The organism is Rhodococcus sp. 06-235-1A (assembly GCF_002258785.1).
Taxonomy (GTDB): domain Bacteria; phylum Actinomycetota; class Actinomycetes; order Mycobacteriales; family Mycobacteriaceae; genus Rhodococcoides.
On sequence record NZ_NOYI01000013.1, the window covers coordinates 1 to 230,686 of the forward strand.

The 230,686-nt window shown below is 64.4% G+C and carries 202 protein-coding genes, 6 tRNA genes, 1 rRNA gene and 3 pseudogenes (1 of these 212 cut by a window edge); 119 read left to right on the top strand and 93 right to left on the bottom strand.

The features are described 5' to 3' along the window. Positions 1-97 (top strand): 5S ribosomal RNA (rrf, locus tag CH275_RS13055); the annotation flags it as partial. Positions 98-703: 606 nt separating this feature from the next. On the opposite strand, the gene CH275_RS13060 is transcribed toward rrf, so the two are convergent. Next, positions 704-2,293 carry an adenylate/guanylate cyclase domain-containing protein gene (locus CH275_RS13060; protein WP_094679229.1) on the bottom strand — a complete coding sequence of 530 codons (1,590 nt, stop codon included), beginning with the start codon at positions 2,291-2,293 and terminating at the stop codon, positions 704-706. Between the two features lie 42 nt (positions 2,294-2,335). On the opposite strand from CH275_RS13060, the gene nucS reads away from it, so the two are divergent. Both nucS and CH275_RS29995 read left to right on the top strand, forming a co-directional pair. Beyond that, positions 2,336-3,007 carry an endonuclease NucS gene (nucS, locus tag CH275_RS13065; RefSeq protein ID WP_032394670.1) on the top strand — a complete coding sequence of 224 codons (672 nt, stop codon included), beginning with the start codon at positions 2,336-2,338 and terminating at the stop codon, positions 3,005-3,007. A gap of 41 nt (positions 3,008-3,048) precedes the next feature. Beyond that, positions 3,049-3,366: a hypothetical protein gene (locus tag CH275_RS29995; protein WP_032375952.1), complete on the top strand. Its 318-nt coding sequence runs from the start codon at positions 3,049-3,051 to the stop codon at positions 3,364-3,366. A 27-nt stretch (positions 3,367-3,393) separates the two neighbouring features. On the opposite strand, the gene CH275_RS13075 is transcribed toward CH275_RS29995, so the two are convergent. Beyond that, complete coding sequence (locus tag CH275_RS13075) at positions 3,394-4,344, bottom strand: hypothetical protein (protein ID WP_094678794.1); 951 nt, start codon at positions 4,342-4,344, stop codon at positions 3,394-3,396. A gap of 59 nt (positions 4,345-4,403) precedes the next feature. Beyond that, positions 4,404-4,886 carry a methylmalonyl-CoA epimerase gene (mce, locus tag CH275_RS13080; protein WP_373453707.1) on the bottom strand — a complete coding sequence of 161 codons (483 nt, stop codon included), beginning with the start codon at positions 4,884-4,886 and terminating at the stop codon, positions 4,404-4,406. Between the two features lie 105 nt (positions 4,887-4,991). Here mce and CH275_RS13085 point away from each other — a divergent pair, with 105 nt between their 5' ends. From CH275_RS13085 to CH275_RS13095, 3 genes are all read left to right on the top strand, one after another. After that, on the top strand, positions 4,992-6,182 hold the full coding sequence (locus tag CH275_RS13085; protein ID WP_094679231.1) for an acetyl-CoA C-acetyltransferase: 1,191 nt from the start codon (positions 4,992-4,994) through the stop codon (positions 6,180-6,182). Positions 6,183-6,249: 67 nt separating this feature from the next. After that, on the top strand, positions 6,250-6,621 hold the full coding sequence (locus CH275_RS13090) for a DUF3817 domain-containing protein (protein WP_179276140.1): 372 nt from the start codon (positions 6,250-6,252) through the stop codon (positions 6,619-6,621). A 104-nt stretch (positions 6,622-6,725) separates the two neighbouring features. Beyond that, on the top strand, positions 6,726-7,613 hold the full coding sequence (locus CH275_RS13095) for a tetratricopeptide repeat protein (protein ID WP_094679232.1): 888 nt from the start codon (positions 6,726-6,728) through the stop codon (positions 7,611-7,613). Between the two features lie 5 nt (positions 7,614-7,618). On the opposite strand, the gene CH275_RS13100 is transcribed toward CH275_RS13095, so the two are convergent. Genes CH275_RS13100 through CH275_RS13110 form a run of 3 tightly spaced genes read right to left on the bottom strand, consistent with a single transcriptional unit; the run spans position 7,619 to position 13,287 of the window. Beyond that, entirely contained in the window at positions 7,619-9,067 is a 1,449-nt protein-coding gene (locus CH275_RS13100) for a metallopeptidase (RefSeq protein ID WP_094678798.1), read from the bottom strand. Further along, positions 9,068-11,269, bottom strand: coding sequence for a 1,4-alpha-glucan branching protein GlgB (gene glgB / locus CH275_RS13105; protein ID WP_094679233.1), 2,202 nt, complete (start codon positions 11,267-11,269; stop codon positions 9,068-9,070). 11 nt (positions 11,270-11,280) lie between these two features. Beyond that, complete coding sequence (locus tag CH275_RS13110) at positions 11,281-13,287, bottom strand: alpha-1,4-glucan--maltose-1-phosphate maltosyltransferase (RefSeq protein WP_094679234.1); 2,007 nt, start codon at positions 13,285-13,287, stop codon at positions 11,281-11,283. Between the two features lie 205 nt (positions 13,288-13,492). On the opposite strand from CH275_RS13110, the gene glgP reads away from it, so the two are divergent. Continuing rightward, complete coding sequence (glgP, locus tag CH275_RS13115) at positions 13,493-16,015, top strand: alpha-glucan family phosphorylase (RefSeq protein ID WP_094678800.1); 2,523 nt, start codon at positions 13,493-13,495, stop codon at positions 16,013-16,015. Positions 16,016-16,020: 5 nt separating this feature from the next. On the opposite strand, the gene CH275_RS13120 is transcribed toward glgP, so the two are convergent. Continuing rightward, on the bottom strand, positions 16,021-18,069 hold the full coding sequence (locus CH275_RS13120; RefSeq protein ID WP_094678802.1) for an ATP-dependent DNA helicase: 2,049 nt from the start codon (positions 18,067-18,069) through the stop codon (positions 16,021-16,023). 50 nt (positions 18,070-18,119) lie between these two features. Further along, complete coding sequence (locus CH275_RS13125; protein WP_094678804.1) at positions 18,120-19,469, bottom strand: nicotinate phosphoribosyltransferase; 1,350 nt, start codon at positions 19,467-19,469, stop codon at positions 18,120-18,122. 58 nt (positions 19,470-19,527) lie between these two features. Here CH275_RS13125 and clpS point away from each other — a divergent pair, with 58 nt between their 5' ends. From clpS to CH275_RS13165, 8 genes are all read left to right on the top strand, one after another. Continuing rightward, positions 19,528-19,887, top strand: a complete 360-nt coding sequence (clpS, locus tag CH275_RS13130; protein ID WP_179276142.1) for an ATP-dependent Clp protease adapter ClpS — start codon at positions 19,528-19,530, stop codon at positions 19,885-19,887. Positions 19,888-19,923: 36 nt separating this feature from the next. Next, positions 19,924-20,493, top strand: coding sequence for an oxidative stress transcriptional regulator AosR (aosR, locus tag CH275_RS13135; RefSeq protein WP_094678806.1), 570 nt, complete (start codon positions 19,924-19,926; stop codon positions 20,491-20,493). Between the two features lie 9 nt (positions 20,494-20,502). Next, on the top strand, positions 20,503-21,588 hold the full coding sequence (locus tag CH275_RS13140; protein WP_094678808.1) for a P1 family peptidase: 1,086 nt from the start codon (positions 20,503-20,505) through the stop codon (positions 21,586-21,588). A 59-nt stretch (positions 21,589-21,647) separates the two neighbouring features. Continuing rightward, entirely contained in the window at positions 21,648-22,277 is a 630-nt protein-coding gene (locus CH275_RS13145; protein WP_094679236.1) for a rhomboid family intramembrane serine protease, read from the top strand. Between the two features lie 112 nt (positions 22,278-22,389). Further along, positions 22,390-23,148 (top strand): cyclic nucleotide-degrading phosphodiesterase, encoded by a 759-nt coding sequence (locus CH275_RS13150; RefSeq protein WP_179276143.1) that lies wholly within the window; start codon positions 22,390-22,392, stop codon positions 23,146-23,148. A gap of 21 nt (positions 23,149-23,169) precedes the next feature. Next, positions 23,170-23,955, top strand: a complete 786-nt coding sequence (rph, locus tag CH275_RS13155) for a ribonuclease PH (RefSeq protein WP_094678811.1) — start codon at positions 23,170-23,172, stop codon at positions 23,953-23,955. Then, complete coding sequence (gene rdgB / locus CH275_RS13160; protein ID WP_094678813.1) at positions 23,948-24,562, top strand: RdgB/HAM1 family non-canonical purine NTP pyrophosphatase; 615 nt, start codon at positions 23,948-23,950, stop codon at positions 24,560-24,562. The genes rph and rdgB overlap by 8 nt, the downstream gene beginning before the upstream one ends. A 2-nt stretch (positions 24,563-24,564) precedes the next feature. Next, on the top strand, positions 24,565-25,374 hold the full coding sequence (locus tag CH275_RS13165; RefSeq protein ID WP_094678815.1) for an esterase/lipase family protein: 810 nt from the start codon (positions 24,565-24,567) through the stop codon (positions 25,372-25,374). Positions 25,375-25,376: 2 nt separating this feature from the next. Here the strand turns inward: CH275_RS13165 and CH275_RS13170 are convergent, their stop codons facing one another. The 6 genes from CH275_RS13170 to CH275_RS13195 form a co-directional block, all read right to left on the bottom strand. Next, a complete protein-coding gene (locus CH275_RS13170; RefSeq protein WP_094678817.1) occupies positions 25,377-25,730 on the bottom strand; it encodes a DUF3817 domain-containing protein in 354 nt (117 codons plus the stop codon). Next, positions 25,727-26,128 carry a transcriptional regulator gene (locus tag CH275_RS13175; protein WP_179276144.1) on the bottom strand — a complete coding sequence of 134 codons (402 nt, stop codon included), beginning with the start codon at positions 26,126-26,128 and terminating at the stop codon, positions 25,727-25,729. Before CH275_RS13175 ends, CH275_RS13170 begins: the two co-directional genes overlap by 4 nt. Positions 26,129-26,214: 86 nt before the next feature. Continuing rightward, the gene (locus CH275_RS13180; protein WP_094679239.1) at positions 26,215-26,871 is read right to left on the bottom strand and encodes a maleylpyruvate isomerase family mycothiol-dependent enzyme; all 657 of its coding nucleotides are present in this window, start codon (positions 26,869-26,871) and stop codon (positions 26,215-26,217) included. A gap of 85 nt (positions 26,872-26,956) precedes the next feature. Next, positions 26,957-27,038: transfer RNA gene (locus CH275_RS13185), tRNA-Leu, on the bottom strand. Positions 27,039-27,095: 57 nt separating this feature from the next. Then, entirely contained in the window at positions 27,096-27,908 is an 813-nt protein-coding gene (locus tag CH275_RS13190) for an ABC transporter permease (protein ID WP_094678819.1), read from the bottom strand. After that, positions 27,905-28,843 (bottom strand): ABC transporter ATP-binding protein, encoded by a 939-nt coding sequence (locus tag CH275_RS13195; protein ID WP_094678821.1) that lies wholly within the window; start codon positions 28,841-28,843, stop codon positions 27,905-27,907. Before CH275_RS13195 ends, CH275_RS13190 begins: the two co-directional genes overlap by 4 nt. An 86-nt stretch (positions 28,844-28,929) precedes the next feature. Between CH275_RS13195 and CH275_RS13200 the strand changes: the two genes are divergently transcribed. Beyond that, complete coding sequence (locus CH275_RS13200; protein ID WP_094678823.1) at positions 28,930-29,721, top strand: TetR/AcrR family transcriptional regulator; 792 nt, start codon at positions 28,930-28,932, stop codon at positions 29,719-29,721. Here CH275_RS13200 and CH275_RS13205 read toward each other — a convergent pair. Next, a complete protein-coding gene (locus CH275_RS13205) occupies positions 29,688-30,419 on the bottom strand; it encodes a hypothetical protein (protein WP_143546771.1) in 732 nt (243 codons plus the stop codon). The genes CH275_RS13200 and CH275_RS13205 overlap by 34 nt on opposite strands. Positions 30,420-30,854: 435 nt before the next feature. On the opposite strand from CH275_RS13205, the gene CH275_RS13210 reads away from it, so the two are divergent. Together CH275_RS13210 and acpS are read left to right on the top strand one after the other, a co-directional pair. Beyond that, the gene (locus tag CH275_RS13210) at positions 30,855-40,160 is read left to right on the top strand and encodes a type I polyketide synthase (RefSeq protein WP_094678827.1); all 9,306 of its coding nucleotides are present in this window, start codon (positions 30,855-30,857) and stop codon (positions 40,158-40,160) included. After that, on the top strand, positions 40,160-40,552 hold the full coding sequence (gene acpS, locus CH275_RS13215; RefSeq protein ID WP_032375969.1) for a holo-ACP synthase AcpS: 393 nt from the start codon (positions 40,160-40,162) through the stop codon (positions 40,550-40,552). The genes CH275_RS13210 and acpS overlap by 1 nt, the downstream gene beginning before the upstream one ends. 75 nt (positions 40,553-40,627) lie before the next feature. Here acpS and CH275_RS13220 read toward each other — a convergent pair whose 3' ends face one another. After that, positions 40,628-41,266, bottom strand: coding sequence for a TetR/AcrR family transcriptional regulator (locus CH275_RS13220; RefSeq protein WP_094679240.1), 639 nt, complete (start codon positions 41,264-41,266; stop codon positions 40,628-40,630). Between the two features lie 348 nt (positions 41,267-41,614). Between CH275_RS13220 and CH275_RS13225 the strand changes: the two genes are divergently transcribed. Beyond that, positions 41,615-42,997 (top strand): FGGY-family carbohydrate kinase, encoded by a 1,383-nt coding sequence (locus CH275_RS13225; RefSeq protein WP_256991006.1) that lies wholly within the window; start codon positions 41,615-41,617, stop codon positions 42,995-42,997. Between the two features lie 75 nt (positions 42,998-43,072). Next, the gene (locus CH275_RS13230) at positions 43,073-44,437 is read left to right on the top strand and encodes a dipeptidase (RefSeq protein ID WP_094678831.1); all 1,365 of its coding nucleotides are present in this window, start codon (positions 43,073-43,075) and stop codon (positions 44,435-44,437) included. On the opposite strand, the gene bcp is transcribed toward CH275_RS13230, so the two are convergent. Then, the gene (bcp, locus tag CH275_RS13235) at positions 44,426-44,899 is read right to left on the bottom strand and encodes a thioredoxin-dependent thiol peroxidase (protein WP_032375973.1); all 474 of its coding nucleotides are present in this window, start codon (positions 44,897-44,899) and stop codon (positions 44,426-44,428) included. The two genes, CH275_RS13230 and bcp, sit on opposite strands and share 12 nt — an antisense overlap. A 78-nt stretch (positions 44,900-44,977) precedes the next feature. Here bcp and CH275_RS13240 point away from each other — a divergent pair, with 78 nt between their 5' ends. Together CH275_RS13240 and CH275_RS13245 are read left to right on the top strand one after the other, a co-directional pair. After that, positions 44,978-45,199, top strand: a complete 222-nt coding sequence (locus CH275_RS13240; RefSeq protein WP_027497653.1) for a DUF3618 domain-containing protein — start codon at positions 44,978-44,980, stop codon at positions 45,197-45,199. A 92-nt stretch (positions 45,200-45,291) separates the two neighbouring features. Further along, positions 45,292-45,365: transfer RNA gene (locus tag CH275_RS13245), tRNA-Lys, on the top strand. Between the two features lie 442 nt (positions 45,366-45,807). Here CH275_RS13245 and CH275_RS13250 read toward each other — a convergent pair. Beyond that, positions 45,808-46,488, bottom strand: a complete 681-nt coding sequence (locus CH275_RS13250; protein WP_052074074.1) for a DedA family protein — start codon at positions 46,486-46,488, stop codon at positions 45,808-45,810. Further along, positions 46,485-47,285 carry a phosphatase PAP2 family protein gene (locus CH275_RS13255; protein ID WP_143546772.1) on the bottom strand — a complete coding sequence of 267 codons (801 nt, stop codon included), beginning with the start codon at positions 47,283-47,285 and terminating at the stop codon, positions 46,485-46,487. The genes CH275_RS13250 and CH275_RS13255 overlap by 4 nt, the downstream gene beginning before the upstream one ends. A 122-nt stretch (positions 47,286-47,407) precedes the next feature. Here CH275_RS13255 and CH275_RS13260 point away from each other — a divergent pair, with 122 nt between their 5' ends. Together CH275_RS13260 and CH275_RS13265 are read left to right on the top strand one after the other, a co-directional pair. Continuing rightward, positions 47,408-48,079, top strand: coding sequence for a response regulator transcription factor (locus tag CH275_RS13260; RefSeq protein WP_032379305.1), 672 nt, complete (start codon positions 47,408-47,410; stop codon positions 48,077-48,079). Positions 48,080-48,084: 5 nt separating this feature from the next. Next, a complete protein-coding gene (locus CH275_RS13265) occupies positions 48,085-49,494 on the top strand; it encodes a sensor histidine kinase (protein WP_094678833.1) in 1,410 nt (469 codons plus the stop codon). Positions 49,495-49,510: 16 nt separating this feature from the next. Here the strand turns inward: CH275_RS13265 and CH275_RS13270 are convergent, their stop codons facing one another. From CH275_RS13270 to CH275_RS13285, 4 genes are read right to left on the bottom strand one after another with little or no spacing between them, the layout of a single operon-like run. Further along, on the bottom strand, positions 49,511-49,750 hold the full coding sequence (locus tag CH275_RS13270; RefSeq protein ID WP_094678835.1) for a ferredoxin: 240 nt from the start codon (positions 49,748-49,750) through the stop codon (positions 49,511-49,513). Beyond that, complete coding sequence (locus CH275_RS13275; protein ID WP_032379304.1) at positions 49,747-50,958, bottom strand: NADH-ubiquinone oxidoreductase-F iron-sulfur binding region domain-containing protein; 1,212 nt, start codon at positions 50,956-50,958, stop codon at positions 49,747-49,749. The genes CH275_RS13270 and CH275_RS13275 overlap by 4 nt, the downstream gene beginning before the upstream one ends. Continuing rightward, positions 50,955-51,512 (bottom strand): ferric reductase-like transmembrane domain-containing protein, encoded by a 558-nt coding sequence (locus CH275_RS13280; protein WP_094678837.1) that lies wholly within the window; start codon positions 51,510-51,512, stop codon positions 50,955-50,957. Before CH275_RS13280 ends, CH275_RS13275 begins: the two co-directional genes overlap by 4 nt. Next, positions 51,512-52,474 (bottom strand): FAD:protein FMN transferase, encoded by a 963-nt coding sequence (locus CH275_RS13285; protein ID WP_094678839.1) that lies wholly within the window; start codon positions 52,472-52,474, stop codon positions 51,512-51,514. Before CH275_RS13285 ends, CH275_RS13280 begins: the two co-directional genes overlap by 1 nt. Before the next feature lie 528 nt (positions 52,475-53,002). On the opposite strand from CH275_RS13285, the gene CH275_RS13295 reads away from it, so the two are divergent. Further along, entirely contained in the window at positions 53,003-53,749 is a 747-nt protein-coding gene (locus CH275_RS13295; RefSeq protein WP_094678841.1) for an ABC transporter permease, read from the top strand. Positions 53,750-53,830: 81 nt separating this feature from the next. After that, entirely contained in the window at positions 53,831-55,081 is a 1,251-nt protein-coding gene (locus tag CH275_RS13300) for a COG4705 family protein (RefSeq protein ID WP_032368483.1), read from the top strand. A gap of 95 nt (positions 55,082-55,176) precedes the next feature. Here the strand turns inward: CH275_RS13300 and CH275_RS13305 are convergent, their stop codons facing one another. Further along, positions 55,177-55,857: a HemK2/MTQ2 family protein methyltransferase gene (locus CH275_RS13305; protein WP_094678843.1), complete on the bottom strand. Its 681-nt coding sequence runs from the start codon at positions 55,855-55,857 to the stop codon at positions 55,177-55,179. A gap of 1,356 nt (positions 55,858-57,213) precedes the next feature. Between CH275_RS13305 and CH275_RS13315 the strand changes: the two genes are divergently transcribed. From CH275_RS13315 to CH275_RS13335, 5 genes are all read left to right on the top strand, one after another. Then, on the top strand, positions 57,214-57,561 hold the full coding sequence (locus tag CH275_RS13315) for a carboxymuconolactone decarboxylase family protein (protein ID WP_094679241.1): 348 nt from the start codon (positions 57,214-57,216) through the stop codon (positions 57,559-57,561). Between the two features lie 46 nt (positions 57,562-57,607). Continuing rightward, complete coding sequence (locus CH275_RS13320) at positions 57,608-58,009, top strand: (R)-mandelonitrile lyase (protein WP_094678847.1); 402 nt, start codon at positions 57,608-57,610, stop codon at positions 58,007-58,009. Positions 58,010-58,139: 130 nt separating this feature from the next. Further along, positions 58,140-58,598: a lipocalin-like domain-containing protein gene (locus CH275_RS13325; RefSeq protein WP_032406806.1), complete on the top strand. Its 459-nt coding sequence runs from the start codon at positions 58,140-58,142 to the stop codon at positions 58,596-58,598. Further along, positions 58,595-59,167 carry a cyclophilin-like fold protein gene (locus tag CH275_RS13330; RefSeq protein WP_094678849.1) on the top strand — a complete coding sequence of 191 codons (573 nt, stop codon included), beginning with the start codon at positions 58,595-58,597 and terminating at the stop codon, positions 59,165-59,167. Before CH275_RS13325 ends, CH275_RS13330 begins: the two co-directional genes overlap by 4 nt. A 158-nt stretch (positions 59,168-59,325) precedes the next feature. Beyond that, the gene (locus CH275_RS13335; protein WP_238325070.1) at positions 59,326-60,195 is read left to right on the top strand and encodes an SDR family NAD(P)-dependent oxidoreductase; all 870 of its coding nucleotides are present in this window, start codon (positions 59,326-59,328) and stop codon (positions 60,193-60,195) included. Positions 60,196-60,460: 265 nt separating this feature from the next. Here the strand turns inward: CH275_RS13335 and CH275_RS13345 are convergent, their stop codons facing one another. The 3 genes from CH275_RS13345 to CH275_RS13360 all read right to left on the bottom strand — a co-directional run bounded on the left by CH275_RS13345 (position 60,461) and on the right by CH275_RS13360 (position 64,672). Beyond that, positions 60,461-61,324: a helix-turn-helix transcriptional regulator gene (locus tag CH275_RS13345; RefSeq protein WP_032406804.1), complete on the bottom strand. Its 864-nt coding sequence runs from the start codon at positions 61,322-61,324 to the stop codon at positions 60,461-60,463. Positions 61,325-61,658: 334 nt separating this feature from the next. After that, positions 61,659-62,705, bottom strand: coding sequence for an NAD(P)-dependent alcohol dehydrogenase (locus CH275_RS13350; RefSeq protein WP_032406803.1), 1,047 nt, complete (start codon positions 62,703-62,705; stop codon positions 61,659-61,661). Between the two features lie 863 nt (positions 62,706-63,568). After that, positions 63,569-64,672: an MFS transporter gene (locus CH275_RS13360; RefSeq protein ID WP_256991007.1), complete on the bottom strand. Its 1,104-nt coding sequence runs from the start codon at positions 64,670-64,672 to the stop codon at positions 63,569-63,571. A 541-nt stretch (positions 64,673-65,213) separates the two neighbouring features. Between CH275_RS13360 and CH275_RS13365 the strand changes: the two genes are divergently transcribed. Further along, positions 65,214-65,423 carry a hypothetical protein gene (locus tag CH275_RS13365; RefSeq protein WP_032406800.1) on the top strand — a complete coding sequence of 70 codons (210 nt, stop codon included), beginning with the start codon at positions 65,214-65,216 and terminating at the stop codon, positions 65,421-65,423. A gap of 9 nt (positions 65,424-65,432) precedes the next feature. On the opposite strand, the gene CH275_RS13370 is transcribed toward CH275_RS13365, so the two are convergent. Further along, the gene (locus CH275_RS13370) at positions 65,433-66,683 is read right to left on the bottom strand and encodes an MFS transporter (protein WP_179276146.1); all 1,251 of its coding nucleotides are present in this window, start codon (positions 66,681-66,683) and stop codon (positions 65,433-65,435) included. Between the two features lie 217 nt (positions 66,684-66,900). Next, a complete protein-coding gene (locus tag CH275_RS13375; RefSeq protein ID WP_052060582.1) occupies positions 66,901-68,106 on the bottom strand; it encodes an MFS transporter in 1,206 nt (401 codons plus the stop codon). A gap of 243 nt (positions 68,107-68,349) precedes the next feature. Here CH275_RS13375 and CH275_RS13380 point away from each other — a divergent pair, with 243 nt between their 5' ends. Beyond that, positions 68,350-68,931, top strand: a complete 582-nt coding sequence (locus CH275_RS13380) for a TetR/AcrR family transcriptional regulator (protein WP_256991008.1) — start codon at positions 68,350-68,352, stop codon at positions 68,929-68,931. Here CH275_RS13380 and CH275_RS13385 read toward each other — a convergent pair. Further along, complete coding sequence (locus CH275_RS13385; RefSeq protein ID WP_094678853.1) at positions 68,923-69,594, bottom strand: SDR family oxidoreductase; 672 nt, start codon at positions 69,592-69,594, stop codon at positions 68,923-68,925. The genes CH275_RS13380 and CH275_RS13385 overlap by 9 nt on opposite strands. Positions 69,595-69,855: 261 nt before the next feature. On the opposite strand from CH275_RS13385, the gene CH275_RS13390 reads away from it, so the two are divergent. Genes CH275_RS13390 through CH275_RS13410 form a run of 5 tightly spaced genes read left to right on the top strand, consistent with a single transcriptional unit; the run spans position 69,856 to position 75,575 of the window. Further along, positions 69,856-70,296 (top strand): thioesterase family protein, encoded by a 441-nt coding sequence (locus tag CH275_RS13390; protein WP_162248373.1) that lies wholly within the window; start codon positions 69,856-69,858, stop codon positions 70,294-70,296. Beyond that, entirely contained in the window at positions 70,290-71,780 is a 1,491-nt protein-coding gene (locus CH275_RS13395) for a flavin-containing monooxygenase (protein WP_094678857.1), read from the top strand. The genes CH275_RS13390 and CH275_RS13395 overlap by 7 nt, the downstream gene beginning before the upstream one ends. Further along, positions 71,777-73,543, top strand: a complete 1,767-nt coding sequence (locus CH275_RS13400) for an alpha/beta fold hydrolase (RefSeq protein ID WP_094678859.1) — start codon at positions 71,777-71,779, stop codon at positions 73,541-73,543. The genes CH275_RS13395 and CH275_RS13400 overlap by 4 nt, the downstream gene beginning before the upstream one ends. Then, positions 73,540-74,376, top strand: coding sequence for an SDR family NAD(P)-dependent oxidoreductase (locus CH275_RS13405; RefSeq protein ID WP_179276147.1), 837 nt, complete (start codon positions 73,540-73,542; stop codon positions 74,374-74,376). The genes CH275_RS13400 and CH275_RS13405 overlap by 4 nt, the downstream gene beginning before the upstream one ends. 17 nt (positions 74,377-74,393) lie before the next feature. After that, positions 74,394-75,575 (top strand): PucR family transcriptional regulator, encoded by a 1,182-nt coding sequence (locus CH275_RS13410; RefSeq protein WP_052060578.1) that lies wholly within the window; start codon positions 74,394-74,396, stop codon positions 75,573-75,575. On the opposite strand, the gene CH275_RS13415 is transcribed toward CH275_RS13410, so the two are convergent. Further along, positions 75,522-76,388 carry an SDR family NAD(P)-dependent oxidoreductase gene (locus CH275_RS13415; RefSeq protein WP_052060577.1) on the bottom strand — a complete coding sequence of 289 codons (867 nt, stop codon included), beginning with the start codon at positions 76,386-76,388 and terminating at the stop codon, positions 75,522-75,524. The genes CH275_RS13410 and CH275_RS13415 overlap by 54 nt on opposite strands. Before the next feature lie 245 nt (positions 76,389-76,633). On the opposite strand from CH275_RS13415, the gene fdxA reads away from it, so the two are divergent. Beyond that, a complete protein-coding gene (fdxA, locus tag CH275_RS13420) occupies positions 76,634-76,951 on the top strand; it encodes a ferredoxin (RefSeq protein ID WP_032406796.1) in 318 nt (105 codons plus the stop codon). Continuing rightward, on the top strand, positions 76,948-78,174 hold the full coding sequence (locus CH275_RS13425; protein ID WP_094678863.1) for a molybdopterin molybdotransferase MoeA: 1,227 nt from the start codon (positions 76,948-76,950) through the stop codon (positions 78,172-78,174). Before fdxA ends, CH275_RS13425 begins: the two co-directional genes overlap by 4 nt. Before the next feature lie 89 nt (positions 78,175-78,263). Here the strand turns inward: CH275_RS13425 and CH275_RS13430 are convergent, their stop codons facing one another. Next, a complete protein-coding gene (locus CH275_RS13430; protein WP_032406795.1) occupies positions 78,264-80,780 on the bottom strand; it encodes a molybdopterin-dependent oxidoreductase in 2,517 nt (838 codons plus the stop codon). A gap of 48 nt (positions 80,781-80,828) precedes the next feature. Then, complete coding sequence (locus CH275_RS13435; RefSeq protein WP_094678865.1) at positions 80,829-82,040, bottom strand: molybdopterin molybdotransferase MoeA; 1,212 nt, start codon at positions 82,038-82,040, stop codon at positions 80,829-80,831. Positions 82,041-82,390: 350 nt separating this feature from the next. Between CH275_RS13435 and CH275_RS13440 the strand changes: the two genes are divergently transcribed. Continuing rightward, positions 82,391-84,637: a molybdopterin-dependent oxidoreductase gene (locus CH275_RS13440; RefSeq protein ID WP_256991009.1), complete on the top strand. Its 2,247-nt coding sequence runs from the start codon at positions 82,391-82,393 to the stop codon at positions 84,635-84,637. Between the two features lie 121 nt (positions 84,638-84,758). After that, positions 84,759-84,971 carry a TOBE domain-containing protein gene (locus tag CH275_RS13445; protein WP_032406863.1) on the top strand — a complete coding sequence of 71 codons (213 nt, stop codon included), beginning with the start codon at positions 84,759-84,761 and terminating at the stop codon, positions 84,969-84,971. A gap of 13 nt (positions 84,972-84,984) precedes the next feature. Here the strand turns inward: CH275_RS13445 and CH275_RS13450 are convergent, their stop codons facing one another. Continuing rightward, positions 84,985-85,389 carry a nuclear transport factor 2 family protein gene (locus CH275_RS13450; protein ID WP_082521233.1) on the bottom strand — a complete coding sequence of 135 codons (405 nt, stop codon included), beginning with the start codon at positions 85,387-85,389 and terminating at the stop codon, positions 84,985-84,987. Between the two features lie 89 nt (positions 85,390-85,478). Further along, complete coding sequence (locus CH275_RS13455) at positions 85,479-86,039, bottom strand: PadR family transcriptional regulator (protein WP_094678869.1); 561 nt, start codon at positions 86,037-86,039, stop codon at positions 85,479-85,481. Positions 86,040-86,127: 88 nt separating this feature from the next. Between CH275_RS13455 and CH275_RS13460 the strand changes: the two genes are divergently transcribed. Beyond that, positions 86,128-86,907, top strand: a complete 780-nt coding sequence (locus CH275_RS13460) for an SGNH/GDSL hydrolase family protein (protein WP_094678871.1) — start codon at positions 86,128-86,130, stop codon at positions 86,905-86,907. A 115-nt stretch (positions 86,908-87,022) separates the two neighbouring features. Here CH275_RS13460 and CH275_RS13465 read toward each other — a convergent pair whose 3' ends face one another. The 6 genes from CH275_RS13465 to CH275_RS13490 are packed head-to-tail and all read right to left on the bottom strand — an operon-like array spanning position 87,023 to position 93,359. Continuing rightward, positions 87,023-88,042 carry an NADP-dependent oxidoreductase gene (locus CH275_RS13465; protein WP_094678873.1) on the bottom strand — a complete coding sequence of 340 codons (1,020 nt, stop codon included), beginning with the start codon at positions 88,040-88,042 and terminating at the stop codon, positions 87,023-87,025. A 31-nt stretch (positions 88,043-88,073) separates the two neighbouring features. Further along, on the bottom strand, positions 88,074-89,096 hold the full coding sequence (locus CH275_RS13470; RefSeq protein ID WP_373453711.1) for an ABC transporter substrate-binding protein: 1,023 nt from the start codon (positions 89,094-89,096) through the stop codon (positions 88,074-88,076). 37 nt (positions 89,097-89,133) lie between these two features. Beyond that, complete coding sequence (locus CH275_RS13475) at positions 89,134-91,326, bottom strand: 3-hydroxyacyl-CoA dehydrogenase NAD-binding domain-containing protein (RefSeq protein WP_094678877.1); 2,193 nt, start codon at positions 91,324-91,326, stop codon at positions 89,134-89,136. Positions 91,327-91,362: 36 nt separating this feature from the next. Then, entirely contained in the window at positions 91,363-92,574 is a 1,212-nt protein-coding gene (locus CH275_RS13480; RefSeq protein WP_094678879.1) for an acetyl-CoA C-acetyltransferase, read from the bottom strand. Positions 92,575-92,613: 39 nt separating this feature from the next. Continuing rightward, positions 92,614-92,991: a hypothetical protein gene (locus tag CH275_RS13485; protein ID WP_032379296.1), complete on the bottom strand. Its 378-nt coding sequence runs from the start codon at positions 92,989-92,991 to the stop codon at positions 92,614-92,616. After that, positions 92,988-93,359 carry a nuclear transport factor 2 family protein gene (locus CH275_RS13490; RefSeq protein ID WP_048317456.1) on the bottom strand — a complete coding sequence of 124 codons (372 nt, stop codon included), beginning with the start codon at positions 93,357-93,359 and terminating at the stop codon, positions 92,988-92,990. Before CH275_RS13490 ends, CH275_RS13485 begins: the two co-directional genes overlap by 4 nt. 91 nt (positions 93,360-93,450) lie before the next feature. On the opposite strand from CH275_RS13490, the gene CH275_RS13495 reads away from it, so the two are divergent. The 14 genes from CH275_RS13495 (at position 93,451) to CH275_RS13560 (ending at position 106,717) form a co-directional block, all read left to right on the top strand. Further along, positions 93,451-94,584, top strand: coding sequence for an acyl-CoA dehydrogenase family protein (locus CH275_RS13495; protein WP_094678881.1), 1,134 nt, complete (start codon positions 93,451-93,453; stop codon positions 94,582-94,584). Positions 94,585-94,686: 102 nt separating this feature from the next. Then, complete coding sequence (locus CH275_RS13500) at positions 94,687-95,475, top strand: enoyl-CoA hydratase/isomerase family protein (protein WP_032366859.1); 789 nt, start codon at positions 94,687-94,689, stop codon at positions 95,473-95,475. Between the two features lie 48 nt (positions 95,476-95,523). After that, a complete protein-coding gene (locus tag CH275_RS13505) occupies positions 95,524-95,913 on the top strand; it encodes a Zn-ribbon domain-containing OB-fold protein (RefSeq protein ID WP_094678883.1) in 390 nt (129 codons plus the stop codon). Beyond that, the gene (locus tag CH275_RS13510; RefSeq protein WP_094678885.1) at positions 95,910-97,061 is read left to right on the top strand and encodes a thiolase family protein; all 1,152 of its coding nucleotides are present in this window, start codon (positions 95,910-95,912) and stop codon (positions 97,059-97,061) included. Before CH275_RS13505 ends, CH275_RS13510 begins: the two co-directional genes overlap by 4 nt. A gap of 25 nt (positions 97,062-97,086) precedes the next feature. Then, positions 97,087-98,295: an acyl-CoA dehydrogenase family protein gene (locus CH275_RS13515; protein WP_256991010.1), complete on the top strand. Its 1,209-nt coding sequence runs from the start codon at positions 97,087-97,089 to the stop codon at positions 98,293-98,295. After that, positions 98,292-99,251, top strand: coding sequence for a phosphotransferase family protein (locus tag CH275_RS13520; RefSeq protein WP_094678887.1), 960 nt, complete (start codon positions 98,292-98,294; stop codon positions 99,249-99,251). The genes CH275_RS13515 and CH275_RS13520 overlap by 4 nt, the downstream gene beginning before the upstream one ends. 30 nt (positions 99,252-99,281) lie before the next feature. After that, a complete protein-coding gene (locus tag CH275_RS13525; protein WP_094678889.1) occupies positions 99,282-100,484 on the top strand; it encodes an acyl-CoA dehydrogenase family protein in 1,203 nt (400 codons plus the stop codon). After that, complete coding sequence (locus CH275_RS13530; protein ID WP_094678891.1) at positions 100,481-101,239, top strand: SDR family NAD(P)-dependent oxidoreductase; 759 nt, start codon at positions 100,481-100,483, stop codon at positions 101,237-101,239. The genes CH275_RS13525 and CH275_RS13530 overlap by 4 nt, the downstream gene beginning before the upstream one ends. Positions 101,240-101,282: 43 nt before the next feature. After that, positions 101,283-102,041: an SDR family NAD(P)-dependent oxidoreductase gene (locus CH275_RS13535; RefSeq protein WP_094678893.1), complete on the top strand. Its 759-nt coding sequence runs from the start codon at positions 101,283-101,285 to the stop codon at positions 102,039-102,041. Next, positions 102,041-103,117, top strand: coding sequence for an alcohol dehydrogenase catalytic domain-containing protein (locus tag CH275_RS13540; protein ID WP_094679244.1), 1,077 nt, complete (start codon positions 102,041-102,043; stop codon positions 103,115-103,117). The genes CH275_RS13535 and CH275_RS13540 overlap by 1 nt, the downstream gene beginning before the upstream one ends. Continuing rightward, on the top strand, positions 103,114-104,631 hold the full coding sequence (locus CH275_RS13545; RefSeq protein ID WP_094678895.1) for a class I adenylate-forming enzyme family protein: 1,518 nt from the start codon (positions 103,114-103,116) through the stop codon (positions 104,629-104,631). Before CH275_RS13540 ends, CH275_RS13545 begins: the two co-directional genes overlap by 4 nt. Before the next feature lie 42 nt (positions 104,632-104,673). Then, the gene (locus CH275_RS13550; RefSeq protein ID WP_094678896.1) at positions 104,674-105,297 is read left to right on the top strand and encodes a TetR/AcrR family transcriptional regulator; all 624 of its coding nucleotides are present in this window, start codon (positions 104,674-104,676) and stop codon (positions 105,295-105,297) included. A 71-nt stretch (positions 105,298-105,368) separates the two neighbouring features. Beyond that, the gene (locus tag CH275_RS13555; protein ID WP_032386456.1) at positions 105,369-105,704 is read left to right on the top strand and encodes an EthD family reductase; all 336 of its coding nucleotides are present in this window, start codon (positions 105,369-105,371) and stop codon (positions 105,702-105,704) included. After that, complete coding sequence (locus CH275_RS13560) at positions 105,701-106,717, top strand: MBL fold metallo-hydrolase (RefSeq protein ID WP_094678897.1); 1,017 nt, start codon at positions 105,701-105,703, stop codon at positions 106,715-106,717. Before CH275_RS13555 ends, CH275_RS13560 begins: the two co-directional genes overlap by 4 nt. A 30-nt stretch (positions 106,718-106,747) precedes the next feature. On the opposite strand, the gene CH275_RS13565 is transcribed toward CH275_RS13560, so the two are convergent. The 4 genes from CH275_RS13565 to CH275_RS13580 all read right to left on the bottom strand — a co-directional run bounded on the left by CH275_RS13565 (position 106,748) and on the right by CH275_RS13580 (position 111,571). Continuing rightward, entirely contained in the window at positions 106,748-107,512 is a 765-nt protein-coding gene (locus CH275_RS13565; protein ID WP_218828788.1) for an SDR family NAD(P)-dependent oxidoreductase, read from the bottom strand. Beyond that, the gene (locus CH275_RS13570) at positions 107,509-109,233 is read right to left on the bottom strand and encodes an ABC transporter permease (RefSeq protein ID WP_094678898.1); all 1,725 of its coding nucleotides are present in this window, start codon (positions 109,231-109,233) and stop codon (positions 107,509-107,511) included. The genes CH275_RS13565 and CH275_RS13570 overlap by 4 nt, the downstream gene beginning before the upstream one ends. Beyond that, a complete protein-coding gene (locus CH275_RS13575; RefSeq protein ID WP_094678899.1) occupies positions 109,233-110,393 on the bottom strand; it encodes an ABC transporter ATP-binding protein in 1,161 nt (386 codons plus the stop codon). Before CH275_RS13575 ends, CH275_RS13570 begins: the two co-directional genes overlap by 1 nt. Positions 110,394-110,530: 137 nt before the next feature. Further along, positions 110,531-111,571, bottom strand: coding sequence for an ABC transporter substrate-binding protein (locus tag CH275_RS13580; RefSeq protein ID WP_094678900.1), 1,041 nt, complete (start codon positions 111,569-111,571; stop codon positions 110,531-110,533). A gap of 678 nt (positions 111,572-112,249) precedes the next feature. Here CH275_RS13580 and CH275_RS13585 point away from each other — a divergent pair. Next, a complete protein-coding gene (locus CH275_RS13585) occupies positions 112,250-112,720 on the top strand; it encodes a hypothetical protein (protein WP_094678901.1) in 471 nt (156 codons plus the stop codon). A 175-nt stretch (positions 112,721-112,895) separates the two neighbouring features. Then, positions 112,896-113,156 (top strand): hypothetical protein, encoded by a 261-nt coding sequence (locus tag CH275_RS13590; RefSeq protein WP_094678902.1) that lies wholly within the window; start codon positions 112,896-112,898, stop codon positions 113,154-113,156. A 95-nt stretch (positions 113,157-113,251) separates the two neighbouring features. Here the strand turns inward: CH275_RS13590 and CH275_RS13595 are convergent, their stop codons facing one another. Together CH275_RS13595 and CH275_RS13600 are read right to left on the bottom strand one after the other, a co-directional pair. Next, positions 113,252-113,614 (bottom strand): cold shock domain-containing protein, encoded by a 363-nt coding sequence (locus CH275_RS13595; RefSeq protein ID WP_256991011.1) that lies wholly within the window; start codon positions 113,612-113,614, stop codon positions 113,252-113,254. Positions 113,615-113,673: 59 nt separating this feature from the next. Then, a complete protein-coding gene (locus tag CH275_RS13600) occupies positions 113,674-114,732 on the bottom strand; it encodes a hypothetical protein (RefSeq protein ID WP_143546774.1) in 1,059 nt (352 codons plus the stop codon). 232 nt (positions 114,733-114,964) lie between these two features. Between CH275_RS13600 and CH275_RS13605 the strand changes: the two genes are divergently transcribed. The 4 genes from CH275_RS13605 (at position 114,965) to CH275_RS13620 (ending at position 118,290) form a co-directional block, all read left to right on the top strand. Continuing rightward, positions 114,965-115,288, top strand: a complete 324-nt coding sequence (locus tag CH275_RS13605; protein WP_094678904.1) for a putative quinol monooxygenase — start codon at positions 114,965-114,967, stop codon at positions 115,286-115,288. Between the two features lie 31 nt (positions 115,289-115,319). Then, positions 115,320-116,579: an alpha/beta fold hydrolase gene (locus tag CH275_RS13610; RefSeq protein WP_143546775.1), complete on the top strand. Its 1,260-nt coding sequence runs from the start codon at positions 115,320-115,322 to the stop codon at positions 116,577-116,579. A 391-nt stretch (positions 116,580-116,970) separates the two neighbouring features. After that, entirely contained in the window at positions 116,971-117,180 is a 210-nt protein-coding gene (locus tag CH275_RS13615) for a hypothetical protein (RefSeq protein WP_094678906.1), read from the top strand. An 81-nt stretch (positions 117,181-117,261) separates the two neighbouring features. Further along, on the top strand, positions 117,262-118,290 hold the full coding sequence (locus tag CH275_RS13620) for an LLM class flavin-dependent oxidoreductase (protein WP_094678907.1): 1,029 nt from the start codon (positions 117,262-117,264) through the stop codon (positions 118,288-118,290). A 7-nt stretch (positions 118,291-118,297) separates the two neighbouring features. On the opposite strand, the gene CH275_RS13625 is transcribed toward CH275_RS13620, so the two are convergent. Beyond that, positions 118,298-119,005 (bottom strand): enoyl-CoA hydratase-related protein, encoded by a 708-nt coding sequence (locus CH275_RS13625; protein WP_094678908.1) that lies wholly within the window; start codon positions 119,003-119,005, stop codon positions 118,298-118,300. A gap of 116 nt (positions 119,006-119,121) precedes the next feature. Between CH275_RS13625 and CH275_RS13630 the strand changes: the two genes are divergently transcribed. Then, positions 119,122-119,391, top strand: coding sequence for a DUF7218 family protein (locus CH275_RS13630; RefSeq protein ID WP_094678909.1), 270 nt, complete (start codon positions 119,122-119,124; stop codon positions 119,389-119,391). Between the two features lies 1 nt (position 119,392). Here CH275_RS13630 and CH275_RS13635 read toward each other — a convergent pair whose 3' ends face one another. The 5 genes from CH275_RS13635 to CH275_RS13655 form a co-directional block, all read right to left on the bottom strand. Beyond that, on the bottom strand, positions 119,393-119,881 hold the full coding sequence (locus tag CH275_RS13635; protein WP_094678910.1) for an SRPBCC domain-containing protein: 489 nt from the start codon (positions 119,879-119,881) through the stop codon (positions 119,393-119,395). Between the two features lie 7 nt (positions 119,882-119,888). Beyond that, positions 119,889-120,938 carry a helix-turn-helix domain-containing protein gene (locus tag CH275_RS13640; RefSeq protein ID WP_256991012.1) on the bottom strand — a complete coding sequence of 350 codons (1,050 nt, stop codon included), beginning with the start codon at positions 120,936-120,938 and terminating at the stop codon, positions 119,889-119,891. Between the two features lie 9 nt (positions 120,939-120,947). Beyond that, on the bottom strand, positions 120,948-121,919 hold the full coding sequence (locus CH275_RS13645; protein ID WP_094678911.1) for an alpha/beta hydrolase: 972 nt from the start codon (positions 121,917-121,919) through the stop codon (positions 120,948-120,950). Positions 121,920-122,011: 92 nt separating this feature from the next. Beyond that, positions 122,012-122,965, bottom strand: a complete 954-nt coding sequence (locus CH275_RS13650) for an ABC transporter substrate-binding protein (RefSeq protein WP_256991013.1) — start codon at positions 122,963-122,965, stop codon at positions 122,012-122,014. A gap of 41 nt (positions 122,966-123,006) precedes the next feature. Beyond that, positions 123,007-124,695: a nitroreductase family deazaflavin-dependent oxidoreductase gene (locus CH275_RS13655; RefSeq protein ID WP_094678912.1), complete on the bottom strand. Its 1,689-nt coding sequence runs from the start codon at positions 124,693-124,695 to the stop codon at positions 123,007-123,009. A 113-nt stretch (positions 124,696-124,808) separates the two neighbouring features. Between CH275_RS13655 and CH275_RS13660 the strand changes: the two genes are divergently transcribed. Beyond that, positions 124,809-125,402, top strand: coding sequence for a TetR/AcrR family transcriptional regulator (locus CH275_RS13660; RefSeq protein ID WP_256991014.1), 594 nt, complete (start codon positions 124,809-124,811; stop codon positions 125,400-125,402). Between the two features lie 92 nt (positions 125,403-125,494). Further along, the gene (locus CH275_RS13665; RefSeq protein WP_094679250.1) at positions 125,495-127,114 is read left to right on the top strand and encodes an MFS transporter; all 1,620 of its coding nucleotides are present in this window, start codon (positions 125,495-125,497) and stop codon (positions 127,112-127,114) included. Here CH275_RS13665 and CH275_RS13670 read toward each other — a convergent pair. From CH275_RS13670 to CH275_RS13680, 3 genes are all read right to left on the bottom strand, one after another. Next, positions 127,107-128,003 carry a glucose 1-dehydrogenase gene (locus CH275_RS13670; RefSeq protein WP_094678913.1) on the bottom strand — a complete coding sequence of 299 codons (897 nt, stop codon included), beginning with the start codon at positions 128,001-128,003 and terminating at the stop codon, positions 127,107-127,109. The two genes, CH275_RS13665 and CH275_RS13670, sit on opposite strands and share 8 nt — an antisense overlap. Before the next feature lie 153 nt (positions 128,004-128,156). Next, a complete protein-coding gene (locus CH275_RS13675) occupies positions 128,157-128,519 on the bottom strand; it encodes an STAS domain-containing protein (protein ID WP_094678914.1) in 363 nt (120 codons plus the stop codon). Positions 128,520-128,712: 193 nt separating this feature from the next. Then, on the bottom strand, positions 128,713-129,642 hold the full coding sequence (locus tag CH275_RS13680; protein WP_094678915.1) for an aldo/keto reductase: 930 nt from the start codon (positions 129,640-129,642) through the stop codon (positions 128,713-128,715). Between the two features lie 156 nt (positions 129,643-129,798). On the opposite strand from CH275_RS13680, the gene CH275_RS13685 reads away from it, so the two are divergent. From CH275_RS13685 to CH275_RS13715, 7 genes are read left to right on the top strand one after another with little or no spacing between them, the layout of a single operon-like run. Then, the gene (locus CH275_RS13685) at positions 129,799-130,815 is read left to right on the top strand and encodes a LacI family DNA-binding transcriptional regulator (protein ID WP_094678916.1); all 1,017 of its coding nucleotides are present in this window, start codon (positions 129,799-129,801) and stop codon (positions 130,813-130,815) included. Next, positions 130,812-131,819, top strand: coding sequence for a 2-hydroxyacid dehydrogenase (locus tag CH275_RS13690; RefSeq protein ID WP_094678917.1), 1,008 nt, complete (start codon positions 130,812-130,814; stop codon positions 131,817-131,819). The genes CH275_RS13685 and CH275_RS13690 overlap by 4 nt, the downstream gene beginning before the upstream one ends. Further along, positions 131,816-133,033 (top strand): D-mannonate dehydratase ManD, encoded by a 1,218-nt coding sequence (gene manD / locus CH275_RS13695; protein WP_094678918.1) that lies wholly within the window; start codon positions 131,816-131,818, stop codon positions 133,031-133,033. Before CH275_RS13690 ends, manD begins: the two co-directional genes overlap by 4 nt. Before the next feature lie 4 nt (positions 133,034-133,037). Further along, on the top strand, positions 133,038-134,555 hold the full coding sequence (locus tag CH275_RS13700; RefSeq protein ID WP_094678919.1) for a mannitol dehydrogenase family protein: 1,518 nt from the start codon (positions 133,038-133,040) through the stop codon (positions 134,553-134,555). A 54-nt stretch (positions 134,556-134,609) separates the two neighbouring features. Beyond that, the gene (locus CH275_RS13705) at positions 134,610-135,974 is read left to right on the top strand and encodes an MFS transporter (protein WP_094678920.1); all 1,365 of its coding nucleotides are present in this window, start codon (positions 134,610-134,612) and stop codon (positions 135,972-135,974) included. Between the two features lie 6 nt (positions 135,975-135,980). Then, on the top strand, positions 135,981-136,919 hold the full coding sequence (locus tag CH275_RS13710) for a sugar kinase (protein ID WP_094678921.1): 939 nt from the start codon (positions 135,981-135,983) through the stop codon (positions 136,917-136,919). A 26-nt stretch (positions 136,920-136,945) separates the two neighbouring features. After that, on the top strand, positions 136,946-137,995 hold the full coding sequence (locus CH275_RS13715) for an L-idonate 5-dehydrogenase (RefSeq protein WP_256991015.1): 1,050 nt from the start codon (positions 136,946-136,948) through the stop codon (positions 137,993-137,995). 12 nt (positions 137,996-138,007) lie between these two features. Here CH275_RS13715 and CH275_RS13720 read toward each other — a convergent pair whose 3' ends face one another. Beyond that, a complete protein-coding gene (locus CH275_RS13720) occupies positions 138,008-138,538 on the bottom strand; it encodes a giguanylate cyclase (protein WP_256991016.1) in 531 nt (176 codons plus the stop codon). 184 nt (positions 138,539-138,722) lie between these two features. On the opposite strand from CH275_RS13720, the gene CH275_RS13725 reads away from it, so the two are divergent. Then, positions 138,723-139,643 (top strand): alpha/beta hydrolase, encoded by a 921-nt coding sequence (locus CH275_RS13725; RefSeq protein ID WP_094678924.1) that lies wholly within the window; start codon positions 138,723-138,725, stop codon positions 139,641-139,643. On the opposite strand, the gene CH275_RS13730 is transcribed toward CH275_RS13725, so the two are convergent. After that, entirely contained in the window at positions 139,637-143,767 is a 4,131-nt protein-coding gene (locus tag CH275_RS13730; RefSeq protein ID WP_094679251.1) for a bifunctional nitrate reductase/sulfite reductase flavoprotein subunit alpha, read from the bottom strand. The genes CH275_RS13725 and CH275_RS13730 overlap by 7 nt on opposite strands. Positions 143,768-144,027: 260 nt before the next feature. Between CH275_RS13730 and CH275_RS13735 the strand changes: the two genes are divergently transcribed. Beyond that, positions 144,028-145,221 (top strand): L,D-transpeptidase, encoded by a 1,194-nt coding sequence (locus tag CH275_RS13735; protein ID WP_094679252.1) that lies wholly within the window; start codon positions 144,028-144,030, stop codon positions 145,219-145,221. Between the two features lie 19 nt (positions 145,222-145,240). Here CH275_RS13735 and CH275_RS13740 read toward each other — a convergent pair whose 3' ends face one another. From CH275_RS13740 to orn, 3 genes are all read right to left on the bottom strand, one after another. Beyond that, entirely contained in the window at positions 145,241-145,993 is a 753-nt protein-coding gene (locus CH275_RS13740; RefSeq protein WP_094678925.1) for a M23 family metallopeptidase, read from the bottom strand. Between the two features lie 316 nt (positions 145,994-146,309). Continuing rightward, positions 146,310-146,385 (bottom strand) — tRNA-His (locus CH275_RS13745). Positions 146,386-146,462: 77 nt separating this feature from the next. Further along, positions 146,463-147,074: an oligoribonuclease gene (gene orn, locus CH275_RS13750; protein ID WP_094679253.1), complete on the bottom strand. Its 612-nt coding sequence runs from the start codon at positions 147,072-147,074 to the stop codon at positions 146,463-146,465. 94 nt (positions 147,075-147,168) lie between these two features. Between orn and CH275_RS13755 the strand changes: the two genes are divergently transcribed. After that, positions 147,169-148,893, top strand: coding sequence for a helicase HerA-like domain-containing protein (locus CH275_RS13755; protein WP_094679254.1), 1,725 nt, complete (start codon positions 147,169-147,171; stop codon positions 148,891-148,893). Here CH275_RS13755 and cmrA read toward each other — a convergent pair. The 3 genes and pseudogenes from cmrA to CH275_RS13770 all read right to left on the bottom strand — a co-directional run bounded on the left by cmrA (position 148,890) and on the right by CH275_RS13770 (position 152,285). Continuing rightward, complete coding sequence (gene cmrA, locus CH275_RS13760) at positions 148,890-149,693, bottom strand: mycolate reductase (protein ID WP_094678926.1); 804 nt, start codon at positions 149,691-149,693, stop codon at positions 148,890-148,892. The genes CH275_RS13755 and cmrA overlap by 4 nt on opposite strands. A 23-nt stretch (positions 149,694-149,716) precedes the next feature. Continuing rightward, positions 149,717-151,761, bottom strand: a pseudogene (locus CH275_RS13765) (FAD-dependent oxidoreductase). Further along, the gene (locus CH275_RS13770; protein ID WP_094678927.1) at positions 151,758-152,285 is read right to left on the bottom strand and encodes a PadR family transcriptional regulator; all 528 of its coding nucleotides are present in this window, start codon (positions 152,283-152,285) and stop codon (positions 151,758-151,760) included. Before CH275_RS13770 ends, CH275_RS13765 begins: the two are co-directional and overlap by 4 nt. A gap of 83 nt (positions 152,286-152,368) precedes the next feature. On the opposite strand from CH275_RS13770, the gene CH275_RS13775 reads away from it, so the two are divergent. Next, a complete protein-coding gene (locus CH275_RS13775) occupies positions 152,369-153,691 on the top strand; it encodes an MFS transporter (RefSeq protein WP_094678928.1) in 1,323 nt (440 codons plus the stop codon). On the opposite strand, the gene CH275_RS13780 is transcribed toward CH275_RS13775, so the two are convergent. Together CH275_RS13780 and CH275_RS13785 are read right to left on the bottom strand one after the other, a co-directional pair. After that, the gene (locus CH275_RS13780; RefSeq protein ID WP_094678929.1) at positions 153,688-154,512 is read right to left on the bottom strand and encodes an alpha/beta fold hydrolase; all 825 of its coding nucleotides are present in this window, start codon (positions 154,510-154,512) and stop codon (positions 153,688-153,690) included. The two genes, CH275_RS13775 and CH275_RS13780, sit on opposite strands and share 4 nt — an antisense overlap. Before the next feature lie 29 nt (positions 154,513-154,541). Further along, positions 154,542-155,192 (bottom strand): TetR family transcriptional regulator, encoded by a 651-nt coding sequence (locus CH275_RS13785; RefSeq protein ID WP_256991017.1) that lies wholly within the window; start codon positions 155,190-155,192, stop codon positions 154,542-154,544. 171 nt (positions 155,193-155,363) lie between these two features. Here CH275_RS13785 and CH275_RS13790 point away from each other — a divergent pair, with 171 nt between their 5' ends. From CH275_RS13790 to CH275_RS13800, 3 genes are all read left to right on the top strand, one after another. Then, positions 155,364-156,476 (top strand): ferredoxin reductase, encoded by a 1,113-nt coding sequence (locus CH275_RS13790; protein ID WP_094678930.1) that lies wholly within the window; start codon positions 155,364-155,366, stop codon positions 156,474-156,476. 61 nt (positions 156,477-156,537) lie between these two features. Next, positions 156,538-157,722, top strand: a complete 1,185-nt coding sequence (locus CH275_RS13795; RefSeq protein WP_094678931.1) for a fatty acid desaturase family protein — start codon at positions 156,538-156,540, stop codon at positions 157,720-157,722. A 23-nt stretch (positions 157,723-157,745) separates the two neighbouring features. Further along, positions 157,746-157,982 (top strand): hypothetical protein, encoded by a 237-nt coding sequence (locus tag CH275_RS13800; RefSeq protein WP_094679256.1) that lies wholly within the window; start codon positions 157,746-157,748, stop codon positions 157,980-157,982. 55 nt (positions 157,983-158,037) lie between these two features. On the opposite strand, the gene CH275_RS13805 is transcribed toward CH275_RS13800, so the two are convergent. The 3 genes from CH275_RS13805 to CH275_RS13815 form a co-directional block, all read right to left on the bottom strand. Next, positions 158,038-159,147: a methyltransferase gene (locus CH275_RS13805; RefSeq protein WP_094678932.1), complete on the bottom strand. Its 1,110-nt coding sequence runs from the start codon at positions 159,145-159,147 to the stop codon at positions 158,038-158,040. A gap of 13 nt (positions 159,148-159,160) precedes the next feature. Further along, the gene (locus tag CH275_RS13810; RefSeq protein WP_094679257.1) at positions 159,161-160,303 is read right to left on the bottom strand and encodes a N(5)-(carboxyethyl)ornithine synthase; all 1,143 of its coding nucleotides are present in this window, start codon (positions 160,301-160,303) and stop codon (positions 159,161-159,163) included. A 70-nt stretch (positions 160,304-160,373) separates the two neighbouring features. Continuing rightward, positions 160,374-160,446 (bottom strand) — tRNA-Arg (locus tag CH275_RS13815). A 145-nt stretch (positions 160,447-160,591) separates the two neighbouring features. Here CH275_RS13815 and CH275_RS13820 point away from each other — a divergent pair. Then, complete coding sequence (locus CH275_RS13820; RefSeq protein WP_094678933.1) at positions 160,592-161,749, top strand: XdhC family protein; 1,158 nt, start codon at positions 160,592-160,594, stop codon at positions 161,747-161,749. A gap of 44 nt (positions 161,750-161,793) precedes the next feature. Next, on the top strand, positions 161,794-163,857 hold the full coding sequence (locus CH275_RS13825) for a cytochrome c oxidase assembly protein (protein WP_094678934.1): 2,064 nt from the start codon (positions 161,794-161,796) through the stop codon (positions 163,855-163,857). Between the two features lie 10 nt (positions 163,858-163,867). On the opposite strand, the gene CH275_RS13830 is transcribed toward CH275_RS13825, so the two are convergent. Next, positions 163,868-164,293, bottom strand: coding sequence for a MarR family winged helix-turn-helix transcriptional regulator (locus CH275_RS13830; protein ID WP_256991018.1), 426 nt, complete (start codon positions 164,291-164,293; stop codon positions 163,868-163,870). Positions 164,294-164,391: 98 nt separating this feature from the next. Between CH275_RS13830 and CH275_RS13835 the strand changes: the two genes are divergently transcribed. The 8 genes from CH275_RS13835 to CH275_RS13870 all read left to right on the top strand — a co-directional run bounded on the left by CH275_RS13835 (position 164,392) and on the right by CH275_RS13870 (position 175,897). Continuing rightward, on the top strand, positions 164,392-166,188 hold the full coding sequence (locus CH275_RS13835) for an ABC transporter ATP-binding protein (RefSeq protein WP_094678936.1): 1,797 nt from the start codon (positions 164,392-164,394) through the stop codon (positions 166,186-166,188). Between the two features lie 10 nt (positions 166,189-166,198). Next, on the top strand, positions 166,199-166,831 hold the full coding sequence (locus CH275_RS13840) for an IMPACT family protein (RefSeq protein ID WP_256991019.1): 633 nt from the start codon (positions 166,199-166,201) through the stop codon (positions 166,829-166,831). Positions 166,832-166,997: 166 nt separating this feature from the next. After that, on the top strand, positions 166,998-167,483 hold the full coding sequence (locus tag CH275_RS13845) for a single-stranded DNA-binding protein (RefSeq protein ID WP_094679258.1): 486 nt from the start codon (positions 166,998-167,000) through the stop codon (positions 167,481-167,483). Between the two features lie 126 nt (positions 167,484-167,609). Continuing rightward, positions 167,610-169,289 carry an energy-dependent translational throttle protein EttA gene (ettA, locus tag CH275_RS13850; protein ID WP_032402531.1) on the top strand — a complete coding sequence of 560 codons (1,680 nt, stop codon included), beginning with the start codon at positions 167,610-167,612 and terminating at the stop codon, positions 169,287-169,289. 1 nt (position 169,290) lies between these two features. Continuing rightward, entirely contained in the window at positions 169,291-169,716 is a 426-nt protein-coding gene (locus CH275_RS13855) for an acyl-CoA thioesterase (RefSeq protein WP_094678938.1), read from the top strand. 125 nt (positions 169,717-169,841) lie between these two features. Then, positions 169,842-174,680, top strand: a complete 4,839-nt coding sequence (locus CH275_RS13860; RefSeq protein WP_094678939.1) for an NAD-glutamate dehydrogenase — start codon at positions 169,842-169,844, stop codon at positions 174,678-174,680. 64 nt (positions 174,681-174,744) lie between these two features. Beyond that, positions 174,745-175,215 carry an acyl-CoA thioesterase gene (locus CH275_RS13865; RefSeq protein WP_094678940.1) on the top strand — a complete coding sequence of 157 codons (471 nt, stop codon included), beginning with the start codon at positions 174,745-174,747 and terminating at the stop codon, positions 175,213-175,215. Beyond that, a complete protein-coding gene (locus CH275_RS13870; protein WP_094678941.1) occupies positions 175,208-175,897 on the top strand; it encodes a hypothetical protein in 690 nt (229 codons plus the stop codon). Before CH275_RS13865 ends, CH275_RS13870 begins: the two co-directional genes overlap by 8 nt. Here the strand turns inward: CH275_RS13870 and CH275_RS13875 are convergent. Further along, positions 175,894-177,477 carry a glycoside hydrolase family 13 protein gene (locus tag CH275_RS13875; RefSeq protein WP_094678942.1) on the bottom strand — a complete coding sequence of 528 codons (1,584 nt, stop codon included), beginning with the start codon at positions 177,475-177,477 and terminating at the stop codon, positions 175,894-175,896. The genes CH275_RS13870 and CH275_RS13875 overlap by 4 nt on opposite strands. Positions 177,478-177,688: 211 nt before the next feature. On the opposite strand from CH275_RS13875, the gene CH275_RS13880 reads away from it, so the two are divergent. After that, complete coding sequence (locus tag CH275_RS13880) at positions 177,689-178,156, top strand: cupin domain-containing protein (RefSeq protein WP_094679259.1); 468 nt, start codon at positions 177,689-177,691, stop codon at positions 178,154-178,156. A gap of 11 nt (positions 178,157-178,167) precedes the next feature. On the opposite strand, the gene CH275_RS13885 is transcribed toward CH275_RS13880, so the two are convergent. Both CH275_RS13885 and CH275_RS13890 read right to left on the bottom strand, forming a co-directional pair. After that, positions 178,168-178,563, bottom strand: a complete 396-nt coding sequence (locus tag CH275_RS13885; RefSeq protein WP_094679260.1) for a globin — start codon at positions 178,561-178,563, stop codon at positions 178,168-178,170. Between the two features lie 65 nt (positions 178,564-178,628). Then, positions 178,629-179,561 (bottom strand): mechanosensitive ion channel family protein, encoded by a 933-nt coding sequence (locus CH275_RS13890; RefSeq protein ID WP_094679261.1) that lies wholly within the window; start codon positions 179,559-179,561, stop codon positions 178,629-178,631. A gap of 255 nt (positions 179,562-179,816) precedes the next feature. On the opposite strand from CH275_RS13890, the gene CH275_RS13895 reads away from it, so the two are divergent. From CH275_RS13895 to CH275_RS13905, 3 genes are all read left to right on the top strand, one after another. Continuing rightward, positions 179,817-180,479 (top strand): HNH endonuclease, encoded by a 663-nt coding sequence (locus tag CH275_RS13895; RefSeq protein WP_179276148.1) that lies wholly within the window; start codon positions 179,817-179,819, stop codon positions 180,477-180,479. A gap of 81 nt (positions 180,480-180,560) precedes the next feature. After that, complete coding sequence (gene ctaJ, locus CH275_RS13900) at positions 180,561-180,812, top strand: aa3-type cytochrome oxidase subunit CtaJ (protein ID WP_094678943.1); 252 nt, start codon at positions 180,561-180,563, stop codon at positions 180,810-180,812. Beyond that, positions 180,799-181,275, top strand: coding sequence for a DUF5130 family protein (locus tag CH275_RS13905; protein ID WP_094678944.1), 477 nt, complete (start codon positions 180,799-180,801; stop codon positions 181,273-181,275). Before ctaJ ends, CH275_RS13905 begins: the two co-directional genes overlap by 14 nt. An 86-nt stretch (positions 181,276-181,361) precedes the next feature. On the opposite strand, the gene pepN is transcribed toward CH275_RS13905, so the two are convergent. Next, positions 181,362-183,935 carry an aminopeptidase N gene (pepN, locus tag CH275_RS13910; RefSeq protein WP_094678945.1) on the bottom strand — a complete coding sequence of 858 codons (2,574 nt, stop codon included), beginning with the start codon at positions 183,933-183,935 and terminating at the stop codon, positions 181,362-181,364. A 158-nt stretch (positions 183,936-184,093) separates the two neighbouring features. Between pepN and CH275_RS13915 the strand changes: the two genes are divergently transcribed. After that, positions 184,094-184,711, top strand: coding sequence for a mycothiol-dependent nitroreductase Rv2466c family protein (locus tag CH275_RS13915; RefSeq protein ID WP_094678946.1), 618 nt, complete (start codon positions 184,094-184,096; stop codon positions 184,709-184,711). 59 nt (positions 184,712-184,770) lie between these two features. Here CH275_RS13915 and CH275_RS13920 read toward each other — a convergent pair whose 3' ends face one another. Beyond that, entirely contained in the window at positions 184,771-185,433 is a 663-nt protein-coding gene (locus CH275_RS13920) for a DUF429 domain-containing protein (RefSeq protein WP_094678947.1), read from the bottom strand. A 16-nt stretch (positions 185,434-185,449) separates the two neighbouring features. Here CH275_RS13920 and CH275_RS13925 point away from each other — a divergent pair, with 16 nt between their 5' ends. Together CH275_RS13925 and CH275_RS13930 are read left to right on the top strand one after the other, a co-directional pair. Beyond that, positions 185,450-185,929, top strand: a complete 480-nt coding sequence (locus tag CH275_RS13925) for a ribose-5-phosphate isomerase (RefSeq protein ID WP_094678948.1) — start codon at positions 185,450-185,452, stop codon at positions 185,927-185,929. Continuing rightward, positions 185,930-186,724 carry an Fpg/Nei family DNA glycosylase gene (locus CH275_RS13930; protein WP_094678949.1) on the top strand — a complete coding sequence of 265 codons (795 nt, stop codon included), beginning with the start codon at positions 185,930-185,932 and terminating at the stop codon, positions 186,722-186,724. It abuts the gene before it with no gap. On the opposite strand, the gene CH275_RS13935 is transcribed toward CH275_RS13930, so the two are convergent. Further along, on the bottom strand, positions 186,721-187,494 hold the full coding sequence (locus CH275_RS13935) for a hypothetical protein (protein WP_094678950.1): 774 nt from the start codon (positions 187,492-187,494) through the stop codon (positions 186,721-186,723). The two genes, CH275_RS13930 and CH275_RS13935, sit on opposite strands and share 4 nt — an antisense overlap. 111 nt (positions 187,495-187,605) lie before the next feature. After that, positions 187,606-187,679: transfer RNA gene (locus CH275_RS13940), tRNA-Gly, on the bottom strand. A gap of 170 nt (positions 187,680-187,849) precedes the next feature. Here CH275_RS13940 and CH275_RS13945 point away from each other — a divergent pair. The 5 genes from CH275_RS13945 to clpX all read left to right on the top strand — a co-directional run bounded on the left by CH275_RS13945 (position 187,850) and on the right by clpX (position 192,413). Then, positions 187,850-187,923 (top strand) — tRNA-Pro (locus CH275_RS13945). Between the two features lie 112 nt (positions 187,924-188,035). Further along, complete coding sequence (gene tig, locus CH275_RS13950) at positions 188,036-189,415, top strand: trigger factor (RefSeq protein WP_094678951.1); 1,380 nt, start codon at positions 188,036-188,038, stop codon at positions 189,413-189,415. A gap of 100 nt (positions 189,416-189,515) precedes the next feature. Further along, the gene (locus CH275_RS13955; RefSeq protein ID WP_032379221.1) at positions 189,516-190,148 is read left to right on the top strand and encodes an ATP-dependent Clp protease proteolytic subunit; all 633 of its coding nucleotides are present in this window, start codon (positions 189,516-189,518) and stop codon (positions 190,146-190,148) included. A 46-nt stretch (positions 190,149-190,194) separates the two neighbouring features. Next, positions 190,195-190,836, top strand: coding sequence for an ATP-dependent Clp protease proteolytic subunit (locus tag CH275_RS13960; protein ID WP_008715342.1), 642 nt, complete (start codon positions 190,195-190,197; stop codon positions 190,834-190,836). A 296-nt stretch (positions 190,837-191,132) separates the two neighbouring features. Beyond that, positions 191,133-192,413, top strand: a complete 1,281-nt coding sequence (gene clpX, locus CH275_RS13965) for an ATP-dependent Clp protease ATP-binding subunit ClpX (protein ID WP_032379220.1) — start codon at positions 191,133-191,135, stop codon at positions 192,411-192,413. A 73-nt stretch (positions 192,414-192,486) separates the two neighbouring features. Here clpX and CH275_RS13970 read toward each other — a convergent pair whose 3' ends face one another. From CH275_RS13970 to CH275_RS13980, 3 genes are all read right to left on the bottom strand, one after another. After that, complete coding sequence (locus tag CH275_RS13970; protein ID WP_256991020.1) at positions 192,487-193,233, bottom strand: N-acyl homoserine lactonase family protein; 747 nt, start codon at positions 193,231-193,233, stop codon at positions 192,487-192,489. Positions 193,234-193,289: 56 nt separating this feature from the next. Next, positions 193,290-194,651: an MFS transporter gene (locus CH275_RS13975; protein WP_094678953.1), complete on the bottom strand. Its 1,362-nt coding sequence runs from the start codon at positions 194,649-194,651 to the stop codon at positions 193,290-193,292. A gap of 173 nt (positions 194,652-194,824) precedes the next feature. After that, a complete protein-coding gene (locus CH275_RS13980) occupies positions 194,825-195,502 on the bottom strand; it encodes a TetR/AcrR family transcriptional regulator (RefSeq protein WP_094678954.1) in 678 nt (225 codons plus the stop codon). 110 nt (positions 195,503-195,612) lie between these two features. Between CH275_RS13980 and CH275_RS13985 the strand changes: the two genes are divergently transcribed. Both CH275_RS13985 and CH275_RS13990 read left to right on the top strand, forming a co-directional pair. Beyond that, positions 195,613-196,500: a shikimate dehydrogenase gene (locus CH275_RS13985; protein WP_094678955.1), complete on the top strand. Its 888-nt coding sequence runs from the start codon at positions 195,613-195,615 to the stop codon at positions 196,498-196,500. Continuing rightward, positions 196,497-198,386 carry a sugar phosphate isomerase/epimerase and 4-hydroxyphenylpyruvate domain-containing protein gene (locus CH275_RS13990; RefSeq protein WP_094678956.1) on the top strand — a complete coding sequence of 630 codons (1,890 nt, stop codon included), beginning with the start codon at positions 196,497-196,499 and terminating at the stop codon, positions 198,384-198,386. Before CH275_RS13985 ends, CH275_RS13990 begins: the two co-directional genes overlap by 4 nt. Before the next feature lie 7 nt (positions 198,387-198,393). Here CH275_RS13990 and CH275_RS13995 read toward each other — a convergent pair whose 3' ends face one another. The 6 genes from CH275_RS13995 to pcaH are packed head-to-tail and all read right to left on the bottom strand — an operon-like array spanning position 198,394 to position 204,311. Beyond that, entirely contained in the window at positions 198,394-199,605 is a 1,212-nt protein-coding gene (locus CH275_RS13995) for an acetyl-CoA C-acetyltransferase (protein WP_094678957.1), read from the bottom strand. After that, a complete protein-coding gene (locus CH275_RS14000) occupies positions 199,598-200,416 on the bottom strand; it encodes an IclR family transcriptional regulator (protein WP_256991021.1) in 819 nt (272 codons plus the stop codon). Before CH275_RS14000 ends, CH275_RS13995 begins: the two co-directional genes overlap by 8 nt. Beyond that, on the bottom strand, positions 200,413-201,594 hold the full coding sequence (gene pcaDC, locus CH275_RS14005; protein ID WP_094678959.1) for a bifunctional 3-oxoadipate enol-lactonase/4-carboxymuconolactone decarboxylase PcaDC: 1,182 nt from the start codon (positions 201,592-201,594) through the stop codon (positions 200,413-200,415). The genes CH275_RS14000 and pcaDC overlap by 4 nt, the downstream gene beginning before the upstream one ends. Further along, positions 201,591-202,940: a 3-carboxy-cis,cis-muconate cycloisomerase gene (gene pcaB, locus CH275_RS14010; protein WP_094678960.1), complete on the bottom strand. Its 1,350-nt coding sequence runs from the start codon at positions 202,938-202,940 to the stop codon at positions 201,591-201,593. The genes pcaDC and pcaB overlap by 4 nt, the downstream gene beginning before the upstream one ends. A gap of 23 nt (positions 202,941-202,963) precedes the next feature. Next, complete coding sequence (gene pcaG / locus CH275_RS14015) at positions 202,964-203,602, bottom strand: protocatechuate 3,4-dioxygenase subunit alpha (protein ID WP_094678961.1); 639 nt, start codon at positions 203,600-203,602, stop codon at positions 202,964-202,966. Then, entirely contained in the window at positions 203,595-204,311 is a 717-nt protein-coding gene (gene pcaH / locus CH275_RS14020) for a protocatechuate 3,4-dioxygenase subunit beta (RefSeq protein ID WP_094678962.1), read from the bottom strand. The genes pcaG and pcaH overlap by 8 nt, the downstream gene beginning before the upstream one ends. Positions 204,312-204,419: 108 nt before the next feature. On the opposite strand from pcaH, the gene CH275_RS14025 reads away from it, so the two are divergent. Together CH275_RS14025 and CH275_RS14030 are read left to right on the top strand one after the other, a co-directional pair. Then, positions 204,420-205,169, top strand: coding sequence for a CoA transferase subunit A (locus CH275_RS14025; RefSeq protein WP_179276149.1), 750 nt, complete (start codon positions 204,420-204,422; stop codon positions 205,167-205,169). Next, positions 205,166-205,813, top strand: coding sequence for a CoA transferase subunit B (locus CH275_RS14030; RefSeq protein ID WP_094678963.1), 648 nt, complete (start codon positions 205,166-205,168; stop codon positions 205,811-205,813). Before CH275_RS14025 ends, CH275_RS14030 begins: the two co-directional genes overlap by 4 nt. On the opposite strand, the gene fdhD is transcribed toward CH275_RS14030, so the two are convergent. Together fdhD and malQ are read right to left on the bottom strand one after the other, a co-directional pair. After that, positions 205,790-206,635: a formate dehydrogenase accessory sulfurtransferase FdhD gene (gene fdhD / locus CH275_RS14035; RefSeq protein ID WP_094678964.1), complete on the bottom strand. Its 846-nt coding sequence runs from the start codon at positions 206,633-206,635 to the stop codon at positions 205,790-205,792. The genes CH275_RS14030 and fdhD overlap by 24 nt on opposite strands. Before the next feature lie 60 nt (positions 206,636-206,695). Next, positions 206,696-208,840, bottom strand: coding sequence for a 4-alpha-glucanotransferase (gene malQ / locus CH275_RS14040; RefSeq protein WP_094679263.1), 2,145 nt, complete (start codon positions 208,838-208,840; stop codon positions 206,696-206,698). 84 nt (positions 208,841-208,924) lie between these two features. Between malQ and CH275_RS14045 the strand changes: the two genes are divergently transcribed. The 13 genes and pseudogenes from CH275_RS14045 (at position 208,925) to proB (ending at position 225,857) form a co-directional block, all read left to right on the top strand. Beyond that, a complete protein-coding gene (locus CH275_RS14045; RefSeq protein ID WP_094678965.1) occupies positions 208,925-210,004 on the top strand; it encodes an FUSC family protein in 1,080 nt (359 codons plus the stop codon). A gap of 99 nt (positions 210,005-210,103) precedes the next feature. Continuing rightward, the gene (locus tag CH275_RS14050) at positions 210,104-210,535 is read left to right on the top strand and encodes an ATP-binding protein (protein WP_094678966.1); all 432 of its coding nucleotides are present in this window, start codon (positions 210,104-210,106) and stop codon (positions 210,533-210,535) included. Further along, positions 210,535-211,317 carry a SigB/SigF/SigG family RNA polymerase sigma factor gene (locus CH275_RS14055; protein WP_094678967.1) on the top strand — a complete coding sequence of 261 codons (783 nt, stop codon included), beginning with the start codon at positions 210,535-210,537 and terminating at the stop codon, positions 211,315-211,317. Before CH275_RS14050 ends, CH275_RS14055 begins: the two co-directional genes overlap by 1 nt. 28 nt (positions 211,318-211,345) lie before the next feature. Further along, positions 211,346-213,234: pseudogene (locus tag CH275_RS14060) on the top strand (prolyl oligopeptidase family serine peptidase). 9 nt (positions 213,235-213,243) lie between these two features. After that, on the top strand, positions 213,244-215,919 hold the full coding sequence (locus CH275_RS14065) for a valine--tRNA ligase (protein WP_094678968.1): 2,676 nt from the start codon (positions 213,244-213,246) through the stop codon (positions 215,917-215,919). Next, positions 215,920-217,350: a bifunctional tetrahydrofolate synthase/dihydrofolate synthase gene (gene folC / locus CH275_RS14070; RefSeq protein WP_094678969.1), complete on the top strand. Its 1,431-nt coding sequence runs from the start codon at positions 215,920-215,922 to the stop codon at positions 217,348-217,350. Further along, positions 217,347-217,736 (top strand): DUF4233 domain-containing protein, encoded by a 390-nt coding sequence (locus tag CH275_RS14075; protein WP_094678970.1) that lies wholly within the window; start codon positions 217,347-217,349, stop codon positions 217,734-217,736. Before folC ends, CH275_RS14075 begins: the two co-directional genes overlap by 4 nt. Before the next feature lie 72 nt (positions 217,737-217,808). Then, positions 217,809-218,222, top strand: coding sequence for a nucleoside-diphosphate kinase (gene ndk, locus CH275_RS14080; protein ID WP_032394582.1), 414 nt, complete (start codon positions 217,809-217,811; stop codon positions 218,220-218,222). A 502-nt stretch (positions 218,223-218,724) separates the two neighbouring features. Continuing rightward, positions 218,725-222,222, top strand: coding sequence for a translation initiation factor IF-2 N-terminal domain-containing protein (locus CH275_RS14085; RefSeq protein ID WP_094678971.1), 3,498 nt, complete (start codon positions 218,725-218,727; stop codon positions 222,220-222,222). A gap of 235 nt (positions 222,223-222,457) precedes the next feature. Continuing rightward, on the top strand, positions 222,458-222,769 hold the full coding sequence (gene rplU / locus CH275_RS14090) for a 50S ribosomal protein L21 (RefSeq protein ID WP_032394581.1): 312 nt from the start codon (positions 222,458-222,460) through the stop codon (positions 222,767-222,769). A gap of 59 nt (positions 222,770-222,828) precedes the next feature. Then, positions 222,829-223,092, top strand: a complete 264-nt coding sequence (rpmA, locus tag CH275_RS14095) for a 50S ribosomal protein L27 (protein WP_027497554.1) — start codon at positions 222,829-222,831, stop codon at positions 223,090-223,092. A gap of 171 nt (positions 223,093-223,263) precedes the next feature. Continuing rightward, complete coding sequence (gene obgE / locus CH275_RS14100; protein ID WP_094678972.1) at positions 223,264-224,715, top strand: GTPase ObgE; 1,452 nt, start codon at positions 223,264-223,266, stop codon at positions 224,713-224,715. A 2-nt stretch (positions 224,716-224,717) separates the two neighbouring features. Further along, positions 224,718-225,857: a glutamate 5-kinase gene (gene proB / locus CH275_RS14105; protein ID WP_373453708.1), complete on the top strand. Its 1,140-nt coding sequence runs from the start codon at positions 224,718-224,720 to the stop codon at positions 225,855-225,857. Here proB and CH275_RS14110 read toward each other — a convergent pair. From CH275_RS14110 to CH275_RS14125, 5 genes and pseudogenes are all read right to left on the bottom strand, one after another. Further along, positions 225,830-226,648 (bottom strand): Sir2 family NAD-dependent protein deacetylase, encoded by an 819-nt coding sequence (locus CH275_RS14110; protein WP_373453712.1) that lies wholly within the window; start codon positions 226,646-226,648, stop codon positions 225,830-225,832. The genes proB and CH275_RS14110 overlap by 28 nt on opposite strands. 145 nt (positions 226,649-226,793) lie before the next feature. Further along, positions 226,794-227,192 carry an ectoine synthase gene (locus CH275_RS14115; protein WP_032379201.1) on the bottom strand — a complete coding sequence of 133 codons (399 nt, stop codon included), beginning with the start codon at positions 227,190-227,192 and terminating at the stop codon, positions 226,794-226,796. Between the two features lie 40 nt (positions 227,193-227,232). Continuing rightward, complete coding sequence (gene ectB / locus CH275_RS14120; protein ID WP_373453713.1) at positions 227,233-228,492, bottom strand: diaminobutyrate--2-oxoglutarate transaminase; 1,260 nt, start codon at positions 228,490-228,492, stop codon at positions 227,233-227,235. A gap of 66 nt (positions 228,493-228,558) precedes the next feature. Then, a pseudogene (ectA, locus tag CH275_RS30000) lies at positions 228,559-229,131 on the bottom strand (diaminobutyrate acetyltransferase); the annotation flags it as partial. Between the two features lie 103 nt (positions 229,132-229,234). Further along, positions 229,235-230,686, bottom strand: partial view of a RecQ family ATP-dependent DNA helicase gene (locus tag CH275_RS14125; RefSeq protein WP_094679266.1) — the 3' portion only. It continues 666 nt past the right edge of the window; the window shows 1,452 of its 2,118 coding nt (coding positions 667-2,118); the start codon falls outside the window, past its right edge; it ends in the stop codon at positions 229,235-229,237.

The following is a 230,686-nucleotide window of genomic DNA, read 5'->3' on the forward strand; positions in this document are numbered from 1 at the left end:
GGAAACGCCCGGTCCCATTCCGAACCCGGAAGCTAAGCCCTCCAGCGCCGATGGTACTGCACTCGACAGGGTGTGGGAGAGTAGGACACCGCCGAACACAACTTCAACCAGACAACCCCCGACCACCACGGTCGGGGGTTGTCTGCATTTCGAAACCACTTGCTGCCACATCAGTATTCGTGCCCTTGTCTGTCGTCGGTATCCCTGAATTCCAGGGCACCGACATCTGCACCGCGAGGCCCATCATTGCGATGCAGCCGACTGTCTCGTCTCCCCACCCGGGTGGCGCACGCGCGCGCACTTGCCAGACGCGAGCAGAACAGCGTCACCAGACTGCGCGCACTTGGCAAACGCGCGCGCATTCGCATAATCCAGAGGTGCCAGCACCGCCGGTTGCATCCAATAGTGCCGGCCGTCGACTCGTTACTGTCACTCCCCGTCGCACAGGCGAGCGCATTTCCCGCAGACAAAGGGAATCAGTGATGCCCAGCCGGGTCGGCCGTCTGCCTTGTCATGGCCAACTCCGGTCACAAACGCGCGCGCTTTCGCCAGACGCGAGCAGAACAGCGTCACCAGACTGCACGAACCTGACAAACGCGAGCGCGTTTGTGAGGGGGACCGAGCAAAGGACGGCCGAGTCGTCAGTGACGGAAACGGCGGGGATGCAGCGCTTTACACCTACTGAGCCCGATGATCGGGTGGATCAGGCGTGAACGGCTTCGGGCTCATCCGCCGCGACCTTGACGTCCTTCGGATTCGCCAGAACCGTCTCGGCGGATCGTCCACGCAAGGTCACGGAGTCTCCGAATTCCCAACGCTGCGCCTCGTCGTCCGAGGCACCGTCGACTGCAGTCTTGGACGCAAGGATCGCTCCGGGCGAATTCTTTGCCAGTTCGGATAGACGAGCGGCCTCGTTCACCGGGTCTCCGATGACGGTGTATTCGAATCTGGATTTCGCTCCGACATTGCCGGCGACTGCGCGTCCTGCAGCGACGCCGACAGCGGCGCTGCATTCGGGGACTTCCACTACCAGGCGTCGGGCAATTGCTCGCGCGGCTGCGAGGGCGGAGCCGCAGTGGTCGGGAATTTCGTTCGGGGCTCCGAAGATGGCCAGCGCGGCGTCGCCCTCGAACTTGTTGATGAAGCCGCCGTGTTCGTCTACCTCGTCGACCACCACAGCGAAGAATCGGTTGAGTAGGTCCACGACTTCGGTAGGTGGCCGGGATGCTGCCAGCTCCGTCGATCCCACGAGGTCGATGAAGAACACTGCGATATCGCGTTCTTGTCCGCCGAGTTCGCTATCGGACTGCAACGCCTTCTCGGCGACTTCGTGTCCGACGTGTCTGCCGAACAGGTCACGGATCTTCTCTCGATCGCGCACGCCGTCGGCCATTCGGTTGAATCCACTCTGGAGCTCACCGAGCTCGGTGCCGTCGTACACCGCGAGGCGGACATCCATGTTGCCCTTCTCCACCTCGGCCATGCCCGCGCGGACATTGTTGATGGGGGAGGTGGTCGCGAAGCCGCCGAGCACAGTCAACGCGAAACCGAAGACGATCGTGATGCCGCCGAGCGCGAGGATGGAGACCGCCAGCTGTGCGGATGTCGTCTCGGGCCGGAGAAAGCGAAAGACCGCGATGATCATCAGTCCGGAGACCGGAACGCCGGTTCCCAACAACCACGACAGGATGGACCGTCCCATGACTCCGGCGATACGAATCCGCCGTGGATCGCCTGCCTCGAGCGCCCGAGCGGCAATGGGGCGCAGCGCGAACTCACTGAGCAGGTAGCTGAACGCGCAGACGACGGTGCCGCCCGCGGCGATCGTGAACGCAACTTTGGGTATCGCCTGAGGATCGATGATGCCGTCGATCGTGGTCAACAGGATCAGCGCGCCGATCCACAGTGCTATCTGGATGCGCGTCAGGCGCCACGGCATGGCGAGAGTGGCGACCTGCTCGGATCGTGTGGGTTTCCGATCCTCGATGCCCCACCGCAGGCTGCTGAGCGCGCTCGTGGTGCCCCAGACGACGCCGACCAGGAATGCGAGAAAGACGTACACCGGGACGACGATGAAGTTGACCCACCAATAGCGATCCATTCTCAGGACGTCAGGGCCCGGAACGACGACGCTGATCAGAACGCCCACGATGACCGCACCGATCAAGTTGGACAGGATCAGGAAAACGGTCAGCAACAGCTGGATTCGGATTCGGCGGCGGCGCGGCGATTCGCTGGTGTCCCCGAGGAGCCGGGAACCCAGCGGAGTGGCAGATCGTCTCAATTGCGGCATGGTCGTCACAGACTAACGGGGCGCCTGCCTTATGGTGGTCGAGTGCGTTTAGTTATTGCTCGTTGCCAAGTCGACTATGTCGGCCGTCTCACCGCACACCTCCCGTCGGCTCGGCGTCTGTTGCTCGTGAAGTCCGACGGATCGGTCAGCGTGCATGCGGACGATAGGGCCTACAAGCCGCTCAACTGGATGTCGCCGCCCTGCTGGACGGTCGAGACCACCGAGGGCGAGACGATCAAGTGGGTCGTCACCAACAAGGCCGGCGAGGAACTTCGTATCACCATCGACGACGTGGAACTCGACTCGAGTCACGAGCTCGGCATCGATCCCGGTTTGGTGAAAGACGGTGTGGAGGCCCATCTTCAGGAGTTGTTGGCCGAGCACGTCAGCACCTTGGGTGACGGATACACGCTCGTTCGACGCGAATACATGACGGCTATCGGTCCGGTGGATCTACTGTGCCGCAATGCCGACGGCGGAACCGTGGCCGTCGAGATCAAGCGACGTGGTGAGATCGACGGCGTCGAGCAGTTGACTCGGTACCTCGAGCTTCTGAACCGTGACCCGCTGCTGGCTCCGGTGAGCGGGGTTTTTGCTGCGCAGGTCATCAAGCCGCAGGCGAAGACGCTGGCCACCGACCGCGGCATTCGTTGTCTCACACTCGACTACGACGTCCTGCGAGGAACCGACAGCACCGAGTTCCGGCTTTTCTGACGACTGTCGGCGAGCATAGGCCTGTTCTCTACACTGGACGGGTGCCCCGTCGTAACCAACCCCGCCGACCGAACCGGAGCGGCCCGAGCGATCTCGGTCCGGCAACCGACTCGGTACTGGGTGGCAACCGGGTCGAGGTCGGTCCGGACGGAGACACGTACACGACTCGGATGATCCCGGGTGCCAAGGCGGTCAAGACGTATCGCTGCCCCGGCTGCGATCACGAGGTGCGGCCGGGCGTCGCACATATCGTCGCATGGCCGTCGGACGATTTCGGGGGTGCCGACAATCGGAGGCACTGGCACACCGGATGTTGGTCCGGCCGAAACACGCGTGGCCTCACCCGTAGATGGTCCTAGCGGGGAGGCCCGGCGTGTACCGCGAAATCAGGACGCCGAGTCGGCCGATTCCTTCTCGTCCTCGGCCTTGGCGGCTGCCTTCTCTTCTTCCTTCTTGAGAATCGCCGTCGGGTCGGGATTGTCGAGCAGTTCGCTCTCGCGATTGACCGAGGCGAGCATCGCCGGTACCGAATCGAGCTGGCCGCGGATTCCGAGCAGCTGGGCCAGTACGCGACTGCGCAGCACACGCAGCTCTTCGGCCAGTTCCTTGGAGTGCGCAATACGCCGCTCGGCCTGTTCGCTGGCGGACTGAAGCCGTCGAGCAGCCTCGGTGGTCGCCTCTTCGATGCGGCGTGCAGCATCGGACTTGCTCGACGCTTCGAGTTCTTCGAGGGCGGAGAGAACCTTGGTGCGGCGCTCGGCCATCGTGATCTCGAAGTCCTCCTGGACCTTGGCGCGCTTGGCCTCGGACTCGGCGGCCAGCTTGTCGCGCTCGGCCTGCGCGGCCTCGACCACCCGGGCCGCCTCGGTACGCGCCTGAGCCATGGTCTGCTGGTGCTCGGTCTCGAGCGCAGTGCGTCGCTCTTCGAGTTCGGCCACCAGCGACTCGTGCCGTCCCCGCAGTCGCGCACTTTCCTGCTGCGCAACCGAAATCATTTCCTCGGACTCGGAGTGCGCCTTCGCGCGAACCTCGGATGCCTCGTCCGAGGCGAGCCGCAGCATGCGCGAGATGCGATCACTCATGCCCTCCGCTGTGGTGGGCGGAACGGACAGGCGATCGATGTCCTTGCGCAGTTCGTCGATCTCGTCGCGAGCGTCGTCGAGTTGCTTGGCCAGATCACGAGCCTGTGCTGCGGCCGCATCGCGGTCGGCAGTCGTCAGACGGAGCTCGGCGTCGAATCGCTCGAAGTAGTTGGTGACTTCGTCGCGATCGAACCCCTTCCGGACGATGGAAAAGGGAAGTTGCACCGTGGAAGTGCGCTCATGATCGATGGCCATGGCCGTCAATTTACCGGTGAGTCAAGTAGAGGGCCATACGGTTCGTTCACCGAGTTCGGTCAGTGCGAGTTGTGATTCGGCTCGACCAGCTCGATGAGCACTCCACCGGCGTCCTTGGGATGGACGAAGTTGATCCGAGAATCGGCGGTACCGCGGCGCGGGGCGTCGTACAGCAACCGCACGCCGCGGGCGCGCAACTCGGTCGAGATCTCTTCGATATCGGTGACGCGGTAGGCCAACTGCTGCAGTCCAGGGCCGTTGCGGCCGATGAACTTGGCGATGGTGGACGACTCGTCGATCGGTGCGAGCAATTGCAGCGCAGCGGACGTTTCTCCGGCACCGGGGAACGAGAGCATCGCCTCGCGGACACCCTGCTCCTCGTTGATCTCCTCGTGCACGGCAATCATGCCGAGGTGGTCGGTGTACCAGGTGATTGCGGCGTCGAGATCGGGCACCGCAACACCCACGTGGTCGATAGCCGTCACCAGGTCGGAGCGCAGCGGGGCTCCCGTGTAAGACTGCGTGCTGGAGGTCATGGCCATGACGTTAGCGCCAGCTGCGTTTCGGTGCTCCGCCCGGCCGGTATCGGCAGGGGGCGTCGGAGCGTTGATCTCGACAAGGCCGTCTTCACACTTTCGGAGGAAATCGTGACCACAACAGTCATCGTCGCCGGTGCTCGTACGCCGGTCGGGCGCTTCTCGGGCGCACTCAAGGACTTCTCGGGATCGGACCTCGGCGGGATCGCCATCAAGGGTGCACTCGACAAGGCCGGTGTTGCTCCGGATCAGGTCGATTACGTCATCATGGGACAGGTTCTCACCGCCGGAGCCGGCCAGATCCCGGCCCGCCAGGCAGCTGTTGCTGCCGGCATTCCGATGACCGTGCCCGCCTTGACGATCAACAAGGTCTGCCTGTCCGGCGTCGATGCCATCGCGCTGGCCGATCAGCTCATCCGCGCCGGAGAATTCGAGATCGTCGTCGCCGGTGGCCAGGAATCGATGACCCAGGCACCGCACATGCTGGAGAAGTCGCGAGCCGGGTTCAAGTACGGCGATGTCACCATGCGTGACCACCTCGCCTACGACGGTCTGTACGACATCTTCACCGATCAGGCGATGGGTGCGCTGACCGAGCAGCGCAACCAGAGTTCCGAGGCCATCAGTCGCGAGGAGCAGGACACCTTCGCGGCTGCGTCGCATCACAAGGCCGCAGCGGCGTGGAAGAACGGCGTATTCGACAACGAGGTTGTCGCCGTGTCGATCCCGCAGCGCAAGGGCGACCCGATCCAGTTCACCGCCGATGAAGGAATCCGCGCCGACACCACTGTCGATTCCCTCGGCAAGCTTCGACCCGCATTCGACAAGGCCGGAACCGTCACCGCGGGATCGGCGTCGCAGATTTCCGACGGTGCTGCCGCCGTCGTGGTGATGAGCAAGGAGAAGGCCGAGTCACTCGGCCTCACCTGGCTTGCCGAGATCGGTGCCCACGGCGTGGTGGCCGGTCCCGACTCCACGCTGCAGTCGCAGCCTGCCCGCGCAATCGCCAAGGCATGCGAGAAGGAGGGCATCGACCCGAAGGACCTCGATGTCGTCGAGATCAACGAAGCGTTCGCAGCGGTCGGGATCGCGTCGACGCGCGAGCTCGGTATCGATCCGGAGATCGTGAACGTCAACGGCGGAGCCATTTCCATCGGACACCCGCTCGGCATGTCGGGAGCTCGTATCGCCTTGCACCTCGCCCTCGAGCTGCAGCGACGCGGCGGCGGAGTCGGTGCGGCCGCACTGTGCGGCGGCGGTGGACAGGGCGACGCCCTCATCGTTCGAGTCCCGAAGAAATAAGACCGCGGTGGCTCTGGTCGGGAGTGAGACCAGAGCCACTACGTTCTGTCGTAGCAAACCGGGCACAATGGCTGGCATGACCAATTTCTTCGACCTGAGCAGCACGGCAAAACGCTTCCGTTTCATCGCTGTGCTCGAAGCGTTCACCTGGCTGGGACTGCTGATCGGAATGGCCTTCAAGTACATCCCCGCGGACGGCAACGAAATCGGCGTGAAGATATTCGGGCCGATCCATGGCGGCGTGTTCGTCGTGTACCTGGGCATCGCGGTGTTGACGGCAGTGAAGTTGAAGTGGGACGTCAAGGCGACGCTGCTGGCGCTCGTCGCAGCGTTCCCGCCGTTCGGCACGGTGATCTTCGAGATCTGGGCCGCGCGCACCGGCCGTCTCGCCGAGCTGAGCACCGGCCGGCCCGCAGCCGAGGCGAAGGTTCTGTCCTGACTGCCCGCCAGTGGATGGCGCATCGGGTTAGTGACAAACTGTAGGACGTGACTCGACCCGGTTCCCGTCCTCCCGTCCGCCCGTCAGCTGCCGTCCCCGCTTCGATTGCCGGCGCTGTCGACCTGTCCGTTCTCAAGGACCGTCCGGCACCTGCTCCTGCAGCCGAATCCGCGGGCGACGCGGGAGGTCTGGCACCGATCGTGGACGTGACCGCGGCGACGTTCGAGGCCGAGGTTCTCCAGAGGTCCACGCAGGTCCCGGTCATCGTCGACCTGGGTTCGGCTCGTTCGCCGCAATCCCAGGCGTTGACGCGTCAGCTCGGGCAACTGGCCGTCGAGGCCGCGGGGACGTGGGTTCTCGCCCGAGTCGACGTCGATTCCAATCCGCAGATCGCGCAGGCATTCGGTGTGAAAGCCATTCCGACGGTGGTTGCCGTGGCAGCCGGTCAGCCGCTGGCCGACTTCGAGGGCACGCAGTCGGACGAGCAGCTGCGTCAGTGGCTACAAGCCGTCGAGCAGGCGACTGCGGGAAAGCTCACCGGGCCTCCCGGGGCGGCCGCTGCAGAACCGGAACCCGAGATCGAGGACCCCAGAATCGTCGCCGCCGAAGAGGCTATCGACGAGGGCGATTTCGACAGGGCAGCGGCTGCCTACCAGGCGATCATCGACGCCGAACCGAAGAACACCGACGCCGTCGCGGCGCTGCGTCAGGTCAAGTTCCTGGCTCGGGTACAGAACATTGCACCCGATGCCATCGAGATCGCCGACGCTGATCCCGCGAACGTGCAGGCCCGGATCGAGGCCGCCGACGCCGAGATGGCCGGTCAGCAACCGGAGCAGGCTTTTGCTCGTCTGATCGACGGAATCAAGGTCAGTGCCGGCGACGACCGGACCGCGCTGCGCACAAGACTTCTCGAGCTGTTCGAGTTGTTCGACGCAGCCGATCCGCTGGTGGTCTCCGCACGACGCAAGCTCGCGTCCGCTCTGTACTGAGTTCCTCAGCTGTAGCGTGAGTCGCACAGTTGTTTGCCGCCGAGTACTCCCGAGCGGAAGGCGTCGACGCGGGAGAAGCCGGACGGTAGCGTCGTGCCGTTGACGTCGCTGGCTGCCAACCCGTCGCTCAGCAGACCGGACACGGCCTCGTCGAGATCGCCTGGCGAGAGCCATATTTCGAGACCCGTCGCACCGTTCTCGGCGCTCATCGCCGAGGTGATGACCCCGGACAGGCACGCCGATCGCAGAGCGGTCTGCGGATCGTCGAGCGTCTGACCTGCTTCCTTCTGCACCGCGAGCGTGTACCGCGAGGCGAACAGCACGTAGGCGCTGTAATCACCGGAGACGTTGAGCGGCAATATGTCTCCGCGCTGCGGGGTCTCGGGCTGGCCGACTTCGGCGAGGTCCTCGACGTCGACACCGATGGTGTTCGACGACGGGCAGTACGACACCGGCGCGGTGGCCTCGGCGTCGGGGCACCCGAGATCCGAACCGGAGTAGTCGACGGTCGGCGGAACGGAGACGGGCAGCACCGTCTCGAAGGATCGACTGAATGCGCCGAGGGAATCCTCGGTCACCGGTAGCTCGCCGGAGTCGTCGGGGTCGCTGAACTTCTGCGGCAACGATGCTCGACGCGAATCGATTTCGGCCTCGTCGATGCCGGTGCAGGCTGCCGCGCCGTCGGTGAAGCCGATCTGCACGGCAGTAACGCGCTCGAAGGCGGAACCGTGCACCGATTCGGGGTCGTTGGGATCGACGTCGCGGACGGCGACGGTTGCGGCGAGAACGCCGTTGAGGCCGTCGGAGGTGTTGATCGTGAAGTGCGGCGCATCGTCCTCGGCGACGTGGCGGATGAACGCGCCGGCGAAACAGTCGGCCTGTTGCTCGGCCACGATGGTCGGGGTGTCGTCACCGACCAGTCCCGATTGATGCTGAATGGCGTGGCCGTATTCGTGGGCGATCACCATCACCACCGACATCGGTCCGAAGGCATCGACCAGAGCCGGGAGCAGAATGGTGCGATCCCAGCCGATCGAGTCGTCGCGAGTGCAATACGCGGCGTTGGGGATACCGCCGGTACGGTCTCCACAGAATCTGATGCCCGATCCTTCGTCCTCGGACGCATCCCACGAGACGATCTTGGACACCGGCGTGAACGAGCCCTTGAACAGGTTCGGATACTGCTGTACCCAGAACTGTTGGATGTCGTCGATCGCGTTCGTGGCAAGGATGTCGGAGTCGGTGCCTTCGGCGTTCTCCACCGTGAGGGTGGAATCGGGGACGCCAGGACGAGGCCCGCTCGGTCCGCTCGTGACCGGAAGTCCGGCGACGGTGAACGGGTTCTCGTAGATCGACACGGCGTTACCGCTCACGGTCTGCGCGCACGAGGTCAACAGGAGCAGTCCGGCAGTGGCGGCCGCGGCCAGAAGTCGGGGTGTGCGGCCGCCACTCATCTATTGCTCCAGTTTTATCCAGATCGCCCCGTTGGCGGGAAGGGCGACCTGGCCTGACGCCGGTCGACCGTGCCACGAGTGCGATGTTGCCGTCACTTCACCCAGGTTGCCCACGCCGGAGCCGCCGTATTCCGTTGCATCGGTGTTGAGGATCTCGATCCAACGGCCGGGTTCCGGTAGTCCCACACGATAGCTGCCGTGCTCGGAACCGGAGAAGTTGAAAATACACGCGATGACCGAACCGTCGGACCCGTACCGCAGAAAGCTCAGCACGTTGTTCTCGGTGTCGTTGGCATCGATCCACGAGTATCCGCTCGGCGAGGTGTCGAGTGTCCACAGTGCCGGATGCGACTTGTAGGTCGAGTTGAGATCGGACACAAGGGATTTGACGCCGCGGTGCAGTGGTTCCTCGTCGATCTGGTACCAATCGAGGCCGCGCTCCTCGGACCACTCGCGGGTCTGGCCGAACTCCTGGCCCATGAACAGCAGTTGCTTGCCCGGGTGCGCCCACATGTAGGCGAGCATTCCGCGCAGACCGGCGGCCTTGGTGTAGTCGTCGCCAGGCATCCGTGTCCACAGCGTTCCCTTGCCGTGCACCACCTCGTCGTGGCTGATGGGGAGAAGATAGTTCTCGCTCCATGCGTAGACGAGCGAGAAGGTGATCTCGTGGTGGTGGTAGCTCCGGTGGATGGGATCACGCCCGAGGAAGCCCAGGGTGTCGTGCATCCAACCCATGTTCCACTTCATGTTGAACCCGAGCCCACCGACGTTCGTCGGGCGGGTGACGCCGGGCCATGCCGTCGACTCCTCGGCCACGGTGACGACGCCGCGGTGCTTCTTGTGCACCGTCGCGTTCATCTCCTGCAGGAAGGTGACGGCCTCCAGGTTCTCGCGGCCACCGTAGATGTTCGGCGACCAGCCGCCCTCGGGCCGGGAGTAGTCCAGGTACAGCATCGACGCAACGGCGTCGACGCGGAGTCCGTCGATGTGGAACTCGTCGATCCAGTACAGCGCGTTCGCGACCAGGAAGTTGCGAACCTCTCGGCGACCGAAGTCGAAAACCAGTGTGCCCCAGTCGAGTTGCTCGCCGCGCTGCGGGTCTCCGTGCTCGTAGAGCGGACCGCCGTCGAACCGAGCCAGGGCCCATTCGTCCTTGGGGAAGTGCGCGGGCACCCAGTCGACGATGACGCCGATTCCGGCGCTGTGCAGGTGGTCGACGAAGTAGCGAAAATCGTCGGGGCTGCCGAAACGCGACGTGGGCGCGTAGTAGGACGTCACCTGGTAGCCCCAGGATCCGCCGAACGGATGCTCGGCGACCGGGAGCAGCTCGACGTGCGTGAATCCGGTCTCGGTGATGTACTCGGCCAACTGTTCGGCCAGCTCGCGGTAACCGAGGCCCGGTCGCCAGGACGCCAGGTGGATCTCGTAGACGCTCATCGGTGCCTGCGTGGGTTCGATTCCGGCCCTTGTATCGAGCCAGGATTCGTCGTTCCACTTATACGACGACGCGGTGACAACCGATGCGGTCGACGGCGGAACCTCGGTGGCGAAGGCCATGGGGTCGGCCTTGTCCTTGACCGAACCGTCGGCACCGTGGACGCGGAACTTGTACAGCGCGCCCGGTGCGATGTCGGGAACGAACAGTTCCCACACACCGGTCGAGCCCAGTACACGCATGGGCCAGCTGCGGCCGGTCCAGCCGTCGAAGTCGCCGACGAGCGTGACGCCCTGCGCAGCCGGAGCCCACACCGCGAACGACGTGCCGGCGACGGGGCCGTCCGGCGTCGCGTACGACTGCTGATGCGCGCCGAGGATGTCCCACAGTCGCTCGTGCCTGCCCTCGCCGAACAGATGTAGATCGAGTTCACCGAGGGTCGGCAGGAAGCGGTAACCGTCGGCGGATTCGGAGACGTGTCCACCGGGCCACGTCACCACCAGCCGGTAGTCGATCAGGTCCTCGAACGGCAGCAGTGCCGAGAAGACCCCGTGCGCGACATGGGTCAACTCGTGGTCGACGCCGCCGACCCGAGCGACGACCTTCTCGGCGTCGGGCTTGAGGGCACGGATCGCCGTTCCACCCGGCACCGGGTGGGCACCGAGTACGGAATGCGGGTTGTAGTGCCGACCCGCAGCGATGAGCTCGAGATCGTTGTCGGACGGGGCTGCGACGGTGTCTTCGGGCGTCGTCGGATTCTCGGACACGTTGAATCCCTTCACTTTCGGTTGCCGCGGTAGGCCAGTTCGATTCGTGCCGGGTAGGGGATGTGGGGGAGCGTGAAGATGTGCGCCACCGATGTCCACGGCTCGAGCCGGACGAAATTGGTGTGGCCCCAGTCGTAGTGGATGCCGCTCACTTCGTCCTTGATCGTGAGGGTGTCCTGCCAGTCGTGGCCCAGAGCCGGCATGTCCAGGTGGATGGTGCCTTCCTCGGCCCCGAACGGATTGAGATTGATCACCACCAGAACGGAGTCGCCGGTCTGCGGGTCGAACTTCGAGTACCCGATCAGTGCCTCGTTGTCGATGGTGTGGAAGTGGATGTTGCGCAGCTGTTGCAGTGCCGGATGCGCACGCCTGATTGCGTTCAGCGTGGTGATCCAGGGCTCGAGCGACTCGCCGCGGGCGAGCGCGCCCTCGAAGTCGCGTGGGCGTAACTGGTACTTCTCCGAGTCCAGGTATTCCTCGCTGCCCTCACGCACGGCTTGGTGCTCGAACAGCTCGTACCCGGAGTAGACGCCCCAGGTCGGTGCCATCGTCGCCGCGAGAGCGGCTCGCAGCGCGAACATTCCGGGCCCGCCGTGCTGCAGGCTCTCGTGCAGGATGTCCGGGGTGTTGACGAACAAATTCGGCCGCGCGTCGTCGGCGCGTCGAGCATGTTCCTCGGCGAACTCGGTCAGCTCCCACTTGGCGGTACGCCAGGTGAAGTATGTGTAGGACTGCGTGAACCCGCGCTGCGCCAACCCGTACATGCGCACCGGTCTGGTGAACGCTTCGGCGAGGAACAGCACGTCCGGGTCGGTCTTCTTGACCTCGGCGATGAGCCACTCCCAGAAGTCCGGTGGCTTGGTGTGCGGGTTGTCGACTCGGAAGACCTTGACGCCCAGCGAGATCCAGTACCGGACAACACGCAGAACCTCTTCGTAGATGCCGCGTCGGTCGTTGTCGAAGTTGACCGGGTAGATGTCCTGGTACTTCTTCGGCGGGTTCTCGGCGTACGCGATCGTGCCGTCCGGCAGCACAGTGAACCACTCGGAATGTGTTGCAGCCCAAGGATGATCGGGTGCGGCCTGGAGGGCGAGATCGAGTGCCACTTCCAGGTTGTGCTCCTGTGCGGCGGCGACGAATGCGCGGAAATCGTCCTCGTTGCCGAGTTCGGGATGGATGGCGTCGTGCCCGCCGTCCTTCGAGCCGATGGCCCACGGCGACCCGACGTCCTCGGGGCCGGGCGTCAGCGTGTTGTTCGGGCCCTTGCGGTTGATGGTGCCGATCGGGTGGATGGGCGGAAGGTAGACGATGTCGAATCCCATCCGCTGGATGCGGGGCAACTGCTCGATCGATGTCGCGAAAGTGCCGTGCCGCGGCGAACCGTCCTCGTTCCATCCACCGGTCGATCGAGGGAAGAACTCGTACCAGGCACCGTTGAGAGCAAGATTGCGATCGACCCAGATGTTGACTGCACGCGAGCGGGTCACCAACTCGCGCAGGGGGTGCGCGAACAGCAGTTCGGCGACCGACGACGCGAACGCCGAGGACACTCGGGCCGGTAGCGGGCGGTCGGTGTCGCGCAGCGCGGCGGCGACATCGGCGAGCAATTGCCTGCTCTCGGCAGGAACCCCGGTGGCAGCGCGCAGGAACAGCCGCGCCCCGATCTCCAGATCGTTCGCGAGTTCGTGCGCACTCTGGCCTACTCCGAGCTTGGCTTCGACGGCATGCCGCCAGGTGCTGATCGGATCGCTCCATGCTTCGATGCGGCAGATCCAGTAACCCGGCCGAGACGGGACGAACACCGCGTCGAACGTGTCGGGTTCGCGGCCCGGTGTCATCGGGATGCGTTCGAGCTTGCCTCCCGGTCCGCGCACCGACAGTGTCGCGGCCACCGCGTCGTGACCCTCGCGCCAGACATCGGCGGAGACCGGAAAGGTCTCGCCCACCACGGCTTTCGCGGGATACTTCCCGGTCGTCGTATCTGGAAGGACATTGTCGATACCAAGTCGACCTGTCACTTCACACTCCATTCTTCGCTAGAGGTATGGCTGCGCGGGCGCAACCTCTTGTCGAACCGATATTGGTGTGCTCCTACTCGTCAACCGTAGTGCAGCAGCGCAGATGGCGCGTGCGCCGACGCATACTGCTCGCCGCCGGCGCGGCATCTCGGATTTCGTGTAAGCCGCCCATCGACACAGGTCTGCGTGGGTAGGGTTCGACCTTGTGAAAGCTTTGCGCCGATTCACCGTCCGAGCCCACCTTCCCGCCCGCCTGAATGCCCTCGCCGAGCTCTCGACAAACCTCAGGTGGTCGTGGCACTCGTCGACGCAGGATCTGTTCGAGCACATCGATCCACTGCTGTGGACCGAACTCGAGCGCGATCCGGTGGCTGTGCTGGGAGCCGTCGCACCCGAGCGTCTGGCGGAGCTCGCTGCCGACGACCGGTTCCTGGCCGAGCTGGACGCCGCCGAGGCGGACTTGCACGATTACCTCGCCCGCCCGCTGTGGTATCAGAACGAGCTGGCCGAGGGACGCGCTCTGCCGTCGGGAATCGGTTATTTCTCGATGGAGTTCGGTGTCACCGAAGTGTTGCCGAACTACTCCGGCGGCCTCGGGATTCTGGCCGGCGACCACCTCAAGGCCGCCTCGGACCTGGGCCTGCCGTTGATCGGTGTCGGCCTGCTCTACCGCTCGGGGTACTTTCGCCAGTCATTGACGGCCGACGGCTGGCAGGCCGAGCGCTATCCGTCTCTCGACCCGCACGGTCTGCCGCTGCGGTTGCTGACCGACGACGGGGATTCCCCGGTTCTGATTCACGTGTCGATGCCGGGATCTCGGGTGCTGCGAGCCCGGGTGTGGATCGCCCAGGTGGGACGCGTCCCGCTGCTCCTGCTCGATTCGGACATCGCCGACAACGACCCCGAGCTGCGCGGGGTGACCGACCGGTTGTACGGCGGCGATCAGGATCACCGCATCAAGCAGGAGATACTCGCCGGTATCGGCGGAGTGCGCGCGATCCGGGCGTACACCCGCGCGCACGGATTGCCGGACCCCGAGGTGTTCCACATGAACGAGGGGCACGCCGGCTTCCTCGGTGTCGAACGCATTCGCGAACTCGTCACCTCGGGCGCGCTTGACTTCGACGCGGCGCTGGCGGCGGTTCGAGCCGGAACCGTCTTCACCACCCACACCCCGGTCCCCGCCGGAATCGACCGTTTTCCGGCCGATCTGGTGCGGCACTACTTCGGCAGTACGGACGGCGGCCCGGACTCGGCGCTGCTGCCGGGACTGCCCATGGACCGAATTCTCGCCCTCGGCGGCGAAGCCGACGCCTCGGTGTTCAACATGGCGCACATGGGATTGCGTCTGGGGCAACGAGCGAACGGAGTCTCGAAGCTGCACGGCATCGTCAGCCGCGAGATGTTCAACGACCTGTGGCCGGGCTTCGATGCGTCCGAGGTGCCGATCGGATCGGTCACCAACGGCGTCCATGCCCCGACGTGGTCTGCACGCGAATGGGCACAGGAGGGGGAGCTGTCCTCGGAGCGCGTGTGGTCGACACGCAACGCTCTGCGTGCGCAGTTGGTGGACGAGGTGCGGCGTCGGGTTCGGCGTTCGGCACTCGAACGTGGATCGACTCAGGCCGAGATCAGCTGGACCGCGAATGTTTTCGATCCGAACGTGCTGACCGTCGGGTTCGCTCGACGCGTGCCGACCTACAAGCGGCTGACGCTGATGCTCCGCGAACCCGAGCGCCTGCGGGCGATGTTGCTGGACCCGGTGCGGCCGGTCCAGTTGGTGGTCGCAGGCAAGTCCCACCCCGCCGACGACGGCGGGAAAGCACTCATTCAGCAGATCGTCAGATTCGCCGATCAGGCCGATGTACGGCACCGCATCGTCTTCCTGCCCGACTACGACATGTCCATGGCGCGCTTTTTGTACTGGGGATGCGATGTGTGGCTGAACAATCCGCTGCGACCGCTCGAAGCGTGCGGCACCTCCGGCATGAAATCGGCACTCAACGGCGGCCTCAATCTCTCGATCCGCGACGGCTGGTGGGACGAGATGTACGACGGCGAGAACGGTTGGGCCATCCCGACGGCCGACGGCGTCACCGACGACAATCGCCGCGACGATCTCGAAGCCGCTGCACTGTACGAGCTGCTCGAGCAGGCGGTGCTCCCCAAGTTCTACGACCGCGGCGAGGACGGCGTGCCCAGTCGGTGGATCGAAATGGTGCGGCACACGCTCGAGAAGCTGGGGCCGAAGGTGCTGGCGTCGAGAATGGTTCAGGACTACACGCTCGGCTACTACGCGCCGGCCGCCGAGTCGGCCCGCGCGGCCTCGGCCGAGAATCACCACGGTGCCATCGACGTGGCGTCGTACCGCCGCCGCGTCGAACAGGCTTGGGGCGCAGTGAAAGTCACTCGGGTCGACAGTGAGGGGCTGCCGGACACTCCGGTGATCGGGGCGGAACTGTCGCTGCGCGCACATGTCGACCTGGGCGGACTGGAGGCGTCGGACGTCGTGGTGCAGGCAGTGGTGGGTCGGGCCGACGACGAGGAGAACCTCACCGACATCAGGACGACGGCCATGGCTCACGTGGGTACCGAGGGCGGTGAGCACATCTATGCCGGGCAGACGTCGCTGCCGCACAGCGGTGCGGTGGGATACACGGTGCGGGTGCTACCGCATCACGGCGGTCTGTCCTCGGATGCCGAGCTCGGTCTGGTGGCGACGCCCTAGGGCGGTTACGTGCCGGCCAGACGGGTGAGCGCCTTGCGGACGACCTCCGGGTCCGAGGTCTCCCAGAACGGTGGCAGCGAGGCGCGGAGGTAGCCGCCGTACCGGGCAGTGGCAAGCCGTGAATCGAGAACGGCGACAACACCTTTGTCGTCGACGCTACGGAGTAGTCGGCCGACGCCCTGCGCCAGTAGCAAAGCCGCATGATTGGCCGCGACCGCGAGAAAGCCGTTGCCGCCCCGGGATTCGACGGCCTGCTGCCGGGCGACCAGTAGTGGATCGTCGGGCCGCGGGAACGGAATCCGGTCCAAGATCACCAGGCTCAGCGATGGACCAGGGACGTCGACGCCCTGCCACAGAGACAGCGTCCCGAACAGGGAGGTGGCCTCGTCGTCGGCGAACTTCTGCACCAGTGCGCCGGTGGAGTCGTCGCCCTGACACAGGATGGGGGTGTCGAGGCGTTCCCGCATCTCCTCGGCGGCAGCTTTGGCGGCGCGCATCGACGAGAACAGCCCCAGCGTACGGCCGCCCGCTGCGCTGACCAGCGACTCGATCTCGTCGAGGTAGGACTTCGAGAGGCCGTCGCGTCCAGGCGGAGACAGATGCTTGGCGATGTACATGATGCCGGCCCGGGCGTGATCGAACGGCGAGCCGACGTCGAGCGAATTCCACCTGATCGACCCGGCGTCGGACGGTGGTTCCACACCCGACGCCATCGCGGTGTCACTGCGAGAGGGCTTCTCGGCGGGCAGCCCCCAGTTGACGGCCAACCCGTCGAACGATCCGCCGACGGTCAAGGTCGCGGAGGTGAGCACCACTGTGGATTCGGCGAACAGGCGCGCTCGCAGCAGCCCGCCCACCGACAGTGGTGCGATGCGGACGGTGCGTTTGACGTTGCCGCGGAAATCGTCGACGGCGTGCCAGACGACGTCCTTGCGTTTGGCCGGATCGGGCTCGTCGAATGCCGTGAGGACGCGCACCGCGCTGTCGTGGACCTCGTCGACGGCAACGAGTGCGGCGCTACGGGCCGCGGCGGCCTCGGGGTCACTGTTCGCCATGCCCTGCTTGTTGGGGCCGATCGCGGTGCGTACGGCCCAGGCGGCGTCGCGAATCGAGGCGAGCGCAGGGCCGACGCCGTCGGGTAGTGACTGCCACCGGCTCGGGGGCAACTCGTCCAGAATCGCGGCCCAGTTCTCGGCGGCCCCCTCGAGCTGATCGACCGTCTCTTCTTCGATGAGCTTGGCGCTACGGCGTGCCGCTGCGGTGACGGTCGCGGCCGACAGCTCTTCCGTGGCCACGCCGGTCACCCGATCGACCAGTTCGTGGGCCTCGTCGACGACCACGACGTCGTGCTCGGGCAGGATCTGGATGCCGGTGATCGCGTCGATCGCGAGCAGCGCGTGGTTGGTCACCACGACGTCGACCTGCGCGGCCTCGGTACGGGCGCGTTCGGCGAAGCAGTCCTCACCGACGGGGCAGCGGGATTTGCCCAGGCATTCGCGAGCAGTGACGCTGACCTGACGCCAGGCCTGGTCGCTGACACCGGGCACCACGTCGTCGCGGTCGCCGGTCTCGGTCTCGGACGACCACTTCGTCAGCCGGACCACCTCGCGGCCCATGCGTGAGACGGCGAACGGGTCGAACAGTTCCGCGTCCGGTGCCTCCTGCGCAGCACCGGTATGGATCTTGTTCATGCACAGATAGTTGTTGCGACCCTTCAGGATTGCGAATTTCGGGCGGCGTCCGACTGCCTCGGTCAAGGCATCGGACAGCCGCGGTAGGTCGCGGTCCACCAGCTGCCGCTGCAGCGCGATGGTGGCCGTCGAGACGACGACGGTCTTGCCCGATTCCACCGCATGCCGAATGCTCGGAACGAGGTACGCGAGAGACTTGCCGGTTCCGGTGCCCGCCTGGACCGCCAGATGCTCACCGGTATCGATCGAGTGCGCTACGGCCGAGGCCATCGTCAGCTGATTGCTGCGTTCCTTGCCGCCGAGCGAGTGCACCGCGACCTGCAGGAGAGCGGGAACGGTGGGCAACTCGGTCTTCGACGGCACCGAAGCAGACTACTGCCGATCGCCCACCCGGTTCGGTATCGACACCGCTGTTACCCCTCGACGAAGCGGGTGGGTATCGCCGGTTCGCCCTGAGACAGTTTCAGACCCTCCCACGGGAGGCTGACGAGGCGTCGGGCCAGCAGGTCACGGCCGTCGGCGAGCGTCGGGAGGTCGGCCAGTCGTTCACCGCCGCGGACCAGAGGCGTGGTCAACGTCTCCACCGTCAGATCGTCGTCGACGGTCGGGGGAGCGTCGAACGGGTGCACGATCTCCTCGACTGCGGTGCCGGTGCGACGCGCGGTGCGCAGTGCCGCCTTGGTGCCACCGCGCGATTCCTTGTGACTGCTGCGCTTGGCGACGGGAATTCCGTCGACGGTGACCAGCTTGTAGACCATGCCCGCCGTCGGGGCACCGGAACCGGTGACGAGCGACGTGCCGACGCCGTAGGAGTCGACCGGCTCGGCCCGCAGTGCGGCGATCGCGTACTCGTCGAGGTCGCCCGAGACGACGATCCTGGTCTTCGGCGCTCCCAGGGCGTCCAGTTGGTCGCGCACCTGCCGGGCGAGCACACCGAGGTCGCCGGAGTCGATGCGCACACCGCCGAGTTCGGGCCCGGCCACCTCGATGGCATTGGCAACGCCCTGGGTGATGTCGTAGGTGTCGACGAGCAGGGTGGTGCTCACGCCCAGTGCTCGTACCTGCGCCGCGAACGCGGATCGTTCGTCCGGGCCGTCGACGGTGGTGTGCAGCAACGTGAAGGCGTGCGCCGACGTGCCCGCGCCGGGGACGCCGTGGCGTCGAACGGCTTCGAGGTTGGACGTCGCGGTGAACCCGGCGAGATATGCCGCTCGCGAGGCGGCGACAGCGGCCTCCTCGTGGGTGCGACGCGATCCCATCTCGATGATCGGCCTGGACTTGGCGGACGCCACCATCCGCGCAGCCGCGGAGGCGATCGCACTGTCGTGATTGAGGATCGAGAGCACGAGCGTTTCGAGGACGACACACTCGGCGAAGGTGCCGCGGACGGTCAGAACGGGGGAGCCGGGGAAGTACAGTTCGCCCTCGCGGTAGCCGTCGATGTCGCCGGTGAAGCGGTAGTTGCGCAGCCATTCGACAGTGTCGGCGTCGAGGAATTCGGCGACGATTCGCAGCTCGTCCGGGCCGAATCGAAAGCGCGCTATCGCGTCGAGGATGCGTCCGGTGCCCGCGAGAACTCCGTATCGGCGGCCACCCGGCAGCCGTCGCGCAAACACCTCGAAGCTACAGATGCGATCGGCGTAGCCGCTGGCCAGAGCGGCAGACAGCATCGTGTACTCGTACTGATCGGTCAGCAGAGCGGTGCTGATTCCGTCGCCGAGGTTCGCGTGATCTGTGGTCGCGTCGTTGCTCACCTCGCCCACACTACGAGCGCAGGGGCGAGCGTGGGACGCTGGCCCGATACGCCGTACCCTGTTGGGTATGCCTTGGTTGACGGTGGATGGATCGCTTCTGCCCGTGGACGGCTTCTCGGCAGGTGATGTTGTCGCAGCGTCACCGCAAGCCGTTCCGGCCCAGACCGAGGCCGTTGCCGCCGACGAATCGCACGACACCCCTTGGGTCACCATCGTCTGGGACGACCCGGTCAATCTGATGCACTACGTGACCTACGTGTTCCAGAAGCTCTTCGGCTACAGCAAGGCCAAGGCCACCGAGCTGATGATGCAGGTGCACTCCGAGGGCAAGGCCGTCGTGTCCAGTGGTGAGCGCGACGCGATGGAGAACGACGTTCGACGGCTGCACGCGGCGGGTCTGTGGGCCACCATGCAGCAGGACAAGTAGTAGTTCACCCCCTCCCGAGACAGGACATCAGCAACAGTGCGCACGTGGACGAGACGGAATTCGCTGTCCGGGGTCAAGATCAAATCCGAGATCGACGCTCGTGAGGCTGCCGTGCTTCGGTCTCTCGTCGGCTCGGTTCTCGGATTGCTGCGCGACCGTTCCGCCGCCGCCCCCACCGACGAGCTCGCTGCGCTGACCGGATTGCGGACCGGCCACAACAGTCCGCCCGAGGATGCCGCGCTGGCACGGTTGCTGCCGGACTTCCATCGCGCCGACCCCGGCCACGACGAAGAGGACCCGGCCGATCTCAACGGCGCCCTGCGAGGACTTCACGAGCCCGAGATCATCGACGAGAAGGTGGCTGCCGGATCGACGATCCTGGCCACTCTTCCGGAGTCGGGTGGCAAGATCGTGCTGACCCAGGAGCAGGCGGACGCATGGTTGACCGGCCTCAACGACGTGAGGCTGGCGCTCGGCACCACGCTGGGGATCAGTGCGGACACACCAGACGTCCTCGACGAGGGTGATCCTCGCGCTCCGCATCTCGATGTGTACCACTGGCTGACCTGGATGCAGGATTCACTCGTACAGGTCCTCATTCCCTAGGACGCGCGCGTGACCGCAGCCTTCTCGACTCCCGGACCACGGGACTGTCTGACCGACGTGGCAGGTCTGCTGGTCGGTCATCATCACGAACTCGACGACGACGCCACGATGGGATCCGGTTCGGCCACCGGGTGCACCGTGGTGCGTGCCCTGGGAGGTGCGACGGCCGCAGTCGACGTTCGCGGCGGCGGGCCGGGAACGCGCGAGACCGATCTGCTCGATCCGAGCCATTCCGTTCAGCACGTCAACGCGATCCTGTTGACTGCCGGCAGTGCGTACGGGCTCGCCGCGGCCGACGGCGTCATGCGGTGGCTCGAAGAACACGGCCAGGGCATTCCGATGGGCAGTCCCGATCACGTGGTCCCGATCGTGCCTGCTGCGGTGATCTTCGACCTTCCGGTCGGCGACTGGGCAGCGCGTCCGACGGCGGAGTTCGGCTATCTCGCTGCGGCAGCAGCGGCGACCGAGTTCGAGACGGGATCGGTGGGAGCAGGTGTAGGGGCTCGCGCTGGAGTGCTCAAGGGCGGCGTCGGTACCGCCAGCACGGTGATCGAGGGCGGCCCTGCAGACGGGGTCACCGTCGCGGCGCTGATGGTCGCCAATCCCGTGGGCGCTGTGTTCGATCCGCGTACCGGCCTGCTGTGGGGCACCGGCACGCTGGGGCCCGCAGCATTCGGCATGCGCAAACCCGACGTCAACGAGGTGTGGACCGCGCTGGCACTCGAACCCAAGGGCACCGCGCTGAACACCACGATCGGGGTGGTCGCCACCGATGCTGCGTTGTCGTCGGCGTCCTGCAAGCGGATTGCCGTCGCCGCCCACGACGGTCTGGCACGGGCCATTCGACCGGCGCACTCGCCACTGGACGGCGACACCATCTTTGCCGTGTCCACGGGCACCAGGGCGGTCACGGCCGAATCCTCGGTCCCCGCCGCATTCTCGGCGGAATTGCCGGTGCTGGCCGCAGTCACCGAGGCCGCGGCGATCGTCGTCGAGCGAGCCATCGTGCGTGCCCTGCTCGACGCCACCTCGGTGGCCGGGATCCCCACCTATCGTCGGATCTTCCCGTCGGCGTTCACCACGTCACGCACCTGAGGGCAGGTCTGTAGGCGTATCCGACCGGTACCGTGGAGGAACCGAGGTTGGAGGCGATCATGAGCGGGACCGGTAATCTTCCGAGCGAACATGGGCGGCCGATCTGGATGCAGGCCGCCATCGTCGTCGGAGCGTTCACTGCGTTGCTGTGGATCATCGAACTGCTCGATGTCGCGAGCGGATCGAGACTCGAACGCAACGGCATCGAGGCGCGCTCGGTCGAAGGACTGTGGGGCATTCTGTTCGCACCGGTGCTGCACGACGATTGGCAGCATCTGATCGCGAACACCGTCCCGATCGTCGTGCTCGGTTTTCTGGTGCTGCTCTCGGGATTGGCGCGTGGCCTGGCCGCCACCGGGATCATCTGGGTGGTCGGCGGTTTCGGCACTTGGCTCACGGCCGCTTCGTACACCAACACGATCGGTGCGTCGATCCTGATCTTCGGTTTCATCGCATACCTGTTGGTGCGCGGCTTCTTCACCCGGAATCTGGGTCAGCTCGCGATCGGCGTCGTGGTGTTCGTGCTGTACGGCAGCGCCCTGTGGGGCGTGCTCCCGAGCGAGCCGAACGTCTCGTGGCAGGGCCATCTGTTCGGCGCGGTGGGCGGAGTGGTTGCCGCTCGACTGTTGTCCGCCGACGCGCGAGCCGAGCGGGTGCGCACGAAATCGCTCGATCGGCCCACTCCATAGGTGCGAGGTAACTGCAGACACACCTGTGGTCGGCGGTGAATTTCGCCGACTCGCGCTGTGAATACTGCCCGAACGTTTCGAGTGATGCGCTCGGCGTGGCAGCATGGCTTTCATGCGAATTACCGTCCTGGGATGTTCGGGCAGTGTGTCCGGACCCGATTCGCCCGCGTCGGGCTACTTGCTGGAAGAAGAGGAGACCTCACCGGTCGTACTCGACTTCGGTCCCGGCGTTCTCGGGGCGTTGCAGCGCTACGCCGACCCGGGCGATGTGAGCGTTCTGCTCTCGCATCTGCATGCCGATCACTGCCTCGATGTTCCGGGTCTGCTGGTGTGGCGTCGCTACCATCCGAGCCCGCCGGAAGGTCGCGCGATCGTCTACGGGCCGAAGGACACGGCGTTTCGGCTCGGAGTTGCCTCGGCCGAATGCGGTGGGCAGATCGACGACATGTCCGACACCATCGATCTGCGTCGCTGGGTGGACGGCCGCACCGTGGAGTTCGGCAAGCTGTCGATTCTGACGCGTCAGGTGTTCCATCCGCCGGAGTCGTACGGCATGCGGGTCACCACGGGGGCGGGCCGCACGTTCGCGTACAGCGGCGACACCGGAATGTGTCAGGCGGTGCGAGATCTGGCGCACGGAGCCGACGTGTTCCTGTGCGAGGCATCGTGGACCGACAGTCCCGAGCGGCCCGAAGGTGTGCACCTGTCCGGAACCGAGGCCGGCCGAATCGCTCGCGAGGCCGGGGTCGGGGAGTTGCTGCTCACCCACATTCCGCCCTGGACGTCTCGCGAGGACGTCATCGCCGAGGCCAAAGCGGAGTTCAGCGGACCGGTTCATGCCGTTCTTCCAGGGGACGTATTCACCGTCTGAGGACGCGATAGGCTGCGAGTCGTGTCCAGACGAGAAGACGGCAGAGCGGACGACGAGCTCCGCACCATCAAGATCACCCGCGGATTCACCAGCCACCCGGCAGGGTCGGTGTTGGTCGAGTTCGGAAATACCAGGGTAATGTGCACGGCCAGCGTCGAGGAGGGCGTGCCGCGTTGGCGTAAGGGATCCGGCCTCGGTTGGCTCACCGCCGAGTACGCGATGCTCCCGGCGGCCACGCACACCCGCAACGGCCGCGAGTCCGTCAAGGGCAAGGTCGGGGGTCGAACCCAGGAGATCTCCCGGTTGGTGGGGCGCTCTCTGCGTGCCTGCATCGACCTGGCGGCCATCGGTGAGAACACCATTGCGCTCGACTGCGATGTGCTCCAGGCCGACGGTGGTACCCGAACTGCAGCTGTCACCGGTGCGTTCGTGGCGCTCAACGACGCCGTCACCTACCTGCGGGCAGCGGGACGCCTCGCCGACCCGCAGCCGATCTCGTGCATGATCGCCGCGGTCAGCGTCGGCGTCGTCGACGGCCGGGTGCGCCTCGACCTTCCCTACGAGGAAGACTCGCGCGCCGAGGTCGACATGAACGTCGTCGCCACCGACACCGGCACCCTGGTGGAGATCCAGGGCACCGGAGAAGGCGCGACGTTCCCACGCACCACACTCGACAAGTTGCTCGACTCCGCGTTCGTCGGTATCGAGAAGTTGTTCGAGGTGCAGAAAGAAGCTCTGGCGCTGCCGTACCCGGGGGACCTGCCCGAGCCTGCGGCCGCGGAGTCGAAGAAGAAGTTCGGTGCCTGACCGCAAACTCCTGGTGGCCAGCCGGAATGCGAAGAAGCTGCGTGAGCTTCGGCGGGTGCTCGACGCTGCCGGAGTGGTCGGAATCGAGCTGGTCGGCCTGGACGAGGTGCCGCCGTTCCCGGAGGCCCCCGAGGTGGGAGCGACTTTCGAGGACAACGCGCTGGCCAAGGCTCGCGACGGAGCTGCGGCCACCGGATTGCCTTGTGTAGCAGACGATTCCGGGATCGAGATCGATGCGCTCAATGCGATGCCCGGAGTGCTCTCGGCGCGCTGGTCGGGTACGCACGGGCGCGACGACGCCAACACCGAACTCGTACTCGCGCAGCTGAGCGACACCCCCGACGAGCGTCGCGGTGCGGCTTTCGTCTCGGCGTGCGCCCTGGTGATTCCCGGCGGCACCGAAACCGTGGTCCGCGGTGAGTGGCGCGGTGTGGTGGGCCGAGAGCCGTCGGGTGAGAACGGCTTCGGCTACGACCCGATCTTCGTTCCCGAGGGAGACGGCCGTAGCGCCGCGCAGCTGAGCCCGGACGAGAAAGACGCGGCCTCGCATCGCGGGCGTGCGCTCCGCAAGCTCGTTCCGGCGCTCGAAGAACTGGCAGGGCGGTAGTCGTGAAGGCGCGGGCAGCTCTGACTCGAACGTCGGTTGCGCTGGCCGCCGCCGCAGTGTGCTTGGCGGGTACGCCGGCCTCGGCTGCACCCGTGGCAGGCTCGTTCGCCGAGGCCTTCGCCTACTCGATCGCCCACCCGGGAGCGGCGCCTCCGGGATCGAACGACTTCTCGTGTACGCCCAGCGCGCAGCATCCGGAGCCGGTGGTGCTGGTGCACGGCTTCTTGGAGAACTCGTACGACAACTGGGCATCTCTGTCGCCGAAGCTGGCAGACGCCGGGTACTGCGTGTTCGCGATCGACTACGGCAACACCGGGCCGGTGCCCGCGCTCGGAGCGCTCGAACCCATCCCCGAGAGTGCTGCGGAACTGTCGACGTTCGTCGATTCGGTACTCGCGGCCACGGGTGCCGAGAAAGTGTCCATCGTGGGCCATTCCAAAGGTGGCACCGTGCCCCGCTACTACGCTCGCTTCCTCGGTGGGGATCGCACGGTGGCACGGATTGTGGCGCTGTCTCCACCGAACTATCCGACTGCAGGTCCGCCGGTGCAGGACGACGTGCTGGAAAGGCTGAACGAGGGGAGCGACACCGTCTCGGGAATCGACTACACGACGATCGTCACTCGATACGACCAGATCGTCGTTCCATACACCGCGTCGTTGCTGACCGGTGCGGGGAATACGAACGTGGTGTTGCAGGACGTGTGCCCGGCCAACGTCGTCGAGCACACAGGAATCTCGTACGACCCGTTGGCACAGCGGCTGGTCGAGAACGTGCTGGATCCAGACAACGCGCAGCCGATCGGCTGCTGACGTCAGACGGCGAAGTCGGCTTTGACCTGCTTGGTGCGCTTGTGCTCGATGTAGAACGACAGGAACGGGACGGTTCCGGCGAGCAGTGTGCCGATGGTGCGGGCGGCCGGCCACCGTACCTTGATGGCCAGGTCCACTGTGAGCACGAGATATACGATGTAGACCCAACCGTGCACGACAGGGATCCACGTCGGAAGGTTCTCGACCTTCAGGATGTATTTCGCAACCATTTCTGCCACGAGAACCAATAGCCACACGCCGGTCACGTAAGCCAGAACGCGGTAGCGCAGAAGCGCGGACGCGATTTTCTGGGTCTTGTTCGCAGACGCCTGCGTCTTCTCCGGTGCCGAACTCACGTGGTGCTCCTGTCGGTCCCGCGGGATTCGTTCAGCTCCGCGAGGTAGCTGTTGTATTCGAGTAGCTGCCGGGCCTCGGGATCATCGAGGTCCGTAGCGTCGGCCGCCGGGGCGTGACGCTGGGGGAGCAGATCGAGGGGCACCTCGGTAGGCCCGTCGGGCAACGCTGCTGCAACCTCGTCCGAGTCCTCGTCCTCGAGGCGAACGAATTTGCGGTACGCGTAGACCACGAATACGGCGAACAGGGGCCACTGGAAGGCGTAGCCGAGATTCTGACCGTTGCCGCCGACCGCTTCGAAGCGCTCCCACTGCCACCAGCCGAGGCCCAGGCAGACTGCCGCGGACACGATGACCAGCGCGATCAGCGCTGGTCGACGGTTCGGGCGGGATGAGGTCACTCCTCGACGGTACCGGAGGTACTACTACTCGAGGTAGTCACGTGCGAAGCCCCAGCGGTGATTCTCACCATGACCGGTCCGATTCTCTACGTTCGACGGCGGTGTGCCCGCGCGGCGGCGAGTTTCTCGGCACCGGGCCCGGTGACGTCCGCGAGAGCGCTGCTGCGTCCGGTCAGAACCAGTGCCAGGGTGCCGGCCGATCCTTCGATGACCGGGCCCTCACCGCGGCTCCAATCCAGATCGGTTGCGCGCCACTGGAGTCGAAGCTCCGGTCCCTTGAACGGTGCCGCGCCGGTCGCGGGCACCAGGAAGTCGAGCATCGTGATCATGCGGTGGTCGGGAACGTGGTGCTCGATTCCGAGTGGCCTGCACACGTCCAGCCCGTGCACGATGACGTCGGACAAGGGGGCAAGCGGACCGTGGCCCGGCGGGGTGAATTTCTTGTCCGCGTGAGCGGTGAGCAAGGCGGGCAATTCGTCTCCGTGCCCGCGACGCACACGCGTGGTCATCAGCTGATTGGCTCGGTCGAAGTTTCCTCGGGTACGCACCATGACCAGTCCGAACTGCCAGAGCGGGACGATCAGTGGCACCACCAGATGGGCGGCGACGTCGCGGACCGTCCAGGCCGCGCACAGCGAGGGGGTGTCCCATTGTTCGGCTGTGAGAGTCTCGAGAGTTCTTGCGAGAGAACGTCTCTCGTCTGTGATCTCGGCGAAGATCGCGTCGTTCGATTCCTCGGGCATTCGAACCGCCTTCACGTGTCGGTGCTTGTCGACCCTGGACCTGAACGAGCCACGAGCATGTGAAAACCGGCCCGAACGACCGTCGTGCGCGAGGGGGGACTTGAACCCCCACGTCCTGAGACACTGGAACCTAAATCCAGCGCGTCTGCCAATTCCGCCACTCGCGCGTGCCGGTGCAGTCTACAACCTGAATGGAATGCACCGGCACCATGCCTGCAATGGTGTCAGTCGCCCAGCCTGCGATACGCGCGGACCGAGAGAGGGAGGAACACCGCCAGGAGCGCCACCGGCCAGGCGATCGCCACGATCAGCGCATTGTCGGTGACCCATCCTGCGGACTCCCACCCCGGACTGCCGAACAGATCACGCGTGGCGGTCGCGGTGGCGGACAATGGGTTCCATTGGGCAACTGCTGCGAGCCAGGACGGCATCGACGTCGGATCGATGAACACGTTGGACAGGAACATGAAGGGCCACATCAAGATTTGAATGGCAGCCACCGTCTCGGTGCCGCGGACGGTGAGTCCGAGGTAGATCCCGACCCAGAGCAACGACAGGCGCAGCAGCAGCAGAACAGCGCAGGCCCCCAGAATTGCGCCCGCACCGGCGTCGGTGCGCCAGCCCAGAATCAGCCCGGAGGTAGCAGTGATCGCAAGGCCGACAATCGAACCGATCATGTCGGCCGATGCGCGACCACCGACCACTGCGACACCGGAGATCGGAAGGGAGCGGAATCGGTCGGTCACGCCGCGTCCAGCGTCGGTGGCGACCGCCGTCATGGTGGTCTCGAGCCCGAAGAACATCGTCACGGCCAGAATTCCGGGAAGCAGGTAGGCGTAGTAGTTCTCCGCGCCCGGCGTCGAGACGGCACCACCGAAGAGCGTGCCGAACATGACGGCGACCAGAACGGGAAAGAACCAGCCGATGAGGACCGGTGCCGGTTGCTGCCGCCAGTGCTGCAGGTCGCGCAGTGTGATCGTTCGGATCGCACCGAGGTGCCCGGTGCCGGAGGTGCTGATGCGGCGGAGATCGGTCATGCCGCACCCCCATGGGTCTGTTCGGTGAGGCGGAAGAACACTTCGTCGAGCGTGGGTTGGCGGATGGCGATGTCGACGGGGTCCAATGCGTGGTCTCGGAGAATGTCGGCCATGTGAAGTACTTCGGTTCCTCTGTTCTGCAATGGTATTCGGACTTTCTTGTCTTCTGTCTCCAGTACACCGTCGACTACTGCCACGGCACGTCGGGCGTGGTCGACGGTGTCGAAGGTGACATCCATCCAGTTCGCTCCCGCTTCGGTTTTGAGTTCGGTCGGTGTTCCCTGTGCGACGACGCGGCCCGCCTGCAGCATGACGATGGAGTCGGCTAGCTCGTCGGCTTCCTCCAGATATTGGGTGGTCAGCAGAACGGTGCAGCCTGCGTCGGCTCGCGCGCGAATTGCCGACCACACGTCGCGACGTGCGGAGGGGTCGAGCCCGGTGGTGGGCTCGTCGACGAACAGCACCGGGGGATCGGACATCAGACTCACCGCCAGGTCGAGTCTGCGTCGCATTCCACCGGAGTAGGTGCCGACCGGGCGCTCGGCCGCCGCGGTGAGGCCGAAACGCTCGAGTGCCTCGTCCGCGTGCAGTCGAGCCGTGCGCGCGCTCCGATGTGTCAGGCGGCCGAACATGACGAGGTTCTGGCGGCCGGTGAGTATTTCGTCGACGGCTGCGTTCTGGCCCACCATACCTATCGAGGCCCGGACGTCCGACGCCTGAGTGCGAACGTCGAAGCCTGCGACAGTGGCCGATCCGGAGTCGACTCGGGTGAGCGTCGAGAGGATCTTGACGGTGGTGGACTTCCCTGCGCCGTTGGGGCCGAGTAGTCCGCAGATCGTGCCGGTGGGTACGGCGAAATCGATGCCGTGCAGGCCCGCTTCGTCGTTGTCTCGGTAGTGCTTGGTGAGGTGGTCCACGATGATCGAATCGTTCATGGGTCGGCATCCTTAGGTTGTAACGTACGCTGTACGGCGCGAGGTACACTGTACGGTACGGCGTACGATCGCGCTACACTCGCTTGGTGGCATCGAAAAAAGACGTCCCCTTCGACCCCGCGCGAACACTCGGGCTGCTGTGGCGAGTGGGTGCGAAGCCGAGTCGAACAGGGCTGAGCGTGGACGGGATCGTCGACGCCGCCATCGAGCTGGCCGACGCGCAAGGCCTCGGCTCCGTGTCGATGCGCAACGTGGCCGAGCATCTCGGTGTAGGCGCAATGTCGCTCTACACGCACGTGCCCGGTCGAGAAGAGTTGGCCGATCTGATGATCGATCGATCCCTCGCGGGCCTCTACGCGCATGTCGACGAGCCGTCTTCCGTTCCCGGCGGTTGGCGTCCCGCTCTGCGATTCGTGGCCGAGCGCAATTGGGCTCTCTACCAACGGCATTCGTGGCTACTCGATGCGGACGGGGCGCGGCCGGTGCTGGGTCCGCACACCAACGACAAATACGAGGCCGAACTACGCCCGTTGGTCGACACCGGTCTGAGCGACATCGAGATCGACTCCGTCCTCACACTGGTACTCACGCATGTCTCCGGTACCGCCCGCGCCCTCGCCGGCGTCACGCGGGTGAAGGAGCAGTCGGGCATGACAGACGCTCAGTGGTGGGCGGCCACTGCACCGATCATCGAACGGGTGATGGACCGTGAGCGCTTTCCGGTCTCGTCGCGGGTCGGGACCGCAGCGGCGGCGTCGTACGACGCCGCCAGCGACCCCGTGCACGCCTACCGGTTCGGGTTGGAGTGCATTCTGGACGGAGTGGAAGCGCTGATGTCTCGCACTCATCCCGCCGACCGGAGCGCTGCCTCGGAGTGACGCTGCTCGGGCCTGCGCACCTTGTGCTGGTAACGCCAGATCGCATGCTCGAGCGAGGCGAGATCGGTGCCCAGTGCATCGGCCGCGGCCTCGAGGACGGCAGGAAAGTGGTCGGCGGCGATGTCGGCGGCCAGATCCTGGTGCAGTGGTTCGAGCGCGTCGACGACGAACGAACGAAGGTGCTCGGTCGCCTTGTCGGTGCGTACGCCGAGGTGCATCAGCAGGCACTCCCAGGTGGTCTCGCCGAGGCCAGGGATCGCACGGAACGCATCGAATTGCTCCTTCGTGTGCTGCTCGAAGTCGCTCGAACAGCTCAACCCCACCGAGATCAGCGTCTGTGCCGCCACGACTGCGGCTGCTGCCTTGGTTCGACTGTTGCCCGGTACGAACTGACGGTTGGACAGAATCTCGACGAGCACATCCGGATCCGAGGTCAGTTCTGCGAGTGTTGTCAAGTCGTCGAGTCGGTTATCGCCGCGATGGGTTCGCCATCGTCCGATCACCGCGCGGACCCCGCTCGACGGTCCGCCGTACGGCGCGCGTGCGGAGAAGATTGCGTCGAGCAACGCGACTTCGCTCTCGCCGCGCCAGCCGGGAGTCCAGTGTGGTGAACGTGATTGTGACGCAACCGATTCGATGTGCAGCAGCACTGCGGCGAGTTCGTCCGACGCGCAAATGTCTGTTACCGATGAGTACATGAATTCCCCCCGAATTCCGGTGACCACTCTCCCGAGGAGTGGTTCGACTGACGAAGCTAGGGGACGCCACCGACAGGGTTGCCCGAAGCGCTTCTGTGCTCGAGATCACATCACGAAAAGATAACGAAAAATGCGAGGGTTTCCTCATGTTCTGCGCACCGAGGCGATCCTCTCGCCAGCATGAATGTGGGTTACCGACGAGTTGGGTAAACAAAAGGTAATACCGCTCGATGGAGCGTACTCGCTGGTAGCACTCGGACGTCCGAGCAAACCTGAGGATTTCCTCATGATTTTGTGTCAATCTTGAGCAGCGCGGAGAGACCTGTCGACGAGGACGGACTCACTGCTTCTGCCGCGAAAGCCCACGACGCACTCGGGCAGCCATCACAGCGAGCGCCCCGACCCCCGAGGCGCCCACGAGAGGAATCTTCAGCCTTGACGATCAACGAGAGCACACCATCACACGGACGCGGCACGCGGAGCAACGGCAACGCAGGCAAATCCCCTAGAAGCAATGGCGGCTCTCGGACTCTGGCAGATCGTTTCGCCGCCGGCGAGCCCTATGCCTTGGCATTCGGTGGTCAGGGTGCACCGTGGCTCAGCTCTCTCGAAGAATTGGCCCGCGATTCCGCGCTCGAGCCCGAACTCACCGATCTCGTCAACGAGGCTGCCGCAGTACTCGCGCCCGTCTCCGACGAGCTACTGGTCGTCCGCTCCGTCGGGTTCGACCCCATCGGCTGGATGCTCGAGCAGGATCTCGCCGACGACGACACCGCCGGCTCGTACGGACCGTCCGAGGCCGCACTGACCTCCGCTGCCGTATCGCTCCCCGGAGTGTTCCTCACCCAGGTAGCAGCACTGCGTGCACTGAAGCTGCAGGGACTAGATCCCTCCCAGACCCCGCCCGTCAAGGTGGTCGGTCACTCGCAGGGGCTCATCGCAGCCGAGTCCGTTGCTGCCGACGGTGCGCAGGACGCGAACTTCCTTGCGATCGCCCAACTGGTCGGTGCAGCAGCAGGTCTCGTCGGCCGCCGCCGCGGCATCATCGGTGCCGGAGACCGTGCACCGATGGTGTCGGTGGCCAACGTCGAACCCGAACGCCTGCAGGCGATCATCGCCGACCTCGTGATCGACGGCGCACCGGAGCGATCCGCCGCCCTCGCCATCCGCAACGGTCGCCGTCGCGTCGTGCTCTCGGGACCGCCGGCCCAGCTGGCCCGTGTGCAGGAGAAGTGCGAGCAGATCGCTGCCGAGGAAGAGCGTGAGCGCGACGCCAAGAAGCGTGGCGGAGCCGTGTTTGCTCCGGTCTTCGAGCAGCTTCCGGTCGAAATCGGTTTCCATCACCCCGCCCTGGCAGACGCTGTCGAACTCGTCAGTGCCTGGGCTCAGCGCTGTGGACTCGACGTCGAACTTGCTCGCGACCTCGCCCAGAAGATTCTCGTGGACTCCGTGGATTGGGTCGACGCCATCGACGGCGTTGTCGACGCCGGTGCCGACTGGATCCTCGATCTCGGTCCGGGTGACCTCCTCACCCGCATGACCACTCCGGCACTGCGTGGACAGGGCGTGGGCATCATCGCCGCGTCCTCGCGTGGCGGCCACCGCAATCTCCTCACGCCGGGAGCTGCTCCCGAGGTGCAGCCCGCATGGTCCGCGTTCGCGCCGAAGCCGGTCACGTTGCCCGACGGCCGCGTCGTGGTCGAGACCTCCTTCACCAAGATGACCGGACGTTCTCCGATCCTTCTCGCCGGCATGACGCCGACGACGGTCGACGCGAAGATCGTTGCCGCAGCGGCCAATGCAGGCCACTGGGCCGAGCTCGCCGGCGGCGGCCAGGTCACCGAGGACATCTTCACCGATCGCGTCGCCGAGCTCTCCACGCTCTTGGAGCCCGGCCGCGCCATCCAGTTCAACTCGCTCTTCCTCGATCCGTACCTGTGGAAGTTGCAGCTCGGCGGCCGCCGCATCGTGCAGCGCGCTCGCGCCGCGGGTGCCGCCATCGACGGCGTCGTCGTCACCGCAGGCATCCCCGAGCTCGACGAGGCAGTCGCTCTCATCGAAGAGTTGTCCGAGGCCGGCATCAGCTACGTCTCGTTCAAGCCCGGCACGGTCGCGCAGATTCGCGCTGTCATCCGCATCGCCAACGAGGTGCCGTCCTACCAGGTCAACGTCCACATCGAAGGTGGTCGCGCAGGCGGACACCACTCGTGGGAGGACCTCGACGACCTGCTGCTGACCACGTACGCAGAGTTGCGGTCGCGGCCCAACCTCGTCATCTGTGTCGGCGGCGGTATCGGAACCCCCGAGCGCGCAGCGGAATACCTCACCGGCACCTGGTCGGCCGTCTACGGCTACCCCAAGATGCCGCTCGACGGAATCCTCGTCGGAACCGCAGCCATGGCCACCCTCGAAGCCACCACGGCACCCGAGGTCAAGCAGCTTCTGGTCGATACACCGGGAACTCCCGACTGGGTCGGTGCCGGAACCGCCAACGGCGGAATGGCTTCGGGCCGTAGCCAGCTCGGTGCCGACATCCACGAGATCGACAACGCGGCATCGCGTTGCGGTCGACTGCTCGACGAGGTCGCAGGCAACGCCGACGCCGTGGCCGAGCGTCGCGACGAGATCATCGCCGCACTCGACGGCACCGCAAAGCCGTTCTTCGGTGACGTCGCCGAGATGACCTACCAGCAGTGGCTCGTTCGCTACCTGGACCTGGCCATCGGCACCGACTCGCGCAGCGAGTTCGATTGCGGCGGAGAGTTCACGGACGCCGTGTCCGAGGCCCGCGAATCGGTCTGGCTCGACATCACGTGGCGCACCCGCTTCCTGGAGATGTTGCAGCGCGCCGAGGCTCGTCTGCACCCGGTCGATCGTGGACCCATCCCCACCCTGTTCGCCGACGCCGAGGTTCTCGAACGTCCGCGTGCAGCACTGAAGTCGCTGCTGGCACAGTTCCCCGACGCCGCCGACGTGGTGCTGCACCCGGCCGACATCACCTTCTTCACCTCGCTGTGCCGCATGCCCGGCAAGCCGGTCAACTTCGTCCCCGTCGTCGACGGCGACGTGCGCCGCTGGTGGCGCAGTGACTCGCTGTGGCAGGCACACGACGCTCGCTACTCCGCCGATCAGGTCTGCATCATCCCCGGAACCGTTGCCGTTGCCGGCATCACCCGCGTGGACGAGCCGGTCGGCGAACTGCTGAACCGGTTCGAGAAGGCCACTGCGGACCAGCTTCTCGCCGAGGGCGTCGAGCCGTCGGCCATCGCCAGCCGTCGACACGCCGAGATTGCACCCGGACTGCTGGGCATCGTGCTGGCAGCTCCCGACGTCACCTGGGCTTCGCGTATGACGCAGAACCCCGTTGCGCGCCTGGGTGATCCGGCCGAGTGGACCGTCGATTCCGATTCGGTCGCCTCGCATCCGCAGACCGGCTCCTCGCTGACCGTGCTCGATGCCGAGCACGTGGAGCTGCTGGTTCCACTCGCTCCGGGCAAGGAAGTACGCATCCGTCTGACGGTGCCCGCTTCCACGATCGACGGCGGCGCTCCCGTCGTGACCGCGCAGGACGCCCAGCAGGCCATGTCGGCTCTGCTCGGAGTTGCTGCAGGTCAGGAACTTCCGGCCGTCAAGAGCGGTGTCGCACGGCTGAACATCGCGTGGATCCCCGATCTGATCGCCGACCACGCAGGCGTTACCGGATCCGGACTCCCGGACACGCTCACCGTCAGCGGCAAGGCCGTTCCCGACGTCCTCGTCGGTGCCTGCTGGCCGGCCGTCTTCGCCGTCCTGGGTGCCACCCGAAACGCCGATGGCATCGACGTCATCGAGGGCATGCTCGACCTGGTGCACCTCGATCACAGCGTCAACCTGGTCGGTGAATTGCCCACCGACACCTCCATTCTCGTGGTCAAGGCCGCAGCCGGAGAGGTGCTCGACACCGACCTCGGCCGCGTCGTCGAGGTCACCGTCGAGATCGGTGCCATGCTCGGCGAGGGTCTCGATGCCCCTTCCGTCGCAACTCTGGTGGAGCGCTTCGCGATTCGTGGACGCACCGGTAAGGGCGAGCTGTCAGATCCGGCTCGCGCCGGCGGATCCCTCAGCGCCGACGCCAAGGACACCCCGCGTCGTCGCCGTCGTCAGGCCACCATCGTGGCCCCGCGCAACATGGCTGCGTTCGCTCAGGTCTCGGGCGACCACAACCCGATTCACACCTCGGACGCCGCGGCATTGCTCGCCGGTCTCGGCAGCCCCATCGTGCACGGCATGTGGCTCTCGGCAGCTGCCCAGCAGACCGTCACCTCAGTCGACCACGCGGACACCAAGACTCCGCCGCGTCGCCTCACTGCATGGACCGCACGCTTCCTCGGCATGGTCCGCCCGGGAGCCGAGATCGACGTTCGCGTCGACCGCACCGGATTCGATCAGGGTGCCGAGCTCGTCGAGGTGTCCTGCCGTGTCGCAGGCGAGCTCGTCATGGTCGCCACTGCTCGCACCGCAGCGCCGAAGACCGTCTACGCCTTCCCCGGCCAGGGCATCCAGCGCCCGGGTATGGGACTGGACGCACGGGCTCGGTCGAAGGCCGCTCGTGAGGTGTGGGAGCGTGCCGACAAGCACACCCGCAGCGCGCTCGGATTCTCGATTCTCGCTGTGGTGCGCGACAACCCGACAACCCTCAAGGCGCGCGGCGTCACGCACAAGCACCCCGACGGTGTGCTGCACCTGACCCAGTTCACCCAGGTCGCGATGGCCGTTCTCGGTGTCGCACAGGTTGCCGAACTGCGTGAATCCGGCGCGTTCGTGGAGAACTCCATCCTCGCCGGCCACTCGGTGGGCGAGTACAACGCACTTGCCGCTGTCGCCGGTGTCCTCCCGCTCGAAGCCGTCCTCGAGGTCGTCTTCCAGCGTGGCTCGGCCATGCACGCACTCGTTCCCCGTGACGAGAACGGTCGCAGCGACTACCGCATGGCAGCCATTCGCCCATCTCAGATCGGCCTGGCCGACGAGGACGTGCAGGGCTTCGTCGCCGGTGTCGCAGCAGAATCCGGTGAATTCCTCGAGATCGTCAACCTCAACCTGCGCGGTTCGCAGTACGCCATCGCAGGCACGGTCGCCGGCCTCGGCGAGCTCGAGAAGAAGATCGCGATTCGCCGGGCAGAGTTCGGTGGCAAGGCCGCATACATCATGGTCCCGGGCATCGACGTGCCGTTCCACTCCACGGTGCTGCGCCGGGGAGTCGACGACTTCCGCAACCGCCTGCAGACCCTGCTGCCCGAGCAGCTGGATCCGGCGATCCTGGTGGGGCGCTACATCCCGAACCTGGTGCCCAAGCCGTTCTCGCTCGACCGCGAGTTCGTCCAGGAGATCGCCGATCTGGTGCCGTCCGAGCCGCTGAACACCGTTCTCGCGGACTTCGATTCGTGGGCCGCACGGCCGAGCGATCTGTGCCGCTTGATCCTGACCGAGCTGCTGGCATGGCAGTTCGCCAGCCCGGTCCGCTGGATCGAGACCCAGGACTTGCTGTTCGCCGACGAGTCCGACGGCGGCATGGGTGTCGAGCGCTTCGTCGAGATCGGTCTCGGTGCAACGCCGACCGTCGCCAACCTCGCGTCGCAGACCCTCAAGCTGCCCGGCCGCTTCGGTCACCCGGTAGAGGTGCTCAACCTCGAACGTGAAGCCGCAATCGTCTACGGCACCGACACCGACCCGGCTCCGGCCGACGAGGACGAGGCAACTCCCGCTCCCGAGGCCGCCGCGGCTCCGGCAGCAACAGCGGCACCCGCCGCAGCACCCGCTCCGGTCGCGGCACCGTCGGGCGGACCTCGCCCGGACGACATCGCATTCGTTGCTGCCGACGCGACGAAGATCCTCATCGGGCTGTGGACCAAACTGCAGCTCGATCAGATCGGGCCCGCCGATACCATCGAGGCGCTGTGCGACGGCGTGTCCTCACGCCGCAATCAGCTGCTCGTCGACCTCGGCTCCGAGCTCTCGCTCGGTGCCATCGACGGCGCGGCCGATGCCGACATGGGCGCGCTCTCGGGCACGGTCAACAAGCTGGCTCGTACCTACAAGCCCTTCGGCCCGGTGCTGAGTGATTCGATCAACGATCACCTCCGCAAGGTCTTCGGCCCCTCGGGTCGGCGCCCGGCCTCGATCGCCGATCGCGTCAAGAAGACCTGGGAACTGGGCGACGGCTGGGCGCACCACGTCACCGCCGAGGTAGCCCTCGGTACCCGTGACGGTGCCTCGGTCCGCGGCGGTGCACTCGGCGGCCTGGCCGACGGCGCTCTCGCCGACGGCAATGCAGTCGACAACGTCATCGATGCGGCAGTAGCTGCGGTGGCCGCACGTCGCGGCGTCGCAGTCTCGATGCCGCAAGCAGGCGGTGGAGCCGGCGGGACCGTCGACGCTGCTGCTCTGGGTGAGTTCACCGAGCACATCACCGGCCGCGACGGCGTTCTCGCCTCCGCAGCCCGGTTGGTGCTCGAACAGCTCGGACTGGCTGATGCACCCAACGCCCTGCTGGCCGAGGATCCCGACGCCGCTCTGGTCGAGCTGGTCTCGGCCGAACTCGGATCGGACTGGCCTCGCCTGGTCGCTCCCGCATTCGACGCCAAGCGCGCCGTCCTGATCGACGACCGCTGGGCCACCGCTCGTGAGGACCTGGCCCGGCTGTGGCTCGGTACCGCAGGTGATGTCGCCGTCGAGTCCTTCGCCGGTGCAGGCAATGCCGTTGCAGCTCAAGCACAGTGGTGGAAGGCCAAGGCCGACTACGAGAACAAGACCGTGCTCGCCGAGACCTTCGGACGCATCTCCGGCATCGCGGTCGCATCCGAGGACAAGGGCCAGTGGGCCGACGAGGTCGCCGTCGTCACCGGTGGCAGCAAGGGATCCATCGCAGCAGCGGTGACCGCGAAGCTGCTGGCCGGGGGAGCGACGGTCTTCGTCACCACCTCCAGGCTCGACGACGAGCGCTTGGGCTTCTACCGCTCGCTCTACCGCGACAACGCACGTAGCGGAGCGTCGCTGTGGGTGGTTCCGGCCAACATCGCGTCGTACACCGACGTCGATGCACTCATCGAGTGGATCGGCAGCGACTTCATCGACACTGCCGGTGGCGCAAAGACTCTGGTCAAGGCCGCAACCACGCCGACGATGCTGTTCCCGTTCGCTGCACCCCGCGTCATGGGCGAGATGTCCGACGCCGGAGCTCGCGCCGAGATGGAAATGCGCGTGCTGCTCTGGTCGGTCGAGCGTCTGATCACCGGACTGGCGAAGGTCGGCTACGACACCGACATCGACACCCACCTGCACGTGGTGCTTCCGGGATCGCCGAACCGCGGAATGTTCGGTGGCGACGGTGCCTACGGCGAATCGAAGGCTGCACTCGACGCTGTTGTCGCCAAGTGGGGCTCGGAGAAGAACTGGGCCGAGCGGGTGTCCATCGCCCACGCTCACATCGGCTGGGTGCGCGGCACCGGGCTGATGGGTGGCAACGATCCCATCGTCGAGGCCGTCGAGGCCGAAGGCGTTCGCACCTGGTCGACCGAGGAGATGGCGACCGAGCTTCTCGAACTGTGCATACCTGCCGCTCGTCGTCAGGCTGCGCAGGAGCCGATCGTCGCCGATCTCACGGGCGGCTTGGCCAACACCAAGCTCAACCTCGTCGAGCTCGCTCGGGACGCCGCTGCGGCCGCGGCCGAGAAGACCGAAGAGACAGTGGACAACTCGGTCATCGCGGCACTGCCCGCACCGCCGCGGCTGTCGACGTCGACCACCGCTCCGGCGTGGCCGACACTGGACGTCGACCCGAAGGACCTGGTCGTCATCGTCGGCGCCGGTGAGCTCGGACCGTACGGTTCGGCGCGTACCCGCTTCGAGATGGAGGTCGACGAGCAGCTTTCTGCCGCAGGCGTTCTCGAACTCGCATGGAACACCGGCCTGATCGCCTGGGAGAACGACCCCAAGCCGGGTTGGTACGACATCGAGTCCGGTGACCTGGTGCCCGAGGAGGACATCGCCGACAAGTACCACGACATCGTGGTCGAGAAGTGCGGTATCCGCACCTACGGCGACGACGGCGCGATGGTCGGCAACACCGCTCCGCTGATGACCTCGATCTTCCTCGACAACGACCTCACCTTCGTGGTCGGAACCGAGATCGATGCTCGGTCGTTCGCGGCGGCGGATCCCGAGCACACGCTGATCACGCCGGTCCCGGATTCGAGCGACTGGCAGGTCACCCGCAAGGCGGGCACCGAGATTCGCGTTCCGCGCAAGATGAAGCTCACCCGCACCGTGGGTGGACAGATTCCGACCGGATTCGATCCCACCAAGTGGGGCATCTCGCCCGACATGGCCAGCTCGGTCGACAGAGTTGCCCTGTGGAACATCGTCACCACGGTCGACGCGTTCATCTCCTCGGGCTTCAACCCGTCGGAACTGATGCGCTGGGTGCACCCCACGCTGGTCGCCAACACGCAGGGCACCGGTATGGGCGGCATGGAGTCCATGCGCTCGCTGTACATCGACACCCTGCTCGGTGATGCTCGTGCGAACGACATCCTGCAGGAGGCTCTACCGAACGTCGTTGCTGCGCACGTGGTCCAGTCGTACATCGGTAGCTACGGCGCGATGGTTCACCCCGTTGCCGCCTGCGCCACCGCTGCGGTCTCGGTCGAGGAAGGCGTCGACAAGATCAAGCTGGGCAAGGCTCAGCTCGTGGTCGCCGGCGGATTCGACGACCTGAGCACCGAAGGCATCATCGGCTTCGGTGACATGTCGGCCACCGCGGACTCGGCAGCGATGTCCGCCAAGGGAATCAGCGATCGACGCTTCTCCCGCGCCAACGACCGCAGGCGTGGTGGATTCGTCGAATCGCACGGCGGCGGAACGATTCTGCTCGCACGCGGTGATCTGGCACTCGAGATGGGCCTGCCGGTTCTTGGAGTCGTTGCGTACGCACAGTCGTACGGCGACGGAGTGCACACCTCCATCCCGGCTCCGGGACTCGGCGCGCTCAGTGCCGGTCGTGGCGGCAAGGATTCGGCACTTGCGCTCTCGCTCAACGCACTCGGCGTCAGTGCAGACGACGTGGCCGTGATTTCCAAGCACGACACGTCCACTGCAGCCAACGATCCGAACGAGGCGGAACTGCACACCCGCCTCGCCAAGGCCATCGGCCGCTCGGACGGCGCTCCGCTGTTCGTCGTCTCGCAGAAGAGCCTCACCGGACACTCGAAGGGTGGAGCGGCTGCCTGGCAGCTGATCGGCCTGTGCCAGGTGCTGGCCAACGGCGTCATCCCGCCGAACCGCAGCCTCGACTGCGTCGACGACAAGATGACCGGCTTCGAGCACCTGGTGTGGGCTCGCGAGCCGCTGCGCTTCGGCGACTCGGTTCCGCTCAAGGCGGGTCTGCTCACCTCGCTCGGGTTCGGGCACGTGTCCGGACTCATCGCCCTGGTGCACCCGCAGGCGTTTATCGAGGCCGTTCCGGCGGATCGACGCGCCGAGTACGTCGCCAAGGCTAACGAGCGTCGCATCGCCGGTCAGCGCAGGCTGATCTCCGCGATGGTGGGAGGCGACTCCCTGTACGAGCGGCCCGACGATCGACGGCTGGGACATGACGGGACGCCGGCCAAGGCGTCACGCGAACTGGAGGCACACGTGTTGCTCAACGAGTCCGCTCGCCTCGGCGAGGACGATGTCTACTCCTCCGGTCTGCCGGGTGCCATCTGATGGCGATTCTCGGAGTGGGTTTCGACCTGGTGACGGTGTCCGACTTCGCCGAGCAGATGGAGAAGGTCGGCACGACGATGATCCGCGACAGCTTCACCGCGGGCGAGCGTCGGCATGCCGCGACGAAGAGTTCCGATCCGACGCGCCACTACGCAGCACGGTGGGCCGCCAAGGAAGCAGTGCTGAAGGCATGGGCCACATCGCGATTCGCGCGTCCACCGCAGATCGGCGACAACCCGTACCCGTTGATCGAGGTCGTCAACGACGCATGGGGCCGTCCGTCCATCAAGCTGCACGGCATCGCGCAGGAATTTCTGCCGACGGTCAAGATTCACCTGTCGCTGACGCACGACGGCGATATCGCTGCCGCGGTGGCGATCCTGGAGGAGTGAGTCTCCTCTGAAACGAGTAAGGCCCGTCCGATCCACGAGATCGGGCGGGCCTTCTTTCGCGTGGTCTCGGCAGACTCAGGACTCGCTGTCGACGGTCGATCCGCCCGAGCGCCTGCTCTCCTTCTCGGCAACGAGCAGATACGCCATCATGATGCGCTTGAGTTCGGCGACGGCATCCTCGTGGCTCTGGCCGTCCTGCACCGAGAAATTCAGCATCGAGTAGACGATGTGCACCAGCACCTGGGCCATGAGGTTCCGGCGGTGCCGCGGTGTGCGCGGAGTCAGTGGCCCGAGCATGCGCGAGACCTGATCGGCGAATTCGCGCTCGTGGATGACTCCGGTTGCACGCGTCGAGGGCGTCGACTGCATGGCGAGCCACACCTCACGGCGCGACGGATCGGTCATCCACATTCCCGCCATGTGGTCGACGAAGTTGTTGAGGAACCGCACCCAGTCCAACGACGGGACCTCGCCGTCGAATTCGGCGAGCTCCTGCTGGACGCCGACGAGGTCCTGTCGGTTCAGCTCACAGACGATGACGTACTTGTTGGCGAAGAACTGGTAGAGGGTCCCGATCGGCAGTTCGGCTCGCGACGCGACTTCTTCGCAGGTGAAGGACTCGAACCCCACGTCGCTGAGCAATTCGCGCGAGGCCTGGAGCAGAGCGTCGAATTTGCGTTGGCTGCGTTCCTGAGTGGGCCGCCGCCGCGGCATCAGCTCCTGTGTCTGTGCCGTCGACTCGAGCGCGGCGTCGAGACGGCGCGAGGACTGGGCACGAGCAGAGGATTCCACCCGGTCAGGCTATCCGGCGAAGGTATCGGGTAGCCACACCCGGTCTGTTCGTAGCGGTCGACAGCCGTGCGTCCCGGCCGAAGCTGGAGTCGGCAACAGTTGCCTGTTCCAATCCCTGTGACAAACTCCAAGACCGATCTGGACCAATTTAACCGTCAACAGGTATGGTTCAGGTAACAGAATCAAATTCCGTGCAGGGTGATCGTTATTCGGAACAACTGGATGGCGTTCATGGTCGGGAGCCTCCACCCTGAGCACAGGGAGACTGCCATGGCAACTATTGGTATAGCGATCGAATCTGGCTCGATGCAGACAATTCTCTTCGAGCCGACCTCCGGTGAGGTACTCGCCGATCGGACGACGCCACTCGACCCCGACGCGGCCACCGTAATGACCCAGGCAGTCGAGTCGATGCGCGCCGAAGCCGCGACGTTCGATACCGACGTGAACGCAGTAGGCGTGGTGTATCGGTCCGAGGCCGAGCGGGCCGAATTCGTCGCCGCGCTGGGCGACGAGGCTGTGACGTTGTGTTCGGCGTCCGAGTCGTTCCTGCGCTGGCTTGCGCAATCCGAAGAACTCGCCGACGCGAAGACTGTGCTCCTGTACTACATGGGCGACTCGGGTGTCTCCATATCACTCGCCGACGCAGTCGACGCCTCGCTTACCCCCGCGAAGACCGCCGAGCTGGATTCGATGTCGCCGGAACGCATCGGTAGCACCATCCCCCTGGCGTGGGAGGTGGTCGATCAGTCCGGCAAGAAGCCCGACGTCGTGGCTCTGTTCGGCGACTCGTCGAGCAATCGGGACCTCGTCGACATCCTGGCTCTCGGGTTGGGCGTGCCCGTGGTGCGGGTGGGGGACGCCGATCAGATCGCGGCACGTGGGGCTGCGCTGCTGGCGCTCGAGGACGTGCCCGACCAGGCGGGGGAGGCGACCGTGGCACCGGCCCTCGTGCCTGCAGAGCCGTCCTTCGACGAATCGGAGCTCGACGAATCCGCTACGTCCGAGGTGGCCGAACCGGTGTCCGACGAGTCGGCAGAGCCGAAAGAGGCTTCGGATCTCGACGCTGTCGTGGTGTCTCTCCCTGTGACCGTTGTTTCTGCGCCCGCCACGCCTCCCGCGGTGGACGCGAAGCCGTCACGGTCGGGGAGTTCCGGTCGCAGGCTCGTGTTCGCGGCTGTCCTGCTGGCCGGTGTGCTGTCGGCAGGTGTGGCAGTTGCCGCGACATTGCCGGGTGACTCCGAGTCGACCGCCGAGCAGAGCGTCGAACAACGCGATTCCGACGCCGATCTGGTCGGAGCAACACGGCACGTGGATCCGATGACGACGACCGACCCGGTTCCGTGGATAGCCGGACCGGCACCCGCCGTGGCACCGACCGAGGCGATTCCTCCGACCGTGGATCCGGCGACGGATGTCGATTCCGCACCGACAACGGAGGCGTGGGTGACGCAGGATGCGCCGCGTCAGGCCGTGGCCGCCCCGCAGCCGGTGCCTGCGCCGGCATCGACGACGGTCGACCCGCCGCAGTTCACCGTTCCGGTGGTCGTGCCCGAGCCCGGAAAGTCGCAGGAGCAGCTCGAGCAGGAGGCATGGGATCGCCACTGGCAGCACACCGGCGCGTGGATCCAACAGGAGCTCACCGGCGGTTAGACGGCGGCGAATTCGCTGTCACGAGTGATGACAGACTGGCAAGAGCCCGTCTGTCATTTCTCGTCTGGAGGATTCATGCCTGCCGATGCACAACCCGTCGACGTTCGATCCAGCATCGAAGCAGCGATGCCCCGCGCGAAAGCAGAGTTGGCCGAACTGGTTCGGTTCACATCGGTACACGATCCCCGACAGTTTCCGGTCGAGGAATGCATCGGGGCGGCGCGTTGGGTGCAGCAGGCTTTTCTGGATGCGGGAGTTCCGGACGTCCAGTTGATCGAGACGGTCGACGGCTCGCTGGCCGTTGTCGGTTCGCGTCCGGCGCCCGCAGGAGCGCCGACCGTTCTGCTCTACTCGCACTACGACGTCCAGCCTCCGGGAGATGGAAATCTCTGGGACAGTGCGTCTTTCGAGCTGACCGAACGGGACGGCCGTTGGTACGGGCGAGGATCGGCCGACTGCAAGGGCAACATCTTGATGCATCTGCTGGCGCTGCGCGCGGTGGGGGAGTCGCTCGACGTCGGCGTGCGGATCGTCTGCGAGGGTTCGGAGGAGATGGGCACGGGCGGGCTCGAAGCACTCGTCGACGAGCGGCCCGAGTTGTTCGCTGCCGATGTCGTGGTGATCGGGGACACCGGCAACACGGCGGTGGGTCTACCGACGGTCACCACCACTCTTCGTGGGATAGCCAACGTCGTCGTACATGTGGAAACGCTTGCCGGAGAAGTGCATTCCGGAATGTACGGGGGACCGGCACCCGATGCGCTCGGCGCGCTGATCCAGGTGCTGGCCACACTGCGTAACGAGCACGGTGACACCACGGTGGACGGTCTCGATGGCACGCGGACCTGGGATGGGGTGCCGTACGACGCTGAGCAGTTCAGATCCGATGCCGGGGTGCTCGACGGAGTCGCACTGGCGGGTTCGGGCACCGTGGCCGACGCCGTATGGGCGCGCCCAGCTCTGACCGTTCTCGGAATCGACTGCCCACCCGTCGTGGGCTCGGCCGCTGCAATCTCCCCTCGAGCCTCGGCACGGCTCAATTTGCGAGTTCCGCCGGGGATGGATCCCCTGCAGGCGCAGGACGCGTTGGTGGCGCATCTGGAGGCACGTACGCCGTGGAATGCGCGCGTCACCGTCGAGCGAGAAGCGATCGGTTCGCCGTTCCGGGCCAGAACGGACGGCCCGGGGTACGCGGCGTTGTCAGGTGCCTTGGAAGAGGCATTCGGACGTCCCATGGGGACGGCGGGGCAGGGCGGGTCCATTCCATTGTGCAACGCGTTGGCGGAGGCGTTGCCGGATGCCGAGATCGTGCTCATGGGCGTCGAAGAGCCCCGATGCCGGATCCACGCCCCGAACGAGAGCGTGGACCCGACGGAAATCGAGAAGATGGCCGTCGCCGAGGCGCTGTTCCTGCAGCGGCTGGCCGGTTCAGACAGCTAGGTCGCGGCGGAGCTTGGCGACGTGGCCGGTGGCGCGCACGTTGTACTGCGCCACCTCGATCTTGCCGGCCTCGTCTACGAGGAACGTGGAGCGGATGACGCCCTCGTAGACCTTGCCGTAGTTCTTCTTCTCACCGAACGCACCCCAGGCCTGCAACGTCGTCTTCTCCTCGTCGGAGAGCAGGGGGAATGTCAGCTCCTCCTTGTCGCGGAACTTGGCGAGCTTGGCCGGCTTGTCGGGGGAGATGCCGATGACCTCGAGGCCTTCGCCGTTGAGCTCGGCGAGACTGTCGCGGAAGTCGCAGGCCTGCTTGGTGCAGCCCGGGGTGCTCGCGGCGGGGTAGAAGTACACGATCACCTTCTTGCCGGCGTAGTCGGCGAGGGAGACGTCGTTGCCGTCGGCATCGGGCAGGGTGAACGCCGGAGCGGTGTCGCCCGGCTCGAGCTTGCTGTATTCGGTCACCGCACGAGAGTATCGAAATACCGCCGTGCTCTAGGCTCGAGTACGACCAAGACTATTTGCAGACAAGTTGGAGGACACGTGGCCAAGGACACCGACCGAATCGAGCGCGAGATCGAGGCCGCTCGCAATCAGCTGGCCAGCACGCTGGACGAGCTGAGCGTCCGTGCCAGCCCCAAGAACATCGTCGCCAACACCAAGCAGACGGTGGTGGCCAAGCTCAACGAGCCGGCCGTGAAGTTCACTCTGCTCGGAGTCGGCGCAGTGGTAGCAGTTCTCGTGGTTCGCAGGATCTTCAACTGACGCAACAGGTGCCTTGACCAGCCGATTTCACATCTGGCCGCATCTGCTGTTAATGTTTCTCCCGCACCGCAGAGAACACGCGGTGCGGATCGGCGCCATTAGCTCAGTTGGTTAGAGCAGCTGACTCTTAATCAGCGGGTCCGGGGTTCGAATCCCTGATGGCGCACACGAATGACCCCTTGACCAGCGGAAATGCCGGTCAAGGGGTCATCTTTTTGCCTCGACGGATCAGGTCAACTCATCACTTTGCGGGCAAAGTGATGAGTGAATCTTGGTGTGATTTCCCAGGTCGCGTGCGATGTCGCGGCGGTGGTGATGACTCGAATCGCAAGACTGTGTGTCGTGGAGTCAAGTGAGTCGGTGCCGATGCTTCCATGCCTGTTACGTGCGCATCATGCTGATTTCCGGGTTTCGGATCGTCGTCGGGGCGCGGCCACAGCGTAAGGTCATCACTTACTCATCACTTTGGGCCACCGATGCCCGGCCATGGGCCGCACTTGCGGGCTTCGGTTTGCCGGTGTGGTCAGCGGATGGAGAGGACCGACCCAGCGACCGCGGGGGAGTTTTCGGCCTGCGTCGCCTCGAAGCGTGTTCGCTGCCAGCTTCGTTCAGTGCCGGGCGGCGGAACTGGTATCGGGGTCGGGGCGGTGCCCGTGCCGAGGTGTTGTTCTGCGTGCTCTGGAACGGGAGCGCAGGTAGTTGACGGCGATCGGGAGTATCGACAGGACGACAACCCCCATGAGGATGACCTCGATGTGGTTGCGCACGAACGGGATTCCGCCGAGTAGGTAGCCGAGCATCGGTACGCCGGCACCCCAGACGATCCCTCCGATGACGTTGTAAACGAGGAACGTTCGGTATCTCATGCCCGACGCCCCCGCCATGACGGGTGCGAGTGTCCGGACGACGGGAACGAACCTGGCGAGTACGACAGTGCGGGCACCGTAGGTGTCGAAGAACGACTGCGCGCGGGCAAGCTGCGCAGGGCCGAGCCGTTTGGCACCGGGTCGGTCGAAGACAGCAGGGCCGGCGGCGCGGCCGATCAAGTAGCCGCATTGATCGCCGAGTGTGGCGGCGATCGGTGCGGACACCAGGATCACCCACAATGGAACGAACGGATCGGCCTGCGCAACGAGCACTCCGGCGGTGAAGAGCAGAGAGTCGCCAGGGAGAAAGAACCCGATCAGAAGACCCGTCTCGACGAACAAGGCGACGAGCAGCCCGATCAACCCGAATGTCGCGACGAGCGTGCTCGGGTCGAGGACGCCGCCGGTCAATCCCGATGTCACAGCGAGATCCTGTTCATCAGCAGGCGAGGTGGCGCCGCATCGGTGGTGCCGCCGGAGTCGACACGATGCAGTGCGTAACCGCCGAGGGTGACTGCGCAGGCTGCGAGGAGCGCGCCGGCGACAACGTCGGTGAGCCAGTGGACGCCGAGATACATCCGTGTGCACGCAACGGCAACGACGATCGCGACGGCGATTCCGAGGAACAGTGTCCGTACCGCCCTCGATCGCCGCGTGCCTGCGAGGAGGGCGAGCATCAGTGACAGGGCGGCGGTCCCGGTGACGTGCCCTGACGGGAAGGAGAAATCGGTTTCGAGCATCAATTGGGTCGACTGCGGCGGCCGCTCGCGTCCGACGATCAGTTTCACGATCGTGCACAACATCGACGCCGAGGCGACGGTCGCCAGCATCACCAGTGCCGGGCCGTAGTGTGTGGTTCTCCACACGATAAGCACCGCGACCACGAGGCCCAACGCGGCGGTCTCGGCGGGTCCACCCGCTGTGGTGACGGCAAGGGCCAGATCATCGAGCGCGTGCGTTCGGTGATCGACGAACCAGGCCGCGACAGGCGCGTCGGACTTGGTCAGCCATCCGTTGGTGTGGACTGCGACGGCGAGCACCACCACTGCGAAAGCGAAGCCGAGCGTGCCGAGGATCGTCGCTCCGGTCCGGTCGGATCGGATGCGGAGCATGATCCCGGCACCGAGGAGGCCAACTGCGATCACCAACCCGGCGATTTCGACGTCGGCGGTGGCGGCTTCGGTGAGCACTTCGGTGGCTGTTGCGTGAACGGCGGACATCGATGAGGAGAGGAGCACGCCGATCAGTGTGTAGAGCAGCTCCTGAAGAACCGCTGAGAGCGGCTCGTCGGTGCCTGAGTGGGTCTGTTGTACTTGCGTCACATATACGGACGGAGTTGTCGATGCGGGTTCTGGTGGTCGAGGACGAAGTGCGTCTGGCGGAGATGGTCCGCCGCGGTTTGGTAGCCGATGGGTTCACCGTGGAGGTCGAGCACGACGGTGACAACGGGTTCCACAGTGCCGCGAGCGGGGAGTTCGACGTTCTTGTTCTCGATATCATGCTGCCGGGCAGACATGGGTACGACATCGTGCGCGATCTCCGCGCGCAGGGCGTGTGGACGCCGATTCTGATGCTCTCGGCCAAGGACGGTGAATACGATCTGGCCGACGCGTTCGATCTCGGCGCGGACGACTATCTGGTCAAACCGTTTTCCTTCGTGGTCTTGGTTGCTCGCCTACGCGCCCTGGTCCGACGGGGCGCTCCCGAACGCCCTTCCGTGCTCGCAGCCGGCGATCTCGAGTTGGATCCCGCACGTCACCGTGTCACCAGGGGCGGAACGGAACTGGCGCTGACCCCGCGTGAGTACAGCGTGCTCGAATTCCTGATGCGGCGCAGCGGCGTCGTGGTCACCAAGTCCGAGATCGTCCGGTCGGTGTGGGACGTCAACTACGACGGGGACGAGAACATCGTCGAGGTCTACATCGGGTATCTCCGGAAGAAGGTCGATCAGCCTTTCGGGCGCAAGAGCATCGAGACGATCCGCGGGGTCGGATACCGGCTGGCAGGAGACTGAGCGCCATGAGAGCTATCGGTACCTCCGTGGACACTTTGCGGCCACGATCGTGGACGGTGCGGGTGCGATCCGCGGTCGCCTCGACCGTGGTCCTGGCCGTGTGCCTGATCGCGGCGGGTGGCGCATTGATCGGTATCCTCTACAGCTCACTCGAATCCTCCGCTCGCACGGCCGCTGACACCCGGGCCGTACAGGTCAGCGAGCAACTCGAGACCGATCGTCCCGCGCAAATCGACGAGTCGTCATTGGCAACAGACGGCCAGATCGGCATAGTGCAGGTCGTCGACGGGAGCGGGGCGGTAACGGCCTCCTCGCGGGCGGATGGCGGACGTCCATTGTCCACGGTCGAGGTCGCACCCTCGACCACTAGGGATCTCGGACGCATCGAACAGGCCGAAGACGGTGACTTCTGGGTCACAGCTCGCGGCGCGGAGACGGCGGCCGGGCCGGTGACGGTACTGGTCGGGGCCGACCGTGAGCCAGTGGAAAAAGTGGTGTCCACAGTCGCGATTCTGCTCGCCATCGTCGGTCCGGTAGTGGTCGCTTTGGTCGCGCTGGCGACATACCGTCTCGTCGGTGCGGCGTTGAGCCCCGTCGAACGCATACGCACCCGCGTCGCCTCGATCTCGAACAAAGATCTGGGAGAACGTATCCCGGTGCCACAATCCCGCGACGAGATCGCGCGACTCGCAGTGACGATGAATCGGATGCTCGAGCGGCTCCAGGCCGGACAACGCGCGCAACAACGATTCGTCAGCGATGCCTCCCACGAGCTTCGTAGCCCGCTGTCAACCATTACTGCCGCTCTCGAGCTCGCCGCAGCAAGGCCGGAGCTGATCGATGCCTCGCTGATCGACGAATCGTTGTTGCCCGAAGCGCGTCGGATGCGCCGGCTGATCGAAGACCTTCTCCTGCTTGCTCGTTCGGACGAGAAGCAATCACCGCTCGGCGCGGTCGACGTCGACCTCGACGATGTGCTGTACGGGGAAGGCAAACGGATCGACGCAATGACGGATCTGACTGTGGGAACGTCGATCGTTCCGGTCCGGGTAACCGGAGATCAACCCGCGTTGGCGAGAATGGTGCGCAACGTTGTCGACAATGCTGTTCGGCACGCCGTCACTCGAATCGAATTGTCCTGCACACCGTCCGGAGGGTCCGCCGTCATCGTGATCGATGACGACGGCCCGGGGATCCCCGAACAACAGCGTGAACGAGTCTTCGATCGGTTCGTACGGTTGGATGCATCCCGCACACGCGACGAAGGCGGTGCCGGTCTCGGATTGGCCATCGTCGCCGGCACCGCCGCCGCCCACACAGGCTCGGTGACGGTTTCCCGTTCCCCGCTCGGAGGAGCACGCTTCGAGATCAGAATTCCGACGCATCAGCCCAGCGGATCGAAGGAACTCACCTGATATCGCCGAGATGGCTCTACGATCTCGTTCGGTCCGGTGAGTGCAACGCCAATGCCATCCGCGGACACAGGTCGACGGCCTTGAGCGCATTACCCAGAGATCTCGAGGGGACGGTCGGATCAGGAGTTGCAGACAGCGGATATCCCCACTCGTCGCGGGACAGGATCTCGGGGAGCAGTTCGGTGCACAGGCCCCGGCCGTCGCAGCGCGTCCAGTCGATGTGAAGCCTGGACTCTGAAGTTCTGTCGAGTTTCACCAGGTTCTCCGCAGTCGCGCTGTTGCCTCGCAGTGGCCGGTGCTGTGCATGCGCACGTCGTCGGCGAATGCGGTCAAGGCCGACAGGACGAGCCGTACGGTTCCGTCGGGATGGTGGCATGCACCGCGCCCGTCGACGAGTCCGGCATAGCGGCGGATCTCGTGGATCGTCTGTTCACCGGGACGGTGGTAGGCGAGGTCGGCGAATTCCGACGCCAGCCGGGGAAGCCCGTTCAGGCAGGGCCCGCATTGCCCAGCGCTTTCCCGTGCAAGGTAGTCGACTATGTCGGCCGTGGCACGAAGACCGCAGGTGTCGACTGCCAGCGCGTGTACCACCCCCGCTCCCGGACTAGCGCCTATCGCGGCGAGAGATTCTCTCGAGAGGCGTCGCCCTGCGAGGTCCGCTCGGTTGATCCAGGTTCCGTGATAACCGCCGACCAGCACGGCGCGAGTGTTGTCCATGTCCGCTCGTCCGATATCGCCGACAACCCACTCGAGTGGGCTTCCGATCGGTACCTCGACAACGCCGGGGTTGTTCACTGCGCCGGACAACGTCACGAGCATCGTTCCAGGTTCGCTCGTAGTTCCTGACGATCGGAACCAGTCGACGCCGAATCGCGCAACGGTGGCGACGTGCGCGAGAGTTTCGACATTGTGCACGAGAGTCGGACGTCCCTTCATTCCCGATTTCGACGACGATGCCAGTGAGGACCGCGGAATCGGTGGCTTGCCCTCGACCGCCGCGATCAGAGCCGTCTTCTCCCCGGAGACGAAGCGTCCGGCGGACACGACGACGTGGACGTCGGTGCGATCCCAACCACTGTGTCGCCGTTCGGTGATGGCGCTGCGCAACCGGTCGGTATTCGGGGCCGGTACGACAAGGAATGCGTCGGTCGCACCCACTGCTTCCGCGGCGATCGCCAGGCCGTCGAGAACGAGGTGTGGTGAATCGGATAGTAGGACAGCGTCTTTGCTGCTCATCGGTTCCCCCTCGGATCCGTTCGCAATCACTACGGGTCGGCGACCGGTGATGGCGGCCATCTTCGCCCCGGTAGAAAAACCTGCGCCACCGCGCCCGGCCAGGCCGGAACGTGAGATAGCCGTGATGACCGAATCGTCGCCGGCAGGCACCGGCCCGAACGTGTGCGCATGTCGGTCGAGGTCGAACCCGGCACCGGACAAAATGTGAGTGAGGCTGGAGGTCGTCATTGCTGTGCTCCTGCTCTGGAGTGGTGGAATTCGAGAAAATCGTGGCGGAGCCGGAACGTCGTCGCTGCCGTCACCAGTACCGCGCACCCTGCAGCAATGGAAAGGAACCATGCGTGTCCGACGTCCGTTCCGTTCCCCAGGGCGTGAGCGAGGGCAATCGGCCACAAGGCATACGCCGACCAGTGAACGACCCGAAATGTTCTGTGCCCCAATCGGTGCCTCAGCAGAGCAGTGGCGACGACAACGATGATCAGATCTACGGTGAGGGTGCCGAGCCCGAGCCAGAACGGCCGGTAGCGCCCGAGAAACGGGACCACTGAGTCGACGACGTTCAGCTGTGCGTAGGGATCGAAAAGCAGTGCACCCACATGAATCACGATGAGCAGCGACCCCAGTAGAGATGTGTTCTTGTGGAGTTCCACGACGCCGAATCGTGGCAACGTAAGAATCGGTCGCCCCGATCGCGTCACCGTTCCCGATGCCATGGAGAGGGTGAGTATCAACAACGCCGCGATGCCGGTTCCCCGTCCGAGTGCCCACAGTGCTTGATCCATCAGTCCTCCTCGGTGTTCGGATGTCCACTGTGGGAACTCTTCTCGAGCCATCCGGGTGTCACTGTCGTGTCACCGTCGGCATCGATCATTCGCGCGGGAAGGCCGATGTCTCTCAACCATCGCACGGCGGCCGAACCTTTCACGACGGCGGCGGTACTGGCCGTGTTGGCCAGAAAACAGCTCTGTGCGGCGACAGTGACTGTGCGCCAGTGTGGTTCGACGGGGACCAAGAGCTGCGGATCGAGGATGTGATGTGCAGTCTTTCCGCCTTTCGACCATCGCCTCCGCTGGGTGCTCGACGTGGCAACTCCGACGCCGGACCCGATGGTGACGTTCGTCGAAGGTTGGTTGTCACCGTCGGCCACTCGAATCTGCCATCCCGTGCTCGGCGGCGGACCGCTCGTCGAGATGTCACCTCCGATAGACACGAGAACTCCGCAGCCCAGTTCGGACGCGACGAGTGCGGCACAGCGGTCGGCTGCCAGCGCTTTCGCGGTCGCTCCCAGATCGAGAACAACACCCTCCGGAACCGTGAGCATGCCGTCGTGCAGGGTCACCATTGTCCAGTCGGCGCGGCGTACGACGGAGACGGTTGCGGAGTAACCCCCGGTGGGTGGTTCGAGCAGTGAGAAGTCCCTGTCGTAACCCAGGTCGATCATCGCTGAGCCGAGCGTCGGGTCCACTGCACCGTCGGTGATGTCGGCTGCGTGCAGCGACGCGAGCACGAGGTCGGCGAGTACGGCACTGACGGGGGCGGGTCGGACATGTGATCCCGTCAGGTTCATGATTTCGGAATCGGGCCGGAACCTGCTGCATGCGTGGTCGACCGCGTCGAGTTCGCTGCGCACCAGCGACTCCGCGGCCTCGAGCGACCTCGGGTCGGTCACGACAAGATGAACGTCGGTGCTCCACATCTGCCAGCGGGACTCGGCTATCGAGTTCTTCTCGGCGACGACAGTCATGAGCCGTGGGTCGTGCTGTGTGGTGTTCCGGATCCCGATGAGACGCGCGGCGAGGTACCGAACGGGTTCGGGGACGAGGTGGTCCCATTGTCCGACTGCGTTGTCGAAGTCGTTTCCGAGACGCTCGCTGCGTTGGCTGTATCGGTGTTCTGAGTATCGAGGAATGCCAGTGCCGAGGTTCCGATCACGACGGCGACCCCGACTCCTGCCACTGCCGCAGTAGCGATACGTGCTCTGCGGAAGCCGGATTCCGGTGTAATCATGTGAGGCCTTTCCGAGGTCTGCCCGCGTGGTCGAGGGGCTCGAGATCCAGAGTGTGGGAGCTTCCTGGGACGACGCTGTTCGTTCGCTGCAACTCGGGTGCGAACGTCCAGAGAACACCCTGCGTGACCACGTGTTGTTCGGCGTACGTCGACCGCTGGATGGACATGGCTTCATGGTGCCCACCGGCCGCTGAAGAAGCGCTGAGAGTGGTTCTGTCCTCGACCTGGTCTGAGACTGATGCAGGCCACGCCACATACTCGACCGGTGAGTTCTTCCTTGGCCCAGCCTGGTCTGCCGCTCGTGGTTCTCTGTTGCGTGATGGTGACGCTCGCTGCGGTCATCTATCGGGTCTCGTCGATCGGTCGAATGATCACCGCTCCGGCTGCTGCTCTGCGCGGCTTCGTTCAATTGGCGGCGATTTCGTTGATTCTCGCTGCGGCGCTCGAGCATCTGTGGTCGTCGTTGCTGGTGCTGCTGGTGATGTTCGGGGCTGCGGCGTTCACGTCGATTCGGCGTTCGGAGTCGGGGAGGTCCGGTATCTGGCTCGTGGTTCCCCTGGCGGTGGGTGTCGGGATCGTGGTCCCGTTGTGCTTGCTCACCGGTGTCGTTCCGGCGCAGGGCATCTCGATTGTGCCGGTCGGCGGAATCATCCTGGGCGGGACGATGACCGCAACATCACTGTCCGCGCGCCGCGCACTGGCCGCGTTGACCGACAGGCACGGAGAAGTGGAGGCGGCACTGAGCCTCGGAATGACCGAACGTGATGCGCGCGTGGAGGTGGTGCGGCCCACCGCGAACGACGCGCTGCTGCCGGGCCTGGATCAGACACGGACGGTGGGGTTGGTGACGTTGCCGGGTGCGTTCGTGGGCGTGTTGCTGGCCAGTGGTTCGGCCTTGCAGGCGGGGGCTGTACAGATTTTGGTGCTCGCCGGGTTGTTGCTTGCGCAGACCATCGCCGTCGCGCTGACCGTGGAACTGGTCGCGCGGGGATCGGTTCGCCGGGGGCCGTAGACGCGTGGTTCGGCGAGGTCGGCATCCACGGTGGGTGATCCTCAGCGGACCTTCAGCAACACGTGGGTACGGTCCCGGTTCATGAGCGATGTCACCGATTCCGAGCATCTGACGGTTCACCACCGGGCGCTGAGCAAGGTCCCCGAAATCACGGTCTGGTTCTGGGTCGTGAAGATCCTGTGCACCACAGTGGGGGAGAGTGTCGCGGACTGGGTGAACATGACCCTCGGTGTCGGACTGACCGCGACGGCGGGATTGTTCACCGCGATTCTCGTTGCGGTGCTTGCGGTTCAGATCTTGCTGTCGAAGTACGTGCCTGCCGTGTACTGGCTGACGGTGGTGGTGCTCAGTGTCACGGGAACGCTGTACACCGACATCCTCACCGACAGTCGCGGTGTTCCGTTGGCGGTGAGTATGTCGGTGTTCGCCGCGTTGTTGGCGGTGGTGTTCGGGGTGTGGTTCGTGCGGGAGCGGACCCTGTCGATTCACAGCATCGTCACTGTGCCCCGAGAGCTGTTCTACTGGTTGGCGATTCTGGTGACGTTCGCGCTCGGGACCGCGGCGGGCGATTGGACGCTGAGTATCACCGGGTGGGGCCCGGGCACGTCGGTACTTCTGCCCGCCGGCTTGATCGTGGCGGTCGTCGCCGGTTGGCGGCTCGGCGCGAACGCGGTGTTGGCGTTCTGGTTGGCCTATATCCTCACCCGTCCGCTGGGGGCGAATCTCGGTGACTGGTTCGCCCAACCGGCCACTGAGCACGGTCTCGGGCTGGGCACATTCGTCACCAGTGTGGTGTTCCTGGTCGCGATCCTGGCTACGGTGCTGTATCTGACGCGAACGAAACGAGACGTGATCGGGAACCACCGTGTCGAGCCCGAACCGGTCGCCACAGACGCGCGCCGTGAGCGCGCGATGCTGGTCTATTTCGCGGCAGTCGCGGTTGCCACGGCGGGGCTTCTGTCGTGGGCGTCTGCGCAGCCACATACAGCGCCGGTAAGTGAGGCGGAGGGTTCGGGGGCTGCGATCACCGATCTCGCGCCGGGGGAGGCGATCGCGAAGTTCCCGCCGCAGCAGGTCACCGAGCTCCGCGCGATCGTCGACGACACTGCCTGGGCAGTTCGGTCCGGTCAGCAGGACGAGGCGAAAACTGCTGCGAAGAAGCTCGAAACCACCTGGGACGACGATCAACCCGCGTTGCAGCCGCTCGACGCTGCGGGGTGGACAGCGCTCGACTCGCGTATCGACGTAGTGCTCACCGCAATCCGGTCGAGCACCCCCGACCCTGGCGCGGAGACCGCTGCACTGACGGACCTCGCCGCCGCCCTGCAGTGACGAGACCACTCGCTCTGGTGCTCAGGGCCGGTTGCCCGTCGACAGCGGCGGCGACGGACGTCGCAGGGTGAGTCATGTTCGCTCGAGGGGACGAATTAGGTACCAATGTTTTTCTGGGCCAATATCACTGCCAACTCTTCGATCTGGCATCCTGGCACGATGAGGCCGTTGGCCTCCAGCCACGCGGCGCGCGCTAGCAAGACCGGTCCGAATCCGATGGTTTGCCTGGCCACGATCGATGCTGTCAAGCCTCCTTCCTCCATCATCGCAAGCGACTTCGGAACGTCAGCGTGTTCGGAATGGACCAGTAGGAGGAACCCGTTGTCGGACAGTAGGTCTGGAGCCGCACGACACAGTGGATCCAGGAACGCTCGCCCGTCCACCCCTGCATCCCACGCCACCGAGGGGTCTTCGGTGGGTGGTAGGTGCGCACTCGGTACATACGGGGGATTGCACAGTACGACGTCGTAGGGGCCGTGTGTCAGTGCGACGGAGAGGTCGCCCTGACGCGCTTCGATATCGAGGCCGAGTCGCCGCGCGGCAGCCCTCGTCGATTCGACGGCTGCCGGTGAGATGTCCACTGCCAGTACTCGATGAGCCCCGAGCGTCGCGGCCGTCAGGGCTTGAATTCCAGACCCCGTACACAGGTCCAGTACCCGTGAGTTGTTCGGAATGCCGCGGGCAAACACGGCTTCGGCAAGCATGTGCGAGTCGTGCTGCGGTTTGTACACCGTCCCGTGTCCGAGTAGGAGCGGGTCTGACGCTGTGGACTTCATGGTGGATCCCCCCTTCGAGCCGACGGCGACAGTGTCGTGGGGTTATGCAGCTACTCCCGTCGATTGGCCCCTGCCCGCGGCAAATGCGCGCATCGACGTTTACCGCCACCTTCATACTACCGGGCGTGTAGTAGTTGGTGTCGCCTCCAGGAGAGGGTGATCTATCGCCCGCAGCTCATGCAGCTGACTCGGTCTCTTTGCTATCGGCACTATGTCGCGTCGCAAATGTGCGAGTTATCGGTCCGTGCGGTTCAGTAGGTAGTCCCGAAGTACGTAGTTTCAGAAGGTTCCGAACTCATCACTTTGAAACATGGTGGAGTCGAATATCCACGGCGGTCCGTTTAGACGGTGCAAGATCTTGCGGGACGTCAGTGGACTGGGAGCGGGTTGCTGAAGGTCATCTTTTACTCATAACTTTGGGTCGAACTCGCATGAACACAGACGGACACAGGTGGTCACTCGATTCGCCGAACACCCAGCTCAACGGGCCGATGATGGACGTGACTGCATCCACTTGAATTGTCATCTCTTGTACAGCGGGTCCGGGGTTCGAATCCCTGATGGCGCACACCAAGTGCCCCTGAACAGCGTAATCGCTGTTCAGGGGCATTTTTTGTGGTCCGGGTACGTGTAGGCGACCGCAAGCTTCGAGACAATGGACAACTCCCTGACCTGCGGGTTCTCAAGCGCGTAAGGCGTTTCGGAGACTTGACTCATAATCGCGAATACAGGGAGTCAAGTTCCGGCAGCCATGCCGCTGACCTTCGAATTGTCTGCCGGGTCGCGCCGCCGGGTAGCCGATGGACATCTGTGGATGCTCCAGTCATCACTTACTCATCTTTTTGACCGCTCAGAACCGAACGTGGCCAGCATTCGTAGGCATTCCGTGGCAGGTGCTCGAGCAGTATCGGCACTGGGACGACGGACGAGCGCGAGAAGATATGGGTAATTCCTGCGGTGTCGAGACGGTTCTGGTGTTCGGTGGTGCCCACCTCGAGAGGTTCGAGGGTGTTGTTCAGTCCGCAGTCACCCCGTGGAAACGATGGCTGCACCGCTCGGCCGTCTACTCGATGACCTACATGTCGACAGGTGCCGCCGCGAGAACCGACGCAAGGCAGTGGGCATCGAAGATCGAGCGGCGAGGTAGCTGCCGACGTCCGGGGGCAGTGCCCAGGTCAGGGGCAGGTCCTGAGCCCAGCGAGGCCGACCGCCGGGATCGAATCGTTCGTATCGGCAAGAGGTGCCCTGCTGGTGCACCCCTCGACAGTGACTCCCCGGCACAGGGTTTTGGCGATTGACTGGTCGATGTGAGTCGCGCTGGGCGCGAGCGATCCGATGCGAGAAGAGGACTGTGTGATGACCGATCAACCCAGGCAGGTAGGAGGTGGGCGGTCGATGTTCGGAGATTTCGCTCCGAAGCTCGCTGAGCTCACCGACGACGTCCTTTTCGCGGATGTGTGGAACAGGCCCCAGCTCGCCGCCCGTGACAGGAGTCTGGTCACCGTGGCCGTACTCGCGGCGGGAGGCGACACCGCGCAGCTCGAGTTCCACCTCGGCCGCGCGATCGAGAACGGCGTGACGCAGAGCGAATTGATCGAGACGTTGACGCACGTGACGCTGTACGCGGGCTGGCCCAAGGGTATGGCGGCAATGGGCCTGGCCAAGAAGCTCTTCGGTGGGAATGGCAGCTCGAACGCGTCCTGAGGTTCAGCCCCTCTTGGGTAGGTATACGACAGAAAGTAGGCCATCGATGAACATCGAATCCGCAGTTCCCACCACCAAGAACCCCGCCGAGCAATTCGCCGGCGATGTGTGGCTGGACCCGATCGCGATGCCGCACGAAGCGAATCAGACGATGGTCGTTGCGACCGTTCGATTTGCACCCGGCGCTCGCACGGCCTGGCATTCACACGAGAACGGACAATACCTGCGTGTCACGCAGGGAATCGCGCGATTCGGAAGCCGCGACGGCACGATCATCGAGGTTCACTCAGGCCAGACCCTCTACACCCCTCCCGGCGAAGAGCATTGGCACGCAGCAGCTCCCGGCGTGTACATGGAGCACATCGCGATGCTTCAGAACGGTGAGGATCCGTCCACCACGACGACGTGGGCCGAGCACATCACCGATGAGCAGTACGAGGGCCGCTGATCGCAGCGGGCTCCGACGATCGAATCGGTCTCGTCCAGGACGGGAGGGTTCCCCGACATGGGATCCCACTGTCCGGTTCGTCCGAACACCTCATATCTAATCCAACCGGAAACGCAAAGAGGTAAGCACGGTGAAGAAACTCTTGATCTCCGGGGTCGCAGCAGTCGGACTGTTGATCACGACCGCCGCCTGCTCGCAAGCATCGGACCAGGCAGGTAGTGACGGTCTGACCGGCGAGTGGCGGATGACCTCGCTCGAGGTCGGAACAGAGGGCGATCTGACGCCCACACCGTATTCAGGGCAGGTCATCTTCACGGACGAGACGATGTCGGTACAGGCGATGAACCCGGACACGTCCGCACCGGACACCCCCTTGACGGTCCAGGGATACGAGGCGTACTTCGGTGACCTCACCACCAACGCTGATGCCGGAACCCTCACCGTCACAGTGGAATCAGCGGCAGCGCGGGACCTGATCGGGCAGACGTTCGAGCGAAACTACGAGGTCGACGGTGACACCCTGGTGCTGACACCGAGCGATCCCGCCGAGGGGTTTCGGGTGACCTACGAACGACAGTCCGCGTCGTGACGGCATCGGCCGTGCGAAGCCGAGTCCTTTCCGGTCTGGTCGCGGCGTCCTCGGTTCTCGCGCTGGCGGCCTGTTCCGCCGGAACCGCCTCGGAGTCGACGGCTGAAAGGTCCAGCTCCACCAGCGCGAGCGTCATGATCCCGAATGTCACCAGTGCAAGTGTCCCCGCCACGGTCGACGCTGCGAACGAGCAGGTCGAGAACGGAGAAGCCATGCAGATTGACATCCAGGTCGGTGAACGGATCGTCGTCGGAACGTTGAACGACACCGCGGCCAGCCGTGACCTCGCGGCCCAACTCCCGCTGACGCTGAATCTCTCCGACCACGGTTCGGTCGAGAAGACTGGGCGGCTGCCGGCAGAGTTGTCGACCGACGGAGCGCCGGGCAGTGCAGACCCGAACCCGGGAGACATCGGCTACTACGCACCGGGTAACGACTTCGTCCTCTACTACGGTGATCAAAGCGAGTTCCCAGGCATCGTCATTCTTGGCAGCATGGACCGAACAGGTTCGGACACTGTCGGTTCCATCGACGGCGATGTGACGGTGACCGTTTCCCGTTCGGAGTAGCTCACTGTGCAATCGGCACATATATTCCAACGACCAGACGGCTCCGTCGGCCAGATGGGATATGACGCGTCGGGCCTGGTCCGGATCCAACGAAACGGCTTAGTATTCGGACAGCAAGCTGCTGACCGCCACGCTCATGGCCGCGGTGCCACCCCGCGGTGCACGACGAACGATTCCAGAACGAACTGCTCGCTGCTCTCGCGCAGCACACCGGACTCGACCTGCGGCACAATTGGATCGACCTGAAGGAAAACACCCTCATGACCGTCACGTACGACTTCACCGGCAAGACCGCATTCGTCACCGGTGCCAGCGCCGGAATGGGCGCGGCAACTGCCCGCGCGTTCGCCGAAGCCGGTGCCCAAGTTGCCATTGTCGACCTCGACGGGGACGCTGCACGGCACCTCGCAGACGAGTTGAACGCCAACGGTTCCACGGCGATTGCGTTGCAGTGCAACGTCTCCGACGAGGATCAGGTTGCCGCGGCAGTCCAGGCCACCGTCGAGGCTTTCGGCACTGTGGATATGGCCTTTAACAATGCCGGAATCATGCTGCCGCCCGTCGATTCCGCAGACGAAACTGCCGACGCCTTCGACAAGATCGTTGCCGTGAACCTACGGGGTGTGTGGGCGTCGATGAAGCACGAACTCGTACAGATGCGTGAGCAGGGGTCCGGTGCCATCGTGAACTGTTCCTCTCTCGGTGGTCTGGTCGGCGGAGCTGGTCGTGCCACCTATCACGCAACCAAGCACGGCGTCATCGGTTCCACCAAAAGTGTTGCGCTGCAATACGGACAGCATGGAGTGCGCGTCAACGCGGTGTGTCCCGGAACCATCAGTACGCCGATGGTCGAACGGATGATCGCGGGTGGAGAGCTCGATTCCGACGCTGCCGCGAGTGGTGTGCCGTTGGGACGGCTCGGGCGGCCGGAGGAGATTGCGGCGGCGGTGCTGTGGCTGTGTAGCGATGCCGCGAGTTACGTCACCGGCGTGGCTTTGCCCGTCGATGCGGGGTATACCGCGCAGTAGAGCTCGGCCAGCGTCCACGGACTCGTGAGGTGGTCCACAGACCACTGCTCAGCTCGACCTTTCGGGACCTTTACAAGTCGACCAACCCCGAACGTATCGCGCAGAATTTCGACTGGTTCGATTTCGAGCTCGACGACGAGCTGGCCGCCATGAATGCTCTCGACCGAGGTGTAGGCGGGGACCCGACCCCGACGACGTGGACTCGACAACATTCGACGTCGAGATCACCGAACCCTGACCGACATGCGTGCCGGGGGCTGCGCTCTCACGCCTCTGCGTGTTGCGCCGCCCAAGATCCGAGTAGATGCAAACGTTCGGCGCTCGGCGAGCCTGGCTCCGCGGTGTAGACCATGAGGATGGATCCGGGGTCAGCGGTGACGACGAGCTCCTCGTAGGCGAGGTGAATTTCGCCGACGACCGGGTGGTTGAAACGCTTCTTGCCCGCCCCGTGCGTCCGGACGTTGTGGGCACCCCACAACGTCCGGAATGTCTCGTCGCGCGTGGAAAGTTCACCGACGAGATCCTGGAGGCCCTTGTCGTGAGGGTCGCGTCCGGCCTCGGCGCGCATGATGGATACACACATTGCGGCGAAGGTGTCCCAGTCGGGATAAAACTCCCGGGACAACGGATCGAGGAATTGGAATCGAGCGAGGTTGGGCGTTCGTCCACCGTCTCCGATGATCGGGGCGTAGAACGCCCTACCGAGTTCGTTGGTCGCCAGCAGGTCTTGACGCTGATTGCGAACGAAAGCCACGCCTTCCGTTATCGAGTCCAGCGCCCACTGCAGACTGATTCTCTGGTTGGTCGGGCGCGAGGCCTTGCGACGCGGCCGTCCGGACGTCGGAATTCCGTCAGCGGCTCGTGCGAGGTCGAGTAGATGTGCGTGTTCGGTATCGTCGAGCTGCAGGGCGCGTGAGAGTGCATCGAGCACGGACGCCGACGCACCGCCGATCGCGCCGCGCTCGATGCGTGCGTAGTACTCGACGGAGAGGCCGGCCAAGGACGCGACCTCGCTGCGTCGCAGTCCGGCGACCCGGCGGTTCATTCCGCCTACGATGCCGGCCGCGTCGGGCGTCAGCCGGGCCCGGCGCGTCATGAGGAACTCACGTACCTCGGCTTTGTTGTTCATACATCCAAGGTTAAGGCTGAGCCTGACCTGACGCGAGGCCCTGTCGGGGCACCCTTCGCGACGACGCCGGCAGTGAAGCCCCGGGGGAGTGAGGCTCCTGACGTTCATCGGTGCGTTGGGTTCACGGCGTACGCACCGCGATCGTGTCGAAAGACTCAATGCTGCAGGGATTTCCGCGCAGGCGATCTAGCGCCTGCAGTCACCTCTCGGCCTCGATCTGGATGCGCAGTCGCGGGAAGAAACCGCGGTATCCATTTCGGCGCAGAAAGCCGCCTGTGCACATACATCGTGTGCGTGGACAGGCGGTATTCGTTCTATCGTTGTCCGGGGCCGATCAAGCCAGAGTCGCCGTGTCGATGACGAATCGGTACCGGACGTCGGAGGCGAGCACGCGCTCCCAGGCGTCGTTGATCTTGTCGGCGGAGATGACCTCGATCTCGGCACCGAGATGGTGCTCGGCACAGAAGTCGAGCATTTCCTGGGTCTCGGCGATGGAGCCGATGGCCGATCCTGCGAACGTCCTGCGAGAGGGAATGAGCGAGAAGATTTGCAGCGGAAGTGGTTCCGCAGGAGCCCCCACGTTGACCATCGCGCCGTCGACGGCGAGCAGCGACAGGTGTGCGTTCAGATCGATTGGGGCGCTGACGGTGTTGATGATCAGGTCGAACGTGGACGAGAGTGTCTCGAAGGTGCTGGGGTCGCTGGTGGCGTAGTAGTGGTCTGCTCCCAGCCGAAGTCCGTCTTCCTGCTTTTTCAGCGACTGCGAGAGCACTGTGACCTCGGCACCCATGGCATGGGCGATCTTGACGGCCATGTGGCCGAGTCCGCCCATACCGACGACGGCGACCTTACTGCCGGGTCCGGCACCCCAGTGGCGCAGGGGTGAGTAGGTGGTGATGCCGGCGCACAGCAGGGGTGCGGCGGCGTCGAGTTCGATGCCCTCGGGGATCTTGACGACGAAGTGCTCGGTGACGACGACCTGCTGGGAGTAGCCGCCCTGGGTTGTGGTGCCGTCGCGGTCCGTGCTGCCGTAGGTCTGAATGTTGCCGACGAGGCAGTACTGCTCGAGTCCTTTGACGCACTGGGCGCACTCGCCGCACGAGTTGACCATGCAGCCGACTCCGACGCGATCGCCGACGGCGTGTTTGGTGACCTCGGAGCCGATCTCGCTAACGATGCCGGCGATTTCGTGTCCGACGACCTGGGGGTAGCTGATCGGTCCCCATTCGCCGCGTGCGGTGTGGATGTCCGAGTGGCAGATGCCGGCAAATTTTATGTCGATGCGGACGTCATGAGGTCCGACGTCACGGCGCTCGATCGTGTTGGGGGAAAGTGGCTTGTCGGCTGCGGTGGCGGCGTAGGCCTTTACGGAAGTTGTCATACTTCGATACAACAACAGCGGACCCGATCGAACCAGTGTCTGATGAGAGGTGTACCGAAAGGGCACCCCATGGTTGTCTCAGTCCGGGAACAGAAAGGTCCATGATCCCCGGTGCCGTCACGACGTTGGAGACTACGGCGAGCAGGTCGAGGTGATCCGCGGCATCGTCGGTGACCGACAGCTTCCAGTGTGGTGGAACCATCAACGGGGCAACACAGTTCGAGGGCTAGCTGACGTGCGTCGGGCAGTGAGATTCGTTCGGCGTCGTCATTTCCGCAGAAGTCATCGATGGCCGGGCGGATCTTTGTCGCTGCTGCCGACGCCACGCCTTGTCACGGAAATCCTCGGTATGGAAACGGGGGAAGTCCTGGTCATTGCGTGCAGTCGGATATTCGAAATACACAATGCAGCAAAGATATTGGGGCTCCTCAACGGTCGAATTTGCGGTGATCCACAGCGTCTCGTTCAACTCGACATCGTCAGGGACCAGGGAGGCGAGGTCGCCTTTCTCGCTGCGTATAGGCGCGGTTGAACACCGGTGCCGTCGAGGGATAAGTACTGTGGTCGCACTATTGGCCCTGTCGGGCGGGGGCTGCTGCGTTTCGGGCCCTCTGGAGCACAACGTTGGACGTGGTTCGACACCGACGTCGGACCACGTCCAACCATCCTGAGCTCCGGATCGTCGTCGGCAGTTTCACAGTCCAGACGACCGCCGCGCTGCGACGCGTTCGGTCAGCGAACTTCGACTTCGTGGCCGGCGACCGACTGCGACGGTGCAGACGCAGCATCGCTATCCCGACGTGCCCGGTCGATGATCACGAGCGCGGCCAGCGGAACCACGAGCAACACTGCGAACAGTGCACCTACGACGGGAATCGCGGCGGGTCCGTATTCGCTGATCGCTTGCGCTGTGACCCATGTGCCGACGGCGGTGCCGAGGTGAACATCGACGTGCACAGCGATGTGGCCAGAGTCGGCGCGCCCTCTGCGAATCGGACGGCCATCGACATGAGCACGGGGTTCGTGCCCAGGCCGGCCATTCCCGCGACAGCGAGAAGGGCGATCGATGGCGTAGCGAAAGATGAAAAGACGCTCAGTAGTCCGAGTGCGATCACGACGATGACGCCACCGTTCAGCGCGGTGACGTAGGGCGCGCGGTCTGCGAACCGACCGCTGTTGAGGGTGCCGGTGACGGCACCGACGCCGAAGATAGTGAGACCCAGGGGGAGGAGTCCGACGGCCAGGCCGGAGCGTTCTGTGAGCAGTGGTGCGATGAACGAGTAGGTGGACATGACGGCCGTCGAGATCAGCACGCACGCTGCCATGACCACCCAGAGTCTTCCGGTGGCGACCGCTGCGAGTTGCGAGCGAAGAGGGATGACCGTCGATACCGAACGACCACTGGGAACGAAGCGGGCGATAGGCACCGATGCGAGTACGGCAAATACCGCGAGGATCCAGAACGGGCCGCGCCAACCTACGAGCTGGCCGGCAACAGAGCCGAGGGGCACCCCGATCACCGTCGCGAGAATGCCTCCACTGAGGACCAGACCAATGGCGCGCGCACTGGCGTTCGGTCCCGCAACGCGGGACGCGACAGATGCGGCGAGCGACCAGAATGCGCCCGTTGCGAGCGCGGTCACGAAGCGAGCCACGAGGATGACGGACAGGTCGTCTGTGAGTGCGACGACGATGTGTCCGGCGGAATAAACAGCGAGCGCGAGCAGAAGTGTCGTTCGTTCGGGCATCTCGAGTGCCGCCACCGCGATCAACGGGGTGGCGATCATGCCGATCGCGAACGCAGTGACCAGGAGTCCGGCCTCGGAGATGCCGATGGCGAGGTTGGAGGCGATATCGGGCAGGAGTCCGGCAACGACGAATTCCGACGTGCCCATGAGGAACGTACCCATTGCGAGGACGTAGACGAGGAACGGCAAGGACTTTCGTTCACTGGTGGAATTGGACACAGCTGAGTTCTTTCGGGTGGGGTTCTGTTGTTTCGAGCTCGTACCGAGCGCAGGCGAGATCGGCGTCCGACTCTGGGTGCGATGCTTACTCATTGCCAGTAGGCGCAAACGTCCTGGATTGATCCGTCTTCGACACTATTGCCCACGACGCGCAGCTAGAAGGCACTGACAGGGAACCCCACCTGTGTCGACCGAGTAGATGGAGCGCAGCGCGGCGGGTGGCGGGGATGCCGAGATTCGAGTTCGCTTCATCCGCTCGGATGATGAGAGCGCAATCTGTTCGCAATCAACAGTTTTGACCGGACAGTGCTTATGATCTTGATGACCGGGAGCAGATCGACGGAAGTCATCTTCTACTCATCACTTTGGGTCGTACTCGCATAAACGCAGACGGACGCAGGTGGTCATTCGATTTGCCGAACACTCAGCTCAACGGGCCGACGATGGACGCCGATACATCCACCTGAATTGTTATCTCTAGTACAGCGGTCCGGGGTTCGAATCCCTGATGGCGCACACCAAGTGCCCCTGAACTGCTTAATTGCTGTCATGCGCACTTTTTGTTGTCTGGGAAGGTCAAGACGTCTGGAAGCAGGACGAGGAGTTTCCGATCGACGCCGACCTCGACATCATCACCGCCCACGGCTCCCTCGATGTGCGCGCTGCGTCGATCGATTGGGATGACGACGCCGCCCTCAGCGCCGGCGATGGTCGATTTCGGGACGGCGGTTTCTGCTCGACGCGGTGGTGATCGTGACCGTCATGAGGAAAGTGCAGTTGTTGGCCAGTGGGCCGGCTTGCTCAGCCCCCGGACGTCGCGGCTGGCCGCTAGCGGCGCGAGGCTGGCGACCAGAAGTGCCGAGCCGATGAACATCGACGCCGGTCCGCCGGCAGCGGCGACCGACAGCCCCGCTGCTGGTGGGGCCAGCGGCGCAAGTCCGAGCGAGAAGACTCCACCGGCGGCGTTGACGCGTGCTTGGAGGTGTGTGGGCGTTACCGACGCGATGAAGGCGGAGATGCCGGCGTTGTTGGCGGGGAGCAGCACGATGCCGGCGGCGAACAGCGCACCGATCAGGACCACATTTGTCGTCAATCCCATCGGGGCGACGATGACGGCCAACGCCAAGCCCGTGGACATCGTCAACCGCCCGGTGCGGAAGGTCGCAACAATTCGCCCCGCCGCAACTGCGCCGATCAGACCTGCGGCGGCGGCTACCGTGTCGATGAGACCGATGGCCACCGGGTTCACGCCATCTCGGATCAGCCGCAAGGTCACAGCGGTGAAGACGTATGCCAAGGCGAAGTTGAACATTCCTCCCCACATCAGGATTGCGCGCACCGAACTGTGTCGCCACACGAAAACGAAGCCGTCGCGTGCGTCGCTCAGAAAGGACCTGCTCGGTTGATCCGACGTTCTCGTCGTCGTCGGCAATCGGCTCGAGAGGAGCCCAAATGTCAGGTAGCTGATCGCGTCGACGATGAACGGCACACTGCGCGCAATCGAGTACAGCGCCCCACCCAACGGTGGGCCGATCAAAGTCGCAAGGTGCTCCCGTACCTGAATGCGTGTGTACGCCAACGGAAGCTGGCCTATCGGAACCGCGTGCCGAATTGCTGCTGATACCGCAGGACCGACGAACGCGTCGGCCACCCCGATCGCCAACCCGGCGAGCACCAGATGGATCAGACTCAGTGTGTGGGTGAGCGAGGCGGCGGCGACGCTCGACATCGACACGGTTGCAGCAACATTGGCGACAGTGAGCGTCCGACGGTGAGGCCACCGGTCGACGAGCGGACCGGACACCAGCCGCCCCAGCAGCTCGCCGGTCAGGACGCCGGTGGCGGCCAGGCCTGCCAAGAACGTCGAGCCGGTCAAGGCAAAGCCGACCAGGGGGAAGACCAATGTGCTCATCGACGAACCCACACCGGAGAGCACACCGCCGGTCCACAGGATCAGGAAGGACCGGTTCCGGTGCAGTGGAGACTCGTCGACGCCCTTGTTCGAATCCACCAGGTCTGTCCTCCTGTCGCCAGTGCACCGTATACCGGTATGCCGGCCAGGGCACCGCCGATCACTCGCCCGCGGTATGAAGCCAGGCTCAGACGCTAGTGCGTTCTGTGTCAGGTTCGAGGATTCTGCGCGGCGTGGCCGCACCGCATGCTCGCTCAGGTATAAAGAGGCTCTCAGTTACCAAGAGGCTCAGGCATGGCTCAGGATTGCTGGTTTCTCAGGAGTTGCTGGACGGTGTGGTGTGGACCGTGAATGACCCGAGCCTCGGAAGCATCACTGCCATGAGCACGGACGCGGTCCCGAGTGCGATCAGTGCTCCGGTGAGCCCGCCGAACACGGCACCGAGGGCGACGACGACGAGGGGGCACAGGAATTCACCGGTGAACATGGCGGCTGTCCAGGCTCCGGTGCCGCGGGCGCGCTGAGCGTAGTCGAGGTCGCTGACAACCCAGTGGAGCAACGTCGGAAGCAGCAGTCCACATCCGGCCGAAGCGATGATGCCACCAACCGCGACGAACAGGGGATTCGATGCCAGTCCGACGACGGCCAGGCCGATACCGGATGCACCGAATGCAATGGGCAACAACATCTTCGGACCGGCGTCGGAAAGTCGACCGAAAGTGAGCGCGGCAAGTGCCGTAGCCAGCGCGACTAGCGCACTCACGATGCCGATGGTAGCTGTGTTGTTCACACCGACGGCGTCGAGTTTGATCGGAATCTGCACGATCGGTGTGTAGAACACGGCCCCGCCGAACAGTGTGACGGCCAACGGTTTGAGCAGAGGCCGCCATCGAATCGACGCAACCAGGTCTTGCATCGTGGTCGTGGAACGAGGCTGCCACAGCATGATCGGGGTGAGGATCGCGAAGACGACTCCGACGGTGTAAAGCCAGAACGGAGTTCTCCAGTCGTTCTGTGCAAGTGCGCCGCCGAGACCGATGAAGACCACGGCCGACAAACTCGTGAACACCACCTGCAACCCGAAGTAGCGAGCGCGGTCCTTGCCGGAGAAGTAATCAGCGATCAGTGTGGTGCAAGAGGTCATGATGGCGGCTTCGGCAACGCCGACACCGAGTCTCGACGCCACGATCAACGGGAGTGAGTCCAAAAAGAACGGGGCGATTCCGAACAGCGAGTAGACGACGAGCGCGACAGTCAGCAGTCGGATGCGACCCACCTTGTCGATCACCCGTCCCGCGCCGAGCGCGAGCAAACCGATCATCAGCGCAGGCGCAGTGATGGTCAGGGGAACCAAGGCTTCGACGCCGGGTGTGTCGGCAAACTCGTCGAGCATCTGCGGTTGAATCGGGGCGAGCAACACCGCACCGAGCACCGGCAGGCAACTCATCGAGACCAACAGAATTCCCTGGGTGCGACCTGGCGTCCTCTGCTGCACACCAGGTTCGGAACCGAGTTGAGTCATGTAGATCTCCCTGAATCGTACGAAGGACCTCGAGTGAGGTGGGTCACGCATCGCCGCAAAGTGTGTGTCGGTGTCGGCGATCAGGGAAATCGAATGTGTTGACACCGCATATCAGTCCGAGTGATACATCTCGAGCCTCCCCACGTCAGCGACGTCGAGGTGGGGTGCGGCGGGTCGGGTGCACAGCTGAGCACCCTTGTTATGATGGACGACATAATCAGAGCCGACCCGAGAGGTGGCACCATGCCGAGACGGTCGACCGCACGCGAAGACATGCTGCGCAGCGCCATCGCGTTGTTCAAACAGAGGGGCGTCGAGGCAACGTCCGTCGCCGACGTCCTGGAACATGCGGGTGCTCCGCGAGGCTCGGTCTACCACCATTTTCCGCAGGGTCGACCACAGCTGGTGGAAGAGGCGACCCGAGCGGCCGGTACCTTCATGGGTTCGATGATCTCGGCAGGATTGACAACCCTCGGTCCGCTGCGGACGGTTGAAGCGATCATTTCCGGATTTCGCGGCGAGTTACTGGCCACCGATTTCGCATCGGGGTGTCCGGTGGCCTCCGTCGCTATCGAAGGGCCTCAGAGTCCGGCCGCACTCGCTGCCGCGGGGGAGTCGTTCACCTCGTGGGAGGACACGATCGCGGCGTCACTGTGGCAGCACGGTATCGATCAGGAACGCGCCCATGGGTTGGCCACCATGGCACTCTCGGCTATCGAGGGCGCCTTGCTGCTGTGCAAGGCACAGCGGAGCACCAGGGCGCTGGACCTTGTAGAGAAAGAAATGGTGCTCTTGTTCAATGGAGTCGTCGGCTCGTCACGGTAGCCGAGCGCCAGAGCCTGCGATCACTTGCCGAACCGCATCGGCGACAGGCGTTGTGCCGTCGGTGAGTTCGACGATCGTCCCGGTCAGTGCGGGTTCGGCCAACGCTGCCGCGATGAACGATGCGACGTTGTCGCGCCGTACGTCGCCGTGCTCGATGGCCAATCCGGCGGTGACGGTGCCATCCCCCGGCTCGTCGAGTAGCACTCCGGGCCGGACGATCAGCCAATCCAACTCGGTGTGGGACAGGTAGACATCGGCAGTCTTCTTGGTGGCCATGTAGTGCTCGAATCCTTCGGAAGGCTGTTGGCTGCGGCCCGATTCGGGGAACGCCGAGACCAGTACGAACCGCTTCACGCCCGCACTGTGCGCTGCGTCGGCTGCCTTTTCCAAACCTTTTCCGTCGATCGACGTCGTCTTGTCCATGCCGGTACCGTGTGCGCCTGCACTGAAGACGACGGCGTCGTGGCCGGCGAACGCGGTTGCCAGCGTGGCGGCGTCGCTATCGATGAGGTCACCGAAAACAGCTGTAGCGCCGGTTGATTCGACTCGGTCACGGTGAGCGAGGTTGCGGATCATTCCGGAGACCGTGTCACCGCGAGCGGTCAGAACGGTGCTCAGTCTGGAGCCGATGCCGCCGGCAGCTCCGATGATGAAGATCTTCATATGGTCTCTCCTGGCTGTCGGTGAACACTGTATCGGCCGAGCCTTCCTCGGGCGTTGTGCATGCGCACACCTTCCTGCGTTCGGACGTGTTGTGGCAGCTATCGCGACGACGAACCTTCTCGACCACGATGGTGCAGAGAATACGTCGGCGAAGGGGTGAACACTGTGATCATGACGATCCGCTGGCTCGTTCGCATGCGGTCCACGAGGCGAAAAGCCACGGTAGGGGAGGTTTTGGAAACGCGGTTCCGGGTGCTTCTCGTGGATCTCGACGTCCTGATGCACATGACGAACGGTCGATACCTGTCCGTTCTGGACGCTGCGCGAATTTCGTACTACGCAAGAACAGGTCTCTGGGCGCAGTTTCGCAGCCGCGGGTGGAGCCCGGTGGTGACCGCCCAAACCATCACATATCACCGTTCTCTCACTTTCCCTCGGTCGTACCGCGTGCGAACACGCCTGCTGGGCACCGATGCCAAAAATCTCTACTTCGAGCAGGTATTCCACATCGGCGACATCGACTATGCGACCGCGTTCGTGTCTGTTCGCCTGACGAGCAAGACTCACGGTTCGGTCGGTCCCGCTGAAATCTTGACCCTCGACGGCGCGTTCGCACTGCCCACTGAGTTGCCGGCTTCGGTCACCTCGTGGTCTGAATTCTCCCGAAAGCCTCACTCACAGAACGCGAGAGAATCATGGTGAAAACCGGCTCCGACGCCGATCCCGATTATCACACCCTGGCAGTCATCGGTTCGGGGTTCGCCGGTCTCGGTGCCGCTATCCGGCTGGAAAAATTGCACAGCGGCAGCGTCGTCATCTTCGAGCGGGCGTCGTCGCTGGGGGGAGTGTGGCGCGACAACGATTATCCCGGTGCCGCCTGCGACGTGCAGAGCTTGCTGTACTCGTTTTCGTTCGCCCCGAGCCACACCTGGCGGCACACGTATGCGAGGCAGTCTGAGATTCGCTCGTATCTGCACAATCTCGCGCGCGATCACGGTCTGATCCCGCGTCTCCGAACCGGTTGTGCCGTGCGATCTTTGGCGTGGGACTCGAACACCTCACGATGGATACTCGACACCGCCCGGGGAAGGTCGACTGCCGACCATGTCGTGCTCGCCACCGGATCGCTCGCAGACCCGTCGCTGCCTGCTCTCGAGGGAATAGACACCTTTACCGGCCCCGTCTTCCACTCCTCTCGGTGGCGCCATGAGGTCGATCTCTCGGGGAAGCGAGTGGCCGTCGTCGGTACCGGTGCATCGGCAATTCAATTCGTGCCGAAGATCCAGCCGGTCGTGAAGTCTTTGACGCTGTTCCAACGCACTGCACCGTGGGTTATGCCTCGCAACGATCGGCCGATATCCGAGAGAACCCGTAGGCGTTTGCGGTCGGTTCCGGGTTACCAGCGTGCATCCAGAGCAGTCGTCTACGCCAAACGTGAGATCAAGCTGCTGGCCTTCCGGCACCCGGCACTGATGCGAATCGGAGAAAAGGAAGGACGAGCACATCTCGCGCATGCCGTGAGCGATCCTGCGCTGCGGGCGAAGTTGACGCCCGATTATCGGATGGGCTGCAAGCGAATTCTGCTGTCCGACGAGTACTACCCGGCGTTGGCTCAGCCGAACGTGACCGTCGAGAACGGGGGAGTAGCGAAGGTGACACCCACGGGAGTCGTGGATGCAGCGGGCGGAGTGCACGATGTCGATGCGATCATCTTCGGCACCGGGTTCGATACGCGCCGACTACCGTTGACCGACAGAGTATTCGATGGACAGGGTCGATCGATGGCCGAGAGTTGGGGCGAGAGCCCACGGGCCTATCTCGGTACCTCTGTCTCGGGTTTTCCGAACCTGTACCTGATGCACGGCCCCAATATTGCGCTCGGGCACACCTCGGTCATCATGATGTTCGAGTCGCAGATCCAGTACATCGGGAGGGCCATGAAGCGTGCAATCGATGCCGGTGGCTTCATCGAGCCGACGCCGCAGGCTCAGGCGAAGTACTCGACCGACATCGATGCACTGACCGAAGGAACAGTGTGGACCAGCGGCGGCTGTCGGAGTTGGTATCTCGATCCTTCCGGCCGCAACAGCAACCTGTGGCCCGGCAGCGTTCTCGGTTATCGCTCTCGTGCAGTTCGATTCGATCCCGAGGACCACCTCGTGCGTACCTCCGAGAGGCCACGATGACATCCGAGGCAATCGTTCTGCTGCATGGTCTCGGCGCTTCGGCCGCCACCTGGGATCGCGTGGAACCGCTCCTGGCCGGAAACGTCCTCGTGCCCGACCTGTCGGGAAGCGACACCATCGAGCACGATGCACTTCATGTCGCCCGTGAGATACGAGTAGCAGGTTTCGAGTCCGTCACCGTGGTAGGCCATTCGCGAGGCGGCCTGGTCGCGACATCACTGGCCGAGCAGTACCCCACGCTCGTTCGACGACTGGTGCTCGTCGCGACGACGCCGACCGTGTCGAGTCGACTGACCTCGCGCGGTCTGTCCGAGAGAATTCTCAGGACGCCGCTAGTCGGCAACGCAGTGTGGGCAATGCTTCCCGCGAGAATGCTGCGTGCAGGGCTCGGCTCTGCGTTCGCTCCGAGTGGTCCGGTGCCGGAGTTCGCGGTACAGGACCTATTGGCCACGGGTATTCGACGGTTCCGTACCTCGACCTCCTCGATCGATCACTACCTCGAGGAGCGTTCGCTCTCGGAACGTCTACCTGCACTGAGCTGCCCGGTGTCGGTGGTCTATGGACTCGACGACCGACGAGTGAACTCCAGTGACATGGCGTTGTCGGCGAGTGATCCGAGGATCGACGCCTACCCTTTGCCTCACGAGGGGCACGGTGCGCCCTGGAGTTCGGCGGGTGCCATCGCCGCGGTCGTCAACGGTCAGGCCTCACCGTCGGTGGCCCGTCTTCCGGCGACGACACTCAGTCCGAGTCTGCGGCCCGTCCGGTGGACACCGCCGAAGTCGACTGCCCGTGCGAGAGCGAAGTACAGCGACACCCCGATGGGCTCGATCAGACGCGTCGAACTGCCGGGCCGGGGCCCGGAGGACGTTCGGCTGGATTCCCAGGGACGGATTCTCACCGGACTCGTGGATGGGAGGGTTCTCCGGGTGACACTGATCGACGACAGTACTTCTACTGTCGAGACTCTCGCCGACACAGGGGGTAGGCCGCTGGGCATCACCGTCGTCGACGATTCGACGATTCTGGTGTGCGACAGCGAACGCGGTTTGTTGCGTGTCGATCTCGGCAGTGGCTGTGTCGACGTAGTGTTGGACCGCCTCGACTCCGTCCCGATCACGTTCGCGTCCAACGTCGTTCGGGCACCATCGGGAAATATCTACTTCACCGTGTCCTCGCGTAGGTTTTCGTTCGACGACTTCTTGGCGGATCTGCTCGAGCACTCGGGCACCGGTCATCTGGTGAAACTGACACCGGACGGTACGGCGCGAATCGTCGTCGATGGCATTCAGTTCGCCAACGGCCTGACTGTGTCGGATAACGAAGAGTTCGCAACGGTTGTGTCGACGGGAGACTTCGAAATCACTCGGTATTCTCTCGTCGATGGGACAGCGGTCCCGCGAACTCTGATCGACAACCTGCCCGCGTTCCCCGACAACATCTCGGTCGACGGCGACCTGACGTGGGTGTCGATGGCGACGCCCCGGAATGCGCTGCACGATCGAGTGGCCCGCTTGCCGGGAATCATCCGCCGAATCTCCTACTCCTTGCCGGAGAAGCTCCGACAAGGAGAACGGACCACGTGGGTCATGGCGATCGACCGAAACGGGTCGATAGTCCATGACTTGCAGTCGCCGACGCCCGACTTTGCCATGGTCACCAGCGTGGTGCGGCGCGGATCGCACCTGATCCTGGGGAGCATTTCGGAATCGGCCCTTGCCGTAGTGGATCTGCCCGACCACCCACAAGGGGTTGTTTCGTGACCGCTTCGCCGCTTTCCGGACAAGTCCTGTTGATCACCGGCGCGGCGGGCGGGCTCGGGTCCGCTACCGCGTTCGAGTGTTCCGCTCGCGGAGGCATTGTCGTTCTCGCCGATGTGGACGCAGCCGGTCTGGCCCGCGTGGCGGCCACCATGCCGGGGGAGTGCGACACATACGAGTTGGACGTTCGCGATGCCGAGGCCTGCAACCGAATGGTCGAGCAAATTCTCGCCACCCGTCGCCGGATCGACATCGTCTGGGCGAACGCTGGGGTGTCCGATTACGGTCCGATCGACCTGCTTCCCGAGGGAACGTGGCAGCGCATCATCGATATCAATTTGATCGGCGCGCACAATATCGTCCGAGCAGCCTTGCCCGCTGTCATGAAAGCGGAAGGCTATGTTGCTTTCACCTGTTCGTGGGCTTCGTTCGCTCACCAGCCCGGGCACTCGGCGTACGCAGCGGCCAAGGCGGGTCTCGAAGCCTTCGCCAACTCGCTTCGACTCGAACTGAGCGGAACCGGCGTACGGGTCGGGTCCTTTCACCCGGGGTGGATCGACACGACGCTGGTCACGAACAAAATGAGCCAACCAGCGTTCGTTGCGCTGCTACAAGCTCTCCCCGGGCCTTTCGGTGCTGTCACACACACGGACAGAATCGTCCCTCACTTCGTACGCGCACTCGAAAACCGTTCCTCCAGAATGATCTATCCGCGGGCAGGCAGGCTTCTGCTCGCTCTACGAGCGGTACTGACGACGGCACCTTTCACCGCCCGCAGTCGTGCCATCGCACCCGAAATTCGACGGCTGTCGGCTCGGGATATGACACGATCGTAGCGACGGAAGGTAGCTCGATGCAGGAAGACAGTGACACCACCCGGGAGCGGGCGATCGCGGCACGGATTTCGTCGCTGATCGCCGGTGCCGACGTAGAGCTCGACTCGGTGGCATCGCGATTGACGGATCTGTATCGCCAGCGGATTCCGTTGTACGACTCCGTCGCTCGCGAGGAAGTGGAACGCAATACCAGGGCCGTGCTCGATATAGTGGTGTGGCGCGTGCAAAGCAACTCGCCGTCGGTGGACGAAAGCGACGTGACCGAATTGGTCCGGCGCTGGGCGGATCAGACGATCCCACTCGAATTGGTTGCCCACAGCATCCAATTGGGGGCGCGGGAGCTGTTCAAGATAATCAGGCACAATGCGGCCGAGCAGAATCTGCCCACGGACGCAGTGGACGACATGCAAGACATGATGTGGGAGTGGGCGACGTCCTATTCGGCAGCCGTCAACACCGTGATGCAGGAGCGGGCAGTCACCGGTGCCATCCGCCGCTCGGATCTGATCCGGCAACTCGTCGAGAATTCGTACCTACCCTCTTCCCTGGCCGGCGACGCACAGGAGCACGGCATAGACCTGTCGCATTCGTACCGGGTCGCCTGCATCGTGTGGGACGACACGGTGACAGCGTCGGACGCTCGTGCGTTGCTCCGGATGCGTTGTAGAGGAGAGGTTCTCGATGTGGTCGACGCGGTCATCGACGGTCGATTGATAGCCTTGTTGCCCATCGTCCCGGAACGGCTGGAGTCCGAGATTGCCATCGGGGTGGGTGACGCACGCCAACCCTCCGACGCGCGCTCCTCGTACCAGCAGGCCCAACGCGCGCTCTCGTTGGCCACGATGTTCGGCAGAACCGGGTTGGTGGATCTCGCGGCGCTCGGACCACTTCCTCTGCTGGCCTTCGCCGACGAAGTCGCTGAGCAGATAGCCGGCGTTCACCTGAGCCCTCTATTGGTTCGCGGCGCGACCGGTCGAGAGATCATGGACACTGTCGCAACGTATCTCGACAACGATCGCCGCGTCGACGATACCGCCGCTGCGCTCTTCGTGCACCGCAACACCGTCCGCAACCGCGTCGCCCGTTTCGGCGACCTCACCGGGCTGGACATCGACTCGACCGCGGATTTGGTCTTGGTGTGGTGGTTACTGACCCGTGACCGAGCGCTGCGTGCGGGCCCGAAGAATCCCGTCCTCTAGAGCGGGAACCGTCTTCTTCACCCGCGGACGCAGAATGGCGTCCCACAGACGGCCTGTGAACACTCCGCGCACGGTGTCCACGCCGCGAAGTGCACCGGGTACATAGACCTTTCGACCACGTTCGACGATCGTGTTCACGAATGCCGCTGCGCAGTCGTCGAGTTCTGTCACGACGCTGAACGGCCACGGCATTTCCTCGATACCTGCGCGCACCGCCGCTATGCTGTGCTGCGACTCGAACATCGGTGTGCGCACGAATGCAGGGTGGGCGACGCCGACGCCGACGCCCTTGTGAGCCACTTCGAGCCGTAGCCCGCCACCGAACGCCTCGACACCGGTTTTAGATGCGGCGTAGGCAGATTGGCCCGGGATGTTCTTCAGGGCTGCAGCAGAGGAAACCAGGAGGTAGTAACCTCGCTGGGCCGTCACTGCAGGCAAGGTTGCGTGAACCGTCCGGATGACTCCTATGAGGTTGACTTCGACGATGGCGACCAGCGATTCGACATCGCTGATCGCGACGGTGCCGGCCTCGGCGATGCCGGCGTTGGCGACGACCACGTCCAGGCATCCGTATTCGGTCAAGACAGTGGACACGGCCAGTTCCAGCGACGCGGTGTCGGTGACATCTGCCACGACCGACATGTGTCGACAGTGGCGGGTCGTGTCCAGGGTCTCCAACACCGATGCGGAAATCTCGGACCGATCGACGAGGACCACGTGCGCGCCGAGCGATGCGAGTCGGCGACCTGTTTCGAGGCCTATGCCAGACGCCCCTCCGGTGATGAATGCGACTTTTCCCGCTACGGACGTCATTGTTCACAAGCCCTTCGAATCGGTCGGTCACAGGGGACTCGATAGATTGTGGATGGCAGCAAGGGCCGGGCGGAAGGTGCGAGTGTCCACTCTTGGGCCAGAGACGATGTGCGCGTGCACAACCGGCAAGGGTAGATGGCATTTCCATCGATGTACGCCCAAAGTTGCTATCTACGTTGGCTATTCGTATGTAGTATGACGTTCGGCATAATTGTCGACCGGAAATCAATGACGGACGGAGTCTCGTGACGTACATCGTGGCCGAACCTTGCGTCGACATTCTCGACAAGGCATGCATCGAGGAGTGCCCGGTGGATTGCATGTATCAGGGCGATCGGATGTTGTATATCCATCCGGACGAATGTGTGGATTGTGGTGCGTGTGAGCCGGTTTGCCCGGTGGAGGCGATCTTCTTCGAGGAGGACGTACCTCCGCAGTGGACTGGCTACGTATCCACCAATGCCGAGTTCTTCGAGGAACTCGGTTTCCCAGGGGGTGCTGCCAAGACTGGACCTACAGGTAAAGACACGATGCTGGTTGCCTCGGTTCAGGCTCGTTCATGAACTCGCCGTTCGCTACGTCCACTGTCGCCTTGCGGTCGGTGGAGGAGCACTCTGCGATGGTTGCCGGTCTGATCGGGATCACTGCGGTCAGGCAGTCCAATCTTGTGGCGGCATCCGGCCTTGTCCTGGCAGAGCCTGTGTTCGCACCGGATCCGCTTCCCCTGTTCGATACGTCCGTAGTCGATGGATACGCGGTGCATGTATCCGATCTCATCGGTGCCTCGGCCGAATCTCCCGTCCTATTGCCTGTTGCACAGCATGTTCCGGTGACATATCGCGCGCCGGTGGTGTCGGCTGTCGGCACGGCTGTCGAAATCTCGGCCGGGGCTCCCGTTCCCGCTGGGTCTACCGGGATAGTGCCCATGGACGAGGTGCGAGTAGATGAGGGCCGGGTGGAATTTCGTGGGAGATGCGCTTTCGGCGCTCACATCCGGCGTAGGGGTCGGGATGTGCGGGAAGGGCAGCGACTTCTCGCGCCGGGAACGGCCCTGTCCCCGGTGCATACAGGTCTGCTGGCCGGAGTCGGCGCTCGAAGCGTGTCGGTCCGAAGGCGATTGCGCGTAGCCGTGATTTCGACTGGTGACGAAATCATCTACCGATCAACAGTTCTCGGATTCGGTCAGATTCACGACTGCAACTCGGTGATGCTCGCAGCCGCCGTAGTGGCCTGCGGTGCCGACGTGACCATGTGCGTTTCGGTGGCGGACTCGGTGGACGAATTTCGGGCCGTTCTGGCGACGGCGTGCGCCGGAGCCGACGTCGTCATCACGTCCGGGGGGATCGATGCGGGCCGTGACGGAGTAGTCGACACAGCTCTGCGCGCAGAGGACATGGGATTCGTGGACGTCGCTATGTGGCCGGACCGACCAGAAGGTGCCGGCCGCATGTTGGGCACTGCGGTGCTCAGCTTTCCTGGTAATCCACTGGCCGCGTACGAATCCTTCGAGTTGTTCGCCCGCCCCAATTTTCGGTTGGCCATGGGGTTGAGCGCCGAGGAGCGTCGACAGGTGTCTGTGCCGCTTGCTCACGGCGTCGACCCGCGGCCTGGACATCCTTCGTTTCATCTCGCACACCTGAATACGAACGGAACGGTCACCTTGCTGACCGGGGTGGAACGGCATGGCCTCGAATCGGCAGCCGGCGCAGATTGTTTCGTGCGTCTGGACGATACGAGTGCGTCACTGGCGGCGGGACACCTGGTGGCAGCCGTCGCTCTGCGGTAGTCATCGTCCGCCCGCAACATATCGGTCCATGGCCTAGGCCATGGACCGATCTGCCCGCTATGCCGATGCTTCCGAGTACTGCCGGGCGGTCATCTGCTCGACCCCTGTGCCGAGTTCTGGATCGGCTCGATTCGAACCGGCACGTTCTTGTGCCAGGGAGTGCCGAAGAACTTGTCCCGACGAGTGATCGATGTCAACGTGTTGAGAGGCACCCCGACGACTGTCTCGTTGCCGTCACCCGTGGGGTAGGTGACGCCCATTCCGTTCGGAAGCGACACATGGCCGGCTTGCATCATGTCGCTGACTTCCACCACGGTCGAGGCGCTACCTGTCTCCGTGATCAGCCGAACGGTGTCACCTGTGGCCACCCCCATCGATTCCGCATCGGAGGGACACATCCGCAACGCTCCCTCTTTGTCCCGTCGTCTCCATTCGGGATCACGGATAATGACGTTGGCGGTGAAAGCTCGTCGCTCACCCGCGGACAGGATGAAGGGGTAGTCGTCGCTGGTGTAGCCCGGTTCTTCTCGGTCGAGCAGCCGCAATTCCGCGAGCAGCTCCGGTATGGCGGCGTGGATCTTGCCGTCGGGGTGGCGGATGTAGCGCCATGCGTCCTCGTACCGGTCTTCGGTGAAGGTCACGCCCTGCGGATCGGCGAGAATGGCGTCGAAGAGTTGATCTCCTTGCGCGGCACCGTCTCGGTCGAATCCGGCCCGCCGCGCGGCATCCGGGTTGGCGATGCAGGCGAGCTGTGCAAGGCCCCAGATCAGCGCCGTGGATTCCTTGCCTACGTCGAGCGTGGCTCCGAGTGTGCGGTACAGGATGTACGGCAGGAGCCCGGCCAATTCCGGCTTCTGCTCGATGGTCGAGAAGAGTGCCAGGTTGAACGTCGCCGAACCCGTACGTGCCGCCGCACCGAGGGCCGACAGCACGTTGTCGTCCACGACGCCGAGTCTGTCGATGATCTCGGCGTAGATGTCGGGCTCGGATCGAGTGCCTGCCATCGGCTGCATGAGCGGCACCCGTAGCTGGAACACGTTGTGCGGGAAGTGAAGAGTGAACAGTGACGCTTCGTACTTCTCGAATTGGCTCGAGGCAGGGAGAACGTAATCGGCCTCCCGCGCTGTCTCGGTGAGTGCGACGTCGACCACGACCGTCAGTTCGAGACTGCGCATCGCGCGACGGAATCGGTCGCTGTCCGCCAGGGAGTGCAGAGGATTGGACGAGTCGATCCACATGGCGCGCAGTCGATCAGGGTGATCGTTCAGTATCTCGTCGGCGATCGAGTTCCCCGGTATGAGGCCGGAGACGATGCGAGCGCCGGTGACCGGTGTGAAGCCCGTCTGGTACGGATTACCCATCGTGCGTGCTATCGGATCGGCCACGGCTACCGACACGGAGGAGAAAAAGTTGTTCAGGGCGAGCTGCGCCGCGCGCTCGACGATGCTGCGAGTCCTGCGATGGCCTCCCATCCGAGTCGTCAACGACCGCACCGCACCTGCACCTGCGCGCATGGCGCGTAGTGCGGCGATTCGACGTGCCGCATCGAGCGGCGGTCTGTTCTCGCGCGGGATGGGGAACCAGGCACCGGCGAGAGGGAAGACCCACGAATGCATGTGCATACCACCGGGCTTGGCGAAGTTCCCAGTGAGCACCCACATCAATTTCTGCAGATACGCGCACACCGTGCTGTTGGGGGACTGCTGAATTCCCAGGTCCTCGTACGTCGCGACGCTGCTTGCCCGTCCGATGCGACGTGCGGCCGCACGAATGTCGTTTTCCGGCACACCGCACCGACGAGCGTAGTCGGTGATGTCCACACTGCGGAGTAGCTCGAGGACGTCGTGCACCCCCACGGTGTGGGTCGCGAGCCACTCGTGGGCGATCAGATTCTCCTGCACGAGAGTGGCATCGAGAGCTGCGAGGCACCACGCGTCCGTCCCGGGCTTCACTTGCAGGTGGTGGTCCGCCAGCTCCGCTGTCTCGCTTCTGCGCGGGTCGATCACGATGATCGACCGCTCCGGATCACGGGCGATCTCTTTGAGTGTGGGCCGTGCTCGAGCCAGTCCGTGGGACTGCCACGGGTTCTTGCCGACGAACACGGCCACTTCGGAATTCTCGAAGTCGCCTGCGGTGTGACTGCCGTAGAGCTCACCGTCGACGAACGCTTCACCCGTCTTCTCCTGCGCCAGAGCATTCGACGTGTATTTCGCTCCGACTGCGTGAAACAGGGATCGACCATAGGCAGCGCCGAGATGATTGCCCTGTCCGCCGCCACCGTAGAAGAAGATGCGTTCGCCTCCGTGTCGTTCACGAACTGCCCGCAGACGTTCAGCGATCTCGTCGAGCGCGGTAGTCCAGTCGATCTCCTCGTAGGTGCCGTCCGCACGGCGTCGCAGAGGCGAGTCGATGCGGTGAGCGCCGTTTTGATAACGGTCCAACCGGAGCGGCTTCTCGCAGGTGTAGCCCTGCGATCCGGGATGATCCTTGTCGCCTCGGATCTTGAGAAGCGCCCTGTCCTCGACCTTCACCTCGATACCGCAATTGCACTCGCACAGAATGCATGCCGTCTTCTGCCAGTCGCCGGTGGCGCCGTTCTCGACCATGGAGCTCTCTTTTCACTCGTTACATGTCATCGGATGTGATCGCGCGGGTCAGAGCACTGTCGCCGTGACCGTCTCGCCGGCGTCGAGGGAAGGAACTGCACCGTTCAATTCCACGAGATAGCCCGCCTCTCGCGCCGCGCCGAGCCCGTGCTTTCCCGAGCCGGTGAGCATGGCGATCGACCCGTCGGGGCGTCCGATCGCGAGGTCCAGGGTGTGTCTTCCACACTTCCTGGGTAGTGGATGTGCCAACGGCACCCGCAGGGTAGGACGGTTGTCCGGAACCAGGCCCATAGCGCGTCGGAGAATCGGACGCGCGAGAAGCTCGAATGAAGCGTAGGCGGCAAGGGGGTTTCCAGGAAAGGTCAATAACGTTGTGCCGAAAGCGGTTCCGGCACCTTGGGGTCGCCCGGGCGACATCGCGACGCCGGCGAAGCGCACGCCGTAGGGCATCAGCGTTTGCTTGACCACCTCGTGATCCCCGGCGCTGACTCCGCCCGATGTGATGACGACGTCTGCACACGCTCCGAGCTCTGCTAGGTGCGATCTGAGTTGGTTCACCGAGTCCGGCAAGGCAATACACGCCACGAGTTCGGCACCGCAGTCTTCGACCGCGGCCGACAGGAGTGCCGAGTTGGAGTCGTGAATACGACCGTGACGCAGAAGAGTGGCAGCGTCGACGATCTCGGCGCCGGTCGACACCACGGCGACCCGGATCCGACGGTGTACGAGAACCCGTCCCAGACCGGATGCAGCCAGTAGTCCGATACGCGACGGCGTCAGGACCGTTCCCGCATCGAAGAGGCGCTCCGGAGGCATGACGTCCTCCCCGGTTCTCCGCATATTCGCGCCGGCCCTGCTCGGGCTACCGAACACCGCCTCTGTTCCGTCGTACCGGGCATCCTCCACCGGAACCACGGCGTCGGCCCCTGCAGGTATCGGGGCACCGGTCATGATGCGGGCAACCGTTCCCGCACGTAGTTCTTCTCGTGTTCCATCACCTGCGGCTATCACGCGTGCAACAGGGAGGTGTACGACCGCGTCGGGTCCGGCACCGACCAGGTCGGCGACGTGCACCGCGTACCCGTCGACTGCGGAGTTGTCGAAGGGCGGAAGTGGGATCGGAGCATCGACCTCCGAGCCGAGGGCGCGTCCTGCTGCCTGCGACAGGGGCGTCATCACCGTGGGGGTGCGCGAGATCAAGCCGTCGATGAGCGCACGATGTTCTTCCACCGTCCGCAGGCCGGGTACCGACCGCATCATGAGCGCAGGAAGTCGATGACGACCGCAGTCGAAAGATGGATGTCATCGATGTACGTCACGAGCCCCAAGTCCTATGCATTCTGTCATAATACAGAGGATCATCTGCGGCGCAACGAACTTCGGTAGAACGGCCGAACTGCCGTGTGAAGTGTGCGCGTGCACAATGATTCCGGCGAAGGTATGTACTCCCGTACCTTGTCGTCGATACCCAATCGCGCGACACTCGCCATCACTGCCGATCGCAGTCGAGGCATCGAAATCGTTTCATCACCGCCTCATTCGACTGCGCAACGACTCGATTGTGCAGCAGGCGTACTATGCAGTTCCACATACAATTACTGGAGACGAATGTGACGGACGAGAGCAGTGTGGACTGGAAGAAGACCGCCTGCATTCTGTGCGAAAACAACTGTGGTATCACCGTTTCCACGGAAGGTCGGAGGATCGCCAAGATTCGTGGCGACAAGGACCACCCCAAGTCGCTCGGATACACCTGCAACAAAGCGCTCAGGCTGGACCACTACCAGAACGGCGGGTCGCGACTGGATACTCCGATGCGACGCGAGGCCGACGGCACGTACATGCCGGTCGACTGGGATACGGCGATCGCAGAGATCGCACGGCGTCTGGGCTCCGTTCGTGACAAGCACGGCGGTGAGAGCATCTTCTTCTGTGGCGGCGGCGGACAGGGAAATCATCTGGGCGGTGCCTACGCCGGTGCGCTGATACGCGGACTGGGTGCGCGGTATCGATCGAACGCCATCGCGCAGGAGAAGACCGGAGAGGCGTGGGTCGACGCGCACCTCACAGGTAGCCACACTGTGGGCGACTTCGACCGTGCGCAGGTCAGTGTGTTTCTCGGCAAGAATCCGTGGCAGTCGCACGGTGTCGCCCGAGCTCGTACCGTGCTGCAGGAGATCGGCAAAGACCCCCTCAGGTCGATGATCGTCCTGGATCCGGTGCGAACGGAAACTGCAGAGCGCGCCGACATACATCTACAGATCAAGCCGGGAACCGACGCGTGGTGCCTTGCAGCCATTTTGGCGATCGTCGTCGATAACGGGATGATGGACCACGCCTTCCTGCACGAGAACACAGTTGGTGTCGAACAGGTAGTGGCCGCAGTTCACGGACTCGACGTTTCGGCCTACGCAGGTGTGTGCGGAGTGGACGAGTCCGCGATCAGGCGCGCGGCGCATCTCATCGGGACAGCGGACAGCGTCTCGATCTACGAGGATCTCGGAGTCCAGCAGAGCCCCAACAGCACCTTGGTCTCCTACCTCGAGAAGCTCATCTGGCTCGTCACCGGAAATTTCGCGAAAAGTGGTGCCATGCATAATCACTCGTGGCTCGCACCATTGTTGAACTACTCACTCGACGTCAAAAGCACACCGGTTCACGGTACGCCGATGTTCGGTGGGTTGGTTCCGGGTAACGCCATCGCAGAGGAGGTGTCGAACAACCACCCCGCGAGGTTCCGGGCAATGGTGATCGAGTCGTCCAACCCTGCGCATTCGATGGCCGACTCTGCAAGCTTTCGCACAGCGATGGACGAACTCGAATTCAGCCTGGTGATCGACGTTGCGATGACCGAGACTGCACGACGCGCCGATTACGTGCTTCCCGCGTCCAGTCAGTTCGAGAAATGGGAGGCGACGTTCTTCTGTCTCGAATACCCGCGCAACAGCTTTCAGTTGCGGGCACCGATACTCGACCCATTGCCGGGAACGTTGCCCGAACCCGAGATCTATGCACGATTGATCAACGAATTGGGCTTGGTGAAACCCCGCTGGATCATCTTGCTGCGTGGGGCGCTCAAGCTGGGCCACAAGGTGTACGCAGCAACGTTTCTTGCCTTGCTCGGGCTCGACAAGAAGTCCGTCCCGGTCGCCGCGTACCTGCTCTACGCAACGCTCGGCCCCACGCTCCCGAACGGCGCGACATCGGCTGCGGCGCTGTGGGCGCTGTCCCACAAGATCTACCGCGAGCACCCCCGATCGGTCCGCGCAGCGGGCCATCGCAATGCCGAAGCCTTGTTCGCCGCAATTCTGGAGAACCGATCAGGCGTCGAGATGACCGTCGACGACCTCGACGGCGGAGCGTGGGACTATGTTCCCGCCGCCAACAGACCTATACAGCTGGCCATCGCACCCCTGCTGGGCTCCTTGAGAAACCTGAAGAACAGCGATCCGTCTCACACCAGCGATGACTTCCCTTTCGTACTCTCCGCAGGCGAACGTCGCGCGTTCACTGCGAACACCATTTTTCGGGACGACACCTGGCGCAAACGGGGCGGGAACGGTGCATTGCGTATCTGCCCGGTCGACGCCGAGGCGCTCGGACTGTCCGAAGGCTGCAGTGCCAAGATCACGACCGCCAAGGGGTCGGCCGTGGCACAGGTCGAGATCACGAACACGATGCAACCCGGCCATATCTCCCTTCCCAACGGCTTCGGACTCGACCTTCCCGGTTCCGCGGCCCGCGTCGGAGTTGCACCCAACGAATTGACCGATGCCGCTCGCCGCGACGAGTTTTCCGCGACTCCGTGGCACAAGCACGTGCCCGCGCGCGTGGACGCAATGCCCGCCCTGGAGTGAGCAGGGGGGCTCGGCAGTGCGGGTCGGACAGCACCGAAGAATGCAGACGCTGTGTGGCACCTCCAGTATCGTTCGCTTCGCTCGACCATTCATGAACTACTTTTCACATGGAGGAACCATCGTGCGACTGTCCACCCGCAATCAGCTCGTCGGCACCATCACCGAGGTCACGCTCGGCAGTGTGATGGCGACGGTGAAGGTTCGTCTCGACGGCAGCGACCAGACAGTCACCTCCTCGATCACCCGCGAGGCCGCCGAGGAGCTCGGGCTCGCGGTGGGGCAGCAGGCAACCGCGTTCGTCAAATCCACCGAGGTGACGATCGGCGTCGAGTGAGAAGTCCAGCGGGTCAGTCCATCTTGTCGGTCGCAGTGTTCGACGCCATCTCGGCGGCGAATTCCGTAGCCATGGCCCGGGAGAGTGCCTGTGCCGCCGACAGCGGACGCACCATCACGGTGAAGTCGTCGATCAGGCCGTCGGAATCGAGGTGCAGGATGTCGCAGCCATGGACGGTCACATCGTCGATGCGGGCCTCGAAGAACAGGACGTGATCGCGACCGCCGATGTCTTCGACAGTTCGGACGTATCGCAAGTCGCGGAACACCCGCGTGACGGCCCGCAGTATCGCTGCGGTCATCGGTTTGCCGTGGTACGGCTTGAACGCAACTGGCGAGCTGAAGACGACGTCGTCAGCAAGGGTGGAGGCCATGGCGTCGTGGTCGTTCGCCTCGACGGCTTGTCGGAACCGCTGCACGCGTCATCTCCTGAGTAGGGTCGGACCCGGGTTCGGGTGTTACCCGCGAACGATACACAACTTTGTGACTATTGATCGGGCAATGGCGGTCATCGTCGACCAGCGCGGACCTCGAGTACGTCGAGAACCCGGGCACCCCAGCGGAGAGATTCTTCCTCGAACATTCGTCCTCGCATCAGGGTGAGGTATGGGCCGATACGATCTGCGGTCGTCAGGAAGTCGGTCTCGGTGCGTCCGTCGAGTAGGCGGTGCGCCATCCTGTCGTACCTGGCCAGCTTGTCGCGAGAGAGCTGCATCCGTTCACGGATCGCGCCCGTCATCGGCTCGAGGTCGCCGGCCTCCAGTGCGTGAACTGCCACCAGGTGCTCGTCGCGAATCGCGGGAAGCTTCGGGCGGCGGTGGCTGACCTGGCGCAGCGCCGCACGACCCTTGTCGGTCAGGCTGAACAGCTTCTTGTTGGGGCGACCGTCCTGCTCTACCAGTCTCGCGGTGATCACCTCGTCTCGATCCATTCGATCGAGCTCGCGGTAGAGCTGTTGAGGAGTGGCAGTCCAGAAGTTGGCGACCGTTGCATCGAACGCCTTGGACAAGTCGTAGCCGGACAGCTCCCCGTCGACCAGTGCGGCGAGCACGGCATCACGTAGCGACATGATCCGGCACAGTACCCGTCGGTCATGCCACGGGGCGTTCAGATAGTCAACTTGTTGTATATTTCTGCTCGACGAAGGAGCGGTGAGTATGGAGAACGAAGAAGGTCAGTTGCGGTACGTAGCTCTCGGTGACAGTCAGACGGAGGGGCTGAACGACGGCGACGACAGGGCGGGCTTTCGTGGCTGGGCCGATCGGCTCTCCGAGCACATGGCCGAGAGCGACGACACGGTCGTGTACGCGAACCTCGCGGTGCGGGGTCGCAAAGCTGCTGAGGTCAGAGCCGAGCAATTGCCCGCCGCCGTGGCGTTGCGACCCACCGTCGCGTCCGTCGCTGCCGGCGTCAACGACATCTTGCGACCCCATTTCGATGCGCACACTGTGGCCGGTGAGCTGGGCGCAATGTTCGGCGCGCTGCGAGCGGTCGACTGCACCGTGATCACCATGACGTTTCCCCGCCTCGCACACCCCGTCCCGGGTCGAGCGATCATCGCTAAGCGTATGACCGAGCTGAACGCCGAGATTCGGATGGCTGCAGACGAATTCGGGGTGATAGTGATCGATCTCGAGAAGCATGACGTGGCATCGGATCCGCGTCTGTGGAGCTGGGACCGCTTGCATCTGAACGAGACAGGACACGCGCGGCTGGCCGCGGCCGCCGCATTCGCTCTCGGTCTGCCGGGTGCTACCGACGCATGGGATCGTCCTCTGGCCCCACTGGGGCGCCCACATCTGGTCTCCCGGGTTCGCGGCGATCTGAACTGGGCCGGAATGTTCCTCGCGCCGTGGTTGACGCGCCGCGTCCGTAGGCGCTCCTCGGGCGACAGCCGGACGGCAAAACGGCCCCAGCTGCTGTCGGTGCTGGAGTAGTGACGGCGACGCGCGGGAGGAAATTCGTCAGTTCATCTGCCGGGAGTGAGCGGAGTACGCCGCCGCAGGTCGTGCGGTCCAACGCCGGACCGCTCTGAACCGCCATGTCAGGGCTTCACAATCGACACAGCGTCTTTCCGCTGGTTCGTCCATTGAGTAGATCGACCAGTGCGGTGGAGGCCTGCTCGAGCCCGTCGTAGACGGATTCCTCGTACGTCAGCGTTCCGTCGGCCAGTCGGCTTCCGACGGTGGATCGCATCGTGTCGTACAGATGGCCGAACGAACCAGCTCGGAATCCTCGTATCGACAAGCTCTTGGCCGTGATCTGAAACAGGTTCGAGGGCAGCGTGTTCGATGTTTCGTAGGTGGAAATCGCCCCGCACATCGCGACGCGTCCTTCGGGTCGAAGGGCGTCGAGGGCGGCGGTGAAGTGGGATCCACCGACGTTGTCGAAGTATGCGTCGATACCGTTCGGGGCAGCGCGGGCGAGGAGGCTGCCCACATCGCCGTCGTGGTAATCGAACGAACGGGAGGCGCCGAGGGCATCGACCAGGTGATCGGCCTTGGCTCTGCTGCCTGCGGACGCGATCACCGTGCAGCCGTGGTGCGCCGCGAGTTGGGTGGCGATACTTCCCACTGCTCCTGCGGCGGCCGAAATCCAGACGGTGTCGGACGGCCGAATGTCCATCACCTCGAAGAGGCCGACATAGGCCGTAAGCCCGGAACTGCCCAGCGGACCCAGGAACCACTGTTGGGGCCAGTCATGGGTATCGATTCTGGTGAGCGTGCCCGCGCCGCCCAATCCGCCTCCGGTGGCAGAGACCGTCGCGTAGTCGCGGTAGCCGTACATGTGCGACACAAGACCTCCCGGGCGGAAGTTCTCGTGTCGTGACTCGACGACGACGCCGAGTGCCAACCCCACCAGAGCATCTCCGACAGAGATCGGTGGTAGATACCCGGACGGTGCCGATTCACCCAGTCGTAGTCGAATCGACGGATCGATCGAGAGCCACGTATTTCGTACCAGCACTTCGCCATCGAGCAGCGGAGCGAGTGGAATGTCCGCCAGCTCCAGATGCTCGGTCGTGAGTTTTCCGCTCGGATATGAGGTGAGGCAGAGGGTTCGGCTGTTCATGGTCGTGCTGGGCTTCCTTCGAGTCCGAGATTCAGTTGAACTTGCTTTCCCATTCCTGTTGGAACTGCGAGACCTTCTCGGGCGTCAGCGAGTCCGAATCGGGCAGCGAAATGTCTTGGGCCGACCCGACCGAGTTCTCGACATCGGGCAGTGCGCTGCCGTACCCCTTCGACAGGGCTCGTTGCCCCTCGGCCGACACCATGAAGTCGGCCAGCACTTGCGCGGCGTTGGGATGCGGAGCCGACGACAGCACGTGGGAGTAGTACGGCGCACCCCACGCCGGATCGGGAAGTATCCAGTCGACCGGTGCGCCCGCGTCCTTCTCCCGGACCAGTGGGGGAACCATCGGCGATGCGGCGATTTCGCCCGAGCTCAATGCCTGCGCCACGGCCAACGTGCCCGGGTACACCCGCGGTTCCTGAGCGGCGAGCTTGTCCAGAAAGCCGCCACCGGTCCAGTTCTCGTCGAAGAACCGATACTCGTCGACGACGGCGGCGAACCCAGCAGGATTCACGACGCCCAGCCGGCCTTTCAACGCCGGATCCAACAGACCCTCCGGGGACGACAGCCCGGCAGGAACGGCATCGGTGTTCCACCCGAGTGCAAATATTGCTGCGCTCGTGAGGAAGAACGTGTCGTTCAGCATGCTCGTCGACCGAGCGTACGCCGGATCGTCGAAGGCCGGCCCGACCACCGGCGTCGAGTAGGTACCAGATTCGGACGCATTCGTGATCCATGCGGCATCGGTCGACATGTGTACGTCGGCAGTTCCACGGCCGGTGCGGGCTTCGTTCTCCACGCGCGGGTTGAGCTCGACGTCACTGCCCCGCGTGAACTCGAGATCGATGTCGGGATACTTCGACTCGAAGGCGGTCTCGAGTAGCGCGAGGTTCTCGGGATGCTGACTGGAGTACAGGTACACGGTTCCTTCCTCGTCGGCCGCGGCCACGACGTCGTCCCACGTGCCCTGCACCGGTGCGGATCCGGCTTCCTGCGAGGATTGCCCGCACGCCGCAGCAACGACAGTCACCGCGGCGATTCCGATGGACATCATCGAACGACGAAGTACGTTCACAGCATTCTCTTTTCGTTCAGGACGCGAGTGTATGGACGCGCTCTCCGCGCATTGCTCTGTTCACCAACGACTCCGGCGGCTCGAAGTGAGCCCCGTACTTCGATGCCAATTCTCGAGCCCGGTCGACGAAACCGGTCAGCCCGCCGTCGTATTGGTCGATGTACTGGATCACGCCCCCGGTCCACGGTGGGAAGCCGATGCCCAGCAAGGACCCGATGTTCGCGTCGGCCACGCTCGTCAAGACACCTTCGTCGAGGCACTTGACCGCCTCGATCGCCTCGGCGAACAGCATCCGTTCCTGCATGTCCACGAACGGAATTCGGGTCGAGCCCGAGTCGAAAGACGTACGCACGCCCGGCCAGATGCCGGTTCTCGTACCCGACTCGTCGTAGCTGTAGAAACCGCCGCCGCCGGCACGCCCGGGGCGGTCGAGTTCACCGACCATCCTGTCCATCACCGCGTCCGAGCCGTGTCGACGAGGCGGCTTGCCTTCGCTCTCCAACGCGCGTTCGTTCTCCTTGCGGATCTTCTGCGACAGCGACAAGGTCACCTGGTCCATCAATTGCAGCGGTGGGACGGGGTAACCGGCCTGCGCGCCTGCCTGTTCGACGAAGACCGGGTTGACGCCCTCGCCGACCGCGGCCATCGCTTCGTCGAGGAACGCGCCGATCACTCTCGAGGTGAAGAAGCCTCGACTGTCGTTGACGACGATGGGCGTCTTACCGATCTGGAACACGAAGTCGACGACCTTCGCCACTGTGGAGTCGGAAGTCTTCCGGCCACGGACGATTTCGACCAGGGGCATCTTGTCGGCGGGGGAGAAGAAGTGGATTCCGATGAAATTCTCGGGTCGGCTCACGCCGTCGGCCAGGATCGAAATGGGAAGCTGAGAGGTGTTGGAGCCGAGGACGATATCGGCGGGAACAATACCGTCAAGCTCCCCGAACACCCGATTTTTGACGTCCACGGATTCGAATGCCGCTTCGATCACGAGATCGGCTGCGGCGCAGTCGGCCGCGTCCGCGGTCGGCCGGATCCGGCCGAGCAGTGCCGCCGACCTCTCGGCCGTCGTCGAGCCCCGCTCGACAGCTTTCGCTTCCAGTTTCTCGGCGTAGAGTTTTCCGCGGTCGGCAGCGTCCCGGTCGAGGTCCTTCAGTACAACCTCGATACCTGCCTTGGCGCAGACGTACGCGATCGCGGCACCCATCATTCCGGCTCCGATGACTGCCACCGAACGGGCGTTGAACGTATCGTGGCCGGACGGGCGGGATGTGCCGCGTCGGATGGTCTGCATGTCGAAGAAGAACGCGCGAATCATGTTCTGCGCCACTCGATCGGTCATCAGGGAGACGAAGTAGCGGGTTTCGATGCGATCCGCAGTGTCGACGTCGACCGACGCGCACTCCGCCGCAGCGGCGAGGATCGCCCGCGGTGCCGGGGCGGGTGCGCCTTTGAGCTGCTTGCGTAGCAGCGCCGTTGCGGCAAGAAGATTCTGAGCGACGGCAGGATCGGTCGGTCCGCCACCGGGTATCTCGAAACCCTTGACGTCCCACGGCTGCACAGCCGACGGATTCTCGGCGATCCACGCCTTGGCAGCCGGAATCAACTCGTCCACACCGGCAACGGTGGCGTCGATCAGCCCGAGCTTTTTCGCATCGGCCACCGAGTGCTGCTGGCCCTTCGTCAACACCTTCGACAGGGCGGCATCGAGTCCCATCAATCGGACCGTTCTGACGATCCCGCCGCCACCGGGCAACAATCCGAGCGTGGCCTCGGGGAGGCCGATTCGGGTGCCCGGTGCATCCGATGCGATGCGGTGGTGGGTGTGCAACGCAATCTCGAAGCCACCGCCGAGGGCCGCGCCGTTGATCGCGGCCACCACTGGGCGGCCGAGGGTTTCGAGCCGTCGAAGAACACTCTTGATGCCGTCGATCCGCTCGGTCAAGGCGCGCGCAACGTCCCGTTGGTCGACAGCGCCCGGGTCCTTCGTCATGTCGTCGAGGTCGCCGCCGGCGAAGAACGACTTCTTGGCCGAGGTGATCACGACACCGGTGATGTCGTCCTTCTCGGCTTCGAGCCGCTCGACCGTGGCGGCCATCGACGCGATGTAATTATCGTTCATCGTGTTCGCGCTCTTGCCTGCGTCGTCCATCGTGAGTACGACGATGCCGTCGGCACCGCGTTCCCATCCGATCATGTTCTCGCTCATGTTCTCTCGTATTTCTATGTGTCGACGATGGGCGGTTCAGAGGCGTTCGATGACGGTGGCGACGCCCATTCCGCCGCCGATGCACAGGGTGATCAGGCCGTAGCGGCCACCGGTTCGTTCCAGTTCGTCCAGCACGGTGCCCACCAGAATCGCGCCGGTGGCCCCGAGCGGGTGGCCCATCGCGATCGCTCCGCCGTTGACGTTGGTCTTCTCGTGCGGGATGTCGAGGTCCTTCATCCACTTGAGCACGACGGAGGCGAAGGCCTCGTTCAGCTCGAACACGTCGATGTCTTCCACGGTCAGGCCCGCTCGCTTCAACACCGCGACGGTGGCCGGGGTCGGACCGGTGAGCATGATCGTCGGTTCGCTGCCGACCTGAGCCGTGGCCACGATGCGGCCACGGGGAACCAGGCCTGCGCGTGCTCCGGCCGCGGCGCTGCCGATGAGAACCAGGGCGGCACCGTCGACGATCCCCGACGAATTACCGCCGGTGTGAACATGATCGATGCGTTCGACGTCGACGTACTTCTGCAGCGCCACGTCGTCGAAACCCGCGGCTTTGCCCAGCGCAGCGAAGGCCGGGTTCAACGTGCCCAGGCTGTCCGCGGTGGTTCCCGGGCGCCGGTGCTCGTCGTGGTCCAGCACGGTGACGCCGTTGAAGTCCTCGACCGGAACGACGGACTTCTTGAAATAGCCTGAACTCCAGGCTGCTTCGGCGCGTCGTTGGGACTCCGCCGCGTAGGTGTCGACGTCGTGACGGGTGAAGCCCTCGACCGTCGCGATCAGGTCGGCACCGATTCCCTGCGGAACGATGTAGAGGTCGTATGCGGTGGCCGGGTCGGTGAACAGGGCACCGCCGTCGCTGCCCATCGGTACCCGAGACATCGACTCGACGCCGCCGGCGATCACGAGATCGTCCCAGCCGGACGCGATCTTCTGGGCGGCCAGGTTGGTCGCTTCGAGCCCGGACGCGCAGAAACGATTGATCTGGGTGCCGGGGACCGATTCCGGTAGGCCCGCCACCAGTGCGGCTGCGCGCGAGATGACCGCGCCCTGCTCTCCGACCGGTGAGACGACGCCGAGGATGACGTCGTCGATGTCGGCCGGATCCATATCGGGGAATCGAGCCCGGAGTTCGGTGATCAACCCTGCGACGAGGTCCACCGGCTTGGTGCCGTGCAGCGATCCGTTGCGCCCCTTGCCTCTCGGGGTACGGATGGCCTCGAAAATCAGTGCTTGCTCAGGCATCTCGCTCTTTTCTTCTCTGTTTCGCGAGCCGATCGGCTCCTAGTCGAACGCCAATTCCGGCGTGCGGGCGATGAGCAACCGTCGGACGTGCCCGTTGTCGTCGAGTTGGGCCGAGGCGTTGAACGACGCCTCGAAGGCTCCGTCGCGGGTGGTCCGTCCCAGCACCATCTCGGTGCCGTCGACCGAGGCACCGCGATCGAGATGGTGAATCAGGGTGCTCTTCTCGCGTTGCTGGAGGTAGGCGACGAGCCCGTCGCGGTCGCCCACGAATTCGGCTGCCTCGCCGTGTCCCTTGGAAAACTGCACGGACATACGGAAGTCCGCCGAGATCATGGTCAGGACCCGATCCGGGTCGTCGGAATCCATGTATTCGAACCAGCGGAGCAGAGTGGGGGTCGGGTGCGTGTCGGAGTTCATCGGCCTTCTCCTGCATCGGTGACCAGTAGGTCGAATTCGGTGTCGAACGAGACCTGGTAGCGGTCGATCAGGCCGTCCGAGCGCACGTGCATGGTTCCGACGAAATAGCCCGTGGTCCGGTCGCCTTCGGTCACTGCACCGTGTGCGAACTGCAGGTCCTGGTCGACGGCAGATCGGAGAACCCGGTGCTTGCGGTCGACGGGAGGTCTTCCGGACAGGTATTCGAGCATGGCGGCTCGTCCGGTCTTTCGACTCGTCCCGCTCGGCAAGACCATCGAATATTCGACATCCTCGGACAGCATCGCCACCGCGTCGTCCAGGTGCCCGGCATCCAAGGTGGCGTAGTACTCCACAATCTTCAATGACATGAAGTGAACTTAGTTCAGGTAAACCCTGTTTGTCGAGGGTTCGAGCGGTTATGGTTCGAGAAAGAACTGAATTCAACTCGAGTGGAGCGACATGTCATCATCTCACCGCGACGCACAAGCCCCCTGGCCTCGTTCGGAGCCGTCGGCGCTGACGCCCGGCAGCGAACAAGCCGAGATACGCGAGGCCATCCGCGGAGTCCTCGCCAAGTACTCCACGATCGAGCAGGTGCGCGCGTCTGCGGACTCTGACCCTGGCTACTCGGTCGAACTGTGGAAACGCCTGGTCGACGACATGTCGGTGACCGCCATGGCTGTTCCGGAGGAGTTGGGTGGGCTCGGCTACGGCATGGTCGAGCTCGGCATCGTCGTCGAGGAATGCGGCCGCGCTCTGGTGGTCGAACCCGTCTATCAGCATGCGGCCGTCGGCGTTCGCGCCATGATGGAGGCGGGCAACTCGGACCTGCTCGAGGAAGTCCTCGGCGGCACCACGGTTGCGGCCGTGAGCGCATTGTCCGCCGAGTCCGACGACGTCGATGCAGACCGGACCGACGACGGGTGGGTTCTGAGCGGACAGGTGCGGTTCGTCGTCGGAGGTGGAGCAGCCGATCTCGTGGTCGTCAGTGCCCGGTGCCCGGACGGCATCGCACTCTTCGGAGTGTCCGATAGCAATTTTTCCGCACTGCACGATCGACGCGTCGTCGACTCCACCAGGCGGCAGGCGGACATCTCGTTCGATCGCGCTTCCGCGACGCTCCTGGTGCCTGTGGACAGGGCCGGTGACGCGATCGCGCGGATACAGGACGTGGCCACGCTGGCGCTCGCGTGCGAGAACACCGGTATCGCCGATGCCCTGCTGCAGATGACGCTCGAGCACGTCAAGACGCGTCATCAGTTCGGCCGTCCCATCGGTTCGTTCCAGGCGATCAAACACCGGTTGGCCGACATGCTGGTCGAACTCGAGCGGGCCAGATCGGCTGCACGGTATGCCGCGGCGGTGCACGACGAGGATCCCGACGAGGCCCGGCTGGCGATTGCCGTCGCGGGTGCGGTGTGCAGCGATGCCGCGGTGCACGCGGCCCACGAGGCCGTGCAGCTGCACGGGGGAGTGGGTTTCACGTGGGAGCACTCGGCGCACAGCTACTTCCGTCGAGTTCTCGGAAACGAAGCGCTGCAGGGTGATTCGCGTGCGCACCGGGCGCGGATCGCCAATTTGCTTGCCGTCTAGACCGATTGATGCGGTCGCCGGGGATCGGCTATTGACGCCATCGCCTCGATGATCAATACTGAAGTGAATCCAGTTCAACTTGCACCCTCGAAAGGCTGTCACATGATCGACACCGACCACATTCTGTTGGAGAAGGACGGCGACGTCGCTCGCGTCTGGCTCAACCGCCCGCACAAGAAGAACGCTGTCACGGTGGAGCTGCTGCATCGTCTGGACGAGATCATCGTCGAGGTGGACAACGATCCGAACCTCAAGGTTCTCGTGCTCCGCGGAGTCAACAACACCTTCTGCTCGGGCTTCGACCTCGACGAATTGCTGTCGGACTTCATCGGCACCACCACCGCCATGGACGTCGCCGTCCTGTCGGCGAAGGTGTGCGATCGTCTGTACTCCATGAACACTCCCTCCGTTGCGGTGCTCGAGGGTTACGTCACCGCCGGTGGCTTCGAACTGATGATTTCGTGCGACTTCGCTATCGCGGCCGACGACGCAAGAATTGGCGACTTCCACATCCGCCGTGCATTGTTCGGTGGTGCCGGCCCCATCTACCGCCTGCCCCGCATGATCGGCATCCGGAAGACCAAGGAACTGATGCTCACCGGCAAGCTGCTCTCGGGCACCGAAGCCGTCGACTTCGACCTGATCAATGCGTCCGCGCCGGCCGAGGACCTCGACAAGACCGTCGACGAGTTCATCGGGAACCTCACTGACAAGAGCCCGTTCATGATGAAGCTGACCAAGATGTGCATCGACCGCGGTCTGGATGCAGACATCCAGTCGCTCATGGTCATGGAACATCTCGCGGTCGGCAATGCGCTCCAGTCCGAGGACGGCAAGGAGGGCGTCACCGCATTCCTCGAGAAGCGTGAGCCCAAGTGGGTCGGGCGCTGACCCGCACCACGTCCGCGTTCTGACCGAACAGCCCGAAAGGCAGCATCAATGGAGCAGGCAACGGCCGTCGCACTCGAGGGCAGCAAGTGCACAGTGTGCAGTACCGTGGCTTTCCCCGCGAGTGCGATGTGCAGCAGGTGCGCCACACCCACTGCAGAGAACATCACCCTGAGTACGCGAGGCACTCTGTGGGCCCACACGATTCAGCGTTTCGCGCCCAAGTCTCCTCCCTACGTGCCACCGGTCGGCGGGTTCGTTCCCTTCGCAGTCGGCTACGTGGAACTGCCCGAGGGCATCAAGATCGAAGCGATCATCGACTGTGAGAGCTTCGACGAACTGGATGGGGCACCGGTGCGTCTGACATCCACTGCGCCGGTGCCCAGATTCGCTGTCGACGCACTCGGCACGCAACCGGAATCGACAGGAATGACGCAGTGACACAGATCGTTTCGATCATCGGTGCCGGTCTCTCCAAGTTCGGCCGCCAGCCAGGAGTGTCCGGCCGCCAGATGGCCGTCACCGCGATCGGCAACGCGTTACGCGATGCCGATCTGGCCTGGCCGGACGTCCAGGTCGCATTCGGTGGCAGTGACGGCTCGGGCCTGGCCGATACACTCGTTGCCGAACTCGGCTTCACCGGCATCCCGTTCACCAACGTCAAGAACGGTTGCGCAACAGGCGGAAGCGCGTTGTTCTCGGCGGTCAATGCTGTGCGCTCGGGCTCCGCGGACGTCGCGCTCGCAGTCGGTTTCGACAAACATCCGCGTGGAGCGTTCGATCCACGGCCGGCGGAGTGGGGACTACCCGACGGCTACGGCGAGGCCGGTCTGATGGTGACCACCCAGTTCTTCGGTGCCAAGATCTCTCGCTACATGCGTCAGCACGACATCTCCAGTCGGACGCTCGCCCTGGTCGCCGAAAAGGCCTACCGCAACGGCGTTCTCAATCCCAACGCTTGGCGTCGGGAGGCCATGGACGCCGCGACTATCGCCGAAGCCGACATGGTCAACGATCCACTGACTCGATACATGTTCTGCTCACCGGGTGAGGGAGCGGCCGCCATCGTCGTGGCCGGCGAGGACTACGTCGCGCGAGCCACCGGTCGGCCGGTGAAGATTGCCGCCATCACCCACCGAACGCGCCGATTCGGATCTTTCGAGGTCTTCAGCCCTTCCGTTCAGGGGGCCGGCGAACCGACCAGTGTCAGCGCCGACGCGGCACGTGCGGCCTTCGAGCAGGCCGGCATCGCTCCGGGCGATGTCGACGTCGCGCAGCTTCAGGACACCGAGAGCGGTGCCGAGATCATGCACATGGCCGAATGCGGGTTCTGTGAGCCCGGCGAGCAAGAAGCCATGATCGCGGCCGGGGAAACCGACATCGGCGGGTGCCTGCCGATCAACACCGACGGCGGCTGCATCGCGAACGGCGAACCCATCGGAGCCTCCGGTCTGCGCCAGGTGCACGAGATCGTCACTCAGCTACGTGGCGAAGCCGGCGAACGCCAAGTGCCGGGCGATCCGCGTGTCGGCTTCACCCACGTGTACGGCGCGCCGGGCATCAGCGCCTGCACCGTGCTGACTGTCTGACCCGATACGAACCAGAGGTAATGCAGTGACACAACCAACGATTCCGGACATCGCCGAGTTCGGCGAGCAGGCAACAGCGTGGCTGACAACCGTGGCCGCGCCCCGTACCGACTCCGTGTGGGGCGACGGGCCGGATACGGTTGCCGTCTTCGAGAATTGGACTGCGGAGGAAGAGCAGGCGCACACCGACGAGATCGCCGCGTACGAGCAGGCGAAGTTCGATGCGGGGTGGGGCGCGTTGAATTCCCCGGTCGAGTACGGTGGCCGCGACCTACCGCTGTCGTACGTACTCGCCTTCCGGCGCGTCGAGGATACGTTCGACGTGCCCAAGAGGACCGAGATGTTCTCTGTCACTCAACAGTTGGTTGCACCCACCATTGCGCAGTGGGGAACCGAGGAGCAACGGGACAGGTTCGTCCGCGCGATGCTGCGGGCCGACGTCATCGCCTGTCAGTTGTTCTCCGAGACCGAGGCCGGGTCGGACCTGGCTGCGGTTCGGACACGCGCAACCCAGGCCGAGGACGGTTCGTGGACGATCGACGGGCACAAGGTGTGGACGTCGGGGGCGCGGGTCGCACACTACGGAGTCGCCCTGTGCCGCACCGACTCCACCGTCGCCAAGCACGCGGGTCTGACCATGTTCCTCGTACCGATGGACGCGCCGGGGGTCGACGTACGTCCCATTCGGCAGATGACCGGGGGCAGCTCCTTCAACGAGGTGTACCTCGACGGGGTGCACCTGAGCGACGACCTTCGGCTTGGCCCGGTGGGGAAGGGCTGGCAGGTTGCCCTGACAGTGCTTGCGGCCGAACGCCTGGACGGCGGTAACCTCGGTCTGGCGAACGCGGATCGCGCTGTGGCCCTTGCTCAGAACCTCGGCCGCGAGCTGACCGAGATCGAGCGTGATGCCGTCGCCGATCTGGTGACACGGAGTTTCGTTCAGCGAATCGGCAACATGAGAGTGGCCGGCGCTGTCATCGCCGGCAACGATCCAGGTCCGGAAGCGTCGCTGGGGAAGCTACTGGCCACCGACACGATGGCCAGGACCTCCGAAGTCGCGCGCTTGCTGCTCGGGCGAGAACTGACGTCGGACTCGGGACGGTGGGGCACGTTCGCGTGGTCCGAGCATTTACTCGGTGCCCCGGGATATCGAATTGCCGGTGGTACCGACGAGATTCAGCACAACATCATCGCCGAGCGCGTGCTCGGTCTGCCGAGAGAGCCACGACCATGACCGAATCCTCCCTGCGCGCACGCGTGTCCGCCGCCCTGGACGCCGAGCTCGGCGTCACCGTCGGCACATTCGAACCGCTCCTCGGTGGCCATTCCGGATTGACCTATCGGGTGGGAACCTCCGGCGGCGACTTCGTCGTCAAGGCGGTCCCGGAAGGGCAGCGCTCGGTCGGGCGGCACGACATGCTCCGGCAGGCCTCGATTCTGCGGGCGTTGGCGGATACAGCGGTGCCGGTACCGGCAATCGTGGCGGTCGACGAGCAGGAACCGGCGTGGTTCGCCATGGAACTCGTCGTCGGTGAATCGCTCGAACCGGTACTCGACGACCCCGAGGTGGAACCGAGTGTCGCGGCCGCGCGTATGCGGCGAGCCGCAGAGGTGCTGCCGGCGTTGCATGCCGTGCCGCTCGCGGACATACCCGATACAGGCGACATCCTCTCGCCGGCAGACGAATTGGATCGGTGGTCCAAGACGCTCGCCGCGGTTCCGGTGGAACTCGTGGAGGGTGCCGACGAGTTGGTTCGATTGCTCCGCCGAGATATTCCAGCGGCGATCACACCCACACTCGTCCACGGGGACTACCGGTTGGGAAACATCATCTCCGACGGTCTCGAGCCGGCGGCTCTGATCGACTGGGAGATCTGGAGCGCAGGTGATCCACGCGTCGAATTGGGATGGTTTCTCGTATTCGCCGACGGCACCAACTTTCCCGGCGTGGGCCGCGACGTGCCGGGTCTGCCCAGTACCGACGAACTGATCTCCTGCTACACCGGGAGCGGCCCGGCGCTGCCGGACATGACGTGGTTCGACGCCTTGGGACGGCTCAAGATGGCGGCGATCATGGGCCACAATCTGCGTCGGCATCGCGAGGGGCGCCACATCGACCCGGATCAGGAAAAGCTGCCCGCGACCATCCGGAGGTTGATCGACACCGGTACCGCATTGCTCGCGCGCTGACGCACCATCACTCGACAGGAGCACACGGAAGTGGACTTTTCCTACTCACAGCGGACGGCCGAATTGTCGGCCACGCTCGAGTCATTCATGAACGACCACGTCTATCCGGCCGAGAGTGTCTACGACGCTCAGATCGCCGCGAACGACAATCCGCACGAGCAACCGCAGATCATGCGGGATCTGCAGGCACGCGCTCGTGATCTGGGGCTGTGGAACCTGTTCATGACCCACGACGACCTCGGTGCGGGACTGACCAATCTCGAATATGCGCCGCTGGCCGAGATCGTCGGCCGTTCCATCATCGGGAACGAGGCGATCAACTGCTCCGCACCCGATACCGGCAACATGGAAATTCTGGCCATGTACGGCACGGAGGAGCAGAAGGAGCAATGGCTGAAGCCGCTGTTGGACTGCACCATTCGCTCCGCCTTCGCCATGACCGAACCCGATGTCGCCAGCTCGGACGCCACCAACATCACCTCGACCATCACTCGTGACGGGGACGAGTACGTCGTCAACGGCCGAAAGTGGTACACCTCGGGCGTTCTCGATCCCGACTGCAAGCTCATGATCTTCATGGGGAAGTCGGATCCGGACAGTTCCACCTACCGCCGGCAGAGCATGATTCTGGTTCCGGCCGACGCCCCCGGCGTAGAGGTGGTGCGCGACCTGCCCATGTTCGGGTTCCAGGATCGTCTGGGCCACGGCGAAGTTCAGTTCACCGACGTGCGCGTGCCGGCCGCCAACATGCTGGGTGAGGAGGGCGACGGATTCGCCATCGCCCAGGGGCGACTCGGGCCCGGCCGCATGCACTACGCCATGCGGGCGATCGGCATGGCCGAGCGCGCACTGGAAATGATGTGTCGGCGCTCGCTCGTTCGGCAGGCATTCGGCGGACCGTTGTCCGATCAAGGTGTGGTGCGTGAGTGGATTGCCCGCAGCCGCATGGAGATCGACCAGATCCGGTTGTTGGTGTTGAAGTCGGCCTGGTTGATGGATACCGCCGGAAATGCCTCGGCTCGTTCGGAAGTGGCGGCCATCAAGGTGGCTGCGATGGAGGTGGCCCACAAGGTCGTCGACCGAGGTGTGCAGACTTACGGCGCGGCCGGAGTCAGCAACGACACCATTCTCGCTCGGCTCTACGCCATCACCCGAGCTCTGCAGATTGCCGACGGCCCCAACGAGGTCCATCTGCGGACCATCGCCCGACTCGAGGTCAAGAGGTACACATGAGTACACCGAAATTGGACGGCAAGGTCGCGCTGGTGACAGGAGCCAGCCGTGGGCTGGGTCTGGCCATTGCACGCGGTCTGAAGGACGCAGGTGCGACCGTCATCGTGTCGAGCCGCAAGCTCGACGCCTGCGAGAGTGCAGTCTCGAGCCTGGGTGACGCGGGCCCGGGCAGCGCCCATCCGTACGCGTTGCACGTCGGACACTGGGACAGCATCGAACCGGCCGTAGACGACATCATTTCTCGTTTCGGGAGCCTGGACATCGTCGTCAACAACGCTGGAATCGCGCCGCTGGCCGAAAACCTGGTGTCGGTGACAGAGGGGCTGTGGGACAAGACGATCGAGGTCAATCTCAAGGGACCCTTTCGGCTGATGGCCGTGGCCGGGGACCGCATGGCGGCCGCGGGGGGTGGGTCCATCATCAACATCTCCAGTATCGGTGCCGAGCGACCCAGCCCACCCGAGGCGATGTACGCAGCAGCCAAGAACGGTCTCAACGCGTTGACCCGAGCGTTCGCCCAGGCGTACGCGCCCACGGTGCGCGTCAACTGTGTGATGCCCGGCGGTTTCGCTACCGATATGGCGGAGAGCTGGGACGAGGTGTTCATCGGCAAGATCGTCGACCGGCTACCGGCCGGGCGGCTGGGGCGGCCGGAGGAGCTCGCCGGCTTGATCACTCATCTCGCCTCCGACGACGCCGGGTACACGACGGGCGCGATCATCCCGGTCGACGGCGGCCGCACTTCCGTCTACTGACCGATCACTCGTATTGTCCGACAATCAGTTTGGAAGTGGACACATGACTCAGGACATGTTCTCCCTGACCGGTCGCGTCGCTGTGGTCACCGGTGCCTCGTCGGGGCTCGGCCTCGGTTTCGCGCGGGCTCTCGCCGCGGCAGGTGCCACGGTGTACGCCGCCGCGCGACGGCTCGACCGGCTCGAAGCGCTGGCGACCGAGATCCCGGCCATCGTGCCCGTTCGGTGCGACGTCACCGACGACAGCGACCGGCGAGCTCTCGTCGATAAATGCTTCGACGAACACGGTCGGCTCGACGTCGTGATCAACAACGCGGGCAAGCCGGGTCCGCCCAACGCCGAGGACGAGACGCTGGACGGTTTCCAGTCCATCCTCGACGTCAACCTGATCGCCGGGTTCCATCTGACCACGTATGCGGTCGGCAGGATGCAGAGTGAGGCAACAGCGTCGATCATCAACATCTCCTCGGTGATCGGGCTGGTGTCCACTGCGCCGATCGGCGGTGCCAGTTACGCGGCGTCGAAGGCAGGCACGCTCGGCCTCACTCGTGAACTGGCCGGTCAGTGGGGTCGACGAGGCATTCGCGTCAACGCCGTGGTGCCCGGATGGTTCGATACCGAGATGACAGATGGCCTTTTCACCAACGACAAGTCCGCAGGGTGGGTGCGGCGGAACACCATGCTCGGACGCGGCGGCGTCGACGGCGAGATCGACGGTGCCGTGCTGTTTCTGGCCTCGGACGCCAGCTCCTACATGACCGGTCAGACCCTGGTGGTCGACGGCGGATGGACTGCTCGCTGATGTTGGCCGTGCAGGTCCTTCAGTGGGGGAGCGCACCGGAGTTCCGGGAGGTGCCGGACCCGGTGCCGACCGGGCACGAACTTCTGATCCAGGTGGACGCAGCCGGACTGTGCGGATCCGATCTGCACGTGATGAACTCGAGCGCAGACACTTTCGACTACGACCTGCCGCTGACGCTGGGGCACGAAGTGGCCGGGACCGTCGTCTCGGCGGGACCGTCCGCAGATACTTCCTGGATAGGTCGCGCCGTGGTCGTACACGGAATCTGGAGCTGCGGAACGTGCCCGAACTGTCTGCGGGGCAGAGAGAACTACTGTCGCAGCCTCGCTCGGCGTCCCGACGGTCGGCTGGCCCCGATCGGAAACGGTCTGGGGTACCCGGGCGGCATCGCAGAGCTGATGTTGGTGCCGTCCGAGCGCGCACTCGTTCCGATCGGGGATCTCGATCCTCTCGGTGCCGCGCCCCTGGCGGACGCGGCACTGACCGCGTATCACGCCATTCGCACCAACTCCGCTGTGATCGATGACCGAAGCAACGTGGTCGTGATCGGAGTCGGCGGTCTCGGCCACCTTGCCCTGCAGATCCTGCGCACCATGGGCGTGCCGCACATCATCGCGATCGACTCCAAGGCCGACGCCGCTGCCCTGGCCGAGTCCTCGGGAGGGCACGAGTTCTACGACTCCGTTTCCGCTGCGACGCAACGTCTCACGACGCTGGACGGTGCGGACCTCGTCCTCGACTTCGTCGGTGCGCCGACCACGACCGCCCCGGCGACCGCCCTGCTCCGGTCCGGGGGTTCTGTCGTGGTGGTAGGCAGTGCCGGCGGCCGACTTACAGTCGGGAAGGATGTCGGTCTGGCCGCAGGATGGACGGTGGATGCACCGTTCTGGGGTACGCGTGCCGATCTCGAAGCCGTTGTCGCACTTGCTCAGGACGGCCTGCTGCGCGCTGAAATAACCACCTTGCCGTTCACCGAGGCGATCTCTGCATACGACCGGTTGCGGAATGGAAATGTCACCGGCCGTGCAGTTCTCGACATGAGTGCATCACGTACCAGGAAAGAGTCACACCAGTGAAACGGCTTGCCCGCGAGATGGTCATTCGCGCCGAACAGACCCCCGATGCCATCGCAGTCGTCGACGAGGACGGCAGCCACACGATCCGAACCGTGGTCGAGGCGGCAACATCCCTTGCCGACGTGTTCGGCGGTATCGACCCCAGCCCACCGACCGTGGTGATTCAGGCCGACAACACCTGGTGCACCGTGGCGGCTGCCCTCGGTGTCGGTCTCGCCGGCGGTGTGGTCGCGGTGGTCAGCCCGCACGCAACGGAGTCGGAGTTCGCGCTGGCCCTCGAGGACATTCGACCGGACGTCGTTGTGGGAACGCCCGAGGCCCTTCGTCATTGGGGTGTGCCCGACAAGCAATTTCCGGTGGGTAAGCCCGCCTTCGGCTCGTACCGGGTGCGGGCGACGAGTGGTGCGTTCGCTTCTGTGGCGCGATGGAACGGAGGCGATGCGATTGCGATGACCTCTGGCTCGACCGGCCGGCCCAAGTGCGTGGTGCAATCCGAGGACGCGATCAGATATGCGTCTCGATCCACCATCGATGCCGTCGGCCTCCGTCCGGGCGAGGCGATCGGTGCCTTCGTTCCGCTGTCGTCGGTTGCCGCATTCTGCTTCGGAATGTATCTGCCTGCGCTGCTGGGAGGTCCGATGGTCGCCATCGGGAAGTGGTCCCCGGAGGCGGCCCTGCAGGCGGCGCAGGAACACCGGATTGCCTGGACGATGTTGGTTCCGACCATGGCGCTGCAGCTCTCGGTCGCCCCGAACTCCGAGGGAGCATTGGACACGATGCGCGCAATGACGATCGGCGGCGGACCGATGAACGAGCGCGCCCTCGCCAAGGCCGAACAGTGGTTGCACACCACATTCCTCCGAGTGTTCGGAATGTCGGAGTGCTTGGGCCACACGACACCTGCGCTCGACGACCCGGTGTCGATCCGCCTCGGACGCGACGGTCGGCCGTTTCCCGGTACCACTGTGCGGGCCGTCGACTCGAACGGCCATCCGCTCCCAAAAGACGACATCGGTGCGGCGCAGGTCAAAGGCCCGTCACTGTTCGTCGGGTACGCCCGAGCCGGGACTCCGGTGCCGCCCGAGTTGACGCCCGACGGTTTCCTTCCGACGGGTGATCTGGTGGAGGTCGCATCGGACGGCTCGATTCGCGTCATGGGTCGGCAGAAACAGATCATCATTCGCGGTGGACGCAACATCGACATCAACGAGGTCGAGTCGGCCATTGCCTCGTTGCAGTCCGTGGTGCAGGTCTGTGTCGTACCGGTACCGGACGACCTGCTGGGGGAGCGTGCAGCAGCGCTCGTGGTGACCGGTGGTGAGCCGCTCGGACTCGAGGACGTCACCGCGCAGTTGGCCAAGGACGACTTTCCCAAGTCGAAGTGGCCGGAATTCGTCTTCACCGTCGACGACTTACCGCAGAATCGCGTCGGAAAACTGTCCCGTCCCGATGCGACGGCGCTGGCCAGGCAGCTTGCGGCCGTAACTGACTCGAATTCACATCGAAAAATGTAAACTCCGACCGAGGCTGCATACGTTCTACCAGTAGGGGCAATCATGACCGTAGGAACCGACGTTCGACGCGAGAGCCCGCGGTCCAAGCGAACACGGATTCTGTCCGCGGCGATCGACCACTTCGGCAAAGTGGGGTACGAGCACACCAAATGGGCGTCCATCGCCGACGAAGTCGGTATAGGTCAGACCGCTCTTTACCACTACTTCGAGTCCAAAGCTCATTGCTTGTTGACCATCATGCGCATCGAACTCGAAGACTCCGCTGCCCGCTTCGTAGCCGCGACCGAGGGAATTACGCATGCCGAGGACGCACTTCGCGCGGCCATAGCTGCATCGTTGGCCGCATCGCCTCAGGACGCTTTGGCCCGTCGCATACTGCACAACCACATGGACCTCCTGGCGACCGAACGCCAGTCTGCGAAGGAGGAGGCCGAACGAGTCGAGTGCCGTGCGCTTGTCCAGCGCATCGAGGAGAACTGGACCGCACTGATCGGGCGCGGGATCGAGGCGGGCCAGTTCGCGGAGTCGAATCCGACGATGTCAGCGCGTTTGGTCCTCGCTCTGGTGGTCAGCGTATGGCGGTGGTATCGCCCCGACGGCCGTCTGACGATCGACGAGATCACCGACGTGGTCACGGACGCGGCCATCCGCGTCGTACGCAAGTAGCGTCCGCGAGCGGGGTCTGTACCGGCTCTCAGCGGTCATTGAAACTGAACAGAATTCACTTAGGAGGAAATGTGTACAACCTGGTACTCGTCGCCGCCCGTCCGGAAGAGTGGACCCACGAGCAGTTCATCACGTGGTGGCGCGGCGAGCACGCCGACGTCACGTATCCCCTGCCCGGCTTGCTCCGCTGGCAGCACACCGAATTACTCGAAGCATTCGGCAGCAAATCCCAAGGGTGGGACGGCTTGTCGGTGCTCAGCTTCGAGTCGCGCGACGCACTCGAAGCGGCCCTGGCCAGTGACGAGTGGAAGGCCGCCGTCGACCACGTCGGGACCATGGGTGGCAGACGGATGATGTGGTACGGCGACGAGAAGACGATGGTGCCCCTCGCGAGCGACGCGGGATGACGTCGTCGTGGGCCGACCCGGGCTGTTTCGCAGTGGCAGACGGCGTTCATCGCGTCCCTCTGCAGATGCCTCAGGACGGTCTGCGTGCGATCAATGTCTATGTGTTGGAGACTCACACGGGACTTGCGTTGATCGACGGCGGCTGGCACCGGGCATCCACGCACGACGAGCTCGTCGACGCGTTGCGTCGCATCGGGCGTCGACCGTCGGAGATTCACGACGTGTACGTCACTCACGTGCATCGTGATCACTACACGTTCGCCGTCGAGCTGCGTCGTCGATACGGGACCCGGGTGCATCTCGGTGCCGCCGAGGCACCGGGCATCGAAGCGATCGGTCGATTGCGCAGCAACGTTCCGGTCAGCTCGATTCGTGAACTCGAGCGCGCGGGCGCGTTCGCGATCGCTCGCATCGCAGCGGAGAGCGGGAAGGCCGAACCCTTCGACGCCGCGGACTGGGAGCTACCGGACTCGTGGTTGCAACCCGGTCCCCTCGACATTCCCGGCCATGCGGTAGTGGCTGCACACACTCCCGGACACACGAAGGGACACATGGTGTTTCACGATACCAACCAGAACCTGTGCTACACCGGAGATCACGTTCTGCCCACGATCACGCCGTCGATCGGGTTCGAGCTCGGCGAGTGGGATCTCCCGCTGGCCAAGTACCTGACGTCTCTGACCGTGATGCTCGACGAACCCGACCGGACGATGTTGCCGTCGCACGGCCATCCGGGTGCGGGCGTGCACGAGCGTTGCCGGCAGTTGCTCGAACACCACGATCGCCGCCTCGCCGCTACCGAAAGCGTTGTCGAATCTGCTGCTCGCGCAACCGGGGTGGACGTGGCGGCCGGCCTGACGTGGACCCGACACGATCGATCCTTCGCCACCCTGGACAGCTTCAACCAGATGGTGGCGACCTGCGAGACGCTTGCGCATCTGGACGTTCTGGTCCAGCGCGGCAGACTGTCGGCGCAGACCTCCGACGGGGTGGACTTCTTCACCACCTGCTGAGGGATCTGGCCGACAGCCCTGCCCGACCGGTCAGTCGCAGGTCCAGCCACCGTCGACGTACAGCTCGGTTCCGGTGACGAACGTGGAGTCGTCCCCGGCCAGAAAGGCAACGGCAGCAGCTACTTCGGACGCGGTTCCCAGTCGTCCCATCGGGGTGTGGGCGATCATGGCGGTGTGCCGGTCCGACCCCTCGTAGCGTTCGAGAAGCTGCGTGGTGCCGATGAAGCCGGGGTGGATTGAGTTGACGCGGACACCTTTGGTGGCCCAGTGCAGGGCAGCGTTCTTGGTCATCGTGCGCACAGCGCCTTTGGCCGCAGCGTAGGCGAAGCTGTTACCGAGGCCGCCGACGCTGCCGAGGATGGAGCAGATGTTGACGACGGAACCTCCGCCCGATCTCTCGACGTACGCGCCTGCATGCTTCATTCCGAGCCACGTCCCGGTCTGACTGACTTCGACGACTCGGTTGTACCGGTCGAGATCCTCGTCGACGACGGTCCCGAGGCTGCCGATGGCACCGTTGTTCACCACGGCGTCGAGCCGGCCGTACCGTGCGGCCACGGCCTCGACAGCGTTGTGCCACTGATCTTCTCGGGTGATGTCGAGGTCGATCGAGAGATGGCGTTCGCTGTCGACCTGGTCCGCCACGAGTGCTGCGCACGCGGCCCCGTCGACGTCGGTCACCACGAGCACCGCGCCTTCCGAGGCCAGCCGCTCGACGATCGCGGTACCGATCCCTCCGGTTGCCCCGGTGACCAGAACGACTTTGTCCTGAAGCCGGGACTGCACGCCCGTCACAGCTTGCTCAGCACGTTGCGTCCGCCGACGAGCATGGCCGCGGCGACACCGATAGTGGTCACGCCTGTCATCAGCAGTGCCATCGCCGCGACGAGCGGGTACGAGCCGTTCTGCCACATGTCGAACAGCAGCGTGCCCATCACCTGGGTGGTCGACGCTCGCACCAGCAGTGACGCGGCGAACTCGTGGGTGAGCAGAATGAACATCAATGCAACGGCACTGAGAATCGTCGGACGCATGAGCGGCAACATGATTCGAAGATTCGTCACGAACGGGGATGCACCGCTGGTGGCCGATGCCTCCGTGTACGTGTTGCCGAGCGACAGCATTGCCGTCATCTGCATCCTGGTCGAGAACGGCAGCATCAGCACGATGTAGACGAGGATGATCACCGTTCTGGTGCCGTAGAGGATCAAGGGCGGCTCGGTGTACGTGAGCAAGAATCCGACGCCGAAAATCACGGCCGGTATGCCCAGCGGCAGCGCCGACATGAGGTCTGCGATGAGCGCGAGAATTCTGAACCGCCGGCCTCGGACGAGTAGGTTCGCCATGAGGTAGCCGAGCGGAATGCAGATGGCGACCGCGCCCAGTGACGTCAGCACACTGGTCAGGACCGACTCGACCACAGCAGTGGTGTCCAGGAGCGCGCGAAAGTTGTCCAGCGTCAACAGACTCCACGACAACGATCCCGACCAATAGGGTGTCAGCGACACGATGACCAGGCCCAGTAGCGGGATGACCAAGGCGAAGAGCGCGAACACGACGATGGTGACTGTGGCCCAGGTGGCTTTCCCCGTGGATGGTGCGAACGCCTTACCGCCGTGGGTGACGAAGCGAGTCTGATTGCCCAGCAGTGCTTTCTGCGCCAACACCAGGACGAGTCCGAAGATCACCAGCGGAGATCCGGCCGCGGCCGCCGCAGCGAAGTCCGATGGGGACTCCGACACCCGGCGATACATTTCGGTCGTGAGTACTTTGACGCCGCTGTTCGCACCCAGCAGCAACGGCCCGGTGAACTGTCCCAGACCGAGGAGCAGCGCGATACCGCCGCCGTAGATGAGGGACGGTCGCAGCAGGGGAAGGACGATCTTGAAAAAGATTCCTACGGTGGACGATCCGCTGACCTGAGCCGCTTCGAGATGCTCGGAGCTGATGTTCTGCATGCCGGAACTGACGAACAGGTAGACGAACGACGTCAGACCGAAGCCCGTGAGAACGATGATCCACGGGACGGTGTACACGTCGATCGGGCCACTGTCCGATCCGCTCCACCACGGCAGCAGTCGAAGGAGCACATTGAGGTAACCGGGCCCGGGGGAGAGCAGGAATGCCCACCCCACCACGCTCGCCACCGCCGGCATCACGATCGGCAGGATGGGTATGACACGCAGCCAACCCAGCTTGGCGGGAAGCCTGCTCGCAGCGAAGGCGAGCAGCGTTCCCAGGACCATCGCGATGACCAACGAACCCAGCGCCAACGCCACCGTGGTTCGAAGGGTGACGCCGATGTCGAAGCGGCCGTACTGACTTCGGTATCCGGCAGCTCCGTCCTCGAACGCGAGCATCTGCAGACGCACCATCGGGAGTACGACGAGGTAGGCCAACACGGCGAGGACGGCGGCGTACCCGATTCGCGCGCGCCAATTCGGCGAAATCGTCAGTGAGCGCTTGGCGGGCGTCTCGGCGGTCTGGGGCCGTTCGACGTCGACTGCGGTGGCCATCACGAGGTCTTTCCAGCGGAGCCGACGAGCTCGGAGCTCGTGGCGGAGGACGCGTCGGGAAGTGGGTACACCCTCAGACACGAGGGTGCGAAGCTGACGACGACAGGTTGACCAGGGCGGCTTCGTCTGAGCGCCGCGCTGTGGTCGGCCGCCGCGGCTCGTAGTGTCAGCTGTTCGTCGCCGGTCTTGACCCCCACGTCGAAGTACCGACCTCCGTACTCGTGTGTCACCAGCTCTGCGTGCAGAGCTATGTTTCCCGCGGGCACCTGGTCGATGTTGTCGTGCAGGAGCACGTCGTCCGGTCGGAATCTGGCCACGGCGCGGGTGCCCTCGTCGGCACGCTCACGGACGGTGGCCGTCTGCAGGTCGATCACGTCCGAGCCGCTGGTGACCCAACCGTCGTGGCCACGGCGGAGTTCGAGCCGATTGCCCATCCCGATGAATGCAGCCACGTATTCAGAGGCCGGATTCTCGAAAACGTGCTCGGGCTCGTCGTACTGCTCGATCTTTCCGGCTTTCATGATCGCGAGCCGGTCGCCGAGTGCAAACGCCTCGGACTGGTCGTGGGTGACGAACACCGCGGTGAAGCCGAGCTGTTGATGGAGCTGATGGATCTGAGAACGAACCTGATCCCGCAGGCGCGCATCGAGATTGCTCAGCGGCTCGTCGAACAACACCAGATCCGGCTGCGCTACCAGCCCTCGCGCCACCGCAACGCGTTGCTGCTGGCCGCCGCTGAGTTGGGACGGGTACCGGTCGAGTAGGGCACCGCAATCGACCATGTCAGCGGCTGTCTCCACCGCTCCGTCTGCAATCGCCTTCTTCAGTTTACGAACCTTCAACGGGTACCGGATGTTCTCGGCGACCGTCATGTGGGGCCACAGCGCGTAGGACTGGAACACCATGCCGATATTTCGCTTGTGCGCCGGCACATGCGCTTTCGATGCCGCATCGAATACGGTCCGACCCGCGAACGAGATCGAACCGCCCTGAGGTGTTTCCAGTCCGGCGAGGCACCGCAATGTCGTGGTCTTTCCGCAGCCGCTCGGTCCGAGCAGGACCAGAAACTCGCCCTGCTCGATCTCGAGGTCGAGGCTGTCTACGACGACGTTCGTACCGTAGGTCTTCGTCAGTCCGGAGACCGCGAATCGAGAGGTCATTGCATACTCACTTTCGGAGCATCGGTGTACGCGCACCCGCAGACGATGTACGTCGACTGATGTTCGCTTCTGTCACATGATGTTTCGTAGTCCGGTCGCGGAGGCGAGGGCCGACGTTCTTCTGCAGCTGTCGACAGTCAGCCTTGGAACAAGGTCTGCCACTCCTGCGAGTACTGCTCTACCTTCTCGGGCGTCAGCTCGGCGATGTCCGGCGAGGCGATGTCCTGAGCGCGTGCGACGGCACCCTCGATGTCCGGCAGAACGGCCGCATAACCGCTGTTCAGTGCTTGCTGTCCTTCGGCCGTCACCATGAAGTTCGCGAGTACCTGCGCTGCATTGGGGTGCTGTGAAGCGCTGAGAACTTCTGTGTACCAGGGTGTTCCCCATGGCTTGCTGGGCAAGACCCAGTCGACCGGAGCGCCGGCGGCAACCTCTGTGACGAGCGGCTGAACCATCGGACTCACTGTCACCTCGCCCGACGTCAGTGCTTGCGCCACTGCGAGCGCGCTGGGGTACACCCGCGGTGCCAACTCGGCGATCTGGTTCCAGTAGTCCGCTCCGAATGTCTTGGAGTAGTACTTGTAGAGGTCGACGTACGACGCGAATCCGGTGGGATTGACGATGCCGATCTTGCCCTGGAACCTCGGATCGATCAGATCTTCGGGAGCGCTGACTCCGTCCGGTACCGCTGAGGTATTCCACCCGAGTCCGAACACCGCTGCACTGGAAAGGAAGAACCGGTCGTTGATGACACTGTCTGCAGGATCGAATGCAGGCGCGTCCAGGTCGGGGCCGACCAGGTCGGTCGAAAACTTGCCGGATTCGGCGGCGTTCTCGATCCAGGACGCGTCGGTGGTCATGTGGACGTCGGCGATACCGGCTCCTGTTCGGTTCTCCGTGTCGACCCTGGGATTGATCTCGGAGTCGGTGCCGCGCACGTACTCCATGTCGATCTCCGGATACTTCGCCTCGAATGCCGCAGTAAGCGCGTCGAGATTGGCCGGCTTCTGGCTCGAATAGAGCATCACGCTGCCCTCCTCCTTCGCGGCAGCAACCACAGCATTCCAGTCGCCCTCGACTGGAGCGGAGGCGGAGGAGGACGACCCTCCGCACGCGGTGAGGCCTATCAGCGCGGCCGTCGCCATCACGGCAACTGTCGCCGTCCTGAACTTGTTCATGCTGCGTTCCTTTCGGGCACGTCGGTAACTTTCCGCAGACTCGGCGAGTCACCGGAGACGTGGAGTCGTTCGACATCCGATCGCAGACTCGACCCGGAAGCTCGAAGTCACTCAACCGTCGTTCCAAACTGAACTGATGTCAGTTTGAAATGTAGCCGCCTGCGCGTGTGATGTCAATCACCAGGTGAGGGTGGGGGTGGGTGCTGCTGGACCTCGACACCGTCCAATCGGTGCACCTGACGAGTGGCCACGCCCACCTGCGGCCGACGACGCCCGAACTGCTCTATGGTCCATACCGAACTTCAGACGGGAAACCGACAGAAGGTACGTCGCGGTCGAACGGATCCATCACCGGGGCGCATGGACGACTTCGCATCCCCGATCGAAAGAACTCGGTGGTATCGGCGACATTTCCCGTTCGGCGCGCCGGCGTGAACATCCTGTTCGAGCGCTGGGGGATCCGAGTGAACTCTTTCCAGGTTGCAGGCACGGCTGAGTTCTCATGCGCCCGATGTACCGGATTCCGCATCGGTGGATGGCCGTCCCGAGAAGCGGAACGAGTTGCCTGCGAGCTGCGCGGATCGCTTTCATCATCAGGCTGACGACGTCGATCGACGCGGACCCCGCAGAGGCAGACTGGCAACCCGGACACAGTTCGCTCGAACGAGGAGAATTGCCATGCGATCGACCAGCCGAATTCTGCTCGGGGCTCTACTCTGCGCCCCAGTAGTGTTGGTGTTCCCTGCGACGGCATCGGCAGCGCAGTCGACAGACGTGACGAACGCACTCGAGGTCGACGGACCAACCGTGACCAACACGATCACCAACAATTCCGGAAGCGAGCTGACCTGCGGCACATCGTTGGCTCCCGCACCGGGCGGAGTGTTACCACCGGTGTGGGAGGTCGTCGGCAACGGTCAGATGCTGTACTCGACCGACGACGCGGGCCAGGTCGGAATCAGCGCCCAACACGTCACCGATATCCCGGCCGGTACCTATGTCGCGCTGGCATCGTGCGGTACCGAAGGCGTCGATCCCACAACGGCGTGGGTCTCCGACTACCCCGGCCTCCCCGACGTCCTGGCTACCTTGCCGTGGACCTCGTACACCGTGCAGCAGGCATCGCCGATCGTGACGATCGAAAGTTGAGCGGTGCAACCTGATTCGATCTTGGACTGGGTAATCCGCCAAAGTTACTGCGGGGAACGGATCTGGTACACGTACCGCAAGCCGACGGCACTGTTCCAGCCGCGGATGTGCTGACCGTGCACACTTGGGGGGAACCGGAAGTGGGTCCGGACAGAATCGAAGGGAGGTCGACGCCGTGCGCAGCTTGAAGGTTCTGCTCAGTGTCTTCGGTTTCGGCATAGGCCTTTTGGCCACGCTGGTGATTGTGTTCTTCTCCAGTGTGCCGACGAGATCGACGTATGCGTTTGTCGATGGGAGCAGGTCACAATCGCTGAACTTCGTCGAGATGCCGGGCTACTTCGTCATCGGGATTCCCTTGATCTGCGCGGTGCTGGGATGGCTCACCGCGTCTGTCCTGATCAAGCGAGGATATGAACTCTCGCGCACGATGAAGTGAAGTCGAGCGCGGGGACGCAATCCCGGGTGGCGTCCCCGCACGCTCGTCGAGAAGCATTCGGAGACAGTCACATCCGCTCAGAACCGAAGAGCAACTCAGCGGGTGGCGGAAGTGGCCCGGTAGCGGTAGCCGTCCTGATTTCCGCCACGGTACTTCGCACCGAGATCCTCGTATTCGAGTGCGACGCTCTGTCCGACGGTCAACGTCTTGAATCCCTGTCCCTCGATGTCCGAGTAGTGCAGCCAACATCCACCTGGAGTGCGATCGGACGCGATCACACCCCAGCCTTCTTCGTCATGCCACACTTCGACGGTTCCTCGGACACTCTCTACGACACGTGCCGCCGACGGTGCCCGAGATGCCGGAGGCAGCGGTTCCAGCGGAACTTCGTGCCGCGCACCGTCGTCGTCGGTGTGAAACATTCGCAATTCGATGCCGGGGTGCTTCTTCGTGCTCATCCACCCATTGTGACGACATGAGCAAGTCGATTCTCGTACATAACGGCTGACAACCGTTCTCAGGTGAGTCGCCGGACCCCGAGTATTCCTACCCCACTTGCAACGAGACCGAACGTGAGCATGAGACCGGTCTCGATTGCTTGGAATCGCCAGAAGTCGTCTTCGGTGTAGTAGCGAATGTCGAAGCGGTCGACGCCTTGGTCGCGTAGGCAGTCGTCGAATCGTGCCGCACGGTCCAGGTTTTCGAGTCGAGCCCGCTCCGAACGCTCTTCGTTCGTCTCCTCGGCACGTGGATTCCCGTCCGGGTACGGCTGCGCGCAACGAGCTGTTTCGGCTCTGACGGTCGCGCCGCTGCTGTCGACGTATCCGGCATCGACCACCCACGTTCCGTCGGTGGTGTAGTACGGATCGGGGGGATATTCCGATTCTCGATACAGGCCGCTGATCGGCTCGCTGTCGACGGCGGGCGATCCGTAGTGCTCGCGCGCGATCCACGTGAATGCCACCGGAACGACGAACAAGAAGATGAAAAGGGTACCGAGCATGGACATGACGCCGCTGCGGAACGTCAGTGCCAAAGTGCTGCCGACGAGCAGCATCAGCAACGTGTAAGCACCCAGAACGACGCCGGCTGTTTCGAAGTGAGGGAAGTCGAACCACGAGAAGCTGACGGACGGTCCGTAGTCAGCGCTCGAGGAATCTCGCGACAGGTCTGTGGCCCAGTGCAGTGCCAAGCCGAGACACGTCATGGCACCCGAGATAGGTAGGAAGACAACGATGACGGGCGCGAGATACCACTGGATTCGACTGGTGGACTGTGTCAGCGCCACTACATGTGCACGTGCGTCCAGTTCACGAGCGAATGCGGGGACTCCTACGAACATCCCGAGTAACAACGGTAGGAGCAGCGCACACAACGTAGACAAGGTCAGTGCGGTCTCCGGTCTGCACGGCCCGACGTCGTTCCATCGAGAACACATTCGCAGGAACGACCACGATATCTGCGGATAGCGTGGAACGTACGAACCGGCCGTGACCGTTGCGGTGATCAGGATCGCGATGGTGGTCAGCGAGATCAGCAGAGATGTCCGGTTGAGTCGCCATGCCAGCCACATCACGGCAGTGACCTACCGACCGTGAGCCCCGAGTCCGATGCGCGGGTGTCACGCAACGGAGAACCGCACCGTATTTGCCGCCAACCTCGTCGCCGCTTCGCCGTTCATGATCGGCGACCCTACAGGCCGGACAATTCCGGCTCCGTGCAATCCATTGCACCATCGTCGAGTGTCCGACCCATGCTGGATGATCGCCGGGAACCGCAACTGATGGTCAGTCGAAAGGAAGCACCCCATGACAGCCGAAACCGCCGTTCCGTCCGGTGTCACCGTAGTCGTCTCTCACAAGACCCTGCCGAACCAACGCGACGCCGTCCGAGCCCTGTGGGAAAAGCACATGGCACCGGCCGTCCTCGACAACCCCGGGCATCTCGCCTACTACTACGGTCTCGATGTCGACGATCCCGATGGCATCACAGCCTTCCAGCACTACCGCACCGCCGAGGACGCGCTCACGTTCCTCCAGCAACCCGCCTACCGGGCGTACGAGCGTGAGGTGGCACCGCTGTTGGCCGGCGCACCACAGGTGCGCAGCCTTGTCCCGACGTGGATCAAGTAGGGACGTAGCGGCAGTATCATGATGGCGATCCGTGCACGCGGCTACCGCACGAGGCGCGGCGGAGCAGCGCATGCGGATCGGCGCGCAGGGCGGCATACTTGCTCGCGAAATGAAACTGCCATCGGTCACCTTCGCTGCGTTCGTCCTTGCCGGGTCGCTCGTTCTGTCGGCTGCACCCGTCTCGGCGGCTCCAGCCGGTGCCGACTTCTACGGTGCTCCCGTCGCCGACCTGGAGGCGTACGCACCCGGGTCCATCGTGCGCCGAGAACCTGTGCCACAGCTCGATCTTCTTGGGTTGCACACCGAGCGCATTCTCTACCGATCGGCCGATCCCCGTGATCGTGCGGTGGCGGTGTCGGGGCTTCTGGTCACACCGACCCGTCCGTGGTCGGGTCCTGGACCGCGGCCCGTGATCTCCTATGCGCCGGGCAGTTACGGGATCGCCGACCGTTGCTCGGGTTCCTCCGAACTGGGACTGACAACGACGATGCCGGCGCTGCTGCCGCTACTGGCGCAGGGGTACCAGGTGGTCACGACCGACTACCAAGGTCTCGGAATCCCCGGCGAGTACGAGTTTCTGGGCCGGGTCGCCAGCGCACGTGCCCTGCTCGACTCGGCTCGGGCCGCGGCGCGTGAGACCGACGCGCCCGTCGTGCTCTACGGATACTCGGCGGGCGGCGTCGCGTCGGCTGCCGCCGCAGAGCTCGCCTCCAGTTACGCGCCCGACCTGACCGTGGTCGGTGCCTTCGTCGGTGCCGCACCGACCGATCCTGTGCTGCGAGTCGAAGGCCAGGATGGAACCGAGTGGGCCGCAACAATGCTCTATTCGATCAACGGCCTGATCGGAGCGCATCCCGACCGCGCCGACGAGATTCGTGCTCTCTTCAACGAACGCGGTCAGGCGGCTCTGGTTGCGGCACAGGATTTCTGCAACACCGACGCGCTCGCCTACGGATCGCTGCGGTCCGAGGACTTGACTGCCGACCGCACGTCGCTGAGCGTCCTCATGACCGGTCCCGTGCTGGGGCCACTGACGTCTGAGAACACCATCGGGTTCACCGCACCCGACCTACCTGTGATGATCGTGCAGGGCATCAACGACCGGTCCGTCGGAATCGAGCAGAGCCGGCTTCTGGCGCAGCGCTGGCGCGCCGCCGGTGCCACCGATATCACTGTGCGTGAGTTCGACTTCGGAACCGATCTCGTTCCCGCAGTCGACCATCCGGCCGCCAATGCCGTTGCTTACCCCGAGGTGATCGGGTGGATCGACCGACTTGTGGCGCAGGCCTGACTCGATACCCAATACATCGTCAGTGATGTAGATCACGCGTCATCGATGTGTGCTTGCTCGTTTTCGATTCGACTTACTCGGCGCAGCTACCAGGTACATGGCGTACCGAAAAAACCTGCTGCTTTCGAGAAAGGGACCAACAGAACATGAGCACCACTGGAAACGCGGCCACAATATGAGCGGCCGCAGGAGTCTCTCCAGCCGACTCTTCGAGGGTCTCGGCCGCATCACATGGGGCTACGGCAAGCGAAAGCTGGACGAACGGCGCTCACGCAAACGCGGACGGCAATAAGCCCGATGGCGAGCGCGGCGTCGCTCTGTTGAGCTGTGCCCCTCGAGAACGTCTGTCTCGGCACCAGCCGCCCGCTCGACGCCGGCGAGTATTCGTGAGGTGTCCGATGCCGGCAACCTCGGTCGGTACGGTGCACGGATGTACGGATTCGAGATAGACGACGGAGTTACACCGCTGAGCGGGCCCATGGCAGGTATGTACGGAACTGTGGTCTGGTTCTACGAGGAGAAGAAGCAGTTGCTCGTTCGCTTCGGCGCCTCGCAGCAGATGTACTACGCGGCGGACGAGTTGAAACGGTGGGGAGAGTAGTCGCCCGCTCGGCCCCATCGGAATAATTGAATCTTCACCGATGCTGATGGAGTCGACCACCCCGAATCGAAAGGTCCCACCATGCATCTGGGCGTAGACAGTTTCGTCTCTTCCGTGACCGACCCGACCGACGGCCGAGTCATTGCGCCCGAGGAGCGGATGAGTCACCTGCTCGAGGAGATCGCACTGGCCGATCAGGTCGGGCTGTACTCGTTCGGCATCGGCGAGCATCATCGCAGCGAGTACTACGACTCGGCCCCGTCGATCATCTTGGCAGCGGCAGCCGCGCGCACCGAGAACATTCGGCTCGGCAGCGCAGTCAAGGTGCTCAGTGCGGACGATCCAGTGCGGGTGTTTCAGGAGTTCGCCACCCTCGACCTGATCTCCAAGGGCCGGATCGATCTGGTCGTGGGACGCGGTTCCTTCACCGAGTCGTTCCCTCTGTTCGGCCTGGATCTGGCCGACTACGACACGCTCTTTGCCGAGAAACTGGACCTCCTGCTGCAGATCCGCGACAACGTCGAGGTCACGTGGTCCGGTCGGCACCGCCCGGCACTGAACCGTCAGGGCATCTACCCGCGTCCGTTGCAGGATCCGTTGCCGATCTGGGTCGGTGTCGGTGGAACACCCGAATCCTTCGCCCGCGCAGGGCTTTTGGGGCTCCCGTTGATGATCGCCATCATCGGCGGCGAACCACGCCAGTTCGCTCCGCTGGTCGACCTCTACCGCCGTGCCGGAGCGCAAGCCGGTCACCCACCCGAGCAGTTGAAGGTGGGTCTGCACGTGTTCGGCTTCGTGGCCGAGACAACCCAGGCGGCAGCCGACACCATCTACCCCGGTTGGAACGAGATGTTCACCAAGATCTCCAGGGAGCGCGGATTCGCCCGTCCCAGCAGGCAGCAATTCGACTCCACGGCCGGCCCCAACGGTGCATTCTTCATGGGGGATCCACAGACGGTGGCCGACAAGATCCTGCGCGTCGGCGAACAACTCGGCGGTGTCGATCGTCTGTCGTTGCAGATGACCAATCCACGGCTGGCTCACAGCGACCTGCTTCGTGGCATCGAGTTGCTTGGCACCGAGGTCGCGCCCCTGGTGGCCGCAAAGTAGGGCCTACCTAGTTCGAGGCCCATTCCATCTCGTCGACGCCTGCAACCGGATTGAGCAGTGACCGAATCTCGTTGGCGTACATCGTTCGCTTGATCTCGCCCAGAACGTCGCCTCGCGTTCCGGCAAGTTCGCCGGCGCGAGCGATGGCGTCGTCGAGCAGCGAATCGGCGGTCGATACGGCATCGATCAATCCGAGTGTCATCGCGTCACCTCCGCCGTATCGTCGCCCGGTGGTCAGCGCTTCGTGGAATGCGCGCGGAGCCAACCTCGCTCGCACCATGTCGACCGTTCCCGGGCTGTAGGTCGCGCCGATGTTCACGCCGGGGAAGCAGAGGAAGCCGCGATCCGATCGCATGATCCGGTAGTCGTGCGCCATCACGAAGAACGCGGCACCACCGAAAGTGTGTCCCTGCATGGCGGCGACCGTCTGCATCGGAAGCGTCAGGAAGCGCACCAACATCTCCTGCACCGTCCCGATGAACCGGTTGATCCGGTCGAGGTTCTCGGCACCCCACGACAGATCGACTCCTGTGGAGAAGAACTTGCCCGTGGCCGTCGTGACCAGCGCAGCAGGACCGGATCCGGCCTCGATTTCGTCGAGAATCGCGTTGATCTCGGCAACCCAGTTCGGGCTGATGCGGTTCTCGGAATCGCTCTCACCTCGACTGCCGAGGTTCAGGACGAACACGTCATCGAATCGTTCCAGGTATGGCATATCCCGAACGTACCCACTTTCTGTTGTTCTAGCTCACAACGCGGACAGTCGACCGTGTTTGCACGCGGGCGTAGTGGGTAGCTGTACGGGCACCATCGATCGAACGGAGGGCCGGCGTGCCGACCAACGACAGTCAGCCACAGCTCAAAGACCAGGATCTGTACGAAAAACTGCGCGAGGAGGGCAACTCGAAGGAGAAAGCCGCCCGCATCTCGAATGCCGCAGCGAAGAAGGGGCGCGATCAGGTCGGCAGAAAGGGCGGAGAATCTGGATCCTACGAGGAATGGACGGTCGACGAATTGACCGACCGGGCCAAGGAATTGGGTCTGGAGGGCTACTCGACCCTGAACAAGAAGGACCTGATCGAGAAGCTCCGCAGCCACTGATTCACTGTGGGCGCAACGACGAGAAGTACTCCTGCTGCGCTGGGTAGTAGTCGTCGAAATTCGGCAGCGGAGTGCCATTCCTGGATGCGACGAGCATGTCCAGGTAGTACTCCCACCCGGGCCCGATATCGCCCAGACCGTCGGTGCTTTCGCAACTGTGCACCAGAACGACGACCGTCGAACCGTCCCTCTCGTCGAGGCGAACCTCGAGCTGCCACTGAATCTCGTCGATCGTTCGCACGGCCAGTCGGCTGGGCGGCTCGCACGCTTCGACGGCCATATCCGACGCGGGCTCGCCCTCCTCGAACCGCATCGTGACACGAACGCTGTTCTCCGAGATGCGCTCCCACGGTCCGAACCACAGTGCGGTTCGGGGCGATTCCGTGAGGCTGGCCCATACGTCCTCGCGCGACGCGGCGATGGTCCTGGTCAGTTCCAGAGCGAAGCCGCTGTCGGTGCAGCGAAGCGTGCCCGTGGGTGTCGGTTCCATCGAGTGATTATGCGACTCCCGCACCACTGCCGTCGAGCACCAACATCATCGCTGTTGCGCGGGCGCGGTGCTCGATGGAATCTACTGGATAGCCGATCGCCTCCGATATTTTGGCCAGTCGATGCGCGACGCTGCTGTGGTGGAGATGCATCCGGTCTGCTGTCGCGCGCAAACTACCCGAACCCAGATACGTGCGGAGAGTACTGAGTAGGTCGATACCGTGAGTGGTCGTGCGAAGTTCGGCTACGCGTACGAGATCGGGTATATCGCTGGCTGTCAGGGCATTTCCCGCCTCCAACAGATTCAGCGCGCCGAGTCGGTCGGCAATCATCACGGGCTCGCACTCGCTCGCTTGCGCCAGTGCGAACCGCGCATTTCCGACATGCCGATGGAGTTCGGACGCCGTGAGGGCCAACGAAACGCCCAGGCAACCGGAGCCCACGAGGGCTGCGGACGGTTCACCCTGCAGTAGATACATCGCGTGGTCGTCCACTGAGATCGGGGTGGATCGTCCGGCGGTCGGCATGCTGGTTTCCGCCGGAGAGCCGGCAGCGGCAATGGCAACTCGTACCCGTGCTGTCGGCTCGATGTGCAATGCGGTCAACGAACTCAGCAATGCGATGTCGTCCATCGGAAACAGCACTGCTCGGGTGTGCTCGGCCGCGGACGGAATGTGCCGAGGCACCAGAATGATGGCTGCGGTCAAGGCCATTCGATCGACGAGCATCTCGTCGAGAGCGAGCGCGGGACCTGCGCGCTCGATCCACACCGAACCCATCACGACGTCGTCGACGATGACGTCCTTGGTTGCAGACCGCTCGGCGACGGCCTGGGTGAGCCAGCGGCCCTTCGGATCGCAGCGCGCATGCTGGCGGTGTCCGCTGGACGTGCCGACGACGTCGATTCCGACGACGCAGTCGGCTAGCGCCGCGCTGGCGCGCAGCATCGCGGAGGTGTCCGCGCCGTGTCTGATCAGTGCATCGAAATAGTCGATCACGCGCACCAGACCCGCGGAGTCGGCGTCGAGCTCCGCGAGCCGGTACATCAGTCCTTGCATGAACCGACGCTACGAGGCGGGTACGCGAAGGCGCAAGCCCCGGCGAAGGGCGTCCAGCGCCTCTGCATGGCCGCGTTTGCTCACCTCTGCGGTTGCCAGCAGAGCAGAGCCGTGGAACGTGCCGGGGAACGAATGCAATTCGACGCTCACGCCCGCCTGCAGCAACCGCACCGCGTAGTCGATTCCCTCGTCACGAAGCGGATCGAGCTCCATCGTCGCGACGTACGTCGGTGGAAGACCAGCAAGATCGGTGGCGCGAGCCGGGGCGGCGTAGATCGAGACGTTCGGGTCGTCCGGTCCGCTGTAGAACTCGCCCAGGTAGTACTGCCACGACAGGATTGCGTTGGGGCGGTGCCACATCGGTGTGTCGACGAACTCGGTCATCGACACGGTGTTCAGTCGATCGTCGAGTTCGGGAATCTCGAGCAACTGGAACGCCACCGGTACGACGCCTTCGTCGCGCGCCCGCAGGACCGTTCCGGCTGCCAGGCCACCACCGGCGCTCTGGCCGCCCACCGCGATTCTTTCCGGGTCCAATCCCAATTCGTCTGCGTGCGAGTGAATGTACTCGAGCGCGGCGTAGCAGTCGTCGAGCGGCCCGGGAAACGGGGTCTCGGGGGCGAGCCGGTACTCGACACTCGCCACTGCGAATCCGAGTTCCCGGACGGCATCCACGCAGTAGGGATCACTGGAAGCAGCTGTCCCGATGGCAAATCCGCCGCCATGGATCCATACCAACACGGGCAGCGGCCCGTCGGACTGCTCGGGCGTGAAAAATCGGACGGCGACGTCCGGAGCACCGTCGAGCCTCGGGACGGTGAGCTCGCGCAGAGATACTCCACCCATCGAGAGATCGGCGAGCATGGCGTCGAGGAGTGAGGTAAACGTCGACCGCGCCGATGGAACGTCGCCGAAGTCGAGGCTCGGAAGCATCGTGACGGCTGCGGCGAGTTCGGGGTCGAGAGTGGGGAAGTTGGTCATGCATCAATCATCACCATCGGTGTGGCCTGTGTCACTTGTCGCCTGGAGGAATTCGAGTCCACCCCGTCCGACGGGTGTCGGACGAGCGAAGATCAACTTGGATCGTAGAGCTCCTCCACCAAGCCGAGGGCCCACAGGGCTGTCAGTGGGCCGCCGTCGTTGGTGAACTTGTCGGTCCGCACGATGCGGTCGCTACGCACAGCCGGTAATCCGGTCCAGAGTGGGTTGGTGTTCATCGCCTGCAGATCCTCTTCCGACGTGATAGCGGCGATCATCGCCATGGCGTCGGATGCGGCGGTGACGTTCTCCGGTCCGTATTCGATCTCCGGCGCGGCGGCGGTCCAGGCAGATCCGAAGCGGGCTCCCACATCCTCCAGCGCAATGGAGGTGACCCGGTCGCGTCCTATCGAGATCCCGCCTTGCTCCGATGTGCTGATCGGCAGGACGACGGTATCGGCGATCTCATCGGCGTACTGCGTCGTGAGTTCGGTTACGCGAGTCGCATATTCATCGATCAAGACCCGACCGTCGTCCTGCAGATTCAGTGCCGCGCCGATCGTTGTCACGTCCTGCTGCCAGCTGACTCCGGTGCCGGTGGAGCCCACCGGCAGCACCGGCGCGATCGCACTCAACTGGTCGTAGATTTCTTCGATCACCTCGTCGCGGCCGATGATCAGGTCCGGATCGACGCGTGCGACCGCCTCGAGGTCGACCGTGTTTCGCGGGTACAGCTCGGGCACTCCGTCTGCCAGCAGCATCCTGGTGGGCTCGGTCAGAGGGCCGGGAATTTCCGGCGGGGCCTCGGTTTCCACCGGAATCCCGACGATGGGCAAGTCGAACGCCAAGGCGATGTCGAGGTCGCGTCGTCCGTCGATCACGACGACCGACTCGATTCGATCCGGTACGTCGACGGTGCCGAACTGCGTGGTGACCGCGTGGGTCGCCGAGTTCGTGGCCGCCGGCCCGGTGTCCGCACTGCAGGACGAGACCAGGGACGCAGCAAGAACCGCGCCGAGGGCTACGGACAAGTGGGGGAGTGACTTCACAACTTAAGTAAACCAAACCTAAGTCAATGGTGAAGAGTCGGTCAATCGTCGTACTCGACTCGCACCGACACCGGGTCGGTCTGGAGCGCTCGGAAGCCCGCGCCGATGAGGCGTCCGAGCACCGGATTGTTCGAGAAGGATCGCGCTCGGAGGGCGACGTCGTCGTCGGGCACGAACGTAGCTGTGCCGGTGCGCCATCGACTGCCCACGCGAATTCGGATTTGGGGCTCGTCGGCGATGTTGGCTCCCCAGCCGGATCGGGTTCCGTGCTGGGAGATCAGCCATGCTCCGGTCTCGTCGAACACTGCCGACACCGGTACCTGCCTGCGCATGCCGGACTTTCGCCCGACGGTCTCGATATCGGTGACCAGGGAGGTTCGGACGCCGATCGACGTGAGTCCGTTGACGACCGGATTCGCGATGTGCTTGCCGATCCAGCGCTCGCGGCGGAACTTCGTCACTGCGGCCGACGTGTCCGTTCGAGCGGAGCTGCGGCGACTGCGAAACGCGTCCCATCCGTTTCGCTGCACCATCGTCGCCGCCGTCCGCCAGGCCGGACGACTCGAATTCGGCTGCCGCCCAGCGCCGATCAGTTGCAATTGGTCGGTGTGCCACTGTAGGTCGAGAGCTCCGTTGATCTGCTTGAACGCACTTGCCTTCGAGGGGAGTCGAAGAGCTACCCGCGGCGACTCGACGCGATCGAGCGTGCCGTCGACGAGGGAGCCGGCGACTGCAGGGGCGAGCGCAGTCGGGCGTCCGAGTCCGACCATGTCGCATTCTCTCGATCGGACGGCCGCATTCATGACCGATCGGGTGCGGAATCCTCCGGTCACGGCCAACGGAACTGCTCCGGCGGCCTCGCGCACCGTGCGTGCGTACTCCAGGAAATACGCCTCGCGATCTCGGGTGCTCGCAGTGCCCATCATCGCGGGTGATTCGTAACTGCCACCGCTTATTTCGATCAGATCGATCGATTCCCGAACGAGATGCTCGACGGTGATACGCGATTCCTCTTCGCTGAACCCTCCGCGCTGGAAATCTGCCGAATTCAGTTTGATGCCCAGCGCGAAGCTCGGGGACACCGCTGACCTGATGGCGCGGACGATCTCGAGCACAAATCTCATTCGCCCGTCGAGATCGCCGCCCCAGGCATCGTCACGTTTGTTGGACAACGGCGACAAGAACTGAGACACCAGGTAGCCGTGCGCGCCATGGATCTGGACGCCATCGAAGCCGGCCGTCTCGGCCACGGCCGCTGCGGTGGCGAATCGGTCGATGATGTCGCGGATCTCGTCCTCGCTCAGCGCCCGCGGTGCCGGAATTCCCGGAATATTGGGGGCAATGGCGGACGGCGCCACGGGCTTGGTGCGGGTGACGATCGGGTTGGCTTGTCGGCCCGGGTGATTGAGCTGCATCCAGATGGGTGCACCGCCGTCGGACGTCGCTTTCGCCCATCGCGCAAGGGCATCGCGGTCGCGGTCGTCTTCGATGACCACATTGCCGGGTTCGCCGAGGTGGGATCGGTCGACCATCACGTTGCCGGTCACCACGAGTCCGTAGCCTCCGGCGCCCCACTGGCGGTACAGCGTTTCGAGGCGAGAGTCGGGTCCATGCTCGGCTGTTGCCAACCCCTCGCTCAACGCCGACTTCATTACGCGATTCGGCAGGATCTGCCCGCAGGCGAGTGGAAGTGGGCTGCTCAGATCGACGACGTCGGTGTCGGGGGACATGGCGTTGCTCCGATTCCGGTGGGCTGGAAGCTATGCTGAACAGCATAGACACTTCGACTGTAGATGTAACTCGATGTTACGTCAATCATGTGTCGTGTTCGGAAGGGATTCGGATGGCGAATCGAAGCAGCGCTCGCGACGACATGTTGCGCAGCGCCGCGCACCTGTTCCGGCGGCGCGGCGTGGAAGCCACGTCGCTGGCCGACGTCATCGATCACGCGGGCGCGCCGCGTGGCTCGATCTACCACCACTTTCCGCGCGGAAAACCTCAGTTGGTGGAGGAGGCGACCCGTACCGCAGGAGCCACCATGAGCGCGATGATCTCGGCTGGCCTGGCTTCGGCCGGTCCGTCGGCGACCGTGCGGGCTATTCTCGACGGATTTCGAAGCGAGCTGCTGGCCACCGATTTCGTTGCGGGGTGTCCCGTCGCACCCGCGGCGCTCGAGGGGCTGCATGCGCCAGGTGCCGTGGTCGCGGCAGGTGAGTCGTTCTCGTCCTGGGAGGACGTGATCGCGGCGTCCCTGTGGCAGCGCGGTGTGACCCGTGAGCGATCGTACGCGTTGGCGACATTCGCGATCGCCGCCATCGAAGGTGCGTTGATCGTCGCCAAGGCGCAGAGGTCCACCACTGCGTTGGACCGAACGGAGGGAGAGCTGTTGGGCCTGCTCGAGGCGGTGTTGGACGCGGCGCGCGCTCCTCGGTCGTGAAGCCGCATTCACCGACCCTGTTGCTATAACGCGAAGTTACAGTTACTTTCCTTTCGAGAACTATGCCGATCGGCATAGTCGAAGGGATTCTCATGTCGCTGCCTACAACCTCCCGTCATCGAGCAGATGCGTCGCCGAGCAGTCGGCGATACCTGGCGCTGCTCGTCATCTGTATTGCCGAGTTACTTGTCGTTCTGGACAACACCGTCGTCAACGTGGCACTGCCCTCCATGGGGTTGCAGCTACGAGCGGATATGAGCGGCCTTCAATGGGTGGTCGACGCCTACACGCTGACGTTCGCGGGTTTGCTGCTCGCGTTCGGTCACCTCGGTGATCGCTACGGCCGCAAGAAAATCATGATTTTCGGGCTGGCCGGTATCGCGATCATGTCGGTCGGCGGAGCTGTCGCCGCCGATCTGGGGCAGGTCGTCGCAGCTCGAGCGGCAATGGGAGTGTGTGCGGCCGCGGTGTTTCCGGCAACCCTCGCGCTGATCATCAATATTTTCACCGACGCCAAGGAGCGGGCGCTGGCCATCGCAGCCTGGACCGCCATGGCAGGCTTCGCGATCGCGATCGGCCCTACCGCGGGTGGCTTTCTGCTCGAGCACTTCTCGTGGCACTCGGTGTTCTGGATCAATGTTCCCGTGGCACTGCTGGTTCTGGTGGCCGCCGTCTGGTGTGTCCCGGAATCGCGGGCGGAGCACGTCGGCAAATACGATCCGTTGGGGATCGCTCTGTCGTTGACAGGCGTCACCGTGCTGGTCTGGGCGATCATCGAAGCACCGCACAACGGATGGTTGTCTGCGACGAGTGTCGTTGCTTATGTTGCCGGTGCAGTCGCCCTTGCTGGGTTCGTCTGGTGGGAGCTTCGGACACCATCCCCGGTGCTCGACCTAAATCTGTTTCGGAACAGGCGATTCTCGTTGCCCGCCTTGGCCATTGCCGTTGCGTACTTCAGTATGTTCGGCTTTCTGTTCATGATCACGCAGTACTTCCAAGGGGTGATGGAGCTGACGCCGCTGCAGTTCGGCGTTCACTCGTTGCCCTTCGCAGTGTCCATCGCGATCGGCGCACCATTGGCAACGATGATCGCGCAACGTATCGGAACCACCGCTGTGATCGTCTTCGGGTTGGTGGTGATGAGTATCGGCATGTTCATCGCGGGTCAGGTGAAGGTCGAAACCCCTTATTTGGGACCGGTCGTGGTGTCGATGGTCCTGATGGGTCTCGGTTTGGCAATCGTGCAGGGCCCGGCCACCGAATCGATCATGTCTTCGGTGTCGCTCGACGAAGCAGGTGCGGGCTCTGCGGTGAACGACACCACCCGCGAAGTCGGCGGAACGCTCGGAGTTGCCGTGCTGGGATCCATCGTCGCGTCGATCTACACCGCTCAGGTGAGTCCGAAGATCGACGCGATACCCGACGCGATCATGGAGCCGTACCAAAAAGCATTCGCTCGCGAGACGGTTCTCAGCGTCATCGAGATCGTGAAAGCACCCACCAACCCGATCTTCGCGACGCAGAAGGCCGACCTGATCTACGCGATGAAAGCTGCTTGCCTGGAAGGCTTTCAGCTCGCATCGTTCGTCACCGTCGGAGCTGCCATGGTGTGCGCCGTTGCCGTCGCACTCTTTCTACCGTGGCGACGCCCCGAGGGTAGCGGTGTGCTTCTGGCGTGGCGCGAACCCAAGGACGCCGACGGGCTCAGTTGAAGGGCGTTCCGCCGGTGACGGCGATGGTCTCGCCGGTGATGTAGCTCGACTCGTTCGATGCCAGGAACACATAGGACGGAGCCAACTCGGCCGGCTGGCCCGGGCGTCCGAGCGGTACGGTCTCACCGAACTTCTCGTACTTCTCGGCCGGCATCGTCGCGGGAATGAGCGGCGTCCAGATCGGGCCGGGTGCAACAGCATTGACACGGATGCCGCGCTCTGCGAGATCGCCGGCGAGGCCCTTGGTGAAGGCCACGATTCCCGCCTTGGTCGTCGCGTAGTCCAGCAGTTCCGGAGAGGGATTCGACGCCTGAATCGAGGTCGTGTTGATGATCGTCGACCCTGCGTCCATGATTTCGGCAGCGCGTTTCGAGATCCAGAACAAGGCGTACAGGTTGGTCTTGAGTACCCGATCGAACTGCTCGGTGGTGATGTCGGCGATTCCGCCCATCTGAGCTATCTGGAAAGCGGCGTTGTTGACGACGACATCGAGCCCACCGAGTACCTCGGACGCGGTGTCCACCAGTCGAACACATTGAGCTTCGTCGGTGAGATCGCAGGCGATCGCCCTGCCCGCACGGCCTGCACCTTCGATCAGGTCGACCGTGGCCTGAGCGTCGGAACCCTCGGATTCGAGGTGCGCGATCACGACATCGGCCCCTTCCCTGGCGAATGCCAGTGCGACCGCACGTCCGATTCCCGAGTCGCCGCCGGTGACGAGGGCCTTGCGGCCGAGCAATCGTTCCGATCCGCGGTAAGAGTTTTCGCCGTGATCGGGTGCCGTGACCATGTCGCTGGTCAGTCCGGGGTGATCGAGGCGACCCTGCTCGGCGCGATCGGGCATCGGGAATGCTGTGGTCGGGTCATTTTTGCTGAACTGGTCGGACATTGTCGATCCTTGCCTCGGTGTGCGTGAAATGCTCCACGCGGCAAGACGAACAAGCCGCTTCGGTTCAGTGGAGACGACATACAGCTCCCTGCTGACCGGAGTCGCTGTCCTCCTCGGGTTTGCCGAATCGGGCCGACCGCAAACCTCCACCGGTCATGCAGCGCGCGGATCCGCCACTGTGGACACCGCGCCCAGTGCGTCGAGAACGATGCGCGCGGGCCGCGTCGGAGCGAAGACCTCGAGGCGGCCTGCGCTGCGGTCGGCGGCGTCGAGGATCACGCATGCTGCGCCCGAGTACATGAAGGTGACCGCCGACAGGTCAAGTAGCACTACGGTTTCGCCGCGCAGGGCAGCGTCGAGGGCCTGTGCCAGATCGGCACGAGACGACAATTCGAGATCGCCTGTCGCGCGGACGACAGTCAGGCGCGGAGAGTAGAGCTCGGTACTGATCGAGTAGCGAGAATTGCCGCGATCGGCGGAGGCGAGGTGGGACTCGAAGTGGTCGGTGACAGTCACGGTGCGAACCTCTCAGTTCGGATGGCCTAACGACCGACACGCGCTGGGTGGAACCCGAGGGCTACAGGTTCCGATGCATGCCGTGCGGTAATCCTGACAGCGCAACGTCACCGAATCGAGGCCGCATCATCACGGAGTGATAGCTAGTCGATAACGATGAGGTAACGGCAGATGTGACGCGGCTGAGCGTCGTTCAGGGCAGCGCGTGGCCCGCAGTCCGGAACAATCGGTACCATTCCGGCCTGGTCAGACGGATGTCCGAACCCCGGGCGGCCTCGATGACGCGATCGGGATTCGTGGTACCGAGCACCACCTGGATGTTCGCAGGGTGTCGGGTGATCCAGGCTGTGGCGATCGCCGACGGAGTCGAGCCGTGCACCTCGGCGATCTCGTCCAGCGCGTCGTTGAGTTCGGGATAGTTCTTCCGGTCGCCGACGAACACCCCGGATGCCGTGCCGCTCTGCAGGGGCGACCACGCTTGCAGGGTGATGCCGCGCGCTCTCGTGTAGTCCAACAAACCGTTGTCGCGGTCGATCGACTGATTCTCGGTGCCCATGTTGGCGGTCAAGCCCGCCGCGATCAACGGCGAGTGCACGATGCTCAGCTGCACCTGATCGAACAGGATCGTTTGCGTCACAGCTGTTTTCAACAGCTCGATCTGACCTGGTGTGTGATTGGAGACGCCGAAGCCCACGACCTTGCCCGACGCGTGCAGCTCGTCGAACGCCGCTGCGACCTCATCGGGTTCGACCAGGGCATCCGGTCGGTGCAGCAACAGTGTGTCCAGATGCTCGATGCCGAGGGCCTTGAGGGAACTCTCCACAGTGGTGACGATGTGATCCTTGGAGAAGTCGAACCAGCCCTCGCGAATGCCCACCTTGCTCTGAATGCTGATGCGCTCGCGCTGCGACGGGGTCAGTGTCACTGCATCGCCGAATCGCTTCTCGCACGTGTGCGGGGCCCCGCCGTAGATATCCGCATGATCGAACACGGTGACGCCCACGTCGAGGGCTGTGTCCACCAGTCTCCGAATCCGATCGTCGTCCAGATCGGCGATGCGCATGAACCCCAGCACGATGCTCGAGACGTCGGTCCCGGTGTGGGGGAGGGGGAAGGTGCGCACCGTGGATCTCCTGTTCTTCGGTGAAGCGGTCGGGTCGAGTCTGTCAAACCCGTCCGCACGTACCGGCACGGCACGGCTTGCGCAAGGTATTGACAACATTGCGCAACATCTGCAATCGTTGTGTTCGGCATCACAACCAACACCCCGAGGTGAACCATGGCACCGACGCTCACGCAGGTCGCACAGCGAGCAGGAGTATCCCTGTCGACGGCATCGCGCGCGTTCAGTAATCCGGACCGCATCGGTGCCGACACGCTCGCCCGGATCATCGCGGTCGCCGACGACATCGGCTACGTGGCGGCCTCGGGTCGATCGTCGGACACTCGCGTTGCTGCGACCACCGTCGCGGTCGTGGTACCCGACATCGGCCACACCGTCTTCGCGAGCTTCGTCAAGTCCGCGCAGGCCCAGGGCTGGCATCGCAGGCAGACCATCGTTCTGACCGACACCGACGGGAGCGCCGACCGTGAGCGTGAGGTGATCGGCGAGCTGCAGGGGCGCGTCGACGCGCTGATCGTCTGTGCGCCGCGACTCCCCGCCCAGGACATCGTGCAGCTGGCAGGCGACACCCCGCTGGTGCTCGTCAACCGGTCCTCCGACGAATGCGATTGCGTCGTTGCCGATTCGGAGGACGGAATTCGGCAAGCCGTGGACTACCTCGCAGCTCTCGGTCACTCGCACCTCGCGTACGTCCAGGGATCGCCGCGATCCTGGTCCAACGAGCGACGGGTCGACGCCGTCGAACAGTTCTGTGCTGCACGAGGAATCGTGTTGGACGTACTGGGCTGGCAGCAGGAAACCCTGGCGGGTGGTCACGCCGCCGCCGCCAGCGTCGTCGCAACGGGAGCCACCGCGGTCATGACCCACAACGACCCCATGGCCATCGGAGTCATGAACGGAGTCCGGTCGATGGGTCTCGCGGTTCCCGAGGATCTCAGCGTCATCGGAATCGACGATTCGCCCCTCGCGGAACTCGCGCATCCCGCTCTGACGAGCATCAGCGTCCCGATGGGCCGCGCAGGCCTCGTCAGCTCCGATCTGGTGTTCCAACGTGCAGCCGAGCCCGATTCGCCCGCGCGCACGATCCACCTCCCCACCCAACTCGTGGTCCGCGCCTCGTCCGGCCCTGTCCACGACCGCACTCTCACTCCAGGAAAGGACGATCCGAAGTGAAGGTCGTCATCGCAGATTCCAACCTGCTGCCCCATCGCGCCCGATTCGAGGATCGCGTCGCCTCCGACATCGAACTGTCGTGGCACGACAAGTTCGACGTCGATGCGATTGCCGCCGACATCGCCGACGCCACCGTGTACGTCGGCGGGAAGTTCCCGGCCGCACTGGCCGAGGCATCGCCGGAGCTGCGGTTGGTGCACGTCGCAGGAGCAGGCACCGACGGTGTGGCCTTCGATGCGCTGAGCTCGCAGACACTGGTGGCCAACACCTTTCACCACGAGCGTTCGATCGCCGAGTACGTTGCCGCCACCGCGGTGGTGCTGCGCCGTGGATTTCTCGAACAGGACCGGCAACTACGGGAAGAGCGATGGGCGTCGCCGGTGTACGACCGGACGCTTCGGCAGTCCAGCTCGCTGGGTTCGGCCACCGTCGGATTCGTGGGCTTCGGCCACATCGGCGCGCAGTCCTGGGCACTGCTGCGGGCGTTCGGCTGCACCGGAATCGCGGTCACCGGCCGCGGATCGGTGAATGCCGCCGAGAACGGATTGGCCTGGGCTGCATCGACCGATCGCCTCTTCGATCTGATGACCGAGGCAGACGTGGTCGTGGTGTCCGCGCCGCTGAACGAGCACACCACCGGCATGATCGGCGCCACCGAACTTGCAGCCCTCGGATCCGATGGTGTTCTGATCAACGTCGGACGCGGCCCACTCGTGCACCAGGACGCACTGTACGAGGCGCTCTCGACCGGATCGCTCGGCGGTGCCGCGATCGACGTCTGGTACGACTACCCCTCGGCCGACGGTATCGGTGCGCCCTCGCCGCGTCCGTTCCACACGCTGCCGAACATCCTCATGACGCCTCACTCGTCCGGCATCACCGGTGAGACCTTCCAGGGCAGGGTCGACGACATCACCGCCAACATCGGTCGACTTGCAGCGCACCAACCACTGATCAATGTCGTTGCAGGCGAAAACTTCACGGTAGAGGCAGCGATCTCGTGACCGACAGGATCATCGCTGCCGATGTGATCGTCTGCAGCCCCACCCGCAACTTCGTCACCCTCAAGGTGACCACCGCAGACGGCGTCGTCGGCTACGGCGACGCGACATTGAACGGCCGGGAACTCGCGGTGGCGTCGTACCTGCGGGATCACGTCGCTCCGCTGCTCATCGGGAGGGACCCGGCGCGCATCGAGGACACGTGGCAGTACCTCTATCGCGGTGTCTATTGGCGTCGCGGGCCGGTGACGATGGCCGCCATCGGCGCAGTCGATCTCGCGCTGTGGGACATCAAGGGCAAAACGCTGGGGCAACCGGTGTTTCAGTTGCTCGGTGGAGCCGTCCGAGACCGCATTCTCTCGTACACCCATGCCACCGGTTGGGATACCTCGGAACTGATCGACTCCGTCGACCGGCGTCGGGCACAGGGCTTTCGCGCCGTGCGTGCCCAGTCGGGAGTTCCCGGACTCGACTCGGTGTACGGCGTGCACCGCGGAGCGCAGGGATACGAACCCGCGGGGCGCGGCGCACACCCGGTCGAGGAAGTGTGGGATACCGACGCCTACCTCAATCATGTACCCGGCGTATTGGCAGCGGTACGTGAACACGTCGGATCCGAACTGAAACTGCTGCACGACGCGCACCATCGATTGACTCCGCAACAGGCTGCGCGACTGGGCAAGTCGCTCGAGGACGTCGACCTGTTCTGGCTCGAGGACGTCACGACCGCCGAGGACCAGAGTGCCCTGCGGCTGGTGCGCCATCACACCACGACCCCGCTCGCCATCGGTGAAGTGTTCAACACCATCTGGGATTGCCAGCAGCTGATCTCCGAGAAACTGATCGACTTCATTCGTGTCGCCATCGCGCATGCCGGCGGCATCAGTCATGTGCGCAAGATCTTCTCGCTCGCCGAGGTGCACCAGGTTCGCTGCGGGCCACACGGACCGTCCGACGTCTCGCCGATCACCCTCGCCGCGAGTGTGCACCTGGGCATGGCGACGCCCAACTTCGGGATTCAGGAATTCATGGGCTACGACCCGCTGGTCGACGAAGTGTTTCCGCACGCATGGTCGTTCGCCGACGGCTATCTCACCCCGGGTGATTCGCCCGGTCTTGGAGTGGACATGGACGAATCGTTGGCGGCGAGGTACCCGTACGAGCCTGCGTATCTACCGGTTGCGCGTCGCCTCGACGGCTCCATGACGGACTGGTGACGAAATGAGTGACTCGAGACTGTCTCGTTCGGCACTCGCCGGCTCCGGGCTCGCCCCCACACGGCCGGACGGGACCGGAATCGTGCACCTGGGCCTGGGAAACTTCCACCGCGCACACCAGGCCGTGTACACCGCCGCCGCACTGGCGGAAGATGGCGGACGCTGGGGAATACTGGGAGTGGCCAACAGATCTCGGACGGTCACCGATGCCATGCTCGCGCAGGATCTGCTCTACGGGGTGGTCGAGATCTCTCCGTCCGGCTCGCGCGTGAGTGTGCCCGGAGCGCACACCGGAGTCATGGTTGCGGCGCACGACCCCGCTGCCGTCGTACGGGCCATCGCCGACCCGGAGGTCAAGATCGTCACGATCACCGTCACCGAGCTCGGCTATACGTTCTCGCCCCTGACCGGAGCGCTGGACCTCGAATCGACTGCAGTGCAGCACGATCTGGCCCAACCGGACGCGCCGACGACGACCGTGGGACAGCTCGCCCGAGCGTTGACGGTGCGGGCTCGAACTCACGGATGTCCGATCACGGTGGCCAGTTGTGACAACCTGCTGGGCAACGGCGACCGCACCGCTGCCCTCGTGCGTCAATTCCTGGTCCGATGCGGCGCGGACGACGTGCTCGACTGGTTGAACACGTCGGTGACGTTCCCCAACTCCATGGTCGATCGCATCGTCCCGTCCAGCAGTGAGTCGTACGACGCCGAGTCCACCGCCCGTTTGGGCGCAGCCGACGCCATCGCCGTCCCGGCCGAGCCGTTCACGATGTGGGTGATGGAGGACAGCTTCGTTGCGGGTCGCCCCCGCTGGGAAGCCGGCGGTGCCGTTTTTGCCCAGGACGTCGAACCCTATGAGCTGATGAAGGTACGGCTGCTCAACGGAACACACTCTCTCATCGCCTATCTCGGCGCTCTCGACGGCTGCTCGACCATTCCGGATTCGATCGGACGGCCGTTCGTCGAGGCCGCGGCGCGAGCGGTACTCGTCGACGAATACCTCCCCACCGTGCCCGTTCCGGACGACGTGGACATCGAGGACTACATCGCTCAGCTGTTCGTGCGGTGGTCCAACTCCGCTCTGGGCCACAGAACCGCACAGGTCGGTTCCGACGGCTCGGCGAAGCTTGCGCAGAGAATCCCGACCCCCGCGCTGTACCATCTGCGCAATGGTGTTGTACCGCAGCATCTCTCGTTGACATTGGCAGCATATCTGTGCTGCGTGTGCCCTCCCGAAGGTTTCGATCCCGGCCCGCACGCACGTGCGATGGCCGACCCAGCACGTGCGCGATTGGCAGGACTTGCCGCCTCGGCAGCGTCCAGTGAAGATGTCGTTCGATCGGTACTCGAACGCGGCGACATCCTCCCCGTCGAATTGGCCGAGTTTCCCGAATTCATCACACGCACAGCGGAATTGATGGATACTGTTGTCCGTCACGGTCCGATGGCAGCAGCCGTCGAAGCGGCGAGTTCTTCGCTCCGCCCTGTCGTCACAGCATCCCGGGCCACACTCGACTGACCTCCTTCTCCTTCCTTCGTTCGGCTCAGGCCGTAACTTCACCCGAGGACAACCATGGACACGACCACAGAACCGTCGGATTCTCCCAGAATCGCGCCGGCCAAGCATGATCCGACCGCGGTACGACGCGCGGCGTGGGCCGGCCTCATCGGCACCACGCTCGAGCAGTACGACTTCGTCATCTACGGCACCGCGTCGGCGCTGATCTTCAACAAACTGTTCTTCCCCAACATCTCTCCGGCCGCAGGGATCATCGCCAGCTTCAGTGCCTACGCTGTCGGATTCCTCGCTCGTCCGCTGGGCGGACTGTTCTTCTCTCGCTACGGTGACCGCCTGGGTCGCAAATGGGTGCTCGTGGCGACGCTGATGCTGATGGGTGGCGCCACGATGGCCATCGGACTGCTACCGACATTCGAGCAGGTAGGGCTGCTGGCCCCGGTGTTGCTGGTGCTGTGTCGGTTCTTCCAAGGGTTCGGCGCGGGAGCCGAACAGTCAGGTGGCGCAACTCTTCTCACCGAGACTGCCGAAATCGGCAAACGTGGCCGATTGGCTGCCCTCGTCATGACCGGCGCTGCGCTCGGCACCGCGCTCGGTGCCATCGCCTGGATTCTGGCCCAGTTGCTCCCGGACGACCAACTGATGTCCTGGGGCTGGCGGATGGTGTTCCTCAGCAGCATCCTGGTCACCATTGCCGCGTTCATCATCAGGCGCAAGCTCAACGAGTCCCCGGTCTTCCAGGAACTCAAGGCGGCCCAGGAACGCCCCAAGGCACCGGTGAAGGAAGTGTTCGCCAACGGAAAGCGGCCGCTGTTCATCGTCATGTTCATGACTGTCGGCATCAGTGCACAGTCCTACACGTACCAGGTGTTCATGGCCTCGTACATGAAGAACGACATCGGAGTGGACCCCACGTTCATCCCGAAGGTGTTGCTCATCGGAGCCATCTGCGGCGGCATCGCGGCCTGGGGCTTCGGATGGCTCTCGGACAAGGTGGGTCGCAAGCCGGTGTACATCGGCATCGTCAGCCTGCTCGTCGTCCTGCCGATCCCGACCTTCATGGCACTGAACACCGGCTCGCACACGTTGATCACCCTGGTGATGATCATCGGATTCATCCTGGCGTGCCAGGGCGCAGTCGGTGTCACGATGAGTTACTTCCCCGAGATGTTCGGAGCCCGATACCGTTACGCCGGAGTGACATTGGGCCGGGAGTTCGCCTCGGTGTTCGGCGGCGGCATCGCGCCGCTGCTGTGTGCGGCTCTGATCACCGCGTTCTCCGGATCCTGGGTTCCCGTCGCCGTGTACATGATGATCATGGCGATCTCGGTGCTGGTGGCCGCGTCGTTCGCTCCGGAAACCCGAGACAGGGACCTGACCGATCCGGCCAACGCCACCGATCCAGGATCGGTCAAGGTCTGATCTGCGGTGTCGGTACTGACGTTCGGCGAAACCATGGCTCTGACCACCGCCCATGACACGGGCCCACTCGCACACGTGTCGACGATGCGGCTGGGTATCGGAGGAGCAGAATCGAATTTCGCAATAGCACTGCGCCGGTTGGGAGTTCCGGTCACCTGGGTGGGCCGAGTGGGTTCGGACAGCCTGGGTGATCGGGTGGCAAGGGAACTGTACGCCGAACGAGTCGACGCGCACGTCGTTCGTGACCCCGAGGCACCCACCGGCCTGATGGTGAAAGAACGCCGTACCTCCGCGTCGACTCGGGTCTGGTACTACCGAGCGGGGAGTGCAGGTTCCCACTTTCGTATCGGTGACATCCCGGAGGCACTCTGGGACGGGGTCACTGCGCTGCACGTCACCGGAATCACCCCGGCGCTGTCCGATACAGCGTGCACAGCAACGCTGTTCTACGTCGAGCGAGCCCGCGAGCGCAACATCTCTGTATCGTTCGATCTGAACTACCGCCGGGCGCTGTGGACGAAAACCGAAGCGGCACCGGTATATCGACAGATCATCGAGCAGGCCGACATCGTGTTCGCCGGTATCGAGGAGGCAGCCATCGCAGTCGACGACGGCACGCCCTCCGAGCTGGCGCAGCGCTTGTGCGAGCTCGGCACGGACGAGGCCGTCATCAAGCTGGGCGACCGCGGCGCACTGACACGGGCCAGGGGCATCGAATACGCCTGCGCTGCAGTGTCGGTGGGCGTGGTCGATTCCGTGGGCGCAGGAGACGGCTTCGTGGCCGGCTACCTGGCCGAACGGCTCGCCGGTGCACCGATCGACGAGCGGCTGCGAACGGCAACGACCGTGGGTGCCTTCGCGTGCACGGTCCCGGGCGACTGGGAAGGTATGCCCCGCCGAGACGAACTCGACCTACTCACCTCCGAGGAGGCGGTCACCCGATGATTGAGAACGGACGGACGAGTACCACCATGACCGAAGCGCCAAGGATTCCCGAGAGCACCGTCGCCCTGATCGCCCATGCCGCCGACGATCTGCGTCTCGACACCGTCGCAGTGACACCCGCGGCACCGGACGAGGCGATCATCGCCATTGCCTACGGCGGGATCTGCGGGTCGGACCTGCACTACTGGCAGCACGGCGCAGTAGGCCAATCCGTGCTGAAGGCACCGATGCGGTTGGGTCACGAGGCGTCCGGAACCGTGGTTCGGCGCGCCGAAGACGGCAGCGGTCCCAACGAGGGCACCCCGGTGACCGTCCATCCGGCCACGCCCGGCGGAACGGGTGCGAAGTACCCGGCCGATCGTCCGAACCTGTCGCCAGGATGTCGGTACATGGGAAGCGCGGCGCAGGTGCCGCACAACGACGGGCTGTTCATCGGACACGTCGCTGTCCCGACGCGAATGCTTCGAGTACTGCCACCGACGCTGGACCTGAGAATCGCGGCGCTGGCCGAGCCGGCGAGCGTCGCCTGGCACGCTGTCGAACGCGCCGGCGACGTCCGGGGCTCGACCGTCCTCGTCATCGGTACCGGCCCGATCGGTGCACTCGTCGTGGCGGTGGCCGCGCGGGCGGGTGCGGAGCACATCGTCGCGGTCGACCTGCAGGATTACTCGCTCGAAGTGGCACGTGCACTCGGTGCGCACCGGACGATCGATGCTCGCGACGGCGTGGCGATCGCCTCCGTCGAGGCAGACGTCACGTTCGAGTGCTCGGGTAATCACCGCGGTCTGGCGTCGGCGATCAACGGCACCATGCGCGGCGGCCGCGTGGTGATGGTGGGGCTACCCCCGGCCGGTGATCAGCCGGTTCCGGTGTCGTCGGCGATCACGCGCGAGATCGACCTCGTCGGTTCCTTCCGGTTCAACGACGAGATGGACGACGTCATCGAGGCATTGGCCGACGGTTCCCTCGACGTCGGAGCGGTCGTCACGGCCGAATATCCCGTCACCGAGGCGCTCGACGCCTTCGCGGTCGCCGCTGACGCATCGCGATCGAGCAAAGTGCTACTGACGTTCTGACCGACTGCCGCACTACTCGAATTCGAGACGCATCGATTGCGTCGTTGCCTGCAGCAACAGGGCGAATCCGGTGAGGGAGATGACGATCGGAGCCCACAGCACCACCGCCACGAACGTGTCCACTCCGCGCTCGACGACGATGTAGACCGCGACGATCGTCGTGCCGAGCAGGCACATGAGAACGTGCGTGGCCAGCCGCCACTTGTCGAAGAAGAAGCCCACCAGCATGCCGATGGGAATGAGGAATGCGCACTTGCCGAGAGTGACCTCGGGCGCGAAATCTGCCGTGATGGTGGCACCGAAAATCGCGAGGTTTGCGATGACGACGAAGGCGAACGACTGCCTGAGCGTCGGCCACGGACCGAACCACCAGAACGCACCCATGACGTATGCGGCGATCATGCACGTCCACTGCACGATCGACGGAATGGTTGTCGTGGCACCGTAACCGAAGGCGAGCTCGAGGGTCACGACCACGGCCATGGCGAGCGCGGCAGCGGACACGATGCGTTTGACCGCCGTGGTCAGGGCGAGGCTGGTCATCACGCCGACACACCATTGATAATGCTCGTTCGATCTCGTCATGGCGCGAGTCACATCAGACCCCTTCGTTCTCGGTCGGCACTCGATTCAAGCACAGCGGCCACGGCCGGCGTTCGTGTTTGCCGAAGTAACAGGAAGGCGCGAGGACCGGCCTTCCGACCGCTCCGTGGGCTATCGTCTGCTCATGAATCCAGCGCCGGGGGGCCCTATCCCAGATCGCTTCGACGTCACGTTCGATTCTCGTGGTGAGACCTGCGCGGCGTGGCTCTATGTTCCGACCGGTGTACACCCGGCACCGGTGATCGTCATGGCGCACGGCCTCGGTGGTACTCGGGAAATGCGACTGGACGCCTACGCGGAGCGCTTCCGCGCCGCAGGGTATGCCTGTCTGGTGTTCGACTATCGCTACTTCGGGGCCAGCGGAGGCGAGCCACGACAGTTGCTCGACATCGAATCGCAGCTGCAGGACTGGGCGTCGGCCATCGCCCATGTCCGGTCTCGTTCGGATGTGGACACCTCTCGAATCGTGCTGTGGGGGTCGTCGTTCGGCGGTGGCCACGTCATCGTCGCCGCCGCCCGCGATCAGCAGGTCGCGGCAGTGGTCTCGCAGTGCCCGTTCACCGACGGAATTGCATCGGGACTCGCATCGAACACCTGGACGTCGATGAAGCTGACCGGACGGGCCCTGGGGGATCTGGCGGGATCGGTGATCGGGCGACCGCCGTCGATGGTGAACACTGCCGGGCGACCCGGGACGACCGCACTGATGACCTCGCCCGACAGTTATGACGGCTACCTGGCACTCGCGCCGGACGCCGACGACACGTTCCACAACCGGGTCGCCGCCAGAGTGGCGCTGCAGATCGTGCGGCACCGGCCCGGGCGTCGGGCCATGGACGTCCGCTGCCCCATTCTGTTCGTCGTCTGCGAGACGGACTCGGTCGCGCCCGCGAAGGCCACACTGCGCTACGCGCGGACCGCTCCACTCGGAGAGATCAAGACCTACGACGCCGGTCATTTCGAGATCTACCTGGGCGATGCGTTCGAGCGCGTGGTTGCGGACCAGATCGAATTCCTGACTCGCACGGTTCCACCGACTCAGTAGACGTCCCGGACGTAGCGCTTTTCCGCAGCCAGGGCTTTGACGTAGGCCTCGGCGCTGCTCGGAGCGAGCTTGCCGTGTTGGGCCACGACGCCCTTCAGCGCGGCATCGACGTCCTTGGCCATTCTGGATGCATCGCCGCACACGTAGAAGTGGGCACCGCGATGGATCCAGTTCCACAACTCGGCCCCGTGTTCGCGCATCCGATCCTGGACGTAGACCTTGTCTTTCTGATCGCGCGAGAACGCGACGTCCAGTCGGTTCAGCGAACCGTCGCCGAGCATCTCCGTCAGTTCGTCTCGGTAGTAGAAGTCCGTGTCGGCGTGCTGCTCACCGAAGAACAGCCAATTGGGACCGGTGTGCCCGAGTGCACGACGCTCGTGCAGGAACGCGCGAAACGGAGCGACACCGGTACCCGGGCCCACCATGATCATCGGGGTGTTCGGATCGTCCGGCGGTTTGAAGTGCGAGGTCTTCTGCACGAATATCCCCACTTCGTCGTTCGAAGCATGGTCGGCCAGGTAGGTGGAGCAGACGCCGCGCCGGGGGACTCCGTGCACGTTGTAGCGCACAGCAGAGACTGTCACCTGTACCTCGTTGGGATTCTCCTTCGGACTCGACGAAATCGAGTACAGCCGTGGCTGCAATGGTTTGAGAACTCCCAACCAGTCGGTCACCGATGCCCGAACCGGATGTGCAGCAAGCACATCGATCGACTGGCGACCCCACATCCAATCGAACAGCGCGTGCTTGTTGTCGGGATGTAGCATCGCCTCCAGATCGTCGTCCGCAGTCCGTCGATGGACGAACTTCAGTAGATCCGGTGTCGCACGGGCGATCTCGAGGTGACTGCTCAGTGCCGTGCGCAGAGACATCGAGCCGTGTCCCGCGAGATCGACGGCTTCGTCGCTGTCCAGGCCGGTGGCCTCGAGCCACTCGTCGACGTAGGCGTCGCTGTTGCGCGGCCATACTCCGAGTGCGTCGCCGACCTCGTACTCGAGGGTGCCGTCGGGCAGATGGAATCCGAACTGGCGGACATCCTTGATGGATCCGCGGGCAGTCAGTACCCGATTGCGTACAAGAGTGGTCACCAGTGGTGACTTCTTGCTGTACCGTTCCGGCTCCACTCGTGGCTGCGGAACGATGCGCTCGGTGGACTCCACAGGTGCTTCGGCGGTGGTGTTGTCATCGCGCCGGAGCCGGTCGACCACCGCGTCCAGCCATGCCGCGGCCTCGCTCTCGTAGTCCGGTTCGCAATCGACTCGCTCGAGCAGTCGCTCGGCACCCAACTCGGCGAGGCGTTCGTCCATCCTGCGCCCGTGACCGCAGAAGTCCGCGTAGCTCGAGTCTCCGAAAGCCAATACGGCGTAACGAGTTCCGGAGAGCTTGGGGGTCGACTCGGCGACGAGGCTGTCCCAGAACGTCGCACCGTTGTCGGGTGCTTCGCCGTCACCGGTGGTACTGCTGACGATCAGCACATCGGCTTCGGCCGGCAAGCGATCGACGGTGAACGTATCCATCGAGTGTTCGATGATCGTCAGGCCTGCTCCCCGGAGATGGGAGAGGCAGGACTGGGCGTACTCCTCGGCTGTGCCGGTCTGCGAGGCCCAGAGCAGCAGTACCGGCCGCCCCGGAGCAGCGGTCTCGGCCGACATGCCGGAGGTAGCACCGTGGGTGTCGGGTCGACGCGAAAACAGGCCCGCAAGAACGCCGTCGAGCCATGCGTGGGTCTCGGGGGACAGGGGAGTCTGCGACGGGAGTGTCGGCGTTCCCGCTGCGCTGCGGCCCGCCTCACTGCCCAGACCTTCGAGAAGTCCTGCGATGTAACGCTGCTCGATCGTGGTCAACGGTTCCGAAGGGCGTGCAGGACGGCCGACGATCGTGGCGAGTGCGTCGACCGGATCGGTCGCACCGTCGTCGCCCATGGGTGACGCCTTCTCTGCTGCCGCAACTCTGGTGAGCGTGACGGCACACGCCTTGAATTCGGGTTGCTGAGAGTACGGATCGATGGCGTCGTTGGTGACGGCATTGATGGCGAGGTTCTCGCCGAACTCGTCGTTCCAGTGGAAGGGCGCGAAGCAGTTGCCCGGGAGCACTCGATCGGTGACGACGGCAGGAAGAACTGCTCGGCCGCGACGGGACGCGACCTCGACACTGTCGCCGTCGACCACCCCGAGTCGGTCGGCATCGAGGGGGTGCACCTCGACGAACGGGCCGGAATCGAGCTTGTTGAGCTTTGCGACCTTGCCGGTCTTGGTCATGGTGTGCCACTGGTGTGGAAGGCGACCGGTGTTGAGCAGGAACGGGTAGTCGTCGTCGGGCATCTCCGCAGGCACCATGCTCGGCCTGGCGAAGAACTGGGCCCGACCGCTCGGGGTGGGGAAGGACAGTGCCGGAATCGATCCGTCCTCGCATACACGTTGTCTCTGGCTGACCCCGTCGTTGAGGTAGCGGATCGGGCTTCTGGTGGCTGTTCCATCGGGTGGACACGGCCACTGGAGTGGATTCTCGCGCAGGCGCTCGTAGGTGACTCCGCGAATGTCGTAGCCGGTGTCGGGGTTCCAGAATTGCTTGATCTCCTCGAACACCTCCTCGGCGCTCGTGTAGGTGAAGGCCTCCGAGTATCCGAGCGCGCAGGCCATGTCGGCGATGATCTTCCAGTCCGGCAATGCGCCGCCCGGTGCCTCGACTGCCGGTTGGAACAGCGTCAGGTTGCGCTCGGAATTGACCATCACACCCTCGGCTTCCGTCCACAGGGCAGCCGGCAGCACGACATCGGCATATCCGTTGGTTTCGGTGTCGGCGAATGCATCCTGGGTGATCACCAACTCGGCGCGCTCGAGGCCGTCGATCACGGTCGTTCGGTTGGCCACCGACGCAACGGGATTGGTGCAGATGATCCAACAGGCCTTGATCTCGCCTGCGGCCAGCTTGGAGAACATCTCGATGGTCCCGCCGCCGATGTCGGTGCGCAGGGTTCCGCGCGGGACGCCCCATCGATCCTCGACGAATTCACGATCGGCGTCGTTGACCACCGACCGTTGCCCCGGCAACCCCGGGCCCATGTAGCCCATTTCCCGTCCGCCCATGGCGTTCGGTTGCCCGGTCAGAGAGAAGGGTCCGCTACCCGTCCTGCAGATGGCGCCGGTGGCGAGATGCAGGTTGCACAGCGCGTTGGTGTTCCAGGTTCCGTGGGTCGACTGATTGAGTCCCATGGTCCAGCAGCTCATCCAGTTCTTCGCAGCACCGATCATCTCGGCCGCACTACGGAGGTCCTTCTCGTCGAGACCCGTTGCAGCACAGACCTTCTCCGGGGTGTACTCGGCGAGGAACTCCGGCATCGCGTCCCACCCGTCGGTGAACTCCGTGATGAACTCGGGGTCGATGTCGCCGTTCTCCACGATGAGTGCGAGCAACCCGTTGAGCAGGGCGAGGTCCGATCCCGGCTCGAGCTTGAGGTGCAGGTGTGCCTTGTCCGCGGTGGCGGTACGGCGCGGGTCGACGACGATCAGCGTGGCACCGGCCTTGACCCGGTCCATCATCCGCAGAAACAGAATGGGATGGCAGTCGGCCATGTTGGACCCGATGACGAGGAAGACGTCGGCATGGTCGAAGTCCTCGTAGGACCCAGGTGGTCCGTCGGCACCCAACGATTGCTTGTATCCGGTTCCCGCACTTGCCATGCACAGCCGGGAGTTCGACTCGATCTGGTTGGTGCCGATGAACCCCTTGGCCAGTTTGTTCGACAGGTACTGAGCCTCGATCGACATCTGTCCTGACACGTACAGGGCGACTGCATCGGGGCCGTGTTCGTCGATGATGGTTCGGAGCCGCAGTGCGGTGTCGTTGATCGCAACCGCGGTGTCCATGCTCTCCGGGCGCTCGCCGCGGCGGTGCCGAACCCGAGCCTTGTCGAGCCGCCCGGGACCGGCGAGCATGTCCGCTGTGGTCGTTCCCTTGGTGCAGAGGCGGCCGAAGTTGGCCGGGTGAGACTTGTCGCCGACGGACTTGGTGACGACGGGCCTGCTCGAGCTCGCATCGGAGGACGTGGAAAGGCCGCCGACCTGGAGCACCATGCCGCAACCCACGCCGCAGTACGCGCAGAGCGTCTTCACCGTGGTGACCATGGGTTCCACAGTGCCCGGCCCAGGGTGCGCGGTCATTACACGTCAGTTAGCCGGATATGACGTTGTCCTCACCATGCTCCGCCGGATCGGGTGAAGTTGTGCTCCGGTGTGCGTCGGTGCCGGTCGGGAGGTAACACGAACTTTCTGCTTCGCGATTGGTACTCGAACGTTATTCATCGAACGGGCTGTCGACTGGAGTGTCCGATTTTCCGCTGGCACAATCGTCCGGGTCGGGCTCGAAGTGGGAAGTGGTGTGGTTCATGAGGGTGTATCGCGGATTCGTACTCGCCGCGGTGGGAGTGGTTGCTTCGGTGGCAGTCCTGTCGGGATGTAGTTCTGCATCGGACATCTCCGAACCGTCGGTGCCGATCGATTCCAACCCGATGACCGAGCTGATGAAGCCGAAGCTGACCTCGAGCGTCCTCGACGGAGCCGTCGGATTCTCGCCGGCGGACTCGGTGACCGTCTCGGTCGCCGACGGCAAATTGTCCTCCGTGACGATGCTCAACCCGGAGGGCGAGCCGGTCTCGGGCGCGATTTCGCCCGACGGATTGTCGTGGACCAATACCGAACCGCTCGGCTACGACCGCGAATACCGCGTCCAGGCCGACGCGTACGGACTCGGGGGAGCGTCGAGCACGGTCACCAGTTTCACCACCAGCCAGCCCGGAAACTTCACCAAGCCCTACGTACTGCCGAACCCCGGCGACATCGTGGGTATCGGGCAGCCCGTCGCGGTTCAGTTCGACGAACCGATCACCGACAAGATTGCCGCGCAGAACGCGATCACCGTCACCACGACGCCGGCCGTCGAAGGCGCGTTCTATTGGGTCAACAACAAAGAGGTTCGTTGGCGACCACAGAACTACTGGGCACCCGGCACCAAGGTCGACGTGGCGGTGAACGTGTACGGGCGTGACCTCGGTGACGACATCTACGGTCAGGAGAACGCGACGACATCGTTCACGATCGGTGATGCCGTCATCGCCACCGCCGACGACAACACCAAGCAGGTGACGTTCAACGTCAACGGCCAGGACGTCATCACCATGCCGACGTCGATGGGCAAGGACAGCACCCCGACCGACAACGGCGTCTACATCATCGGTGACCGTTTCGAGCACCTCGTGATGGATTCTTCGACGTACGGCGTGCCGGTGAACTCGTCCACCGGATACCGAACGCCCGTCGATTGGGCGACGCGAATGTCCTACAGCGGCATCTTCTTCCACTCCGCACCGTGGTCGGTGGGGCAACAGGGGTACTCGAACGCCTCGCACGGTTGCCTGAATCTGAGCCCCACCAATGCCAAGTGGGTCTACGACAACACCAAGCGCGGCGACATCGTCGTCGTGAAGAACACCGTCGGTGGAACGCTGTCGGGTACCGACGGCCTCGGTGATTGGAACATCCCGTGGGACGAGTGGAAAGCGGGCAACGCCACCACGGTCTGATCGGTTTCGATCGGGTGGATCAGCTTCGATCGCGGGTTTGATACAGCGAAGGATCGATCCCGAGTGTCTTCAGATACGCCACCGGTTCGATGCTCGAGCCGTTGTTGCGTACCTCGAAGTGCAGATGCGGTCCGGTCGAGTTTCCGGTGCTGCCGACTGCGCCGAGTACGTCTCCCGGTGCCACCTGGTCGCCGACCGACACCGCGAGGCTGGACTGATGGCCGTAGTAGGTCTCGGTGTTGCCGCTCTTGACCCGGACGAGCTTGCCGTAGCCGTCACCCGCGTCTCCGGCCTGAACGACGGTTCCGCCGGTCACCGCATGGATGGGGGTCCCGCTGTCGGCGGCGAGGTCCACGCCCTGGTGGTACTGCGCGCCGTTGCCGGTCGGGTTGTTGCGTCCGCCGTAACCCGAGGTGATGCGGTATTTGCCTGCGTCGATCGGGAGCACTGCGCCGCCGAGACCGACTGTCGGCGCTGCGGTCGGGAGTTCGATCTCGGGCAGGTCGGGAGTGGCTTCGGCCTCGGGTGCCGTGAGCACGTCGCTGTCGAGAACGATGGCTGCGACCTGGTTGATGAGGACGCCGGTGGCGTCGAGCACGGCGGCGAGAATCGCGGCCCGTTGCTGGGCGTCCGGCTGGGGGATCGGGATCTGAGGTAGTTCGATCGTGGGTTGAGCGGTGGCCACCGCTGGGCTGAGCAAGCCGGTTGTGCCGATGCACAGTGCTGCCGACAAGATCGAACCCGCTATGACTCTGTGCAATCTGCGACCCACTGAAAAGCCTCCTCGTCTCTGCCCGCCGCACACCCGTCGGATGGGTGAGAGCTGGGCGTCGAACATGTTCGGTGACGCTTCGGGGCACGCTGAACTCACGTAGCAGAAAACACATGAATCACATTGGTACTTTTCTTCCCCAAAAGTGCCAATAGTTACCGTACGTCACATCAACCCCGCAGGAAACCTGAAAGTTGAATTACAACAACGTAATTCGAGGTCAGGGTGGATGCGGGGACCCCAGTGAGGGTGTGGGGGACGGTGAAATGAGCGCACGAAAAAGACCGGCCTCACGAGGAGACCGGCCTTGTTCGTATGGGGTGAGTGACGGGACTCGAACCCGCGACACCCAGGATCACAACCTGGTGCTCTACCAGCTGAACTACACCCACCATGTCCACATCAGCAGAACCGTTTCCGGCTCTCCATCAGCAGCGTCGACAATACTAGCGGGTTGAATCCGCGGTTGCTAATCCGCCCCCGGTTGCGTGTCGAGATCCTGAATAACGGCCGCGATGTCGCTGGTAGACGGACCCGGCGGAGCCACGAAGGCCGTCCGGCGGTAGTACTGCAGTTCTTTGATCGACTCCTTGATGTCCGCGAGGGCGCGGTGTGCAAGGCCCTTGGCCGGCTGTCCGTAGTAGATCCGCGGGTACCACCGTCGGGAAAGTTCCTTGATCGAGCTGACGTCGATCATTCGGTAGTGGAGGTAGGTGTCGAGCGCGGTCATGTCGCGAGAGATGAATCCACGATCGGTCCCGATGGAGTTTCCCGCGAGCGGAACGGTTCCGGCCACCGGGACGTGCTCCTTGATGTACGCGAGCACACGCTGCTCGGCCTCCTCCAGAGTCACCGTCGACGCGCGCACCTCGTCGGTCAAGCCCGACTTGGCGTGCATGTCGGTGACGACGGCAGGCATGTTCGCCAACGCGTCGTCGTCGGCGTGGATGACGATGTCGACACCCTCCCCGAGGATGTTGAGCTCGCTGTCGGTCACCAGCGCCGCAATTTCGATCAGCTTGTCCTTGCTCAGGTCCAAGCCGGTCATTTCACAATCGATCCACACGAGTTTGTCCTGCACGCGCTCCACACTAGTGCGAGCTGCGATGCCGCTAGGGTTTGCGGTGGCGATCGAACCAGTTCAGCACCAGCACACGTTCATGGAGGACGCGGACATGACAGTCGACCCGACGCAGCCGGCACCCACCCTCAGTCCTGCGGAGAGGGCCAAGGCCGCCAAAGCGGCCGCCGTCGAAGCTGCGCGAGTGGCTGCCGAAGCTCTGGCTGCCGCGGACGCCGCCGAGGCCGAGGCACTTGCCGCGGAACAAGGGTCGACACCGACCGCGAACGGTAAGGCTGCCGAGATTGCCGCCGGTTACGCATCGGCAGGTGCCGCACTGGAATTGGGAACCGTGGTTCTCGACGGTGTCACCGACCCCGCGGCCCGCATCCGAATCCCGTTGGCCACGTTGAACAGGCACGGTCTCGTCGCCGGAGCCACCGGAACCGGAAAGACGAAGACACTGCAGGGCATTGCCGAGCAACTCTCTGCGGCAGGCGTTCCCGTCGTGATGGCCGACGTCAAAGGCGACCTGTCGGGCCTGTCGAAGCCGGGCGAGGACAACGAGAAGATCCGCAGCCGAGCAGCCGATACCGGTCTCACGGAGTGGGCTCCCGCAGGACATCCGGTGGAGTTCCTGTCCCTCGGCACCGAAGGAATCGGGGTACCTGTCCGCGCCACCATCACGGCGTTCGGGCCGATTCTGCTCAGCAAAGTGTTGGGACTGAACAACACTCAGGAATCCACGCTCGGCTTGATCTTCCACTGGGCCGATTCCCAGGGTCTCGCCCTGCTCGACCTCAATGATCTGCGATCGGTGATCATGCACCTGACCAGTGACGAGGGCAAGGCCGACCTGAAGGGCATCGGCGGGGTCTCTTCGGCCACAGCAGGTGTGATCCTGCGCGCGCTGGTCAACCTCGAAGCAGACGGCGGTGACACCTTCTTCGGCGAGCCGGAGCTCGAGACCGAGGACCTACTCCGCGTCGGGCCCGACGGCAGAGGCGTCATCACGCTGTTCGAGCTCGGAGCTCAGGCATCGCGGCCGGTGATGTTCTCCACGTTCCTGATGTGGGTACTCGCCGACCTGTTCCAGACGCTGCCCGAGGTGGGCGATGTCGACAAGCCCAAGCTCGTCTTCATCTTCGACGAGGCGCACCTGCTGTTCGCCGACGCCTCGAAAGCTTTTCTGCAGCAGGTGGAGCAGACAGTCAAGCTCATTCGTTCCAAAGGTGTCGGCGTCTTCTTCTGCACGCAGCTGCCCACCGACGTCCCCAACGACGTTCTCTCACAGCTGGGTGCGAGGATTCAGCACGCTCTGCGCGCCTTCACGCCCGATGATCAGAAGGCGTTGAACAAGACGGTGCGCACGTACCCCAAGACCGACGCCTACGACCTCGAGAAAGCGCTGACGTCGTTGGGTACCGGTGAGGCGATCGTGACGGTGCTCTCGGAGAAGGGCGCCCCGACGCCCGTGGCGTGGACGAAGATTCGCCCGCCTCGCTCTCTGATGGACACCATCGGCAACGACGCCATCGCGGCAGCCGCGTCGTCGAGCACCCTGTCCGTGAAGTACCGCGAGACGATCGATCGCGAGTCGGCCTACGAGCGAATGAACGCGCGCGTGGCGAACGTGCCCGCTCCCGCCGAGAAGTTCGACATCCCGCCGCTGCCTGCCGACCTGCCCGACCTACCCCCGAGCGAGTCGGAGGGCCCGTCGGCTGCCGAGCGCATCATGGGTAACCCGGCGGTCAAGAGCTTCCTGCGATCGGCCGCCTCGGCTGCTGGGCGAGAAATCTCGCGCAGCATCTTCGGAACCGGTCGCCGGCGCCGACGCTAGCCGCCGAGCTTCTTGTAAAAGCTGCCGATGATCGGTGCGGAGATGCTGCGCGGGCTGTACTGCCCGGCGACCGACATTCCCTTGCTCAGCAGGCCGGGTACGACGCGCATCTTGTTCTTCGCGAGGCCGTCGAGGGACAGCTTTGCCGTGTAGGCGCTGTCGATCCACAGGAAGTCGGGAACCATCTTGTCGACGATGGAGGCCTCGGCGGGGTCGGGTGTCTCGGTGCGGACCGGGCCCGGGGCGAGCAGGGTGACGTTGACGTCGGTGCCCGCGAGCTCACCGCGCAGTGACTCCGAGAACGTGTTGACGAAGGCCTTGGTTGCCGCGTACGTCGCGTTGTTGGGGATGGCCATGTTGCCTGCCGCCGAACCGGTGATGAGGATGCCACCGGCTCCGCGGCCGATCATGCCGGGCATGACGGCCAACGTGAGGTCGTGTACCGCAACGGCATTCAATTCGACCTGATCGCGCTCGTACGCCGGGTCCAGACCGGCCACCGGTCCGAACGTCGCGATACCCGCGTTGTTGCACAGGATGGAGATCTCGCGCTCGGACAACTCGGTGACCAGTGCCTGCCGCTGCTCGCGATTCGACAGATCCGACTGCCGCACCTCGACGGCAACGCCGTGTTCGGCCGCGAGTTTCGCAGCCAACGCCTCGAGCAGTTCGCCGCGTCGGGCCACGATGATCAGTGCATGACCACGGGCGGCGAGTTCGGTGGCCAGGGCTTCACCGATTCCGGAGGAAGCTCCGGTGACGACGGCGCGGGCATCTGGGCTGGGCTTCGGCAGGCTCACGGTGAGACAGGCTAGCGGACGGATCAGATCGTGGCCGCGAGCCGGGTGCCTTGCTCGATGGCCCGTTTGGCGTCGAGCTCCGCAGCGACGTCGGCACCGCCGATGATGTGCGTGGTGGTACCCGCGGCCTTCAGATCGTCGACCAGGTCGCGGACCGATTCCTGGCCCGCACAGATCACGATGGTGTCGACCTCGAGCAGACGCGGACGTTCGTGCTTCTCCCCGAAGGAGATGTGCAGTCCTGCGTCGTCGATCTTCTCGTAGTTGACGCCCGAAAGCTGATGCACACCTTTGGCTTTCAGTGCAGCGCGATGGACCCAGCCGGTCGTCTTCGCCAGTCCTGCGCCGATGCGTCCGGCCTTGCGCTGCAGCAGATACACCTCCCGCGGAGACGGTGCGGGCACGGGAGTGGTCAACGCGCCCGGTGCGGCCTCGGGCTCGGTGACACCCCACTCCTGCTTCCATTCCTTCAGATCCAACGTGGGGGAGGCGTCGGTGGTGAGGAACTCGGAGATGTCGATGCCGATGCCACCGGCACCGATGACCGCAACCCGATCGCCGACGGGTTTGCCGTCGCGTACCAATTCCGCATACGACAGCACCGACGGGTGTTCGATGCCGGGAATGCTCGGAATCCGGGGAGTGACGCCGGTGGCCAGCACCACTTCGTCGAACTCGCCCGCAATCAGCTCGGCGGCGGTGACCCTGGTGTCGAGGTGCACCGCGACGTCTGCGGAGCGCAGGGCGCTCGAGAAATACCGGATGGTCTCGGCGAATTCCTCCTTGCCGGGAATCAGCCGCGCGATACCGAACTGTCCACCGATCTCTTCCCTGGCCTCGAACAGGCTGACGGCATGGCCGCGTTGCGCGAGATTGAGTGCGGCGGCGAGGCCTGCGGGCCCGGCTCCGACGACCGCGACCTTCTTGGTCTTCTTCGTCGGCAGCAGCTGTAGATCGATCTCACGTCCGGCACGAGGATTGACCAGGCACGAGACCTTCTTGTGGACGAAGGCGTGGTCGAGGCAGGCCTGATTGCACGCGATGCAGGTATTGATCCGGTCCGCCGAGTCGGTGGCTGCCTTCTCGACCCAGAACGGATCGGCCAGCATCGGCCTGGCCATCGCTATCAATTGCGCATCGCCGCGGGCGAGGATGTTCTCGGCGATCTCGGGCATGTTGATGCGATTGGACGCGGCGACGGGGATGGCCACGTGCTTCTCGAGCTTGCCGGTGATCTCCGCGAACGCTGCTCGCGGAACAGAGGTGACGATGGTCGGCACCCGCGACTCGTGCCAGCCGATGTCGGTGTTGATGATGTTCGCTCCCGCTGCCTCGACGTCCTCGGCCAGCGCGACGATGTCGTTCCAGTTCTGGCCCTGTTCCACGAGGTCGGCCATCGACAGCCGGAAGACGATGAGGAAGTCGGGGCCGACAGCTGCCCTCGTCTGCCGCACGATCTCCACGGCCATTCGGCGACGGTTCTCCGCCGAACCGCCCCACTCGTCGCGCCGCTTGTTGGTGCGCTCGGAGAGGAATTGGTTGATGAAGTAGCCTTCACCGCCCATGATCTCGACGCCGTCGTACCCGGCACTCCGGGCCAGCCTGGCGCAGCGTACGAAGTTGCGGATCTGCCAGCGGACGCCCCGCGAGGTGAGTCGGCGTGGCCGAAAAGGGTTGATGGGGGCCTTGATCGAGGACGCCGCACGCTGAACGGTTGGTACGAGTAGCGCCCGGCATGGAGGATCTGCAGTGCGATCTTGCCGCCCTCGCGGTGCACGGCCGCGGTGATCCGTCGGTGCCGACGGGCTTCGATGCGGTTGGTCAGCTTCGCTCCGAACGGCAAGAGCCAGCCGGTGCGATTGGGGGCATAGCCCCCGGTGATGATGAGTGCCACTCCGCCGCGGGCACGCTCGGCGAAGTAGGCCGCCAAGCGACCGGTGTCGCGGGCGCGGTCTTCGAGGCCGGTGTGAATCGATCCCATGATCACGCGGTTCTTCAGCGTGGTCGCACCGACGTCCAACGGCGACAGCAGAATCGGGTACGGGCCAACGGTCTGCTCGGTCTTCACAGTTTCTCCAATACCTCGGTGCACCACTCGGTGAATCCTTCTTCGACGCGAATTCCGCCGCGCAGCACCAGGTATTGATGCAGTGCGGTGCCGGTGAGGGCAGCGGGGGCCGGAAAATCCTGCTTCTCGATCAGTCGGTAGACGTCGAGGCGGGTGGCATGGACATCGCGATGGCGGGCGACTTCGACCTTGAGGGCGTCGATGTCGCCGTTGGCGGCACCCCGAATCTTGACGGCGAGCTCCTCGCGTAGCTGAGAAGGGTCGGTCGGCGCGGCGATCCAGCGATCGAGCTCGGCGCGTCCTGCAGCGCTGACGGAGTAGACCTTCTTGTCCGGTCGGCCGTCCTGCGCGACTGCCTCGCCGGTGATCCATCCGGCCCCGTCCATCCGCGTCAGCGTCCGGTAGATCTGCTGATGCGTTGCGATCCAAAAGAAGCCGATGGACTTGTCGAACCGTCGGGCGAGCTCGTACCCCGAGCCACTGAGCTCGGTGAGGGAAACCAGAATCGCGTGTTCCAAGGCCACAACCGAGAGTATGTATGCAACGTGGTGACTATGCAACTAGGTGCACCGCGAAACTCGGATTCCGCGGTCTAGTGTTGGCAACCATGGGAACCCAGCCGGAGGCCGCTGTCGTCGGAGTCGCAACCACTCGTAGACAGGTCACCGCCTGGGGATTCTGGGATTGGGGCTCGGCTGCATTCAATGCCGTGATTCTCACGTTCGTGTTCTCGGTGTATCTCACCGACGCCGTCGGTGACGACCTGCCCGGCTCGATCTCGGCCACCACCTGGTTCAGCTGGTCCATCGCGCTGTCGAGCGTCGTCATCGCGCTCCTCGCGCCGGTCTGTGGGCAGTACTTCGACGCGCGCGGCAAACGCAGATGGTTGCTGGGAGTATTGACCGCACTGACGGTTGTGGCCATGGCCGGCCTGTTCTTCGTCCAGGACGACTATCACTATCTCTGGCTCGGCCTCGTGCTGCTCGGTCTCGGATCCATCATGTTCGAATTGGCCAGCATCCCGTACAACTCGATGCTGCGGCAGGTCTCCACTCCTGAGAACATCGGTCGGGTATCCGGATTCGGTTGGGCGATGGGCTATTTCGGCGGGATCGTGCTGCTGCTCCTGTGCTATCTCGGCTTCATCGTCGGCGACGGCGACACGCGCGGTTTTCTGGGCCTGAGCACCGATGGCGGTCTGAACATCAGGCTCGTCGCCGTTCTGGCGGCCGTGTGGTTCGCGGTCTCAGCCATCCCGGTGATGTTCGCGGTTCCCGAAGTTCCCAGGGCCGTTGCCGATCCCGAGGCTGCACGGGCCGGGTTCGCGGAGTCCTATCGCGTCCTCTTTCGCGACGTGCGTGAGTTGTGGAGTGCAGACCGGCGCGCCGTCTACTACCTGATCGCCAGCGCACTGTTCCGAGACGGACTGGCAGGTGTCTTCACCTTCGGGGCCGTTCTCGCCGTCAGCGTCTACGGCATCGGCGCGGCGGATGTACTGCTGTTCGGCGTCGCCGCCAATGTCATCGCAGGCCTCGGTGCCATCGTGGCAGGACGGTTCGACGACAGGATCGGACCGAAGAAGGTCATCGTCTTCTCGCTCACGTCCATGATCGCGGCCGGAACCATTTTGCTGTTCGTGTCGGGTCCGACGATGTTCTGGATCTTCGGGCTGATCCTGTGCCTGTTCGTGGGGCCCGCGCAATCGTCTGCGCGTACCTTCCTGGCACGACTGGCACCGCCCGGGCGCGAGGGGCAGTTCTTCGGACTGTTCGCGACGACGGGTCGTGCCGCGTCGTTCCTCGCGCCGTCCCTGTTCGGTCTGTTCGTGTGGATGTTCGACGCCGACCGCGCGGGTATCGCCGGGCTGATCGTCGTCCTCGCTGCCGGGCTGCTGGCGTTGCTGAAAGTGCGGGCTCCCGAGCGCGTCTAAACGGAGTCGATACGGGCCAGGATCTCGGCGGTCAGTTCCTCGGGCGCTTCTTCGGGGATCCAGTGCGAGATGCCGTCCAGTTCGACGAATCGGTACGGCGCATCGACGAATTCACCGCAGCGCTCCGCTCCCGCTCGACCGATGGCGGTGTCACCATTGCTCCAGACGTAGGTGGTGGGCACGGTCACCGCAGGGAGGTTCGCGAATTCCCTGGTCATCGCGGCGTACCAACTCGATGCGGCCGTCAGCGCCCCGGGAACGGTGAGATGCCGAACGTATTCGTCGTCGAGGCTGTCCGCACCGAACATCGCTCTGAGGCGCTGCGCGCCGTTCTCCACCAGAACGCGCTCGGCCTTCTCCGGTTCGCGAAGCAGACCGAAGTACTGCGACCGCTCCTGCTGATCCGGATCCTCACGGATGGCCCAGTTGAAGGCCGCCGAATGCGGGACCGACGCCGCCGTCAGAGTGCGCACGCGGTCCGGATGCTCGGCCGCCACGTGCCAGGCGACCACCGCACCCCAGTCGTGTCCGACCAGGTGCGCCGACTGCAGATCGAGTGCGTCGAGCAAGCCGAGGATGTCACCGGTGAGTTTCTCGATGCGATAGTGCTCGACGCCGATCGGGCGGGCACCGGGGGAGTAGCCCCGCTGGTTGGGAGCGATCACGCGACAGCCCGCGGCGACGAGTCCGGGTGTCACTGCGGTCCACGACGCGTTGGTCTGCGGAAATCCGTGCAGCGCGACCACCGGGACACCGTCCGTAGGACCCGACACCGCAACGTCGAACATGTACTCGCCGACAGCTACCTCGGTCATGGACATCCTTTCGCGGCGTCTTCTTCTCGAACGGGTCAAGCCCGTCGTGGTTCCCAGCGGCTCATTCCGAGCATGATCATGCGGATCTGCTTCTCGGTGCGCTCGATCAGGTCCTTCTCGTTCTGACTACCCGGCCTGTCGATTTCCAACAGTCCGACCACCGCGGTGAGCATGGTCGAGACGAGTAGGTCGGCCGTCATCTCGAGGTCGGCGACGTCCCACTGCTCGAGGCCGGGCATGCGGGACAGATCGATGGTCAGCTCGCTGACGAACAGTCGTAGCTCGGTGGCGAAGGCGCGCCGCACTTCGGTGACGCCGCCGTACCGCTCGCGACTGAGAAATCGGAACTGATCCTCGTGAGTACGAACCTGGCGAACCAGGATGCCGAAGGATTCGGTGGCCGTCCTGGTACTCGGGGTGCGTCGGGCGTCGCGCAGCATCTGGCGCAGCATGCGCATGCTGTCCTCGACGAGAGCGACGCCGAGGTCCTCCATCGAGGCGAAGTGCCGATAGAACGCGGTAGGGACGATTCCGGCGGATCGGGCGACCTCGCGCAGGCTGACGCTGGCGAAAGAACGTTCGCGCAGCAGGTCGAGGGTGCCCTCGATCAGCGCTTGGCGCGTGCGTTCCTTGCGCTCGGCGCGGGTCCCCGGTTCTGTCACAACGTCCAGTTTATGGGCGCGCATTCTGTGATCTCCCTTCCGGTTCCTTCCCCGTCACCGATGAACTGTCGTTCGGGTCTGTAATGGCCATCACATAAACGTTGACAGGTACCGGTGTCGCTCTGTCACACTCATGTTAGTGCACAATCGTTCACTGAATGGGTCGTTGGTTTCGATCCGGTTAGGGAGGATGGAATGACGCTTCAAGAACGCCCGTCGCGAACTTCGGGTTCGCGCAAGTTCTCGCTTCTTTCCCTGTTCGAGGCCATGGCCACACCCCACGCGCTCGATCGGTACCTCGAACTCGTCGACCCGATGACGACCGTTCGTGACCTACGCGGCGAGGTTACCGAGATACACCGGTCCACCGAAGAGTCGTTGACGCTCACCATCCGTCCCACGCGTCAGTGGAAGGGATTCAAGGCAGGCCAATTCGTTCAGGTCGGAGTCGTCATCGACGGTGTCCGCCACACCCGCTGCTACTCGCCTGCCTGCTCGCAGTACCGCAAGGACGGCCGGATCGAACTGACGATCAAGGCGCATCCCGAGGGCCTGGTGTCGCAGTACCTGCACAAGAACGCGTACGTCGGCCTGGTGGTCAGCCTGTCGCAGGCGGACGGCACGTTCGAGCTTCCCCAACCACGCCCGGCAAAGACGCTGCTGATCAGCGGTGGCAGCGGCATCACGCCGGTGCTGTCCATGCTCAGGTCGCTGCTGGACGAGGGGTACAGCAGCGACCTGACCTTCCTGCACTACGCGTTTACCGAGAACGACGTCGCGTACAAGAAGGACCTGGAGAAGATCGCTGCCGAGCACGAGAACGTGAACATCGTCTTCGCGTACACCGAGCAGCAGACCGGCGGCGATCTGTACGGATTCTTCGGCCAGGAACACCTCGATGCGGTCGCCCCGTGGTTCGCCGACGCCGACACCTTCCTGTGCGGACCTCCGGGATTGATGAAGGGCGTGACGTCGTTCTTCGACGACGCAGGCCTCGGTGAGCGGCTGCACCTCGAGGAGTTCACGCCCTCGTTCGCCACCGTCAGCGATGACGTCACCGGAAGCACCACGTTCTCCGGCAGTGATGTGTCCTCGGAGAACGACGGCGAGACGCTGCTCGAGCAGGCCGAGGCCGCAGGGCTCTCACCGGCCAACGGTTGCCGAATGGGCATCTGCTTCACCTGCACCTCGGTGAAGAAATCCGGTTGCACCAAGAACATCAAGACCGGTGAGACCGACACCGAATCCGACAAGAAGATTCAGCTCTGCGTGTCCGTTGCCGTCGGCGACGTCGACATCGACATCTAGGTCCACCCCGAACACCGATAGCCCAGACCCATCTCGACCCGATCGAATTGGAGATCATCAGATGCTCGGAACGATTCTCTCGATCCTGCCCACCGCCGTCCTGCCTTTCCGCCGCAACGAGACCCTGCCGGACCAGCCCACCGTGCTGACGTTCGAGCAGGTCGAAGAACTCGGCCGCGAACTCGACGCCCTGCGCGCCCGCACCGTCGCCAAGCTCGGCGACGAGGACCGCGAGTACATCTACAAGATCATCAAGGCCCAGCGCGGTCTCGAGATCACCGGCCGCGCGTTGATGTACCTGCCCTTCCTCCCGCCGGCGTGGCTGGCCGGTGTCGGTGCTCTCGGCGTGGCGAAGATCCTCGACAACATGGAGATCGGCCACAACGTCATGCACGGTCAGTACGACTGGATGCGTGAGCCCGGCCTGAACTCCGAGGTGTTCGAGTGGGACACCGTCTGCCCGGCAGATCAGTGGAAGCACTCGCACAACTACATGCACCACACCTTCACCAACATCGTCGGCATGGACCGCGACATCGGTTACGGCATCCTGCGGATGGACCAGGAGCAGAAGTGGAACCCGTACTACCTCGGTAACCCGGTATACGCGTTTCTGCTGATGACGTTCTTCGAGTGGGGCGTCATGCTGCACGACCTCGAGACCGAGAACATCGTCGCGGGTAAGCGCAAGTGGCACGACGTCAAGCCGTTGCTGCAGGGAATGTGGCGCAAGGCGGGCAAGCAGGCCCTCAAGGACTACGTCATCTTCCCGGCGCTGACCGGCCCGTTCTTCGTCTCCACCGTCGTCGGCAACGTTGCTGCGAACCTCATCCGCAACGTGTGGACCTACTCGATCATCTTCTGTGGCCACTTCCCGACCGGAGTGCAGACCTTCAGCCAGGAAGAGACCGCCGACGAGACCCGCGGCGAGTGGTACGTCCGCCAGATGCTCGGATCGGCCAACATCGAGGGAACCCCGCTGTTCCACATCATGTCGGGCAATCTCTCGCACCAGATCGAGCACCACCTGTTCCCCGACCTGCCCGCGCATCGCTACCCGCAGATCGCGCCCGAGGTCAAGGCCCTGTGCGAGAAGTACGACCTGCCGTACAACACCGGCGGCTTCTTCCACCAGATCGGCACCGTGTGGGGCAAGATCTTCAAGCTCGCCCTGCCCAACTCGCTCACAGGATCGGCGGCTCCGGCCGGTGTTATCGTCGAGCGTAAGAAGACCAGCGCAGCGTGACGACTTCGAAGGGGGCGGTCCTGTTGGTAGGAAAGTTCGAGCGCAACAAGGACACCGTGCAGGAATTCACCGAATCTGCGGCGACTCACGTCGGCCGGATCGTGGTGATCATCGCCGGAGCCGTTCGCGACGTCACTCGTGAAATCGGTGACTTGATCACCGACGGAATCGAAATGCGGGAAGCGGCGAAGAAGGCGGAGCGCGACGCACCGCTGGGCACCGTGATCAACGGAGAATTCGAGACCCGCGACCGCCGTTGAGGCCGAGCAAGATCGACGACGCCGCCCGAGTGATTCTCGGGCGGCGTCGTCGTTTCTAGCGGCGGCGCAGTCTCCACAGTGACGTCGTCTCGCGCGCGCGGGCCTCGTGCAGCACATCGGAGGTGTCGCTCACGCGCGAGTGGGTCGGTGCGGTGTCGGCGCGATCGACGACGATCAGGCCGGCCGCGTCGATGGCGCCGAGAAGGTCTGCGCGCGTGACCAATCCGAGTAGTTCGGCGAGGTCGGACAGCACCAACCATGCCTCGCCGTCCGGCGTCAGGTGCCCGCCGAGGCGGTTCAGGAAGGACTTGAGCATCCGGGAGCCCGGGTCGTAGACGGCGTGCTCGATGCCCGACGTCGGCTTCGTGGGAATCCACGGCGGATTGCACACGATCAGCCCTGCGCGGCCGGACGGGAAGATGTCGGTCTGCACCACCTCCACTCGATTTCCGTAACCGAGAGCGTCGATGTTGGCCCGGGCACAGGCGATCGACCGCGGGTCCTTGTCGGTTGCCACGACCGAGGGCACCCCGCGGCGTGCCAGCACCGCGGCGAGGACGCCCGAGCCGGTACCGATGTCGAACGCTCGGTCCGTGACCGGCAGCGGAGCGTCGGCGACGAGTTGAATGTATTCGCCGCGGACCGGGGAGAAGACTCCGTAATGCGGGTGGATCGAGGCGTCGAGGGCCGGCACGAAGACACCCTTTCGACGCCACTCGTGTGCACCGACCATGCCGAGAAGCTCACGCAACGAGAGCACGCACGGTGCGGCATCCGGGCCGATGGCCTCCGTCAGCGCCGTCCGCACGTCCGGTGCCCGGCCCAGGTCGAGCCGAACATCCGAATCCAGTTCCACCAGAAGCATTCCCAGTGCTCGGGCACGTCGTGCTTGGTACTGGCGGTGCAGATGGAACCGCTCGACCGGCGACGCGTCGAGCGATTGTTTGGCGGGCGGTACCCGACGAGTCATCGCCGACAACAGTTGTCGTGCGTTGTTGTAATCCCCACGCCACAACAGAGCCTCGCCGATCGTGGCCAGCTTGTACGCCACGTCCGCGGTGATCGAATCGTCGACGATGCGCACCACCCGTGGTGCGGGAGCGCCGTTCTCGGACTGCCAGCGGGAGGTGCGTTCGCTACCGTTCTCGACCCACGTGATGTTCATGCCGCGGCCTCGTTCACGCCGCGGTGTGCGGGTACTCCGCACTGCGGTGTTGGAAGGCAAGGATATTCGGATTCACGATCACGCCACCCCTGATCTCGATCGATCGCTCGATGGTGGCATCACCGCTCCAGGCCGAGGGGCCGTCCAGCACGATCCGCAAGTACGGCAACAGCGATTCGCTTATCTCCCACGTAGCCGAGTTCCACAGATACGACGGGCTGTGATCGACGGCGTAGTACCGCACGTTGTCGCCCACGGTGAACATGGGATCGGCGAACGACGTGGGCTTCGCCCACTCGAATCCCATGCCCTCGTCGCAGGAGACGTCCACCACGAGGGTCCCCGGTGCGAGAGTGGGCAGATCGTCGTTCGTCAGGAACGTCAATGGTGCATTGGTATCCTGCAGAACGCAATTGACGATCACATCGTGATCGGCGAGGAACTGCGAGAGCGGTACTCGTCCGTCGGGAGTGAGCGCTCGGCTCTGCCTGGGATCGGCGTCGTCGAGATCGAAGTTGACGATGTTGGCCGAGTGGATGGGCGAACCTACTGCCGTGACGCCGCGCTGCGTCAGGACATCGACGTCGTGGATACCGTGTGCGCTCAGGGCGGTGACCGCACCGCGGGCCGTGGCACCGAAGCCGATGACCGCGGCCCGCAACCGTCGGCCGTAGTCGCCGGTGGAACCGATCAGTTGCAGTGCGTGCAGCACCGAGCAGTAACCGGCCAGCTCGTTGTTCTTGTGGAACACATGGAGATTGAACCAGCCGTCCTGCGTCCAGTGATTCATGGCCTCGAAGGCGATCAGTGTCAGCGTGCGATCGACGGCGATCTGGGTGAGCTTCTCGTCCTGCACACAGTGCGGCCAACCCCACAACGTCTGCCCTGGGCGCAACGATGCGAGATCCTCGGCCTGCGGCTTCGGCAACAGAATCACGTCGCACCGAGCGATGAGTTCGTCGCGCGTGTGAATCCCCGCTACCTGGGTGGCCAGATGTTCGTCCGAAATTCCGAACGGTTCGCCGTAGCCCGATTCGAGGAACATGCGGGCGCGGATGTCGGCATCTATTCGATCGAAGTGAAGTGGGTGAATCGGTAGTCGCCGCTCATCGGGCTTGCGCGAACGTGAGAGGACTCCGAGAGTGAGCTGTTGCACGTGTGACCCTTCGTTATGCGAAGTCAACCACAGTGCGCCGAAGCGTCGTGCGTTCGTGCTGGTCAAAGCGTGCCCCCGGCAGGATTCGAACCTGCGACCAAGGGATTAGAAGGCCCTTGCTCTATCCCCTGAGCTACGGAGGCTGGCGCGTGCGGGCGAACCCGCTCGAGCACGGTTGACGAGTGTACCTTTCCGTGTACGTCGACCCTGCAGGCATGGGTTGGGCGAGCGCCGCAGTGGGAAAGCGGTGGTCTTGGAAACGTTCCGACCCGAGTCGAAGGAGGTTCGATGCACGACATCCTCGACGACGCGCTGCACACCTGGCAGTCCGGCGGCATCGCCGCTGTGGCAACGGTGATCCGCACCTTCGATTCGGCACCGCGTCCGGTCGGTGCGGCCATGGTGGTCGGCTCGGACGGCGCGGTTGCCGGTTCGGTATCGGGCGGATGTGTCGAAGGGGCGGTGTACGAGCTCGCGCAGGACGTCATGCGCACCGGGGCTCCCGTACTCACTCGATACGGAGTGTCCGACGACGACGCGTTCGCCGTCGGACTCACCTGCGGCGGAACGCTCGACGTCTTCGTCGAAGTCATCTCCCAGCACACGTTTCCCGAACTCGGATCTGTCGTGGCGGACGTGCGAGACAACGTTCCCGTCGCGGTGGCGACCGTGGTCGCGCACGCCGATCCGGAACGCCTCGGCCGGAGGATCGTCGTCGGACCGTCGGGCACCCGCGGTTCCATCGGCAGTGCTCGCGCCGACGCTGCCGTCGCCGACGACGCGAAAGGGCTTCTCGCAGCAGGTCGTTCGGCCGTTCTGACGTACGGCCCGGACGGTCAGCGCCGAGGTGAGGGTATGCAGGTGTTCGTGTCCAGCCATGCGCCGCCGCCGCGGATGCTGGTGTTCGGAGCCATCGACTTCGCTGCCGCGGTGGCGCAGCAGGGCGCATTTCTCGGCTACCGCGTCACCGTCTGTGATGCGCGCGCCGTCTTCGCGACCCCGCAGCGCTTTCCCGCCGCCGAGCAAGTCGTCGTCGCCTGGCCACACGACTACTTGGCGGAGCAGTGGTCGGCGGGGGAGTTGGACGAGCGGACGGTCGTGTGTGTGTTGACCCACGATCCGAAATTCGACGTGCCACTGCTCGAGGTCGCATTGCGCCTGCCCGCCCTGGCGTTCGTCGGTGCCATGGGCTCACGCCGCACTCATGACGACCGCACCGCTCGGCTCCGAGCAGTGGGGCTGTCCGAGGTCGAGCTCTCCCGGTTGGCCAGCCCGATCGGTCTCGATCTCGGCGCACGCACGCCGCAGGAGACCGCGGTGTCGATCGCGGCAGAGATCATCGCGCGTCGCTGGGGCGGCACCGGTGAACCGTTGCGCGCCCTCCACGGACGCATCCACCACGACTCGACCGAGGACGTGCGCGGGGGCAAGTACGACGCTGTGTAGGACTCGCCTTTCGAGTATCGCCGATCACCTCTTACTCTGGTGGTATGGCAACACCGGATCTCGAGAAGACCGAACCCTCGACCGCCGAACTCCAGGCGGACGATGTCCGGGCGGACGGTGATCCACGTTCGGCCACGACGACGGTGTTCGTCACTGCCGGCGTCATCGCCGGGGTGGTCGCCGCACTCATCGTGATGCTCTCCGCTTCCGACGCGTTGGTGTTGCTCGGAATCCCGGATCCGGGCCCGGCCACCACCTACGGTCTGCCCGCCCTGCGGGCAATAGGCGAGATCGCCGCCGTCATCGCCATCGGATCGTTTCTGCTGGCCGCGTTTCTCGTACCGCCGCAGAAGAACGGCGTACTCGACGTCGACGGCTACCGCGCGGTGCGCACCGGCTCGGTGGCATCGATCGTCTGGGCCGTCTGCGCACTGCTTCTCGTGCCCCTGACGTTGTCCGACACCTCGGGGCAGCCGTTCTCCGAAGCCGTCAAGCCGGCGAATCTCTGGATCGCACTCGACCAGGTGGAGATCGCCAGTGCCTGGCGTTGGACGGCCATCATGGCCGTTGTGCTCGCAATCGCGTCGCGCACGGTGTTGCGGTGGTCCTGGACCCCGGCACTGCTCGGATTCTCACTCGCGACGCTCCTGCCCATCGCGTTGAGCGGCCACTCCTCGGCGGGTGGGTCGCACGACGTCGCGACGAACAGCCTGATCCTGCACCTCGGGGCCGCGTCACTGTGGGCGGGCGGACTGTTCGCGTTGCTGGCACACGTCCGCAGGCGCGGCGCGCACTCCGACGTCGCGGCTCGCCGGTTCTCCACCATCGCAGGCATCTGCTTCGTCGTCATGGGTATCAGCGGAGTCATCAACGCGCTGGTTCGGGTCTCGATCGCAGACCTGTTCACCACCACCTACGGCTTGTTGATCGTGGGCAAGATCCTCGCGCTGATCGTGCTCGGTGGATTCGGGTGGATGCAGCGTCGTCGGGCACTGCCCGCACTGGTCGCCGACCCCACTGCGCGTGGACCGCTGCTTCGGTTCGCCGGGGCCGAGGTGCTCGTTCTCGCTGCGACCATCGGCCTGGCCGTCGGGCTCGGGCGCACACCTCCGCCGGCCGAGATCGACCCCAACCTCACGCCCACCGAGGCTGCCCTCGGATACGACCTCAGCGGCCCGCCCACGTTCGCGCGAATGGCTTTCGACTGGCGCTTCGATCTGATCTTCGGCACTGCCGCGATCGTCATGGCCGTGGTGTATCTGATCGGCGTTCGTCGTCTGCGGTTGCGCGGCGACGCGTGGCCGGTGGGCCGTACCGTCGCCTGGATCCTGGGCTGCCTCACGCTGCTCATCAGCACGTCCTCGGGAATCGGTCGCTACTCCACCGCCGTGTTCAGCGTGCACATGACCGGACACATGATGCTGTCGATGCTGGCACCGGTTCTCCTCGCGTTGGGTGGAGCACTGACGTTGGCGTTGCGAGTCCTGCCCGCGGCAGGCAAGGACGGTGTCCCCGGAATGCGCGAGTGGCTGCTGCTCGGCCTGCACAGTCGCATTTCGCAGTTCGTGACTCACCCGCTCGTCGCGGCGCTGATCTTCGTCGGCGGCTTCTACGTGCTGTACCTCGGCGGAATCTTCGGAGCCGTGCTGGACAGTCACGGCGCGCACCTGTTGATGAACCTGCACTTCGTGCTCAGCGGTTACCTGTTCTACTGGACCGTCATCGGTGTCGATCCGTCCCCCCGCAAGATCGCTCCGGTCACCAAATTGGCAGTCGTCTTCGGATCACTGCCGTTCCACGCCTTCTTCGGTGTGGCCCTGATGAGCATGAACACCGTCATGGGTGCCTGGTTCTATCGGACGCTCGGGCTGGACTGGAACTCCGACCTGCTCGGAGATCAGAAGCTCGGCGGCGGTATCGCCTGGGCCACCGGTGAGGTTCCACTGGTCCTCGTCATGCTCGCGCTGTTGATCCAGTGGTCCCGCAGCGACGACCGGGACGCCCGGCGTGGTGACCGCGCCGCCGAGCGCGACCACGACGCCGAACTGGCTGCGCACAACGCCATGTTCGCCGAGCTTGCGCGACGCGATCGGTCCGGCGAGCAATAGCGACGGACGTTCAGCCGGTCTCGGCGATCTTGCTCAACAGTCGATTCAACTCGACGCGTTCGGTCGGCTCGAGGCAGTCGAACATCTCCGACGACACCTGACGACGGGCGTCGTCGATCCGGTCCAGCAACGCGCGGCCCGTCTCGGTCAACTCCACCAGGACGGCTCGGCGGTCACTCGGATCCTGCTGCCGCGTCACCAGATGGGCCGCTTCGAGCGAGTCGACGATGTCGGTGGCCGATCGCGCCACGATGCGCAGGTGTTCGGCGAGATCGCGCAAGCGCATCGATTCGGGTTCGCGGGCCAGGACGTGCAGGGCCCGGCTCTGCGAGGGATTGAGCCCGAACGGTTCGAGTGCGCTCATGTGGCTGCGCCGGATGCGCCGGGCGACGGCCATGAACGAATCGCTCAGGTTGGTCGACTGTCCGGGTTCCATGGAACGGATCATAGCGAGGCTTGCTTGCAACCTCATAGTGAGGTAACCTCTGCATATTGCTTCAGCGACTCTGCACTTCAACTTCTCCGGAGGTCTACTTGGAACGCCGACCCGAACGTTCTCTCCCCGCAGCCGATCCAGCACCCGCTCGTCGAGTCCTGGCTCTCTTCACGCCGTACCGGCGCAAGATCGCAGTCGTCAGCGCGATCATCGTTGCCAGCGCGATCATTGCGCTGGCGTCTCCCTTACTTCTCCGCGAACTCCTCGATCATGCAATCCCTGATCGCGACGTCACCCTCGTCAGCCTCATCGCACTCGGCATGATCGCAGTTGCAGTCGCCACCAACACTCTCGGCGTCGTACAGACCTGGATGTCCAACGGCGTCGGTCAGCAACTCATGCACGATCTACGCGTGCAGGTCTACTCGCACCTGCAACGCCAATCCCTCGGTTTCTTCGCACGCACCCGTACCGGCGAGGTGCAATCACGGATCGCCAACGACATCGGCGGCATGCAGTCCGTCGTCACCAACACCGCCACGTCCATTGCGCAGAACGCGACCACCGTCGCCGCGACGGTCGTCGCCCTCTTCCTGCTCGACTGGAAGCTCGCGACCTTTTCGTTGATCATCCTGCCCGTCTTCGTTCGCGTCGCCCGCCGCATCGGCGACGAGCGTCGCAAAATTTCGACGAAGCGGCAGAAGCTGCTCAGCGACCTCTCGGTGCGGATCGAGGAATCCCTCTCTGTCAGCGGCATTCTGCTGGGTAAGACCACTGGTTCCGCACAGGTGTTGACCGAGAAGTTCGCCGACCGATCCCACGAAGTGGCCGGCGTCGAGCTCGCAGCGATGATGGCGGGTAAGTGGCGGATGGCCACCATCCAGATCAGCTTCGCCGTCATGCCTGCCCTGGTGTACTGGTTCGCCGGTATCACCATCGGTCAGGGAAGTGCGTTGACGATCGGTACCCTGGTCGCCTTCACCGCTCTGCAGACTCAATTGTTCCGGCCCACCATGCAGTTGCTCAACACCGGGGTCGAGGTGCAGGCCTCGCTCGCCCTCTTCGGGCGGGTGTTCGAATACCTCGATCTGCCGATCGACGTAGCCGAGCCCGAGCATCCGGTGACACTGACCCGCGAGGCGGTCCACGGCGACGTCGCCTTCCGCGGCGTCGACTTCACCTATGCCGCGGCGACAATTCCGACCTTGAGGAACATCGACCTCGACGTCCCGGCCGGCAGTACCCTCGCCCTCGTCGGCGCAACCGGTTCGGGCAAGACAACTTTGGGCTATCTCGTTGCGCGGCTGCATGATCCGTCGTCAGGATCGGTGACCATCGACGGTATCGACCTGCGAGAGATGGCGTCGGAGAACATTGCCGACCTCGTCGGCGTCGTCTCTCAGGAGACGTACCTGTTTCATGCCACGATTCGGGAGAACCTGCGATTCGCCAAACCCGATGCCACCGACGCGGAGATTTTCGCCGCCGCCCGAACGGCACAGATCCACGATTTCATCGACGGCCTCCACGACGGCTACGACACGATGGTCGGCGAGCGCGGCTACCGATTCTCCGGCGGTGAGAAGCAGCGCATCGCGATTGCCCGAACCGTGCTGCGCAACCCGCCGATTCTGGTGCTCGACGAAGCGACCAGTGCCCTCGACAATCGCACCGAACGCGCAGTGCAAACGGCGCTCGACGGATTGATGAACGGGCGAACGACCATCCTGATCGCGCATCGGTTGTCCACAGTGCGCTCCGCGGATCGCATCGCCGTCCTCGACCACGGTGTCGTGCGTGAGGTCGGAAGCCACGAGTCCCTGTTGGAGAGCGACGGCATGTACGCCCAATTGATAAGGGCCGCAGACGATGTCGTGGACAGTATTGCGGCATGAGCGAGTCCGGGTGATCTCACTGCGGACCATCGCGGGCCGCGTCGAATGCGAGACCGAGATCAAGAGGTCCAGGTTCGTCGCAGTCGTCGACCGCGCGGCCACCGAAGGAGAGGCGCGAGCGGTGATCGAGACAGCTCGCAAGGCCGATCCTGCTGCCGGACATCACTGTTCGGCGTTCATCGTGGACGCGTCGTTCACCGATCCGCGCATCGAGCGATCCAACGACGACGGCGAACCCGGTGGCACGGCAGGGATGCCGATGCTCGAGGTGCTGCGTGGGCATCACCTGACGAACGTCGTCGCAGTGGTCAGTCGATATTTCGGTGGAACCAAGCTGGGTACCGGTGGTCTGGCCCGCGCCTACTCCGGCGCGGTGGTCGAGGCACTGTCGCACGCGACGTTTCTCACCCGGGAGCGACGCGAGATCATGACTCTCGAACTCGACCACGCCGAGGTCGGTCGCGTGGAATCGGAATTGCGTGGCCACGGAGTTCTCGTGGTCGGTACCTCCTACGCGGCGCGTGCGGTGCTGACCGTTGCGGTTGCCGACGCCGACTCGACTGCTGCACTGGTTGCTTCGCTCACCGCCGGTCGCGTGGTTCCGGTGCGTAGCGGGCTGATGTACGCCGAGGTTCCCGAATAGCACAGACCGCCGACATTCTCGGGTCGACCCGGCTCCGAATCGGGCACTTCATCCACAGGCCGGGCCGTTGTCCACATTTTGCGAACACGTTCACCACGGACGTTCTCCGCGTAGCAGTGTCGATCTCGATCGCAATCACGCGATGACGAATCGAGAGGAAGACATCATGTACGAGGCACAATGCGCCGTGGTCGGCACAGTCATCACCAATCCGGTCAAGCGGTCCACGCCCACCGGCGACGAGGTGCTCAGCTTCCGGATGGCCAGCAACGCCAGGCGTCAGGATCGCACCACCGGCGAGTGGACCGACGGCGGCACGCTGTATCTGACGGTCACGTGCTGGCGTCGTCTGGTGCGTGGAGTCGGAGCGTCGTTGATGAAGGGCGACCCGATCATCGCGTACGGGCAGCTGCGCACCAACGAGTACACCAATCGTGACGGCGTCGAGCGGTCCGATCTCGAGATGCGGGCCAGTGCCGTCGGACCGGATCTCTCGCGCTGCAACGTGTCGATCCATCGAACGAAAGCGGTGGCACCGGAGACGGCTTCGGACGGCGATCCAGGAGCGACGGAACCGCTCGACAGCGATCGGGAGTCGGTCGAGGACCGCGAATCCGTCGACGACGAGATTCGAGAGTCGGTCCTCGCCTGAGGGACTGCCTGCATCCGTCGTCCACGCCGCATCGGAGCCTCCGATCGGGGCCGGACGGCGGATGTGGGCTCGGCACCTTCTCGGGCGATGGTGTTCGGACGCGCTCGCACCGATAAGCTGGGCGTCATGGCTGAATTCATTTACACCATGAAGAAGGTGCGCAAGGCGCACGGCGACAAAGTAATCCTCGACGACGTGACGATGAGCTTCTATCCAGGAGCGAAGATCGGCGTCGTCGGCCCCAACGGCGCCGGTAAGTCCAGCATCCTCAAGATCATGGCGGGAATCGATCAGCCCGGAAACGGTGAGGCGTTCCTGGCTCCCGGTGCCTCGGTCGGCATCCTCATGCAGGAACCGGTCCTCGACGACACCAAGACCGTTCGCGAGAACGTCGAGGACGGTCTCGGCGAGACGATGGTCCAGCTCAAGCGGTACAACGAGATCGCCGAGTTGATGGCCACCGACTATTCCGACGAGTTGATGGAAGAGATGGGCGAGCTGCAGGAAAAGCTCGACCACGCCGATGCCTGGGAGATCGACTCCCAGCTCGAACAGGCAATGGACGCGCTGCGCTGCCCGCCGCCCGAGTCGCCCGTCACCAACCTCTCCGGTGGTGAGAAGCGCCGCGTGGCCCTGTGCAAGCTGCTGCTGAGCAAGCCGGACCTGCTGCTGCTCGACGAACCGACCAACCACCTCGACGCCGAGAGTGTGCTCTGGCTCGAGCAGCACCTGGCCGCATACGCAGGCGCTATTCTCGCCGTCACTCACGACCGGTACTTCCTCGACCACGTCGCGCAGTGGATCGCCGAGGTCGACCGCGGACACCTGTACCCGTACGAGGGCAACTACTCCACCTACCTGGAGAAGAAGGCCGAGCGTCTCGAGGTCTCGGGCAAGAAGGACCAGAAACTGCAGAAGCGCCTCAAGGACGAACTCGCCTGGGTCCGTTCCGGTGCCAAGGCGCGTCAGGCCAAGAGCAAGTCTCGTCTGGCTCGCTACGACGAGATGGTGGCCGAGGCCGAGAAGACCAGGAAGCTCGACTTCGACGAGATCCAGATCCCCAACCCGCCGCGCCTCGGCGATGTCGTGGTGGAGGTCAAGAGCCTGGACAAGGGCTTCGACGGCCGCGTGCTGATCAAGGATCTCTCGTTCACGTTGCCCCGCAACGGCATCGTCGGCGTCATCGGCCCCAACGGCGTCGGCAAGACGACGCTGTTCAAGACCATCGTCGGGCTCGAGGAGCCGGACGGCGGCGAGGTCAAGATCGGGCAGACCGTCAAGCTCAGCTACGTCGACCAGAACCGCTCGGGCATCGACTCGAAGAAGACGGTGTGGGAAACGGTCTCCGACGGGCTCGACTTCATCACCGTCGGCAGCTCCGAGTTCCCGTCCCGCGCGTACATCAGTTCGTTCGGATTCAAGGGCCACGATCAGCAGAAGCCGGCCGGCGTCCTCTCCGGCGGTGAGCGCAACCGTCTGAACCTGGCGATGACGCTCAAGCAGGGCGGCAACCTGATCCTGCTCGACGAGCCGACCAACGACCTCGACGTCGAAACACTCGGATCGCTCGAGAACGCGCTGGAAGAATTCCCCGGTTGCGCCGTGGTCATCTCGCACGATCGCTGGTTCCTGGACCGCACCTGCACGCACATCCTGGCGTGGGAAGGTGGCTTCGGTGACAACGAGGCCGCGTGGTACTGGTACGAGGGCAACTTCGAGGGCTACGAGGCCAACAAGGTCGAGCGCCTCGGACCCGACGCGGCGCGTCCGCACCGCGTCACGCACCGGAAGTTGACCAGAGACTGACATGTCGGGAAAGACCTTCACCTACACACTCCAGGTGCGGTGGGGTGATTCCGACCGCCTCGGTCACGTCAACAACACCCGCTTCGTCGAATACCTCCAGGAGGGCCGCGTTCAGTTTCTGAACGCGGTCCTGGGAGGTTCGGAGCGACGGGGTGCCGCGGTGGTGCGCAAGCTGACCACCGATTTTCTGCATCCGATTCTCGACGACTCGGGTCCGCTGACGATCGAACTGTGGGTCACTCGGATCGGGAACACCTCGTACGGCGTCGAGCATGTGGTCACCGACCGCGATGGAACGGTCTGCGCGAGGGCGGAGGCGCTGATGGTTGCCTTCGATCTCACAACCTCCTCATCTCGCGCTCTGAGCGAGGACGAGCGACGTCTCCTCACGGAGTATCTCGTCGCCGGAATCGAGTCCCCGGAATAGTTCGCCGCGCTGGGTCTGCAAGGTCACTGCGGTAATCGAGTCTTCGACACTAAGGTCGAGGAGTCATCGACGACCGGCGATCGGCGGGCGTCGGGAAAATCCTCACGAGGGAGTACTCGAACACCATGCCGCGCTCGCTGGATCCGACCGACACCGACTGGGCCGACGGGCTCGACCACCGACTTGTCGCCGAGCTGGCGACCCTGCGCACCGAGTACTTCGAGCACGTGGACACCACCGCTGTCGGATCCTCCGCATACACACCCGACAGCACGTCTTTCCACCGGCACGTCCGATTGGCCTCCCAACGCCGTCCGCAGACTGCGAACGTCGTGGTTCACCGGCCGAGCGAATCGGGTTCTGCCGCCCATCAGGCCGCGGGTAGCTACTTGCAGATCGTCACCGACGACATGCCGCTTCTCGTCGAGTCGATCATCTCGCTGCTGTCCCGGCTCGGCATCGAATACACCGATGTGGTTCACCCGATTCTGTCGGTCGCTCGCGATGGCGACGGAGTGCTGACAGGTCTGAGCGCGAGCGGGTCACGCGAGTCCTGGATCCACGTGCAGCTGCATCCCTCCACCTCCGACGACGCCGTCGCCCGACTCGAGTCGGAGGCGAGTCGTGTCCTGGCCGATGTGCGGCAGGTCGTCGGCGACACGGATCGAATGCGTCGAGTACAGGCCGAGGTTGCCGATCTCCTCGACGGTGCGGCCCAGCGGATGGATGACGGTGAGTCCGACATCGCCGTCGACCATCGCGACGCGGCCGCCTTGCTGCGTTGGCTCGGCGACGGCCACTACACGTTGCTGGGGTATCGGCGATACCGGATCGGCGGCGTCGACGGTGCGCGGACGGCCACCGGCGAGGAGTCGAGCAGCCTCGGTGTGTTGCGCGACGCAGCGCACGACGTGGACGTTGCGGAACCGCTCGGTGAGCGCGACCTCGTCGCCCTGACGCAGGGAGCGAGTCCGGCCACGGTGCACCGCGCCGTCTACCCCTACTTCGTCAGTGTTCTCGACGCCGAGAACTCCGCCGAACACCGCTTCGTCGGCGTGTTCACCGTGACCGCCCTGCACGAGAACGTGCTCGACATTCCGGTGATCGAGCGTCGGGTGCGCTCGGTGATCGCGCGGGCCGGCCACGATCTCGGGTCGTTCTCGGGTCAGGCCATGCTCGAAGTGCTGCAGTCCATGCCGCGTTCGGAACTCTTCGCCACCTCGGCGACCTGGTTGTTCGAGACCGCGAGTGCTGTTCTGGCACTGGGCCGTCGGCGCAAGGTCAAGTTGTTCGTCCGGCCCGATACGGGCGGTTCGTTCGTCTCGGCTCTGGTGTATCTACCGAGGGATCGCTACACCACCCGTGTTCGCCTCGCCATTCAGGATCGGTTGCTCCGCGAACTGGGCGGTACCTCTCTCGACTACACAGCGCGGGTCACGGAATCGGACCTGGCACTGCTGCACGTGACGGTGCGTCGCGCAGCAGGAACCGCCGTGCCGGAACTGTCGGCCGAGGACATCACTCGGATCGAAGCCGCCCTGACCGAGACCACCAGAACCTGGGAGGATTCCCTCGGCGACGCCGTTTCCCTCGACCGCACGGTCGACCCGCTGCGGATTCAGCGGTACACCGAGGCGTTCCCCGAGGCCTACAAGCAGGATTTCCGTCCGGCTCGGGCCGTGACCGACATTGCTCGCCTCGAAGCGCTCGGCGACGAGTCGATCGACATGCAGCTCTATCGCAACGAGCAGTCAGCTGTGGGAAGCTGGCGTTTCTCGCTGTACATCGGCGGCGCGGGCGTCTCCCTGTCGCAGGTGTTGCCCATCCTGCAGAGCCTCGGCGTCGAGGTCGACGACGAACGACCGTACCCCGTCGTGCGGCCGGACGGAATGTCCTGCTGGATCTACGATTTCGGGCTCTCCGCTTCTCGCGAGATGCTGCGCTCGGCAATCGACGGTGACATCGACGCGGAGTTGTCCGAGGCAGGCACCGCCGATCGCGAGAGCCGAGTGCAGCACCGGTTCACCGACGCGTTCGCCGCAGTGTGGAGCGGGCAGGCCGAGGCGGACCGGTTCAACGAGCTGGTCATGCGCTCCGGCCTGCACTGGCGGCAGGCAGTGGTGTTGCGCGCGTACGCGAAGTATCTGCGGCAGGCCGGCTTTCCCTACAGTCAGTTCAACATCGAAGGTGTGCTGCTGACGCATCCGCGCACTGCCCGGCTACTGGTCGGGTTGTTCGAGGCGCAGTTCGATCCCGATGCGAGCTCGGAGGAGCGCGCGCAGTCGATCGGCACCCAGCTGGGGGAATTGATCGACGAGGTCGTCAGTCTCGACGCCGACCGAATTCTGCGCAGTATGTTCGAGCTGATCCGCGCGACCTTGCGAACCAACTACTTCGTGGTGGGAGTAAACGGCGAACATCGCGAGTACCTCTCGCTCAAGTTCGATCCGCAGTCGATCGCCGAATTGCCCAAGCCGAAGCCGAAATTCGAGATCTTCGTGTACTCGCCCCGCGTCGAAGGTGTGCACCTGCGGTTCGGGGCGGTGGCCCGCGGCGGACTGCGCTGGTCGGATCGACGTGAGGACTTCCGCACCGAGATCCTCGGACTCGCCAAAGCCCAGATGGTCAAGAACGCCGTCATCGTTCCGGTCGGGGCCAAGGGTGGATTCGTCGTCAAGCGGCCTCCGGTCGTGACCGGTGACGCCGATCGAGATCGTCAGGCCCATGCCGAGGAGGGCAAGGCCTGCTACCGCCTGTTCATCGCCGGGCTGCTCGACATCACCGACAATCTCGACCGCGCAACCGGAACGGTCACGGTTCCCACCGGCGTCGTGCGCCGCGACGGAGACGACACCTATCTCGTCGTTGCCGCGGACAAAGGCACCGCGACATTCTCCGACATGGCCAACGACGTGGCCGCGAAGTACGGCTTCTGGCTCGGCGACGCCTTCGCATCCGGTGGGTCTGCCGGCTACGACCACAAAGCCATGGGCATCACCGCCAAGGGCGCATGGGAGAGCGTCAAACGGCACTTCCGCGAGCTCGGAATCGACACGCAGAGTCAGGATTTCACCGTCGTGGGTGTCGGAGACATGAGCGGCGACGTCTTCGGGAACGGCATGTTGCTCAGTCGGCACATTCGCCTGCTCGCCGCGTTCGATCACCGGCACATCTTTCTGGACCCCGATCCCGAGCGGGAATCCGCGTACGCCGAGCGGGAGCGGTTGTTCGCACTGCCGCGGTCGTCGTGGGCGGACTACGACACCTCGCTCATCAGTGCGGGCGGCGGCGTGTGGGAGCGGACGCGCAAGTCGGTCCCGATCAGTGCGGCGGCTCGCGCGGCACTGGGGCTGGGGGATTCGGTGGACGCGTTGTCTCCGCCAGAGCTGGTGAACGCGATATTGAAGGCTCCGACCGATCTGTTGTGGAACGGCGGGATCGGCACGTACATCAAGGCGTCGACGGAGACCAACGGCGAGGTCGGTGACAAGGCGAACGACGCGGTTCGGGTCGACGGCGTCGATGTGCGTGCCGCAGTGGTGGGGGAGGGCGGCAACCTCGGTGCCACCGCGTTGGGCCGTATCGAATACGCCGCAGCCGGAGGCAAGATCAACACCGATGCCGTCGACAACTCCGCGGGTGTCGACTGCTCCGACCACGAGGTCAACATCAAGATCCTGCTGGAAACGGCCATCACCAACGGCAACCTGGCACGTGAGGATCGGGACGAGCTGCTCGCGTCGATGACCGACGAGGTGGGGCGACTGGTGTTGTGGGACAACATCATGCAGAACGAGCTGCTCGGCACGTCCAGATTCGATGCACCCAATCTCGTCACCGTGCACAGCCGGGTCATCGAAGACCTGGAAAGGCGTCGAGGCCTCGACCGAGAGCTCGAGGCGCTGCCGACAGAGGCAGAAATGCGGAAACGGAAGCAGGACGGCCGAGGGCTGACGTCGCCGGAACTCGCCACGTTGATGGCACATGTGAAACTCGCGTTGGAAGCGGAACTGCTCGACAGCGAGCTTCCCGACAGCGATGTCTTCGCCCCGCGGTTGCCCAAGTACTTTCCCGAACCGTTGCGGGAGCCCTACGCCGAGGCGATCAAGGCGCATCCGCTGCGGCGTCAGCTGGTGGCCACGACCCTGGCCAACGAGGCCATCGATTGCGGCGGAATCACGTTCCCCTACAGACTGACCGAGGATTCCGGTGCAGCGGGTACCGACGCCATCAGGGCGTTCGCCGCGGCCACGGAGATATTCGGACTCGACGAAGTGTGGAATGCCATCCGTGCCGCGGATGTGCCGACCGCAGTCTCGTCCGAATTGCTGCTCGAATCGCGTCGCATGCTCGATCGTGTCTCGCGCTGGCTGCTCGCCAACCGGCCACAGCCTCTGGCTGTCGGAGCGGAGATCAGTCGATACGCCGGTCAGGTGCGGGAACTGCAACCGTCGGTGTCCACGTGGATCTCCGGGCATCAGGCCAGTGATCTGGACGCCCGATCGGCGGCCGCGATCGAACGGGGCGCACCGACGGACCTGGCCAGGCGCATCTACGGCCTGCTCGACGTGTACTGCTTGCTCGACATCATCGATATTGCCGACATCGTCGACCGAGACGGAGCCGAGGTCGCCGAGCTCTACTTCGCGCTGGATGCGCACATCGGAATCGACTGGTTGCTCACTGCCGTGTCCAAGCTCGCTCGTGGAGATCGCTGGCACTCGTTGGCGCGCTTGGCCCTTCGTGACGACCTGTACTCCTCGCTGCGAGGAATCACGCAGGCCGTGCTTGCTGGCGGTGAACCGGACGAGTCGGTGGCGGAGAAGATCGCGGAGTGGGAGTCGACCAATTCCTCGCGCCTGGCGAGGTCGCGTGCTGCGTTGACCGAGATCGCCGAGTCGGGGACCCTGGACTTGGCGACACTGTCGGTTGCCGCCCGCCAGGTTCGCAACATGGTGCCCTGACCTGCCACGTCATATCGCAGTCGCCGCAATGGACGACATTCGACCGAGAAGAGGAAACGACCACGTGAGTGTGCCCGACGCCCATTTGTCCGACAAACGACCGGTAGGTGTTGCCGAACCCGTGGGCTTCCATGCCACAGTGGATGTGCGGTGGTCCGATATGGACGTGTATCAGCACATCAACCATGCCCGCATGGTCACCCTCCTCGAAGAGGCACGTATCCCGTGGTTGTTGGTGGACGGAAGACCGACCGCGAACCTGCGGCACGGAGCGGTGATCGCCGATCTGCACGTGAAGTATCGAGGTCAGCTTCGCCACGAGGACGGCCCGCTCGATGTCTTCATGTGGATCGACGCGGTACGGGCGGTGGACTTCGTCGTCGGATACGAGGTCCGGGCCAAGGGTGCCTCGGTGGACACCCCTGCGGCCGTGGTGGCCTCGACGCAGATCGCTGCATTCGACATCGATGCGCAGCGGTTGCGTCGGCTCACCCCGGAGGAGCGCGAGTTTCTCGTGAGCTGGCAGCGTGTATGAGCGCGTCCTGACCGTTCCCGATGCGGTCGAGCGAGAGAATCTGGCCACGTTCTGCACCAAGGCGCTGCGTCTGGACGAAGCTGCTGTGATCCGGATGCGGACGCGAACGGGCGGCAGTGTGTCCTGTTGGGCCACAACCGGTTTCGATGCTCTGGCGGCGCGAGTGATCACCGGAACCGTGGTGCCCGACGATACGTGCGCGGGTGCCGATGTGTTGTCTGCAGCTCTGCAGCAGGCGGACGACGGTGTGGTCGACCCAGGATTCTCGATGGATTCTGCATGGCGTGGCGCACTGCCGCCGGACGGCGGGTTCGAGCATCTCGACGACGTTCCGGCCCGAATCCTGGTCGGGCTCGCCCAACGCGGCGCGGCCCTGGCGAAGGAGCACGGCAGCAGTCATGGACCACCGAGTTCGCTGTTGGAACAGGAAGTGCTGCACGTCGCCGGTGACGTCGGCGAAGTGTCGATCTCGATGCGGACCGTATTCGCCTTGACCGCAATGGGTTTCGTTCCACACAGCGGCACCGATCCCATGACCATCGATGTCGATCCCGACCGAATCGCAGCCGACGAGGTGGTCCGGGTACGCGTATCACCGGTGTGGTTACGTCTCGACGCCCGCTACGGCTCGGTGTTCGTTCGTCGAGCGGGCCACCAGTTGTCGCTGACCGTGGAGCGCTAGACGAGCCAGGCAGCAGCGTGTGCGGCGAGCCGACCGTTCACCAGAGGTGCACTGGCCAAGAGCAACTCGCCGGGCGGCAGTGGGATCGACTCGTCCGATGCGTTCAACGCGCAGATGAGGCCGCCGCGTCGACGAAAGGCCAGGCAGCCGGGAGGCGCTCCGTACCAATCGATCCCGTTGCCGGTGAATTCCGGACGCAGGGCCCGCAACTCGAAGGCAGTGCGGTACAGGCTCAGCATGGAATCGACGTCTTCGAGTTGCGCCTCGGCGGTGTGTCCGTCCCACTCCCGGGGCATCGGTAGCCAGGTGCGATCGGTGGAAGAGAAGCCGAACGGGGGCTCGTGTCCTTCCCACGGCATCGGCACGCGGCAGCCGTCGCGCCCACGCTCCGCGTGCCCCGATCGCTCCCACACGGGATCCTGGAGCGCACTCTCGGGCAGCTGCACGTTGGGCAATCCGAGCTCGGCACCGTTGTAGACGAAGACGGTTCCGGGAAGGGCCAACTCGACCAGAATCATGGCGCGGGCGCGCGCACGACCGACATCGCCACCGCCGTACCTGGTGACCTCTCGTTCGACGTCGTGGTTGGACAGCGTCCACGTCGGGGTACCGTCGACGAGTTCGACGGCCGCAAGTGAGTTGGAGATGGCGTCGCGGATGGTCTCGGCGTCGAAATCGACACTGGCCAAACGGAAATTGAACCCCAGGTGCAGCTCGTCCGGCCTGATGTACTCGGAGAACCGAACATTGTCCTGTACCCAGATCTCGCCGACGGTGACCGTTCCGGGGAACTCGTCCATGACTGTTCTGATGCGCCGATGCAGGTCGTGGACGCGCGGATTGTTGAACCGAGGATCGTCGTCGTCGTTCTTCATCAACGCGTTCAGTTCGAGACTCATGTCGGCCAGGTCGGCTGGTTTGGCCATGCCGTGCGCAACGTCGAGTCGAAATCCGTCGACGCCGCGCGAGAGCCAGAACCTCAGCGTGCGGGCGAAGTCGTCGAACACCTCGGGATTGTCCCAGTTCAGATCCGGCTGTTCGGGCGCGAATATGTGCAGGTACCACTGCCCTGGGGTGCCGTCGGGCTCGGTGATGCGGGTCCACGCCGGGCCGCCGAAGATGCTCGGCCAATTGTTCGGCGGCTGCGAACCGTCGTCACCGCGTCCGTCGCGAAAGATGTAGCGAGCCCGTTCGGCGCTTCCACGTGGCGCGGTCAGGGCGGACCGGAACCAACGGTGCTCGATGCTGGTGTGATTGGGAACCAGATCCATCGTGACCTTGATGTCACGCGCATGAGCTTCGTCGACCAGCGCATCGAAGACTGCGAGGCTTCCGAACATCGGGTCGATGTCGCGTGGATCCGATACGTCGTAGCCGTGATCGGCCATGGGGGACCGGGTGATGGGGCCGATCCAGACTGCATCGATTCCCAGCAGTTCGAGATAGCCGAGCTTGTCGCGAATTCCGTCGAGGTCGCCGATGCCGTCTCCGTTGGAGTCCGCGAACGACCGGGGATAGATCTGATAGAAGACGGCGTCTTGCCACCACAACAACTCGGAGTTCTCGATCGGATCGGTCACAAGTGGCAATAGTGCCAAACGAACGGCCGGAGAACGATTCAGGGGCGATGAGGGTCGGAACGGTACAGAATCGCGGGTCAACGTGGAGTAAAGGTTTGTGCTCATTCACATGACCGACACGTGCCTGATGCTTTGGAAAGTGTTGTATGTTCTGCTTCTGTTACCAGTAGCGGCGGAAGCCGCGCCCGACGGTGAGGACGCGACGGAAACCATGACCATATCGACCATCGAAGCCGTCCGCCTCGGCGATATCGTGCTCGACGACAGCCCGATCGAGCCCGCCTGGATTCTCGAAGGTAATCCTCGAGCACGCGTCGCCGAGTGGTCGAAGAGCATCGACGGCACCACGACCACCAATGTCTGGGACTGCTCGGCCGGCCGCTTCCGCTGGTACTTCTCCGTCGACGAGATCGTGCACATCATGGACGGCTCGGTCACCGTATCGAGCGACGATCATGCACCGCGCACCTTGGTTGCAGGCGACGCTGCGCTGTTCCGCGCAGGGACATGGACCGAGTGGCACGTGGAGACCTACGTCCGCAAGCACGCCATACTGCGCCAGCACCTGCCCTGGCCCGTGAGCTCGGCTCTCAAGGTCGCCGGTGCCCTCCGCGGACGCATGAGCAGGCTCAGGACCGCCACCGGCAGCAAGAGCCCTCAGCGCGTCGGTTCGCTGTAGCCCTCGGCCCCTCAGATCGCCGAGTTCATCATCGAATTCGCGGCCATCTCCATGTAGTCGATGAGCTGCGCTCGGTGCGCGGAGTCCATCACCGACGGGTCGATCGAGGCGATCGCGATGTGCATGCACCGAAGCCATGCGTCCCGCTCCATCGGCCCGATCCGAAAAGGGTTGTGACGCATCCGCAATCGCGGGTGACCCCGTTCGTCGGAATACGTCCTCGGGCCGCCCCAGTACTGCTCGAGGAACATTCGCATGCGCCGTTCGGCGGGTCCGAGGTCCTCCTCGGGGTACAGCGGGCGCACGATCTCGTCGTTGGCGACTTCCTCGTAGAACTTCGCCGTGAGTGACCGGAACGTCTCGGCACCGCCTACCGCGTCGTAGAACGTCTGCTGCGGTTCGGTCATCACACTCTCTCTTGTTTCTCGTCGTTCCTGCGGGCTCTCGATCGGCGTCCACCGATCATTGTCCCTCAGGAGCCGGAGTCGGCCGCGACCCCACCCGGACGGCCCAGTGCATACGGCGCTTTGATGTCGGCGTCGTCGAAGGCCTCCAGGATGTCCCGATGAAGGCGGCGCTGGACGGCCCACTGGCGTCCGGGGCGCGTTTTGATCGTGATGCGGATGGTGACGGTGTCCGCGCTCACCGCGTTGACTCCGAGCATCTCGGGCGGTTCGAGGATGTCGCTTTCGAAATCGCCGGACTCGACCAACGACGCAGTGGTGCGTTCGGCCACCTCGCATGCGTGCTCGATGTTCGCCGTGTGCGAGATGGGTAGATCGAGCACGGCGACCGCGAAGCCCTGACTCATGTTGCCCACTCGCAGCACTTCACCGTTGCGGCAGTACCACACGGTGCCGTTGACGTCTCGGATCGTGGTCACCCGTAGCCCCACACTTTCGACGGTGCCGGTGGCCTCACCGAGGTCGACGACGTCGCCGACGCCGTATTGATCCTCGAGCAGCATGAAGATTCCGGACAGGAAGTCCCGAACCAGGTTCTGGGCACCGAATCCGAGCGCAACTCCGACAATTCCTGCGGAGGCGATGAACGGTGCCACATTGACACCGATCACGTCGAGCACCGAGAGCACGAACCACGTGAGAATCATGACCGAGACGGCCGACTTCAGCACCGAGCCGATCGTGTTCGCCCGTTGCTTGCGCCGCTCGTTGAGAATCGCGCCTTTGACGGTGCTCGACGACCGGTCTCGAAGCGGACGGAGCAGCATCGGGGACTTACCGATCTCGTTGCGGGTGAAGCGAGCGATCATTCTGTGCAGGACGAGTCGCAGAACGATGGCCAGGGCGAGATAGCCCAGAACCTGCAGCGGACGATCGACCAACCAGTCGCGTCCGGTATCCGTCAGCTCGAAGGCTCGGGTGTCGAGCTCTTGCAGCGACAGTTCGGGGAGGGTCGATACGGACAGAAGGGTTGATACAGACACCCGAAAAGTCTACGGAGACGCAGAAATCTCGCCAGTCCTGCTGCGCATGGCGGCGTCGTTCGTCGATCGCGCGTACGAAGATGCGAAATGTTCACCGATCGGCAACAGGAAATGCGGAGAAAAAGGCTGTGCGGAGTCGGTGTATTCGTGTTCCACTGTGAATCGTGTTCCACGCAAGCCATGCGCGGGCGCCGACTGTTTCTGGAGCGACGCATGAAGAACTCGCAACATCGCCATCGACAACTCCCGCCCACTGAGGGCCGCACCACGCACGACCAGCGTGAGACGGCCTCGGGGGCTTCTCCGCTGCGCGTGGTGCCGACCGCCCACGATGCCACGGGCGACGACGCCGTACCGGCGTGGGTCAAGCGCCGTGTGCTGCTCCTCAACGCCACATTCGAACCACTGACCGCGCTTCCGATGCGCCGGGCGGTGGTTCTTCTCGTTTGTGGGAAGGCCGACGTGGTGCACGACGATCCGGAAGGGCCGTTCATCCGATCGGCCGGCTTCTCGGTACAGGTGCCGTCGGTCATCAGACTGCGGACGTTCGTCCGGGTGCCGTACCGAGCGCGAGTGCCGATGACGCGGGCGGCACTGATGCACCGCGACCGGTTCCGCTGTGCGTACTGCGGAAGCAAGGCCGAGACGGTCGACCACGTGGTTCCGCGAAGCCGCGGAGGAGGCCACTCGTGGGAGAACTGTGTTGCGTGTTGTGCCTCGTGCAACCACCGCAAGGCCGACAAACTGCTCAGCGAGATCGGGTGGACGTTGCGCGCGCAGTTGGTGCCGCCGAAGGGCCCCCACTGGAGACTGCTGGCGACGACGAAGGAGTTGGACCCGAGTTGGCTGGCGTATCTGGGTGAGGGTGCTGCCTGACGCGGGCCCGTCCGCACTTTTCGGTCACAACACCGGCCCCGACGTGGTCCGACGCCCAATTGTCGACTAACGTCACACCCTGTGAGCATTTTTGAGACCACGCTGATATTCGGGGTGATTCCGGTTGCGGTGATCGGACTCATCGGCGCGTTGTCCTACCTGACCGACAAGCAGCCCGGTATGGATGTTCCTCCCTACCGGTTGACGGACGAGTGGACGCGCGAGCCATTGCTGTGGAGCGCTACGGACGAGGTGACTCCTTTCGGAGGCCACGCATCGCACGACGCCGACGCAGCCGACTCGATCGGAGGTGCTGCAAGTGGCAAGTGGTGAACTCGTCCGTAGTGACATCAGGGAAGAAGACCTGCCGTACGGCGCTGCTGTGACCGCGAGCGGCCGCGTCTCGGCTGCTCACGAATTCGGGACGGTCAACCCCGAGCACCTGCCGTTCGCGACGCAAGATCTGGTTGCGCTCGACGACGCGCTGACCGAGGCGACGCGTCGGACCAAAATTCGGTTCAACGTGTACGTCGGTGATCTCGGCGACGATCCGGCCGCTGGTGTCGAGTCGGTGTTTCCTGGTACACCCGACGCCGTTCGATCGATTCTGATCGCCGTCGACCCGAATCGGCACGCACTCGAAATCCGAAGCGGTAAGCGAGTGTCCAACCGAGCGACGGACCGGGTTGCGCAGTTGGGCGTGACCGCCGCGCTCGGACCGTTCCGAGACGGCAACCTCATCGACGGTCTCGTCGCCTCCGTGCGAGTGATGGCGGCGTCCATCCTCAGTCCTTAGCGTCCGCCGGACCGGATCGTACGAACGAGGGCCGGTTGCTCACCTTGTCGGTGAGCAACCGGCCCTCGTCGTCGGTGTGGCAGAGATCAGCTCGCGTCGAACTCCCGGGCAGCGAGCGCCCGGACGACGCCGGCCCTGCCCTCGATCACCAGTCGTCGAAGAGCGGGTGGCAATTCGCCGTCCAGGAACTCGTCCGCTGCCGCCAGCGACTGCTCGCTGATCGACCAGGAGGGGTACAGCCCGATCACGACGGTCTGCGCGACCTCGCTGGATCGTCGAGACCAGACGCCCTCGATGGCGTCGAAATAGCGGGCGACGAACGGCTCGAGCAACTCGCCCTGACCCGGCCCGGCGAATCCGCCGATGATCGAGCGTGCGGTGATGTTCGGTACGGCGTCGTCCTCGACCACCGTCGTCCACGCCTGTTCCTTGACCTCCGCGCTCGGGCGTGCGGCCCGCGCGGCCGCAGCCGACCGCGCTCCGGCAGCAGTGTTGTCCATGGCCGCTTCGGCGTCGATGACCGGCGACTCGAGTCCGTCGGCGTCGATTGCACCTGCCCCGGCCAGAGCGGTCACGATGCGCCACCGCAGATCGGTGTCGACGTCGAGCCCGGAGAGTGACTGGCCGTCGACGTCACCGTCGAGCAACGCGCGCAGCACCTCGATGTGGCGATTGCCGAGTTCGATGCCGGTGAGGGCGTTGACGAAGGCCAGCTGGTGATCCGAGCCTGCTTCGGCACCGCGCGCCAGCTCGAGCAGAGCATCGGCGAACTCGGGGGTGCCGTGTTCTGCTGCCCACGCAGGATCGGCGTAGCTGGTGATAGCGGTCTGGGCTTGCAGCAGAAGACGTTGCACCACACCCACTTCGGTCTCGCCGCCGATTCCGCGCTGGACGAGGGCCACGAAGTCTCGCGCCTTCATCTCGGCCGATCGGGTCATCTCCCAGGCCGCCGACCACGCGAGGGTGCGGGGGAGGGGCTCGGCGATGTCACCGATGCGATCGATGAGGACACCGAGCGAATCCGGATCCAGTCGCACTGCGCAATACGTCAGGTCGTCGTCGTTGACCAGGACGAGCTTGCCTCGCGAAACACCCACCAGCGCATCGACACTCGTCGATTCTGCTGCGTCCAGGTCGAGTTCGACGCGGTCGGTGCGAACCAACTTGCCGTCGACGTCGTCGTAGATGCCGACGCCGATGCGGTGAACTCGATGCTCTCCTGCACCGGGTGCTGCGCCGGTCTGCCGAACCTCGAAGCGAGTGAACTTGCCGTCGGCATCGACGTCGAAATCCGGACTCAGGGTGTTCAGGCCGGTGGTGCGCAGCCACTGAGCGCCCCAATCGGACAGATCTCGTCCCGAGGACTTCTCCAGCGCTGCAAGGAGATCCGAGAAGGTGGCGTTGCCGAAGGCGTGATCGACGAAGTACGCCCGCAACCCGGCGAGGAAGTCCTCCTTGCCGACGTACGCCACCAGCTGCTTGAGCACACTCGCGCCCTTGGCGTAGGTGATGCCGTCGAAGTTGACTTCCACTGCGGCCAGGTCGGGGATGTCCGCGGCGATGGGGTGCGTCGACGGCAATTGGTCCTGGCGGTAGGCCCAGGCCTTCTCGACGTTGGCGAAGGTGGTCCACGCGTTGGTGTACTCGGTTGCCTCGGACTGGCACAGCACCGAGGCGAACGTGGCGAACGACTCGTTGAGCCACAGATCGTCCCACCACGTCATGGTGACCAGGTCGCCGAACCACATGTGTGCCATCTCGTGCAGCACAGTCTCGGCGCGACGCTCGTAGGAGTAACGCGTCACCTTGGACCGGAAGACGTAGTCCTCCAGGTACGTGACCGCGCCGGCGTTTTCCATCGCACCGGCATTGAACTCGGGCACGAAGAGCTGGTCGTACTTGCCGAAGGCGTACGGAGTGCCGAAGTTCTCGTGGTAGAAACCGAAGCCCTGCTTGGTCTCGGTGAACAGGCGCTCGGCGTCCATGTGATCGGCAAGCGATGCGCGGCAGTAGATTCCGAGGGGGATGGTGCCGTGGTCGTCGGTGTACGAGTCGGTCCACTCGGCGTACGGACCGGCGATCAGCGCGACGAGGTAGGTGCTCATCAACGGCGTCGTGTCGAACACGTGCTCGCCTGCGGCGGGCTCGGCCGCGTGCGCGGCATTTGAGATGATGGTCCAGCTCTCGGGAGCGGTGACCTTGACATCGAAGGTGGCCTTGAGATCGGGCTGATCGAAGCAGGCGAACATGCGCTTGGCATCGGCGGTCTCGAACTGCGAATACAGGTACACCGAACCGTCGGACGGGTCGACGAAGCGATGCAGGCCCTCGCCCGTGTGCGAGTAGATGCAGTCGGCATCGATCACGAGTTCGTTGTGTTCGGCCAGATTCTCCAGCGATATGCCCGTCGACTCGTCGTAGCCCGCGATATCGATGTCCGTGCCGTTGAGCGTCGCCGAGCGAATCGTGCCGGCAACGATGTCCACGAAAGTCGACGCTCCGGCGGTGGCCGCGAACGTGATGGTGGTGAGCGAGCGGAATGTCTTCTCGCCGGGATTGCCCTCGCCGTCGGTGAGATCGAGAACGATCGCGTACTTCGTTTCCCCGATGATCGCCGAACGTTCGGAGGCTTGGTCACGCGTCAGGTTGGGAGCAACCACTTCAGTCGACACCTCTTCGTGTAGTTATGGGTAGTGCCGTCCATCCCATCACGTCGTGAGTGGCTCGCGCTGGCCGACGGGTGGTGCGGAATGTCTGGGCGGTGGACGGTTGTTACCGCATGAAGAGATGTTGACCTCGACTTCCAAGGAGTAGGACAGTGGCCGGTTCAGGACAGAAAGACACCGCGGATTTTTGGTTCGACCCACTGTGCCCGTGGTGTTGGATCACCTCGCGGTGGATTCTCGAGGTGCAGCAGGTGCGCGACATCGACGTGAACTTCCACGTCATGAGCCTGGCTGTGCTCAACGAGGGCCGCGATCTGCCCGAGGAGTACGCCGCGATGATGAAGAAGGCATGGGGTCCGGTCCGGGTGGCTATCGCTGCTGCCAAGCTGAAGGGCGACGAGATCCTCGCACCGCTGTACGCCGCCATGGGAACGCGAATTCACAACGAGGGCAACAAGGATTTCGACGTCGTCATCGCGGAGTCGTTGGCCGAACTGGATCTGCCGGCGGATCTCGCGAAGGCAGCCGAGAGCACCGACTACGACGAGGACCTACGGACCAGCCATCACGCCGGTATGGACAAGGTCGGACCCGACGTCGGGACCCCGACCATCCATGTCAACGGCGTGGCCTTCTTCGGCCCGGTGCTCTCCCGAATCCCGCGCGGCGAAGAGGCAGGCAAGCTCTGGGACGCATCGGTGATCTTCGCGGGGTACCCGCACTTCTTCGAGCTCAAGCGCACCCGCAACGAGGACCCACAGTTCGACTGATCGGTGACCTCGTGCGCGGAAAGTCGTAGCAAGGTACGACCTTCCGCGCACGAGGGGGGTCAGGCCACGATGCGATCCGACCGGTCCGCGGTGCCGAACACTCGGTGCTCGCCGAGGTGGAAACGTCGCGCCGACCACGCCGCGGCGGCCGCGTCGAGGAAGTCGTCGACGGCGGGTCCCAGCGGCAGATCGGCCAGATCGATGTGCTCGCTCCACCGCTCGAGCGCAGCCATCCGCTGTCCGACGCCCCGGCCGGTCTTCTTCGACGCAAAGCTCGTCGTCGGTGACATCGCCCGAAACGAGCATTCGGGATGTACCTCGACGTACTTGTCCGGATCGAAGCTCGCACTCCGCCACGCCTCGACGGACGGCAGAATGTGCCACGTCTGCTTGCTGATCGCCTTGCCGGTGATACGACGAGAGACGGCACAGGCGTCGGGATACGACTCGGCAGCGAGCACATCGAGCACGGGCGTGTGGAAGATCGAACTGCGCGCCGGGCCGAGAAACTTCTTCGCTTCCAGTTCGCTGATGCGATAGCCGCTCGCGGGCAGTGACAATGGCATGTCGACGCCCACTCGCGCACAGTCCGTGGTGTGCTCCAGCACGTCGGCCACGGAGGAACAGCCTCGCCATGTCAGCGTCGTGCCGTCGAACGACGCGACCACCCACGCGCCTTTCGCACCGTCCACGCCTGCGAATTTCTCGGCTTCGGAGTTCACCTGTCAGACTCTAGGCATGCGCGTATACCTGGGTGCCGACCACGCCGGCCTCGAGTTCAAGAATCAGATCATCGAACACCTGACGGCAACCGGGCACGAGCCCGTCGACTGCGGTGCCTTCGATTACGACCCCGTCGACGATTACCCGGCATTCTGCATCGACGCTGCACTTCGCGTCGTTGCCGATCCAGGCAGCCGTGGCCTGGTGCTCGGAGGTTCCGGAAACGGCGAGCAGATCGCTGCGAACAAGGTGCCGGGCGCTCGCTGTGCCCTCGCATGGAGCGTGGAGACCGCAAAGCTCGCTCGCGAGCACAACGATGCGCAGCTCATCGGCATCGGTGGACGCATGCACACGCTGCCCGAGGCCCTTGCCATCGTCGACGCGTTCCTCGGAACTCCGTTCTCGGGTGAGGAGCGCCACCAGCGCCGGATCGACATCCTGTCCGAGTACGAGCGCAGCGGCGAGGCACCCGAGGTGCCGGGAAAGCCCGCGTAGGTGCCCGAAGGTCACACCCTGCACCGACTCGCTCGGTTGCATCAACGTCGGTTCGGCGGGGCACCGGTGGAGACGAGCAGTCCACAGGGACGGTTCACCTCCGGTGCCGCGCTGATCGACGGCCTCGTGCTCGAAAAGGCCGAGGCGTGGGGAAAGCACCTGTTACACCGCTACGAGTCCGATCTGATCGTGCACATTCACCTGGGCCTGTACGGCAAGTTCACCGAACAGGCCGTGCCACTGAACGATCCGGTGGGCGCAGTGCGTCTGCGCATGGTGGGGGAGAAGTACGGTGCCGATCTCCGCGGCCCCACCGCGTGCGAGATCTACACCGAAGAACAGGTCGACGCTCTCGTGGCTCGGCTCGGGCCGGACCCGCTCCGCAAGGATGCAGATCCCGATGCGGCCTGGTCGCGAATCTCGAAGTCGCGCACCGCTATCGGCACCTTGCTCATGGATCAGAAGGTGCTCGCCGGAGTCGGCAACGTCTACCGCGCCGAGATCCTGTTCCGGCACGAGATCAACCCCATGCGTCCCGGCAAGGATCTCGACAGAGCAGAGTGGGACGCGATCTGGTTCGACCTCGTCGAGCTGATGAAGATCGGTGTTCGGCGCGGCCGCATCATCACCATCCGGCCCGAGGACGACCACGGCGACACCTACGGTGCCCGCCGACCACGCTCGTACGTCTACCGCAGGGAAGGGCTTCCGTGCCGCGTGTGCGGCACCGAAATCCTGCACTCGACGATGCAGGCCCGAAACCTGTTCTGGTGCCCCGTCTGTCAGGCGACCTAGAGCCCGAAGTCCATCCCGCCGCCGTCGCCGCCGAACATGTCGCCGCCCCCGTCCATGGCACCGTATTCCGTGTCGCCGCCGCTGTAGTCGTCACCGCCGCCGCCGTCGCTGCCCGCGTCGGAACCGTCGGACCCCATGTCGCCGCCCGCGGCGGTCTCGTCCGGCACTCCCGCCATACCGGAGAACATGGCCGAGAACAGGAACATCGAACCCATTCCCCACGCGCCGGCGACCAGGGCGGGCCGCCACCACGGCTCGGAGTACCAGCCTGCGGGCACCGGTCGACCTGCCACTCGGCCGCCCGGGTAGTAGTTCGGGGTGCGATCCGACGGATCGGGTGACGCAGCGATCTCACGGCCCTCGAAGTCGACCTTGCGCTCCTCGGTGACCCGTCCTGCCTGTTGTTGGCCGTCGATGCCCTGCACCTCCGGGCCCGGGTCCATGCCCATCGCCAGGCGCGCGGCGCGGATGTAGTAGAGCCCCTCGAGCGCCGTCTGTTTGGCCAGTCGGGCCTGTTCGGGGGTGGTGGCCTGGTCGATCTGCGAACCGGCGGCGATATTGCGTTCGGACGCGTCGGCCAGGGCCTGCTTGGACGGTGTGTCGGTGCCGATCAGGTTGTAGACCTGGCCGCCGAGGCGTTCGATCGACTGGCGGGCATCGGCCTTGGCGTCGGCCAGCGCGGTTTCGGCGGCCGCAGCCGAGTTCTTCTTGCTTCGCAGCACCAACAGGGCCACTGCGGCGATGACGAGGACGATCAGGACTATTTCCACTCCGGGCCTTCCGCCGACGGTGCATGTCCGGTTCTCTCGGACAATTCGGACTCCGTTTCAGGGTACGCGGACACGAAAAAGCCCCGCACTGAAAGTACGGGGCTTTTTCGATGGAGCCGATGACGAGAATCGAACTCGCGTAGCCTGTTTGGAAGACAGGGGCTCTACCATTGAGCTACATCGGCGTGCAAACAACAGTCGTGGGATCGCCAGTTCCGTCGCCTGCGTTTCAAGACTGTACCCAACGCCGCTGCCGGATTCCAAACCGGCGTGCCGTGTCGGGTTCGCTCGAACGCCATCGGTGGGGCGCCGATGAGGGGCTAGTATCGGTTGCTGTTCAATAGTGTGGGTACGACGGGGTGTGGCGCAGCTTGGTAGCGCATCCGCTTTGGGAGCGGAGGGTCGCAGGTTCAATTCCTGTCACCCCGACAAATGAGGGCCGCAGGCACGGTTCGCCGTGTTCGCGGCGAGCGAGGTAAGACCGCACGCCAGCACCGTAAGCACCACCAGCAAGCAAGAATTACCAGAAGGAGCATGTCCCGTGAAGAGCACCGTCGAGCAGCTGAGCCCGACGCGAGTCCGTATCAACGTTGAGGTGCCCTTCGAGGAGCTCAAGCCTGATTTCGACCGCGCGTACAAGGCTTTGGCTCAGCAGATCCGCCTCCCCGGATTCCGTCCCGGCAAGGCTCCGGCCAAGTTGCTCGAAGCGCGCGTCGGCCGCGGGGCAGTTCTCGAGCAGGTCGTCAACGACGCTCTTCCCTCCCGCTACTCCGAGGCCGTGACCAACGAGAAGGTCAAGGTCATCGGCCAGCCCGAGATCGAGATCACCAAGATCGAGGACGGCACCGAGCTCACGTTCACCGCCGAGGTCGACGTCCGCCCCGAGATCGAGCTGCCCGACTACTCGACCATCAGCGTCGTCGTCGACCCGCTCGAGATCAAGGACGAGGCCGTCGACGAGCAGCTGCAGTCGCTGCGTCAGCGTTTCGGCACTCTCACCGGCGTCGATCGTCCGGTCCAGTCGGGCGACTTCGTCTCGATCGATCTCTCGGCCACCGTCGACGGCGAGAACGTGGAAGAGGCGACGGCGAGCGGACTGTCCCACGAGGTCGGCTCCGGCCAGCTCATCGAGGGCCTGGACGACGCGATCATCGGTGTCTCCGCGGACGAGTCGAAGGAGTTCACCTCGACCTTGGTCGCCGGTGAGTACGCAGGCAAGGAAGCCGTCGTCACGGTCAAGGTCGTCTCCGTCAAGGAGCGCGAGCTGCCCGAGGCCGACGACGAGTTCGCCCAGCTGGCCAGCGAGTTCGACACGTTCGACGAGCTGCTCGCGGACCTGAAGACGCGCGTCGAGCGAGTCGCGAAGGTCGAGCAGGCCGGTCAGATCCGCGACAAGGTGCTCGAGACGTTGCTCGAGACCCTCGAGATTCCGGCTCCCGAGGCCGTCGTCAAGGCCGAGGTCGATTCCCAGGTGCACGAGGCCATCCACGGTCTCGACCACAACGAGGAAGCGCTCGCCGAGCTGCTCGAGTCGCAGGGCTCGAGCCGCGAGGAGTTCGACAAGGACGTCAAGGAGGGTGCCGAGAAGTCGGTGCGCACCCAGCTCCTGCTCGACGCTATCGCCGAGGCCGAGAACACACAGGTCGGCCAGGAAGAGCTCACCGAGCGGATCATCTTCCAGGCGCAGCGGTACGGCATGCCGCCCGAGCAGTTCATTCAGCAGGTGCAGCAGGCCAACCAGCTCGGTGCGGTCTTCGCGGACGTCAAGCGCGGCAAGGCCCTGGCTTCGGTCGTCGAGCGCGTCACCGTGACCGACACCAACGGTGCCAGCGTCGATACGGCCGAGCTGTTCGGCAGCCCTGCCGATGCTCCCGACGAGGTCGAAGCAGCGGATTCTTCCGAGGGCGAACAAGAGAAGTAACGCTGACAGCGAACGACGGCGGTTCCGGGACTCCGGAGCCGCCGTCTTTCGTTAGTGTCTGTGTCAGGAACCAACGATTTGTTATGAAAAGGCAGGTACCGTGACTGTTCAGAATCCGGCGGCTTCGCACGAGCAGAGTCCCGTCATGACTTCGGCCGCAGCAGGCCTGAATCTCAGCGACTCCGTGTACGAGCGTCTGCTTCAAAACCGCATCATCTTCCTCGGTACCCAGGTCGACGACGACATCGCCAACAAGTTGTGCGCGCAGATCCTGCTGCTCTCCGCCGAGGATGCCACCCGCGACATCTCGCTGTACATCAACTCGCCCGGTGGCTCGGTCACCGCGGGTATGGCCATCTTCGACACGATGGAATTCGCCGAGTGCGACATCGCCACCTACGGCATGGGTCTGGCTGCCTCGATGGGTCAGTTCCTGCTCTCGGCCGGAGCCAAGGGCAAGCGCTACGCGCTGCCGCACGCGCGCATCATGATGCACCAGCCCTCGGCCGGAATCGGCGGCAGTGCCTCCGACATCGCCATCATGGCCGAGCAGTTCGCGCACACCAAGCGTGAGATGGCCGAGCTCATCGCTCAGCACACCGGCCAGACCGTCGAGCAGATCACCGAGGATTCCGATCGCGACCGATGGTTCACCGCGCAGGCGGCCAAGGAATACGGGTTCGTGGACCACGTCGTCAGCCGCGCGCAGCAGGCCGGCGGAATCGGCGAGTAAATCGGCCGGTACCGGCGACCTCGATCACTCACATCTTGGAGAAACGATGACAAACCTGTTCGATCCCAACCAGTTGCCGTCCTCGCGGTACATCCTCCCGTCCTTCGTCGAGCACTCCAGCTACGGCGTCAAGGAATCGAACCCGTACAACAAGCTGTTCGAGGAGCGCATCATCTTCCTCGGAGTCCAGGTCGACGATGCGTCGGCCAACGACGTCATGGCGCAGCTGCTGGTGCTAGAGGGACTCGACCCCGACCGTGACATCACCATGTACATCAACTCGCCCGGCGGATCGTTCACGTCGCTGATGGCGATCTACGACACCATGCAGTACGTCCGGGCGGACGTTGCCACCGTCTGCCTCGGCCAGGCTGCCTCGGCCGCTGCGGTACTGCTCGCGGCCGGTACGCCCGGCAAGCGTGCAGCTCTGCCGAACGCTCGGGTGCTGATCCACCAGCCCTCCAGCGGTGGAATCCAGGGCCAGGTGTCGGACCTCGAGATCCAGGCCGCCGAGATCGAGCGGATGCGCCGGCTCATGGAGACCACTCTCGGTCGCCACACCGGCAAGGATCCCGATGTCATCCGCAAGGACACCGACCGCGACAAGATCCTCACCGCGGAGCAGGCCAAGGACTACGGCATCATCGATACCGTGTTCGAGTACCGCAAGCTCTCCGCACAGAAGTAGCAGCGCGAGTACCACCGGTCGGGCCGTCACGGTCCGGCAGACGTCTCCGGCGCCGGGCGAGAGTGCAGAACTCCGCCCGGCGATCGCGATCGACCACCCGAATTTCGTAATCGGTGAAATCGCGTGGCGAATCACCGGAAACAACCCGCCCATGTTCGGCGAACACGGGTAGCGTCGCATCCAAGAACTCGGGCGATCGATTTCGGCGCGACGAAAAGCCGAGAAGTACCCCACGACGGTCTCGGCACACTCGGACGGCGTGGGTCGTACGCGGACAAGGAAGTAGGAACCTCCGAATGGCACGCATCGGTGACGGTGGCGATCTGTTGAAGTGCTCCTTCTGCGGCAAGAGCCAGAAGCAGGTCAAGAAGCTCATTGCTGGACCAGGGGTGTACATCTGCGATGAGTGCATCGACCTGTGCAACGAGATCATCGAGGAGGAATTGGCCGAATCGAGCGAGGTCAAGCTCGACGATCTGCCTAAGCCCTCCGAGATCAAGGACTTTCTCGAGAACTACGTGATCGGTCAGGACGCTGCCAAGCGCACCTTGGCCGTCGCGGTCTACAACCACTACAAGCGCATCCAGGCCGGTGACAAGGCTCGCGACGTTCGGGGCGAATCCGTCGAGCTGGCGAAGTCGAACATCCTCATGCTCGGACCGACGGGGTGCGGAAAGACGTACCTCGCGCAGACCTTGGCGAAGATGCTCAACGTGCCGTTCGCCATCGCCGACGCCACCGCGCTCACCGAGGCCGGCTATGTCGGCGAGGATGTCGAGAACATCCTGCTCAAGCTCATCCAGGCCGCGGATTACGACGTCAAGCGCGCCGAGACCGGCATCATCTACATCGACGAGGTCGACAAGATCGCCCGCAAGAGCGAGAACCCGTCGATCACGCGCGACGTGTCCGGTGAAGGCGTGCAGCAGGCTTTGCTGAAGATCCTGGAAGGTACCCAGGCCAGCGTGCCGCCTCAGGGCGGTCGCAAGCACCCGCATCAGGAGTTCATCCAGATCGACACCACCAACGTGCTCTTCATCGTCGCCGGTGCGTTCGCCGGCCTCGAGAAGATCGTGTCCGATCGTGTCGGCAAGCGCGGGCTCGGTTTCGGAGCCGAGGTTCGCTCCAAAGCGGAGATCGACACGCAGGATCACTTCGCCGAGGTGATGCCGGAGGATCTGATCAAGTTCGGTCTGATCCCCGAGTTCATCGGCCGCCTGCCGATGATCGCGTCGGTGACCAACTTGGACAAGGAATCGCTCGTGACGATCCTGTCCGAGCCGAAGAACGCGCTCGTCAAGCAGTACCGTCGTCTGTTCGACATGGACGGGGTGGAGCTCGAATTCACTGCCGAGGCCTTGGACGCAATTGCCGATCAGGCAATTCTCCGCGGCACCGGTGCTCGTGGACTGCGCGCGATCATGGAAGAAGTTCTGCTGCCGGTGATGTACGACATCCCGAGCCGAGACGACGTCGAGAAGGTTGTCGTCACCGCGGAAACGGTCAACGACAACGTGCTGCCGACCATCGTGCCCCGCAAGCCGGAGCGCCCCGAGCGCCGCGACAAGTCGGCCTGACGAACGTATCGACCGCACGAACGAGCCCCGATCATCGAGACGATGATCGGGGCTCGTTCGTGGTGCGGGTAGATCAGCCGATCGACACCACGTGCGGGTGTCGATCGACTGCGGGAAACCGTTCCGCCACCAGCGGGTCGTGACCGGGCACTATGTGGCCGGGACCGTCGGCGAGCTCCTTGATTCTGTCGAAGGCTCCGAACATGTCCGGGAGGTGGTGCAGTATCGCGAACGGGCTGTCGGATTCGATGTTCTCGTAGAAGTGACTCGCATCCGATGCCAGCACGACGTTGCCGCGCGCTGTGCGTACTCGGACCACCTGCATGCCTGCGGTATGGCCGCCGACCGAGTGCACCGACAGACCGGGGAGCAGCTCACTGTCTCCGTCGACGAGGTCGAGTCGGTTGCTCGCGGTCACGTGGTCGATGTCCGGTCGGGAATGCAACCACTCCTCCTGGCCGATGCGCGTTGCCCACGCCCCGTTCCAATAGTCGAGTTCTCGTTGCTGTACGACGTAGCGGGCTCGGGGTAGACCGGCCACGACGCCGGTGTGGTCGTAGTGCAGATGCGTCAGGACACAGAGATCGATGTCGCCCGGTGCAATACCCAGATCGCCGATGATCTCGAGCGGGGAGCCGATGTAGTCGAGTCCGGGCATCGCGCCGGCGGTGTCGGGAGCGAGCCCGGCGTCGATCAGGACCGTCTCGGTCTGCGAGAGGGCGAGCCACACGAAGTAGGCAGTGGGGTGAGGCTCGCCGCCACAATCATCGGAATAGTGGAAGTGGTTGCTGCGCAGCGCCGTTCGAGTTGCGTACTGCACTGCGAACACTCGCCACAGGCCTGAGGAACAGGCCGAACGTCGTCGATCATCGAGGGTCACTGCGCGTTCGCGGTAGCGGTCGCATCGACAGTACGAGGCTTCGTGCCGAGCTGATCGGTGGGCGTGCGGAACGTCTCCTTGGACGTGGAGACGATGGCGACGTTGATGGCGCAGAAGACGGCGGTGACGATGGCGACCGGAAGCCAGGCACCGATCTCGGCACCGGCGATCGCCCCGGCGATGGTGGGTGCGAATCCTGCGATGGCGAAGCCGATCTGGGTGCCGAGGGCGGTGCCGGTCAGACGCACCCGAGCCGGGAACATCTCGCCGTAGAACGAGGGCCATACTCCGCCGGTAGCGCTGTGGACGAATCCGAACATCACGATTCCGAAGACGAAGATCAGTGCGTAGCTACCGATCGAGATGGACCAGAGGTATCCGAACATGAGGATTGCGCAACCGATCGAGCCGAACAGGAACACCGGCTTGCGTCCGACGCGATCCGACAGGGCACCGAAGAAGGGCAGTGCGAAGAGGGCGACGACGTTGGCGAGAACGCCGACCCAGAGCATCGGAGTGCGTTCGAGGCCAACGGTATTGACGGCATACGACAGTGCGTAGACGGTGAAGATGGTGCTGACGGATGCGATGACGGCGGCGAACATGACGCGGAGAACGGCCGAGCGATGGTTGCTGAGCAATTCGGCGACGGGCAGGCGCTGTGGTTCTGTGGACGCCACCTCCTCCGCGAAGACCGGGGTCTCGTCGAGCGAACGACGGATGACGAAGGCGGCGACTACGACGAAGGCACTGAGGAAGAACGGGATTCGCCAACCCCAGCTGAGCAGTGCTTCCTCGGGAAGCATGGCGACCGGCAGGAACACCGCGGTGGCGAGGATCTGCCCGCCTTGGGTGCCACTGAGCGTGAAGCTGGTGAAGAACGCGCGCCTGTTGTCCGGGGCGTGTTCGAGCGTCATCGAGTTCGCGCCTGCCTGCTCGCCGCCGGCGGAGAATCCCTGCGCGAGTCGGAGCAGGACGAGGATGATCGGCGCGGCGATTCCGATGGATTCGTAGGAGGGAAGAACGCCGACGCCCAGGGTGGCGATACCCATCAGCAGAACGGTGGCAACCATGACCTTCTTGCGGCCGTAGCGATCACCGATGTGCCCGAGCACCAATGCTCCGAGCGGACGCGCAAGGTAGCCGACACCGAATGTGGCCAGGGCCAGCAACGTACCGGTGGCGGGGTTCGACCCGGGGAAGAACACGCGGCCGAACACCAGGGCCGCTGCGGTGCCGTAGATGAAGAAGTCGTAGTACTCGAGCGCACTCCCCACCCATGCTGCGGTGGCGGCTTTGCGTGGGTTTGCACCCGGCCGAAGGGGAGCTGGGGTCGGTCCTGATGTAACGGGATCCATCGTCGTTCGTCTCTCTTCGTGTGACGGGGAGCGGAGGTGCCCTTCGACAACCGCGATCCAGCCGACCGGATCGCTAATGTACGAAATAGTTAAAACGGGGCGCTACTAGATACTGAACGTGATCCATGCCACGTGTCAACCCCGGGTGAGACTCGAGCGACTCGGCGGGCCCGTCAGTGGGTCGGTGTGGTGAGAAACGCGATGATCATGTCGCCGAGCATGGACCGCAGTCGTTCTCGGTGAGCCGGGTCGGTGAGGTCGCGACCGAACAGGGCCTCGAACGTGTAGCGATTGGACAGTCGGAACACGCAGAAGCTGCTGATGGCCATGTGAATGTCCAATGCGTCGACGTCGGCGCGAAAAACGCCGTCGGCCTGACCGCGCGCGAGGATGTCGGCCAGAAGTTCGGCCGCCGGGTTGCCGAGGTTGCTCAACGCCTCCGAGGTGCCGATGTGTTCGCCGCGCAAGATGTTTTCGGTCGAGACCAGTCGGATGAAGTCGGGATTCTGTTCGTGATGATCGAAGGTGAGCGACGCGATGGCGCGAATTGCCTCGATCGGCCCGAGACCCTCGACGTCCACGGCTCGTTCACGCTCGCGAATGCGAAGGTAGGACCGCTCCAGAACGGCTTTGTACAGCCCTTCCTTGTCGGTGAAGTAGTAGTACAGCATTCGCTTGGTCGTGTGCGTCCGTTCGGCGATCTCGTCGATACGTGCTCCGGCGAAACCTTTGTCCGCGAACTCCTCGGTCGCCACCTCGAGGATGTTGTGCCGGGTCAGGTCGCTGTTGCGTCGACGCTTGACGGTCGGTCCGCTGCGGTTGTCGGACGAGTCGGTAGCGCGCGGAGGCATGGATCAACTCTATCGCCGTCGATTGTGCGGAAAGGGTTGGGCGCGGGCCGAGGGCGTAGTACCGTCGAGCTAACTCACCAATTCGTACATTAAGGCTCGAGGAGATCGACATGCCGGAATCCCTGCTCTGCGGGCTGATCGGGACAGGTATCGGCAAGTCGCTCACGCCTGCGATGCACGAAAAGGAGGGTGCCGAGCAGGGGGTGAAGTACCTCTATCGCATCATCGATCTCGACCGACGCGGGCTGACTGTCGAGGACCTGCCCCGTCTGGTTGCAACCGCCGCCGACCTGGGATTTCGTGGGCTGAACATCACCCACCCGTGCAAGCAACGCGTCATCGGTTGCCTGGACGAGCTCTCCGACGATGCCGCCCGGCTCGGGGCCGTGAATACTGTGGTGTTCGAGGACGGCCGAGCCGTCGGCCACAACACCGACTGGTCCGGATTCGATCGCAACTTCGCCCGCGGCCTGCCGGGTGCCGACATCGGTGATGTGGTGCAACTCGGTGCGGGGGGAGCGGGCGCCGCCGTTGCCTACGCCATGGCGCGCCGCGGCGCAGCCAGGCTCACGTTGGTGGACGCCGATCCTGTTCGGGCACAGCAACTCCGAGATTCCCTGTCGGCGATGTTCCCCGCTGTCGAGCTCGCCTCGGCCGGCCTCGACCGTCTCGGTTCCGTCCTCGAATCCGCAACCGGACTGGTGCACGCCACTCCGATCGGCATGGTGGAGCACCCGGGATCGGCTGTGCCAGAGCACCTCCTGAATCCGTGCATGTGGGTGGCCGAGGTGGTCTATCGACCGGCGGAGACCGAATTGCTCTCGACTGCAGAGAGACTGGGTTGTCGCACGCTCAGTGGAACCGGCATGGCCGTTTTCCAGGCCGCCGACGCCTTCGAGATCTTCACCGGTCGCACGGCCGATGCGGATCGCATGATCGCCCACATGAGTTCGATGATCGAGCACGAGGATCACGTTGCTGCAGGAGCCAGCGTATGACCGCCATCGCCACGTCCGTCGCCACGGTCTCGCTCAGCGGATCACTGGACGAGAAGATGCGCGCGATTGCCGATGCCGGGTTCGACGGCTTCGAGGTGTTCGAGCCGGACCTGATCAGCTCACCCGATCTCCCGGGAGACATCGCGAAGAAGGCCGCCGATCTGGGCCTGAGCCTCGATCTCTACCAACCGTTTCGCGACGCCGACTCGGCCGACCCGGATCAGTTCGCCCGCAACCTCGTTCGCCTCGACCGCAAGTTCGACGTGATGGAGCAACTGGGATGCGACCTGCTCTTGGTGTGCTCCTCGCCGCTGGCCGGTGCGGTACACGAGGACGGCCTACTGATCGAACAGATGGCAATTCTGGCCGAGCGTGCCCACCGACGCGGAATGCGATTGGCGTACGAGGCGTTGGCCTGGGGCTCGCACGTCGACACCTATCGGCACGCCTGGGACATCGTGCGGCAGGTCGACCATCCGGCACTCGGGACCTGCCTGGACAGCTTCCACATTCTCTCCCGCGGTGACGATCCCGCAGGAATTCGCGACATCCCCGGCGAGAAGATCTTCTTCCTGCAACTGGCCGACGCACCCCACCTGGTGATGGACGTCCTGCAGTGGAGCCGCCACCATCGGTGTTTCCCCGGGCAGGGCAACTTCGATCTGGCTCGCTTCGGAGCGGACGTGGTCGCCTCCGGCTACACCGGACCGTGGTCGCTCGAGATCTTCAACGACGTCTTCCGGCATTCCGATACCGGGCGAACGGCATCGGACGCCCATCGCTCGCTGCTGTATCTGCAGGAGCAGGTACGCGGCATCGAAACACCCACCGCCGAAACAGATCTGTTCTCCCCACCGCCGCCCGGCCCGATCGAGAACGTCGTGTCCCTACGGATCGCGGCCGGTCCGGCGAAGGCAGCACAGCTGGGTACCGTCCTGCGCCAGTTGGGCTTCGACCTGACCGCCGCACACAGTGAACACGGACTGTCGTTGTTCACCCAGGGTCCACTGGCGGTAGCAGTGGACACCACGGTGGACACACTGTGGACCGCGCCCGGCGTGCCCGCGCACCTACCCGCGCTGGCTCAGATCGGCGTTCGTAGTGAGCGCCCCGATCTGTGGCTCACTCGGGCGCGCGCACTCGGAGTCACTGCATCGACCGTCACCATGCCCGGCGTTGCCGACGCGAGCGATGCGGTGGTTCGCCTCGCCGTGACCGGTGCGACCTCGCTCGATCTGCGCACCCGCGACAGTGCGGGTGCCTGGCAGTCGGCGTTCGATCTGGCACCCAGGGTGATGGAACACAACGATGCGTGTGTCTCCCACGTCGACCACATCGCTCTTGCGGTACCCGCGGAGAGCTGGGACGGCGTGATGCTGTTGCTGCGCTCGGTGTTCGGCATGGTGCCCCGCGACGGGCAGGACGTCGTCGACGCGATCGGCCTGGTGCGAAGTCAGGCCCTCACGCTGGCCACCGCAGGCGGCACGATCCGGCTCTCGCTCAACATGGTTCCCGGCCGCCCGTCCGACTCGGACCCGCTGCCTGCCGCCCGCCGCGGAGGCGTCGGACACGTCGCGTTCGGGTGCGAGGACATCTATGCCACGGCGTCGGCGATGGTCGCCCGCGGGCTCACCCCGTTGCGTATCTCTCCCAACTACTATCGCGATCTAGACGCACGGTTCGAGCTCGGATCCGACACCCTGGACGCGATGCAGCGCCTGGGAATTCTGTACGACGCAGACGCGTCCGGCGGGGAGTTCTTCCACTTCTTCACCGGAACCGTGGGCGACGACCTGTTCTTCGAGGTGGTCCAGCGAGTAGGTGGCTACGAGGGGTACGGGGAGACCAACTCGGCTGTGCGCCTTGCTGCGCAACTCAGGTACTGACCTCGGATCAGCCGATTCGCTCGAACACCGCAGCAAGCCCCTGTCCGCCGCCGATGCACATCGTCTCGAGTCCGTACCGAACCTCGCGGCGTTCCATCTCGCGGAGCAAGGTGGCGAGGATCCGCGCTCCGGTGGCACCGACGGGATGGCCGAGCGAAATGCCCGAACCGTGCGGGTTCAGTCGAGGGTCGTCGGACTCGATGCCCCATGACCGGGTGACGGCGAGGGCCTGGGCGGCGAATGCCTCGTTGAGTTCGATGAGTCCCATATCGTCGAGGCTCAGACCGAGACGGCCGAGCGCTTTCTCGCTGGCGGGCACCGGGCCGATTCCCATGGTGCGCGGAGCGACTCCGGCGACACCCCAGCCGGCCAGTCTGGCCAACGGTCGCAGACCCAGTGCTGCAGCCTTGTCCGGGGTGGTGACGATCGCGAGAGCCGCACCGTCGTTCTGTCCGCTCGCATTTCCGGCCGTGACCGTCGACTCGGAATCGATCGACGCGCGAATCGCCTTCAGCTTCGCCAGTGATTCCACGGTGGTGTCGGCACGGGGATGTTCGTCGGTGGTGACGAGGAGTGGTTCCGACTTACGTTGGGGCACTGATACTCCCACGATTTCCTCGGCGAACACGCCGCTGTTCTGTGCGGCGACTGCGCGCTGGTGGGACTGGACCGCCAGCGCGTCCTGATCGGCGCGGCTGATCGAGAATTCCGCACGAAGGTTCTCCGCTGTTTCGATCATGCCGCCGGGGACCGGGAAGTTCTTGCCGCCCGCGGTCACTCGGGCCCGAGCGAGTCTGTCGGACAGGGCCACTGCCTCGGCCTTGACGCCCCAGCGCATTCCGGTGGCGTAGAACTCGGTCTGGCTCATGCTCTCGACGCCGCCGGCCAGAACCAGATCGTTGCCGCCGGACTGCACCTGCATGCATGCCTGCAACACCGCCTGCAGGCCGGAACCACACCGCCGGTCGACCTGCATGCCCGGGACGTCGATACCCAGGTCGGCGTCGAGCGCTGCGATGCGCCCGATCGCCGGTGCGTCACCATTGGGGGACGCCTGGCCCAGGATGACGTCGTCGATGTCGGTACCGGAGATACCGGTTCGGGCAACGAGTTCCGCGATGACGGTGCTGGCCAGGGCCTGAGCGGAGATGTCTCGGAACTGACCGCCGAAGCGGCCGACCGGAGTTCGAAGGGGTTCGCAGATCACGGCGTCAGGCATGGGTGTTTCCTCGCTTGTCGTTGGGTCCGGCACTCACCCGGAGCAAATCGGTCTCGATGGCGTGGGTGGCGTCGAGCAAGGCCGGGAGCAGTTCGGTGCGGACGGCGTCCGCGGAATGACGCGCAGCTTGAGTCGAGACGTTGGCCGCGGCGACAACCACGCCGTTGTTGTCGTGAATGGGGGCGGCAATCGACCGCAGTCCTTCTTCGAGTTCCTGATCCACCAGACAGAAGCCCTCGTCTCGTACCCGTTCGAGTTCGCGTCCGAGCGCGTCGGCGGTGGTGATGGTCTTGCCGGTGAGCGGAGTCAGGCGGACTCGATCGAGATAGGCCGCGAGCTCATCGGCCGGAAGGCCGGCGAGCAGCACACGCCCCATCGAGGTGGCGAACGCGGGGAAACGCGTGCCGATGTTGATACCGACGGTCATGATGCGGCTGACCGGAACTCGCGCGACGTACACGACGTCGTCGCCGTCCAGAATCGAGACCGAGGACGATTCTCGGACCCGTTCGGCGAGAGCTTCCAGATGAGGCCCCGAGACTTCGGGCAGGGACAGACTCGACAGGTAGCTGTACCCCAGTTCGAGCACACGCGGGGTGAGCCAGAACATCGAGCCGTCGGTGCGCACGTAGCCGAGTTCGACGAGCGTGAGCAGAAACCGTCGGGCGGTGGCGCGGGTGAGTTCGGTTGCCCTCGCGACATCGGAGAGTGTTCGACGCGGATGCTCGGCATCGAAGGCCCGAATCACCGCAAGGCCACGGCCGAGCGATTGAACGTAGTCCGAGGACGGCGACGGCGCGTCTGCGTTCACGAGGTACCCGATTCGGCCTCGGCGGAGGTCTCGGCAATCGCCGCGTTCGCGAGCGCGAATGCGCTGTTGCTGTTCGGAACTCCCGCGTACACCGCGGTGTGCAGGAACACCTCCGCCAGTGTGTCCGGTGCCGTGCCTGCTCGTAGGGCCGCGCGAATGTGCATGTCGAGTTCGTGTTGATTACCCACGGCCGTCAGGATCGCCAGGGTCAGCAGTCTGCGGGTGTGATGGTCGAGTCCGGGACGATTCCAGATGTCGCCCCATGCGGTGCGGGTGATGAAATCCTGGAACGGTGCGGTGAACTCGGTCCGGGCCGAGATGCTGCGGTCGACGTGTGCGTCGCCGAGGACACTCCGTCGAACCGCCATCCCGGCGTCGTGGGCGGCGGACCGGCCGGTGGAATATGCATCTGCTCCGATGTGGGCTGCGATCGCTGCGGTGATCCGGCCGGATTGCTCGACGTTGGCCAGATGGGCGGCCGGGTCGAGCACTTCGAGGCTCGATCCGGCGACTCCGTCGGCAATGAGCTTCAGGTCCTCGGGGGTGGTCGAGGGATCTTGACGGCCTGCGATCACGAGGGTCGGGGCGCTGATTCGACCGAGGTCTGCGCGAGAATCCCAGTTGGACAGCGCTTCACAGCACGATGCGTAGCCCTCGTCGGAGGTCTCGACGATCATCTGCCGGTGCCGGTCGACGAGATCGGTGTCGCGGGCGGCGAGTTCGGGAGTGAACCACCGGTCGAGTACCGCGTCGGCCAGTGAGGCGGTTCCGGAGGCGCGGACCGTGGCCGCGCGATCGAGCCACTGCGCAGGCTCACCGAACTTGGCGGAGGTGCACAGCAACGTCAGTGTCCGCACTCGCTCCGGCCGATGGATGGCGATCCACTGCGAAACGGCACCGCCGAGCGAGAGGCCGACGATGTGAACACGCTCGAGATCGAGTGAATCGAGTAGTGCCAGAACATCTTCGGCCAGTTCCGCGACGGAGTACGGGCCGGGCGGCACCGGCGATGCCCCGTGCCCACGAAGATCGATGGCGACTACGTGGGCGGAAGCGGAGAGCGGTCCGATCTGTGGGTTCCACATCGATCGATCGGAACCGAGTGAGCCGATCAGCACGACGGTCTCTGCGTCCGGGCGGGGTCCTTCGGTGCGTTCGTGAGCAAGTGCGACGGTCATGCTGAACCCTTCGAGTCTGTGGTGTTGTCGGTGCCGAAATGCTGCTCCGAGAGGAGGGCATCGACAAGCTCGGGTGCGTGACCGAGATACGCGGCCGGGTCGAGCAGTTCTCGCACCGTCGACGGCGCGAGAAATTCGGTGATCGCCGGGTCGGTGTCCAGCGGTGCGCCTGCCGCACACCGAGCAGTGACGATGTCTCGGGCCCGGTCCGTGTGCGGAGCCAGTGCCCCGGTGACACGTTCGGCGAGAAGTGCTCCGCCCGTCGCGTCGAGATTGCGAGCCATGTTCTCGGAATGAACGTGCAGTCCGCCGAGGCTCGTGGCGATACGGTGTGCTGCGCCGCCGGTGAGGCGCAACAGATCCGTGATGGATTCCCACTCGGCGTGCCATGCGCCGGCGGCGCGCTGGTGCTCGTGATCCATGTTCGAGAGCACCGTCGACACTGTCCCCGGCACCCGACGGGTCGCGGCGCGTGCGGTGATGGCCGCGACGGGGTTTCGTTTGTGCGGCATGGCCGAGGACCCTCCCGGCGCGTCCTCCGACAGCTCACCCAGTTCGGTAGCGGACATGGACACGATGTCGCCGGCGATCTTCCCGATCGACCCGGCTGCCGTGCCCAGTGCGCATGCGATATCGGCAATCGCAGTGCGCTCGGTGTGCCAGGGCGCTACCTGCTGTGCCAACCCCAATTCGCCGGCCAGTGCGGCGGCAATGGTGCGGCCGTGTGGATACACGGCTGCGAGAGTGCCTGCGGCTCCGCCGTATTGAACCGGACACGCCTGTCGGACGGCAGTCAGGTGTGTGCGCACGCGGTAGAGCCCCGATGCCCAGTTCGCGGCGACGAGCCCGAAGGTGGTGGGTAGGGCCTGCTGGCCGAGAGTGCGCGCCGCCATGGGAGTGGTGCGATGTGCCAGTGCGAGATCTCGTGCAGCGCGGCATGCGTCGTCGAGTGCGGCTTCGATGGCGACGAGCGCGTTTCTCGAGACGAGCATCAGTGCCGTGTCCATGATGTCCTGGCTGGTGGCCCCCGGATGGACTGCGCTGGGCGGAACTGCAGAGGGTGACACCGCCTTGCGAAGCATCGTCACCAGCGGAATGACGGGGTTCCCGCCGGCGGCCGCATCGAGCCCGAGCCGGGTGATGTCCGTAGACGTCCCGAGCTCTGCTGCCGCAGTGGTGACGATGCCCGCGTGGCCGACGTCGACCAGTCCGACCGTCGCCGCGGCGCGCGAGAGGGCACCTTCCACGTCGAACATCGCTGTCACCCAGGCGCGGTCGCCCACCAGCGGTGCGATGAAGTCGCCGCCGAACGTGGGATCGAACAGCGCACCTCGCTCGGATGCCATTGTCCTCCTTCGCGAATCGTTCGTCACAGCTCGAAGAACGGAGTCTCGTCGCCGTCCGGGTCGGTGTTCTGCAGCACGATATCGAGGTGATAGCCGCCGTCGACCGACCGTGCGACGAGTCTGGCACGCCTGTGCTCGGGCAAGGTGGACAACACCGGATCGACCGCGTTGGCCTCGGCCTCGTCGGGGAAGTACACCCGGGTCACCACTCGCTCGAGCATTCCTCGAGCGAAGATGCCGACGTCGATGTGCGGAGCCTCGACGGCGTCGTTCTCGGCAGGTAGCGGACCCGGCTTGATCGTCGTGATTTTCACCGTCCCGGTCGCGTCGGCGAACGCCCGCCCGAATCCGCGAAAACCCTCGGTGCGCGGCGCAACCGCGCCCCGCGGGTCGTCGGGATGATCGAACCGGCCGTCGGCATCGGCCTGCCAGGTCTCGATCATGGCGTCGGACATGGGGGTTCGGGAGCCGTCGATCACAGTGAACGTCACCGTGACAGCACCGTCCGTGCTCGGCGGCACCACGTACTCACCGTCGGGCCACAGCAGACCGATGTGGACGTACGGGCCCACCGTCTGCGACGGGGTCTGTCCGAAGGAGGCGGTGGTGAAGTCGGCCCCGGTGACCACGGGGTAGCGCGGCGCGAACTCTGGGTCAGTCATCGTGGTCGTCTTCCTCGAAGGGGGTGGCACCCCGGCCGCGCAGCACGATGTCGAACCTGAAGCCGAGGGCCCAGTTCTCCTGCGTTGCTTGGTAATCGAACGTGCTGATCATGCGAGCGCGAGCGTCCTCGGGTGCGGCGTTGTAGATCGGATCCTGGAAGAACATCGGGTCGTCCGGGAAGTACATCTGGGTCACCAGTCGTTGGGTGAATGCCTGGCCGAACAACGAGAAGTGAATGTGGGCGGGACGCCACGCATTGTGGTGGTTGCCCCAGGGGTACGCGCCCGGCTTGATCGTGGTGAATCGATACCTACCCTGCGCGTCGGTGAGCACTCGGCCGACTCCGTCGAAGTGCGGGTCGAGCGGTGCCGGCCAGCGGTCACCGGTGTGCCGATATCGCCCGCCCGCGTTGGCCTGCCACACCTCGACGAGAGTATTCGGAATTGCCTTGCCGTCGCTGTCGAGTACTCGGCCGTGCACGATGATGCGCTGACCTTGTGCTTCACCGCCGTTCGTCAGGGTCAGATCGGCATCGGCGGCGGTGACCCGTCCTTCTCCCAGTACCGGTCCGGTGATTTCGGTGAGTCGCTGGGGAAGCAGCGTCAATGGCTGCGCTGGATGTCGCAGAGTCGTGGTGCGGTACTCGGCGAAGTCTCGCGGGGCGTTGGTGCCCGCTTGATCCCGATAGTCGGGCGGGAGATGAAGCATCGAAGGTTCCTCACGATCGTGGTGATCTACGCGATAGCTACCCTACGGCGGTGTTCGCATGGTGGCAAGGTGTTCACATAACGCACGCTTTCGGGTAGCGTGGATCGCATGTTGGACAAAGTCGTGGCCAGCGCCACCGAAGCCGTATCGGACATCCCGGACGGATCCTCGCTCGCCGTGGGAGGATTCGGACTGGTCGGAGTGCCCGAAATCTTGATCGACGCGGTACTCGCGCAGGGTGCCACCGATCTCGAGACCATCAGCAACAACTGTGGAACCGACGGGTTCGGTCTGGGAGTTCTGTTGGCGCAGCATCGCATTCGTAGAACGATCAGCTCGTACGTCGGGTCGAACAAGGAGTTCGCGAGGCAGTACCTGTCCGGCGAACTCGAAGTCGAACTCACGCCCCAGGGCACTCTTGCCGAACGCCTGCGCGCCGGCGGTGCTGGAATCCCTGCCTTCTTCACCCCGGCAGGCGTCGGGACGCAGGTTGCCGACGGTGGACTCCCATTGCGCTACGACGGCAGCGGCGGAATCGCCCTGGCCAGTCCGCCGAAAGAGACCCGCGAATTCGACGGCCTGACCTACGTGCTCGAGCGCGGAATCGTCGCCGACTACGCACTCGTGCACGCGTGGAAGGGCGATCGCCACGGGAACCTGGTGTTCCACGCCAGCGCGCGAAACTTCAATCCACCGGCGGCGGAGTCGGGGCGAATCACCATCGCACAGGTCGAGCATCTCGTCGAGCCCGGCGAGCTCGGGCCGGACGAGGTGCACACTCCCGGTATCCATGTGCAGCGGGTGGTCCACGTCGGACCGGTCCAGGTCGGCATCGAGCAGAGGACGGTACGAGCATGAGCGAGAAGATGACCCGTGAACAGATGGCCGCTCGGGTGGCACAGGAACTCGGTGACGGACAGTACGTGAACCTGGGCATCGGCATGCCGACGCTCGTGCCCAACTACATCGCCACCGACATCTCGGTGATCCTGCATTCGGAGAACGGAGTCCTCGGAGTCGGCCCGTACCCCACCGAGGACGAACTCGATCCCGAGGTCATCAACGCAGGCAAGGAAACCATCACCGTCCTTCCCGGTGCTTCCTACTTCGACTCCGCGCAGTCGTTCGGAATGATCCGCGGCGGCCAGGTGGACGTCGCAGTACTGGGTGCGATGCAGGTCAGTGCAACCGGCGATCTGGCCAACTGGATGATCCCCGGGCACATGGTCAAGGGCATGGGCGGCGCGATGGATCTGGTGCACGGAGCGCGGCGCGTGATCGTGATGATGGAACACGTCTCGCGCAAGGGTGAGCCGAAGATTCTCGAACAGTGCACCCTGCCGCTGACTGGCAAGGGCTGCGTGCACAGGATCATCTCCGACATGGCCGTGCTCGACGTCACCGAGAACGGTCTCCGTCTCGTCGAGACCGCACCGGGTGTGTCCGTGGACGACGTCGTGAATGCGACAGCGGCAGAACTACTGGTCGACAGCACCGTCTGAGACGTGAACGCGGTCGGTGTGGGAGTAGAGGTTCATCGACCGACCGCGGAGGAAGCCGACGACCGTCAGGCCCGATTCCGTCGCGAGATCGACCGCAAGTGAGGACGGAGCCGAGACCGCCGCCAGTATCGGAATTCCCGCCATCACGGCCTTCTGCGCCAGCTCGAACGAGGCGCGGCCACTGACCATCAACACCATGCCGCGCAGCGGAATTCGATCGTTGGTCACGGCCCAGCCGACGACCTTGTCGACGGCATTGTGGCGTCCGACGTCCTCACGCAACACCAGCATCTCACCGTCGGCGGTGAATAGGGCTGCGGCGTGCAGACCGCCCGTCGCATCGAAGACTTTCTGCGCAGCGCGCAGTGTGTCCGGCAATCCGGCAAGAGTCTCCGAGGTGACGACGACAGTGTCGGCCGCGGGGGAGTGCTTGGTGCGCAGTCGAATCGCCTCGAGTGATCCTTTACCGCACACCCCGCACGACGACGTCGTGTAGAAGTTTCGTTCGACGCCCGTCTCCGGTGGGGCAACGCCCTCGCTCAGTGTGACGTCGAGGACGTTGTAGGTGTTCGCTCCCTCGTCGTCGACGCCGTCGCAGTAGCGAGCGGCGGCGATGTCGGCTCCCGAGGCGATCACGCCCTCGGTGAGCAGGAAGCCGTGTGCCAGCTCGACATCGTGTCCGGGGGTGCGCATGGTCACGGCCAACGCCTTGCCGTCGACCCGCAATTCGAGCGGCTCTTCCACCACCAGGGTGTCCGGGCGCTCGACGCGGTGCCCACCGCGCAATCGGATCACCGGTCTGCGAGCAGTGATGCGGCCCATCAGTACCGGCTGTCTTCGGAACGAATTCGGTAGTTCATCCTTCGATTGTGGACCTCGGGGTCACCGGTCCGTCGACTCGGTGGCCATAGCCTGCGCCAACGCCACCATCCGGGGGTGATCGACGAGATCCTCGACCAGCACGCGTCTGCCGTCCGCATCCGCCAACGGAACCTTCCAGTTCTCGTACTGGGTTTCGTCGGTACCCGGCTGGTTCTGGATGCGGTGTTCTCCGACTGCGTCGACGAGAGCGACACCGATCAGCAGTGACGGACTGCGCTGGACGAGACGGTGCAGAGCTTCCACGGTCTCGCGGGCGTCCGCGCCGGGGGCGAGCAACCCGCGCTCGCGCGCCAGGTCGAGAACGGCCTCGCGTTTGCGTGCGTCGACCTCCTTCTCGGCCTCGATGTCGCGCTCGAGCAACCCCAGTCGTGACCGCAGGTCTATGTGTTCGCCCTCGAGGTATCCGGCCGTGGGTGGTAGGTCGTGCGTTGTCACCGAGGTCAGGCAGAGGCTGCGGTACTCCTCGGGCGGGATCGGTCCGGATTCGTCGGCCTCGAACCACAGGATCGAGGTACCGAAAATTCCGCGTTCGGTGAGGTACTCCTGCACCATCGGCTCGAAGACGCCGAGATCCTCACCGACCACCACCGCGCCCGCACGTTCGGCCTCCAGAGCAAGGATGCCGATCAGAGCCTCGTGGTCGTACTCGACATATGTTCCGCCACCGGCATTCTCGGCCGCCTGCGGAATCCACCACAGCCGGAACAGGCCCAGGATGTGGTCGACCCGGATGCCGCCTGCATGACGAAGAATCGTTCGCAGCATGTCGCGGTACGGCATGTACGCCAGCTCTCGTAGGCGGTCGGGGTCCCACGGCGGCTGATTCCAGTTCTGGCCCTGCTGATTGAAGTTGTCCGGCGGTGCGCCCACCGTGACGCCGGTGACCAGTACATCACCGAGCGCCCAGGCGTCGGCTCCGCCGCGGGCGACACCCACGGCGAGATCGTGCATGATCCCGATGTCCATCCCCGCATCGAGAGCAGCACGTTGCGCGGCGGCGAGTTGCTCGTCGCAGATCCATTGGAGCCACATGTGAAAATCGATGCGGTCGGCCAGCTTCGTACGCTGTTCGAGAACGAAGTCGGTCCGTGGATGCGCTGCCCGATCGGTCCACACCGGATCCTGGGGGCCGAATTTCTCTGCGAGCGCACTCCATACCGCGAAGTCTCGCAATCCGGTGCCTTCGCGCTCGACGAAGGCTCGGTACGCGGATTCGCGAGCCGGGCTGCGTTCGACCTTGTGAACGCGTTCCAAGGCACGAAGTTTCGCCGTGAACGTCCGGTCCCGATCCAGCTTCTTGGTTCGCGTGTTCGCCTTGTCGAACCGTCTCGCAGCGTCCTGGACCTTGCCGAACTGTTTCGGCGAGAGTTGTGCGGTCTCGCGAATGTTCTCGACTCGAATGTAGAGCGAGTTGAAGAATCGACGCGTGGTCGGCAGGTACGGGGATGCCTCCACCGGGGTGGTCGGTCGGTCGGCGTGCAGTGGATTGACGAGAAGGTAATCGAATCCGTGTTCGCGGCCGGCGATCTCGGCCATGTCCTCGAGGTCGGCGAGATCACCGATTCCCCATGATCGTCTCGAGCGCACCGAGTACAGCTGGGTGAGCAGTCCGGTCCGCTGCCGATCCGCCAGTTCGGCGTTGGGCGACAACGACTTCGGTGTGACCACCACAACCGCTTCCGAGGTTCTGACCGTGTTGTCCTCGCTGATCGTCGTCGCGGTCAGACTGTGCCAACCGAGCGGGGCATTGCCGGGAACGACGAACGTGGCGCGACCGATCAGGTTGCCGTCGATCTCCCGGGGATCGACCCAGACGTCTGCCTGGGTCACGTCGATCGACTCACCGTTCTCGGAGACCATCGAGACCTCCACCGGATTACCGTGCGGCACATGCACCCACACCGTGGCATCGGTGCCCTGCGTCGCCACGACGACCGGAGGAAGCAGGCGCCGCCACGGCGCATCATCGATGTCGGCCAACGCTCGATCGACGTCCTCGGACGACTCGGTGGCGTAGCCGCGGGCGGCGAGCACCTGCTGGAGGGTGTCGTCACTAACCTCGTGTTCGGTGTCGTCCCAGCCTCGGTACGACGTCGAAGTGCCGAGACGTCGGGCGAGCGAGCGAAGTGCCTGCGAGTAGTCCACATCGATGATCGTGCCAGTTCGCCGCGCCCCCGTCACTCGGGCCGGGCGGTTTCGACCCGACCGGGTCGGGGTAGGCGAATCGGAATGAGGTGGACACGACAGTCGGTCTCTCGCGATCGGACGATCGAGGCCCTCGTGGTGTCCGCAAAGATGGCGGGTGCCGCAGCAGCGGCGTGGATTCTGGCCGTGGAACTGCTGTCGATGACGGAGCCGTTCCTCGCTCCGTATGCGGCGGTGTTCCTGATCGACGTGACGATCAGCCGAAGTCTGCGATCGGCAGCCGAGCAGATCGCCACGGTGAGCGCCGGGGTACTCGTCGCGGCACTCGTGGTTCGCGTCGTCGGCGATCCGAGTGCGGCTCTCGCAGTCAGTGTGTTCATCGGCGCGCTGGTCGGCCGGTGGTCGAAATTCGGTACGAGCGGAATCTGGATACCCGTGACTGCTCTGCTGATGGTCACCTACGGATCGGCATCGGATCCGGTCGCCTTGCTGGACAGGATCATCGAGCTTGCGGTCGGTGCCGCGGTGGGGTTGGCGGTGAACGCACTTGCGGCTCCGCCCCTGTACTGGCGGGAATCGCAGAACGCCGTGGAGTCGGTGTCGTCGGCGGCGGGATCTCTGCTGCGAGACGTCGCCCGCGGTCTCGACCTCGAGCCGGATCGATCCGCCGTCGACGATCGGTCTTCGCAGTGGCGAGCGCGCAGCGACGCCGTTCGAGTCGAGGTGCGTCGAGCACAGGCTGCGTTGATGTGGACCGACGAGAGCACTCGCGGAAACCTTCGCCGGTCTGCGGTGCCGACCCGAGTGAGTCATCGATGGTGGAAGGCCACGGTCGGTGCCATCGACTCCAGTTGGACCGAATGCGGCGAATTCGTCGACGCAGCCGCCGTGGGACTCGATCCGGTTCCACCGTTCCACCCGCTCGAAGACGACGTCCGAGTCGCGGGTGCCGGGTTCGCCCGTGCCCTGGCGGACGTGGTCGAGGGCCGGTGCGATGCGCACCGGACTCAGGCGGACGTGGTCGATCGCGTTGCCGCTGCGGAGGAAAGGTTGGCCACGCTCGTGCACGTGGTGGTGGCGTCCGAGCAGGAATCGGCCGGAGCGACGATGAGCGCGGGCAGGCTGGTGGGGCCGGCAACAGCAGCGCTACGTGCGCTCACGTGAGGTCCACGTTCTCGCGACTGCCAGGATTGAAACGCGGTGCGCTGGGTACTCTTGCTCGGCGAACGGTAAATCACTGCGTGGCGACGATGGGAAGTGCGGATGGCTGGGGTCAGCAAGATCGACGAACTGGAGAGAGGTTCCGGTGCACCGGTCGAGCTGAGGGTGCGCGCCGAGGCCGACCAGCTTCCGGTGGTACGCGCCGTCGCCGAAACTCTCGTGGTGCTCAGCGACTTCACGCTCGACGATATCGCCGACGTCAAGTTGGTCGTCGACGAAGTGTGTTCGCAGCTGATCAAGGGTTCGGTGGCCGACTCGGAGCTCTCGTGCATGTTCGAAGTGAGTGACACCGGGATCCGGATCGTCGTCACCTCCACGTTGGCTGCCGCGTCCGTGCCGAAGAAGGACAGCTTCGGCTGGCACGTACTGCAGACCCTGACCGACTCCATCGAACTGCGCGCCGACGACGCAGTCGAGAGCGATGCGGTTCGAACGGTCGCCATCGACGTGGTCAAGCGGAGGAGCACGGTCTAGTGCCGGTGCACGAACGAAGCACGCGGCGCGAGTCCGACGACTACAGCGACGTTGTCGCACTGATCCAGCAGATGCAGGCGCTCGACGAGAATTCTCCGCAACGTCGAGTGCTACGCGATCGCATCATCACCCGTTGCCTGCCACTCGCCGAACACATCGCGCGCCGCTTCGGAGGTCGCGGGGAGGCCCACGAGGACCTTCTGCAGGTTTCACGTCTCGGTCTGGTCAACGCCGTCGACAGATTCGACATCGAACGAGGATCGGACTTCGTGTCGTTCGCAGTACCGACGATCATGGGCGAAGCGCGGCGTTACTTCCGCGATGCGGGATGGTCGGTTCGGGTGCCGCGGCGCATGAAGGAACTGAATTCGATGATCTCCCAAGCGGTGGGATCGCTGTCGCAGAAGCTCGGCCGAGCTCCGACCGCCAGCGAGATCGCGGCCGAACTGGGGATCGACGTCAAGGAAGCCTCGCAGGCGCTGCTCGCCCGCAGCGCGTACCAAACCGTGTCGGTCGACTCCGTGGTCAGCGAGGATCGGCTGCCATTGATGGACACCCTCGGTGCCGACGATCCCGAACTCGAGAAGATGGAGAGCTACCTCGCCGTGCGCCCCGCACTCGAGAAGCTTCCGGAGCGAGAGCGTCGAATCGTCGTGCTCCGATTCTTCGGGTCGATGACTCAGACGCAGATCGCGGAGAAGGTCGGGATTTCGCAGATGCACGTTTCGCGAATCCTGGCTCGTACTCTCGCCCAGCTTCGCGAGGACCTCGGCGAGGACTGAACGCCACGGGTGAAGCTAGGCTCGGTGTATGAGCATGTACGACGATGTCGATCAGTACATCGGAGCCCGTCGGGTCACTGGCCTGACGGTATCGCCCGACTTCTCACGCGCTGTGATCGTGGTTGCTGCACTGGACGATTCGCGCACCGAGTATCGAACATCGTTGTGGGAGATCGATGTCGACGGTAGTTCGTCTGCCCGACGCCTCACCCACGGTGAGTGGGGTGAGAGTGCGCCGGTGTTCACCGCTTCCGGCGATCTGTTGTTCTCGCGCCGATCGAACAAGGACGATCCGGCCAGGCTGTGGGTTCTGCCTGCCGCAGGCGGCGAAGCCCGACTGCTCGAGACCCGATCCGCCGGTCTGAGCGACATCCGAACTGCCCGTTCCGGATACGGACTCGTCGGGTTCTCACCGGTGTTCGGCTCGTCGAGCACCGACGAGGACGACGATGCCCTGCGCGCCGAACGCACGGCGAACAAGGTGGACGCGATTCTGCACATGGGTGTTCCGGTGCGTTTCTGGGATCACGATCTGGGTCCGGCGACCCCACACCTGTTCATCGGATCGGCGGACGGTTCCATCGGACTGCGCGATCTCACGGCGAATGCGGCGGGAGCGTTGCACGAAGCGGCGTTCGATGTCAGTGCCGACGGTTCGTTCGTCGTGTCGACCTGGGCGCGCCGGCGATCTCGCCCGACGGCCGTGCGGTCGTGTTTGTCCGTGAATCGATCTCGACTCCCGAACGAGCACCACGAATGACCCTGCAGCAGTACGACTTCGACACAGCCTCCGTCACCGATCTCGCACCGGGCTGGGATCGGTGGCCGATCGACCCGGTATGGCTGCCGGACGGGTCGGGGGTACTGGTCACCGCGGATGACGACGGACGGTCACCCATTTTCGTCGTGCGCGACGGCGAGGAGCCGCGTCGGCTCACGAACACCGACGATGCGTACACCCACGTGCACGTGTCGCCGGACGGCAACAGAGTGGTGGCGCTCGCCGCCTCGTATCTGGCTGCACCGCATCCGGTGTCGATCGACGTGTCCGACGGTGCCACCACTGCATTCGAGACCGGCGTCGACCACAGCCCGTTGCCCGGAAGTCTCACCGAGATCGACACGATCGTCGCCGACGGGGCTCGGGTACGCGGGTGGCTGGCATTGCCGGAGGGTGCGTCCGAGACTGCACCCGCTCCGTTGCTGCTGTGGGTGCACGGTGGCCCGCTGAGCTCGTGGAACACGTGGTCGTGGCGATGGAATCCGTGGCTGATGGTCGCCCGTGGTTACGCGGTGTTGCTGCCCGATCCGGCGCTGTCCACCGGTTACGGCCAGGAGTTCGTCCAGCGAGGTTGGGGCGCGTGGGGCAAGGCCCCGTTCACCGACCTGATGGCGCTGACCGACGTTGCCGTCGCGCGTCCCGATATCGACGACACCCGTACCGCTGCCATGGGCGGGTCCTTCGGCGGGTACATGGCCAATTGGATCGCCGGTCACACCGATCGGTTCGACGCCGTCGTCACGCACGCGAGTCTGTGGGCGCTCGATCAGTTCGGACCGACCACGGATGCGCCGTGGTACTGGGCGCGGGAGATGTCGCCCGAGATGGCAGTCGAGAATTCTCCGCACCTGTTCGTGGCGGACATCGCGACGCCGATGCTGGTGATCCACGGCGACAAGGATTATCGCGTGCCGATCGGCGAGGGCCTGCGGCTGTGGTACGAGCTGCTCAGTGAGTCGGGTCTGCCCGCCGACGACGAGGGAAACACCGAACATCGTTTCCTCTACTTCCCGGCCGAGAACCACTGGATCCTCGGTCCTCAGCACGCCAAGGTCTGGTACGAGGTGGTGCTGGCATTTCTGGCGCAGCACGTGCTGGGCGAGAGCGCGTCGATGCCGCGAATCCTCGGCCACTAGAATCGACCGGTGACCAGTTCAGCACCAGAGCACTCAGAGAACCCTGCCGATTCGATCGACCTGCCCAAGAGCTGGGATCCCAGCGCGGTCGAGGCGGAGCTGTACCGGTCCTGGGTCGACGCCGGGTACTTCGAGGCCGACGCCACCAGCGACAAGCCGCCGTACTCCATCGTGCTGCCCCCGCCCAACGTCACCGGCAGCCTGCACATGGGCCACGCTCTCGACCACACGTTGATGGATGCGCTGAGCCGTCGCAAGCGGATGCTCGGGTTCGAGGTGCTGTGGTTGCCGGGTATGGATCACGCGGGCATCGCCACGCAGACCGTGGTGGAGAAGCAACTCGCTGCGGACGGAAAGACCAAGGAAGAGTTCGGCCGCGAGCTGTTCGTCGACAAGGTCTGGGACTGGAAGCGCGAATCCGGTGGAACCATCGGCGGGCAGATGCGACGCATCGGCGACGGAGTGGATTGGAGCCGCGAGCGTTTCACCATGGACGACGGGTTGTCCGAGGCCGTGCAGACCATGTTCAAGCGAATGTTCGACGACGGTTTGATCTACCGCGCCGAGCGGCTCGTCAACTGGTCTCCGGTGCTGCAGACCGCCATTTCCGACATCGAGGTCAAATTCGAGGACGTCGAGGGCGAACTCGTGTCGCTGCGATACGGCTCCCTCGACGACTCCGAACCGCACGTGATCGTGGCGACCACCCGAGTCGAAACGATGCTCGGCGACACCGCAGTGGCGGTGCATCCCGACGACGAGCGGTACAAGGCTCTCGTGGGCACCACCCTCGAACACCCGTTCACCGGCCGACGGATCCCGATCATCGCAGACGACTACGTCGATCCCGAATTCGGCACCGGCGCAGTGAAGATCACCCCGGCGCACGACCCCAACGACTTCGAGATGGGCGTGCGGCACTCATTGCCGATGCCCTCGATCATGGACAAGGCCGGCCGAATCGCCGATACCGGAACGCAATTCGACGGCATGGACCGGTTCGAGGCGCGAGTGAAGGTTCGTGAAGCGCTCGCCGAGCAGGGGCGCGTCGTCGCCGAGAAGCGCCCCTACCTGCACAGTGTCGGACACTCCGAGCGCAGCGGTGAGCCGATCGAGCCGCGCCTTTCGCTGCAGTGGTGGGTCAAGGTCGACACCCTGGCGAAGGCCGCCGGCGATGCAGTCCGCAACGGCGACACGGTGATTCACCCCAAGAGTCAGGAGCCGCGCTGGTTCGCCTGGGTCGACAACATGCACGACTGGTGCATCTCGCGTCAGCTGTGGTGGGGCCATCGGATTCCGATCTGGTACGGGCCCGACGGCGAGACCGTGTGCCTCGGCCCGGGGGAGAGCGCACCCGAGGGCTGGGAGCAGGATCCCGATGTCCTCGACACCTGGTTCTCGTCCGGCCTGTGGCCCTTCTCGACGATGGGGTGGCCGGAGGCCACGACCGATCTCGAGAAGTTCTATCCCACCGGCGTTCTCGTCACCGGGTACGACATCCTCTTCTTCTGGGTCGCCCGCATGATGATGTTCGGCACCTACGTCGGGGCCGACGACGCGATCACCGCGGGTAAGCAGGGGCCGCAGGTTCCGTTCCGAGATGTGTTTCTGCACGGCCTGATTCGTGACCAGTTCGGCAAGAAGATGTCGAAGTCGCGAGGCAACGGAATCGATCCTCTCGATTGGGTCGACCGGTTCGGTGCGGATGCACTGCGTTTCACGCTGGCACGTGGGGCAAACCCCGGTGCCGACATGTCGGTCGGCGAGGACCACGCGCAGTCCTCGCGCAACTTCGCCAACAAGCTGTTCAACGCAACGAAGTTCGCGCTGATGAACGGTGCGGCGCCGGCAGATCTGCCTTCGCGATCCGAGCTGACCGACGCCGACCGGTGGATCCTGGATCGGCTCGAACAGGTTCGAGCAGAGGTGGATTCGGCCTTCGACCGTTACGAGTTCAGCAAGGCATGTGAGGCGCTCTACCACTTCGCCTGGGACGAGGTCTGTGACTGGTACCTCGAGATCGCCAAGGTGCAGTTCGCCGACGAGGGCATTGCCGCAACCACCCGCGGAGTGCTGGGGAACGTGCTCGACGCCTTGCTGCGCCTGCTGCACCCGGTCATTCCGTTCGTCACCGAAACGCTGTGGAAGGTGCTCACCGGTGGTGAATCTCTGGTGATCGCGGCGTGGCCCGCGGCCGCCTCGGAGCCTGTCGATCCCGTTGCTGCACAGCGGATCGAGGACATGCAGCGACTGATCACCGAAGTCCGCCGATTCCGCAGTGATCAGGGACTCAAGCCCTCCCAGAAGGTTGCGGCCCGCATCGTCGGAGTGTCCGACGCCGATCTCGACGGCCAGATCTCGGCGGTCACCTCGCTGGCCCGGCTGACCGAGCCGGCCGAGGACTTCGCCGCGACGGCCTCGGTGGAGGTGCGCCTGAGCAAGGCGACCGTGGTCGTCGAACTCGATACCTCGGGCACCGTCGACCTGGTCGCCGAGCGCGCTCGGTTGGTCAAGGATCTCGCGGCCGCGGAGAAGGAACTGGCGCAGACCACCGGCAAGCTCGGCAACGAGGCCTTCCTAGCCAAGGCTCCCGATGCGGTGGTGGACAAGATCAGAACGCGACAGTCCATCGCACAGGAGGAAATTGCCCGGATCGCCGCGCGTATCGAATCGATGGGAACCTAAGTGACCGAACCGGACGACGCATTGCCGCCGCCACCGCCGAGCCCGGTCGATCTCGCGGAACTGGCGCTGGTCGAGGCCGAACTGGACAAGCGCTGGGGGGAAACGAAGATCGAGCCGTCGACGGCTCGCATCTCGGCGCTGATGGACCTCCTCGGCTCGCCGCAGAAGGCGTACCCGTCGATCCACGTCGCAGGCACCAACGGCAAGACCTCGGTGACTCGAATGATCGACGCGCTGCTCACAGCGTTCCATCGGCGCACGGGCCGCACCACCAGCCCGCACCTGCAGATGGCCACCGAGCGGATCAGCATCGACGGACGTCCCATCTCGCCGCGGCTCTACGTCGACACCTACAACGAGATCGCACCGTTCGTGGACATGATCGACGCGCAGTCCGAGGCTGCGGGCGGACCCCGAATGAGCAAGTTCGAGGTGGTCACGGCCATGGCGTTCGCGGCGTTCGCGGAGGCTCCCGTCGAGGTTGCCGTCATCGAGGTCGGGCTCGGCGGGCGTTGGGACGCCACCAACGTCGTCGACGGTGAGGTTGCCGTCATCACTCCGATCGGCCTCGATCACGTAGATTTCCTCGGCGACGATCTCGCCGGGATCGCGGGGGAGAAGGCCGGGATCATCAAGAAGGCACCGGAATCGCTCGTGCCGCGTGACACGGTCGCGATTCTGGCGCAGCAGAAGCCCGAGGTGTCCGAGGTGCTGCTGCGGGCAGCGGTGCAGGCGGACGCCGCAGTGGCGCGGGCGGGATCGGAATTCACCGTGCTCGGCAGGCAGATTGCCGTGGGCGGCCAGCAACTGGAGCTGCAGGGGCTCGGCGGGGTGTACACCGACGTCTTCCTTCCGTTGCACGGCGAGCATCAGGCGCACAATGCGTCCCTCGCACTCGCTGCGGTCGAGGCGTTCTTCGGTGCCGGGCCGGATCGCCAACTCGATCAGGACACCGTGCGCGCTGCGTTCGCCACGATCGTCAACCCCGGTCGACTCGAGCGGGTACGGAACGCGCCCACGGTCTTCCTGGATGCCGCGCACAACCCACACGGGGCAGCTGCGCTTGCAGCCGCACTCACCGACGAGTTCGACTTCCGCAAACTCGTCGGTGTCGTGAGTGTGATGGCGGACAAGGACGTCGGAGCCATTCTCGAGGCACTGGAACCGGTGTTCGACGACATCGTCGTCACCCACAACGGGTCGGCACGGGCGATGGACGTCGATGCGTTGGCCGACATCGCAGTGGCCAAATTCGGCGACGAACGCGTCGTGGTGGCATCGACCCTGCCCGACGCACTCGAGACGGCGATCGGGCTGGCCGAGGAAGTCGCCGAGCCGGGGGAGGCAGTCTCCGGTGCCGGAGTCGTGGTGACCGGATCCGTGGTGACCGTCGGCGCAGCTCGCACTCTGTTCGGAAAGGACCCCGCGTGAGCGAGGCAGAGTTCAGACCACCCACGACCGACCCGTGGAAGGGGTTCCGCGGTGTCGTGGCAGGCACGCTCGTGCTCGAGGCCATCGTGACCTTGCTCGCGCTACCGGTGGTGGCGACCCTCGGCGGAGGTGCGACCTGGTTCTCGACCACGTACATCGTGGCGCTGGCCGTCGTGATGATCCTCGCGGCAGGCAAGCAGGGCGAACCGTGGGCGATGAAACTCAACCTGATTCTGCAGCTGTTCGTGTTGGCAGGGGCAGTGTTCCACCTGTCGATCGGGGCCGTGGGCCTGATCTTCATCGCGGTCTGGCTGTATCTGCTGTACCTGCGTCGGGATATCACCGAGCGAATCCGGCGCGGGATGCTGCCGGGGCAACGCGACTGACTGCCTGGGCAACCCGTCGGCTTCGGCCATGCGCCGAGCGCGACCGGGCTCCGGTCCATTAGGGTCGTCGACGTGACCGACCGCACCCTTGTACTGATCAAGCCCGACGGAGTTGCCCGGCGTTACGTAGGAGAGATCCTCGGCCGCGTGGAGAAGAAGGGTCTGAGCATCGTCGCACTCGAGCTCAAGACCGTCTCCCGTGAATTGGCCTCGGCTCACTATGCGGAGCACGAGAGCAAACCGTTCTTCCCCGAACTCCTCGAGTTCATCACGTCCGGGCCGGTGGTGGCCGCAGTTCTCGAAGGCCCTCGCGCGATCGCCGCCTTCCGGCAGATCGCCGGAGGCACCGACCCCGTGGCCAAGGCCGTTCCCGGCACCATCCGAGGTGACCTCGCCCTCGATGGGCAGCAGAACCTGGTGCACGGGTCCGATTCCGTGGAGTCGGCCGAGCGCGAGATCGCACTCTGGTTCCCCGGCCTGGCCTGACCGCTCCACTTTTCGCCAGCACAGTCACGTTCGCGCGCAGCCACGCCGCATCCGCTCGGTACCGATCGGTGCGGCGTGGCGAGTACGCATCATCGCGTGTGGGATACTCGACCAAGATCGATTCCACAGCACGAGTACGTACAAGTTTCATGCTCCACCGAAGTCAAGGCTTCACCGAAGTTCGCTAGACCGGTGTCGTGGATTCGATCGGATGACTGTCGTCTATCCGCTGCCCGTCATCGCAGATGCTCGAACGAGAGACAGGCTCGTTCGCGTTCTTGCTTGATGATCAGGCGCTCGGATCGCCGAGACACCACCATCCAGCCAGGCACTGCACACGCTGTCGTCGACCACCGAGAACTACGAAGTGGTCATCGGCTCGGGTGCGGAGCGAGACCGAACAGCTGACGTCCAACCCGACGTGAGTACACAAGGATTGCCCTCGCGTGGCCGCGTCACACCCGAATTCGGATGAACGCGCCCGGGGGCCCGAGGAGACTACGTGGCCGATCAAAGCCCGCCCGAAGATGTACAGAACGAGAACGCAGGAGGTCCGGAGCGCGACGACGCGGTGCCGTCTGTGGAAACAGCCGCGGCGTCCTCGGCGCAACCCGACACCATCGAGCTGCCCACCAGGCTGCGCGTGCACGCTTTGGCCAAGATCCTGGGCGTCACCAGCAAGCAGTTGCTCGTCACCCTCGGTGAACTCGGCATCGAAGCACGCAGTGCTCAGTCGAGTCTGAGCCGCGACGTTGCGGAGTCCGTTCGCGATTCGGTCAATGCGCCTGCCGCGCCGACGACCGACACGTCGACCGCCGAGCAACCCGAGGCGATCGCAGTTCCTTCCGCAGAGGCACCATCGGCCGAGGCGTCGTGGTCCGAGCCGCAACTGTTCACCAGTGCGCCTGCCCAGAAGCCGGAGCCGGCCCAGCCCGCAGCAACGACCGAACAGTCCGCGGCAACGTCCGACCGGCCCACAGCGACGACGTTCGCCACCCCGCTGTTCCTACAGCCGGCTGCCGCCGAAGCCCCTGCGCCCGAGGCCGCCGAATCTCCTGCCGAGCCCCCGGCCCGTCGTCGTCGCAGCCGTAAGGCAGCGCCGAAGGACGACGTGGCGAACAGCGGCAGTGGTGAGTCCACAGCTTCGTCCGAGACAACGGCTACGTCCGAGACCACAGCCGCCGCTGCTGCCGACACGGACACACCTCGGGTCGACCAGTCCGAGATCTCCTCACCGGAGATCGACCGGTCCGCTGTCTCGGAGACCGACGGGTCGCCCGCGTCCGACAGCTCGGGTGACGACGACACCGACGATGATCAGTCCCAGCCACGGCGTCGTCGGCGAGGGCGTCGCGGCCGTGGTCGCGGACGCGGGGAACAGTCCTCGGACGAGAACTCGACCGACGACAATTCGGACGACGACTCCGCGAACGACAACGACATCGACGGCACCGATTCCAGCGATGCCGAGTCCTCCGACGGTGCCGACGCGGACTCGGACGAGTCGTCCGCAGGCGACGACCAGCAGTCGGGCTCGGGTAGGCGTTCGCGTCGGTCCCGCAGTCGCAACCGCACGTCGGACCGGCAGAACTCCGACTCGGACGACTCCTCGGACGACGCGCGCGGTGCGGATTCCTCGGCCGAGGACAGTGAAGACGACTCGGATTCGAGCGCCCAGGACAACGCGGACGACGCAGACAACGGCGGTTCGGACGGGGACGGCTCCAGCCGACGTCGTCGCCGCCGTCGCCGGCGCAAGACCGGGGCAGAAGCAGCGGCCGAGGGCGCATCGTCCGAGGACGATCCACCCAACACGGTCGTGCACGAGCGCGAGCCGCGGAACAAGAGCCGCGCCCCCCGAGACGAAGTCCAGGGCATCACCGGTTCGACGCGACTCGAGGCCAAGCGTCAGCGTCGCCGCGACGGGCGCGACGCCGGTCGTCGTCCGCCGATCCTGACCGAGTCCGAGTTCCTGGCCCGGCGCGAATCCGTCGACCGCGTCATGGTCGTGCGCGAGAAGGCCACACCGGATCACCCGTTGACCACGCAGGTTGCCGTGCTCGAAGACGGTGTTCTCGTCGAGCACTTCGTCACCAGCAGTGCCACCGCGTCGATGGTCGGCAACGTCTACCTGGGCCGCGTGCAGAACGTGCTGCCCAGCATGGAAGCAGCCTTCATCGACATCGGCCGTGGCCGCAACGGTGTGCTGTACGCAGGCGAGGTCAACTGGGACGCTGCGGGGTTGGGCGGAAACTCACGAAAGATCGAGCAGGCGCTCAAGCCGGGCGATCAGGTTCTCGTTCAGGTCAGCAAGGATCCGGTGGGGCACAAGGGTGCTCGCCTGACGACGCAGCTCTCGCTCGCAGGACGCTTCCTGGTCTACGTTCCCGGGGGAAGCTCGACCGGTATCAGCCGCAAGCTGCCCGACACCGAGCGCAAGCGTCTGAAGGAGATTCTGCGCGACATCGTGCCTCCCGAGGCGGGCGTCATCATCCGCACCGCAGCAGAGGGCGTCAGCGAAGAGGAACTCGCACGCGATGTCACTCGGTTGCAGGCGCAGTGGGCGAGCATCGAAGAGCGCTCGGCCAACGCCGAAACCGGCAAGGGTGTGCAACCGCAGACGCTCTACGAAGAGCCCGACATGCTCGTCAAGGTCATTCGTGACCTGTTCAACGAGGACTTCTCCAAGCTCGTCATCGAGGGCGACAAGGCATGGACGACGACGTCCAACTACGTCGAGACCGTGGCCCCGGACATGATGGAGCGGCTGCATCGTTACGAGGCAGACGGTAGTTCTGTCGACGTCTTCGCCGCGCATCGGATCGACGAGCAGCTGGCCAAGGCGCTCGATCGCAAGGTCTGGCTGCCCTCCGGCGGCACCCTGGTGATCGATCGCACCGAGGCCATGACCGTGGTGGACGTCAACACCGGCAAGTTCACCGGTTCGGGCGGCAACCTGGAAGAGACGGTCACCCGCAACAACATCGAGGCAGCCGAGGAAGTCGTTCGCCAGATGCGTCTGCGCGACATCGGCGGCATGATCGTCGTCGACTTCATCGACATGGTGCTCGAGTCCAACCGCGATCTGGTGCTGCGCCGACTCACCGAGTCGCTCGGCCGCGACCGCACCCGCCACCAGGTTTCCGAGGTGACCTCGCTCGGCCTGGTGCAGATGACCCGCAAGAAGCTCGGCACAGGGCTCGTGGAGGCGTTCTCCACCACGTGCGAGCACTGCCAGGGGCGTGGCATCGTGGTACATCCGTTCCCCGTCGACGCCAAGCCGGACACCGACGGCGGCCGCTCGAACTCGTCGCGCTCGGATTCGAGCAACACGACCAGCAGGCGTCGACGTGGCAAGGACAACAAGTCCGACGGCAACGACGGCAACGAGCGCACCTCGTCGAACGTCCATCCGGGAGCCACGGACTCGTCCGAGCACCCCGTGATCGATCCGTCGATCAAACGGGCGCATCCGGTGGCTCTGGCCATGGCGGCGCATCACGACGACGTGGTGGCCGACGTCAGCCCCGCTGACGTCGAGGCATCGACACCGACCGATACCCGTGACGGTGATGCGGTGGTGACCGTGGTCTCTGCCGACGACGTGGACGCTGCGGCCGCTGCGGTGGCCGACGTGGAGACGAACGTCACCGCCGACCAGGCCACCGAGACACAGGCCGCACCGACCTCCACCGAGACGTCGGCAACGGCGGACACGGTGGCACCGAAGGCTCGACGAGGACGCAGGGTGGCCCGTAAGGCTGCCGCGCCGGCAGGCGCGGCGCCCGACGCGGGCATGGTCATCGTGGTTCCTGCCGCGGACGACTCTGCCGGTGACGGGCCATCCGACCAGCCGGGTTCGGCATCAGACGAGGTGTCGACGCCACTGACTTCGGCGGCCGAGCAGCCCGTCGAGTCGGTGGAGGTGCCTGCGACACGTCCTCGCAGGAGGCGTGCGGCAGCGCGGCCGGCAGGGCCACCGGTCGACATCGACGCCTAGCAGTTCGGGCGGTTTGACCCTGGCCGTCTCTCTGCCGTAACCTTGATAAGTCGCTCCCGGTGACACCGTTCTGCTGTGCCGTAGTGGCCCAGTGGAAAGCAACGGGTTCTCGAGCGGGCCGAGATGATCATCATCCCGGCCGGCCGATAGGGAGCAAGCAAACACGTGACACCAGACCAGTCGTGTTGCCATGCGCAACGCGAGCAAGTTCGAAGAAGCAAGGGGTAGCCCTCCGATGGCAACGTACGCGATCGTCAAGACCGGCGGAAAGCAGTACAAGGTCGCTGTTGGTGACCTCGTCAAGGTCGAGAAGATCGAGGGAGCGCCCGGCACTGCTGTCTCGCTTGCTCCGGTCCTCGTCGTAGACGGATCCGACCTGACCACAGATGCAGACAAGCTGGCGAAGATCTCGGTCGCCGGTGAGATCGTCGAGCACACCAAGGGCCCGAAGATCCGCATCCACAAGTTCAAGAACAAGACCGGATACCACAAGCGTCAGGGACACAGGCAGAAGCTCACTGTCCTCAAGGTCACCGGCATCAAGTAACCAGGTCTCACCGGACCCGCGTTCTCTCAAGCTGATTCACCCCGAGGAGGGTATGCAACATGGCACATAAGAAGGGCGCATCAAGCTCCCGTAACGGTCGCGACTCGAATGCTCAGCGCCTCGGCGTCAAGCGTTTCGGCGGCCAGACCGTAGGCGCAGGCGAGATCCTGGTTCGTCAGCGCGGCACGCACTTCCACCCCGGCGTCAACGTCGGCCGTGGCGGCGACGACACCCTGTTCGCACTTGCGCCCGGCGCAGTCGAATTCGGTGCCAAGCGCGGACGCAAGACCGTGAACATCGTTCCGGTCACTGTAGAGGCCTAGTCCTTCTGCAGTTCGCGCTCACGATGGTCGGCACGGCAGGTATCTGCTCGAGCCCACCATCCACCGCGTACGTTCACAGCTCCCGATAGGGGCGGACCAGGGTCACGAGACCGGTCCGCCCCTATCGCGTTTTTCTCCCGCTTTTTCTTCCAGAAAGGATCGAAGACAGCTATGTCACGATTCATCGACCGCGTGGTGCTGCACGTCAGCGCCGGCAAAGGTGGCAACGGCTGCTCTTCGGTTCACCGCGAAAAGTTCAAGCCTCTCGGTGGCCCGGACGGTGGCAACGGAGGCCAGGGCGGCGGAGTCGTCTTCGTCGTCGACAGCAACGTTCACACTCTGCTCGACTTCCACTTCTCCAGCCACGCCAAGGCGGGCAACGGAACCCAGGGCATGGGTGGCAACCGAGAGGGTGCCAACGGAGAGGACCTGATCCTCAAGGTCCCCGACGGCACCGTCGTGCTCGACAAGAAGGGCAACGTGCTCGCCGACATGATCGGCGAGGGAACACGTTTCGACGCCGCTCCCGGCGGATGCGGTGGCCTCGGCAACGCGGCACTCGCGTCCAAGGCTCGGCGGGCACCCGGTTTCGCTCTGCTGGGCGAAGAGGGCATCGAGCGCGAACTCGTGCTCGAACTCAAGTCCGTCGCCGATGTCGGTCTCGTCGGATTCCCGTCGGCCGGAAAGTCGTCGTTGGTCTCGGTGCTGTCCGCGGCGAAGCCGAAGATTGCCGACTATCCCTTCACCACTTTGGTGCCCAACCTCGGCGTCGTCTCCAGCGGCGACACCACGTTCACCGTCGCGGACGTGCCCGGGTTGATCCCTGGGGCAAGTCAGGGTCGAGGTCTCGGTCTCGACTTCCTGCGGCACCTCGAACGGTGCGCCGTGCTGGCTCACGTAGTCGATTGCGCGACACTGGATCCGGGTCGAGATCCCATTTCCGACGTCGATGCGCTGGAAGCCGAATTGGCCGCGTACAAGCCCGCCCTGTCCGGTGATGCCAGCCTCGGCGATCTTGCCGACCGCCCCCGCATCGTGGTGTTGAACAAGGCCGACATTCCCGAGGGTGCCGAACTCGCCGAGATGGTCACCGCCGAGTTCGAGTCGCGTGGCTGGCCCGTGTTCACCATCTCCGCGGTGACGCGCGCCGGTCTCAAGCCCTTGACGTTCGCACTCGCGAAGCTCGTCGAGGACTACCGCACTGCGCACCCGGCCCCCGAGCCGCGGCGTCAGGTGCTGCGTCCGGTCGCCAAGAACGACGACAGCTTCAAGGTCGTGAAGGATCCGGACATCCCGGACGGCTTCATCGTTCGCGGTACCCGACCGGAGCGGTGGGTACGCCAGACGCAGTTCACCAACGACGAGGCCGTGGGCTACCTCGCCGACCGTCTCGCGCGGCTCGGTGTCGAGGATGCACTGATCAAGGCCGGCGCGCAGCCCGGTGCTTCGGTCACCATCGGCGACGTGTCGTTCGATTGGGAACCGCAGACTCCGGCCGGTGTCGAGATCACGATGACGGGCCGTGGCACCGATGCCCGACTCGATCAGGTCGAGCGCATCGGCGCATCCGAACGTAAGCATGCCCGCCAGGTTCGTCGCGGGCTCGATACCGAACAGGAGTAGCCGTGGTGTCGGCGCGTGAATTCGATTCGCCCGTAACGGCTTTCACCGATACCCGTCGCACGATTGCCGACGCCAAGCGCATCGTGGTCAAGATCGGCTCGTCGGCGCTCACCAGTCTCGACACCGGTCTCGATCTGGGTCGACTCGACCTGCTCGCAGACGCCATCGAGTCTCGGATGCGTAGTGGAACCGATGTGGTCGTCGTATCGTCCGGCGCGATCGGTGCAGGCATGGCCCCATTGGGTCTGGCCCGACGGCCACGCGATCTGGCAACCAAGCAGGCTGCGGCGAGCGTCGGACAGCTCGCCCTGGTCAATGCGTGGAGTTCGTCGTTCCATCGGTACGGACGGACCGTGGGACAGGTGCTGTTGACGGCCGAGGACATCGCGCGTCGAACAAACCATCGCAACGCGCAGCGCACGTTGGATCGCCTGCGCTCGCTCGGTGCCGTTGCCATCGTCAACGAGAACGACACGGTCGCCACCGCGGAGATCCGGTTCGGCGACAACGACCGTCTCGCCGCTCTGGTGGCCCACCTCGTCGGCGCGGACGCACTGTTCCTGCTCTCGGATGTCGACGGGTTGTACGACGGTGATCCTCGCAAGGGCGGGGCAACGTTGATTCCCGAGGTGACCAGTCCCGAGGACCTCGACGGCGTCGTCGCCGGTTCGGGGGGCGCTCTCGGCACCGGAGGAATGGCGTCCAAGTTGTCCGCTGCGCGCCTCGCAGCCGACGCCGGTGTTCCGGTGTTGCTGGCTGCCGCATCCGACGCTGCCCAGGCGCTGACGACGTCCGAGGTGGGAACCGCGTTCGCGGCCCGGCCGACGCGGTTGTCCGCTCGGAAGTTCTGGGTCCGGCACGCCGCCGATGCGGCCGGGGAACTCCACCTCGATGCCGGGGCAGTGCGAGCGGTCGTGGAACGGCGACGATCATTGTTGTCCGCGGGCATCACGTCGGTGACGGGGTCCTTTCACGGCGGAGACGTCGTCTCGCTCGTCGACCACGACGGCGCGTTGGTCGCCCGCGGGGTCGTCGCGTACGACTCCGGCGAGCTTGCCGGGATGCTGGGGCGGTCGACGGGGGAGCTCGCCGCAGAGCTACAGCGCCCGGTGGTTCATGCCGACGACCTGGTCCCTGCCTGATCGAGGGTGTCGGCCAGCGTGGTCGCTGTCTCCGAACAACCGGAGTGCAGTGTGAGAGTGGCGAATTCGTCGCCGCGGGTGGCGCCGCGATTGACGATGACGATGGGCTTTCCGGTCTTGGCCGCGTGCCTGACGAAGCGCAGGCCGGACATCACCGTCAGCGAGGAGCCGAGCACCAGAAGTGCGTCGCTTCGGTCGACGAGGTCGTAGGCCTCGGCCACGCGCGGCTTGGGCACGCTTTCACCGAAATAGACGATGTCGGGTTTGAGTATGCCGGAACATGTTTCGCAGTCGACCATGCGAAAATGCGCGGTCGACGAGATGATGGCATCGGCATCGGGTGCGATCTCGACGCCCTCCGCGGGTGCAACCGACTCGAGGAAGCCGGGATTGGCACGGTCGAGTCGCCGGGCCAACTCGAACCGCGAGATCAGCCGCTCACACTTCAGGCAGCGAACCCGGGCGTAGACGCCGTGCAGGTCGATGACGTTCCGGCTGCCCGCCTTGGTGTGCAGCATGTCCACGTTCTGGGTGATGATTCCGGTGACGACACCAGCACGTTCGAGCCTGGCCAGCGCTCGATGTCCGTCGTTGGGCACCGCCGCATCCATGTGCCGCCATCCGACATGATTGCGGGCCCAGTAGTGGCGTCGGAACTCCGCGTCACCGATGAACTGCTGGAACGTCATCGGGTTGCGGGGCGGTGACTGCGGGCCACGGTAATCGGGAATGCCTGAGTCCGTGGACATGCCCGCGCCGCTGACGACGGTGACGGTCTTTCCGTCGAGCAGCGCGACGAGTTGCCCGTACGTTGTGACGGACGCGGTGGGTGCATTCACTTCGTCCAGGGTAGCGACCGATCGGGGTACGGGCTACCGACGCACACGGCCCGCACGGACGCGTGAGCGTCGGTGCGGGCCGTGGGAAAGTGCGGTGTTACGCGGGTACCTCGACGAGGGGGTACACGCCGTTCTCGTCGTGCGTCTCGTTGCCGACGACGGGAGGATTGAACACACAGAGCATGCGCATCTGGGTACGCGGTTCGACCGTGTGGCGCTCGTGTCCGTTGAGCAGGTACATCGATCCCGCTCCGAGCTCGTAGGTCTCGCCGGTCTCGCGGTCGGTGAGCGTTCCCTCGCCCTCGATCAGCCAGACGGCCTCGACGTGGTTGGCGTAGTGGAAGTTGTTCACCGTGCCGGCCTGGATCGTGGTCTCGTGGAACGAGAACCCGACCTTGTCGCCGCCGAGGATGATCCTCTTGCTGCGCCAGTTGCCGTCTTCACTCGAGATGTCGCGGTCGGTTCCGGTGATCTCCTGCGTGGTGCGAACGATCATACGATGTCCTCCTTCGATATCTGTGCGTGCGAACGGGTCTCTAGGAGAGCACTTTCGCGACAGCACTTTCGATGATGTCCAGGCCGCGATCGAGTTCCTCGATCGTCGTGGTCAACGGGGGAAGTAGCTTGACGACCTCGTCCTTCGGTCCTGCGGTCTCGACGAGCAAGCGCTCGTCGTAGCACAGCTGAGAAACCTTGCCTGCCAACTCGGCGTCGTCGAAGACCAGGGCCTGAACCATGCCGCGACCGCGGGTCGAGATGCCGTCGAACTTGGCGCAGAGCTTGATGAAGCGATCCTGGATGTGCTCACCCTTGGCGAGGGTTTCCTTCTCGAACGTGTCGTCGGACCAGTAGTGGTCGATAGCTGCCTTCGCTGTGACGAACGAGGGGTTGAAACCGCGGAAGGTGCCGTTGTGCTCACCCGGCGACCAGACGTCCAGCTCGGGCTTGAACAGCGTCAGCGCCAGCGGCATGCCGTAGCCGCCGATGGACTTCGACAGTGTGACGATGTCGGGGGTGATGCCGGCTTCCTCGAACGAGAAGAACTGGCCGGTGCGTCCGCAGCCCATCTGGACGTCGTCGACGATCAGCAGGATTTCGCGACGCGAGCACAGCTCGGCCAGCGCACGCAGCCATTCCGGACGCGCGACGTTGATGCCGCCCTCACCCTGGATGGTCTCCACGATCACTGCGGCCGGCCGATTGAAACCGCTGCCCGAGTCGTCGAGAACGCGCTCGAACCACTGGAAATCCTCGGTGACGCCGCCGAAGTAGTTGTCGTACGGCATCGGGGTGGTGTGCACCAACGGGATTCCGGCGCCAGCTCGCTTCATCGAGTTGCCGGTGACCGACAGCGCGCCGAGTGTCATGCCGTGGAAAGCGTTGGTGAAGTTGATGATTGCCTCGCGGCCGGTGACCTTGCGGGCCAACTTCAGTGCTGCTTCGACGGTATTGGTACCCGTCGGTCCCGGGAACTGAACCTTGTAGTCCAAGCCGCGCGGGTCGAGGATGTTCTTCTTGAACGACTCGAGGAACTCACGCTTGGCAACGGTGGACATGTCCAAACCGTGGGTGATTCCGTCGCTGGTGATGTAGTCCACCAATGCGCTCTTGATCATGTCGTTGTTGTGGCCGTAGTTGAGTGCGCCTGCTCCACCGAAGAAATCGAGGTAGTCGTTGCCGTCCTCATCGGTGATGACCGAGTTCTTCGCGGTGGTGAACACGGCGGGCCACTGGCGGCTGTAGCTCCGCACACCGGACTCGACGGTCTCGAATACATCGGGCTTCTCTGTTGTCACGGTGTTCTTTTCGGTCATGTTCTGCTTGTTCCTTTCGTAATTCCGCGACGCGTCGGGGCCTACGGTGTAGAGCTCCTCGGCTTCGTGGCTATCAGGGAAATCGTTGGGCGCGAACAAATCCGACCTGACGATGTCGGTGCCTCGCTTGCGTGCGAGGCTCGTGAAGGTTGCGATGGACGCTTCGTTGTCCGGGCTGATCGTCGTTTCCAGATGCGTGATGCCCTGTGGCTCGAGGCGGTCGAGCAGCTCCATCAGCATGCGACCGGCAAGTCCCTTGCCACGCTGGTCCGCATCCACGGCGACCTGCCACACGAACAGTGTGCGCGGGGCGTCCTGGCGGATGTATCCGGTGACGAAACCGACTGCGCGGCCGTCGATATCGGATACGACAGTGGTGGCCGCGAAATCACGGCACCACAACACGTACGAGTAGCTGGAATTGAGATCCAGAACTCGCGAATCTCTTGCGATCTCCCAGAGCCGGACTCCGTCGGAGATCTGTGGCTTACGAAACTTCACTGCGTCCGGCGCAGTGAGCGGGGTACCTCTCAGCAATGCGGGCTTCATAGGAAATACAAACGTAACAACGTTGCCGAGGCATATCGACTGCTCCGGGAAATCGACCCCGGAATCGGACATGCTTCCCCAGGTTAACCACTGAATGTGATGGTGCTCACACGATCGGTGCCCGGCAGGCGTTACCCAGAAATGCGCGGTATAAACCCCAGTTTGCCGAAAATCTCTACTTCGGTGTCGCGAGGGCGAACGGCAACACCGCCGAAGCGCCTGCCGACCTCAGAGCAGACGTGGCGCAGGTGAACGTCCACCCCGTGTCGGTGACCAGATCGATCAACAGAACCGGGCCCGTCACGGACGATACGTCCGGAACGTCCCACGAGTCCACCAGCCCGGCGACCCGAAACGCCGAATTGGCGGCCGATACCGGTGGATGACCAGCCCTGACCTGCATGACCCCGAGATCCTGCAATTTGCCGACCGATGCCAATCGCGCGGCAATCGACCGCACCAGGAGCGGGTGGGTAGGGGAGTCGAGAGCCAGAACGGCAGTGGGCCGCTGCTTCCATTCCCAGTTGGCGAGCACGGTGATGCAAGCCTTCTCCAGCGCGTCCGTGGCCGGAGCGTCGGGCGCATCGAGCAGGGCGCGCAGGCGGCTGCCCCAGCCCAGGTCGGTGAGTCGACCCAGCACGCGCCCGGGTTCGTGTGGGTCGGTGATCTTGCCCGAGAGCGAGACACCCAGCTTCTTCATGCCGCTCGGCCACTGCTTTCTGGGCTGCAGGTCGATGCCCGGCCTATCCAGACGTGCCCTCGCCGAGTCGACCGAGGCCGCATCCACCGATGCCGACAGGTGCTCGCCCGTGCAGTTGTCGCACCGGCCGCATCGGTCGGACTCGCTACCGGGTGCGCCGAGATCCGGGTCGTCGAGTTGTCTCCGCAGGAACTCCATCCGGCAGCCGTCGGTGCCCTGGTAGTCGATCATCGCCTGCTGTTCGCGGTCCCTGGCCTGTTCGAGACGCTCGTAGCGGGCCGCGTCGTACGTCCATTGCTCCCCGGTGGCCATCCAACCGCCACGGACGCGTCTGACCGCGCCGTCGACGTCGAGAACCTTCAGCACCATCTCGAGCCTGCTGCGACCCAGCTCGACCAGGGGCTCCAGCGCCTGCGTCGACTGGGCCTTGTCGGTGTTCAAGGCATCGATGACCTGCCGCACCAGATGCTCGCGGGGGAATGCGACCGAGGCGAAGTAGCTCCAGATCTGCCGATCCTCGTGACCGGGAAGCAACACGACATCGGCTCGCTCGGTAGCGCGCCCGGCACGGCCGACCTGCTGGTAGTACGAGATCGGAGACGACGGGGCCCCCATGTGCACGACGAAGCCGAGATCGGGCTTGTCGAAGCCCATGCCCAGTGCGGACGTGGCGACCAGGGCCTTGACTCGGTTGGCCAGCAGGTCACCCTCGAGCGATTCGCGCTCGGTCGGGTCCGTCTGACCGGTGTACGACGCGACGACGTGGCCCTGGTCGGTGAGCAGCGCCGCGAGGTCCTTCGCCGCCGAGACAGTCAGTGTGTAGATGATTCCCGAACCGGGCAAGGTCTTCAGGTGGTCGCCGAGCCACGCCGCCCGTTCGGTGGCGTTGTCGATTTTCACCACTGCCATGCGCAGTGAGTCACGGGC

Coding starts and splice junctions, on each gene's coding strand:
- fdhD (WP_094678964.1), bottom strand. CDS start 206,635: ATGGGCCGCATCACTGCTCGCAGACCGGTGATCCGATTGCGCGGTGGG.
- CH275_RS13990 (WP_094678956.1), top strand. CDS start 196,497: ATGACCGCCATCGCCACGTCCGTCGCCACGGTCTCGCTCAGCGGATCA.
- CH275_RS13755 (WP_094679254.1), top strand. CDS start 147,169: ATGACAGTCGACCCGACGCAGCCGGCACCCACCCTCAGTCCTGCGGAG.
- CH275_RS13595 (WP_256991011.1), bottom strand. CDS start 113,614: ATGAGCACGAAGAAGCACCCCGGCATCGAATTGCGAATGTTTCACACC.
- CH275_RS13425 (WP_094678863.1), top strand. CDS start 76,948: ATGAACTCGCCGTTCGCTACGTCCACTGTCGCCTTGCGGTCGGTGGAG.
- CH275_RS13100 (WP_094678798.1), bottom strand. CDS start 9,067: ATGAGTGGCGGCCGCACACCCCGACTTCTGGCCGCGGCCGCCACTGCC.
- CH275_RS13830 (WP_256991018.1), bottom strand. CDS start 164,293: ATGGAACCCGGACAGTCGACCAACCTGAGCGATTCGTTCATGGCCGTC.
- CH275_RS14045 (WP_094678965.1), top strand. CDS start 208,925: ATGAGGTGGACACGACAGTCGGTCTCTCGCGATCGGACGATCGAGGCC.
- CH275_RS13885 (WP_094679260.1), bottom strand. CDS start 178,563: ATGACCGAACCGCAGCAGACGTTCTACGACGCGGTAGGCGGTGCCGAG.
- CH275_RS13670 (WP_094678913.1), bottom strand. CDS start 128,003: ATGTCCGACCAGTTCAGCAAAAATGACCCGACCACAGCATTCCCGATG.
- CH275_RS13975 (WP_094678953.1), bottom strand. CDS start 194,651: ATGGATCCCGTTACATCAGGACCGACCCCAGCTCCCCTTCGGCCGGGT.
- CH275_RS13320 (WP_094678847.1), top strand. CDS start 57,608: ATGAACATCGAATCCGCAGTTCCCACCACCAAGAACCCCGCCGAGCAA.
- CH275_RS13480 (WP_094678879.1), bottom strand. CDS start 92,574: ATGCCTGAGCAAGCACTGATTTTCGAGGCCATCCGTACCCCGAGAGGC.
- CH275_RS13195 (WP_094678821.1), bottom strand. CDS start 28,843: ATGAACGATTCGATCATCGTGGACCACCTCACCAAGCACTACCGAGAC.
- CH275_RS13860 (WP_094678939.1), top strand. CDS start 169,842: ATGCCGCGCTCGCTGGATCCGACCGACACCGACTGGGCCGACGGGCTC.
- CH275_RS13720 (WP_256991016.1), bottom strand. CDS start 138,538: ATGACCAGCCTCGCCCTGACCACGGCGGTCAAACGCATCGTGTCCGCT.
- CH275_RS13685 (WP_094678916.1), top strand. CDS start 129,799: ATGGCACCGACGCTCACGCAGGTCGCACAGCGAGCAGGAGTATCCCTG.
- CH275_RS13300 (WP_032368483.1), top strand. CDS start 53,831: ATGAGCGATGTCACCGATTCCGAGCATCTGACGGTTCACCACCGGGCG.
- CH275_RS13385 (WP_094678853.1), bottom strand. CDS start 69,594: ATGAAGATCTTCATCATCGGAGCTGCCGGCGGCATCGGCTCCAGACTG.
- clpX (WP_032379220.1), top strand. CDS start 191,133: ATGGCACGCATCGGTGACGGTGGCGATCTGTTGAAGTGCTCCTTCTGC.
- CH275_RS13255 (WP_143546772.1), bottom strand. CDS start 47,285: ATGTCCGCCGTTCACGCAACAGCCACCGAAGTGCTCACCGAAGCCGCC.
- pcaG (WP_094678961.1), bottom strand. CDS start 203,602: ATGACTGACCCAGAGTTCGCGCCGCGCTACCCCGTGGTCACCGGGGCC.
- CH275_RS13700 (WP_094678919.1), top strand. CDS start 133,038: ATGAGTGACTCGAGACTGTCTCGTTCGGCACTCGCCGGCTCCGGGCTC.
- CH275_RS13640 (WP_256991012.1), bottom strand. CDS start 120,938: ATGCAAGGACTGATGTACCGGCTCGCGGAGCTCGACGCCGACTCCGCG.
- CH275_RS13790 (WP_094678930.1), top strand. CDS start 155,364: ATGACGCTTCAAGAACGCCCGTCGCGAACTTCGGGTTCGCGCAAGTTC.
- CH275_RS13535 (WP_094678893.1), top strand. CDS start 101,283: ATGACTCAGGACATGTTCTCCCTGACCGGTCGCGTCGCTGTGGTCACC.
- CH275_RS13655 (WP_094678912.1), bottom strand. CDS start 124,695: ATGTCCCCCGACACCGACGTCGTCGATCTGAGCAGCCCACTTCCACTC.
- CH275_RS13305 (WP_094678843.1), bottom strand. CDS start 55,857: ATGAAGTCCACAGCGTCAGACCCGCTCCTACTCGGACACGGGACGGTG.
- CH275_RS13985 (WP_094678955.1), top strand. CDS start 195,613: ATGCCGGAATCCCTGCTCTGCGGGCTGATCGGGACAGGTATCGGCAAG.
- CH275_RS13350 (WP_032406803.1), bottom strand. CDS start 62,705: ATGACAACTTCCGTAAAGGCCTACGCCGCCACCGCAGCCGACAAGCCA.
- CH275_RS13205 (WP_143546771.1), bottom strand. CDS start 30,419: ATGTACTCATCGGTAACAGACATTTGCGCGTCGGACGAACTCGCCGCA.
- CH275_RS13705 (WP_094678920.1), top strand. CDS start 134,610: ATGGACACGACCACAGAACCGTCGGATTCTCCCAGAATCGCGCCGGCC.
- CH275_RS13435 (WP_094678865.1), bottom strand. CDS start 82,040: ATGATGCGGTCGGTACCCGGCCTGCGGACGGTGGAAGAACATCGTGCG.
- CH275_RS13520 (WP_094678887.1), top strand. CDS start 98,292: ATGACCGAATCCTCCCTGCGCGCACGCGTGTCCGCCGCCCTGGACGCC.
- CH275_RS13280 (WP_094678837.1), bottom strand. CDS start 51,512: ATGGATCAAGCACTGTGGGCACTCGGACGGGGAACCGGCATCGCGGCG.
- CH275_RS13275 (WP_032379304.1), bottom strand. CDS start 50,958: ATGACGACCTCCAGCCTCACTCACATTTTGTCCGGTGCCGGGTTCGAC.
- CH275_RS13580 (WP_094678900.1), bottom strand. CDS start 111,571: ATGAACAAGTTCAGGACGGCGACAGTTGCCGTGATGGCGACGGCCGCG.
- CH275_RS14025 (WP_179276149.1), top strand. CDS start 204,420: ATGTTGGACAAAGTCGTGGCCAGCGCCACCGAAGCCGTATCGGACATC.
- CH275_RS13230 (WP_094678831.1), top strand. CDS start 43,073: ATGCCTGCCGATGCACAACCCGTCGACGTTCGATCCAGCATCGAAGCA.
- CH275_RS13455 (WP_094678869.1), bottom strand. CDS start 86,039: ATGTCGCTACGTGATGCCGTGCTCGCCGCACTGGTCGACGGGGAGCTG.
- CH275_RS13735 (WP_094679252.1), top strand. CDS start 144,028: ATGAGGGTGTATCGCGGATTCGTACTCGCCGCGGTGGGAGTGGTTGCT.
- CH275_RS13430 (WP_032406795.1), bottom strand. CDS start 80,780: ATGGTCGAGAACGGCGCCACCGGCGACTGGCAGAAGACGGCATGCATT.
- CH275_RS13470 (WP_373453711.1), bottom strand. CDS start 89,096: ATGATGTCCATCGGAATCGCCGCGGTGACTGTCGTTGCTGCGGCGTGC.
- CH275_RS13780 (WP_094678929.1), bottom strand. CDS start 154,512: ATGTCCATGACCGAGGTAGCTGTCGGCGAGTACATGTTCGACGTTGCG.
- CH275_RS13805 (WP_094678932.1), bottom strand. CDS start 159,147: ATGAACATCACGTGGGTCGAGAACGGTAGCGAACGCACCTCCCGCTGG.
- pcaB (WP_094678960.1), bottom strand. CDS start 202,940: ATGGCATCCGAGCGAGGTGCGCTGTTCGATCCCACGTTCGGCGGCGAC.
- CH275_RS13075 (WP_094678794.1), bottom strand. CDS start 4,344: ATGGCCATCGATCATGAGCGCACTTCCACGGTGCAACTTCCCTTTTCC.
- CH275_RS13225 (WP_256991006.1), top strand. CDS start 41,615: ATGGCAACTATTGGTATAGCGATCGAATCTGGCTCGATGCAGACAATT.
- clpS (WP_179276142.1), top strand. CDS start 19,528: ATGCCTTGGTTGACGGTGGATGGATCGCTTCTGCCCGTGGACGGCTTC.
- acpS (WP_032375969.1), top strand. CDS start 40,160: ATGGCGATTCTCGGAGTGGGTTTCGACCTGGTGACGGTGTCCGACTTC.
- CH275_RS13635 (WP_094678910.1), bottom strand. CDS start 119,881: ATGGAACCGACACCCACGGGCACGCTTCGCTGCACCGACAGCGGCTTC.
- CH275_RS13925 (WP_094678948.1), top strand. CDS start 185,450: ATGCGCGTATACCTGGGTGCCGACCACGCCGGCCTCGAGTTCAAGAAT.
- CH275_RS13725 (WP_094678924.1), top strand. CDS start 138,723: ATGAATCCAGCGCCGGGGGGCCCTATCCCAGATCGCTTCGACGTCACG.
- CH275_RS13060 (WP_094679229.1), bottom strand. CDS start 2,293: ATGCCGCAATTGAGACGATCTGCCACTCCGCTGGGTTCCCGGCTCCTC.
- pcaDC (WP_094678959.1), bottom strand. CDS start 201,594: ATGACCGTCGCACTTGCTCACGAACGCACCGAAGGACCCCGCCCGGAC.
- CH275_RS13895 (WP_179276148.1), top strand. CDS start 179,817: ATGAAGAACTCGCAACATCGCCATCGACAACTCCCGCCCACTGAGGGC.
- CH275_RS13845 (WP_094679258.1), top strand. CDS start 166,998: ATGTACGAGGCACAATGCGCCGTGGTCGGCACAGTCATCACCAATCCG.
- CH275_RS13660 (WP_256991014.1), top strand. CDS start 124,809: ATGGCGAATCGAAGCAGCGCTCGCGACGACATGTTGCGCAGCGCCGCG.
- CH275_RS13460 (WP_094678871.1), top strand. CDS start 86,128: ATGGAGAACGAAGAAGGTCAGTTGCGGTACGTAGCTCTCGGTGACAGT.
- CH275_RS13375 (WP_052060582.1), bottom strand. CDS start 68,106: ATGACTCAACTCGGTTCCGAACCTGGTGTGCAGCAGAGGACGCCAGGT.
- CH275_RS13645 (WP_094678911.1), bottom strand. CDS start 121,919: ATGACCAACTTCCCCACTCTCGACCCCGAACTCGCCGCAGCCGTCACG.
- CH275_RS13265 (WP_094678833.1), top strand. CDS start 48,085: ATGAGAGCTATCGGTACCTCCGTGGACACTTTGCGGCCACGATCGTGG.
- CH275_RS13415 (WP_052060577.1), bottom strand. CDS start 76,388: ATGACGTCCGTAGCGGGAAAAGTCGCATTCATCACCGGAGGGGCGTCT.
- CH275_RS13285 (WP_094678839.1), bottom strand. CDS start 52,474: ATGACTGTCGTCGCCGAGAAGAACTCGATAGCCGAGTCCCGCTGGCAG.
- CH275_RS13825 (WP_094678934.1), top strand. CDS start 161,794: ATGGCAACACCGGATCTCGAGAAGACCGAACCCTCGACCGCCGAACTC.
- CH275_RS13575 (WP_094678899.1), bottom strand. CDS start 110,393: ATGACCTCTCGATTCGCGGTCTCCGGACTGACGAAGACCTACGGTACG.
- CH275_RS13730 (WP_094679251.1), bottom strand. CDS start 143,767: ATGGTCACCACGGTGAAGACGCTCTGCGCGTACTGCGGCGTGGGTTGC.
- CH275_RS13505 (WP_094678883.1), top strand. CDS start 95,524: ATGGAGCAGGCAACGGCCGTCGCACTCGAGGGCAGCAAGTGCACAGTG.
- CH275_RS13785 (WP_256991017.1), bottom strand. CDS start 155,192: ATGCGCGCCCATAAACTGGACGTTGTGACAGAACCGGGGACCCGCGCC.
- CH275_RS13410 (WP_052060578.1), top strand. CDS start 74,394: ATGCAGGAAGACAGTGACACCACCCGGGAGCGGGCGATCGCGGCACGG.
- CH275_RS13220 (WP_094679240.1), bottom strand. CDS start 41,266: ATGCCGCGGCGGCGGCCCACTCAGGAACGCAGCCAACGCAAATTCGAC.
- CH275_RS13395 (WP_094678857.1), top strand. CDS start 70,290: ATGGTGAAAACCGGCTCCGACGCCGATCCCGATTATCACACCCTGGCA.
- CH275_RS13530 (WP_094678891.1), top strand. CDS start 100,481: ATGAGTACACCGAAATTGGACGGCAAGGTCGCGCTGGTGACAGGAGCC.
- CH275_RS13715 (WP_256991015.1), top strand. CDS start 136,946: ATGACCGAAGCGCCAAGGATTCCCGAGAGCACCGTCGCCCTGATCGCC.
- CH275_RS13260 (WP_032379305.1), top strand. CDS start 47,408: ATGCGGGTTCTGGTGGTCGAGGACGAAGTGCGTCTGGCGGAGATGGTC.
- CH275_RS13820 (WP_094678933.1), top strand. CDS start 160,592: ATGCACGACATCCTCGACGACGCGCTGCACACCTGGCAGTCCGGCGGC.
- CH275_RS13665 (WP_094679250.1), top strand. CDS start 125,495: ATGTCGCTGCCTACAACCTCCCGTCATCGAGCAGATGCGTCGCCGAGC.
- CH275_RS13855 (WP_094678938.1), top strand. CDS start 169,291: ATGTCGGGAAAGACCTTCACCTACACACTCCAGGTGCGGTGGGGTGAT.
- mce (WP_373453707.1), bottom strand. CDS start 4,886: ATGGCCATGACCTCCAGCACGCAGTCTTACACGGGAGCCCCGCTGCGC.
- CH275_RS13475 (WP_094678877.1), bottom strand. CDS start 91,326: ATGAGCGAGAACATGATCGGATGGGAACGCGGTGCCGACGGCATCGTC.
- CH275_RS14115 (WP_032379201.1), bottom strand. CDS start 227,192: ATGATCGTTCGCACCACGCAGGAGATCACCGGAACCGACCGCGACATC.
- CH275_RS13150 (WP_179276143.1), top strand. CDS start 22,390: ATGCGAATTACCGTCCTGGGATGTTCGGGCAGTGTGTCCGGACCCGAT.
- CH275_RS13775 (WP_094678928.1), top strand. CDS start 152,369: ATGGGAACCCAGCCGGAGGCCGCTGTCGTCGGAGTCGCAACCACTCGT.
- CH275_RS13490 (WP_048317456.1), bottom strand. CDS start 93,359: ATGTCATTGAAGATTGTGGAGTACTACGCCACCTTGGATGCCGGGCAC.
- CH275_RS13540 (WP_094679244.1), top strand. CDS start 102,041: ATGTTGGCCGTGCAGGTCCTTCAGTGGGGGAGCGCACCGGAGTTCCGG.
- CH275_RS13625 (WP_094678908.1), bottom strand. CDS start 119,005: ATGCCATACCTGGAACGATTCGATGACGTGTTCGTCCTGAACCTCGGC.
- rpmA (WP_027497554.1), top strand. CDS start 222,829: ATGGCACATAAGAAGGGCGCATCAAGCTCCCGTAACGGTCGCGACTCG.
- CH275_RS13620 (WP_094678907.1), top strand. CDS start 117,262: ATGCATCTGGGCGTAGACAGTTTCGTCTCTTCCGTGACCGACCCGACC.
- CH275_RS13400 (WP_094678859.1), top strand. CDS start 71,777: ATGACATCCGAGGCAATCGTTCTGCTGCATGGTCTCGGCGCTTCGGCC.
- CH275_RS13345 (WP_032406804.1), bottom strand. CDS start 61,324: ATGAACAACAAAGCCGAGGTACGTGAGTTCCTCATGACGCGCCGGGCC.
- CH275_RS13605 (WP_094678904.1), top strand. CDS start 114,965: ATGACAGCCGAAACCGCCGTTCCGTCCGGTGTCACCGTAGTCGTCTCT.
- CH275_RS14030 (WP_094678963.1), top strand. CDS start 205,166: ATGAGCGAGAAGATGACCCGTGAACAGATGGCCGCTCGGGTGGCACAG.
- pcaH (WP_094678962.1), bottom strand. CDS start 204,311: ATGCTTCATCTCCCGCCCGACTATCGGGATCAAGCGGGCACCAACGCC.
- CH275_RS13550 (WP_094678896.1), top strand. CDS start 104,674: ATGACCGTAGGAACCGACGTTCGACGCGAGAGCCCGCGGTCCAAGCGA.
- obgE (WP_094678972.1), top strand. CDS start 223,264: ATGTCACGATTCATCGACCGCGTGGTGCTGCACGTCAGCGCCGGCAAA.
- CH275_RS14050 (WP_094678966.1), top strand. CDS start 210,104: ATGGCTGGGGTCAGCAAGATCGACGAACTGGAGAGAGGTTCCGGTGCA.
- rplU (WP_032394581.1), top strand. CDS start 222,458: ATGGCAACGTACGCGATCGTCAAGACCGGCGGAAAGCAGTACAAGGTC.
- CH275_RS13190 (WP_094678819.1), bottom strand. CDS start 27,908: ATGACCGATCTCCGCCGCATCAGCACCTCCGGCACCGGGCACCTCGGT.
- CH275_RS13560 (WP_094678897.1), top strand. CDS start 105,701: ATGACGTCGTCGTGGGCCGACCCGGGCTGTTTCGCAGTGGCAGACGGC.
- CH275_RS13995 (WP_094678957.1), bottom strand. CDS start 199,605: ATGCCTGACGCCGTGATCTGCGAACCCCTTCGAACTCCGGTCGGCCGC.
- CH275_RS13880 (WP_094679259.1), top strand. CDS start 177,689: ATGACCATATCGACCATCGAAGCCGTCCGCCTCGGCGATATCGTGCTC.
- CH275_RS13315 (WP_094679241.1), top strand. CDS start 57,214: ATGACCGATCAACCCAGGCAGGTAGGAGGTGGGCGGTCGATGTTCGGA.
- ettA (WP_032402531.1), top strand. CDS start 167,610: ATGGCTGAATTCATTTACACCATGAAGAAGGTGCGCAAGGCGCACGGC.
- CH275_RS13485 (WP_032379296.1), bottom strand. CDS start 92,991: ATGAACTCCGACACGCACCCGACCCCCACTCTGCTCCGCTGGTTCGAA.
- CH275_RS13960 (WP_008715342.1), top strand. CDS start 190,195: ATGACAAACCTGTTCGATCCCAACCAGTTGCCGTCCTCGCGGTACATC.
- CH275_RS13500 (WP_032366859.1), top strand. CDS start 94,687: ATGATCGACACCGACCACATTCTGTTGGAGAAGGACGGCGACGTCGCT.
- CH275_RS13145 (WP_094679236.1), top strand. CDS start 21,648: ATGAGCGGGACCGGTAATCTTCCGAGCGAACATGGGCGGCCGATCTGG.
- CH275_RS13180 (WP_094679239.1), bottom strand. CDS start 26,871: ATGCCCGAGGAATCGAACGACGCGATCTTCGCCGAGATCACAGACGAG.
- CH275_RS13495 (WP_094678881.1), top strand. CDS start 93,451: ATGTCATCATCTCACCGCGACGCACAAGCCCCCTGGCCTCGTTCGGAG.
- CH275_RS13090 (WP_179276140.1), top strand. CDS start 6,250: ATGGCTGGCATGACCAATTTCTTCGACCTGAGCAGCACGGCAAAACGC.
- CH275_RS13380 (WP_256991008.1), top strand. CDS start 68,350: ATGCCGAGACGGTCGACCGCACGCGAAGACATGCTGCGCAGCGCCATC.
- CH275_RS13465 (WP_094678873.1), bottom strand. CDS start 88,042: ATGAACAGCCGAACCCTCTGCCTCACCTCATATCCGAGCGGAAAACTC.
- CH275_RS13795 (WP_094678931.1), top strand. CDS start 156,538: ATGCTCGGAACGATTCTCTCGATCCTGCCCACCGCCGTCCTGCCTTTC.
- CH275_RS13585 (WP_094678901.1), top strand. CDS start 112,250: ATGCGATCGACCAGCCGAATTCTGCTCGGGGCTCTACTCTGCGCCCCA.
- CH275_RS13980 (WP_094678954.1), bottom strand. CDS start 195,502: ATGCCTCCGCGCGCTACCGACTCGTCCGACAACCGCAGCGGACCGACC.
- CH275_RS13570 (WP_094678898.1), bottom strand. CDS start 109,233: ATGGCCACCGCAGTCGACGTCGAACGGCCCCAGACCGCCGAGACGCCC.